The sequence below is a fragment of the Myxococcus sp. MISCRS1 genome (assembly GCF_026626605.1).
Taxonomy (GTDB): Bacteria; Myxococcota; Myxococcia; order Myxococcales; family Myxococcaceae; genus Myxococcus; species Myxococcus fulvus.
Map to the genome: position 1 here is coordinate 10,502,281 of NZ_JAPNKB010000001.1, position 230,686 is coordinate 10,732,966.

At 69.6% G+C, this 230,686-nt stretch carries 153 protein-coding genes and 3 pseudogenes (1 of these 156 cut by a window edge); 50 read left to right on the forward strand and 106 right to left on the reverse strand.

The features are described 5' to 3' along the window. The 6 genes from OWM54_RS41875 to OWM54_RS41900 form a co-directional block, all read right to left on the reverse strand. Positions 1 to 15: the beginning of a hypothetical protein gene (locus OWM54_RS41875; RefSeq protein WP_267700937.1), read on the reverse strand. It extends 738 nt beyond the left edge of the window; only the first 15 of its 753 coding nucleotides appear in the window; the start codon lies at positions 13 to 15; its stop codon lies beyond the left edge, outside the window. Between the two features lie 2 nt (positions 16 to 17). Continuing rightward, entirely contained in the window at positions 18 to 497 is a 480-nt protein-coding gene (locus OWM54_RS41880; RefSeq protein ID WP_267700938.1) for a hypothetical protein, read from the reverse strand. Positions 498 to 912: 415 nt separating this feature from the next. Then, on the reverse strand, positions 913 to 1,827 hold the full coding sequence (locus tag OWM54_RS41885) for a hypothetical protein (protein ID WP_267700939.1): 915 nt from the start codon (positions 1,825 to 1,827) through the stop codon (positions 913 to 915). A gap of 392 nt (positions 1,828 to 2,219) precedes the next feature. After that, positions 2,220 to 3,650: a hypothetical protein gene (locus tag OWM54_RS41890; RefSeq protein WP_267700940.1), complete on the reverse strand. Its 1,431-nt coding sequence runs from the start codon at positions 3,648 to 3,650 to the stop codon at positions 2,220 to 2,222. A 240-nt stretch (positions 3,651 to 3,890) separates the two neighbouring features. Further along, positions 3,891 to 4,544, reverse strand: a complete 654-nt coding sequence (locus OWM54_RS41895) for a hypothetical protein (RefSeq protein WP_267700941.1) — start codon at positions 4,542 to 4,544, stop codon at positions 3,891 to 3,893. 86 nt (positions 4,545 to 4,630) lie between these two features. Next, on the reverse strand, positions 4,631 to 5,698 hold the full coding sequence (locus tag OWM54_RS41900) for a hypothetical protein (RefSeq protein ID WP_267700942.1): 1,068 nt from the start codon (positions 5,696 to 5,698) through the stop codon (positions 4,631 to 4,633). 385 nt (positions 5,699 to 6,083) lie between these two features. Here OWM54_RS41900 and OWM54_RS41905 point away from each other — a divergent pair, with 385 nt between their 5' ends. Further along, positions 6,084 to 6,293, forward strand: coding sequence for a hypothetical protein (locus OWM54_RS41905; protein WP_267700943.1), 210 nt, complete (start codon positions 6,084 to 6,086; stop codon positions 6,291 to 6,293). Between the two features lie 51 nt (positions 6,294 to 6,344). Here the strand turns inward: OWM54_RS41905 and OWM54_RS41910 are convergent, their stop codons facing one another. From OWM54_RS41910 to OWM54_RS41940, 7 genes are all read right to left on the reverse strand, one after another. Next, positions 6,345 to 7,814: a hypothetical protein gene (locus OWM54_RS41910; protein ID WP_267700944.1), complete on the reverse strand. Its 1,470-nt coding sequence runs from the start codon at positions 7,812 to 7,814 to the stop codon at positions 6,345 to 6,347. Further along, positions 7,814 to 8,011, reverse strand: coding sequence for a hypothetical protein (locus OWM54_RS41915; protein ID WP_267700945.1), 198 nt, complete (start codon positions 8,009 to 8,011; stop codon positions 7,814 to 7,816). The genes OWM54_RS41910 and OWM54_RS41915 overlap by 1 nt, the downstream gene beginning before the upstream one ends. A 107-nt stretch (positions 8,012 to 8,118) precedes the next feature. Then, positions 8,119 to 8,394: a hypothetical protein gene (locus tag OWM54_RS41920; RefSeq protein WP_267700946.1), complete on the reverse strand. Its 276-nt coding sequence runs from the start codon at positions 8,392 to 8,394 to the stop codon at positions 8,119 to 8,121. Next, entirely contained in the window at positions 8,391 to 8,828 is a 438-nt protein-coding gene (locus OWM54_RS41925) for a hypothetical protein (protein WP_267700947.1), read from the reverse strand. The genes OWM54_RS41920 and OWM54_RS41925 overlap by 4 nt, the downstream gene beginning before the upstream one ends. Then, entirely contained in the window at positions 8,821 to 9,078 is a 258-nt protein-coding gene (locus tag OWM54_RS41930; RefSeq protein WP_267700948.1) for a hypothetical protein, read from the reverse strand. Before OWM54_RS41930 ends, OWM54_RS41925 begins: the two co-directional genes overlap by 8 nt. Continuing rightward, complete coding sequence (locus OWM54_RS41935; RefSeq protein WP_267700949.1) at positions 9,075 to 9,758, reverse strand: hypothetical protein; 684 nt, start codon at positions 9,756 to 9,758, stop codon at positions 9,075 to 9,077. Before OWM54_RS41935 ends, OWM54_RS41930 begins: the two co-directional genes overlap by 4 nt. Next, positions 9,758 to 10,282 (reverse strand): hypothetical protein, encoded by a 525-nt coding sequence (locus tag OWM54_RS41940; RefSeq protein WP_267700950.1) that lies wholly within the window; start codon positions 10,280 to 10,282, stop codon positions 9,758 to 9,760. The genes OWM54_RS41935 and OWM54_RS41940 overlap by 1 nt, the downstream gene beginning before the upstream one ends. A gap of 706 nt (positions 10,283 to 10,988) precedes the next feature. On the opposite strand from OWM54_RS41940, the gene OWM54_RS41945 reads away from it, so the two are divergent. Both OWM54_RS41945 and OWM54_RS41950 read left to right on the forward strand, forming a co-directional pair. Beyond that, a complete protein-coding gene (locus tag OWM54_RS41945; protein ID WP_267700951.1) occupies positions 10,989 to 13,376 on the forward strand; it encodes an ABC transporter permease in 2,388 nt (795 codons plus the stop codon). Between the two features lie 246 nt (positions 13,377 to 13,622). Next, complete coding sequence (locus OWM54_RS41950) at positions 13,623 to 15,749, forward strand: S46 family peptidase (protein WP_223748986.1); 2,127 nt, start codon at positions 13,623 to 13,625, stop codon at positions 15,747 to 15,749. A 146-nt stretch (positions 15,750 to 15,895) separates the two neighbouring features. Here OWM54_RS41950 and guaA read toward each other — a convergent pair whose 3' ends face one another. Beyond that, positions 15,896 to 17,449: a glutamine-hydrolyzing GMP synthase gene (gene guaA, locus OWM54_RS41955; protein WP_223748985.1), complete on the reverse strand. Its 1,554-nt coding sequence runs from the start codon at positions 17,447 to 17,449 to the stop codon at positions 15,896 to 15,898. Positions 17,450 to 17,534: 85 nt separating this feature from the next. Between guaA and OWM54_RS41960 the strand changes: the two genes are divergently transcribed. Beyond that, the gene (locus OWM54_RS41960) at positions 17,535 to 18,167 is read left to right on the forward strand and encodes a hypothetical protein (RefSeq protein WP_223748984.1); all 633 of its coding nucleotides are present in this window, start codon (positions 17,535 to 17,537) and stop codon (positions 18,165 to 18,167) included. A 94-nt stretch (positions 18,168 to 18,261) separates the two neighbouring features. Here OWM54_RS41960 and guaB read toward each other — a convergent pair whose 3' ends face one another. Beyond that, positions 18,262 to 19,719 (reverse strand): IMP dehydrogenase, encoded by a 1,458-nt coding sequence (gene guaB, locus OWM54_RS41965; protein ID WP_141324073.1) that lies wholly within the window; start codon positions 19,717 to 19,719, stop codon positions 18,262 to 18,264. Positions 19,720 to 19,894: 175 nt separating this feature from the next. Here guaB and OWM54_RS41970 point away from each other — a divergent pair, with 175 nt between their 5' ends. The 3 genes from OWM54_RS41970 (at position 19,895) to OWM54_RS41980 (ending at position 65,867) form a co-directional block, all read left to right on the forward strand. After that, positions 19,895 to 22,195 carry a TIGR02266 family protein gene (locus OWM54_RS41970; RefSeq protein WP_267700952.1) on the forward strand — a complete coding sequence of 767 codons (2,301 nt, stop codon included), beginning with the start codon at positions 19,895 to 19,897 and terminating at the stop codon, positions 22,193 to 22,195. A 152-nt stretch (positions 22,196 to 22,347) separates the two neighbouring features. Continuing rightward, the gene (locus OWM54_RS41975; RefSeq protein WP_267700953.1) at positions 22,348 to 64,929 is read left to right on the forward strand and encodes a non-ribosomal peptide synthase/polyketide synthase; all 42,582 of its coding nucleotides are present in this window, start codon (positions 22,348 to 22,350) and stop codon (positions 64,927 to 64,929) included. Continuing rightward, complete coding sequence (locus OWM54_RS41980) at positions 64,926 to 65,867, forward strand: alpha/beta fold hydrolase (protein WP_324289196.1); 942 nt, start codon at positions 64,926 to 64,928, stop codon at positions 65,865 to 65,867. The genes OWM54_RS41975 and OWM54_RS41980 overlap by 4 nt, the downstream gene beginning before the upstream one ends. Before the next feature lie 75 nt (positions 65,868 to 65,942). On the opposite strand, the gene OWM54_RS41985 is transcribed toward OWM54_RS41980, so the two are convergent. From OWM54_RS41985 to OWM54_RS42015, 7 genes are all read right to left on the reverse strand, one after another. After that, positions 65,943 to 67,334 carry an MATE family efflux transporter gene (locus tag OWM54_RS41985; RefSeq protein WP_267700954.1) on the reverse strand — a complete coding sequence of 464 codons (1,392 nt, stop codon included), beginning with the start codon at positions 67,332 to 67,334 and terminating at the stop codon, positions 65,943 to 65,945. A 156-nt stretch (positions 67,335 to 67,490) separates the two neighbouring features. Then, entirely contained in the window at positions 67,491 to 68,330 is an 840-nt protein-coding gene (locus tag OWM54_RS41990) for a DedA family protein (RefSeq protein ID WP_223783312.1), read from the reverse strand. Between the two features lie 16 nt (positions 68,331 to 68,346). Next, a complete protein-coding gene (locus tag OWM54_RS41995; protein WP_267700955.1) occupies positions 68,347 to 69,366 on the reverse strand; it encodes a hypothetical protein in 1,020 nt (339 codons plus the stop codon). 28 nt (positions 69,367 to 69,394) lie between these two features. Then, on the reverse strand, positions 69,395 to 69,865 hold the full coding sequence (locus OWM54_RS42000) for a cyclic nucleotide-binding domain-containing protein (protein WP_141330461.1): 471 nt from the start codon (positions 69,863 to 69,865) through the stop codon (positions 69,395 to 69,397). 39 nt (positions 69,866 to 69,904) lie between these two features. Then, the gene (locus tag OWM54_RS42005; protein WP_254040353.1) at positions 69,905 to 70,420 is read right to left on the reverse strand and encodes a gamma carbonic anhydrase family protein; all 516 of its coding nucleotides are present in this window, start codon (positions 70,418 to 70,420) and stop codon (positions 69,905 to 69,907) included. A 3-nt stretch (positions 70,421 to 70,423) separates the two neighbouring features. Then, complete coding sequence (gene miaB / locus OWM54_RS42010) at positions 70,424 to 71,812, reverse strand: tRNA (N6-isopentenyl adenosine(37)-C2)-methylthiotransferase MiaB (protein ID WP_141330456.1); 1,389 nt, start codon at positions 71,810 to 71,812, stop codon at positions 70,424 to 70,426. Positions 71,813 to 71,885: 73 nt separating this feature from the next. Next, positions 71,886 to 72,413, reverse strand: a complete 528-nt coding sequence (locus tag OWM54_RS42015) for a hypothetical protein (RefSeq protein WP_267700956.1) — start codon at positions 72,411 to 72,413, stop codon at positions 71,886 to 71,888. 394 nt (positions 72,414 to 72,807) lie between these two features. Between OWM54_RS42015 and OWM54_RS42020 the strand changes: the two genes are divergently transcribed. The 3 genes from OWM54_RS42020 to OWM54_RS43485 all read left to right on the forward strand — a co-directional run bounded on the left by OWM54_RS42020 (position 72,808) and on the right by OWM54_RS43485 (position 78,005). Further along, entirely contained in the window at positions 72,808 to 75,780 is a 2,973-nt protein-coding gene (locus OWM54_RS42020) for an ELWxxDGT repeat protein (RefSeq protein WP_267700957.1), read from the forward strand. 83 nt (positions 75,781 to 75,863) lie between these two features. After that, on the forward strand, positions 75,864 to 76,826 hold the full coding sequence (locus OWM54_RS42025; RefSeq protein ID WP_267700959.1) for a bifunctional helix-turn-helix transcriptional regulator/GNAT family N-acetyltransferase: 963 nt from the start codon (positions 75,864 to 75,866) through the stop codon (positions 76,824 to 76,826). A gap of 768 nt (positions 76,827 to 77,594) precedes the next feature. After that, positions 77,595 to 78,005 carry a DUF4236 domain-containing protein gene (locus tag OWM54_RS43485; RefSeq protein ID WP_420715368.1) on the forward strand — a complete coding sequence of 137 codons (411 nt, stop codon included), beginning with the start codon at positions 77,595 to 77,597 and terminating at the stop codon, positions 78,003 to 78,005. A 12-nt stretch (positions 78,006 to 78,017) separates the two neighbouring features. Here OWM54_RS43485 and OWM54_RS42030 read toward each other — a convergent pair whose 3' ends face one another. The 7 genes from OWM54_RS42030 to OWM54_RS42060 all read right to left on the reverse strand — a co-directional run bounded on the left by OWM54_RS42030 (position 78,018) and on the right by OWM54_RS42060 (position 85,762). Beyond that, positions 78,018 to 79,415 (reverse strand): vWA domain-containing protein, encoded by a 1,398-nt coding sequence (locus tag OWM54_RS42030; RefSeq protein ID WP_267700961.1) that lies wholly within the window; start codon positions 79,413 to 79,415, stop codon positions 78,018 to 78,020. Next, a complete protein-coding gene (locus OWM54_RS42035; RefSeq protein WP_267700963.1) occupies positions 79,415 to 80,716 on the reverse strand; it encodes a class I SAM-dependent RNA methyltransferase in 1,302 nt (433 codons plus the stop codon). Before OWM54_RS42035 ends, OWM54_RS42030 begins: the two co-directional genes overlap by 1 nt. A gap of 36 nt (positions 80,717 to 80,752) precedes the next feature. Beyond that, entirely contained in the window at positions 80,753 to 81,136 is a 384-nt protein-coding gene (locus OWM54_RS42040) for a TIGR02266 family protein (RefSeq protein WP_141330444.1), read from the reverse strand. Positions 81,137 to 81,204: 68 nt separating this feature from the next. Continuing rightward, positions 81,205 to 81,861 carry a CoA transferase subunit B gene (locus OWM54_RS42045; RefSeq protein ID WP_223748569.1) on the reverse strand — a complete coding sequence of 219 codons (657 nt, stop codon included), beginning with the start codon at positions 81,859 to 81,861 and terminating at the stop codon, positions 81,205 to 81,207. A gap of 7 nt (positions 81,862 to 81,868) precedes the next feature. Next, entirely contained in the window at positions 81,869 to 82,567 is a 699-nt protein-coding gene (locus OWM54_RS42050) for a CoA transferase subunit A (RefSeq protein WP_046713813.1), read from the reverse strand. An 81-nt stretch (positions 82,568 to 82,648) separates the two neighbouring features. Further along, positions 82,649 to 83,830, reverse strand: a complete 1,182-nt coding sequence (locus OWM54_RS42055) for a thiolase family protein (protein ID WP_141330442.1) — start codon at positions 83,828 to 83,830, stop codon at positions 82,649 to 82,651. Positions 83,831 to 84,049: 219 nt separating this feature from the next. Next, complete coding sequence (locus OWM54_RS42060) at positions 84,050 to 85,762, reverse strand: 30S ribosomal protein S1 (RefSeq protein ID WP_141330440.1); 1,713 nt, start codon at positions 85,760 to 85,762, stop codon at positions 84,050 to 84,052. Positions 85,763 to 86,358: 596 nt separating this feature from the next. Here OWM54_RS42060 and OWM54_RS42065 point away from each other — a divergent pair. Both OWM54_RS42065 and OWM54_RS42070 read left to right on the forward strand, forming a co-directional pair. Further along, on the forward strand, positions 86,359 to 88,752 hold the full coding sequence (locus OWM54_RS42065) for an Ig-like domain repeat protein (RefSeq protein ID WP_267700965.1): 2,394 nt from the start codon (positions 86,359 to 86,361) through the stop codon (positions 88,750 to 88,752). A 336-nt stretch (positions 88,753 to 89,088) separates the two neighbouring features. Beyond that, positions 89,089 to 89,274, forward strand: a complete 186-nt coding sequence (locus OWM54_RS42070; RefSeq protein WP_267700966.1) for a hypothetical protein — start codon at positions 89,089 to 89,091, stop codon at positions 89,272 to 89,274. A gap of 13 nt (positions 89,275 to 89,287) precedes the next feature. Here OWM54_RS42070 and OWM54_RS42075 read toward each other — a convergent pair whose 3' ends face one another. The 12 genes from OWM54_RS42075 to sppA all read right to left on the reverse strand — a co-directional run bounded on the left by OWM54_RS42075 (position 89,288) and on the right by sppA (position 99,644). Next, complete coding sequence (locus OWM54_RS42075; RefSeq protein ID WP_267700968.1) at positions 89,288 to 89,698, reverse strand: hypothetical protein; 411 nt, start codon at positions 89,696 to 89,698, stop codon at positions 89,288 to 89,290. A gap of 4 nt (positions 89,699 to 89,702) precedes the next feature. Further along, positions 89,703 to 90,848 (reverse strand): acyl-CoA dehydrogenase family protein, encoded by a 1,146-nt coding sequence (locus OWM54_RS42080; protein WP_267700971.1) that lies wholly within the window; start codon positions 90,846 to 90,848, stop codon positions 89,703 to 89,705. Positions 90,849 to 90,858: 10 nt separating this feature from the next. After that, complete coding sequence (locus OWM54_RS42085; protein ID WP_267700973.1) at positions 90,859 to 91,308, reverse strand: AgmX/PglI C-terminal domain-containing protein; 450 nt, start codon at positions 91,306 to 91,308, stop codon at positions 90,859 to 90,861. Between the two features lie 5 nt (positions 91,309 to 91,313). After that, positions 91,314 to 92,456 (reverse strand): acyl-CoA dehydrogenase, encoded by a 1,143-nt coding sequence (locus OWM54_RS42090; RefSeq protein ID WP_046713805.1) that lies wholly within the window; start codon positions 92,454 to 92,456, stop codon positions 91,314 to 91,316. A 69-nt stretch (positions 92,457 to 92,525) separates the two neighbouring features. After that, positions 92,526 to 93,149: a hypothetical protein gene (locus OWM54_RS42095; protein ID WP_267700974.1), complete on the reverse strand. Its 624-nt coding sequence runs from the start codon at positions 93,147 to 93,149 to the stop codon at positions 92,526 to 92,528. A 125-nt stretch (positions 93,150 to 93,274) separates the two neighbouring features. Further along, entirely contained in the window at positions 93,275 to 94,051 is a 777-nt protein-coding gene (locus tag OWM54_RS42100; RefSeq protein WP_267700975.1) for an enoyl-CoA hydratase/isomerase family protein, read from the reverse strand. Positions 94,052 to 94,072: 21 nt separating this feature from the next. After that, on the reverse strand, positions 94,073 to 94,921 hold the full coding sequence (locus OWM54_RS42105; RefSeq protein WP_248542648.1) for a 3-hydroxyacyl-CoA dehydrogenase family protein: 849 nt from the start codon (positions 94,919 to 94,921) through the stop codon (positions 94,073 to 94,075). A 69-nt stretch (positions 94,922 to 94,990) separates the two neighbouring features. Continuing rightward, entirely contained in the window at positions 94,991 to 95,425 is a 435-nt protein-coding gene (locus tag OWM54_RS42110) for a hypothetical protein (RefSeq protein ID WP_267700976.1), read from the reverse strand. Positions 95,426 to 95,427: 2 nt separating this feature from the next. Further along, positions 95,428 to 95,952, reverse strand: coding sequence for a hypothetical protein (locus tag OWM54_RS42115; protein WP_267700977.1), 525 nt, complete (start codon positions 95,950 to 95,952; stop codon positions 95,428 to 95,430). 19 nt (positions 95,953 to 95,971) lie between these two features. Next, positions 95,972 to 97,057, reverse strand: a complete 1,086-nt coding sequence (locus OWM54_RS42120; protein WP_141324925.1) for an Mrp/NBP35 family ATP-binding protein — start codon at positions 97,055 to 97,057, stop codon at positions 95,972 to 95,974. Positions 97,058 to 97,257: 200 nt separating this feature from the next. Further along, positions 97,258 to 97,860: a hypothetical protein gene (locus OWM54_RS42125; RefSeq protein ID WP_267700979.1), complete on the reverse strand. Its 603-nt coding sequence runs from the start codon at positions 97,858 to 97,860 to the stop codon at positions 97,258 to 97,260. After that, on the reverse strand, positions 97,857 to 99,644 hold the full coding sequence (gene sppA / locus OWM54_RS42130; RefSeq protein WP_267700981.1) for a signal peptide peptidase SppA: 1,788 nt from the start codon (positions 99,642 to 99,644) through the stop codon (positions 97,857 to 97,859). The genes OWM54_RS42125 and sppA overlap by 4 nt, the downstream gene beginning before the upstream one ends. Positions 99,645 to 99,747: 103 nt before the next feature. On the opposite strand from sppA, the gene OWM54_RS42135 reads away from it, so the two are divergent. Then, the gene (locus tag OWM54_RS42135) at positions 99,748 to 100,101 is read left to right on the forward strand and encodes a hypothetical protein (RefSeq protein WP_141324930.1); all 354 of its coding nucleotides are present in this window, start codon (positions 99,748 to 99,750) and stop codon (positions 100,099 to 100,101) included. 49 nt (positions 100,102 to 100,150) lie between these two features. Here the strand turns inward: OWM54_RS42135 and OWM54_RS42140 are convergent, their stop codons facing one another. The 9 genes from OWM54_RS42140 to OWM54_RS42180 all read right to left on the reverse strand — a co-directional run bounded on the left by OWM54_RS42140 (position 100,151) and on the right by OWM54_RS42180 (position 110,934). Next, the gene (locus OWM54_RS42140; protein ID WP_267700982.1) at positions 100,151 to 101,170 is read right to left on the reverse strand and encodes a hypothetical protein; all 1,020 of its coding nucleotides are present in this window, start codon (positions 101,168 to 101,170) and stop codon (positions 100,151 to 100,153) included. 74 nt (positions 101,171 to 101,244) lie between these two features. Beyond that, on the reverse strand, positions 101,245 to 102,567 hold the full coding sequence (locus tag OWM54_RS42145) for a hypothetical protein (RefSeq protein ID WP_267700983.1): 1,323 nt from the start codon (positions 102,565 to 102,567) through the stop codon (positions 101,245 to 101,247). Next, positions 102,564 to 103,640: an RNA 3'-terminal phosphate cyclase gene (rtcA, locus tag OWM54_RS42150; protein WP_267700985.1), complete on the reverse strand. Its 1,077-nt coding sequence runs from the start codon at positions 103,638 to 103,640 to the stop codon at positions 102,564 to 102,566. The genes OWM54_RS42145 and rtcA overlap by 4 nt, the downstream gene beginning before the upstream one ends. Positions 103,641 to 104,051: 411 nt before the next feature. Beyond that, positions 104,052 to 105,992, reverse strand: a complete 1,941-nt coding sequence (locus tag OWM54_RS42155; protein WP_267700986.1) for a CocE/NonD family hydrolase — start codon at positions 105,990 to 105,992, stop codon at positions 104,052 to 104,054. Positions 105,993 to 106,081: 89 nt separating this feature from the next. After that, the gene (locus OWM54_RS42160; protein ID WP_420715396.1) at positions 106,082 to 107,434 is read right to left on the reverse strand and encodes a sigma-54-dependent transcriptional regulator; all 1,353 of its coding nucleotides are present in this window, start codon (positions 107,432 to 107,434) and stop codon (positions 106,082 to 106,084) included. A 67-nt stretch (positions 107,435 to 107,501) separates the two neighbouring features. Beyond that, a complete protein-coding gene (locus OWM54_RS42165) occupies positions 107,502 to 108,845 on the reverse strand; it encodes a sensor histidine kinase (protein WP_267700988.1) in 1,344 nt (447 codons plus the stop codon). A gap of 12 nt (positions 108,846 to 108,857) precedes the next feature. Continuing rightward, on the reverse strand, positions 108,858 to 110,072 hold the full coding sequence (locus OWM54_RS42170) for an MBL fold metallo-hydrolase (RefSeq protein ID WP_267700989.1): 1,215 nt from the start codon (positions 110,070 to 110,072) through the stop codon (positions 108,858 to 108,860). After that, the gene (locus OWM54_RS42175) at positions 110,069 to 110,680 is read right to left on the reverse strand and encodes a TetR/AcrR family transcriptional regulator (protein WP_267700990.1); all 612 of its coding nucleotides are present in this window, start codon (positions 110,678 to 110,680) and stop codon (positions 110,069 to 110,071) included. The genes OWM54_RS42170 and OWM54_RS42175 overlap by 4 nt, the downstream gene beginning before the upstream one ends. 65 nt (positions 110,681 to 110,745) lie before the next feature. Then, on the reverse strand, positions 110,746 to 110,934 hold the full coding sequence (locus OWM54_RS42180) for a hypothetical protein (RefSeq protein WP_223783297.1): 189 nt from the start codon (positions 110,932 to 110,934) through the stop codon (positions 110,746 to 110,748). 303 nt (positions 110,935 to 111,237) lie between these two features. Here OWM54_RS42180 and OWM54_RS42185 point away from each other — a divergent pair, with 303 nt between their 5' ends. The 6 genes from OWM54_RS42185 to OWM54_RS42210 all read left to right on the forward strand — a co-directional run bounded on the left by OWM54_RS42185 (position 111,238) and on the right by OWM54_RS42210 (position 117,684). Further along, a complete protein-coding gene (locus OWM54_RS42185; protein ID WP_223748587.1) occupies positions 111,238 to 112,302 on the forward strand; it encodes an HlyD family secretion protein in 1,065 nt (354 codons plus the stop codon). Further along, positions 112,299 to 113,060 carry an ABC transporter ATP-binding protein gene (locus tag OWM54_RS42190; RefSeq protein ID WP_223748588.1) on the forward strand — a complete coding sequence of 254 codons (762 nt, stop codon included), beginning with the start codon at positions 112,299 to 112,301 and terminating at the stop codon, positions 113,058 to 113,060. Before OWM54_RS42185 ends, OWM54_RS42190 begins: the two co-directional genes overlap by 4 nt. Then, complete coding sequence (locus OWM54_RS42195) at positions 113,057 to 113,995, forward strand: ABC transporter ATP-binding protein (protein WP_267700991.1); 939 nt, start codon at positions 113,057 to 113,059, stop codon at positions 113,993 to 113,995. The genes OWM54_RS42190 and OWM54_RS42195 overlap by 4 nt, the downstream gene beginning before the upstream one ends. A gap of 4 nt (positions 113,996 to 113,999) precedes the next feature. After that, positions 114,000 to 115,133, forward strand: coding sequence for an ABC transporter permease (locus OWM54_RS42200; RefSeq protein WP_267700992.1), 1,134 nt, complete (start codon positions 114,000 to 114,002; stop codon positions 115,131 to 115,133). A gap of 16 nt (positions 115,134 to 115,149) precedes the next feature. Further along, positions 115,150 to 116,286, forward strand: a complete 1,137-nt coding sequence (locus OWM54_RS42205) for an ABC transporter permease (RefSeq protein WP_267700993.1) — start codon at positions 115,150 to 115,152, stop codon at positions 116,284 to 116,286. A gap of 111 nt (positions 116,287 to 116,397) precedes the next feature. Then, positions 116,398 to 117,684: an MFS transporter gene (locus OWM54_RS42210; protein WP_267700994.1), complete on the forward strand. Its 1,287-nt coding sequence runs from the start codon at positions 116,398 to 116,400 to the stop codon at positions 117,682 to 117,684. Positions 117,685 to 117,686: 2 nt separating this feature from the next. Here OWM54_RS42210 and OWM54_RS42215 read toward each other — a convergent pair whose 3' ends face one another. Together OWM54_RS42215 and OWM54_RS42220 are read right to left on the reverse strand one after the other, a co-directional pair. Continuing rightward, positions 117,687 to 117,881, reverse strand: a complete 195-nt coding sequence (locus tag OWM54_RS42215; protein ID WP_046713785.1) for a hypothetical protein — start codon at positions 117,879 to 117,881, stop codon at positions 117,687 to 117,689. Between the two features lie 91 nt (positions 117,882 to 117,972). Further along, positions 117,973 to 119,196, reverse strand: coding sequence for a threonine aldolase family protein (locus tag OWM54_RS42220; RefSeq protein WP_267700995.1), 1,224 nt, complete (start codon positions 119,194 to 119,196; stop codon positions 117,973 to 117,975). Between the two features lie 178 nt (positions 119,197 to 119,374). On the opposite strand from OWM54_RS42220, the gene OWM54_RS42225 reads away from it, so the two are divergent. From OWM54_RS42225 to OWM54_RS42240, 4 genes are all read left to right on the forward strand, one after another. Further along, positions 119,375 to 121,147, forward strand: coding sequence for a hypothetical protein (locus tag OWM54_RS42225; protein WP_267700996.1), 1,773 nt, complete (start codon positions 119,375 to 119,377; stop codon positions 121,145 to 121,147). 127 nt (positions 121,148 to 121,274) lie between these two features. After that, entirely contained in the window at positions 121,275 to 122,363 is a 1,089-nt protein-coding gene (locus tag OWM54_RS42230) for an endonuclease (protein WP_267700997.1), read from the forward strand. A gap of 58 nt (positions 122,364 to 122,421) precedes the next feature. After that, complete coding sequence (locus tag OWM54_RS42235) at positions 122,422 to 123,411, forward strand: bile acid:sodium symporter family protein (RefSeq protein WP_223748595.1); 990 nt, start codon at positions 122,422 to 122,424, stop codon at positions 123,409 to 123,411. Between the two features lie 27 nt (positions 123,412 to 123,438). Further along, entirely contained in the window at positions 123,439 to 124,365 is a 927-nt protein-coding gene (locus OWM54_RS42240; RefSeq protein ID WP_267700998.1) for a bifunctional helix-turn-helix transcriptional regulator/GNAT family N-acetyltransferase, read from the forward strand. Positions 124,366 to 124,480: 115 nt separating this feature from the next. Here OWM54_RS42240 and OWM54_RS42245 read toward each other — a convergent pair whose 3' ends face one another. The 5 genes from OWM54_RS42245 to tesB form a co-directional block, all read right to left on the reverse strand. Then, positions 124,481 to 126,847, reverse strand: coding sequence for a hypothetical protein (locus tag OWM54_RS42245; protein WP_407940328.1), 2,367 nt, complete (start codon positions 126,845 to 126,847; stop codon positions 124,481 to 124,483). A gap of 177 nt (positions 126,848 to 127,024) precedes the next feature. Next, the gene (locus OWM54_RS42250) at positions 127,025 to 128,917 is read right to left on the reverse strand and encodes a methyl-accepting chemotaxis protein (protein ID WP_267700999.1); all 1,893 of its coding nucleotides are present in this window, start codon (positions 128,915 to 128,917) and stop codon (positions 127,025 to 127,027) included. A 17-nt stretch (positions 128,918 to 128,934) separates the two neighbouring features. Then, a complete protein-coding gene (locus tag OWM54_RS42255) occupies positions 128,935 to 129,474 on the reverse strand; it encodes a PDC sensor domain-containing protein (protein ID WP_223783375.1) in 540 nt (179 codons plus the stop codon). A 266-nt stretch (positions 129,475 to 129,740) separates the two neighbouring features. After that, positions 129,741 to 130,436 carry a type 1 glutamine amidotransferase gene (locus tag OWM54_RS42260; protein WP_223748779.1) on the reverse strand — a complete coding sequence of 232 codons (696 nt, stop codon included), beginning with the start codon at positions 130,434 to 130,436 and terminating at the stop codon, positions 129,741 to 129,743. Positions 130,437 to 130,490: 54 nt separating this feature from the next. Further along, positions 130,491 to 131,369 (reverse strand): acyl-CoA thioesterase II, encoded by an 879-nt coding sequence (tesB, locus tag OWM54_RS42265; protein WP_223748599.1) that lies wholly within the window; start codon positions 131,367 to 131,369, stop codon positions 130,491 to 130,493. A 149-nt stretch (positions 131,370 to 131,518) separates the two neighbouring features. Here tesB and OWM54_RS42270 point away from each other — a divergent pair, with 149 nt between their 5' ends. The 3 genes from OWM54_RS42270 to OWM54_RS42280 all read left to right on the forward strand — a co-directional run bounded on the left by OWM54_RS42270 (position 131,519) and on the right by OWM54_RS42280 (position 135,321). Further along, entirely contained in the window at positions 131,519 to 133,144 is a 1,626-nt protein-coding gene (locus OWM54_RS42270) for a M28 family metallopeptidase (RefSeq protein WP_267701000.1), read from the forward strand. 222 nt (positions 133,145 to 133,366) lie between these two features. Beyond that, positions 133,367 to 134,257: a bile acid:sodium symporter family protein gene (locus OWM54_RS42275; protein WP_223748601.1), complete on the forward strand. Its 891-nt coding sequence runs from the start codon at positions 133,367 to 133,369 to the stop codon at positions 134,255 to 134,257. A gap of 56 nt (positions 134,258 to 134,313) precedes the next feature. Further along, entirely contained in the window at positions 134,314 to 135,321 is a 1,008-nt protein-coding gene (locus OWM54_RS42280) for a hypothetical protein (protein ID WP_223748602.1), read from the forward strand. A 91-nt stretch (positions 135,322 to 135,412) separates the two neighbouring features. Here the strand turns inward: OWM54_RS42280 and OWM54_RS42285 are convergent, their stop codons facing one another. From OWM54_RS42285 to OWM54_RS42295, 3 genes are all read right to left on the reverse strand, one after another. Further along, entirely contained in the window at positions 135,413 to 135,895 is a 483-nt protein-coding gene (locus OWM54_RS42285; RefSeq protein WP_141333454.1) for an FKBP-type peptidyl-prolyl cis-trans isomerase, read from the reverse strand. A 110-nt stretch (positions 135,896 to 136,005) separates the two neighbouring features. Continuing rightward, positions 136,006 to 137,568, reverse strand: coding sequence for a ribonuclease H-like domain-containing protein (locus tag OWM54_RS42290; protein ID WP_267701001.1), 1,563 nt, complete (start codon positions 137,566 to 137,568; stop codon positions 136,006 to 136,008). Positions 137,569 to 137,587: 19 nt separating this feature from the next. Continuing rightward, entirely contained in the window at positions 137,588 to 140,005 is a 2,418-nt protein-coding gene (locus OWM54_RS42295; RefSeq protein WP_267701002.1) for a DEAD/DEAH box helicase, read from the reverse strand. A gap of 89 nt (positions 140,006 to 140,094) precedes the next feature. Here OWM54_RS42295 and OWM54_RS42300 point away from each other — a divergent pair, with 89 nt between their 5' ends. Then, positions 140,095 to 141,342 (forward strand): SLC13 family permease, encoded by a 1,248-nt coding sequence (locus tag OWM54_RS42300; protein WP_267701004.1) that lies wholly within the window; start codon positions 140,095 to 140,097, stop codon positions 141,340 to 141,342. A gap of 1 nt (position 141,343) precedes the next feature. Here the strand turns inward: OWM54_RS42300 and OWM54_RS42305 are convergent, their stop codons facing one another. Then, on the reverse strand, positions 141,344 to 142,168 hold the full coding sequence (locus OWM54_RS42305; protein WP_223748606.1) for a hypothetical protein: 825 nt from the start codon (positions 142,166 to 142,168) through the stop codon (positions 141,344 to 141,346). 161 nt (positions 142,169 to 142,329) lie between these two features. Between OWM54_RS42305 and OWM54_RS42310 the strand changes: the two genes are divergently transcribed. After that, positions 142,330 to 143,022, forward strand: a complete 693-nt coding sequence (locus tag OWM54_RS42310) for a general secretion pathway protein GspE (protein WP_141332434.1) — start codon at positions 142,330 to 142,332, stop codon at positions 143,020 to 143,022. 15 nt (positions 143,023 to 143,037) lie between these two features. Here OWM54_RS42310 and OWM54_RS42315 read toward each other — a convergent pair whose 3' ends face one another. The 6 genes from OWM54_RS42315 to trpS form a co-directional block, all read right to left on the reverse strand. Continuing rightward, positions 143,038 to 145,056 (reverse strand): cyclic nucleotide-binding domain-containing protein, encoded by a 2,019-nt coding sequence (locus OWM54_RS42315; protein WP_267701005.1) that lies wholly within the window; start codon positions 145,054 to 145,056, stop codon positions 143,038 to 143,040. Further along, entirely contained in the window at positions 145,056 to 147,176 is a 2,121-nt protein-coding gene (locus OWM54_RS42320; protein ID WP_267701007.1) for a HEAT repeat domain-containing protein, read from the reverse strand. Before OWM54_RS42320 ends, OWM54_RS42315 begins: the two co-directional genes overlap by 1 nt. 83 nt (positions 147,177 to 147,259) lie before the next feature. After that, positions 147,260 to 149,839: a pseudouridine synthase gene (locus OWM54_RS42325; RefSeq protein WP_267701008.1), complete on the reverse strand. Its 2,580-nt coding sequence runs from the start codon at positions 149,837 to 149,839 to the stop codon at positions 147,260 to 147,262. Between the two features lie 24 nt (positions 149,840 to 149,863). Beyond that, positions 149,864 to 150,847, reverse strand: coding sequence for an SMC-Scp complex subunit ScpB (gene scpB, locus OWM54_RS42330; RefSeq protein ID WP_223748610.1), 984 nt, complete (start codon positions 150,845 to 150,847; stop codon positions 149,864 to 149,866). Then, positions 150,834 to 151,703, reverse strand: a complete 870-nt coding sequence (locus OWM54_RS42335; RefSeq protein WP_267701009.1) for a segregation and condensation protein A — start codon at positions 151,701 to 151,703, stop codon at positions 150,834 to 150,836. Before OWM54_RS42335 ends, scpB begins: the two co-directional genes overlap by 14 nt. Positions 151,704 to 151,866: 163 nt before the next feature. Further along, positions 151,867 to 152,913, reverse strand: coding sequence for a tryptophan--tRNA ligase (trpS, locus tag OWM54_RS42340; RefSeq protein ID WP_223748612.1), 1,047 nt, complete (start codon positions 152,911 to 152,913; stop codon positions 151,867 to 151,869). Positions 152,914 to 153,195: 282 nt separating this feature from the next. Between trpS and OWM54_RS42345 the strand changes: the two genes are divergently transcribed. Further along, positions 153,196 to 154,380, forward strand: coding sequence for a DUF4388 domain-containing protein (locus OWM54_RS42345; protein ID WP_267701010.1), 1,185 nt, complete (start codon positions 153,196 to 153,198; stop codon positions 154,378 to 154,380). Here OWM54_RS42345 and OWM54_RS42350 read toward each other — a convergent pair. The 8 genes from OWM54_RS42350 to OWM54_RS42385 all read right to left on the reverse strand — a co-directional run bounded on the left by OWM54_RS42350 (position 154,284) and on the right by OWM54_RS42385 (position 161,094). Beyond that, positions 154,284 to 154,940, reverse strand: a complete 657-nt coding sequence (locus OWM54_RS42350) for a Uma2 family endonuclease (protein ID WP_267701011.1) — start codon at positions 154,938 to 154,940, stop codon at positions 154,284 to 154,286. The genes OWM54_RS42345 and OWM54_RS42350 overlap by 97 nt on opposite strands. A 128-nt stretch (positions 154,941 to 155,068) precedes the next feature. Further along, positions 155,069 to 155,995 (reverse strand): site-specific tyrosine recombinase XerD, encoded by a 927-nt coding sequence (gene xerD / locus OWM54_RS42355; protein WP_248542681.1) that lies wholly within the window; start codon positions 155,993 to 155,995, stop codon positions 155,069 to 155,071. A 66-nt stretch (positions 155,996 to 156,061) separates the two neighbouring features. Beyond that, positions 156,062 to 157,012: a hypothetical protein gene (locus tag OWM54_RS42360; protein WP_223748616.1), complete on the reverse strand. Its 951-nt coding sequence runs from the start codon at positions 157,010 to 157,012 to the stop codon at positions 156,062 to 156,064. A gap of 60 nt (positions 157,013 to 157,072) precedes the next feature. Continuing rightward, the gene (locus OWM54_RS42365; protein WP_223748617.1) at positions 157,073 to 157,684 is read right to left on the reverse strand and encodes an L-threonylcarbamoyladenylate synthase; all 612 of its coding nucleotides are present in this window, start codon (positions 157,682 to 157,684) and stop codon (positions 157,073 to 157,075) included. Between the two features lie 35 nt (positions 157,685 to 157,719). After that, positions 157,720 to 159,018, reverse strand: coding sequence for a cation:proton antiporter (locus tag OWM54_RS42370; protein WP_223748618.1), 1,299 nt, complete (start codon positions 159,016 to 159,018; stop codon positions 157,720 to 157,722). Then, positions 159,015 to 160,235 (reverse strand): sodium:proton exchanger, encoded by a 1,221-nt coding sequence (locus OWM54_RS42375; protein ID WP_248542684.1) that lies wholly within the window; start codon positions 160,233 to 160,235, stop codon positions 159,015 to 159,017. The genes OWM54_RS42370 and OWM54_RS42375 overlap by 4 nt, the downstream gene beginning before the upstream one ends. A 32-nt stretch (positions 160,236 to 160,267) precedes the next feature. Beyond that, positions 160,268 to 160,606, reverse strand: a complete 339-nt coding sequence (locus tag OWM54_RS42380; RefSeq protein ID WP_046713755.1) for a hypothetical protein — start codon at positions 160,604 to 160,606, stop codon at positions 160,268 to 160,270. A 38-nt stretch (positions 160,607 to 160,644) separates the two neighbouring features. Beyond that, complete coding sequence (locus OWM54_RS42385) at positions 160,645 to 161,094, reverse strand: general stress protein (protein WP_141324348.1); 450 nt, start codon at positions 161,092 to 161,094, stop codon at positions 160,645 to 160,647. 354 nt (positions 161,095 to 161,448) lie between these two features. On the opposite strand from OWM54_RS42385, the gene OWM54_RS42390 reads away from it, so the two are divergent. Then, on the forward strand, positions 161,449 to 162,189 hold the full coding sequence (locus OWM54_RS42390) for a TVP38/TMEM64 family protein (RefSeq protein WP_255653314.1): 741 nt from the start codon (positions 161,449 to 161,451) through the stop codon (positions 162,187 to 162,189). 55 nt (positions 162,190 to 162,244) lie between these two features. Here the strand turns inward: OWM54_RS42390 and OWM54_RS42395 are convergent, their stop codons facing one another. The 4 genes from OWM54_RS42395 to OWM54_RS42410 all read right to left on the reverse strand — a co-directional run bounded on the left by OWM54_RS42395 (position 162,245) and on the right by OWM54_RS42410 (position 165,912). After that, positions 162,245 to 163,408, reverse strand: coding sequence for a proprotein convertase P-domain-containing protein (locus tag OWM54_RS42395; protein ID WP_267701012.1), 1,164 nt, complete (start codon positions 163,406 to 163,408; stop codon positions 162,245 to 162,247). A 118-nt stretch (positions 163,409 to 163,526) separates the two neighbouring features. Further along, positions 163,527 to 164,303 carry a hypothetical protein gene (locus OWM54_RS42400; RefSeq protein ID WP_267701013.1) on the reverse strand — a complete coding sequence of 259 codons (777 nt, stop codon included), beginning with the start codon at positions 164,301 to 164,303 and terminating at the stop codon, positions 163,527 to 163,529. Positions 164,304 to 164,380: 77 nt separating this feature from the next. Beyond that, positions 164,381 to 165,325 carry a patatin-like phospholipase family protein gene (locus OWM54_RS42405; RefSeq protein ID WP_267701015.1) on the reverse strand — a complete coding sequence of 315 codons (945 nt, stop codon included), beginning with the start codon at positions 165,323 to 165,325 and terminating at the stop codon, positions 164,381 to 164,383. 113 nt (positions 165,326 to 165,438) lie between these two features. Beyond that, positions 165,439 to 165,912: a phosphoribosylanthranilate isomerase gene (locus OWM54_RS42410; RefSeq protein WP_267701016.1), complete on the reverse strand. Its 474-nt coding sequence runs from the start codon at positions 165,910 to 165,912 to the stop codon at positions 165,439 to 165,441. Between the two features lie 91 nt (positions 165,913 to 166,003). Between OWM54_RS42410 and OWM54_RS42415 the strand changes: the two genes are divergently transcribed. Continuing rightward, a complete protein-coding gene (locus OWM54_RS42415; RefSeq protein WP_267701017.1) occupies positions 166,004 to 168,886 on the forward strand; it encodes a carboxypeptidase regulatory-like domain-containing protein in 2,883 nt (960 codons plus the stop codon). On the opposite strand, the gene OWM54_RS42420 is transcribed toward OWM54_RS42415, so the two are convergent. Then, a complete protein-coding gene (locus OWM54_RS42420) occupies positions 168,856 to 169,833 on the reverse strand; it encodes a terpene synthase family protein (protein ID WP_267701018.1) in 978 nt (325 codons plus the stop codon). The genes OWM54_RS42415 and OWM54_RS42420 overlap by 31 nt on opposite strands. A 588-nt stretch (positions 169,834 to 170,421) precedes the next feature. Here OWM54_RS42420 and fdh point away from each other — a divergent pair. The 4 genes from fdh to OWM54_RS42440 all read left to right on the forward strand — a co-directional run bounded on the left by fdh (position 170,422) and on the right by OWM54_RS42440 (position 176,844). Then, positions 170,422 to 173,673 carry a formate dehydrogenase gene (gene fdh, locus OWM54_RS42425; RefSeq protein ID WP_420715397.1) on the forward strand — a complete coding sequence of 1,084 codons (3,252 nt, stop codon included), beginning with the start codon at positions 170,422 to 170,424 and terminating at the stop codon, positions 173,671 to 173,673. 3 nt (positions 173,674 to 173,676) lie between these two features. Next, positions 173,677 to 174,474 (forward strand): 4Fe-4S dicluster domain-containing protein, encoded by a 798-nt coding sequence (locus OWM54_RS42430; RefSeq protein ID WP_223748627.1) that lies wholly within the window; start codon positions 173,677 to 173,679, stop codon positions 174,472 to 174,474. Further along, positions 174,471 to 175,625 carry an NrfD/PsrC family molybdoenzyme membrane anchor subunit gene (nrfD, locus tag OWM54_RS42435; RefSeq protein WP_267701020.1) on the forward strand — a complete coding sequence of 385 codons (1,155 nt, stop codon included), beginning with the start codon at positions 174,471 to 174,473 and terminating at the stop codon, positions 175,623 to 175,625. Before OWM54_RS42430 ends, nrfD begins: the two co-directional genes overlap by 4 nt. Before the next feature lie 112 nt (positions 175,626 to 175,737). Beyond that, positions 175,738 to 176,844 carry an isopenicillin N synthase family dioxygenase gene (locus OWM54_RS42440; RefSeq protein WP_267701021.1) on the forward strand — a complete coding sequence of 369 codons (1,107 nt, stop codon included), beginning with the start codon at positions 175,738 to 175,740 and terminating at the stop codon, positions 176,842 to 176,844. 395 nt (positions 176,845 to 177,239) lie between these two features. Here the strand turns inward: OWM54_RS42440 and OWM54_RS42445 are convergent, their stop codons facing one another. The 8 genes from OWM54_RS42445 to OWM54_RS42480 form a co-directional block, all read right to left on the reverse strand. After that, complete coding sequence (locus tag OWM54_RS42445) at positions 177,240 to 178,217, reverse strand: IS630 family transposase (protein WP_324289178.1); 978 nt, start codon at positions 178,215 to 178,217, stop codon at positions 177,240 to 177,242. Positions 178,218 to 178,461: 244 nt separating this feature from the next. Beyond that, positions 178,462 to 179,958: a ThiF family adenylyltransferase gene (locus tag OWM54_RS42450; protein WP_267701023.1), complete on the reverse strand. Its 1,497-nt coding sequence runs from the start codon at positions 179,956 to 179,958 to the stop codon at positions 178,462 to 178,464. Between the two features lie 276 nt (positions 179,959 to 180,234). After that, positions 180,235 to 181,194, reverse strand: a complete 960-nt coding sequence (locus tag OWM54_RS42455; RefSeq protein WP_267701024.1) for a nucleotidyltransferase — start codon at positions 181,192 to 181,194, stop codon at positions 180,235 to 180,237. Positions 181,195 to 181,250: 56 nt separating this feature from the next. Beyond that, a complete protein-coding gene (locus OWM54_RS42460) occupies positions 181,251 to 181,676 on the reverse strand; it encodes a hypothetical protein (RefSeq protein ID WP_267701025.1) in 426 nt (141 codons plus the stop codon). Between the two features lie 57 nt (positions 181,677 to 181,733). Continuing rightward, a complete protein-coding gene (locus tag OWM54_RS42465; RefSeq protein ID WP_267701026.1) occupies positions 181,734 to 182,738 on the reverse strand; it encodes an SAVED domain-containing protein in 1,005 nt (334 codons plus the stop codon). Positions 182,739 to 183,242: 504 nt separating this feature from the next. Continuing rightward, on the reverse strand, positions 183,243 to 185,255 hold the full coding sequence (locus OWM54_RS42470) for an acetyl/propionyl/methylcrotonyl-CoA carboxylase subunit alpha (protein ID WP_267701027.1): 2,013 nt from the start codon (positions 185,253 to 185,255) through the stop codon (positions 183,243 to 183,245). Between the two features lie 9 nt (positions 185,256 to 185,264). After that, positions 185,265 to 186,872, reverse strand: coding sequence for a carboxyl transferase domain-containing protein (locus OWM54_RS42475; protein ID WP_223748632.1), 1,608 nt, complete (start codon positions 186,870 to 186,872; stop codon positions 185,265 to 185,267). Between the two features lie 11 nt (positions 186,873 to 186,883). Beyond that, positions 186,884 to 188,059, reverse strand: a complete 1,176-nt coding sequence (locus OWM54_RS42480) for an isovaleryl-CoA dehydrogenase (RefSeq protein WP_267701028.1) — start codon at positions 188,057 to 188,059, stop codon at positions 186,884 to 186,886. 168 nt (positions 188,060 to 188,227) lie between these two features. Between OWM54_RS42480 and OWM54_RS42485 the strand changes: the two genes are divergently transcribed. Next, entirely contained in the window at positions 188,228 to 189,220 is a 993-nt protein-coding gene (locus OWM54_RS42485; protein ID WP_223748634.1) for an AraC family transcriptional regulator, read from the forward strand. 4 nt (positions 189,221 to 189,224) lie between these two features. Here OWM54_RS42485 and OWM54_RS42490 read toward each other — a convergent pair whose 3' ends face one another. Both OWM54_RS42490 and OWM54_RS42495 read right to left on the reverse strand, forming a co-directional pair. Next, positions 189,225 to 190,031: a LytR/AlgR family response regulator transcription factor gene (locus OWM54_RS42490; protein WP_267701029.1), complete on the reverse strand. Its 807-nt coding sequence runs from the start codon at positions 190,029 to 190,031 to the stop codon at positions 189,225 to 189,227. Continuing rightward, positions 190,024 to 191,079 (reverse strand): sensor histidine kinase, encoded by a 1,056-nt coding sequence (locus OWM54_RS42495; RefSeq protein WP_267701030.1) that lies wholly within the window; start codon positions 191,077 to 191,079, stop codon positions 190,024 to 190,026. The genes OWM54_RS42490 and OWM54_RS42495 overlap by 8 nt, the downstream gene beginning before the upstream one ends. Positions 191,080 to 191,217: 138 nt before the next feature. Between OWM54_RS42495 and OWM54_RS42500 the strand changes: the two genes are divergently transcribed. The 4 genes from OWM54_RS42500 to OWM54_RS42515 all read left to right on the forward strand — a co-directional run bounded on the left by OWM54_RS42500 (position 191,218) and on the right by OWM54_RS42515 (position 195,937). Then, positions 191,218 to 193,125: an ATP-dependent nuclease gene (locus OWM54_RS42500; RefSeq protein ID WP_267701031.1), complete on the forward strand. Its 1,908-nt coding sequence runs from the start codon at positions 191,218 to 191,220 to the stop codon at positions 193,123 to 193,125. A 105-nt stretch (positions 193,126 to 193,230) separates the two neighbouring features. Further along, complete coding sequence (locus OWM54_RS42505) at positions 193,231 to 193,734, forward strand: hypothetical protein (protein WP_267701032.1); 504 nt, start codon at positions 193,231 to 193,233, stop codon at positions 193,732 to 193,734. A gap of 317 nt (positions 193,735 to 194,051) precedes the next feature. Further along, a complete protein-coding gene (locus OWM54_RS42510) occupies positions 194,052 to 194,498 on the forward strand; it encodes a CsgG/HfaB family protein (RefSeq protein WP_267701033.1) in 447 nt (148 codons plus the stop codon). After that, the gene (locus OWM54_RS42515) at positions 194,495 to 195,937 is read left to right on the forward strand and encodes a FlgO family outer membrane protein (RefSeq protein WP_267701034.1); all 1,443 of its coding nucleotides are present in this window, start codon (positions 194,495 to 194,497) and stop codon (positions 195,935 to 195,937) included. The genes OWM54_RS42510 and OWM54_RS42515 overlap by 4 nt, the downstream gene beginning before the upstream one ends. 3 nt (positions 195,938 to 195,940) lie before the next feature. Here OWM54_RS42515 and OWM54_RS42520 read toward each other — a convergent pair whose 3' ends face one another. Next, positions 195,941 to 197,803 (reverse strand): SBBP repeat-containing protein, encoded by a 1,863-nt coding sequence (locus OWM54_RS42520; RefSeq protein WP_267701035.1) that lies wholly within the window; start codon positions 197,801 to 197,803, stop codon positions 195,941 to 195,943. Between the two features lie 255 nt (positions 197,804 to 198,058). On the opposite strand from OWM54_RS42520, the gene OWM54_RS42525 reads away from it, so the two are divergent. Further along, entirely contained in the window at positions 198,059 to 199,324 is a 1,266-nt protein-coding gene (locus OWM54_RS42525; RefSeq protein WP_223748642.1) for an MFS transporter, read from the forward strand. Between the two features lie 10 nt (positions 199,325 to 199,334). Here the strand turns inward: OWM54_RS42525 and OWM54_RS42530 are convergent, their stop codons facing one another. Further along, on the reverse strand, positions 199,335 to 200,693 hold the full coding sequence (locus tag OWM54_RS42530; protein ID WP_194869111.1) for a cytochrome P450: 1,359 nt from the start codon (positions 200,691 to 200,693) through the stop codon (positions 199,335 to 199,337). Positions 200,694 to 200,826: 133 nt separating this feature from the next. Between OWM54_RS42530 and OWM54_RS42535 the strand changes: the two genes are divergently transcribed. Together OWM54_RS42535 and OWM54_RS42540 are read left to right on the forward strand one after the other, a co-directional pair. Continuing rightward, the gene (locus OWM54_RS42535) at positions 200,827 to 204,330 is read left to right on the forward strand and encodes a pyruvate carboxylase (RefSeq protein WP_267701036.1); all 3,504 of its coding nucleotides are present in this window, start codon (positions 200,827 to 200,829) and stop codon (positions 204,328 to 204,330) included. A gap of 65 nt (positions 204,331 to 204,395) precedes the next feature. Continuing rightward, on the forward strand, positions 204,396 to 207,197 hold the full coding sequence (locus OWM54_RS42540; RefSeq protein WP_267701037.1) for a M20/M25/M40 family metallo-hydrolase: 2,802 nt from the start codon (positions 204,396 to 204,398) through the stop codon (positions 207,195 to 207,197). An 86-nt stretch (positions 207,198 to 207,283) separates the two neighbouring features. Here the strand turns inward: OWM54_RS42540 and OWM54_RS42545 are convergent, their stop codons facing one another. The 3 genes from OWM54_RS42545 to OWM54_RS42555 all read right to left on the reverse strand — a co-directional run bounded on the left by OWM54_RS42545 (position 207,284) and on the right by OWM54_RS42555 (position 210,630). Next, positions 207,284 to 208,525, reverse strand: a complete 1,242-nt coding sequence (locus tag OWM54_RS42545) for a hypothetical protein (RefSeq protein WP_267701038.1) — start codon at positions 208,523 to 208,525, stop codon at positions 207,284 to 207,286. A 132-nt stretch (positions 208,526 to 208,657) separates the two neighbouring features. Next, positions 208,658 to 209,686, reverse strand: coding sequence for a hypothetical protein (locus OWM54_RS42550; protein WP_223748647.1), 1,029 nt, complete (start codon positions 209,684 to 209,686; stop codon positions 208,658 to 208,660). 101 nt (positions 209,687 to 209,787) lie between these two features. Beyond that, positions 209,788 to 210,630 carry a helix-turn-helix domain-containing protein gene (locus tag OWM54_RS42555; RefSeq protein ID WP_267701039.1) on the reverse strand — a complete coding sequence of 281 codons (843 nt, stop codon included), beginning with the start codon at positions 210,628 to 210,630 and terminating at the stop codon, positions 209,788 to 209,790. 84 nt (positions 210,631 to 210,714) lie between these two features. On the opposite strand from OWM54_RS42555, the gene OWM54_RS42560 reads away from it, so the two are divergent. Beyond that, entirely contained in the window at positions 210,715 to 211,698 is a 984-nt protein-coding gene (locus OWM54_RS42560) for a Xaa-Pro aminopeptidase (protein WP_223783266.1), read from the forward strand. Positions 211,699 to 211,700: 2 nt separating this feature from the next. Here OWM54_RS42560 and OWM54_RS42565 read toward each other — a convergent pair whose 3' ends face one another. After that, a complete protein-coding gene (locus OWM54_RS42565; RefSeq protein ID WP_223748650.1) occupies positions 211,701 to 212,660 on the reverse strand; it encodes an AraC family transcriptional regulator in 960 nt (319 codons plus the stop codon). Between the two features lie 156 nt (positions 212,661 to 212,816). Here OWM54_RS42565 and OWM54_RS42570 point away from each other — a divergent pair, with 156 nt between their 5' ends. Together OWM54_RS42570 and OWM54_RS42575 are read left to right on the forward strand one after the other, a co-directional pair. After that, on the forward strand, positions 212,817 to 213,686 hold the full coding sequence (locus OWM54_RS42570) for an NAD(P)H-binding protein (RefSeq protein WP_223748651.1): 870 nt from the start codon (positions 212,817 to 212,819) through the stop codon (positions 213,684 to 213,686). Between the two features lie 5 nt (positions 213,687 to 213,691). Further along, positions 213,692 to 214,171 (forward strand): DUF1772 domain-containing protein, encoded by a 480-nt coding sequence (locus OWM54_RS42575; protein WP_223748652.1) that lies wholly within the window; start codon positions 213,692 to 213,694, stop codon positions 214,169 to 214,171. A gap of 4 nt (positions 214,172 to 214,175) precedes the next feature. On the opposite strand, the gene OWM54_RS42580 is transcribed toward OWM54_RS42575, so the two are convergent. From OWM54_RS42580 to OWM54_RS42590, 3 genes are all read right to left on the reverse strand, one after another. Beyond that, positions 214,176 to 215,948 (reverse strand): N-acetylmuramoyl-L-alanine amidase, encoded by a 1,773-nt coding sequence (locus OWM54_RS42580; protein WP_267701040.1) that lies wholly within the window; start codon positions 215,946 to 215,948, stop codon positions 214,176 to 214,178. Between the two features lie 87 nt (positions 215,949 to 216,035). Further along, entirely contained in the window at positions 216,036 to 216,800 is a 765-nt protein-coding gene (locus tag OWM54_RS42585) for a DUF3592 domain-containing protein (RefSeq protein WP_223748654.1), read from the reverse strand. Positions 216,801 to 216,938: 138 nt separating this feature from the next. Further along, positions 216,939 to 217,961, reverse strand: a complete 1,023-nt coding sequence (locus tag OWM54_RS42590) for a DUF3616 domain-containing protein (protein ID WP_267701041.1) — start codon at positions 217,959 to 217,961, stop codon at positions 216,939 to 216,941. 460 nt (positions 217,962 to 218,421) lie between these two features. Here OWM54_RS42590 and OWM54_RS42595 point away from each other — a divergent pair, with 460 nt between their 5' ends. Beyond that, entirely contained in the window at positions 218,422 to 218,619 is a 198-nt protein-coding gene (locus OWM54_RS42595) for a hypothetical protein (protein ID WP_267701042.1), read from the forward strand. Positions 218,620 to 218,625: 6 nt separating this feature from the next. On the opposite strand, the gene OWM54_RS42600 is transcribed toward OWM54_RS42595, so the two are convergent. Continuing rightward, a protein-coding gene (locus OWM54_RS42600; protein ID WP_420715369.1) for an IS3 family transposase occupies positions 218,626 to 220,213 on the reverse strand; the annotation gives its coding sequence in 2 pieces (ribosomal slippage) (positions 218,626 to 219,736 and positions 219,735 to 220,213; 1,590 coding nt in all). Between the two features lie 43 nt (positions 220,214 to 220,256). Next, positions 220,257 to 221,018: a recombinase family protein gene (locus OWM54_RS42605; protein WP_267701043.1), complete on the reverse strand. Its 762-nt coding sequence runs from the start codon at positions 221,016 to 221,018 to the stop codon at positions 220,257 to 220,259. Between the two features lie 365 nt (positions 221,019 to 221,383). Between OWM54_RS42605 and OWM54_RS42610 the strand changes: the two are divergent. Continuing rightward, a pseudogene (locus OWM54_RS42610) lies at positions 221,384 to 221,635 on the forward strand (transposase domain-containing protein); the annotation flags it as partial. Positions 221,636 to 222,052: 417 nt separating this feature from the next. Continuing rightward, positions 222,053 to 224,431, forward strand: coding sequence for a hypothetical protein (locus OWM54_RS42615; RefSeq protein WP_267701044.1), 2,379 nt, complete (start codon positions 222,053 to 222,055; stop codon positions 224,429 to 224,431). A gap of 20 nt (positions 224,432 to 224,451) precedes the next feature. Here OWM54_RS42615 and OWM54_RS42620 read toward each other — a convergent pair. The 4 genes and pseudogenes from OWM54_RS42620 to tnpA form a co-directional block, all read right to left on the reverse strand. After that, positions 224,452 to 224,654: pseudogene (locus OWM54_RS42620) on the reverse strand (IS5/IS1182 family transposase); the annotation flags it as partial. Between the two features lie 287 nt (positions 224,655 to 224,941). Continuing rightward, positions 224,942 to 226,341: pseudogene (gene tnpC, locus OWM54_RS42625) on the reverse strand (IS66 family transposase). Between the two features lie 40 nt (positions 226,342 to 226,381). Then, the gene (gene tnpB, locus OWM54_RS42630; protein ID WP_267701045.1) at positions 226,382 to 226,747 is read right to left on the reverse strand and encodes an IS66 family insertion sequence element accessory protein TnpB; all 366 of its coding nucleotides are present in this window, start codon (positions 226,745 to 226,747) and stop codon (positions 226,382 to 226,384) included. A gap of 3 nt (positions 226,748 to 226,750) precedes the next feature. Further along, on the reverse strand, positions 226,751 to 227,065 hold the full coding sequence (tnpA, locus tag OWM54_RS42635; RefSeq protein ID WP_267701046.1) for an IS66 family insertion sequence element accessory protein TnpA: 315 nt from the start codon (positions 227,063 to 227,065) through the stop codon (positions 226,751 to 226,753). A 116-nt stretch (positions 227,066 to 227,181) separates the two neighbouring features. Between tnpA and OWM54_RS42640 the strand changes: the two genes are divergently transcribed. Then, entirely contained in the window at positions 227,182 to 227,766 is a 585-nt protein-coding gene (locus tag OWM54_RS42640; RefSeq protein WP_267701047.1) for a DUF2911 domain-containing protein, read from the forward strand. Positions 227,767 to 227,820: 54 nt separating this feature from the next. Here OWM54_RS42640 and mutS read toward each other — a convergent pair whose 3' ends face one another. Then, positions 227,821 to 230,589 carry a DNA mismatch repair protein MutS gene (mutS, locus tag OWM54_RS42645; RefSeq protein WP_267701048.1) on the reverse strand — a complete coding sequence of 923 codons (2,769 nt, stop codon included), beginning with the start codon at positions 230,587 to 230,589 and terminating at the stop codon, positions 227,821 to 227,823. Between the last annotated feature and the right edge of the window lie 97 nt (positions 230,590 to 230,686).

The window sequence follows — 230,686 nt, forward strand, 5'->3', positions numbered from 1 at the left end:
GAGCGTGAGCGCCATGGTCAGCCCCAAATGGCGCCGGCGATGCCCGCCGCCGCGCCGAGGGCCCCGGCGATGTCACCCCAGATGCCCCCGCCACCGCCCCCGCCACCACCCGACGGCGCCGGGGGCGCGGGCTGGGCCGGGGGGCGCGCGGCAGCCGCAGCAGCAGCAGCAGCAGCGGCGGCCTGCGCCTGGGCCTGCGCGAGCGCCTGCGCGTTGGCCTGCGCGGCGGCCTGGGCCTGGGCCTGGGCCTGCGCGGCAATCTGGGCCTGGAGCTGCGCGGCCTGGGCCTGCGCGGCACGGAGAGCCTCCGCGTTGCGCGACTCCTCGGCCGCGCGCGCGGCACGCTGCACCTCGGCGAGCTGCGCCTCGAGCTTGGCGGTGGGGTCCTCCTTGCGCAACATGAGCGCCGCGCCGGCACCCGCGAGTCCCAGCGCCGCCACGCCTCCAATCACCCACGCGAGGGTGTTGGGCTTGCTGTCGTTGCCATAGTCCTTCATCGGTCCATCTCCTGTTGGGGGTGCCACGGGTTGATGGGAGGCGACTCATCCGCCCATGCCTTGGGGGCGTGGGCAGGCGCGTCCGCGTGCGCCGGTCCACCCCAGATGTCACCGCGAGGGGCGGCCTCGAGCTCGGGGGCAATGCCCGCCCACAGACCAGGTGCCTCGGCCGGCTTGGCCGCAGCTTGAGCGCTGGGCTTCGCCTGCGCGGGTGCCGCCGGCGCAGGGGGCGGCAGCGTCACGCTCGGCGACGGGGCCGTCTCGGCGGGCGTGGGCGCGGCCACCGCAGGGGATGCGGCCGGTCCCGCCGGCGGACTCGGCACCACCGCAGGCGACTTGCGCCGCCCCGCGAGCGCCAGGCCAAGCCCCAACCCGAGGAACGCAGTGGTGAGTCCAGTGATGATGGGTCCAGTCATCATTCGAGGTCCTCAAAAAGCCGGCCCTTACGCGGCGGCGGCACGTCGGGTGGAGGGGTGGGCTTCGGGGTTGCGGCCGGCTTCGGCGCTGGCGCGGGGGGAGGAGGTGGCGGCGCGGGGGGTGGAGCCGGCGGCGGTGGTGGCTTCGGCGCGGGCGGCGCCGGCGGGTAGACGGGCTCCTCCTCGAGCCCGAAGTCCTGCTCAGCCATCCCGTTGCGCTTGTCCGCCTTAACGGTGTTGAGGTAGCCGCCGGGCCCGTTGCCCGTGGCCTCCTCAACGCGCGCGCGCCGCGCCCGCTCCTCGCGCGCGGCCTCCATGCGCGCGATGACCTCGGGGGTGAGCGGGGGCACGACGGTGCCCGCGTAGTCCGCATGGCCCTGGCGCGCCGCCCAGCGGACAACGCGGCTGTCACTGCGCCGGAGCTGAACCCATCCGCCGGGGGACCCGGTGTTGTACTCGCGGGTGTTCGGGTAACCCGTGATGCCCGCAGACCCCAAGAGGTAGCCGTCCCACAGGTGGTCATCCATCTTGCTCGCCGACGCGTCGGGGGCGAGCTTGGCCATCCACGCCCTGTAGGACGCGGCCTCGGTCTCGTCGATGTGCTGCGCGACCTTGAGACGGTTGGCGGCGCCTGCCGCAGGAGCCGCGGCAAAGAGCGCGTTGGCCTGCTCGTCGAGGCCGGCGTTCCACGCCGCGACGCCCGCGTTGTACCGACTGATGTAGCCCTCGTAGTAGGCGTGCTCGAGGGCGGTTTGCTGCACAGCGCGCAGGTAACGCTGGGCCACGCGCGCCTGCTCTGCCTCGCTAATCCAGCCCCCGAGAACCCTGGAGAAAAACGCGATGAACGGTGCCAGCGGGGCGGCTGGAGTCGCCGCCAGCACAGCCGCAAGGGCCGCGCCGCCGTTGGCCACCACGCCAGCGGTTGCGGACGGCGGGGGCTTCGGGGGAGGCGGCGCGGGAGGGGGCGGCGGCGGGGGAGGGGGGGCGGGCTCCGGGGGCGGAGCTGCTGGAGCAGGTGGCTCCGGGGGCGGCGCGGGAGGGGGTGGAGGGACCGGCGGGGGCTCGGGCAGCGTGGGCGTCACCTTGCCGGCGGCGTCCGGGAGCTGCACGGGCACCTGGTCCGCCTGCGCCGCTGGCGCAGCAGACGCGGCACCACGAGTGCCCGCCGAGCGGATGACACGACGGGCGACCACGGGCGACAGTGCCGCGAGCAAGGCAAACGGCAGGATGACGACCACGGGGCACCCGTCAGGCGAGAGGTGAGAGGGGGAGGGCGGCGCCACGTGCAGGCGCGCCGCCCAGGGCGTCAGAACGCGTTGGCCAGGCCAGCCGACAGGCTCGCCGCCGCGTCGCGGAGGATGGCTGTCACGTCCTGGCGCACCTTTGAGACGACGTCGTACCCGGACGGGTCCGTCACCGACCCCGGCACCCAGCGGCACTCATCCAACACGATGGAGCGCACCAGCCGGCGGTTCCCCGTCGGATGCTGCTGCGTCTGCAACATGGCGTCGCGGACCTTGAGGGCCGCCTGTCGCTGGCGCTGCTCGGGCACGTAGACCTGGGGCGTGCCGCCGGCCACGCAGTAGAGGCCCGAAAAGTCGGCGAAGCCGTCGTCCCTGTCCGTCAGCACCGTCATGCCGGTGTACGGCAGCAACCGGTCCTCGAGCTGCATCCCCTCGTAGAGGGCCGTGCACACCGCGACGATGGCGCGCCCGCGCTCGAGGCGGGCCGCGTACGCCTGCACCATCTGCATCGTCTGGTCATGCGTGAGCAGGGGCACGTAGAGCGCCCGGCCGTTCCACTCCGTCACCTTGTCCTTCATGCGCGCCCACACCGCGCCCGAGTAGTGCCGAGTGAGCACGTTGGGCGCCGCGACGTAGATGGGCGTGCGGTACGAGGTGATGGTGCGCTCCTCGGTGGACACGCCGGGGTACTTGCGGAGGTAGTCCGCGTACACCCGCGACGGCGTCGCCGGGTCATCGGCCACGAGCACGCCGCCCGCGCGCACGGTGATGATTCCCACCTGGTTGCCGGCCAGCGCTCCCTCGTGGGACAGGTCCATGACCAACCCCTCGGGGGTGGTGATGGTGTCGCTCTCCGCGTTGATGACACGTCGGATGTGCGGCGGCACACCCAGCCGGCGCGCCTCCGCCTTCTTCGTCCCGGGGCTGAACGTCACCCGGACCGACGAGAGCGTCAGAGCTGCCGCCACGGTGCGGAAGGGGTCCGCCTCGCCGCGGCTGAACGACAGCTCGGCGTCGAGGAGCTGCTCCGGCGACAGGCCCGTGTAGAGGGCGGACTCGCGCACCTTGGCGCAGTGGCCCGTCGGCAGGTACGCGCGGAACTTGAGGACGTTGCTGCCGGTGACGAACGACTTGGCGAGGCCCTCGGTGGCGTCCTCGAGGCCCTCCACATCCAGCTCGAGCAGGCGGAGCGCGTCGAGCCGCAGCCTGTCCAGCGTGACGCCGGTGATGGGCTCGAGCGTGCCCCCGCCATCACCCAGGTGCAGCTTGAGCGAGGCGCTGAACAGCGCGAGGACGGAGATGCGCTGCGTGAGCGTCAACGCGGGGGTGGTGCCGCTCGCCGTGACGGACAGCTCCACGTCCATCACGATGGCATCCGTGACGGTCCCGGCCGGCGCGCGCATCTCGCCACGGGCGAAACCGCCGTCGCGCTCCAACGTGAGGCGCCCCTTGGGGAAGGGCACGGTGGTGGTGAGAGTCGACTCCTGAGGCATGGCAGTCTCGATGCGCGCTCGTGAGACATGAGCGCGCCGGTAGGGATTGGGTTGTGGGGTGGAGAGAGTGAGAGGGCGTCGGGCCTACTTGGCACCGCCGAGCGCGTTGGCCATCGCGGGCGGCACCGGCACCTTGCCCGTCAGGTGGCCCACGGCGCCGTGCCGACGGCGCCGACCACGACCCCGGCGACGAAGATGCCGATGGACTTGCCCCAGGACTCGCCCGACGACTCCTCTTTGCTATCGACCATGTGTTTTGCCTCGCGGGATGGTCGCGAACCGCGACCGGGAAAAGCCGATGTGGAAGACGCGCTCGGGCGCGTCGCGCAGCGCGGCTGCGAATGGGTCGCCGAAGTCGTTGGCGAGCATCCGCCGGTCGCTGTCCTTGCCCATCTCCGCCGCGATGCACGTGCTGACCTGCTTGCGGACAATCTCAGGGACCCCGCCCGGGTATTGGGAGAGGAAGAACGGCGTCACGCCGTCCTTGCCGAGTTCGCCAGCAGCGCGATACAGCTCGGGCGCGAGCTGGCCGCCGTACTTTTGTAGCTCGTCGAACCCCAGCACGCAGTTGCCGCGTCCGTAGATGAACCGCAGCACGGGACGGATGTGCTCGGCGAGCGCCTCGCCCGCGTCCTGCACCGTGGGCACGATTGCGATGCTCGCACTGCGCGAGAGGACAAGGCGCGGGTCTCGCGCGGCGCGCTCCAGAAACTGCGGGACCGTCAGACGCTGCCGCAGCGGCCCGAGCTGCAACGTGCCCCCGCGGCTGTTGCCCTGCTGCGAGTATTCGTCCCCGATGTCGAGCACAAAGCACGCGCGGCCCTCCGACTGGAGCGCGCCCAACCACTGCTTGAACAAGTACGACTTGCCCGAGCCCGTCATGCCCAGGAGCATCAGCACCTCATAGGGGCGCGGGCTCCACGGCCGGGTGAATCGCTGCACGCCGACGGGCAGCGAGCGGCCGCACGTCTTACACGCGGTCATCTCGCCCCCCGCCGAAAGAGGTTGCCCACGCCGCCGGCGGCGCCCTGTGCACCGCGCATCAGCCAGCCACCGACGGCCTTGGCCGCGCCTGTCACGAGGGCGATGTTGGGGAGCGCAACTGCGCCGGCCATCGCGAGGCCGAGCGGGACCAACTCCCACGCCACCGACGGATGCGCGTTGGTGCCGGCGCTGGCCGCGCTAGAGGCCGCAGCCTGCACGCGTCGAGCGATGGCCACGCCAGACAGCTCGGACATGCGCGTGACAGGGTCCGCGCGCACGTCACGCTGGAACGGCGTCCCTGCGAACAGGGTGCGCTCCACCGGCTTGGTCAAATCGAGGAGCCCGCCGCGCGTCAACTCGGCGATGGCCCCGAGCACAAACAGCGGGCCGCGCGCGCACGCCTCCACGAGGTCCGGTGGCTCACCCATATACGTCTCGCGCTGCTCGCGCTTGGGCTCCTCGGCGGGCGCGGCCTCTGGCTCCGGCGGCGGCGGCGCGAACACGGAGGGGTCGACGGGGTTGACGACGTCGCCGGCGGGCGACGCGCCTGGGGGCGTGGCCTGGGTCTGCGCGGCGGCCTGGCGCTCGCGCTCGGCGCGCTCAATCTCATCGGCGATGCGGTCCTCGACCTGCTCGGCCGCCGCGTCAAGGGGGATGCCTCGCTCCCGCGCCCAGTCGTTGGCGTCGATGATGGCGCTGGACTCCCCGTCCGCATCCGCGAGCATCTGCCGGTACGCGGCCGCAGGCGTCGTCCGCTCGCGCGCCTCAAGCAGCTCGGCGAGCCCATCCAGTGGGACCTGGTGCTGGCGCGCCCAGGCGTTGGCCTCGCAGACGGCTTCCACGTCCGTGCCGGCCGCGCGCAACATGTCCTTGTAAGTTCTGGCCTGCCGCTGGGGGTTGCTCGCGGGACGGCCGCCGCGCCGGGCGGGCTGCTTGCGCCGCGTGGAGTGCGCGCGGCGCGGGGCGCCGGCGGCCGCCGCTGGTTGCGCGGTGGCGGGCGCCTGCTCGCCGAGCACGCTGGCGCTGTCGTCCACCTGGTCGTGCTGGGGCTGGGTGCGGTCCACTGACGCCTCGCGGTGAGAGGGTGACGGGGTGCGGCTCGGGACGCCCCGGCCACCAGGGCGCGCACACCCGTCCGCAGAGGGGTGTGGTTGGGGACTCGTCGCCGAGCCGCCCCCGTCGATGCGTGCAGGTGTCCCGCAAATGGCCCCGCCAAAACAGGTGGGTTGCTCGCCAGGACTCGCCACCGCGCCACGTGGCGCAAATCCTGCCGCCATGGGGTGCACTCAACCCGGTGTGATCGCCACGCACCCCGAGGTCTCGCCATTTTCGCCACCGCGAGCACCACGTCGGTCATCAGCGCTACGCTGGCGGCGTCTCACGCAGAGGTCACACCCAATGCCATGCACCACGTATGAGATGCCCACGGCCGGCCCCCCGGAGCGCTGGGTGAGTATCAAGGTCGCCGCGTCAGACTCGCGCAACAGCGAGAGGACAATCACCCGCTGGGCGGACAAGGGCCTCATCCTCGCCGACAGGCCCGCGAGCGGCACGGGCGCGTGGCTCATCGCGCTCAACCGGCACAACTTGCCGGTCAGCACCCGGCCGTTTCGCGACGGCACGGTAGAGGTGGCAGAGGCCGGCGAAACCGCGCCGTAGCACCCCAGCTCGGCGCCACCAGGTCCTGGAGCTCGAGCTCGGCCACCGTGCCTACCGCGCGTTGCGCGGCACCGCAGGCGCGGCCCGGCCGCCGGCCGGCACCCCACGCAGCGCAACGCACTCGCACCCCGGCACGGGGCAGGCCACGTCCTCCCCGCGCCCCTGCGCGGCCTCCCACTCCTCGAGCATCCGCCGCAGGCGCGGCCCCAGGTAGAGGCGCATGTCGGCGTCGAGCTGCGCGCGCACCATGGACAAGTCCCGCGCCGCAGACCATTCGCCGGGGTAGGCATCCTCGGCAGTGAGCGCCGGGGACCACGCCCATACCAGGGTGGGGCTCTGCACCTCCGCGAAATCCCCGAGCCACCGCCCATGCACCAGCGCACGCACGTAGTGGCGACGCGGCGGCCCCGGGACGAGGATGTGCTGCGTCCAGCACCGCGACGTCTCGGTGTCGAGGTAGGCGCTGTGCCGCAGCGGTGGGCCATAGCCGCGTCGAGGCTCGGCAGGGCCCGGCGAAAAGGTGCCCTTCCCGGATAGCCCTGCGTGCGTGGCTTCTGCCGCGCCTGGGGCGCTCCGCGCTGTGTTGGGGGCATTGCCTGGAGCGGGGAGGGCAGAGGCACGGCCTGCGCCTCTCGCGCCAGCCTGGGGCCTACTGCTGCGTATCCAATCGCTCGCGGCCAACGGCCGCACCGCCAATCCGGGGTCCGCAGAGCCTGCCGGCGCACTGCGCGGCACTCTTGATATTAGTTTCTCCGGGGGCGTTTCCTCATCTGGTGTCGGGTGGGCCTGCCCCTTCGGCGAAAGTCTCGCCGCGATGGCCCGCCGCACTGCGCGCAGGCAGTCGAGGACGTCCGCTAGCAGGCCCGTCAGGACGCGCGCGCGGCGCCCCGCGAGGCGGCGCTTGTGCCTGCCGAGGTCATCCCAGGTAGTGCCGCGCCGGTCGCACCACGCCGCGCCCTGGGGCGTCAGGTACAGCACGCCGTGGACGTTGACCCTGCGCCGCGAAACCCCGTCCCGCGTCACCACCGCGTCCAGCCGCTTGGCCAGCGCACGCCCACGCGTTACGAGCGCCACGCTGCGCACCGGCGCGTAGCGCAGGAGGTAGCCGCGTCGGCACCCCTCGTGGAGCGCGTCGCAGACGGTGGACTTGTCTCTGCCGAGGATGTCGGCCAGCCAGCGCAACGGCACCTGGACGCCCAGGCCGCACAGCCGCCGCCTGTCGCCGCGCTCGTAGCGCATCGCCGGGGCGAGGCCCTGCAAGTAGCGCATGAGCGCGAGTAGCGCACCGAGCGTCGGCGATACCCCGTCCGCCTGCTGCCACTGGCGCAGCTCGGCCGCGTGGCGCCGGGCCAATCCACGGAGGCGGGGCAGGGCGCGCGCGAAATCGGCCTCCACCGCGTACGTCGCGCGATTGCACAGCTCCTCGGGCTGGAGGCCCGTGATGCCGCCGCCCGCCTCACGCTGCACAACGGCGCGGGGCGGGGGCTGGGTGGCCTTGGGGGGCAGGGGACGGAGCAGCACTACGCGTGCCCCCCACCCTCGGCGGCGCTGGTGCTGGTGGCTGCTGGCGCCCCGAGCTGCGCGCGCAGTGCCGCAATCTCCGCGCGCAGCCGGGCGATGACCTCGGACGGGAGCCCGCCGTAGGTCTCCGCAGGAAGGGCGTTGCAGTACGCGGCCCAGTCCAGCACTACCTCGCGGCCAAACTCCGCTGCGCGCATCCTCGGCCAGCGCCGCACGCGGGGTGCCGCGCCGCGGACTTGCTCCAGCTCAGCGCCGGTGAGGGAGACGGACCAAGGGCACCGCTGGCCAGGTGGTCGCGAGTACATCATCGGCGGCTCTCCTGCATGACGGCGCGCATAGAGGCGGAGAGGTCGTTCGACGCGCTCTCAACCTCGCCGGCGCACCACTTCCGGTGGGCCTGGGCGGTGTAGAACGCCTGGAGCGCCTCCTCGACTGCTCGCGCACCGGGGCCCATCTCGGCCACCACGCGTACCCACTCGGCGTGAGCCATCAGCTCAAGCCGCTGCGCGTGCCACAGCCCTCCCGTCGCGCCCGCGTGGCGCGTCGCGGCCCTCAGTGCATCCACTTGGGGGCCCGTCATGCGGCCCCCACGATGTGCAGGTGTGTCGGCGCCAGCGGGCCCGTCGAGCGCGGCAAGTAATGCACCTCCGCGCCGTCTGGCACCTCGACCACGTCGTCGGGGTCCGCCTCGGGGATGTCGTCCTCGAGCGCGGGCGCGGGCATGTCGAACAGCCCGAGCTGCTCGGGGGGCGGCCGTCGTGCCACGTGGGGACGACGGACCCGGTCCATGCGCTCATTGACCACGCGCAGGCGCACGGCCCGCAGCATCTGCTCGGCGCGCGAGAGCATCCACCGACACCACGCGGCGCGGTGGGCGCAGGCAGCCGACTCGCCGACGGTGAGCCAGCCGTCATCGGCGCGGCCCAGCTCGGCCTCGAGCAGCTCCAGCTCCTCGCACAACACCGCCACCCGGTGGCGCGCCTGGGTGATGGGGTCCTTGGCGGGCCTAGCCATGGGCCGCCCCCACGGAGACGTCGACGGACTCTACCAGCCGCGTTTCCCCCAGTCGCAGCTCGCACTCCAGGACGCGTTGGCGCAGCCCGTACATGTCGCGCCGCGCGCAGTCCATCTCCACGCCGTCGGCGCCGTCCTTGAGGTCGTGCAGCTCCTCGGAGGCCGCGCGGAGTGCATGCAACGCCGCATGCACCTGCGCCGCAGCGCGCGCCAGTTTCGCTCGCGCCGCAGCTCGCGTGTCAGCGCTCATGGCAGCACCACGAAGTGGAACGTGGCGCCGTACGAGCGCACCTCGGACTCCGCGACGACCTTGGGGTTCATGGCGGAGACGAGGTCCGCGCGCACCAGCGTGAGGTCCCCCGTGCGGATGGCTTTGACCAGCTCCTCGTCAAACGCTTCGCGGCTGGGGAAGTCGTCGCGCAGAGCCGCGTAGACGAACGAAATGAACACCTTTTTCCCGCCCATGTAACGCCCCTCGGTAGGCACGGCACGGGCTGCCGTGAGGACGCGCTCGGCGAAAGACTGCACGCGATGGGCTGCACGCGGCGGCTGCGCTCGGCGGATGCGCCGATGGACCATGCTCAACAAGTCGTAGAGGTCAGACGCCCACAGGGAGTCCTCCTGCGCGCCGACGGCACGGCCAGCCCACCAACAGGAGCCAGGGCTCAGCATGCTGCCGCGCCACAACACCAACCCCTGGGCCTCGAGGTCGGCACGGACGGCCTCAACGTTGGTGACCGCCGCGAGCAGCTCGGGACCGGTGGGCGCGGCCACCATGCCCAGGACGCGGTGAGACGCGAGGTATCGCGATGCGGCGCGGTCGTAGTCCCATTTGACGTTGTCGAGGGACCACTCGTCGCCGTGAGGGAGCGCGGACAGCGCCTCCTGCACATCCTCGCGGTTGCGCAACAGCGCCTTGTTGCGAGCCATCACAGCACCCCCTGGCGCACGGACGCAGTCACCATGAGAGCCAGTCGCACCAGCCCCGAGCGGGCAAAGGCCGCTTTCGCCTCGGCACCGGCGAGCAGCTCCACAATCCCGGCCAGCTCAAGAGGCAACATGGCGCGCGCCTGGAGGTCATCAACCGACAGGCGCAACGACACCTCAACGGCGGCGAGAGCCCGCGCGGCGTACGCAAGGCGCGCCGGCAGGGTGCCGGGCACCGGCGGCCACGTCGCGGGCCCGTCGCCGGACGGCTCCTGGGCACCCGTGGGCGCAGTGCCGTGCTCGTCGGCGGCGTCCTCGCCACCTCGGGGCCCGGCGTCCGGTTGGGGCGCCGGGTCGCACGTGCAGGACGTCGGCTCGAGCTTGCACTCGAGGCACATGGGGGCGTCCTTCAGCGTCGCGCGCGACAGCAGCCGGTAGATGACGGGCCGTCCGCAGCGGCACCGCTTGGGGGGTACCTCGACAAGGCCCGCATCCATGTCCAGGTCCGCGTCGGACAGCTCCGGCACGGACCGCGCCGCCAGGGTGTCGACCTCGGGATTGGCTCGAGCGACGACAACCGCGCAGCACACAGGGCACGTCACCTCGGCCGACTCGGTGGACCAATACGGCCGGGCGTCGTGCTCGGGGGGGCTTACCGGCAGGCCGCACGCGGTGTTTTCGCAGCGGCTGACGTTGCGGAGCCAGTGGACAAGGACGGCAGGGGGGCGCGCTCCGTCCTGGCGGACGGGCGGTGGGGTTTTGCTGGTGGACATGGGTTTGCTCGGACCCGCGCGTTGGGCAAGAGCCGTGCCCGCCACCACGGCGCCGTGAATGGACGGCGAAACCGTGGCAGCAGGCACGACAGGTCCGAGCGACCCGCGCGGCATCATCGCCCGGACGGCGACAGGGGGGCGGCTCCTCGCGAGCCCGGGAGCTCTAAGCGAGGCAGCCGCAATACCTCCAAGGTGGTAGGCCAGTTGGCCAACCCGGAGGCTTAGAAGTCTGAACTTACGTGCAGGCAGCGATTCTTCGGAACCCCTTGATATCCCTAGGGAAACAAGGGTCAATGAGTCCGATAACATGCGTTATGTAAACTAAGCCTGCGGGGAACCAGGGGGCGATTTCGTCGGGTTCTTCCCCGCTGCCCCCGGGCTTTCCGGGCGCCGTTCCGGCCGTTCCATCCGCCAAGATGCGGGCCTCCGCCCATCCACCAACATCACCCCGAACGGTCCCATGAGACTCCTCGACAGCCTGCTCGCGGATGCACGCTTCGCGTTCCGCACGTTCCGTCGCGCGCCCGGCTTCGCCGCGGCAGCCATCCTCTGCCTCGCCCTGGGCATCGGCGCGAACGCCGTCATCTTCAGTGCCGTCCACGGCGTCCTCCTCCGCCCGCTGCCGTACGCCGAACCCGAGCGAATCGTCTCGCTCGTCGAGTTCCGTGCCCAAGGCAGCGGCGGCCCGGTGTCCTGGCTCACATTCTGGGACTGGCGCGATCAGGCCAAGGCCTTCGAGCACATCACCGCCTTCACCGTCGGCGGCTCCATCCTCCGCGCCGATGGCGACTCCGAGCGCATCGAGGCCACCCGTGGCACCTCCGGCTACTTCGCCGTCCACGGCGTGCCCCCGTTGCTCGGCCGCACCTTCGTCCCCGGCGACGACCAGCCCGGCCATGAGCCCGTCGCCGTCCTCAACGAGGCCCTGTGGCGTCGCCGGTTCGGCGCCAATCCCGCCGTCCTCGGCCACACGGTGCTCCTCGATGACATTCCCCACACCGTGATTGGCGTCGTCCCCGAGTCCTTCGACCCGAAGATGGACGTCTGGCTCCCGTTGGTCGCTCCCGCCGATGCCCGTGGCCGGTTCTCCACGCTGCTCTCGGTCCGCGCCCGTCTGGCCCCGGGCTTCACCGTCGAGTCCGCCCACCAGGAGCTCGCGGCCGTCACCGCCGCCATCGCCGCCGAGAGCCCGGACGCCCTCAAGGAGCGCACCTCCCGCGTCGAATCGCTCGCCGAGGCCCGGACCCGCCTCTGGAGCGGCCCCTTGAAGCTCCTGCTCGGCGCCGTGGCCCTGGTCCTCCTCATCGCCTGCGCCAACGTCGCGAACATCCTGCTCGCGCGAGCCGGCGCCCGGCATCAGGAGTTCGCCGTTCGCGTGGCCCTCGGGGCCAGCCGCGCCCGCGTCATCCAGCAGCTCCTCGTCGAGAGCCTCCTGCTCGCGCTCATGGGCGGCGCGCTCGGCGGATTGCTCGCGCGCTGGGGGCTGGACGGCCTGCTCGCCGTGGCCCCCGAGTCGATGCCTCACCGGGCGGCCATCGCCCTCGACGGGGCCTCATTCCTGTTCCTCGCCGCCATCTCCATCACCAGCGGCCTGGTCTTCGGTCTGCTTCCCGCGCTCCATCTGTCCCGGCTCGACCTCCGAGGCGCCGTGCCGTCCTCGGGCCGCCGGCTCCGCTCCACGCTGGTCGTCCTGGAGCTGGCCCTCTGTCTGGTCCTGCTCGTCGGCGCGGGCCTGCTGGGCCGAGGCTTCCTCCAGCTCCTGGGGACCTCGCCCGGGCTGGCCTCCGAGCAGCTCCTCACGCTGCACATCGCCATCCCCGACAGCCGGTTCTTCAACGATCAGGGCCTGGATACCCACGTCCCACAGACTCTCCTGGCGCCCATCCTCGAAGAGGTCCGAGCCCTCCCGGGCGTGAGCGCCGCGGCGATGACCTCGCTCCTGCCCATCCAGCGCGCCTGGAACAACGCCCGCTACGTCATCGAGGGCGAACCCCCGCCGGAGCCCGGCACCGAGCCCCGCGCCGAGCGACGCTCCACCAGCCCCGGGTTCTTCGCCACCGTCGGAATCCCGCTGCGCCAGGGCCGGGACTTCACCGCCTCCGACGCCGCCCCCGGCCAGCCCGCCACCGTCATCATCAACGAGACGCTCGCGCGCCGGCACTTCCCGGACGGCCAGGCCCTGGGGCGCCAGCTCCGCCTGGGTACCGGGCCGCACACCATCATCGGCGTGGTCGGCGACGTTCGGCAGGCCGGGCTCGACAAGACGCCGCTCGCGGAGCTCCACGTCCCATACGGACGCCCCTGGGGCGATGACAGCCTGGTCCTCGTCGCCCGGACGTCGGTGCCCCCCGAAACCCTCCTGCCTTCTGTCCGCGAGGCCGTGCGCCGAGTCGACTCGGGACTGCCCGTCTTCCGCGCCCTCACCATGGACCAGGTCATCACCGAATCGCTCGGCTTCCGTCGGCTCGTGCTCGGCCTGCTCGGAGGCTTCGCGGCGCTGGCCCTGGTGCTCTCCACCTACGGGCTCTACGGCGTCATCTCGCTGCTCGTCTCCCAGCGCACCCGTGAGCTGGGCATCCGCATGGCCCTGGGCGCCCGGCCGAGCGATGTCCTGAGGCTGGTCCTGGGCCAGGGCGCGAGGCTCGCGGGCGTAGGCATCGCCCTGGGACTCGTGGGCGCCCTGGCGCTGACCCGCATGCTCGAAAGCCAGCTCTACGGCGTCACGGCGACAGATCCGCTGACCTTCGTCGCCGTGGCCACCCTCTTCGCGCTCGTCGCCCTGCTGGCCTGCTGGCTCCCCGCGCGACGGGCCACCCGCGTGGCCCCGCTCGTCGCCATGCGGACCTGAGTCGCCCCGAGGCCGCCCTCGACGCACCGCGACGGGCGGCCCGGGGAGCGACCTCATCCCAGGAACGGGCGCGAACACCCTGGAAATCACAGCCCAAGCCCCCACGTATGGCCCCGGCGAGAGGAATCCCCCGGCCGCTCGGATGTTCAGGGTGGTTGGGAATTCTTCCCGGCTTTTTTCCCGGTTGACCCACGCAATGGGTTACCGCAGAACCGCGACACCCCCGGCCCTGGAAAGGACCTGTCCATGAAACGGTTGTTCCTGATTGCCACCCTCGTCGGCGCCGCTCCGGCCCTGGCCGACGAAGGCATGTGGACGTACAACAACTTCCCGTCCGCGAAGGTGAAGGAGAAGTACGGCTTCGAGCCCACGCAGCAGTGGCTCGACAAGGCCCGTCTGTCGTCCGCGCGGCTCGCGGGCGGCTGCTCGGCCAGCTTCGTGTCCCCCAACGGCCTGGTGATGACCAATCACCACTGTGCCCGCGGCTGTATCGAGCAGCTCTCCGGCGCGAAGAAGGACTACATCGCCAACGGCTTCTACGCGAAGACCGAAGCCGAGGAGACGCAGTGCCCGGCGATGGAGATCAACCAGCTCGAGCAGATCACCGACATCACCGAGACGCTGAACAAGGCGACCCAGGGCCTGTCCGGCAAGCAGTACGCCGACACCCTGAAGGCGAAGATGTCCGAGCTGGAGCAGGCGTGCTCCGCGGGCGACGCCAAGGTGCGCTGTGACGCCGTCACCCTGTACCAGGGCGGCAAGTACAACCTGTACAAGTACCGCCGCTTCCAGGACGTGCGCCTGGTCATGGCGCCCGAGCACGCCATCGCCTTCTTCGGCGGCGACCCGGACAACTTCGAGTTCCCCCGGTGGGACCTGGACGTGACGTTCCTGCGCGTCTACCAGGACGGCAAGCCGGCCAAGACGGACAACTACTTCAAGTGGTCCGAGAAGAGCGCCAAGGAGGGTGACATCACCTTCGTGTCCGGCCACCCCGGCCGCACCTCGCGCGGGCTGACCATCGCGGAGCTGGAGTACCAGCGCGACGTGGCCATGCCGAAGATGCTGTTCATGATGTCCGAGCTGCGCGGCATGGTGTCCGAGTTCCAGAAGCGTGGCCCCGAGCAGAAGCGCATCTCCAACAACCTGCTGTTCGGCGTGGAGAACGGCCTGAAGGCGACCAAGGGCCGTCTGGAGGCGCTGCAGGACAAGAAGTTCTTCGGCCAGAAGGTCGCCGCCGAGCAGGACCTGCGCAAGAAGGTCGAAGCCAACCCGGAGATGAAGAAGAAGTACGGCGCCGCGTGGGATGAGATCGCCAAGGCCCAGGCGCAGATGGTCAACATCCGCAAGGACCTGTCCTTCGTCGAGCAGGGCGCGGGCCTCTCCTCCAGCCTGTACAGCATCGCCAAGACGCTGGTGCGCGCCTCCGAGGAGCTCCCCAAGGAGAACGGTCAGCGCCTGCGCGAGTTCAACCAGGCCAACCTGCCCGCGCTCCAGGCTCAGCTGTTGAGCCCCGCTCCCATCTACCCGGAGCTGGAGATCCTCCGCCTGAGCTTCGGCCTGACGAAGATGCGCGAGGAGCTGGGCTCCAACCACCCGTTCGTCAAGAAGGTCCTGGGCAACGAGTCCCCCGACAAGCTGGCGGCCCGCCTGGTGAAGGGCTCCAAGCTGTGCGTCCTCAAGGACGTCAAGGGCTCCAAGGTGTGTGACGTGTCCGCCCGCAAGAGCCTGTTCGACGGCGGCAAGGCGGCCATCGCGGCCTCCAAGGACCCGATGATCCAGCTGGCGCTGGCGCTCGACGCGGATGGCCGCGCGGTCCGCAAGAACTACGAGGAGAACGTCGACGCCGTCATCAAGAAGAACGCGGAGCTGGTGGCCAAGGCGAAGTTCGAGGTCTACGGCACCAACCAGTACCCGGACGCGACGTTCACGCTGCGCCTGTCGTACGGCTCGGTGAAGGGCTACATGGAGGACGGCAAGAAGGTGGAGCCCATCACCCAGATGGCGGGCACCTTCGAGCACGCCACGGGCGAGGAGCCCTTCGCGCTGCCGCCGTCCTGGCTGAAGAACCAGAAGAACCTCGATGGCGCCACGGCGATGAACTTCGTCACCACCAACGACATCATCGGCGGCAACTCCGGCTCCCCCGTCATCAACAAGGACGCGGAGATCATCGGCCTGGTGTTCGACGGCAACATCCAGTCGCTGGGCGGTGAGTACGGCTTCGACGAGAGCGTCAACCGCACGGTGGCCGTGCACAGCGACGCCATCATCGAGTCGCTGAAGAAGATCTACGGCGCCACCCGCGTCCTCGAGGAGCTGCGTCCGGGCAGCACCCAGGTGCCCACCGTCCCCACCAAGCCGGCGGGGTGATGCACCCTCCAGCGGACCGGGTCTTCAGACGAAGACCCGGCCCCTGAAGCAAGAAGAGGCTGCCTGGGCATCCACGCCAGGCAGCCTCTTTCGTTTTCTTCAGCGGGTATCGGGGCCCGCCGGTCGCGCGCCCCGCCCTGCCCCGCTCACTCCCACTCGATGGTGGCGGGGGGCTTGGAGGACACGTCGTAGGCGACGCGGTTGATGCCGCGCACCTCGTTGGTGATGCGCGTGGAGATGCGCTCGATGACCGGGTACGGCAGCCGCGCCCAGTCCGCCGTCATGCCGTCCACGCTGGTGACGGCGCGCAGCACGCAGGTGGACTCGTAGGTGCGCTCGTCGCCCATGACGCCCACGCTCTGCACCGGCAGCAGCACCGCGAAGGCCTGCCACACCTCCTTGTAGAGCCCCGCGGCGCGAATCTCCTCCTGGACGATGGCGTCCGCGCGGCGCACCAGCTCCAGGCGGGCCTCCGTCACTTCGCCCAGCACGCGGATGGCCAGGCCCGGGCCGGGGAACGGCTGACGGGACACCATCTCCTCGGGCAGTCCCAGCTCGCGGCCCAGCGCGCGGACCTCGTCCTTGAACAGCTCGCGCAGCGGCTCCACCAGCTTGAGCTTCATCGTCTCCGGCAGGCCGCCCACGTTGTGGTGGCTCTTGATGGTGACGGACGGGCCCTTGTACGAGACGGACTCGATGACGTCCGGGTACAGCGTGCCCTGGGCCAGGAACTCCGCGTCCTGGATGTCGCGCGAGGCCTCCTCGAACACGGCGATGAACTCGCGGCCGATGATCTTCCGCTTCTTCTCCGGGTCCGTCACCCCGGCCAGCGCGTCCAGGAACCGGGCCCGCGCGTCCACCGTCTTCAGCGGGACGTGGAAGCGGTCCACGAAGAGCGCCTCCACCTGGGCCCGCTCGCCCTGCCTGAGCACCCCGTTGTCCACGAAGATGCACTGCAGCCGGGGGCCGATGGCGCGGTGCAGGAGCAGCGCCGCCACGGAGCTGTCCACGCCACCCGACAGGGCGCAGATGACCCGGCCGTGCTCACCCACCTGCTTGCGGATGGTGGCCACCGCCTCGTCGATGAAGCCCTTCATCGTCCACGAGCCGGACACCTTGCAGTCGTTGAAGAGGAAGGCGCGCAGCATGGCCTTGCCCTGCGGGGTGTGCACCACCTCGGGGTGGAACTGGAGGCCGTAGAAGGGCTTGCTCTGGTGGGCCGCCGCCGCGAAGGGCGAGTTGCCGCTGCGACCGATCGCCTCGAAGCCCGGGGGCAGCTCCTCCACCCGGTCTCCGTGGCTCATCCACACCTGGACGCGGTCTCCCGGACGGAACTCCGAGAAGGGGCCGCGGGGGGCCAGCACCTCCACCTCCGCGTTGCCGAACTCGCGGTGGGCGCCCCGGTCCACGCGGCCGCCCAGCAGCTTGGCCGTGAGCTGCAGGCCGTAGCAGATGCCGAGCACGGGCACGCCCGCCTCGAAGACGAACGGGTCGCACCGGGGGGAGCCGGGCGCCTCCACGGACGCCGGGCCTCCCGAGAGGATGATGCCCCGGGGGGCGAAGCGGCGGATGTCCTCGGCCGGCAGGTCCGGGCGATGGATTTCACAATAAACGCCCAGCTCACGGACCCGGCGGGCGATGAGCTGGGTGTACTGACTCCCGAAATCGAGGATCAGGATCTTCTCGGCGTGCAGGTCCACCGGAGTTTCTCCAAGGGGGCGTCGTTGACGGCTGGGGGCCCTTATCGCTACAAACTTCCGGAAAGCAACGCCCAAGTCCCCTCAAGTGTTCGAGGTCCGGATGCTCCGCCGCCTGTCCGCTTCCACTGCTGCGACCCTCTTGTTCCTCTCCGCCACTGGATGCGTGAAGGAAATCTCCTCTGACGAGCGGCTCGACCGCGAGACCCAGAACATGGCGGTGAAGGACACGCCAGGGGTCGCCGAGCTCCAGAAGCTCACCTGTGACGACACCAACGACGCGCTGGTCAAGGCCCGCAACGTCAACCGGCCCGAGACGGACCGGCTGGTGGACTACATCGAGCTGTACGGCTCGCTGCGCAAGCGCACCGCCACCTTCGAGGAGGCGATGAACCGCAACCCGGACCTGAGCTACCGCGAGGGCAGCCAGCAGTTCGTCAACGCCAAGGACAACTGCATCCAGCAGACGGCCGACATCCGCATCGAGTTCGAGACCTACGTGCGGGAGCTGGTCGAGGTGCCCACCGTGCAGGAGATCAAGGGCGGCAACGCCGTCACCATCGCCCGCCTGGACTTCGGCACCCTGCGCCAGGCCATCGAGGCGCTGGAGCCGGATGACAAGGACTCGCTGCTGGGTCGGGTGGCCAACGCGGAGAAGAAGATCTCCGCCGCGTCGCCCGCCGAGGAGCCCAGCGGCGGTGGCCGCAAGGGCCGCAAGTAGCCAGGCCGTCCGAGCCGGCCCCTGAGGGGCTGGCTCCCTTCGAGGGTCCGTGCCTCCTGGCGCGGGCCCTCTTTTCGTTTCCCCGCGGGGAGGCCTACTCCACGCGGTAGTTGGGCGCTTCCTCGGTGATGATGACGTCGTGCACGTGGCTCTCCTTGAGCCCGGCCGAGGTGATGCGCACGAAGGTGGCGTTCTTGCGCAGCTCCTCGATGGTGCCGCAGCCCACGTAGCCCATGCCGCTGCGGATGCCGCCCAGCATCTGGTGCACGTTCATGGCGAGCGTGCCCTTGTACGGCACGCGGCCCTCGATGCCCTCGGGGACCAGCTTCACCGCGTCCACGTCCGACTGGAAGTAGCGGTCCTTGGCGCCCTGCTTCATCGCGCCCAGGCTGCCCATGCCGCGGTAGCTCTTGTAGCTGCGGCCCTGGTACAGGATGACGTCGCCCGGGGCCTCCTCGGTGCCCGCGAAGAGCGAGCCGATCATCACCGTGCTCGCTCCGGCCGCCAGCGCCTTCACGATGTCGCCCGAGTACTTGATGCCGCCATCGGAGATGATGGGGATGTCGTGCTTGTCCGCCTCGCGGCAGCAGTCATCCACCGCCGTCACCTGCGGCACGCCCACGCCGGCCACCACGCGCGTGGTGCAGATGGAGCCGGGGCCGATGCCCACCTTCACCGCGTCCACGCCCGCCTGGATGAGCGCGCGCGTGGCCTCGGCCGTCGCGACGTTGCCGGCGATGAGCTCGAAGCCCTTGAAGTTCTTGCGCGTGTCGCGCACGCCATCCACCACGCCCTTGGAGTGCCCGTGCGCGGTGTCCACCACGATGACGTCCACGCCCGCCTTCACCAGCGCGTCGATGCGCGCCTCGCGGTCCGGGGACACGCCCACGGCGGCGGCGCAGAGCAGCCGGCCCTTGGCGTCCTTCGCCGCGTTGGGGTGCGTGCGGCGCTTCTCGATGTCCTTGATGGTGATGAGGCCGCGCAGCTCGAAGTCGTCGTTGACGACCAGCAGCTTCTCGATGCGGTGCTCGTGCAGGAGCTTCTGCGCGTCACCCTGGCTGATGCCCTCGCGGCCGGTGACGAGCTTGCGCGTCATCATGGCCTCGACCTTCTGGGTGAGGTTGGTCTCGAAGCGCACGTCGCGGCTGGTGACGATGCCCACCAGTCGCTTGCCCTTCACCACGGGGATGCCGGACACGCCGTGCTGGCGCATCAGCTCCAGGGCGCGGCCCAGCGGGGCCTCGGGGTCGATGGTGACGGGGTCCACCACCATGCCGCTCTCGAACTTCTTGACCTTGAGCACCTCGAGCGCCTGCTGCTCGGGCGTCATGTTCTTGTGGATGACCCCGATGCCGCCCTCCTGCGCCATCGCGATGGCGGTCCGGGCCTCCGTCACGGTGTCCATCGCCGCCGACAACAGAGGGATGTTCAGCCGGAGGTTGCGGGTGAGGCGGGTCGTCAGGTCCGTGTCCTTGGGGACAACCGAACTTTCGGCGGGCACCAGGAGGACATCATCGAAGGTGAGTGCGAGCCGGATCTCGGGGTTCAACATGGGCGGCGCTCCCGGGGCATGGGGCCCGCGAGGCACCAGCGCCCTGCGGGTGCGGTTCCATACGAGGTACGTTGCCGCCACGCAACCTGGAAGGGCGGACTTTTTGACGCCCGTTCACTCGCACTTCAAGCGATAATCCGACCGGACTTTCCACTCACGTCTCAGGAACCGGGCTTTGACGGAATCGAATCAGGCGGCGGTCGGGTTGGTCGTGAAGCTGCCATTCGCGACGCCAGAGGAGTTCCTGGCGAAGTACGGCGGCAACGTCACGCGCGGTGGCATCTATCTGCGCGCCCGCGCGGTGAAGCCGCCCGGCACGGCCGTCACCCTGGACCTGCGGTTGGCCAGCGGCGAGCGGTTGATCCACGCCCAGGCCGTGGTCCACTTCGTCACCGGACAGGGAGGCCAGGGCGTGGCCGGCATGGGCCTGCGCTTCCTGTCGTTGGACCCGCAAACGCGCCGCTTCCTCGACTCCGCGGTCGCCGCCCTGCCCCACGCCCAGTCGGACGTCCCCCCCGTCCCCTCGGGTGTCGGGGCCCCGGACTACACCGTCCCACCTCCCGCGGAGCAGGCCAACCCGCAGGTGGTGACCCAGCAGCAGGCCGCCAGCGCTCCGGTGGCCGCCGCGCCCGTGACGATGATGTCGGACGAGGCGCTGGACCTGAGCACGCAGGAGCCCAAGCGCGCGGGCGTGGTCATCGGCATCGACCTGGGGACGACGAACTCCTGCGCCGCGTATGTGCGCAACGGCAAGCCGGGCGTGCTCAACAGTCGTGAGGGGCACAACACGGTGCCCTCCATCATCGCCGTCAACACGCGCGGCAAGCTGGTGGTGGGCCACCCCGCGAAGGGGCAGATGCTCACCAACCCTCGACAGACGGTGTACGGCGCCAAGCGGCTGGTGGGCCGCGCGTACGACTCGGCCATCGTCGAGAACATCAAGGACAAGTTCCACTACGAGATCACCGCCGGCGCCAACGGCGACGCGGGCGTGAAGCTGTCCGACAAGGTCTACTCGCTGCAGCAGATCTCCGCGCTCATCCTGCGCGAGGTGCGCGAGGTGGCGCAGAACCAGTTGGGGCAGCCCGTCTCGCGCGCCGTCGTCACGGTGCCCGCGTACTACAACGACAACCAGCGCCACGCGGTGCGGGAAGCCGGCAAGCTCGCGGGCCTCTACGTCGAGCGCATCCTGAACGAGCCCACCGCGGCGGCGCTCGCGTACGGGTACGGGCGCAAGCTCAACCAGCGCGTGCTGGTCTACGACCTGGGCGGCGGCACCTTCGACGCGTCCGTGCTGGAGCTGGCCGACAACGTCTACGAGGTCATCTCCACCGGCGGCGACACGTTCCTGGGCGGCATCGACTTCGACAACGCCATCGTCACGTACCTGCTGGAGGAGTTCCAGAAGAAGACGGGCCGCACGTTCCAGGGAGACCGCGTGGCGCTCCAGCGCATCAACGACGCGGCGGAGCGGGCCAAGTGCGCGCTGTCCGAGCGTTCGGAGATGCGGGTGCATGTGGCCTTCGTCACGATGATCGACGACAAGCCCTACGACCTGGACGTCACGCTCACGCGGCAGAAGCTGGTGGAGCTGACGGAGGGGCTCGTCGACCGGACGGTGAAGGTCTGCGACGAGGTGCTCAAGGCGAAGAACCTGGGCCCCAAGGACATCGACGAGGTCATCCTCGTGGGAGGCCAGAGCCGCTTCCCGCTGGTGCACGAGAAGATCACCCGCTTCTTCGGCAAGGCTCCGAGCAAGGGCGTCCACCCGGACGAGGCCGTGGCGCTGGGCGCGGCGCTGCTGGCGCACAGCCTGGGACAGCTCGAGGGCGTGGTGCTCATCGACGTGCTGCCCATGGCCATCGGCGTGGGGCTGCCCGGCGGGCGCTTCAAGCCCGTGCTGGAGCGCAACACGTCGCTGCCCTCCACCAAGAGCTACACGCTGTCCACGCACCGTGACGGCCAGACGGAGCTGGAGCTCACCGTGTTCCAGGGCGACTCTGAACGAGCGTCCGACAATGAGTACCTGGGCACGCTCAAGCTCGCCGGCCTGCCCAAGCTGCCTCGCGGCGCGGTGCAGGTGACGGTGACCTTCGAGGTCAACAACGAGTCGCTCCTCAAGGTGACCGCGCGTGAGTCCTCGAGTGGGCGCGAGGTCACGAGCACGTTCTCCACGAAGGACACACCGGAGGCGGTGAAGGCCCGCCTCGCACAGCTCGACACGGAGAGTGCGGCGGCGAATGTACCGCCTCAACCCACCGCACCCTCCGCGCGCACCACGAGCACGTCCGGTGCGCGCGTCGTCAATCTGGTGCCGATGAAGCCCCCGGCATCCACGCCTGCGGTGAATCGCACGCCCGCGGCGCGTCCGACAGCCGCGCAGCAAACCGCCGCTCCAGCGGTACCTGCGCTCGTCAGCCCGCCGCGGCAGCGTGGCTTCATGAAGTGGCTGAAGGGCTTGTTCGGTCGCGCCTGAAGCGCGATTTCATGCTGAGAGTGGATCAGCCCGTGCTCCACTTTCACACCGCTAATGAAGCTGCATGTGGGTAGTCGTTGTGGGCCGCGATTGTCGGGCTCGCCTGTTATTAAGCCGCCGGCCGAAAACAGCCCCGACGAGCCCCACACCCCATGCACGCTCCTTATCGAATCCTGAATGACGCTCTCCGTGTGCGCGCAGTTGGAGAGTCGTCGCGCCAGCCGCTCTACACGTTCCTGGGAGAGTCGGACGGCGACGAAGCCGCGCTGACGGCGTACGAGCTGGACCGCCAGGCGCGGCGGATTGCCGCGGTGTTGCAGTCCCGTGGCGCGGTGGGGCAGCGCGTGCTGCTGCTCTATCCGCCGGGGCTCGACTACCTCGCGGGTTTCTTCGGGTGTCTGTACGCGGGGGCGGTGGCGGTGCCCGCCTATCCCCCGGACCCGACGCGCCTGGAGCGCACCCTCCCCCGCCTGCGCGCCATCATCGACGACGCGCAGGCCACGGTGGTGCTCACGACCTCGGGCATCCTGGGGCTCGCGGACTTCGTGTTCGAGCAGGCGCCGGACTTCCGGGCGCTCCAGTGGTTGTCCACCGACGACCTGCCCGAGGGCCCGGAGGACACGTGGAAGGAGCCCGACGTGGGCCCCGACGCGCTGGCGTTCCTCCAGTACACGTCCGGCTCCACGGGGACGCCCAAGGGCGTGATGTTGTCCCACGCGAACCTGCTTCACAACCTGGGGCTCATCTCCGGGGCGTTCCAGGTGCGCCGCGACAGCGTGGGCGTCATCTGGCTGCCGCCGTACCACGACATGGGGTTGATCGGCGGCATCCTCCAGCCGCTGTACGGCGGCTTCACCGTGACGCTGATGTCACCGATGTCGTTCCTCCAGCGCCCCATGCGGTGGCTGGAGGCGGTGTCCCGGTTCCGCGGGACGGTGAGCGGCGGACCGAACTTCGCGTTCGAGTTGTGCGCGCGACGGGCGACGCCGGATGAGGTGAAGGCGCTCGACCTGAGCGCGTGGGAGGTGGCCTTCTGTGGCGCGGAGCCGATTCGCGCCGCCACGCTGGAGCGCTTCGCGGAGGTGTTCGCGCCCGCGGGCTTCCGTCGCGAGGCGTTCTATCCCTGCTACGGCCTGGCGGAAGGCACGCTCATCGTCACCGGTGAGGAGAAGGGCCGCGTGCCGCGCGTGCATCATCTGGAGGATGCGGCGCTGTCGCGTGGGAGCGCGGTGCGGGTGGCCCCGGATGCGGCGGGGGTGCGTGCGCACGTGAGCTGCGGCGCGACGCTGGCCGAGCAGCGCCTGCTCATCGTGGACCCGGAGACGCGGGTGCCGCGCGCTCGGGGCGAGGTGGGTGAGATCTGGGTGTCCGGTGGGAGTGTCGCGCAGGGGTACTGGCGCAAGCCGGAGCAGTCCCGGGAGACGTTCCAGGCGCGGCCCGTGGGTGCCGAGGATGGGCCCGCGTTCCTGCGGACGGGGGACCTGGGGTTGCTGCTCGAGGACGAGCAGCTCGTCGTCACGGGGCGCCGCAAGGACCTCATCATCCTGAGGGGGCGCAACCTGTACCCGCAGGACGTGGAGGCGGTCATCGAGCGCGCGCATCGAAGCGTGCGGCCCGGGGGCGTGGCGGCGTTCGGGGTGGAGACGTCGGAGGGCGAGGCGCTCGCGGTGGTGGCCGAGGTGGCGCGCGAGCTGGCCGAGTCGAAGGACGCCGAGGCGCTGACGGCCGTGGCGGATGCCGTTCGCCAGGCGATTGCGCGGGAGCTGGAGGTCCAGCCGAGGACCGTGGCGCTGCTTCCGCCGGGCGCCGTTCCGAAGACGTCGAGCGGGAAGATCCAGCGTTACGCGTGCCGCGCGGGGCTCGCCTCGGGCGAGCTGACTGTGTTGTGGCGCTCGGACCTGGGGGCTCCGTCGACTCCGGCACGCGATGCGCCCTCTGCGCCGACGCGCGACGACGTGCCTTCCGCGTCCGGTGTGCCCTCGACTGGAGACGCCGCGTCGTCCGCTATCGTGGCTTCGGGCTCCGTGGAGTCCTCCGCGTCCGGTGTGCCCTCGGCCGGAGGCGCCGCTTCGTCCACCATCGCAGCGTCGGGCGCCACGGGGAGAGCGGATGCGAGCGCCTCGACCGTGCCTTCGCACGGCGGACCCTCCCTCAATGAATCGGGTTCTGTCAGCCGCACGGACGCGGGCTCTTCGCTGGCGCGGGCAGGTGCGGTCGCCGCGTCGTCCTCGGTGTCAGCAGCGGAGCTGGAGCGTGCGCTGCGCGAGGAGATCTCCGCCGTGCTGGGTGGGGCATCGTCGGCACTCGACGCGGATGCGCCGCTGACGCGATTGGGCATGGATTCTCTCGGTGCGGCGGACCTGCAGTCCCGCATCGAGAAGCGCCTGGGCGTACGGGTCTCCGCGGCCACGCTGCTCCAGGACGTGAGCCTCCAGGGCCTCATCTCGGAGGTCCTCAAGGCCGGCCAGGGCGGCACGGATTCGCGTCCGGGGCCCGTGGCACGAGGAGGCACCTCCCTGGGAGACCACCCCGCGTCCTTCGCGCAGCAGAGACTCTGGTTCATCCAGCAGCTCGAGCCGGCGTCGACCGCCTACCACATCCCCCTCGCCTTCTCGCTGCGTGGGCCGCTCGATACGCAGGCCCTGGAGCGCGCGCTGAACGAGCTGGTCCGCCGCCATGACGTCCTGCGGACCACGCTCACCGAGAAGGACGGCGCGCTCACCCAGCACGTCCACGCTCCCTCGCCCGTCGCCCTCGAAAGGGTCCTCGCGGAGGCGGAGGATGTCGCGGACCGGGCCTCCGTGCTCGACGCGGTGGCCGTGCGCGATGGTCAGCGCCCGATGGACCCCGCGACGGGGCCGTTGCTCCGCTTCACCCTGGTCCGCTTCGCGGCGGAGGACCACTCCCTCGTCGTCTCCGTGCACCACCTGGTCGCGGATGGCTGGTCCATCGGCCTGATGGCCCGGGAGCTCGCGACCCTGCTCGTCGCGTTCACCCAGGGACAGCCTTCTCCTCTGCCCACGCCCACGCTCCAGTACGCGGACTTCGCGTTGTGGCAGCACGAGCACCTCACCCCCAAGGCCCTGCGCAAGGAGCTGACGTGGTGGAAGCAGGCGCTCGCGGAGGCGCCGTCCCTGCTCGCGCTTCCCACGGACCGTCCTCGCCCCCAGCGCCTGTCGTTCCACGGTGCCCGCCGCTCACGGCTGCTGCCCGCCGCGCTGATGACGAAGCTCCACGCGCTGGGCCGCCGTGAAGGCGTCACCCCGTTCATGAGCGTGGTCACCGCGCTGTCCACCGTGCTCCACCGCTGGAGCGGACAGTCCGACTTCGTGCTCGGCTCCGCGGTCTCCGGCCGCGAGGTCCCGGGCATCCGCGCGCTGATGGGCGACTGCACCAACTTCATCCCCCTGCGCGTCCGCCTGCCGACCGAGGCCACCGTGAAGGGGCTGCTCTCCGCCGTGAAGCAGAGCACCCTGGGCGCGCTCGCGCACTCGCATTGCCCGTTCGACCACGTGCTCGCGGCCGTGCAGCCCGGCTCACAGCGGCGCGAGCTGTACAACGTCGCCTTCGTCCTCGACGACTACGACATCCCCCGTGACCTGTCCGTGGGCCAGGGACTCACGCTGGACGTGTCGCTGCTGGACAACCGCACCACCGAGCTGGACCTCACCTTCGAGGCCGTCCACCGTCCCGAGGGCCTGCTCATCGGCTGCAAGTACGCGGCGGACCTCTTCGACGCGGAGACCATCGACCGTCTGCTGGGCCACCTCGAGGTCGTGGTCGGCGCGATGACCGAGGCCCCCGAGCAGCGCATCGCCGAGCTGCCCCTGATGATGGAGGCCGAGCGTCAGCACGTCCTCCACGCGTGGAACCCCCGCGCCGACGCGCCGAGCGACGGCACGCTGGTGGAGCGCTTCGAGGCGCAGGTGGACCGCTCACCCGACGCCATCGCCGTCACCTTCGAGTCCACGCGCCTCACGTACCGTGAGCTGGACGGCCGCGCGAACCGTCTGGCCCAGGTGCTGCTGCGCCATGGCGTGGGCCCTGATGTCCTGGTGGGCGTGTGCCTGGAGCGCGGGCTGGAGCTGGTGGTGGCCCTGCTCGGCATCCTCAAGGCCGGCGGTGCCTACCTCCCGCTGGACCCGTCCTACCCCCGCGAGAACCTCGCGTTCATGCTGGAGGACGCGCAGGCCCCGGTCCTCATCACGCAGTCGTCGCTGGAGGACCGCATCCCCGCGCAGGGCAGCGCGGCCGTGATTCGCATGGACACGGACGCGGACGTCTCGGGCTCCGCCCCGCGTCCGCCGCGCTGCAATGCGCCGAGCGACCTGGCCTACGTCATCTACACCTCTGGCTCCACGGGTCGTCCCAAGGGCGTGATGGTGCGCCACGACAACGTCGTGCGCCTCTTCACCGCCACGGATGCGTGGTTCCACTTCGGGCCCGAGGACGTGTGGACGCTGTTCCACTCGTACGCGTTCGACTTCTCCGTGTGGGAGCTCTGGGGCGCGCTCCTGTACGGCGGCCGACTGGTGGTGGTGCCGTACTGGGTGAGCCGCTCGCCCGAGGCGTTCCACCGACTGCTCGCCGACGAGCAGGTCACCGTCCTCAACCAGACGCCCACCGCGTTCCGTCAGCTCATCCACGCCGAGCAGCAGGCTGCGGCGCGAGGACCGGTCGCGACGCTGTCCCTGCGCTACGTCATCTTCGGCGGTGAAGCGCTGGACATGGCCGCGCTGCGTCCCTGGTTCGAGCGGCACGGCGATGAGCAGCCGACGCTCGTCAACATGTACGGCATCACCGAGACCACGGTGCACGTCACCTACCGTCCCGTCCGGATGGCGGACGTGGACCGACCGTGGTCCAGCGTCATCGGCTGCCCGATTCCGGACCTCCAAATCTACCTGCTGGATTCCTCCGGACAGCCGGTGCCCGTGGGTGTCCCAGGTGAGATTCACGTGGGGGGCGCGGGCGTGGCGCGCGGCTACCTGCGGCGCCCCGAGCTCACCGCCGCCCGCTTCGTGGAGGACCGCTTCGGCGCCGTGCGCGGGCGCAAGCTGTACCGCGCGGGCGACCTGGCGCGGCGCCTGGCCAACGGGGACCTCGAGTACCTGGGCCGCATCGACAACCAGGTGAAGATCCGCGGCTTCCGCATCGAGCTGGGGGAGATCGAGTCCGCGCTGAGCACCCACCCCTCGGTCCGCGAGGCGGTGGTGATGGCCCGCGAGGACTCGCCCGGGGACAAGCGGCTGGCCGCGTACGTCGTCCTGGGCGACCTGGACACCTCGGCGAGCGTGGAGCAGACGGCGCAGTGGAAGGCCGTCTACGACGAGACGTACACGCAAGGTGAGCGCAGCGAGGACGCCACCTTCGACATCTCCGGCTGGAACGACAGCTACACCGGAGGCCCGCTCCCGGCGCCGCAGATGCGCGAGTGGGTGGACACCACCGTCCGACAGATCCTGTCCCTGCGCCCCCGACGCGTGCTCGAGCTGGGCTGCGGAACGGGGCTGCTCCTGTACCGGCTGGCCCCCCGCTGCGAGGCGTACTGGGGCGTGGACTTCGCGCGCCCCGCGCTGGACCGCATCGAGCGTCAGAAGGAGCGGCTCGGGGAGTCGCTGCGCTCGGTCCACCTGCTGCACCGCACGGCGGACGACCTGTCGGGCATCGAGCCTCGCTCGTTCGACACCGTCATCCTGAACTCCGTCATCCAGTACTTCCCGAGCGGGGACTACCTGCTCCAGGTGCTCAAGGGCGCGGTGGCGGTGCTCAAGCCCGGGGGCCGCATCTTCCTGGGCGACGTGCGCAACCTGGAGGTGCTGGAGGCCTTCCGCGCCTCGGTGCGGCTGCACCGCGCGCCTCCGAACCTGTCCACCGCGCAGCTCCAGTACCGCGTGCAGCGCGACGTGATGGCCGAGGAGGAGCTGGTCCTCTCGCCCACGTTCTTCACGTCGTTGACCACGCGCCTGCCCGGCATCTCCCGCGTGGAGGTCCTGCCCAAGCATGGCCGCTACGACAACGAGCTGAGCCGCTTCCGCTACGAGGTCATCCTCCACGTCGGCGAGGCCACCTCGCTCCCGCGCCCCGATTGGACGGACGGGAGCCAGCTGTCGCTGGAGTCGCTGCGCCAGAAGCTGGAGGCCCAGCCGACGATGCTCGCGGTGCGCAGCCTGCCGAACGCGCGCATCCTCGATGACACCCGGCTGGTCGAGCTGCTGTCCGGCTCGGGTCGCCCGCCCCATGTGGCCGCGCTGCGCGAGGTGCTCCGCGACTGGCCCGGTTCGCGCGGTGTGGAGCCGGAGGACCTCTACGCGCTGGGCGGAGTGCTCGGCTACGACGTCAAGGTGAGCTGGGCGGGCGCGCACTCGAACGGTGCGCTGGACGTGGTCTTCACCCGCACGGGCGAGCCCGCGCTCTTCGACCTCTCGTCCGAGGAGGATCCGCGTCCCGTCTCCGCGCTGGCGAACGACCCGATGCGCGGGGCCCGGAGCGCGCGTGAGCTCGCGCGCATCCGTCAGGCCCTCACGGAGCGCCTGCCGCCGCACATGGTGCCGTCGGCGTTCGTCGTGCTGCCGTCCCTGCCGCTGACGCCCAGCGGGAAGGTCAACCGTGGCGCGCTGCCCGCGCCGGAAGCGGACCGCTCGGTCATCGAGGACGAGTACCTGGCGCCGCGGACTCCGATGGAGGAGACCGTCGCCCGCATCTTCTCGGAGGTGCTCGGCCACTCCCGCGTGGGCGCGCGCGATGACTTCTTCGCGCTCGGCGGGCACTCGCTGCTCGCCACCCAGGTGGTGACCCGACTGCGCGCGCAGCTCGGCGTCTCCCTGTCCCTCCGAGCCCTCTTCGAGGCCCCCACCGTCGAGCGCCTCGCCGAGCGTCTCGCGCCCCTGCAGGGTGCGCCCGCGGAGGCACGGCCGGAGCCGCTGGAGCGCATCCCGCGCACGGACGAGGCCCTGGCGGTGTCGTTCGCGCAGCAGCGCCTGTGGTTCCTGGAGCAGCTCCAGCCGGGACAGGCCGCGTACAACATCCCCGTGGCCCTGCGGCTGTCGGGACGTCTCGATGTCGAGGTCCTCCGCCGCACCTTCGCGGAGGTGGTCCGTCGGCACGAGCCGCTGCGCACCACCTTCGCCACCCAGGACGCCCAGCCGGTGCAGCGGGTCCACCCCGCGCCGGACGCCTGGGCGCTGGCCGTCGAGGACTTGAGCGCGCTCGAGCCCTCCGCGCGAGAGGCCGCGGTGAAGCAGCGGCTCTCCGAGGAGGCGCATCACCCGTTCGACCTGGAGCACGGCCCGCTGCTGCGCACGGCCCTGCTGCGGCTCGGCGCCGAGGAGCATCTGCTGTCGCTGTGCATGCACCACATCGTCTCGGACGGCTGGTCCATGGGCGTGCTGGTGCGCGAGGTGGCGCTGCTCTACGCGGCCTTCTCGCAGGGGCGTGAGTCGTCGCTCCCGACGCTCCCGGTCCAGTACGCCGACTACGCGGCCTGGCAGCGGCGCGTCCTGGAGGGCGACGCCGCGAGGACCCAGCTCGAAGGGTGGCGCACCCATGTCCAGGGCACTCCCGTGTTGGAGCTGCCCACGGACCACTCGCGTCCCGCGGTGCGGACCTCGCGCGGCGCGACGCGGTTCTTCTCGTTGCCGCAGGCCCTGGTCTCCCGCCTGGAGAAGCTGGCCCAGGCCGAGGGCTCCACGCTGTTCATGGTGCTGCTCGCGGGCTGGCAGACGCTGCTGTCGCGCTACTCGGGCCAGACGGACTTCAGCGTGGGCACGCCGGTGGCGCACCGCTCGCGTCCGGAGCTCGAGGGCCTCATCGGCTTCTTCGTGAACACGCTGGCCCTGCGCGCGCGACTGGAGGGTGACCCGACCTTCCTGGAGCTGCTGGGCCGGGTCCGCGAGGAGTCACTCGCGGCCTTCGCGCACCAGGACGTGCCCTTCGACAGCCTCGTCGAGGCGCTGGGCGGCGCGAGGGACTTGTCCCGCACGCCCGTGTTCCAGACGGTGTTCGTGCTCCAGAACGCGCCGCTCCAGCCTCCGTCCCTCCCGGGCCTGGGCGTGGAGCTGCTGCCCACGGCGACGGACACGTCCAGGTTCGACGTCACCGTCTCGCTGATGGAGCGCCAGGGAACGCTGGAAGGACAGCTCGAATACAGCCTGGACCTCTTCACCCCGGCCACGGCCGCGCGACTGGTGGAGCACTTCCAGCGCTTGCTCCAGGGAATCGTCGAGGACTCGCGCAGCCGGCTCTCGGCGCTTCCGCTGATGTCCGAGGCCGAGCGTCGCCAGGTGCTCGTCGACTGGAACGACACCCGCGTGGCCGAGGCCGCGCCCGACACCACCTTGCACGCGCTCGTCGCCGCGCGGGCCCGGGCGACTCCTGACGCCGTGGCCGTGGAGGCCGGGGCTCAGGTGCTCACCTACGGACAGCTCGACGCTCGCTCGAACCAGCTGGCCCGGCACCTCTTGTCCCTGGGGTTGGGCACGGAGCCTCGCGTGGGCCTGTGCCTGACGCGAGGGCTGGAGCTCATCGTGGGCATGCTCGGCGTCCTGAAGGCCGGGGGCAGCTACGTGCCCATGGACCCGACGTGGCCCGAGCAGCGACGGGCCCATGTCCTCGCGGACGCGGGGCTCTCCTCGGTCCTCACCGTGGACGCCTTCTCCGAGGTGCTCCCGGCCCGCTCGCGTGTCCGGCTGGACTCGGACTGGAGCGTCATCGCGCGCCAGTCGGCGGACCCGGTATCGCTCCCGGAGAGCGCGGACCAGCTCGCGTACGTCACGTACACCTCCGGCTCCACCGGCCTGCCCAAGGGCGTGGCCGTCTCGCATCGCGCGGTGCTCCGGCTGGCCCAGGGGCTGCGCATGGCGACGGGGCCGGAGGACATCGTCCTCCAGGTCTGCGCGCCCACGTTCGATCCGCACGTCTTGGAGGTGTGGACCACGCTGACCTTCGGCGCGCGGCTCGTCGTCTACCCGGCACATACGCCCGAGGTGGCGGAGCTGGCGAGCCTCATCATCGAGCGCAAGGTGAACGCGGCCGTCCTGGCCACGGCGCTGTTCGACGTCATGCAGCAGCACCAGCCGGAGGCCCTGGCCCAGGTGCGGCGACTCGTGGTCGGTGGCGACGTGCTGCCCGCGCCTCGCGTCCAGGAGCGACTGGCGCAGGGGCGCTCCATCACCAACGGCTACGGTCCCACCGAGGCCACCGTCGCGGCCACGCAGCACACGCTGAACCCCGGTGACGTGCCGGGGGACTCCATCCCCATCGGACGCCCGCTGGCGAACACGCAGGTCTACGTGCTGGATGTACACCTGCGTCCGGTGCCTGTGGGTGTCCCGGGTGAGCTGTTCATCGGCGGCCCGGGGCTCGCTCGGGGTTACCAGCATCAGCCCGCGCTCACCGCGGAGCGCTTCGTGCCGCATCCCTTCGCCACCACCCCCGGCGAGCGCCTCTACCGCTCGGGCGACCGGGTGCGCTGGCGTCAGGACGGGACGCTCGAGTTCCTGGGGCGCATCGACTTCCAGGTGAAGGTGCGCGGCTTCCGCATCGAGCTGGGCGAGGTCGAGTCCCTCCTGCGTGCCCACGCCGGAGTCGCCGAGGTCGCGGTGGTGGTGCGAGAGGACGCGCCCGGCGACAAGCGCCTGGTGGCTTATGTCGCGCCCGCCACCGTGGACGTGGAGGCACTGCGTGTCCACCTGCGGAGCCACGTGCCCGAGTACATGGTGCCGAGCGCGTTCGTCACGCTCGCCACCCTGCCCCAGACGTCCCACGGCAAGGTCGACCGCAAGGCCCTGCCCGCGCCGCACTTCACGTCGGGCGCGGCGGACTTCGAGGCGCCCCGGACTGACTTGGAGCGACAGCTCGCGGACCTCTTCCGCGAGGTGCTGCGCGTGGAGCGCGTGGGCCGACAGGACGACTTCTTCCTGCTCGGTGGCCACTCGCTGCTCGCCACCCAGGTGGTGACGCGCCTGCGCGCCCGGCTGGGGACGTCGCTGTCCCTGCGCGCGTTCTTCGAGGCGCCCACCGTGGCGCGGCTCGCCGAGCACCTGTCCGCCGCGTCGCCCGTGACCGAGCTGCCGCCCCTGGTGCCCGTATCCCGTGACTCGGGCGCGCTGGAGCTGTCGTTCGCCCAGCAGCGGCTGTGGTTCATGGACCAGCTCCAGCCGGGCCTCGTGGCGTTCAACATGCCCGCGGCGCTGAGGCTGCGCGGACCGCTCCAGGTGGACGTGCTCCGCCGGGCCTTCCGCGAGGTGGCTCGACGACACGAGTCGCTGCGCACCACCTTCACGGCTCGCGACGGAAGCCCCGTGCAGCGCATCCACGCCGCGCCCGAGCACTGGGCGTTGGAGGTCGAGGACCTGAGCGCGCTGGAGCCCTCCGCGCGTGAGGCCGCCTCCGAGCGTCGCATCGTCGAAGAGGCCCACCGACCCTTCGACCTGGAGCACGGTCCGCTGCTGCGCACCGCCCTGCTGAAGCTGGGCGCGCGGGAACACATCCTGCTGCTGTGCATGCATCACATCGTCTCGGACGGCTGGTCCGTGGACGTGCTGATCCGGGAGATCGCCGAGCTGTACACCGCGCTCCTGGAGGACAAGGCGCCCGTGCTGCCGGAGCTGCCCGTGCAGTACGCGGACTTCGCGGCGTGGCAGCGTCGGGTGCTGGATGGAGCGACGGTGGGCGCGCAGGTCGAGTGGTGGCGCTCGCGACTCGAAGGGGCTCCCGTGCTGGAGCTGCCCACGGACCACTCGCGGCCCGCGTCGCGCAGCTACCAGGGCGCGATGCACGCCTTCCGTCTGCCCGCGGACCTCGTGACGGGGCTGGAGTCCCTGGGGCGCGCGCGGGGCGCGACGCTCTTCATGGTGTTGATGACGGGCTGGCAGGCGCTGCTGGCGCGGTACTCGGGACAGCGGGACTTCACCACCGGGACGACGGTGGGCCACCGCGAGCGGCCCGAGCTGGAGGGGTTGATCGGCTTCTTCGTCAACACCGTCCCGCTGCGCTTCCAGTGGCACGAGGACCCCACCGTCGCGACCATGGTCCAGCAGGTCAAGGACGTGGCCCTGGCCGCCTTCGCGCACCAGGACGTGCCCTTCGAGCGGGTCGTCGAGGCCCTCGGCGGTGAGCGAGACCTGTCCCGCACGCCGCTGTTCCAGACGCTGTTCGTGCTCCAGAACACGCCCATGCGCGCTCCGTCGCTGTCGGGTGTGCAGGTGGACCTGCTGCCGAGCGCGACCCGGACGGCGCGCTACGACCTCACGCTCTCGCTGATGGAGCGCGACGGCGCGCTGGAGGGACAGCTCGAGTACAGCACCGACTTGTTCACCGAGGCGACCATCCGCCGGATGGCGGACCACCTGGGCGTGGTGCTCGAGGCCCTGGCCCGGGGCGGCGTGGAGCAGCGGCTCAGCCAGCTCCCGCTGATGCGCGACGAGGAGCGCGAGACGCTCCTTCGCACGTGGAACGACACCCACGTGGACCTGCCGGCCGTGGCGACGATTCCCGCGCTGTTCGCCGCGCAGGTGGCGCGGACTCCGTCGGCCGTGGCGGTGGAGGTCGAAGGTCAGACGCTCACGTACGCGCAGCTCGATGAGCGGTCCAACCAGCTCGCGCACCACCTGCGCGCCCTGGGCCTGGGCGTCGAGTCCCGCGTGGGCGTGTGCCTGCATCGGGGGCTGGAGATGGTCGTGGGGGTGCTGGGCATCCTCAAGGTCGGCGGCTGCTACGTGCCGCTGGACCCGTCGTATCCGGCGCAGCGCCTGGCGTTCCTCTTCGAGGACTCGGGCGTGGTGGCGGTGCTCACGCAGTCCTCGCTGGAGGACGAGCTGCCCGCGGGCTCGCAGTTCCTGGTGAGCCTGGACTCCGAATGGAACGCCATCGCGCGCCGGCCCACGCACGCGGTGAGCGCGGACCTCGGTCCGGACCACCTGGCGTACGTCTCGTACACGTCGGGCTCCACGGGCACGCCCAAGGGCGTGGCCATCCCGCACCGAGGCGTCATCCGACTGCTCACCGGTGCGCGCTTCGTGGACCTGGGACCCAAGGAGGTGGTCCTCCAGCTCGCGCCCTTGGCCTTCGATGCGTCCACGCTGGAGCTGTGGGGCGCCCTGCTGTTCGGCGGTCGGCTGGTCATCTACCCGCAGGCGACGCCGGACCTGAAGGAGCTGGGCGAGGCACTGGTCCGTCACCAGGTCTCACTGCTCTGGCTCACGGCGGCGCTGTTCGACCAGATGCAGCAGCATCAGCCGGAGGCGCTCGCTGGCGTGCGTCAGTTGCTCGCGGGTGGCGACGTGCTGCCCGCGCCGCGAGTGCGCGAGCGACTGGCGAGTGGCCAGGGGCTGGTGAACGGCTACGGCCCCACGGAGGGCACGACGTTCACGGCCTGCCACCGGATGTCCCGGGGTGACGACGTGGGCCTGTCCGTGCCCATCGGTCGCCCCATCGGGAACACCCAGGTCTTCGTCCTGGACGAGTCGATGCAGCCCGTGCCCGTGGGTGTCCCGGGCGAGCTGTTCATCGGTGGCGATGGCCTCGCGCGCGGCTACCTGGGCCAGCCCGCCCTCACCGCGGAGCGCTTCGTCCCCCACCCCTTCTCGACGACGCCGGGGGCGCGGCTGTACCGCTCCGGGGACCGCGTGCGCTGGGCCGAGGACGGCACGCTGCGCTTCCTGGGCCGCACGGACTTCCAGGTGAAGGTGCGTGGCTTCCGCATCGAGCTGGGAGAAATCGAGGCCACGCTCCGCGCCCACGCGGGTGTGGTCGAGGCCACGGTGGTGGTGCGCGAGGACTCGCCCGGCGACAAGCGCCTGGTGGCCTACGTGGTGCCGGAGTCACTGGAGACGGGCGCGCTGCGTGAGCACCTGCGGCGTCAGCTGCCGGAGTACCTGGTGCCCACCGCGTTCGTCGCGCTCCAGGCGCTGCCCCTGTCGCCCAACGGCAAGGTGGACCGCAAGGCGCTGCCCGCGCCGGAGCTCGGCTCGACGACGACCGTCTCCGAGGACTCCTTGCCCCTCCTCCAGCAGCAGCTCGCGGCGCTGTTCCGCGAGGTGTTGAAGGTGGACCGGGTGGGCCCGGACGACGACTTCTTCGAGCTGGGAGGTCACTCGCTCCTGGCCACGCAACTGGTGACCCGGGTGCGCGCGCTGCTGGGCGTGGACTTGCCGCTGCGCGTGTTGTTCGAGGCCCCGACGCTGGCCGGCCTCGCGCGACACCTCGAGGAGCTGATGCTGAAGGCGTCCCGGACGCAGATGCCGCCGCTGGTATCGGTGGCTCGCGACGAGGCGTTGCCCCTGTCGTTCGCGCAGCAGCGCCTGTGGCTCCTGGAGCAGCTCCAGCCGGGACAGGCCGTCTACAACGTCCCCGTGGCGCTGCGGATGACGGGCGCGCTCGACGTCGAGGTGCTGACGCAGACGTTCGCGACCCTCGTGCGCCGTCACGAGGTGCTGCGGACGACCTTCGGTGCACGGGAGGGCGTGCCGTTCCAGCGCATCCAGCCCGCGCCGAAGCAGTGGCTGTTGCCCGTAGTAGACCTGAGCACGCTGCCGGACTCCGCGCGTGAACCGGCGCTGCGTGCCCGGATGTCCGAGGAGGCGCATCACCGGTTCGATCTCCAGACCGGGCCGTTGCTGCGCACGGTGCTGGTGCGCACGTCCGCCTCCGAGCATGTCCTGCTGCTGTGCATGCACCACATCGTCTCGGACGGTTGGTCCATGGGCGTGCTGGTGCATGAGGTGGCGTCCATCTACGAGGCGCTCGCGGAGGGCCGGTCCGTGCCCCTGCCCAAGCTGCCCGTGCAGTACGCGGACTTCGCGGCATGGCAGCGCGAGTGGGTGAAGTCGGAGGGCATCCAGACGCAGCTCGAGGGCCTGCGTGCCCGCTTCACCGGCGCACCCGCGCTGGAGCTCCCCGCGGACACCGTCCGTCCGGCGACCCGTACGATTCGGGGAGGCAGCCACTTCTTCACGCTGCCGCCGGAGCTGGTGGCGGAGCTGGAGACGCTGGCGCGGAAGGAAGGGGCCACGCTGTTCATGGTCCTGCTCGCGGCGTTCGAGGTGCTGTTGTCCCGCTACTCGGGGCAGCAGGACTTCTGCGTCGGCAGCCCCGTGGCGCAGCGCACCCGGTCCGAGCTGGAGCCGCTCATAGGCTTCTTCGTCAACACGCTGGTGCTGCGCGCCCGCGTGGATGGCAACCCGACGTTCAGCGAGCTCGTGTCTCGCGTCCGAGAGGAGTCCCTGGCCGCGTACGTCCATCAGGACGTGCCGTTCGACCAGCTCGTGGAGGCGCTCGGTGGCGAGCGCGAGGGCCGCAGGTCCCCGCTCATCCAGGTCATGTTCGCGCTCCAGAACGCGCCCATGCAGCCTCCCGCGCTTCCGGGTGTCCGCGTGGACGTGCTCAAGACCACGACGAACACGGCGCGACTCGACCTCACGATGTCGATGATGGAGCAGCCGGATGGCGGGCTCGATGGCGCGCTGGAGTACAGCCTCGACCTGTTCTCGGCCGCGTCCGCCGAGCGACTGGGACAGCACTTCCGCGTCCTGCTGGAGGCAGTGGTTCGTGATGCCCGGAGCCCCATCGCCGACCTCCCGCTGATGGGCGAGGAGGAGCGGCAGCAGGTGTTGGTGGGGTTCCAGGGACGCACGGAGGCATACCCGAAGGAGGCGACGCTGCATGCGCTCATCGAGGCGCAGGTGCGACGCACGCCGGAGGCGGAGGCGGTTCGCTTCGAGGGAAGCACCCTCACCTACGCGCAGCTGGATGCTCGGGCGAACCAGTTGGCCCACCACCTGCGCACGCTGGGAGCCAAGCCCGGGGTGCTGGTGGGGGTGTGCCTGGAGCGCTCGCTGGAGTTGGTGGTGGCGCTGCTGGGAGTGCTCAAGTCGGGAGCGGCCTACGTGCCGCTGGACCCGGCGTACCCGAGGGAGCGCCTGGCGGGGATGTTGGAGGACGCGGATGCACCCGTCCTCGTCACGCACGAGAAGCTGAAGTCGGTGCTGCCCGCGCACGGCTCGCGAGTGGTGAGCCTCGACACGGAGTGGGCCACGGTGGCCCGTCAGCCTGCGACGGCACCCACTCCGGTGGGAGGCGCGGACTCACTGGCGTACGTCATCTTCACGTCCGGCTCGACGGGCCGTCCGAAGGGGGCGATGAACGCGCACGCGGGCATCGTCAACCGACTCATGTGGATGCAGCAGGAGTACGGGCTGACGGCAGCGGACACGGTGGTGCAGAAGACACCGTTCAGCTTCGACGTGTCGGTGTGGGAGTTCTTCTGGCCGCTGCTGACGGGGGCGAGGTTGGTGGTGGCGAAGCCGGGAGGGCACCAGGACCCGGCGTACCTGGCGAAGCTGCTGCGGGACGAGCGAGTGACGACGGTGCACTTCGTGCCGTCGATGCTGCGGGCCTTCCTGGAGGAGCCGGGCATTGAAGGGCTGAGCCACCTGCGGCGGGTGGTGTGCAGCGGCGAGGCGCTGACGGCGGACCTGGTGGCGAAGACGCACGCGCGGCTGCCGTCTGGAGCAGAGGTGCACAACCTCTACGGCCCGACGGAGGCGGCGGTGGACGTCTCGTACTTCCACTGCGCGCGAGGCACTCCGCGCACGAGCATTCCGATCGGGCGTCCGGTGGCGAACACGCGGCTGTACGTGCTGGACGCGCAGGGCCAGCCGACGCCGGTGGGAGTGCCCGGAGAGCTCTTCATCGGCGGCGTGCAGGTAGGCCTGGGGTATTGGCGCCGGCCGCAGTTGACGGCGGAGCGCTTCGTGCCGGACGTGTACTCGCAGGTGCCCGAGGCGCGGCTGTACCGCACCGGAGACGTGGCGAGGTGGCTGGCGGACGGGACGCTGGAGTACCTGGGCCGCTCGGACTTCCAGGTGAAGCTCAGAGGCTTCCGGATTGAATTGGGAGACATCGAGGCGGCGCTGCTGTCACACGCCTCGGTGCGAGAGGCCGTGGTCCTCGTGCGTGAGGACTCCCCGGGCGACCAGCGCCTCGTCGCCTACGTCACCCAGTCCACTCCGTCCGCCGACACGAGTGGATTGAAGGACTTCCTGTCGACGCGCTTGCCCACCTTCATGGTGCCCTCGGCCTTCGTCGTCCTCCCGGCCTTCCCGCTGTCCCCGAGTGGGAAGCTGGACCGGAAGGCGCTCCCGGCCCCCGTGGCACCCCCGACCCCGGGAGGCCCCGCCGTGCCCTCCGCACCCGAACGTCTCACCCCCTTCCAGCAGCGCGTCGCCACCGCCTTCCGTGAGCTGCTCCGCGTCGAGCGTGTGGGCCTGCACGATGACTTCTTCGCGCTGGGCGGACACTCGCTGCTCGCCACCCAGCTCGTCTCGCGCCTGCGCACCACGTTCGGCGTCGAGCTGCCCGTGCATGCCCTGTTCGACGCGCCCACCGTGGCCCGAGTCACGGAGTTGGTCGAGGAAGGGATGCTGTTCCGCGACGCACCGTCACAGGTGCCCCCGCTGCGGCCCATCCCGCGCGATGGCGAGCTGCCGCTGTCGTTCGCGCAGCAGCGCCTGTGGTTGCTCGACCAGGTCCAGCCCGGAGGCACGCAGTACAACATCTCCGGCGCCATCCGGCTGGAGGGCGCGTTGAACCCGGAGGCGCTGCGACAGGCGCTCGACCTGCTCGTGTCCCGCCACGAGCCTCTCCGCGCGACCTTCGGACTGAAGGACGGTCAGCCCGTCCAGACGCTCCATCCGCACAGGCCCTGGTCGCTGCCGCTCACGGACCTGTCGGACGTCGCGCCGCCGGAGCGCGAGGCCGCCGCGCGCAAGTACGCCGCCGAGGAGGCCAGTCAGCCCTTCAACCTGTCCACGGGCCCGCTCCTGCGCACCGCGCTGCTCAAGCTGGACGATGAGCTGCACGTCCTGGTGCTGGTCATGCACCATATCGTCTCGGATGGTTGGTCCCTGGCGGTGATGGTGCGCGAGGTGGCGCTGGCCTACGAGGCCTTCGCCGCGCGGAGGGCCCCTGCCCTCTCCCCGCTGCCCGTGCAGTACGTCGACTTCGCGGCGTGGCAGCGCCAGTGGCTCCAGGGCGACACGCTGGCCAAGGAGGTCGACTGGTGGAAGCAGCGGCTCGCCGGGGCGCCCCTCGTCCTCGACCTGCCCACGGACCTGCCCCGTCCCGCGATGCGCACACCTCAAGGCGCGTCGCATCCCATCCAGCTCCCGCGTGAGCTGGTGGACCGCGTGGTCGCGCTCGGTCGACAGGCCGGGGCCACCCCGTTCATGACGCTGCTCGCGGCCTGGCAGACGCTGCTCTCCCGCTACAGCCGCCAGGAGGACCTGCTCGTCGGCTCGCCCATCGCGGGGCGTCGTCATGGCGAGCTGGAGGGACTCGTTGGCTTCTTCGTCAACACGCTGGTGCTGCGCGCCCGCGTGCGTCCCGAGGAGTCCTTCCGCGCGCTGCTCGCCCAGGTGCGCGAGACGACGCTCGCGGCCTACGAGCACCAGGACCTGCCCTTCGAGCGCCTCGTCGAAGAGCTCCAACCCCAGCGTGACCTGGGCCGCGGCCCCGTGGTCCAGGTGGTGTTCGCGCTCCAGAACACGCCCACGCCGACGATGCGCGTGCCGGGCCTCACCCTGCGTCAGCTCGACGTGGACAACGACACGGCGCGCTTCGACCTTGGCCTCGTCCTGGTCGAGGAGGCCGATGGCCTGCGCGGCGTCATCGAGTACAGCACCGAGCTGTTCACCGCGCCCACCGTGGCGCGCCTCGCCCGCCACCTGCGCAACCTGCTCGAAGCGCTGGTCGCCGCTCCGGACCGGCCGCTCTGGACCCTGGACCTGCTGTCCGCCGACGAGCGCCACCAGCTGGTCACCGAGTGGAACGACACCACGCGGCCCTACCCTGCGGACACCACCTTCGTGGAGGGCTTCTCCCAACAGGCGAGCCAGCGTCCCCAGGCCATCGCCCTGGAGTCGGGCGACCAGCGGATGACCTACGGCGCGCTGGAGGCCCGGGCCAACCAGCTCGCGCACCTGCTCCGCTCGAAGGGCGTGGGGCCCGATGTGCTCGTGGCCGTGTGCCTGGAGCGCGGCTTCGACGTCGTGGTCTCCATCCTCGCCGTCATGAAGGCCGGAGGTGCCTACGTCCCGCTCGACGCGGCGTACCCGGTGCAGCGGCTCGCCTTCATGGTGGAGGACGCGCGGCCCTCGCTGCTGCTCACCTCGCGGGTGCTGGGCGACAAGCTGACCCTGCCGGACGCGGGGCCCGAGCGCCTGCTCGTCGAGGGACTGGAGCTGGAGTCGTGGCCGACCACGGCGCCGGTGTCTCACGCGGGCCCTCGCAACCTGGCCTACGTCATCTTCACCTCCGGCAGCACGGGGCGCCCCAAGGGCGTGGCCATCGAGAACCGGGGCTTGATGCGCCTGTGCTACTCGGAGCCCTACGCCCGCTTCGGCGCGAAGGAGACCAGCATCCTGCTGGCGCCCATCTCGTTCGACGGCTCCGTGCTCGAGGTCTGCCCGTCACTGCTCCACGGTGGCCGCGTGGTCCTCTTCCCGGCCGACGCGGTGCCCAGCGACCTGGACCGCCTGGGCGAGGTCATGGCGCGGCACGAGGTGTCCTTCTCGCACCTGCCCTCCGGCCTCTTCGCGCAGCTCGTGGAGCACCGCCCGGACATCCTGGCCCGGATGGGACAGCTCCACGTCGGCGGCGAGGTGCTCTCCGTGCCTCATGCGCACCGGGCGCTGGCCTCGCTGCGGGTGCCCATCATCAACGCGTACGGGCCGACGGAGTGCTCGGTCATCGCGACCAATTACGCGCTGACGGGGCCCATGCCGTCGGGGAGCTCGTTCCCCATCGGCACGCCCATCGACAACACCACGGCCTACGTCCTGGATGCCCGCATGCAACTGGCGCCCGTGGGAGTCCCGGGCGAGCTGTACCTGGGAGGCGTGGGGCTCGCGCGCGGCTACGTGTCGCGCCCGGACTTCACGGCCGAGCGCTTCGTCCCGCATCCGTTCAGCACCCAGCCCGGTGAGCGGCTCTACCGCACGGGCGACGTGGCGCGCTGGCGGCCCGAGGGCGTGCTGGAGTTCATCGGCCGCACCGACCATCAGGTGAAGATTCGCGGGTTCCGCATCGAGCTGTCCGAGGTGGAGGCCGCGCTGGCCGCCCAGCCCGCGGTGCACGAGTCCGTGGCCGTCGTCCGCGAGGACGTTCCGGGAGATCGTCGGCTCGTGGCCTACGTGTCGCCGCGAGAGGGCCAGTCGCTGGACACGACGGACCTGCGCGCGGGCCTGCGTCAGCGGCTGCCCGAGTACATGGTGCCGTCCATCATCGTCACCCTGCCCTCGCTGCCGCTGAGCACCACGGGCAAGGTGGACCGCAAGGCGCTGCCCAAGCCGGACGCCGCCTCCACGGGACGTCAGGGGCGCTTCGTCGAGCCGGCCAATCCGCTGGAGGAGCGCATCTCCGCCGTCTGGGCGCGGGAGCTGGGCACCGAGCGCGTCGGCGTGCATGACCACCTGTTCGAGGAGCTGGGTGGTACGTCGCTCTCCGTGGTGCGCATCGCGGCGCGCTTGCGCGAAGAGCTGGGTCAGTCGGTTCCCGTCGTGTGGCTGTTCGAGCACCCCACGGTCCAGGGGCTGGCGCGAGCCCTGGAGAAGCAGCGCGCGGAGGTGGCCGCGGCGACCGCGCCCCAGTCGGTGCCGGCGCTGGAGCGGCCGGTGTCACGTCCGTCGACGACGGGGGCCGTGGCCATCATCGGCATGGCGGGCCGGTTCCCCGGCGCGGGCTCGGTGGACGCGTTCTGGCGCAACCTGCGCGAGGGCGTCGAGTCCATCTCCCGGTTCAAGCCCGAGGAGCTGGAGCGCATGCCTGGCCTGCCCGAGGGCATCGAGCTGAGCCAGCACCCGGCGTTCGTCCCGGCCGGTGGTGTGTTGGAGGGCGCGGACCGGTTCGACCACGCGTTCTTCGACATGTCCCTGCGCGAGGCGCAGTGGTTGGATCCGCAGCAGCGCGTGTTCCTGCAGTCCGCGTGGACGGCGCTGGAGGACGCGGGCATCGACCCCGAGCGCTTCCCGGGCGCCATCTCGCTGTACGCGGGGGCCATCGACTCCGGCTACACGGAGGCGGTGCGGGCCACGGTGCCGTTGGACGGCGCCGCGCTGTTCGAGCTCTACGGCACCGCGACGCACGAGAGCCTGGCGACGAAGACGTCCTTCAAGCTGGGGCTCACGGGTGAGAGCGTCCTCATCCACACCGCGTGCTCCACGGGCCTCGTCGCCGTGCACCTGGCCTGCCAGAACCTGCTGGCGGGCATGTCCGACGTGGCGATGGCCGGCGCGACGCGCCTGTCGGTGCCGCAGCGCACCGGCTACGTGTACCAGGAAGGGATGATCCTCTCGCCGGACGGGCACTGCCGCTCGTTCGACGCGGCGGCTCAGGGCACCGTCTCCGGCAACGGCGTGGCCTGCATCGTCCTCAAGCGGCTGGAGGACGCGGAGCGGGATGGGGACTCCATCCACGCGGTGATTCGCGCGACGGCGACCAACAACGACGGGCGCGACAAGTCGGGCTTCACCGCGCCCAGCGTGCAGGGCCAGACGGCCGTCATCCGGCAGGCGCTCGCGCGCTCGGGCGTGAAGCCGGAGGAGATCGGCTACGTGGAGGCGCACGGCACGGCGACTCCGCTGGGCGACCCCATCGAGGTGACGGCGCTCCAGCGCGCCTACGGCCTGGGGCCCGAGCACAAGGGCACCATCGCCCTGGCTTCGCTCAAGTCCAACGTCGGCCACCTGGACACGGTGGCGGGCCTCGCGGGCCTCATCAAGGTGGCGCTGTCGCTGCGGCACGGAGAGGTCCCGCCGAGCCTGCACTTCGAGCGCCCCAACCCCCAGATTGATTTCGACGCCACCCCGTTCTTCGTCAACACCACCCTTCGGCCGTGGCCGAGGAGCGAGTCGCCGCGGCGTGCCGCGGTCAGCTCCTTCGGCATTGGTGGCACCAACGCCCACGCCGTGCTCGAGGAAGCTCCGATGTCTCCGAGTGGCTCCAGCTCACGCAAGCACCACCTGTTCGTCCTGTCGGCGCGCACGCCCGAGGCGCTGGACGCGGCCTCGAAGAACCTGGCCTCCCATGCGGAGGCCCAGGGTGACGCGCTGGCCGTGGCCGATGCGGCCTTCACGCTCGCCGTGGGCCGCAAGGGCTTCGAGCACCGGCGCGTCGTCGTGGCCCGCGACGCGGCCGAGCTGACCCGTCAGCTCCTCAAGCCCTTCACGCCCACGAAGCTCAAGGACCTGGAGGCCGCGCGCCGTCGCCGCGTGGCCTTCATCTTCCCGGGTCAGGGGACGCAGCAGCTCGGCATGGGGCGCGAGCTGCTCGACACGGAGCCGACGTTCCGCCGGCATCTGGAGTCGTGCCTGGCGCTGCTGGACGGGGAGCTGCGGGAGCGCGTGCGCACGCTCCTGACGTCGGGTCCTGGGCAGGAGTCGCGACACGCGTCGCTGCTCGCGGACACACGGGTGGCGTTGCCGGCGCTGTTCTCCGTCGAAGTGTCCCTCGCGTGGATGTGGATGGACTGGGGCCTGAAGCCGTATGCCGTCCTCGGGCACAGCTTCGGTGAGTACGCCGCGGCCTGCGTGGCGGGGGCGCTGTCGCTGGAGGACGCGCTGAAGCTCGCGGTGGTGCGGGGTGAGCTGATGCACCGCATGCCTCCGGGGGCGATGCTCGCGGTGGCGATGCCGGAGTCGCAGGTTCAGCCGCTCTTGTCCGGGAGGCTGTCACTGGCCGCCGTCAATGCGGCGGACCGCTGCGTCGTCGCGGGTCCGGTGGCGGAGGTGGAGGCGCTCCAGGAGACGTTGAAGGCGCGGGACGTGGGCGTGGTGCGGATGCCCGCGCCGCATGCGTTCCATTCGGCGGACGTGGAGCCGCTGATGCCGGAGCTGTCGCGCGTGGTGGCGTCGCTGACGCGCTCGGAGCCGACGCTGCGCTACGCGTCCAGCGTGACGGGCACGTGGGCGAAGCGCGGTGCACTGGCCGAGCCGCAGTACTGGGCGGACCAGATGCGTCAGCCCGTGTACTTCTCGGATGCGGTGGGGGCGCTGCTCGAGGATGGGTGCAGCGTGCTGCTGGAGGTGGGCCCCGGTCAGGACCTGACGCCGCTGGTGCGCGCGTCACTGGGCCAGGACAAGGACCGCGTGAAGGCGCTGGCGACGCTGCGTCGGAGCGCCTCCACGACGGAGGACGCGAGCCTGCTGGCGTCCGTGGGTGAGCTGTGGACGCAGGGCGTGGAGGTGGACTGGTCCGCCTTCTTCGCGCACGAGCAGAGGCGCCGGCTGCATTTGCCCACGTATCCGTTCCAGGAGAAGCGAGTCTGGGTGGATGCGAAGCCGGGCGCGCAGACAGTGCCCGCGATGGTGGCCCAGCAGCCCGTGCAGCTCCGTGCCGCCTCGGGGGCGCCGCTCCCCGTCGCGGAGACGCAGGCCGTGACGACCCTGTCGCCCGGGATGGAGCCGCAACGTCCTACGTCGCCGAGCCTCGTACCATCGGCTGCCGCGTCGCCAGGCTTCGCGTCGCCTGCTGCGTCGACGGGTTTCGGGCCGCCGGCTTCGTCGACCGGCTTCGGGGCGCCTGCCTCGACCAGTCTCGGGTCGCCTTCTGCGACGGGCGTCACGCCGTCTTCTGCGTCGACGGGCCTCGGGTTGGCCGCGTCGACGGGTTTCGGGTTGGCTGCGCCGACGGATCTCGGGTCGCCAGCGTCTACGGGCTTCGCGCCGCCTGTCGCGACCGGCGTCACGCCGCCTGCTGCGGCGACGGGTTTCGGATCGCCTGCATCGACGGGCATCGCGCCGCAGTTGCCTCCGGTGGTTGCGCCAGCGATGACGTCGCTGCGCGCGGTTCCGGTGGCCCCCGCTGAGCCTCCCCCTTCGATTCAGGAGCCCGAGCCAGTCGCCCCGGTGCGTGAAGACGCGCCTCGGGGGCCCATCGAGGAGCGGCTCGCGGGTCTGTGGCGCGAGCGCCTGGGCCTGGAGTTCGTCGGCCGTGAGGACGACTTCCTGGAGATCGGCGGCAACTCGCTGATGGCGGCGCAGCTGCTCAACCAGGTCCGTGAAGCCTTCGGCGTCCAGCTCCCCCTGGCCGCGTTGTTCGAGGCCCCCACGGTGGCGGGCATCGCCCAGCGCATCGAGCCGCTGTTGCGACAGGCCCCCGCCGCGGCGCCGACACGCGAACTCCCGCTGGTTCCGCTGCCTCGCACGGGCGAGCTGCCGCTCTCCTACGTGCAGGAGCGCGTGTGGCGTCTGGAGCAGCACCTGCCCGGCCTGTCCGCGTACAACATCCCCTTCGTGCTGCGGCTCGAGGGAGACCTGGACCCGGCCACGCTGGAGCGCGCCGTCCAGGAGATCGTCCGTCGGCACGAGGCCCTGCGCACCACGTACGACGTGGTGGATGGCCGTCCCGTGCAGCGCTTCCACGAGAACGTGCGCATCCCCCTGCCCATCGTCGACGTCGCCGGGGACACGCCCGCCCGTCGCGAGGATGAGGCGATGCGGCTGGCCCGCGAGGAGGCGATGCTGCCGTTCGACCTGGTGACGGGCCCCGTCATCCGGACCGTCCTGCTGCGCCTGGAGCCGAAGCACCACCTGCTCCTGGGCAGCATCCACCACGTCGTCTGCGACACGCTGTCCACCGCGCTCTTCATCAACGAGCTGATGCAGCTCTACGGCGCCTTCAAGCAGGGCCGCCCGTCGCCCCTCCCTCCCCTCCCCATCCAGTACGCGGACTTCGGCGCCTGGCAGCGCACCGGCATCCTCGAAGGCCGCTTCCCCGAGCAGGAGTCCTGGTGGCGTCAGCGACTCGCTGGCATGCCCAAGCAGCTCGACGTCCCCACGGACCGCAAGCGTCCGGCGAGCTGCCCGCTCACCTCCGTGCGCCTGCCCGTGGAGTTCCCACGTGCCCTGGCCCGCGAGCTGGGCGCGTTCGGCAAGCGCGAAGGCTACACATCGTACATGCTGGTGCTCGCCGCGTGGCAGACGCTGCTGCACCGCTACAGCGGGCAGACGGACATCATCGTCGGCACGCCCATCGGCAACCGCACCCGGCCGGAGCTGCTGCCGCTCATCGGCTACGTGGCGCACTCGGCGGCGTTCCGCACGAGCTTCGCGGATGACCCGACGTTCCGGGACCTGCTCAACCGCGTGAAGCAGGAGCTCAACGAGGTCCAGTCCCGTCCGGACGTTCCCTACGAGTACCTGGTCGAAGCGCTCATCCCGGGCAAGGACATCGGCCGGGGCCGCATGGCCGACACCGTCTTCGTCTTCCACAGCGGCATCAGCGGCGGCGCCGCGGCCCTGGAGATGACGGGCGTGCGCGGCTCCATCGTCGAGGTCCCGGACGGTCCGGTGCAGTGGGGCACCACCCTGTCGGACCTGACGCTCGTGCTGGGTGACGAGTCCGGCCGGGTCCACGGCGCGCTCGAGTACGCGACGGAGCTGTTCGACGCGAGCACCGCGCAGGGCCTGGTCGACCATCTGCACGTGCTGCTCGCGTCCGCGATGGCCCGGCCCGACGAGCGGGTCTCCCGACTGCCACTCGTCACCGAGGCCGAGCGCTCCGCGTGGCCCGCGCCACGCCCCACGCAGGTCATCACCTCCATCCCGGCACAGCTCGCCGAGCGGGCGAAGCGGGATTCCAACGCCGTGGCCGCGCTCGTCGGTGAGAAGTCCTGGACCTGGGCGGAGCTGTCCCGTCGCGCGGCGAGCGTCTCCGCGAGACTGCGCGCCAGCGGCTTGAAGAGCGGTGCGACCGTCGCGGTCTGCCTGCCCCCTTCCCCTGACAAGCTGGCGGTCCTCTGGGGTGTGCTCGACGCGGGTGGCGCGGTCGTGGCCCTGGGCGCCACGGACCTGGGGCGACTGTCGACCTATGCGTCCCAGGATGCCGCGACGCCCCTGCTCATCACGTGGCGTGGTGTCGTCACATCCTCCAAGCTGGACGCCTCGCGCGTGCTGTACGTGGAGGAACTGGAGACCACCGCATCGGTGAACCCGAGCGTGACTCGCGCGGAGGCCCCCGCGTGGCTGTTGCCCTCGGGGACGAACCAGCCCGCGTGGACGCTGGACCACCACGCGCTGGCGGACCTGTTCACCGCGATGGATGCGCGGTTGCGTCCGTCGGAGGGCGGCACCTGGCTGGCGGCGCTCGACACGTCGACCGAGCGGCCGGAGCTGGAGATGCTCTGGGCGCTCTCGCGTGGCCTGCGCGTGGCCTTCCCCTCCGAGGCCGTGACGGCCCGGCTTGTCCGACTCCAGGGCGGCGGTCCGCGCACCCAGGCGATGGACATGAGCCTCATCTACTTCGCCAACGATGAGGACTCGCTCACGGGGCCGAAGTACGAACTGCTCATCGAGGGCTCGAAGTTCGCGGACGCGCATGACTTCTCCGCGGTGTGGACGCCGGAGCGGCACTTCCACTCGTTCGGCGGTCTGTACCCGCAGCCGGCCGTGGTGGCCGCGGCCATCGCCACCGTCACCAAGAACCTGAAGCTGCGCTCCGGCAGCGTCGTGCTCCCGCTGCACGACCCGATGCAGGTCGCCGAGCAGTGGTCCGTGGTGGACAACCTCTCCGGCGGCCGCGTGGGCCTGTCGGTGGCCACGGGCTGGCACGTGGCGGACTTCTCCTTCGCCCCGGCGAACTTCGAGGACCGCCGCAACGTCCTGATGAGGCACCTGGAGACGCTGCGCTCGCTCTGGCGGGGCGAGAAGCAGAAGCGCGTGGGCGGCGGCGGCGTGACGGTGGAGGTGGCCCTGCGTCCGAAGCCCGTGCAGCGCGAGCTGCCCGTGTGGCTCACGGCCGTGGGCAACCCGGAGACCTTCCGTCTGGCCGGCGAGGTGGGCGCGGGCGTGCTAACGGGCCTGCTCGCGCAGTCCATCGACGATCTGAAGTGGAAGGTCGCGATGTACCGCGAGGCGTGGCGCCGCAACGGTCATCCGGGCCGTGGCCACATCACGGTGATGCTGCACGCGTTCATCGGTGACGACGAGCAGGAGGTGCTGCGCACGGTGCGAAAGCCGCTGCTCGGCTACTTCCGCAGCTCGGCCGAAATCACCGCGTCGCTGCTGGCGGCCCAGGGCCACCAGGGGGAGATCGACAAGGTCTCCGAGGAGGACATCAACACGCTCCTGGAGCACACCTTCGAGCACCACGCGAAGGGCACGGGCCTCATCGGCACCGTGGAGAGCGGGTTCAAGCGCCTGCTCGATGTCCGGGAGGCGGACGTGGACGAGGTGGCCGCGCTCATCGACTTCGGTCTGGACACGCCCATCGTCCTGAAGGGCCTGGAGAAGCTGGCGGTGCTCCGCCAGAAGCTGGTGCAGGAGGCCGCGTCCCGTCAGGAGCAGGTCGTGGTCGAAGGCGACCAGGGCGTGAGCGAGGTGCTGGAGCTGGCGCGTCGCTCCGGCCAGGTGTTGCTGCACACGTCGGCGCGACTGGCCCGCACGTTGACCGAGCTGCCCGGTGCCCGCGAGGCGCTGAGCCCCGTGGGAGCGCTGGTGCTCGATGGGGCCTCGGCCGAGCTGGCCACGGCGCTCGCGAAGAGCTCCGGGCTCCAGGTCCTGCTCGCGGGTGCGCCACGTGAGGGCGCGCTGTTGCCGCGTGCTCCCGATGAGCGCGTGCCAGCGGGGCTGCGCCCATGGATCCTCGACACCGCGGGGTTGCCTGTGCCCGTGGGCGTCGTCGGGGAGCTGGCGCTGGAGGGCGCGGGTCTTCCCTCCGGATTGTGGCGCTCCGAGGAAGAGGAGCGTCGTCGACTGGTGGCGCATCCGAAGGGCGCGTCGTCCCAGCTGTTCCGCACGGGACGCCACGCGCGACTGCGCGCGGATGGTCGCCTGGAGCCGGTCAACGTCCCGGTGCCCAAGGCCCCTGCCCCGGTCGCCAAGGCCCCGCCGCCCGTGCGGACCGAGGCTCGCCCTGTCGCCGCGCCCGCCGGGATTCCACGCGCGCGCAGGGACAAGCCGCTGCCGCTGTCGTTCGCGCAGCAGCGCCTCTGGTACCTCCAGCAGTTGGACCCCACGAGCACGGCGTACAACAACAGCTCCAGCTTCCGGCTGGTGGGCCCGTTGGACACCGCCGCGCTCCAGCGTGCGCTCGACGAGCTGATGCGTCGTCACGAGGTGATGCGGACCACGTACCAGCTCACCGAGACGGGGGCGACGCAGGTGGTCCAGCCTGCGACCGGGCTGCCGATGCCGCTGGAGGACGTGCCCGGCGAGACGCCCGAGGCCCGTGAAGCCGCGATGCTTCGCCGCTGCGAGGAACAAGGCGCCTGGGTGTTCGACCTGGCGCGCGGCCCGGTCATCCGCGCCGTGCTGCTGCGCATGGGGCCACAGGACCATGTGCTCAACCTGGTCATGCACCACGTCATCTCCGACGCGTGGTGCTCGCTGGTGCTCGCGCGCGAGATGTCCGTGCTCTACGCCTGCTACAACGCGGGCATCGAGTCGCCGTTGCCCGAGCTGCCCGTGCAGTACGCGGACTACGCGGTCTGGCAGCGTGAGTACCTGGAAGGCGTGGTGCTGGACGGGCAGCTCCGCTGGTGGAAGGAGCAGCTCCTCGGAGTCCCCGCGCTGGAGCTGCCCACGGACCGGCCGCGTCCGGCGGTGCAGTCCTACGACGGTGGGAGCCTGCGCTTCGTGGTGGGCCGCGAGGTGGCGGAGCCGCTGCTCGCCCTGGGCCGCAAGGAAGGCGCGACATCCTTCATGGTGATGCTGGCGCTCTACCAGGCGCTCCTGGGTCGTCACGCGGGCCAGGACGACTTCGCCATCGGCATCCCCATCGCGGGTCGTACGCAGCCCGAGACGGAGGGGTTGATCGGCTGCTTCGTCAACACGTTGGCGATGCGCACCCAGCTCACCGAGGCCCCGACGTTCCGTGAGCTGTTGGGCCGGGTGAAGAAGCAGTCCCTGGGCGCGTTCTCCCGGCAGGATGCGCCGTTCGAGCGGCTCATCGAGCTGCTCCAGACGCCGAGGGACCAGAGCCGCACGCCGGTCTTCCAGGTCGTCCTCAACGTCATCAACACGCCGCCCGCGGAGACGTCGCACCAGACGCTCAAGCTGAGCCAGCTGGATGTCGCCACCGGGACGTCGAAGTTCGACCTGAGCTTCGAGGTCGTCGAAGGCCAGGGCGAGCTCCACTGCCGCTTCGAGTACGCGGCGAAGCTGTTCGACGAGTCCACGATGAAGCGCCTGGTCGAGCACCTCTCCGTGCTCGCGCGCGCCGTCGTCGCTTCTCCAGACCTCCCGGTGCAGCGCCTGCCGCTGATGGGTGAGGCGGAGCGGCAGCAGGTGCTGGTGGGGTTCCAGGGACGCACGGAGGCGTACCCGAAGGAGGCGACGCTGCATGCGCTCATCGAGGCGCAGGTGCGACGCACGCCGGAGGCGGAGGCGGTTCGCTTCGAGGGAAGCACCCTCACCTACGCGCAGCTGGATGCTCGGGCGAACCAGTTGGCCCACCACCTGCGCACGCTGGGAGCCAAGCCCGGGGTGCTGGTGGGGGTGTGCCTGGAGCGCTCGCTGGAGTTGGTGGTGGCGCTACTGGGCGTCCTCAAGTCGGGAGCGGCCTACGTGCCGCTGGACCCGGCATACCCGAGGGAGCGCCTGGCGGGGATGTTGGAGGACGCGGACGCGCCTGTCCTCGTCACGCAGGAGAAGCTGAAGTCGGTGCTGCCCGCGCACGGCTCGCGAGTGGTGAGCCTGGACACGGAGTGGGCCACGGTGGCCCGTCAGCCTGCGACGGCACCCACTCCGGTGGGAGGCGCGGACTCACTGGCGTACGTCATCTTCACGTCCGGCTCGACGGGCCGTCCGAAGGGGGCGATGAACGCGCACGCGGGCATCGTCAACCGACTCATGTGGATGCAGCAGGAGTACGGGCTGACGGCAGCGGACACGGTGGTGCAGAAGACACCGTTCAGCTTCGACGTGTCGGTGTGGGAGTTCTTCTGGCCGCTGCTGACGGGGGCGAGGTTGGTGGTGGCGAAGCCGGGAGGGCACCAGGACCCGGCGTACCTGGCGAAGCTGCTGCGGGACGAGCGAGTGACGACGGTGCACTTCGTGCCGTCGATGCTGCGGGCCTTCCTGGAGGAGCCGGGCATTGAAGGGCTGAGCCACCTGCGGCGGGTGGTGTGCAGCGGCGAGGCGCTGACGGCGGACCTGGTGGCGAAGACGCACGCGCGGCTGCCGTCTGGAGCAGAGGTGCACAACCTCTACGGCCCGACGGAGGCGGCGGTGGACGTCTCGTACTTCCACTGCGCGCGAGGCACTCCGCGCACGAGCATTCCGATCGGGCGTCCGGTGGCGAACACGCGGCTGTACGTGCTGGACGCGCAGGGCCAGCCGACGCCGGTGGGAGTGCCCGGAGAGCTCTTCATCGGCGGCGTGCAGGTAGGCCTGGGGTATTGGCGCCGGCCGCAGCTGACGGCGGAGCGCTTCGTGCCGGACGTGTACTCGCAGGTGCCCGAGGCGCGGCTGTACCGCACCGGGGACGTGGCGAGGTGGCTGGCGGACGGGACGCTGGAGTACCTGGGCCGCTCGGACTTCCAGGTGAAGCTCAGAGGCTTCCGGATTGAATTGGGAGACATCGAGGCGGCGCTGCTGTCACACGCCTCGGTGCGAGAGGCCGTGGTCCTCGTGCGCGAGGACTCCCCGGGCGACCAGCGCCTCGTCGCCTATGTCACGGGTGACGCCGAGCCGCTGACCGCGTCGCTGCTCAAGACGCACCTCCAGTCTCGGCTGCCCGAGTACATGGTGCCCTCGACCTTCACGCACCTGGGCGTGCTCCCGCTGACGCCCAGCGGCAAGGTGGACCGCAAGGCCCTGCCCGCGCCGGAGGCCCCTGTTGTCCAGCCCGGCCGATACGTCGCACCTCGGACGCCCGTGGAGGAGACGCTCGCCACGCTCTTCGCGCAGGTCCTCGGCGTGGAGCGCGTCGGGATTCACGATGGGTTCTTCGAGATGGGCGGTCACTCGCTGCTCGCGACCCAGGTCGTGGTCCGCGTCCGGGGTGCGCTCGGGCTGGAGCTGCCGCTGCGCACCCTGTTCGAGGCACCCACCGTCGCCGCGCTCGCGGAGCGGCTGGATGCCCGTCGTCCGGGTGCGGAGCTGCCGCCGATGGTCCGCGTGGACCGGACGAAGCCCATCCCGCTCTCGTTCGCGCAGCAGCGACTGTGGCTCATCAGCCAGTTCGCGGGCGCGGTCAGCGCCTACAACATCCCGCTGGCCCTGAAGCTCGAGGGCGCGCTGGACCTCTCCGCGCTCCAGCGTGGCTTCGACGCGCTGATGGAGCGCCACGAGGCGATGCGCACCACCTTCCGCGCGGACGGTGACACGCCCGTCCAGGTCATCCACCCGGCCTTCCCCCTGCCCTTCCAGTTCGTGGACCTCACGTCGCTCACGAACGCGAAGGAGCGCGAGGCGGAGACCGTCCGACTCGCACTCGAAGAGGCACGGCGCCCGTTCGACCTGCTGAGCGGCCCGCTGGCCCGCGCGCTCCTGTTGAAGCTGGGCGAACAGGAGCACGCGCTGGTGCTCAACATGCACCACATCGTCTCGGACGGCTGGTCCACGGGGGTGTTGGTCCGTGAGATGGCCGCGCTCTACGCGGCGTTCCATGACGAGCGTCCCTCGCCGCTGCCGGCGCTCCCCGTGCAGTACGCGGACTTCGCCGTCTGGCAGCGCGACTGGCTCCAGGGGCCGGTCCTGGAGGAGCAGGTCGGCTACTGGCGCAAGAAGCTCGAGGGCGCGCCGTCGCACCTCGACCTCCCGACGGACAAGCCGCGCCCCGCGCAGCAGTCCTTCCATGGGGCCGCGGCGCTGATGCACCTGCCGCTGCCGCTCACCGAGGCGCTGGAGACCTTCGCCCGTCGCGAGGGCGCCACGCCGTTCATGGTGCTGCTCGCGGCCTTCCAGGTCCTCCTGCAGCGGCACTCCGGGCAGGACGACATCCTGGTGGGCTCGCCCATCGCCGGACGTCGACTGGCCGAGTCCGAGGCCCTCATCGGCTACTTCGCGAACACGCTCGTCCTGCGCTCCCGCATCCGGGGGCAGGACTCGTTCCGCGCGCTGCTCGCCCAGGTGCGGGACACCACGCTGGAGGCGTTCGAGCACCAGGACGTGCCCTTCGAGAAGCTGGTGGAGGAGCTGCACCCGGCCCGTGACGCCAGCCGCACGCCGCTGTTCCAGGTCTCCTTCACGCTGCACAACGCCCCGCTGCCGGCGCTGTCCCTGCCCGGCCTGACGCTGCGGCCGATGGACCACCACCACGGGGTCATCCGCTTCGACATGGAGCTGTCCTTCCATCGCGAGGAGACGGGCTTCCGTGGCGGCATCAACTACGCCACGTCCCTCTTCGACCACGACACCGTGGCCGCCATGGCGAGCCACCTGCGCGTGCTGCTCGAAGAGGTCATCGCCTCGCCGGACGTCCCGCTCGCCCAGGTCTCCATGCTCACCCGCGAGGAGCGCAACCGGGTGCTGGTGGAGTGGAACGACACCGCGACGAAGACGCCGCGTCCCCCGTCGATTCACGACGCCTTCGCGAAGCAGGCGGAGCGCACGCCCCAGGCCATCGCCCTCACGCACGCGGAGGGCCAGCTCACCTACGCCGAGCTGCGCGCCCGCGCCAACCAGGTCGCGCACCACCTGCACGTGATGGGCGTGCGTCCCGGTGGCCGCGTGGGTCTGTGCGTGGAGCGCTCCCCGGAGCTCATCATCGGCATGCTGGGCATCCTCCAGGCGGGCGCGGCCTACGTGCCCCTGGAGCCGAGCTACCCCACGGAGCGCCTCACGTGGATCATCCGTGAGTCCGGAGTCAGCATCCTCCTGACCCAGGAGCACCTCGCGGACGAGCTGCCCGAGCTGGGCTGCCTGCCCGTCCTGCTGGACGCGGAGTGGCGCGCCATCTCAAGGCAGCCGACGAGCGCTCCCGTCGTCTCCGTGGGCGAGGAGGACCTGGCCTACGTGATGTTCACGTCGGGCAGCACGGGCCAGCCCAAGGGCGTCTGCGTTCCCCACCGTGGTGTGCTGCGACTGGTGCGCGACAACACGTTCATGCGCTTCGGGCCGGACGAGGTCTTCCTCCAGCTCGCGCCCGTGGCGTTCGATGCCTCCACGCTGGAGGTCTGGGGCGCGCTGCTCAACGGCGGACGGTTGGTCCTCGCGCCTCCGAAGGCGCAGTCCATCGAGTCGCTGGGCGCGCTGCTGAAGAGCTCGGGAGTCACCGCGCTGTGGCTGACGGCGGCCCTCTTCGACCAGGTCGTCCAGCACCAGGGCCAGGCGCTGGCGGGAGTGCGCCAGGTGCTCGCGGGTGGCGACGTGCTGCCCGTGCAGCGCGTGACGGAGCACCTGTCGCGAATCGGGCCGGACGCGGTGTTCATCAACGGCTACGGCCCCACGGAGAACACCACGTTCTCCGCCACGCACACGCTGCGGGCCGGGGACACGGTGGACCGCTCGGTGCCCATCGGCCGTCCGCTGTCGAGCTCCACGGCCTACGTGCTGGACGCCGCGTTCCAGCCCGTGCCGCCGGGAGTCACCGGTGAGCTGTTCGTCGGAGGCGACGGCCTGGCCTGGGGCTACCTCAACCGCCCGGACCTGACGGCCGAGCGCTTCGTGCCGCACCCGTACGCCTCGACGCCGGGAGCCCGCCTGTACCGCACGGGCGACAAGGCGCGCTGGCGCGCGGACGGCACGCTCGAGTTCATGGGCCGCGTCGACTTCCAGGTGAAGATCCGCGGCTTCCGCATCGAGCCCGGCGAGGTCGAGGAGACGCTGCGCCGCTTCGCCGGCCTGCGGGACGTCGTCGTGGTGGCCCGCGAGGACATCCCGGGCGACAAGCGACTGGTGGCCTACGTCGTCCCGGAGACCGCGGGAGTGGACGTGGGCGCGGTGAAGACCTTCGTCCAGCGTCAGCTCCCCGAGTACATGGTGCCGTCGGCCATCGTGGAGCTGGCCGCCCTGCCCCTGTCGTCCAACGGCAAGGTGGACCGCAAGGCCCTGCCGGCCCCGGAGGCCCCTGTCTCCAAGGACCCGGCCGAGAACGCCCCGCGCACGCCCCTGGAGACGCAGCTGGCGGCCATCTGGGCGGAGGTGCTCCACCACGACTCGGTGGGCATCCACGATGACTTCTTCGAGCTGGGCGGCCACTCGCTCCTGGCCACGCAGGTGGTGTCTCGCATCCGGGCCACGCTCGGCGTCGAGCTGCCCCTGGGTGAGCTGTTCGGCGCGTCCACGGTGGCAAAGCTCGCGGAGCGCCTGGCCAACGCCACGGTGGCGAAGGCCCCGGCCCTGACGCGCGTGCCGCGCACGACGGACCTGCCGTTGTCCTTCGCGCAGCAGCGACTCTGGTTCATCGACCAGCTGGAGCCCGGGTCCACGCTCTACAACAACCCGTTCCCGCTGCGGCTGGAGGGCACGCTGGATGAGCGGGCCCTGCGGCGCACCTTCGACGAGCTGGTGCGGCGTCACGAGTCGCTGCGCACCACGTTCCGCGCGGAGGGAGGCCAGGCGGTCCAGAAGATCCACCCGGCCACCTTCGTGCCCGTGCAGAAGGTGGACCTGTCGCGCATCGACGAGGAGGACCTCCGGATGGCGGAGGCCCTGCGGCTGTCGAACGAGGAGGCGCGTCGCCCGTTCGACCTCTCGCGCGGGCCGCTGCTGCGCACGCTGCTCATCAAGCTGCGTCCGCAGGACCACATCCTGCTGCTCCACGTGCACCACATCGTGTCGGACGGCTGGTCGCTCGGCGTGTTCGTGCGGGAGCTGACGTCGCTCTACGAGGCGTTCCGCAAGGGGCTGCCCTCGCCGCTGCCGGAGCTGGCCGTGCAGTACGCCGACTACGCCGTGTGGCAGCGCTCGTGGCTGCGCGGCGCGACGCTCGAGGCGCAGGTCGGCTGGTGGAAGCAGCAACTGGAGGGCGCGCCGTACGCGCTGGACGTGCCCACGGACAAGCCGCGCCCGGCGGTGTTCACCCACAAGGGCGCCGTGCTGGACCTGGTCATCCCGCTGAAGCTCAGCCAGGCGCTGGAGTCGCTGGCCCAGAAGGAAGGCGCCACGCCGTTCATGGTGCTGATGGCCGCGTTCCAGACGCTGCTGCACCGGTACTCGGGCCAGGACGACATCCTGGTGGGCTCGCCCATCGCGAACCGCAACGTGGCGGACACGGAGGTGCTCATCGGCTTCTTCGTGAACACGCTGGTGCTGCGCGCGCGCTTCACGCCGAAGATGTGCTTCCGCGAGCTGCTGGCCCAGGTGCGCGAGCGGACGCTCGGCGCCTACGAGCACCAGGGCGTCCCGTTCGAGAAGATCGTCGAGGAGCTCCAGCCCACGCGCGACGCGAGCCGCACGCCGCTGTTCCAGGCGATGTTCACGCTCCAGAACGCGCCGCTGCCGGAGATCGTCCTGCCGGAGCTGTCCGTGGGGCCCCACCCCATCGACTCCACCAACCTGGCCATGTTCGAGCTGGGGCTGGACCTGACGCGCGCGCCGGAGGGCTTCTCCGGAGGCTTCACGTACAGCACGGACCTGTTCGAGCGCGCGACGATGGAGCGCTTCGCCGAGCACCTGCTCGTGCTGCTGCGAGGCATCGTCGCGAACCCGGGCACTCCGCTGGAGGAGCTGCCGCTGCTGCCTCCCGAGGAGCGCAAGCAGCTGCTGCTGGAGTGGACGGGTGAGCGCGAGCCCCTGCCCGCGGACGCGCGCATCCACGCGCTCCTCGAGGAGCAGGTGCTGCGCACGCCGGACGTCATCGCGGTGGTGTCCGGTGAGGACTCGGTCACCTACCGTGAGCTGGACACGCGGGCCACGCGGCTGGCGTGGCGCCTGCGCGAGCTGGGCGTCGGGCTGGAGACGCGGGTGGCGGTGTGCGTGGAGCGCTCGGTGGAGCAACTCGTCGCGCTCCTCGGCGTGCTGAAGGCCGGTGGTGCCTACGTGCCGCTGGACCCGGAGTACCCGGCGGAGCGGCTGAGCTTCATGCTGGAGGACAGCGGCGCGCGCGTGGTGGTGGCACGCGGGCAGGTCCGCGAGAAGCTGGGCGACACCACGGACCGCGTCTACCTGGACGTGGACGCCGTGCCCGAGACGGGGGACGTCGCTCCGCTCTCCGTGGTGGTGCCTCCGGAGGCGGCGGCCTACGTGCTCTACACGTCGGGTTCGACGGGTCGGCCCAAGGGCGTCGTGGTGCAGCACCGCTCGCTGGTGAACTTCACCCGCGCGGCCTGGAAGACGTACCCCGTGGAGCTGGGGGACCGCGTGCTCCAGTTCGCCTCCATCAGCTGGGACACCAGCGCGGAGGAGATCTATCCGTGCCTCACGCGAGGCGGGACGCTGGTGCTGCGCACGCCGGACATGCTCGACGTGCCGGAGGTCTTCCTGGCGCGGTGCGAGGCCGCGGGGGTGACGCAGCTCAACCTGCCCACGGCCTTCTGGCACGAGGTGACGGCGAGCCTGGAGGAAGGCCGCGCGAAGCTGCCCTCGAAGCTCAAGTGGGTGGTGATTGGCGGAGAGCGCGCCGCGCCGGAGCGGGTCGCCGCGTGGCGTCGCACGGTGGGCTCCGCCCTGCCCCTGCGCAACACCTACGGACTGACGGAGGTGACGGCGGTGGCCACGGCGGTGGACCTGATGGCGTCCCCGGCCGAGGCGTTCGAGAGCGCCCAGGAGGTGCCCATCGGCCGGCCGCTGACCAACGTGACGACGTACGTGCTGGACAGCGCGTTCATGCCGACGCCCACGGGCGTGGTGGGTGAGCTGTTCATCGGCGGTGAGGGCGTCGCGCGTGGCTACCTCGGCCGGCCGGACCTGACGGCGGAGCGCTTCATCCCGAGCCCCTTCGGCGAGGGCGAGCGGCTCTACCGCACCGGTGACAAGGCGCGCTGGCGACGTGACGGCGGCCTGGAGTACCTGGGGCGCGGCGACACGCAGGTGAAGGTGCGCGGCATCCGCATCGAGCTGGGAGAAGTCGAGGCCGCGCTGCGCGCTCGCTCGGAGGTCCGTGACGCGGTGGTGCTGGCGCGCGAGGACCCGCCGGGCGACAAGCGCCTGGTGGCGTACGTGGTGCCGACGGAAGTGAAGGAGGGCCTGGATCCGACCCTGGACATCCTGGGCCTCCATGACCACCTGCGGCAGCACCTGCCCGGGTACATGGTGCCCGCGGCCTTCGTGCCGCTGGCCGCCCTGCCCCTCACGCCCAACGGCAAGGTGGACCGCAAGGCGCTGACCGCGCCGGATGCGAACTTGCACCGGGTCAGCCGCCAGCATGAGCCTCCCGCGACGCCGCTGGAGGGACGACTGGCCGAGCTGTGGCGGGAGCTGTTGAACGTCCCCACCGTGGGTCGTCGCGACAACTTCTTCGAGCTGGGGGGCCACTCGTTGATGGCCACGCGGCTGGTGGCTCGAGTCCGAGAGGACTTCAAGGTAGACCTGGGCCTGCGGACCTTCTTCGAGGCTCCTACGTTGGCGGGGCTCGCCGAGCGCATCTCCGGCGCCACCTGGGGGGACACTCTCCCCGACCTCGGTGTGGACCGCGGTGATGGGCCGCTGCCGCTGTCCTTCGCGCAGCAGCGCCTGTGGTTCCTGGACCAGCTCCAGCCAGGGATGGCGATCTACAACATGCCCGTGGCGCTGCGCCTGTCGGGACGCGTGGAGCGCGCCGCGTTCCATCGCGCCGTCGACGAGCTGGTGCGTCGTCACGAGTCCCTGCGCACCACGTTCGAGACCGTGGGGGGTGAGCCTCGACAGGTCATCCACCCCGCGCAGCCCGGCAACCTCCGGGTGGTGGACCTGTCCCGCGTCTCGGCGGACGAGCGGATGGAGGAGGCCTACCGGCTGGCGCGCGAGGACTCGGTCACCCCGTTCGACCTGCGCACGGGGCCCCTGCTGCGAATCACGTTGCTCGTGCTGGATGCCAAGGAGCACGCGCTGCTCGTGTGCATGCATCACAGCATCTCGGACGGCTGGTCGCAGGCCGTGCTGGTGCGTGAGCTCGTCCAGCTCTACGAGGCGTTCAGGAGCGGTCGTCCGTCGCCGTTGCCGGAGCTGCCGGTGCAGTACGCGGACTACGCCTTGTGGCAGCGGCAGTGGCTCCAGGGAGAGACGCTCCGGAAGCAGCTCGATTGGTGGAGCCAGCAGCTCGCCGGAGCCCCGGGGGCGCTGGACCTGCACACCGACAAGCCGCGTCCCGCGGTGCTCTCGCACCAGGGCACCACGGTGCCCGTGAGCGTGTCCCCCTCGCTCAGTCAGGCGCTGGAGGCGCTGGCGCGCCGTGAAGGCGTCACGCCCTTCATGGTGTGGATGGCGGCGTACCAGGCGCTGCTGCACCGGTACTCGGGGCAGGATGACCTGCTGGTGGGCACGCCCATCGCGGGTCGGCGTCACGCCAGGACGGAGGGCCTCATCGGCTTCTTCGTCAACACGCTGGTGATGCGCGCGAGCTTCACGCCGACGCTCACGTTCCGGCGCCTGTTGGCGCAGGTGCGCGACTCCACGCTCGGGGCCTACGAGCACCAGGATGTCCCCTTCGAGCGGCTGGTCGAGGAGCTGCAACCCACGCGCGACCTGAGTCGCACGCCGTTGTTCCAGGCGCTCTTCGCCCTCCAGAACATGCCGGGCGCGGAGCTGACGTTGCCGGAGCTCTCGCTCAAGGGCGTGGAGGTCGAGTCCACCGTCAGTCGCTTCGAGCTGGAGCTGGCCCTGGTCCGCACGCCAGCGGGTTACCAAGGGGCCCTCAGCTTCAGCACGGACCTGTTCGAGCGCTCCACCGCCGAGCGGATGGTGACGCACCTGCTGCGCCTCGTGGAGGAGGCTGTCGCCAAGGCGGACGCGCCGTTGTCCTCCCTGTCCCTGATGGACGCGACGGAGCGTCAGCGCATCCTCGTGGACTGGAACGACACGACGGCCGACTACCCGTCGGAGTCCACCCTGCCCGCCCTGTTTTCCGAGCAGGCCCGTCGCACGCCCGAGGCGATTGCCCTCCAGTTCGAGGGCCAGCGCCTCACCTACGCGGAGTTGGAAGCCCGGTCGGGTCAGCTCGCCCGGCATCTGTTGTCGCTGGGCCTGGGCCGTGAGCCGCGCATCGCGGTGCTGATTCCTCGTGGGCTGGAGCTGTACGTGGCGCTGCTCGGCATCCTCAAGGCCGGTGGCTGCTACGTCCCCCTCGACGCCGCGCATCCCCAGGCGCGCATCGCGTTCATGCTCGAGGACTCGGGTGTGGCGGGTGTGCTCACGGTGAGCGCGCTGGGAGCCTTGCTGCCCTCGGGCTCGTGGCCCGTGGTGATGCTCGACACCGAGTGGGAGCGAATCTCCCGCCAGTCGACGGAGGCTCCGTTCGTGCCGATGAGCTCGGACAACCTCGCGTACGTCACGTACACGTCCGGCTCCACGGGGACGCCCAAGGGCGTGGCCATCACCCACCGCGGGGTGCTGCGGCTGGTCTCGGGCGTGGGCTTCGCGTCCCGCGAGCCGGGCGAGGTCATCCTCCAGGTGGCGCCGCTGACGTTCGACCCGACGGCGCTCGAGGTCTGGAGCGCGCTGCTCACGGGCGCTCGGCTCGCGGTGTACCCGCCGACGACCCCGGAGGTCTCCGAGCTCGCGCGCGTCATCGACGAGCACCGCGTCACCACGGCGCTCCTGGCCACCGCGCTCTTCGATGTCATGCAGCAGCACGAGCCGGCCGCGCTGTCCCGGCTGCCCCGCCTGTGGGTTGGCGGAGACGTGCTGCCCCTGCCCACGGCGCGGGAGCGACTGGCCAAGGGGGGCTCGCTCGTCAACGCGTATGGCCCGACGGAGGTCACCGTCGTCACCACGCAGCACGTGCTGCCCGCGGGCGCGTCCATCGACACGGCCGTCCCGATCGGACGCCCGATTCCGAATACACGGGTGTACGTGCTGGATGCGTCGCTGCATCCCGTGCCCGTGGGCATCCCCGGTGAGCTGTTCATCGGCGGCCCGGGCCTCGCGCGTGGCTACCAGGGCCGACCCGCGCTCACCGCCGAGCGCTTCGTGCCGGACCCCTTCTCCACCACGCCCGGCGAGCGCCTCTACCGTACCGGGGACAAGGTCTGCTGGGCCGAGGACGGCGCGCTGCGCTTCCTCGGGCGCATCGATCTCCAGGTGAAGGTGCGCGGCTTCCGCATCGAGCTGGGCGAGATTGAAGCCTCCCTCCGTGCGCACCCCGAGGTCCGCGAGGCGGCGGTCGTCGTCCGCGAGGACGTGCCCGGAGACAAGCGCCTGGTGGCCTACGTCGCCACGGCTGACGGCCACGCGCCGAAGGGAGAGGACCCGAAGGCGTGGCTGCGGCAGCGGCTGCCCGAGTACATGGTGCCCGCGCACGTCGTGTTCCTGTCCGCGCTGCCCCAGTCGACGCACGGCAAGGTGGACCGCAAGGCGCTGCCGAAGCCGGACGCCTCGGGGCTGGACACCGGCAAGGCCCACGAAGCCCCGGCGACCCCGGCCGAGCAGCGCCTGGCCGAGCTGTGGAAGGAGCTGCTCCAGGTGTCCCGCGTGGGACGTCACGACAGCTTCTTCGAGCTGGGTGGCCACTCCCTGCTGGCCACGCGGCTGGTGGCGCGCATCCGTGACGAGCTGGGACAGGAACTGGGCGTTCGCGTCCTGTTCGAGTCGCCCACGCTGTCCTCGCTCGCGGCGCGCCTCCAGCAGGGCCTGCCCGAGGAGCAAGGGGTGACGGTGCTGCCGCCGCTCGTCGCCGCGCCGAGGAACGGGCCGCTCCCGCTGTCCTTCGCGCAGCAGCGCCTGTGGTTCCTGGACCAGCTCCAGCCGGGCAGCGCGCTCTACAACATCCCCTATGCACTCAAGCTGACGGGCGAGGTGGACCTGTCGTCGCTCCAACGCGCCTTCGATGCGCTGGTTCAGCGTCACGAGTCCTTGCGCACGACGTTCCGCATGGAGGGGGGGGAGCCGCGACAGGTCATCCACGCGCCGGCGCCTCGGCCGTTCGCGATGGTGGACCTGCGCGCGTCGTCACCGGAGCAGCGCGAGGCCGAAGCGCGACGCGTCATCAGCGAGGACGCGGTGCGCCCGTTCGACCTGTCCACCGGTCCCCTGCTCCGCGTCACGGTGATGCGGCTGTCGTCGACGGAGCAGGTGCTGCTGGTGTGCATGCACCACATCATCTCGGACGGCTGGTCCATCGGTGTGCTGGTGCGTGAGCTGACGATGCTCTACACGGCCTTCCAGCAAGGTGGGGCCGTGGAGCTGCCGGTGCTGCCGGTGCAGTACGCCGACTACGCCGTGTGGCAGCGAGGCTGGCTCCAGGGCGGCGCCCTGCGTGCACAGCTCGACTGGTGGAAGCAGCACCTCGACGGGGCCGCGCCCGCGCTGGAGATGCCCACCGACAAGCCTCGTCCGGCCGTGCCTTCGTCCAACGGCGCGCTGGTGCCGGTGTGGCTGCCGGCCGTGCTGAGTGACGCGGTGGACGTGGCGACGCAGCGCGAGCGCGTCACCCCGTTCATGCTGTTCCTCGCCGTCTATCAGGCCCTGCTCCAGCGCTACTCGGGCCAGGAGGACGTCGTCGTGGGCTCGCCCATCGCGGGCCGGCGTCACGCGCAGACGGAGGGACTGCTGGGCGTCTTCATCAACACGCTGGCGCTGAGGGCCCGCTTCACGCCGGAGCTGACGTTCAGGGGCCTCCTGTCCCAGGTCCGTGACGCGACGCTCGGGGCCTTCGAGCACCAGGACCTCCCCTTCGAGCGACTGGTGGAGGAGCTCCAGCCCGCGAGGGACCTGGGCCGCACGCCCTTGTTCCAGGCGATGTTCGTGCTGCAGAACGCGCCGTCGCCCGGGGTGTCGCTGTCGGGCCTGACGCTCGAGGCGATGGACGTGGAGCTGGCTTCGACGAAGTTCGAGCTCAACCTCCACCTGTTCCGGGCGCCCGACGGCTACCGGGGCGGGCTCTTCATCAGCACGGACCTGTTCGAGCCCTCCACCGGCGAGCGACTGGTGCGTCACTTCCAGCAACTCCTGGAGCGCGCGCTGGCGAACCCGGATGCGCCGCTCGCGACGCTCCCGCTCCTCACGGACGCGGAGCGACAGCGTGTCCTCGTGACGGAGTCCGCGCCCGTGTCGCCGGGGCTCCCGTTCCATCGGGTCTTCGAGCAGCACGCGGCGCGCACCCCTGAAGCGCCGGCGCTCCGCTGCGAGGAGCAGGAGTGGACGTACCGTCGGCTCGATGAACGGGCGAACCAGCTCGCGCACCACCTGCGCTCGTTGGGCGTGGGCCCGGATGTCCCCGTGGCCCTGTGCCTGGAGCGAGGCGTGGAGCTCATCGCCGCGCTGCTGGCGGTCCTCAAGGCGGGCGGAGCCTACATCCCGCTGGAGCCGTCACAGCCGGCCGCGCGCCTGCGTGCGCTCGTGGAGGAGGTCTCCGCGCCCGTCGTGGTGACGGCATCCGCCCATGAGTCGGCCTTCGAGGGACTGTCCCTCCACCGCGTGCGCGTGGACACGGACGCGGTTGTGCTCGAGAAGCAGTCCACCGAGGCGCCGAAGGTCGAGGTCCGCGCCGAGCACCTGGCCTACGTGCTCTTCACGTCGGGCAGCACGGGTCGACCGAAGGGCGTGGCGGTGTCGCACGGCGCGCTCATGAGCTACGTGAACGCGGTCATCGACCGGATCGCGCTGACGGAGTGCAAGAGCTTCGCGCTGGTCTCGACGTTCGCCGCGGACCTGGGCAACACGGTGCTGTTCCCCGCGCTCGTCACGGGCGGACTGCTGCACGTGCTGACGCAGGAACGCGCGCGCAGCCCCGAAGGCATGGCCGAGTACTTCCAGCGCCACGCCGTGGACTGCATGAAGATCGTCCCGTCCCACCTCGCGGCGCTGCTCACGGGGGGCGAGACGGGGACCATCGTGCCGCGCAAGCGACTGGTCCTCGGTGGAGAGTCCTCGTCGTGGGCATTGCTGGAGCGGGTGCATGCCCTCGCGCCCGAGTGCCAGGTCTTCAATCACTACGGCCCCACGGAGACCACGGTGGGAGTCCTCGCGGGGCGGGTGGAGCTGCCGCCCGGTGACAGGGCTCCGGCGCAGGTGCCGCTCGGTCATCCGCTGGGACAGACGCGCCTCTACATCCTCGACGCGAGCCTCCAGCCCGTGCCCGTGGGTGTGCCGGGTGAGCTGTACGTCGGAGGCCCGCAGGTGGCGCGGGGCTACCTCGGCCGCCCGGAGCTGACGGCGGAGCGCTTCCTCGCGGACCCGTTCAGCAAGGCACCCGAGGCGCGGATGTACCGCACGGGAGACCGGGTCCGGTGGCTCGAGGATGGCCGCGTGGAGTTCATCGGCCGCGTGGACTTCCAGGTGAAGGTGCGTGGCTTCCGCGTGGAGCCGGGCGAAATCGCCACGGTGCTGCGCGGCCATGACTCCCTGCGAGACGCCATCGTCGTGGCGCGAGGAGACGGCGCGGACCGGAAGCTCGTGGCCTACGTCGTGGCCTCGTCGTCCGTCGCTCCGGATGTCCTCTCGCTGAGGACGTGGCTCCAGCAGCGCCTGCCCGAGTACATGGTGCCCTCTGCGTTCGTCACCCTCCCCGCCCTGCCGCTGACTCTCAACGGCAAGGTGGACACCAGGGCCCTGCCGGAGCCGACGCTCGAGGCCTCCGGCCCCCAGGAGGTGCTCCCGCCCAGGACGCCGCTCGAGCTTCAGCTGGTCCGTGTCTGGGAGGACGTGCTCGGGTTCGTCCCATCGGTGTCCGCTCCAGCTTCTTCGAGCTGGGCGGCCACTCGCTGCTCGCCGTGCGCATGATGTCCGCGGTGAGCGAGGCAGTGGGCCGACCGGTGCCGCTGGCCGCGCTGTTCCAGGCGCCCACGGTGGAGCAGCTCGCCGTGTTGCTGCGCGACGGGGCCACGATGACGGGCACCTCGCCGGTGGTCCCCTTCGGCGCCCTGCGTCCGGGCGGGAAGACGCCGTTCTTCTGCGTGCACCCCGTGGGCGGCAACGTCCTCTGCTACGCGGAGCTGGCGCGTCGGCTGGGGACGGAGCGCCCGTTCGTGGGCCTCCAGGCCCAGGGCGTCAATGGTGAGGCCACGCCGCGAGGCACCGTCGAGGAGATGGCGACGGCCTACGTGGACGCGATGCGGAAGGTCCAACCGTCCGGCCCGTATCTGTTGGGCGGCTGGTCGCTCGGCGGCGTCATCGCCTACGAGATGGCGCGGCAGCTCCGTGAGCAGGGCCAGCGGGTGGAGCTGCTCGCGCTCATCGACGCGTACGCCCCGGGCGCGGTGAAGGCCCCGGAGCCCTCGGAGATGGACCGGCTCCAGGTCATCGGCATGTTCGTCCAGGACCTGCTCGGCGCCTCGTTGGCCCACGTCGAGCTGGACCTGGAGGCGCTCGCGGCGATGTCTCCGGACGCGGTGCTCGAACACCTGCGTGTCGAGGGCGAGCGCGCCGGAGTCCTGCCCCTCGGGACGGCCCCCCGGCAGCTCCAGTCACTGCTCCAGGTGTTCGAGTCGAACCTGAAGGCCGCGCGGCGCTACGTCCCCCGGCCGACCCAGGAGCGCGTGGTGCTGCTCAAGGCCACCGAGCATGACGCCGAGCTGCCCGCGGATGGCGGCTGGTCCACGCTCGTCGGCGCCGGATTGGAGCGGCACCCCGTGGTCGGCAGCCACTACGGCGTGCTCCGTGAGCCGGGCGTCCAGGCGCTGTCCGAGCGCCTGCGTGAGGCGATGAAGCACCTGCCCTGAGCGGCTGCTTCACCCAGGTGGCTGCTGTCCTCGAACCTCGAAGGTCCGAGGCGGCAGCCACCCGAGGAACAGGGCCTACGCCGCCACGACGACGGGGGCTTCCGCCACCGGGCCCTGGGGCTCGACCAGCGACTTCTGCTCCCAGATGCGAGACCGCCAGCGGACCCACATGGAGATGCCGCGGACCCACTCATCCGCGGCGACCGCCAGCCACACGCCCGCGAGCCCCAGGTGGAGCTTGAAGACGAGCACGTAGCCCAGCGGCAGGCTCATGCAGACCATCGACAGGAAGCCCATGTACACGGTGAACGGCGCGTCCCCCGCCGAGCGCAGCGCGTTCACCAGCACCAGGTTGAACGAGCGCCCCGTCTCCAGGAGCAAGCCGATCACGATGACCTGCGTGGTGAGCCGGACGATGTCGCCGTCATGGGTGAACATGCCCACCAGCGGCACGCGGACCAGGATGACGGCCACGTCCACGAGGAAGGTGATGGCCACCGCCCACTTCAGGCTCTGGAGCACCCGCCGGTACGCGTCCTCCGCGCGGCGCGCGCCCACCAGCCGTCCCACGATGATGGCCGTGCCCATGCCGACGGCCAGGCTGAACAGGAACACGTACTGGGAGATGGCGTTCGCGTACTGCCGGGAGGCCAGCGCCGTCGAGCCCAGGAACGTCACGTAGTACAGGAACACCGCCTGGCAGCACTGGTACGTGCCCTGCTCGACGGCGGAGGGCACGCCCACGCGGAGGATCTTCCGCACCATGTCCGAGGTGAACCGGACGAAGTCGCACGCCTTCATCCGCACGTCCATCACCCGGTACAAGAGCCACATGAACACCACGAGCGCCAGCGCGCGGCTCACCACCGTGGAGATGGCCGCGCCCGCGACCTCGAGCCGGGGCAGCCCCAGCAGTCCGAAGATGAGCAGCGCGTTGCCGCCCACGTGCAGCGCGTTCATCCCCATCGCGATGAACATGGACTCACGCGTGAAGCCGTACGTGCGGATGAGCGCGGAGCACACGTTGATGAGCGCCTGGAGGAAGATGAACCCTCCGGCGATGCCCATGTACGTGCGGGCCTGCGCCAGCACCACGCCCTCCAGGTTCATCCGCGCCAGCAGCGCGTCCCCGCCCAGCAGCAGCCCCGCGCTCACCGTCACGCCGAGCAGCAGGTTCAACGTGATTCCCACCGCGGCGATGCGCGCCGCCTCCTCGGAGCGCCGCGCGCCCAGGTACTGGGACACGACGACGGAGGCGCCGTTGCTCATCACCTCCATGATGAGCAGACAGATGAACAGGAACTGATTGACGACCCCCACCGCGGAGACGGCGTCGTCGGACACACCGCTGAGCATCAGCGTGTCCGCCGTTCCCATCATCATGAAGAGGAGGAGCTCCAGGAGTATCGGCCACGTGAGCCGGAACAACCCCATCCTGGCGGGGTCCTGCGCAGTCGAGAGTGACATGGGTCGCCGCGATGAACGCGGGCTGGGACTAACAGGCGCCGCAATGCGTCGCCAGCCACATCGTGCTCGCCTGCCACGCGTCACAAGAGCCTCGCGGCTCCTGTGAGCTCAAACCACCTCGCCTCGCTCGCGATGGTCGCGCGAGCGGCGCGGGCCTCAGTGCTTCATCAACTCGCGCGACGGGTCCACCGAGACGGTCACCTTCTCCGGCGACGACGTGGAGGCGACCTTGAAGAGCGGGTCGGAGCCGCTGCCCTTCACGGTGTTGCGGGGCCCGGACGTGGGCGCGGCGGGCTCGTCGTTGGACACGGGCGAGGACGTCACCGCAGTGTTGCCCTGCGCCTGGGCGGCGGCCAGCCGCTTGTTCCGGCTGCGGCGCCACAGGAAGAAGCCCACCGCGGCGACGGCGAGCACACCCATGACGGTGTACTGGCCCTCCTTGAACTTGCTGATGAGCATGTCCAGCTCGCCACCGAAGTGGAACCCGAGCCAGATGAACACCGGCGCGGACAGCAGCGCGGCCAGGCCGTCCCAGAAGATGAAGCGCCAGTAGGACATGCCCACCGAGCCCGCGGTGAAGTACGTCACCGCGCGCACGCCCGGCATGAAGCGGGCGATGCAGACGATCTTCTGCCCGTGGCGCTCGAAGAGCCCCTCCACGCGCGCGCGCTTCTCCGGCGTGACGATGCGCGCGAAGAACCCTCCGCCGCCCTTCGGCGCCTCCTGGGTGGCCCCGGTGCCCCGCCCCAGCCTCCCGCCCAGCCTGCGGCCGGCGAAGAAGATGAGGCTGTCGCCCACCAGGATGCCCATGAAGCCGACCACCATCATCACCGGCAGGCTCGCCGCGCCCTTGTGGGCCAGGAAGCCGCCCAGGATGAGCGAGATGTCTTCAGGCAGCGGCACGCCCAGGCCACAGGCCACGAGGATGCCGAAGACCATGGCGTAGGCAATGAAGCCCTGGGAGTCGCCAAGCAGGGTGGTGAGGAAATCAAGCACGCGTTGTCCCGTCCGTTCACTTCCGAGGGGCCTGCTGGGGCACCGCCCGAGCCAGCCCATCCAGCGCCCACGCATCAACCGGGCGCGCCTCCTCAAAACTCCGCGACAGGGTCTTCAACCCGAAATACCCGTCGCGCCCGGCCGCTTCGTAGGCCCCAGCCGGAGCCCCCGTGGCCGTCAGGGCCAGCGCCCGACTCAGGAGCGCGACCCCGTACTCGTCGACCGTCCCCTCACCCGCCCCCCTCGCCCGGGCATCCTTCAGCGCCGCCGCCCCACCCGCCCAGCGAGCACCCAGGCGGCCGGACAGCCGTGAGCTCAGTACCCCACGCGCCAGCTCCCGCACCACCGGCTCGGCGTCAGGCGTGCGCGTGACAGGTCCCACCACAACCACCCACCCCTGCCCCGTGTCCACCGGTCGCACGCTTCCCTCGGCCTCGAGCAGATTAACCACCACCCGAGGGGCGGGCCCGCCTTCCGGCAGGCCCAGAAGTCGCGTGGCCTGTTGGACGGGGGCATCCAGCAGCGGGAGCCAGGCGCGCTGCTCGAAGCGGAAGTCCGGCAGCGTCTCCGCGCGCAGCGCCGTCACCGGCCACTCCTGCTCGGCGCGGGCCAGCAACTCCTCCAACCCCGTGAGGCTCGCGGCGCGGCCTGGAGCCTTCGGTCCTCCCAGGACGCGGGCCAGGTAGACCTCCACCGGCTCCGGGTGCGCGGCGAAGTACGCGCGGGCCTCGGTGAGCACGGCGTCCGGCGCGGAGGCCAGCACCTGGCGGACCCGGGCGCGAGCGGGGGTGTAGCGGATGACGGGGACGGGGTGGGCCCGCTCGACGGGGCCCGCGTCGTAGCCCGCCCGGTTGAGCAGCGCATAGAGCGTGAAGACGCGGACATCCGCGCGCACCTCCAGGCCACCGGGGGTGTACTGGCTGGCGAACCAGTCCTCCTCCGAGGCGATGGAAACCTGGGCGGTCGACCCCGCGACCGCCGGGGGCGACGCCAGGAGCCCGAGCAGTGGGAGGACGGCCAGGTGGGGGGCTCGCATACGGAGCCCCAAGGCTAGCACGCGCCCTTCAGGCGGCCGGCGCCTTTCCGATGAGGGTGCGAATCATGTCCCGGTTGTCCCGGGCCTTCTGGCCGAAGAAGCCGACGATGCCCATCAGCAGCTTCACGCAGGCCTGGGGCTTGGTGGCCAGCAGCTTCTGGAAGTCCGCCGCGCGAATCTCCAGCGCGGACACGTCCGTGACGGCCGTCGCGGTGCAGAGCCGCTCACCCTTCTGCACCAGGGCCAGCTCGCCCAGGGGTTCGCCCGTGCCCACCTCGCCCAGCGACACGTCCTCGCCGGAGGGGCTCCTGGCGCTCAGCCGCACCGTGCCCTCGCCGACGATGATGAGCGACTCGCCCGTCTTGCCCTCGACGAACAACGCGGTGCCCTTGGGGAAGGCCCGAGGCACGGCCACACCCGCGAAGATCTGGATGCCGGTGTCGGTGAAGCCCTTGAAGAGAGGGCACGCCTTGAGGGTGTTCGCAGGCACGAGAGCCATGGTGCCAGGGTCCTAACACGGGCCGCGCGGGCCGGCGAGTCAACGGCTGGCGCGGTACTCGGAGGCGATGTGGACGTAGTGCTGAGCGGACAACAACAGGAACTCCCGCTCTTCCGGAGTCACCGCGCGCTTCACCTTGCCGGGGGAGCCCACCACGAGCGAGCCGGGGGGAATCTTCGTCCCAGGCGTCAAGAGCGTCCCGGCGCCGATGATGCAGTCGTCCCCCACCTCCACGTCGTCCAGGAGGATGGCGCCCATCCCGACGAGCACGCGGTTGCCCACGGTGCAGCCGTGCAGCACGACGTGGTGCCCCACCGTCACGTCGTCACCGACGACGGTGCTGGAGCGCCCGCCGGTGACGTGGATGAGGGACAGGTCCTGGATGTTGGTGCGCTGGCCAATGCGGATGGGGTTCACGTCCCCGCGCATCACGGTGTTGATCCACACCGAGGAGTCCTCGCCCAGGTGCACGTCGCCCACGACCTGGGCGGAGTCGTCCACGAAGCAGCTGGGGTGGACGGTGGGCAGCACGCCGCGAAACGGCCTGAGCGCCATGTCTCAGGCCTCCGCGACGACGTGGAACGGCGAGTCGGGACGCGGCACGGGCAGCGGCTCCACGGTGGGCAGCTGCAGCACCGCCACCTGCTTGCCGGCGAGCTGGTTGGGCGTGGAGCGGTCCACCTTCACCGTGACGAACGCGCCCGCGGGGGCGTCGCCGTCGAAGTTGACGGTGCGGTTCTCCGGCGTGCGGCCGAAGCGCTTGGCGGCGTCGTAGCGCGAGTGGCCCTCCACCATGACCTCCACCTCGGTGCCCACGAGGGCGGCGGTGGTCTCCGCGCTGATGCGGCGCTGCAGCTTCTGCAGGCGCTCCAGGCGGGCGATCTTCACCTCGTGCTCCACCGGGCCCCAGTCCTTCTCGCGCAGCGCGGCGCCCGTCTTGGGACGCGGGCTGTAGATGAAGGAGAACTGGTTGTCGAAGCGGACCTGCTCGGTCAGCTTCATCGTCATCTCGAAGTCCTCCTCCGTCTCGCCGGGGAAGCCCACGATGATGTCGGTGGTGACGGCGATGCCGGGCCGCGCGTCGCGCAGCTTCCGCAGCCGCTCCAGGTACTGCTCCACGGTGTAGTCGCGGCGCATCATCTTCAGGATGCGATCACTCCCGCACTGCACGGGCAGGTGGAAGTGCGGGGCGATCTTGGGCTGCGTGCGGAACGCCTCGATGAGCTCGTCCGACAGGTCATGCGGGTGGCTGGTGGTGAAGCGCACGCGCTCGATGCCCGGCACCTCCGCGCAGCGCAGCAGCAGCTGGGCGAAGGACACGCCGCCCAGGTACGAGTTCACGTTCTGCCCGATGAGCGTCACCTCGCGCACGCCCACCTTGGCCAGCCCGTCCACCTCCTGGAGCACGTCCGGGAAGGCGCGGCTCACCTCGCGGCCGCGCGTGTGCGGCACGATGCAGAAGGAGCAGACGTTGTCGCAGCCCTTCATCACCGTGACGAACTCGGTGACCTTGCCGCGGGACGTCTCCGGGTCGGCGCGCGGGAAGACGTACTCCTCGGAGTCGACGAAGGCCGTCTCGACGACGCGCGCGCGCTCCGACTCGACGCGGCCGATGATGTCCGGCAGGCGCGCGATGTTGTCGGGGCCGAAGACGAAGTCCAGGTACGGCACCTTCTTGATGAGGCGGTCCTTCTCCTGCTGGGCCACGCAGCCGCCCACGCCGATGAGCGCGCCGCGGCTGGCCTTCACCGGCTTGTAGCGGCCCAGCGCGGACAGCATCTTGTCCTCGGCCTTCTCGCGGATGGAGCAGGTGTTGAGGATGATGAGGTCGGCGTTCTCCGGCACCGGCGTCGGCTCGTAGGACATCTTCGCCAGCACCTCGCTCATGCGGAGCGAGTCGTTGACGTTCATCTGGCAGCCGAAGGTGTGGATGAAGTAGCGCTTCATGGGATTTCTCTGAGCAAGAACGTGCCCTTATGCGACGGCCGGGCGTGGAAATCAACCGAACCGGGGACGGCGGTCATCCCTGGCTGAAGAGGCCGGTCATCCGGGTGTGCAGGTCCACCAGCCGCGCCTCGTGGGCCTTGAGGAGCGCCAGGGTGTCCTCCCCATAGCGGCGCGCCAGGGCGTCCGTGGCCCGCTCCTGCTTGACCAGCTCCCCTCGCAGGCGGGTCCGCAGCTCGTCCGTCTGGGGGCTCGCGGGCTGGGATTCGAGCTGACGCAGCTTGTCGTCCAGCTTGCGAGCCGTCCACCGGCGGCCTCCGAAGGCGCGCAGCAGGGACACGCCCTGCTCCAGCGTCTTGGCGTCCAGGCCGGAGGCGTCCTGGGCCTGGCGGTGGGCGGTGGCGAGGGCCTCGGCGCTGAGGTCGGAGCCCGCGTGGGCGAGGAAGGACTCCTGGAAGCGCACCAGGGCGTCGAGCAGCGAGGCGTCCACGCGGGGCGTGGCCATGCGGAGGGTCCGGTCATCCGCCGCGGAGAGGTCCGTGCTGTGGACCTCGCGGTTGGGGACGTCCTGGTAGCCGTGGTCGTCGAAGAGAGAGGGGGCCATGGGCGCTCCTGGGGAAATCGCGGGGATGTGTAACAGGGCCCGGTGCGCCACGGTAGGCTCGTGGAGCGTGGACCTCGGGTGGGGGCGTGTCGGCATCCGGGGCTCAGTCCCCTCGCTTCCTCCACTGGCGGGTGACCCATGTTCCCATCCTGGCGCGTATCTGCGGAGGTGCTCACGAAATGCACGCCGCGCGGTGAGCCGGTGGTCGCTCCCGTCCCTCCAACAACAAGCCCAGCCGAACCAAGGTAGAGATCACTCAATGTCCACTCGGATGACGAATGGTGCGGTGTCTGGGGTGTGGATCATGGGACTGCTGGGGGCCCTGTCGGGCTGCACGGAGGGCGGGCCCCTCCCGACTCAGCGCGAGCCGACCGGGGCTCAGGCTCAACCGCTCGTGACGGTTCAGCGGCTGGCGGACTTCTCGAGCTCCCGGCAGCGCGTCCACACCGGGCCCATGGCGCTGACCACCCTGGGCGGGTACGCCCTCTTCTTTGGAGAGAACTCCCGGGCGCTGTATCGAACGGACGGCACGAGCGAGGGAACCCACCTCCTCCGGACGCTCAAGTGGCGGCCTGCGTCCATGACGCCCGACATCGGCGGCTGGAGTCCCCCGCCGCGGATGGTGGTCCTCGGCCCCCAGGCCTGGTGGTTGGGCCAGGAAGGACTCTGGACCACGGATGGCACGCCCGAGGGGACGCGTTGGGTGGGCATGCTCGGCCTGCCGGAGGTGGCAACGCCCCCGGTCGCCTTCGACGGTGCGCTCTACTTCTCGTCGGAGGGCCGTCTCTATCGCTCGGATGGCACTGCCCAGGGCACGCAGGAGCTCGCGCAGGTCTCGATGAAGGAGGTCGCCCCCGTCCAGGCCCAGGACGTGGGCGGGAAGCTCTACTTCGCCTGCGAGTCCGCGGCCTCGGGTGGCGAGCTGTGCCTGACGGACGGGACTCCCGCGGGGACGAAGGTGGTCACCGACCTGGTGCCTGGCACGGCGAGCGCGTCGCCTCGAATCCTGGGGAGCATCGCGGGCCGCGTGGTGTTCTCGGCGACGACGGGTGACGGGACGAGCGTTCGCCGGCTGTATTCGAGCGATGGGACCGAGGCGGGGACGCTCCTCCTGCATCCCTTCGCGTCGCTGGGAGAAGACGCCACCGGTTCGGGGCTCGCGGTCGAGCTGACCGTCCTGCAAGGAGCGGCCTACTTTCCGTGCCAGAGCGAGGCCACGGGGCAGGAGCTGTGCCGGACCGAGGGGACGGCGGCGACCACCCAGATTCTCGACCTCATCCCGGGGGCAGACTCCTCCGCGCCGCGCAAGCCCAGCGTGCTGGGGACGAAGCTCTACTTCCAGGCCTGTGACAACCTGGGCATCCATCAGGGACATTGCCGGCTCTGGTCTTCGGACGGGACGCTCGCCGGCAGTGCGCTTATTGGTGACCTCCCGCCGAACAACTCCGGGGGAATCGGCATGAGCCCGGGCCTCGTTCCCGCGGGCGACGCGCTCTTCTTCTACGGCGAGTCCAGCGGGCCGGCCCTGTGGAGGACGGATGGCACTGCGGCGGGGACCCATGTGCTGGGGCAGCTGACCTCTGTGGAGAACTTCGTCGTCCTCGACCTCCGGCGGGACTCCGTCGCCTTCGGAGGCAAGCTGCTCTTCACCGCCTTCGGCCCCTCCGATGTCGAGTACGGACTGGAGCTGTGGTCCTCGGATGGCTCGGTGAATGGGACCCAGCGCGTCTCGGACCCGACGCCCCGACGGGGAAAGGGCACGGCCCTCCAGCTCCTGGCGCAGGACGAGCGGCTCTTCGTCACGGCGCATCCCGGGGGCATCGGCCAGGCCCTCTGGCGCGTGGAGGGCCCCCCTCCGGGCATCCGGACCCTTCACGTGTCGAGCGCCAGCCTCAACAGTTGGATTGGGATGGCCCCGGTCAACGGGCGGCTCCTCCTCACCTCCGCGAGCTCCCTCTGGGCCACGGACGATACGTCCCAGGGCATTCATCCCTTGAACGTGGCCGGCCTGGCTCCGGGCTCCCTCATCCCCGCGGGAGACCGGGCTTTCCTCCCGGGGCGTCAGCTCTGGCAGACGGATGGCACGGAGGCGGGAACCGTTCTCGTCGAAGCGGCTCCCGCGAATGTCTCCCATGCCGCTTTCGTGAACGGGGGGCTGTGGTTCAGGGGACAGGCTCCGGGCCAGCCCGATGTCCAGGGGCTCTGGACGAGCACGGGCCAGCCGGGTGTCACGACGTTCCTCGGCGCGGTGGGCGCGGAGCCCGCCGACTTCACCGGGCTGGGCTCGCTGACGCTGTTCTCCGCCCGGGATGGCGACGCGGGGCGCGAGCTGTGGAAGTCGGATGGAACCGCCGCCGGCACCGTTCGCGTGGCGGACCTTCGTCCCGGCGGGGAGGGCTCGGCGCCCGAGCGGCTCTTCGCGTGGAAGGACCACGTCTACTTCTGGGCCACGGGAGCGGACGGGGTCACCACGCTCTGGAAGTCGGATGGAACCGAGGCCGGCACCACGAGGCTTCGCGCGGCGACGCTCCGGAGGGGCGTCGAGTACGGGTGGGACGACGGAGGCTTCATCGCCTGGGGGGATGCGCTCTACTTCGCGGGCCAGGACGCGGAGGGAGGACGCGAGCCGTGGCGGACGGATGGGAGTGACTCGGGCACCGTGCGGGTCGCGGACCTCGTCCCCGGCCCGGGCTCGTCCAACCCCAATGGCTTCATGTGGGTGTCTCCCGAGGGGCCCCTGCTCTTCGCCGCCTACAGCCCCACGAAGGGGCGCGAGCTGTGGCGCCTGGACTCGGCCGACGGGACGCCGACGCTGGTCGCGGACGTGGTCGAAGGACCGCGCTCATCCCAGCCGGAGAAGCTCACGAGGGTGGGCTCGACGCTCTACTTCCAGGCCGATGATGGGACGGGCATGGGCCTCTACAGGCTGCGGGGGCTCCTCGCCGATACCTTCGCGCCCAGGCTCCGGTGCCCGCCTCCGCGGGAGGTGACCACCACCAGCAACCAGGGGGCGTCGGTCTCCTTCGAGAGCGCGGCGGCGTACGATGACTCGGGAGAACCGCCCGTGCTCGAGTCGACCCACGCGTCCGGCACGACCTTTCCCATCGGCGCGACGTCGGTGACCTTCACCGCCACGGATGCCGCGGGCAATGAGGGCACCTGCACCTTCTCGGTGACGGTGACGGGAACGTCCCAGCCGGACGCGGGCCCCACCCCGCCAGATGCGGGAGTGCCTCCCCCGGAACCCCCAGACGACAGTGGCTGCGGCTGCCAGAGCGGTGCTTCTTCGCTCCCTTGGACGATGGCGCTGTTGGGGCTGCTCGGCCTGGCGCGGCGGCGTTCTCGTGAGGTGTCCGAGGAGCCCTGACGCCTCGCCCCGCCGAAAACCCTCCTTGCAATCAATTGGGTATATAGCTAGCTATATATCGCGCTATGAATGGGAGGTGCGGCATGGAAGTCGATTTCCTCGCGGGGCTCGGCGTGGGTTTCCTGGGCAGTCGTCTCAAGCGGTTGGCGGAGCGGATGCAGGCCGACGCGGGAGAGGTGGCCCGTTCGTTGGATCTGCCGGTGATGCCCGCGCAGATGTCGTTGTTGATGACGCTGCGGCTGCACGGGCCAATGACGGTGGGCGAGGTGGCGGAGCGTCTGGGTGTGGCGCAGCCGACGGTGACGCGGGCGCTCGGGTCGCTGGAGGAGTTCATCGAGACGCGGCGCTCGCCGGACGATCAGCGCGCGAAGGTGCTGGCGCTGACGGACCAGGGCGAGGCGTTGCTGGCCCGGGTCCAGACGCAATTGCTGGCGCGCATCGAGCCCGCCGCAGCCGCGTTGGTCGAGGGGCTCTCGGGTGACTTCATGCTGGGGCTGGCGAAGGTGGAGGCGCGGCTGGCCGAGTCCTCGATGCTGAAGCGGGTCGAGACCGCGCGGCCGCCCGCGATGTGGGTGCGCGACTTCTCCGATGACCAGGCGGAGGCGTTCCATCGCATCAACGCCGAGTGGATCCAGGAGATGTTCAAGCTCGAGGAGAACGACATCGCGCTGCTGTCGAAGCCGCGCGAATTGATCCTCGACAAGGGCGGCGTGGTGTTGTTCGCGGAGACGCCCCAGTTGGGCGTCGTCGGCACGTGCGCGCTGATGGTGTCGAAGGACGGCTGGGTGGAGCTGACCAAGATGGGCGTGCTGAAGAGCGCGCGCGGGTTGAAGGTCGGTGAGTTCCTGCTCGCCAAGACGCTGGAGCGGGCGTCCAGCCTGGGCATGGACAAGATCTACCTGCTGACGAACAAGAAGTGCGCGCCGGCCATCCACCTCTACGAGAAGCTGGGCTTCGTGCACGACGCCGACATCATGCGGCGATTCGGCGCACGCTACGAACGTTGTGATGTGGCGATGTCGTATCAGCCGAGGACACGTCCGTGAGTCCCCTGCCCGGACCGTGAAGCCCAACCGCATGTTCACCCCACGGTCGTTCGCTCGCATGCGCTACATCGGCCCCAAGCCCACGGGCGCATCCATTCGGGAACCCGCGAGCTGGGACATTGGCTCCTGGCCATTCAGACCCAGGAGCGCAATCGTTGCCACCATCCCTTCATCGCCGAAACAGTCGCAGAAGGCTTCGCGATACAAGCGAAAGTTCCCTTCGTGAGAAGGTGATGAAGCAGTTCTGGTTCGAGCGAGGCGACAACGGTCAGGTCTTGCGCGTCCGCGAAGAGCGCTTCCAACTCGGCGAGAGCGAGTTCCTCGGTGACCTCTGTCCCCGGAGCGTGCTCCACTTCGAGAGACCAGCCGGATGGGTCCGTGCTGGACGTCAGCACAACGCGCCAGTTCGCCTGCGGTTTGGAGTTCCTCTCCGTGGGGGCTACCAGGACGCATGGATGGTTCGCTTCAGCCTCTGCTCTTCCGTATCGGAAGCACTGGTAGATGCGACCGAGGTGTGGCGTGTCACGGAGACGCTTGCCGATGGAGTATGGCCAGCGGTGAGCGGACCCTCCTGCCGTGGCGGTATTTCCCCGTGTCCGTGGGGCGAACGTAGGCATCATCATCCACTTCCTTTCGTGAAGGTGAACGATGCAGGCTTCGTGTCCAGGCGCGAGGAGGGAATACCACCAGAGAGGTAGATGACCTGGCCCGACGCGTGTTGAGTCCCGAGCCCACTTCTCGTGGAATGCCTGTCAGGAGAGTCCACTGATGGGATTTCGATTCGGGAAGAGAATCAAGCTGCTGCCGGGTGTTCACGCCAACCTGGGGAAGAAGGGCGTCTCCCTCAGCATCGGACGTCGTGGCCTCACGACGAATGTCTCCTCGCGAGGCGTGAAGACGACGCTGAGCATCCCAGGGACTGGACTCTCCTACACGACGGGCACATCGAAGCGCGGCAGTCGCCGCGCGCGCCCTGCAACGCTCCAGCAGTCGACCAGGGCCGAGCCCTCCATCTCCTGCAAGGAGTGCAATGCGGAGGTTCCGAACGGTGGGCGAGAGCCATGTCCTCGCTGTGGATGCCTGGAGCCGCGGCGATGGTCCGCACTTCAGCCGCTCTGGGGGCTTCTGCTGCTCATCGTGCTCTTCTATGGCGCATGCCGTGTCGCATGCGGAGGATAGCCCGCTGCGTGATCACGCCGGGACGAGCTGGTCCGCGATGCGCGCGAGGTCAGACACGGAGGTCACCACCACGGCCTGGTGGCAGTGCTTCTCGTACGTGAGCATCTCGCTGTCACCGATGCCCCAGTTGCCGCGCTCCTCGGGGCAGATCCACAGCACGCGCTTCGCCTTGCGGCGCAAGTCCTTCAGCGCCCAGACGTTGTTCGCGTTGTAGTTGTTCCGCCCATCCCCAATCACCATCACCGTGGTCCGCCGGGTGATGCTGCCCAGGTGGTCGCGGGTGAAGTCCGCCAGCGCGCGGCCATAGTTCGAGTTGGCGCTCAGGGACACCGTCTTCCCCGCCGTCGCCATGTCGATGGCCTCGTCCACATCCAGGTCGTTGAAGTACTGCGTTACCTCGCCCACGTCGGACACGAAGACGAACGAGCGCACGCGCACGAACAGCGACTGCATCGTGTGCATGAACAGCAGCATCATCCGCGACGCGTTCCGGACCGAGTCCGACACGTCACACAGCACCACCAGCTCCGGACGCTCGGGCCGGCGACTGCGGAACTGGGGCACCATCGGCACCCCACCCCACGTCATGTTCCGACGCAGCGTCCTGCGGACATTGAGCGCCCCCTTGCGGTGCGAGCGCTGCCGACGAATCAACCGGCTGCGCAGCTTCTCCGCCAGCGTGCGCACGGCGGACTCCATCTGGTCCACCTCCGCCTGCGTGAGCAGGTGCAGCGGCTTGTCCTGCGCCGTGTCCGTCCGCCGACGGATGCGAGCCTCCGCCTGACGCTTCACCTCCTGCCGCGCGGCGTCTTCAATCTTCCGCATCGCCGCGGCCACGTGCCGCGAGACGATCTCCACGCCCTCCGGCGCCAACCCACGCGCCTTCAGCTCCGCCTCCAGCGACTTCATGTCGGACCGGGCCTTGTCGATGCCCGCCCCCGCCAGCATCCGCCGGGCGAAGAACCCCGTCTGCAACGGACTCTCCAACTGCGACAGGTCCAACTGCAGCGACGCCATCCGGAAGATCTGCGCCAGCCGCGCCCTGTCCCCCTCCAGCACCGCCTGCGCCAGCGGTGACATCTCCGGCAACAACAGGTTCATCTGGTAGGTGACCATCTTCAGCAGATCCCCATCCAGATACCCCTCCTCCTGGAGCTGCGCGGCCAGCGACTTGTCGATGGCCTCGAACGTCGCCGCCGCCCCCGAGAAGAAGAAGTCGAACGCGCGGTTGAACGTGTCCACGTCCAGCTCACGCTTCACCAGCGTGGTCCGCAGTACCGCCCGGAACAGCGCCCGGTCCGTCAGCCCCACCTCGGCCGTCGCCTTCAGCGCGTCCTGCACCTCGGACGTGCTCACCCGCACGCCGTTCTGCCGCAGCACCTCCGCGAACTCGACGATGCGCGCGTCCATCAGCCCTGCCCCACCCGCTCGAAGGACATCACCGCCTCCACGTGGTGCGTCTGGGGGAACATGTCCACCACCTGCAGCGCCACGGGCCGATAGCCCGCCTCCACCAACCCCGCCGCGTCCCGCGCCAGCGAGGCCGGGTCACACGCCACGTACACCACCCGCCGGACCCCCAGCGCCACCATCCACTTCGCCAGCCCCGGAGCCCCGGCGCGAGGCGGGTCCGCCAGGCACACGTCGAACCGACGCCCCTCGGCCACCAGCCCGTCGCACACCTTCCGCGCATCACCCTGGACGAAGCGCACGTTGCTCACGCCCGCCTCACGGGCACTGCGCTGCGCCAGCTCCACGCCCACCGGGCTCGACTCCACCCCGAGCACCGACTGGACGCCCGCCGCCAACGGGAACGTGAAGTTGCCGTTGCCCGAATACAGCTCCAGCACCGACTCCTCGTCCCGCCCCGCCAGCTCGAAGATGGCCGACGTCACCAGCCCCACGTTCGCCTCCGCGTGCGCCTGGGCAAAGGCATCCGGTCGCAGATACAACGGCACCTCCGGCCGCAACGGCGAGAGCGAGCGCAGCACCGGCCTGCCCACCAGCCTCGGCGAGCCCTCCTTCGGCACCAGCACCGCCCCTTCCAACCGCAGCGCCCGGACCGCGCCCTCCGCGGCCTCCAGGTGCCGCGCCGTCACCGGCCCCGTCAACGTCACCGCGAAGGCCGCCTTGTCGCCCTCGGCCAGCAGCAACACCTCCTCGGTGTCCTTCGCCAGCGGCTTGAGCAGCGGCACCAGCTTCCCGGGCAGCGCCGTCAGCACGGGCGTCAACGCGCCACACTCGGACACCGCGAGCCGCTCATGGCTGCGCCGGCTGAAGTACCCGAGCGTTCCCTTGCCCGCCGGGTGCAGCACCGCGCGCCGCCGGTAGCCCCAGTCCCGAGGCGCCACCATCAGCGGCCGGACGGTGAAGTCCTCGCGCCGCAGGTGCCCCAGGTGCTCGAGCGTCGAGAGGACGATCTCCTGCTTCGCCTCACGCTGCGCGGACTCCGCGAGCCCCAACCAGTCACACCCACCACACTCTCCGGCCAGGGTGCACGGCGCCGGACGCCGGGCCGGCCCCGGGGCGACGACCTCGCGCAGCACCCCGCGCAGCACCCGTCCCTGTGTTTCCAGGTGGACGCGGACGGTGTCGCCGGGAAACGCGCCCGGGATGAAGACGGTGCGCCCCTGCCAGGACGCGACGCCTTCGCCGAGCTGCCCGAGGCGCTCGATGACCAGTGGAATGGGTGTCTCGGGGAGGGGCAGCATGCAGGCGCTCGATGGGGCGCCCTCAGGCGGGCCGCCCTACTTCCGGGTCGCGTCCGACGGGAGCTCCGAGCGCAACCGCTCCACGAACTCGCCGATCCGCGACCGCTTGTCGTCGTCAACGTCCAGGAACTCCACCGCCATCCCCGGGGACTGGGAGGACGCGGCGCCGAGCGCGTTGGTGCGCGTCACCCGGCCCTTCAACTCCACCGGGAAGTGCGCCCCCGGCAACGTCACCAGCAGCTTCACCACCGTGTCCACCGGCAGGGGCTTGTCGGTGTTGATGTAGAGCCCGCCTCGCGACAGGTTGACGGCCCAGTCCGTCACGAACCCCGCCACGCTCCGGTATGCCACCGGCAGCTCGTACTCCACCCGCGGCGCGCGGTGGTCGATGGGGTTCTGCTTCTCCGAGGTGTCGGCCATTCGAGGGGCTCCGCCGGGGAAGTCGTCCGTACCACCCTCCCCCAGCGGCGCACCTTAGCCTCGGTCGCTCAGACTTTCATCTCGCGCACGTCCGGGGCGATCTTCAGCTTGGGCTCGGTGAGCTTCTGCACCAGCTCCACCGTCACGCCCGGGGCCACCTCGCGCAGCACCAGGCCCTCCGGCGTCACGTCGATGTAGGCGTGGTCCGTGACGATGTGGTGCACGCACTTGAGGCCCGTCAGCGGCAGCGAGCACTTCTTGAGGATCTTCGGCTGACCCTCCTTGTTCGCGTGCTCCATGGCCACGTAGATGCGCTTGGCGCCCACCGCCAGGTCCATGGCCCCGCCCATGCCCTTGATCATCTTCCCGGGGATCATCCAGTTCGCCAGGTCCCCCTCCTCGGAGACCTCCATCGCGCCCAGGACGGCCATGTCGATGTGGCCCCCGCGGATCATCCCGAACGACAGCGCCGAGTCGAAGAACGACGCGCCCTTCACCGTCGTCACCGTCTCCTTGCCCGCGTTGATGAGGTCCGGGTCTTCCTTGCCCGCCTCGGGATAGGGCCCGATGCCGAGCAGGCCGTTCTCCGACTGGAGCACCACCTCCACGCCCTCAGGGATGTAGTTGGGGACGAGCGTGGGGATGCCGATGCCCAGGTTCACGTAGAAGCCGTCCCGCAGCTCCTGGGCGATGCGCTTCGCAAGCTGTTCACGAGTCAGTGGCATGGGGTCCTCAGGCCGTCTTGCGGACGGTGCGCCGCTCGATCCACTTCTGGAGGTTCTTCGCCTGGACGATGCGCTTCACGAAGATGCTCGGGATGTGCACCTGGTCGGGGTCCAGCTCGCCCGGCTGAACAATCTCCTCCGCCTCGACGATGGTGACCTTGGCCGCCATGCACATCATCGGGGAGAAGTTGCGCGCGGTCTTGTTGAACACCAGGTTGCCCCACGTGTCCGCCTTGGCCGCGTGGATGATGGCGAAGTCCGCCTTCAGCGGCGTCTCCAGCACGTGCAGCCGCCCGTCGATGACGCGCGTCTCCTTGCCCTCGGCCACCTGGGTGCCCGCGCCCGTCGGCGTGAAGAACCCGCCGATGCCGCAGCCGCCGGCGCGGATGCGCTCGGCCAGCGTGCCCTGCGGGTTGAGCTCCACGTCCAGCTCGCCGGAGAGGAACTGGCGCTCGAACTCCTTGTTCTCCCCCACGTAGCTCGACACCATCTTCTTCACCTGCTTGTTCTGGAGCAGGATGCCCAGCCCGAGCTCGGTGGTGCCGCAGTTGTTGGAGATGATGGTGAGGTTCTTCACGCCCTTGCGATGAATCGCCTCGATGAGATTCTCGGGGTTGCCACACAACCCGAAGCCGCCGCTCATCAGCGTACAGCCGTCCGGGATGTCGGCGACCGCCTCGTCCGCGCTCGCGTAGACCTTGTTCATGCGCCCTCCTGATAACGGAAACGGGGTGAAGGCCCGTCGAAGGCCCTCACCCCGCCCCTCTCCCCGTGGGGAGAGGGTGGACTACCGCTCCACCATCAGCGCGATGCCCTCGCCGCCGCCGATGCACAGCGACGCGACGCCCCGCTTCTTGTCCTGGTCCTTCATCGTCTGCAGCAGCGTCACCAGCACGCGCGCGCCCGAGGCGCCAATCGGGTGCCCCAGCACCACGCCGCCGCCGCGCACGTTCACCTTCGCCGGGTCCAGCCCGAGGATGCGGTTGTTGGCGATGGACACCACCGCGAACGCCTCGTTGATCTCCCACAGGTCCACGTCCGCCGCCTTCACGCCCTTCTTCGTCAGCAGCGTGTTGATGGCGTCCGCCGGAGCAATCGTGAACTCCACGGGCTTGCGCGCCGCCTGCGCGTAGCCGGTGATGCGGCCGAGGATGGTCTTCCCCTCCGCCTTCGCCCGCTCCTCGCTCATCAGCACCAGCGCCGCGGCGCCGTCGTTGATGGAGGACGCGTTGGCGGCCGTCACCGTGCCGTCCTTCTTGAACACGGGCTTGAGGCCGGGGATCTTGTCCGGCTTGGCGTTGCGAGGCCCCTCGTCCTCGGACACCGTCGTCTCCTCACCGGGCTTCTTGCCGGGGATGACCACGGGGACGATCTCCGCGGCGAACAGGCCCTCCTTCTGGGACTGGATGGCGCGGCGGGTGGACTCCAGCGCGAACTCGTCCTGCTGCGCGCGGCTGATGTTCTGCGACGTGGCGCACTCCTCGGCGCAGTTGCCCATGTGGACGTTGCCGTACACGTCCCAGAGGCCGTCGTGGATCATCGCGTCCTTGAACTCCACGTTCCCCATGCGCGCGCCGCCACGCATCGTGTGGCTGATGTACGGCGCGTTGCTCATGGACTCCATGCCGCCCACGACGACGACGTCCGCCTCGCCCAGCGCAATGGCCTGCGCGCCCGCGATGACGGCCTTCAGGCCGGAGCCACAGACCTTGTTGAGCGTGGTGGCGGGAACTCCCTCGGGCAGGCCGGCGAACAGCGTGGCCTGACGGGCGGGCGCCTGGCCGACGCCGGCCTGGAGCACGTTGCCCATGATGACTTCCTGCACGGCCTCGGGCTTGACGCCCGCGCGCTCGAGCGCGGCCTTGATGGCCACAGCGCCCAGCTGCGGAGCCGTCAGCTTGGAGAGCGCCCCCTGGAAGGAGCCGATGGGGGTACGGGCCGCGCCCACGATGACGACTTCACGAGCCATGAATCTGTCTCCCTTGAGGATGTACGGAGGTCCTTCGATAACAGCGGCGCTCGCCCTTATCACCGGGCGTTCCCCGGAGTTCAAGCGTCCTCGCTCGCCGTCCGGCCCGGAGCGTCGCCTGTCCGACCGGTCGGGAGGTCGGCGCCCATTCCCCCGAAAAGGCAACGGCCGGGCCCCCTTGCGGGAACCCGGCCGTCACGCCGTGAAGCGGTTCGCTGACTACTTCTTGGTCAGCTTGCCCATCACGTCGCCGAGGCGCGCCTTGGAGCCTTCCGCCTGCTTGCGGAGGTACTCGCGGTAGTCGTCGCCCTCGCCGATCAGCGCCTTCATCGACAGCGCGACCTTCCGGTCCGGCGTGTTGATGTCGATGATCTTCACCTCGACATCCTGGTTCTCCTGCACCACGTCACGCGGGTTCTCGACACGCTCCTCCTTCAGCTCGGAGACGTGGACGAGGCCCTCGATGCCCGGCTCGATCTCCACGAACGCGCCGAAGTCGGTGACCTTGGTGACCTTGCCCTTCACGCGGCTGCCCACAGGCAGGCGCTCGGACAGCGTCTCCCAGGGGTCCGGCTGGAGCTGCTTGATGCCCAGGCTGAAGCGCTCGTTCTCGACGTCGATGTTGAGGACCACCGCCTCGACCTCGTCGCCCTTCTTGAACATCTCGCCCGGGTGCTTGATGCGCTGGGTCCAGGAGATGTCGGACACGTGCACCAGGCCGTCCACGCCCTCCTCGACGCCGACGAACACGCCGAAGTCGGTGACGTTGCGGATCTGACCCTTGATGACGGAGCCGATCGGGTACTTGTCCTCGAGCAGCGTCCAGGGGTTCTGCTCGATCTGCTTCATGCCCAGCGCGATGCGCTTGGCCTTCGGATCGATGTCCAGGACGACGGCCTCCACCTCCTGGCCGACCTCCAGGATCTTGGACGGGTGCTTGAGGCGCTTGGTCCAGGACATCTCGGACACGTGCACCAGACCCTCGACGCCCTGCTCGATCTCGATGAACGCGCCGTAGTCCGTGATGGACACGACCTTGCCCTTGACGCGCGTGCCGACCGGGTACTTCTCGTCGGCGCGGTGCCACGGGTCCTCCTGGATCTGCTTCAGGCCCAGGCTGACGCGCTCCTGCGTCGGGTCGAACTTGAGGACGACGACGCGGACCTCGTCACCCACGTTGAACATCTCGCTGGGGTGACCGATGCGGCCCCAGGACATGTCCGTGATGTGGAGCAGGCCGTCGATGCCGCCCAGGTCGATGAACGCACCGTAGTCGGTGAGGTTCTTGACCACGCCCTTGAGGACCGCACCCTCCTTCAGGTTCTTGAGGGTCTCCTTCTTCATCTCCTCGCGCTGCTTCTCGAGGAGCACGCGGCGGCTCAGGACGATGTTGCCGCGCTTCTTGTTGAACTTGATGACCTTGAACTCGAATTCCTTCGAGATGTACTGGTCAAGGTTGCGCACGGGCCGGATGTCGACCTGGCTGCCCGGGAGGAACGCCTTCACGCCGATGTCGACGGAGAGGCCACCCTTCACGCGGCCGACGATGGTGCCCTTGACGATCTCATCGCGCTCGCAGGCGGCGCTGATCTCGTCCCAGATGCGCATCTTGTCGGCCTTCTCCTTGGAGAGGACGACCATGCCGGTGTCGTTCTCACGGCTCTCCAGGAGGACCTCGACCGGGTCGCCCGCCTTGACGGAGATCTCTCCGCGAGGGCTGGTGAACTCGGAGATCGGGACCTGACCCTCGGACTTGTAGCCGATGTCGACGATCGCGAAGTCCTTGGTCACCTGCACGACGGTGCCCTTGACGATCTCCCCTTCCTTCAGGATGCCGTCGCCACCGCGCTGCTTGAGCGACTCTTCGAACATCGCCGCGAAGTTCTCATCGCCGGCGTCCGTCTCGATCTGCTGGTTCACGTTCTGCTGCATGGAGTTGGAAGTCCTTTGAAACGGTACAGCTGCCCCCTGATTTGATGGACGGGGCCTCCGCGCGGGGAGCAGCGGGAGGTCACGGACGTCCCCACCTCTGGGGACTTTTGAATGAAGCCGCGCACCCTAGACACCGGTTATTCCGGTAGTCAAGCGCGCTCGTGCCCCATGTGCTGATCACGGGATGTGGTCCGCCGGAACTGTCAAGACCCGGTGGGACCTTCCGCATCACTCGAACTAAGACCGCTCGCCCTCCCGTGCACCCCTGACTTCAGGGAGTCACGCGAGCGACCGGTGCACCTGCCCGGTCAGCGAGCCCGCGCACTGTACTCGAAAAATCCGCTGAAATGCGACCGCTCGCGTGCAGGCCCGTTCCGCTCGTGGGTCGAGGTCCGCGAGTCCGGTGCCCGGCGTGAGTCATGGGGGAGGTGCGCCCGGGGGGGTGGACTGTTTTCCCGCACGTCGGCGGCCGCGGGCCTCTTCCTTCCCTTCCCTCTCATGAGGTCGTCGCCCTCGCTCCGGGCTGGCGCCGTGTACTGGGATTTCAAGAAGGACATAGAATGCCGCGTTCACTTCTCGGCTGGCACAGGATGTCCATGCTTCGTTGGAGCCCTTCCCTGCTTCTGGTGGTCGTCGCCCTCCTGGGCGCGGGTCGTGTGTCCGCGCAGGGCGTGGACTCGAATCGGCTCATCCTGTCGCGCGACAGGAACGTGGAGGTCCTGCTCGTCGAGGAGAAGGCCTACGCGGGCGCGTCCCACACGTTGGGGTGGCTCTACTACGACGACCTGGTGTCGCGGGGGTACGTGGACGTCGGGAACCCGGATGATCCCAACGACGACGTGCTCATCGACGTCGAGGGCAATGGCATCCCGGACTTCCACGAGGACTTGTACAACCTCAATCCGGACCGGGGTTACATCGGCGAGGCCACGCGGTGCATCCCGGAGCGCATCTTCTTCCATCGGCGGGCGGAGACCGGTGAGGTGCTCCGCCTGCGCGAGCCGGAGCTGCTGACGGGCGGTTGCACGTCGTCCACCAGCTACTCGCCGAATGGTGGGCCCAAGCGATGGCCGGACGATGTGCCGGACTATCCCGCGCGTCCGGTGGGCGCGGTGGTGGGGCAGCGCGTGCGCGACGCGACGGACCTGGTGGATGCCAGCGGGAACTTCCGTTCGGGCGCGGTGCCGGGGCTGCTGGATGCGTACTTCAGCGACCGGGGCGTCTTCCCCCACATCCCCAACCTGCTCGAGCCGGATGACGCGCAGAACGGGCACATGGGGTTGGGGAACATCATCCTGCTGAGCACGGATGACGATACGAACCTGTGTCCGGGGTCGCCCGCCGTGGAGTGCCTCACGCCGCGGCTAGCATCCGGAGGCCCGGGGCAGCCGGCGTCGGTGGGGCCCATCTGGGACCTGTCGGGCGCGCTGGATGGGCTGCCCGACTACAAGGCGAGCGCGTTCGGTCCGGACGGGCGCGTCATCGCGGGGCGGGACGTGACGGCGGCCATCAACGAGGAGGACCGCCGGGTGAGCCTGGGGACGGTGACGGGGGGGCGGGAGATCGTCTTCTTCCTCGTCACGTATCTGGAGCATGACTACGACCGCGCCACGGATGCGTGCTTCCTGCCCGCCATCACCCCCGAGGGCCGGTACCAGTGCGAGCTGTGGGGGCACGGGGACATCAACGTCTTCTTCTCGAAGACGATACTGAACCTGGACCTGCATCAGTCGCTGTCGACGGACCGGGTGACGACGGTCAACCCGAGTTCGAACTGGCTCAGCCCGACGAGCTACTCGCGGCTCCAGTCGCGCGAGTACGGCAAGGTCCAGATCGTCGAATCCTACGACATGGACGCGTGGAGCTATCAGCAGCGCACGCCCCACGTGTTGATGCTGGCGCCCATGGAGTCGACGGACACGTGGGTGATGAGCTGGGAGGATCTCACCGCGGGCGGAGATCTGTCGTTCAACGACCTGACGTTGCTCATCCGGGGCGTGGGCATCGAGCCCACGGTGACGCGGCTGGAGCACCAGGGCGGGCCCATCATCGAGGGCGAGTCGACGTTCTTCACGGCGTATGTGACGGACGTCTCGGGCACTCCGCTGACGACGGGCACGATGAGCTTCTTCGTGAATGGGGACTTCGTCACGTCCCAGGACGTCGACAGCGCGGGGTCCGCCACCGTGGCGCTCTCGTTCTTCCCGATGGGCGAACATCGTGTCGTCGCGGAGTTCGGTGGCATCGAGAACGTGTACTCGTGGAGCATGTCCGAGGAACTGCTGGTGGTCGCCGAGCCTGCGGACGGCGGGAGCCTGCCGGATGCGGGGCAGCCGGATGGCGGCCCTCGGGATGCCGGGGCGCCCGATGCCGGGGCGTTCGACGCAGGACCTCCGGATGCAGGAGCGCCGGACTCGGGTACCCCCGATGCGGGGGCCCCGGATGCTGGCACGCCCGACGCGGGCACCGCCGACGCGGGCGCGGAGCCTGATGCGGGAGCTCCCCCGGAGCCCGACGCGGGTGAAGATGCGGGCACGCCGCCCGAGCCTGACGCCGGTGAAGATGCGGGCACGCCGCCCGAGCCTGACGCCGGTGACGATGCAGGCACGCCGCCTGAGCCTGACGCCGGTGAAGATGCGGGCACGCCGCCCGAGCCTGACGCCGGTGACGATGCTGGAACGCCGCCCGAGCCTGACGCCGGTGACGACGCGGGCACGCCCTCGGGGCCCGGCGCGGGCGATGACGCGGGTACGACGCCGCAGCCAGAACCGGACGCGGGTGACGGCGACGCCGGCACTGCTCCCGACGCAGGCACCGAGGACGCGGGACCCTCGGACCCCAACGGCCCCAGCGAGCCGGAACTGCCAGGCCCTCGCGACTTCACGGTCACCGGTTGGGGTTGCGGCGCCACCGACGCCAGCAGCGCGTCCTTCGTGATGCTGGCGCTCTGGGTGGGTGTGTCGTTCCTCCGGAGGCGGAAGCTCGACTGACGACGAGGACGGGACTCTCGGTGTGATGGATTGTCAACGCCGAGAGTCGCCCGCCCTCGTGAAGCCCTCGGTCGTGGTGGGCACCTCGGCCCGATGCCTATCGGACGGAGGTGCGATGAAGGAATTGCCCCTCACGGGACAACGACAGTTCCTCCAGTGGCTTTCCACCATGGCTTGTGTTGCATGGCAGGTGCTACAGCCACAGGAGTGCAAATACAAAACAGCAGCCAATCGAGGCGTGGTGCGTTGCTGGCGTTCGCATTCCTGGCGGCTGCCTGCGGAGGCGGTCTCCCAGAGACGGATGACGCCCCTGCTGAGCAGGAGGGGCTCGGGCAGATGGAGCAGACGCTTCCCCCGCCGCTGCACTGCACCAGCGAGACCTTCGGGTACACCGCCTACTACTCAGACTCTTCGATGACCGTGGAGGTCGGGCGGCAGGATTGCATCTGCGGCGAGCTGTACATGCACGGCTCGCGCAGCATGTATTTCAGGACGCACACCTACTCCAGCTGTCGGGGCTGATTCGCCCCAGGCCTCACGGCGTCTTCCAGTCCCCGTAGCACGCCGTGAGTCCGCACTCAGGACACCGGCAGCCGATGTAGACCCAGCGGACATCCGTGGTGCCCTTGTAGAAGGCGAAGCCCACGGCCATCTCGAACGCCCCATTCCCACAGGGGCACTCGGCCTGTTGGAGCTCCGCCTCCTCGAGGAACTCCTCGCTGTCCGCGAGGGGCACCTCGTGCTCGCACTTCACGCAGCACTGCACCGCGGCGCCCGCATCCTCGTCGAGGATGAGATGGGAGCGCTCGTGGCCACACTCCGGGCAGCTCAACTCATCCAGCCGCTCGAGGGGATACTTGTTCGCCTTGCTGTATCGCTCCAGCTCGGGGTGGATGTCCGCGCGCGAGTCGCCGTAGTAATGCCGGCCCTTCTTCTTCAGCGCCACGCGCCTACCCCAGCAGCTTGAAGCTCTCGCGAGCAATCACCACGCGCTGCACCTCGCTGGTGCCCTCGTAGATGGTCTGCACGCGGGCGTCGCGGAAGTACCGCTCCACCGGGAACTCGTCGATGTAGCCGTAGCCACCGTGAAGCTGCACGGCCTTGTCGCAGACGCGGTTGCTCGTCTCGCTGGCGTACAGCTTCGCCATCGACGCCTCCCGCGAGAACGGCTGCTTCTGGTCCTTCAGGAACGCCGCGCGCAGCGTCAGCAGCTCCGCCGCGTCGATCTGCGTCTTCATGTCGGCGATCATGAACCGCGGGCCCTGGAACTCCCCCACGGCCTGGCCGAAGGCCTTGCGGTCCTTCACATACGAGACCGTCGCCTCCAGCGCCGCCCGCGCCACGCCGCACGCCTGCGACGCGATGCCGATGCGCCCGCCGTCCAGCGCGACCATCGCCAGCCGGAACCCCTGCCCTTCCGCCGCCAGCAGGTTCTCCACCGGAATGACGCAGTCCTCGAACGTCAGCGGCACGGTGTTCGACGAGCGCAGGCCCATCTTGTCCTCGTGACGCCCGACGATGAGGCCCTTCGTCCCGCCCTCCACGATGAAGCAGGACAACCCCTTGTTGCCCGCGCCGGACGTCCGCGCCCACACCACGAACACCCCGGCGTGCGCACCCGACGTGATCCACTGCTTGCTGCCGTTGAGCACCCACGTGTCGCCACGCCGCACCGCCGTGGTCCTGAGCGCGCCCGGGTCCGAGCCCGCGTGCGGCTCGGAGAGCGCGAACGAGCCCGCCACCGCCTCACCGGACGCCAGCCGCGTCACGTACTTCTCGCGCTGGGCCTCGGTCCCGAAGGCGTTGATCAGCTCGCCACACATGTTCGTGACGGCCATCGTCACCGCGGTGGACGCGTCCGCCGCCGCCATCTCCATCATCGCCAGCGCGTAGGAGACGGCGCCCGCCTCCGAGCCGCCGTACTTCGCCGGGATGTTCACCCCGAGCAGCCCCAGCTCCCCCAGCTCCTTGTAGAGCTCCGTCGGGAAGCGCTCCGTGCGGTCCAACTCTCGGGCCAGCGGCGCCACGCGCTCGCGCGCGAACTTGCGGGCCGTCTCGCGAATCAGCGTCTGGGTCTCGGTCAGCTCGAGGTTCACGGAAGCCTTCCTACTCGACGGCCTTGAGGTTGAACGGGTACTCGATGGGGTGGTCCGCGCCGTCCGGAGGCTTGGGGAACGTCATGGACGTCAGCACGGCCACCACGCAGTCGTGCAGGTTCGGGTCCTTCAGCGTGCTGCCCTTCTTCACCTTGGCGTTCTTCACCAGGCCATTGGCGTCGATGGTGAAGGACGTGTGCAGCTTGCCCTCCACCTTCTTGTCCTTCTCCGCCATGTGGTCCTCGTAGCACTCCTGGATGCGCCCCTGGTTGTAGGCGACCACCTGGCGGATGGAGTCCGGCGTGAAGGGCATCCGCTCCACGTCCGGCGCGTCGCTCTTCGCGGGCGCCGGCTTCGTGGGGGCCGCGGGCTTCCCGCCCTCGGACTTCTTCGACGGAGTGCCCTGGGCGAGCGCCGCGGCGGACGCCAGGACCAGTACGGGAAGCAGTGCCCTCTTCATGATGCCTACTCCTTCAGGACGTTGGCCGAGATGACGATGCGCTGGATCTCGCTCGTCCCCTCGTAGATCTCGGTGATGCGAGCGTCGCGCACGTGGCGCTCCGCGTCCATCTCCTTGCTGTAGCCCATGCCGCCGTGCACCTGGAGGGCCTTGTTCGTCACGCGGTTGGCCATCTCGCTGGCGAACAGCTTCGCCATCGCGCTCTCCGCGCTGTGGCGCACGCCCTTGTCCTTGAGCAGGGCCGCCCGCCAGATGAGCAGCCGGGCCGCGTCGATCTCCATGGCCATGTCGGCGATCATGAACTGGATGGCCTGGTGCTCGCGGATGGGCTTGCCGAACGACTTGCGCTCACCCGAGTAGCGGACGGCCTCCTCGTACGCGGCGCGCGCGATGCCCAGCGCCTGGGACGCGATGCCGATGCGGCCGCCGTCCAGCGTGGACATGGCGACCTTGAAGCCCTCGCCCTCCTTGCCCAGCAGGTTCTTGGCCGGCACGCGCATGTCCTCGAAGAACATGGAGCAGGACCAGGCGGCGCTGATGCCCATCTTCTTGTCGGGCTCGGCGCGCGTGAAGCCGGGGGTGTTGGTGGGGACCAGGAAGGCGGTGATGCCCTTGTGGCCCGCCTCCTTGTTCGTCATCGTGAACAGCACGATGGCGTCGGCCTTGGGGCCGTTGGTGATCCAGTTCTTGGAGCCGTTGATGATGTACTCGTCACCCCGGCGCACCGCGACGGTCTGCTGGGCGGCGGCGTCGCTGCCGGCCTCGGGCTCCGTCAGGCCGAAGCAGCCGAGCTTGTCACCCCGCGCGAACGGCGTGAGGAACTCCTCCTTCTGCGCCTCGGTGCCGAACTTCATCACCGGATCACAGTAGAGCGAGTTGTTCACGCTCATGATGACGCCGGTGGAGGCACAGCCGCGGCTGATCTCCTCCATGGCGAGCGCGTAACAGACATTGTCCAGGCCCGCGCCGCCGTACTGCTCGGGGACGGCGACACCGAGCAGCGACAGCTCGGCGAGCTTCTTCACCGCATCGGTGGGCCACGTGTGGTGCTCATCCCACTTGCGGGCGTTGGGGGTCAGTTCCTTGGCGGCGAACTCGCGGCACATCCGCTGGATCTCGCGCTGGACGTCGGTCAGCTCGAAGTTCATGAGGGCTCCATATTACGGGGGGTGCTCCCAGGGAATAGCGAAGACGAAGGACCCGTCCCCAAGCGACGGTTACCGTGCCGATGAGCCGCCGGCCGCCCGCCCCCGCTCCCCGGATTCCAGGGGCGAGCCCAGGAACATGTTCAGGGGCACCGTGACGTCGAAGGACACGTCCATCCGCGCCCCCTCCCCCGTCCAGGCCCGGCGCAGCACCACCGACAGCGTCCACGGCGTCGTGGCCGCGTGCCGTTCAATCAGGTCATACGTGAGGCCCACCCCCGCCACGCCCCCCGAGCCGTCCTGGCCCCACAGGCCCGCTCCCTCGGCGAGCACCCCGAGGCGCGCCCGGTCCGGGAACACCGACACGCGCGCTCCCGCGAGCAGCCGCCACTTCGCCGGGGCCAGGCGGACCTGGGGTTCGAGGAAGGGCGAGACGAGCAGCGTGGGGCCGGGGAGGTCCCACGCCCCGAGCGCCCACGGGTGGATGGGCCAGGAGAGCACCCAGTGAGCCGGAGCGCCCGAGGCCCACTGGTAGCGGACATCGGGAATCAACGGCTCCAGGAAGCACCCGGTGTAGATGCACAGCGAGCGCTTCCACGAGACGAGCGGCGAGGCGCGGCCGTGCTCGTCGTCGGGCGGGGCTTCTCGAGCGGGCTCCAGTGGCTCGCCCGCACTGGCGGACGGACGAGCCGACACGTCGGCGAGCACGCCGCTCGAAGGGCGCAGGCCCTCTTCCAGGACGCTCGTCGGGACAAGCTCGGCGCGGGCCGGTGACGCGGCCAGGAGGGCCGTGAGGAGACTCCTGACCGCGCGCGCGTGAGTCACTTGCCCGTGAAGCTCGCGGGGCGCTTCTCGAGGAACGCCTTCATGCCCTCGCGCTGGTCCTCGGAGCCGAACAGCTCCGCGAAGCCCTGGCGCTCGAGCGTGTTGGCCTCGGTGAGGTCCTTGTCCGCGCCCTGCTCGATGACCCGCTTGGCCTTGCCGATGGCCAGGGGGCTGTTCTTGAGCATCTTCGCCGCGACGGCGCGGCAGTGCGCGAGCAGCCCGTCGGCCGGCAGCACCTCCAGCACCAGGCCGATCTCCTTCGCCTTGGCCGCGTCGATGCGCGCGCCCGTGAAGATGAGCTCCTTCGCGCGGGCCCGGCCCACCACGCGGGTGAGCCGCTGCGTGCCACCGAAGCCCGGGATGACCCCCAGGCCCACTTCCGGCAGGCCGAGCTGCGCCTTCTCGGACGCGTAGATGAAGTCGCACGCCAGGGCCAGCTCACAGCCGCCGCCCAGCGCGAAGCCGTTCACCGCGGCGATGGTGGGGATGGTCAAGGACTCCAGCAGCGCGAGCGCGCGGTGGCCCAGGGCGGCGAACTCCTGCGCCTGGGACTCGTTCAGCGCCGCCATCTCCGCGATGTCCGCGCCCGCGACGAAGGCCTTCTCGCCTCCGCCGGTGACGATGAGCACGCGCGTCTCGACGCCGAGCGAGCGCACCGCCGCCTCGAACTCCTGCAGCGTCTTGTTGTTGAGGGCGTTGAGCGCCTTGGGACGGTCGATGGTCAGCGTGGCGACCGCGCCGTCGTGCTCCAGTCGGAGGTTCTCGTAGGTCATGGTCCGGTGTCCTCTCTGGGCTCAGTACTTGTAGAAGCCGCGGCCGCTCTTCTTGCCGTACCAGCCGGCGTCCACGTACTGACGCAGCAGCGGGCACGGGCGGTACTTCGAGTCACCCAGGCCCTTGTGCAGCACCTCGGCGATGTAGAGCACCGTGTCCAGGCCGATGAAGTCGGCCAGCTGCAGCGGGCCCATGGGCTGGTTGGTGCCCAGCTTCATCGCGGTGTCGATGTCCTCCGCGGAGCCCAGGCCCTCCATCAGCGCGTAGCAGGCCTCGTTCAGCATCGGGATGAGGATGCGGTTGACGATGAAGCCCGGGAAGTCCTTGGAGACGACCGTCGTCTTGCCCATGCGCTCGGACAGCGTGCGCGTGGTGGCGTAGGTCTCGTCGGACGTCGCGGCGCCGCGGATGAGCTCCACCAGCTGCATCACCGGCACCGGGTTCATGAAGTGCATGCCGATGACGGACTCGGGGCGCTTCGTGGACGCGGCGATGCGGGTGATGGGGATGGAGGAGGTGTTGGTGGCGAGGATGCCGCCCGGCCGGACGACGGCGTCCAGGTCCTGGAAGATGCGGCGCTTGAGGTCCTCGTTCTCCGTCACCGCCTCGATGGCGAAGTCGACATCCTTCGCCTCGGTGACATTCGTGAGGGTGGCGAGGTTGGCCTCGGCGGCCTGCTGCTTCGCGGCGTCGAGCTTGCCCTTCTCCACCAGCTTCTTCAGGCCCGCGCGGATGCGGTCCGCGCCCTTGGCGAGACCTTCCTTGGACACGTCCGCCAGCGTGACGCGCAGACCCGCCTGCAATGCCACCTGCGCGATGCCCGCGCCCATCTGCCCGGCGCCGACGACGACGATGTGCTCCGTTGCCATGGTGCTCTCGAACCCCTCGGTCGGAATGTGAATGACGTCGAGCGGCCTTAGCCCACGCCCCCGGGGCGGTCAACGAGTCGCGGCGGGCAACTCCACCTGGCGGACGATGTACCGCTCCTCCCCCACCGACAGTCGCTCCTCCACGCGCTGGCGCTCCTCGCGCCCCGCGAGCTTCACGAAGAACACCGCGCGGAAGTCGCCCTCGGGCAGGTCCACCTTGAAGGTGAGCTCCGGGGGCGCGCCGGTGTCGCCGAAGAAGCGCTCCTCGCGCTTGATGAGCTCGCCGTCCGCGCCGCTCACCTGGAGGTCCACGGCGCGCGCCTGGCGCCAGCCGTCACCCGAGGGGTGGATGACCAGCTCGCGCTCGGGGATGCCGGTCACCTGCCAGAGCCACAGGCCCAGCCCGACGGCCAGCAGCAGAGGCAGCCGCTTGGCGAGCGGCGAGGAACGGAAACCCTTCCGCGCGGGCGCGGCGGGTGTTTCAGGGGGAGGCGTGTCCGCCACCGCTACTCCTTCTTCGAGCGCCGGGAGCCGGGGCGGCGGGCATTGAGCTCGGAGATGACCACGCGCGCGGTGGGGGCCGCGGCGTGCTTCTTCTCCTTGGGGCGCGGCTCGGCGGCGGGCTGCTCGGGCTCATCCTCACCGAGCTTCTCGGCCTTGTCCGGCGGGACGAGCCGGACCTGCGCCTTGATCTCCAGCGTCATGCCGGAGACCAGCTTGAGGAACTCGTCGCGCAGCTTCTCGGACTGGAGGAAGCGGCGGAGCTCCTCGGTGATCGCTCCCGTGACTTCATCCTTGGTCTTCTCCGCCTGGGAGAGGATGAAGCCGAGGGCTTCCTTCGGGAGCTTGAGCTGGCCGGCGAGGTTGCGGATGCCCTCTTCGGTCATGAAGAGGGCGCCCAGGCCGGCGACGGCCATGCGGCGGACGAACTCCGGGACGAAGCCCGCGGGCCCCGAGCGCCCTTCCCGGCCGGAACGGTCCTCGTCGATGAGCGGGTCGTCGGGATACTCGTCGTTGCCGGCCGGGGGCATGAAGCGTCTCCTGGGTGGGTCAGCGTGCCTGCACCACCGGCAGCGGGATGCTCTTGGCGCTCTGCGCGGACACGCGGCCCGCGATGTTGCGAGCGACCTCCAGGAAGGCCTTGGCCTCCGGGCTGTCCTTGGCGCCCACCACCACCGGTACGCCCGAGTCTCCCGACACACGCACCTTCAAGTCCAGCGGAACTTCCCCGAGGAACGGGATGCCGAACATCTCCGCGGCCTTGCGACCACCGCCGTGGTTGAAGATGGGGGTGACGTGCGAGCAGTTCGGGCAGACGAACTGGGACATGTTCTCCACGATGCCCAGCACGGGGATGTGGACCTTGTCGAACATCTGCTTGGCGCGGACCACGTCGGCCAGGGCGACGTCCTGCGGCGTGGTGACGAGCACCGCCCCCGCGGCGCGGATGGACTGCGACAGCGACAGGGCCACGTCACCGGTGCCCGGGGGCAGGTCCAGGACGAGGTAGTCGAGCTCGCCCCAGTTCACGTCGCGCACCAGCTGCATCAGCGCGCCGTGGAGCATGGGGCCACGCCAGATGAGGGCCTGGTCGGCCTCGACGAGGAAGCCGATGGACATGACCTTGAGGCCGTGGGCGATGAGCGGATCCAGCGACTTGCCGTCGGGGCTGACGGGCTTCTTGTCGCCCAGGCCCGTCATCAGGGGGACGGAGGGGCCGTAGAAGTCGGCGTCGAGCAGGCCGACCTTGGCGCCGTGCTGGGCCAGGGCGGTGGCCAGGTTGACGGCGACGGTGCTCTTGCCGACGCCGCCCTTCCCCGCTCCGACGAGGATGATGTTCTTCACCTTGGGGAGCAGCGCGCCCGCGGGGACACCGCCGCCGGCGGAGCGGACCTGGGCGCCCCACTCGATGTTGAAGGACTTCAGGCCGGGGACGGCCTTGAGGGCGGCCTCGGAGTCGGCCTGGATCTTCCCCTTCATGGGGCAGGCGGGCGTGGTGAGCTCGATCTTGAGTTTGACGGTGTCGCCGGTGACGCGGACGTCCTTCACCATTCCGGCCTTCACCAGATCCACGTGCAGCTCGGGATCGATCACCTTCGACATGGCCGCGAGGACGTCGGCCTCGGTAACGCTCATCGGGACACCTGAAACCTTTTGGAAAACGGGCGCTTGGGAGCACCCCCAGGGGCGCGGAACATGCCAGTCCGGGAGGAGCTGTACAACGTCGTTTAACGCGGTGTGGCCCAGGACGCACCCTGGCGGCGGACTGGAGGGCCGGAGGGTGTCGACAGGCTGAAGGTGTCCATCAGGGACACTGTGGGAACGGGCAGGCGGGCCTATTCCAGGGCCAAGACACGGTACTCGCCGTCCTCGAGGACCAGGAGGACGGCGCGCTCGTCGCCCAGGGGGAAGACGGCCTCACCGGCGCCGACTCGCACGTGGGTGTTGAGGGCGAGCCGGGCCCGGCGCAGGCGCTCCTTTGAGAGGGGCTCGCGCTCGAAGTCCTCCTTGAGCCGCTCGGGGGTGTAGCGGGCGCGCAAGGGAGCGGCGAGGAGGCCGTAGGCGGTCTTCCAGTCCTTGGCGTCGGAGGCGTCGAGGAAGCGGCGGAGCGCGGCGCGAGGGACATCGGCCGGGCGGGCCTCGACGACGCGCCAGTCGGGGCCGGAGCGCGCGAGGGTGAGCGCGGGGGCTCGGGCCTCGAGGACCTCGGCGCTGGAGCGGACGGCGGCGGCGCGCTCTCGGCGGGTGGCTTCGTCCGAGTAGCGCTCCAGGAAGGCCGTCTCCCCGTCGGGGCCGTTGGTGGTGAGGGCGTAGGCGTCCTGGAGCCGTCCCTCGTCGAGGGCTCGCGCGTAGGCCTCCGCGACGGAGACGGGCTCCCGCGACGGCGTGGCGCAGGCGGGGGCCAGCACGAGGAGCCCTGTGAGGACGGTGCGCTTCATGGGGCGCGGACCGTACCACGGAGCTTGTGCGCGAACCGGCGCAGCCACGAGTCGACCTCGGGCTCGTCCGCCAACGACACGAGCATCTCCTTCGCATCGCCGCTCAGGTCCCACGACACCGGGCACAGGGCATACGTGGCCGGGTGCGCTGCGCCCATCAGGAGCTTCAGCAATGACATCCGCGGCGCGGGCGCACCGTAGGACTTCAACTCGAAGTCACCCGGCGCCACCTTCGCGAGCGACAGCGCGTACCGGCACGCCTCCTCGAACCCGCCGAGCTTGTCCACCAGCCCGGCCTCCTTGGCGCGCAGGCCCGAGTACACGCGGCCCTCGGCCAGCGCGTGGATCTCCTCCTTGGTCCGCCCGCGCGCCTTCGCCACGTGCCCCAGGAAGGATTGGTACATCTCCTCGATGTCCGCCTCGAGCGCGGCCCGCTCCCCTTCCGTGAACGCGCGCGAGAACGACAGCAGCCCCGCGTTCGCCCCGCGCGTGATCACCGTCTTGTGGATGCCCAACATCTGCATCAGCCCGGACGTGTCGAACTTGCCCGCGAACACGCCAATGGAGCCCACCACCGCGTGCGGCGCGCTCCACAGCTCCTTCGCGCCCAGCGCCACCATGTAGCCCGCACTGGCGCAGACCCGGTCCATGTACGCAATCACGGGCTTCTTCTTCGCCACCCGCTGCACCACCTCGAGGATCTGCTCCGAGGCGATCGCCGCCCCACCCGGGCTGTTCACATACAGGAGGATGGCCTTGGACCGCTTGTCCCGCGCCGCCGCCCTCAACCCCTTCACCACCGCGTCCGACGTCGCGAACCGGCCCCCCGCGTTCCCGCTCCCGGGGACAATCATCCCGGACACCGGCACGAACGCCAGCCGGGGCTTGCGCTTCCACCGCCGCCACTTCACCGGCGGAAACGGCACCGTCTCCAGGTACATCTCCATCGGCTCCAGCTCCGTGTCGTCATCCTCCGGAGCCGCGCCGTCCTTCTTCTCCACCATCCCCAGGTGCAGCGGCAGGTCCACCTCGCTCACCAGCCCATCCACCAGCCCCGCCGCCTGCGCTCGTTGCGCGCTGTACGGCCCCTGGTCGATGAGCGCCCTCACCTCGTCCGGCGTCTTCTTCCGCGCCGCGGACACCGCCTCCACCAGCGCGGCGTAGCGCTCGTCCAGGAACGACTCCACCGTGCGCCGCTGGATGTCGGAGACCTCCGGGTGCGTGAACAGCTCCGGCGCTGTCTTGTAGTCACCGCGCCGGATGAACTGCGGCCGGATGCCGATGCGCGACAGCCCCTCCCCCAACGCCGTCGACTCCGCCGCGTACCCCACCAGCTCCAGCCGCCCCATCGGCGCGAGCAGCACCTCGTCCGCCGCGCAGAGCACCGGATACGAATCCGTGTCCACCATCACCGCCCACGTCACCACCCGCTTGCCCGCAGCACGGAACTCCGCCAGCAACGCCAGCAGCGCGTCTCGCTTCGCCTGGGGCAACCCCAACCCCTCCACCTCCAGCAACACCCCCTTCACCTTGGCGTCCCGCGCCAACAGCCGCAGCGCCTCGCCGAACTTCTCCAGGGACGTCACGTCCGAGGGCTCCGGCTTCGAGCCACCCCCCAGTGAGAACCGGGGCTTGCGCTGCTCCCGGTACGGCGGATCCCCCGTCAGGCGGAAGCGCACGTAGGCCGGACGGCTCCCGGCCGCGAACATCCGGAAGGGCGCACCCAGGAGGGTTCGCAGGAGCAGCAACAGGTTGGCGATGGCGAGGAAGGGCAGGCGCAGCATGGCGTCCCGAGGTCGATGTGGGCACCCAGGCGCGTACTGGACACGCTCTCCCGGTGCAAGCCCTGTTCAGCAGGCCCGTTGGGTCGTGATAGCCTCCCCCGCCATGCGAACCCCTTCCCTTGCCCGACTCCTCCTCGTCCTCGCGCTCGCGACGGGCGGAGCCGCGCTGGCCCAGCCGCGCAAACCGGTCCAGGAATTCAACGCCCCCCGTGAGCTCACCGCCGAGGAGCGCGAGGCCGCCAAGCAGCGCGCCATGGGCAACAACCTCAACAACTACGGCAAGGACATCCAGGTGAAGACCCAGCCCTTCCCCTGGAAGGCCGCGGGCCTCGCCGGCATCGTGTTCCTCGTCGCCATCCCCTTCGCCATCCGGGCCTTCCGGAACACGTCGAAGGACATGGACAACATCAACACCTTCGGGAACAACTCCAACCGCGCCGACGACGAGGCGGCCTGAAGCACCCTCGCGCTCCAGCTCTCCGTCGAACTGGAGCCGACGGCGCGGCCTACGGCTGCGCCACCCCCGTCTCGTAGGCCGTGCGGATGCTCTGCGCGCAGGCCCGTGACTTCTCGCCCTCCTCGCTCCCCAGCTGACGCAGGCGCGCCAGGACCATGTACCGGGTCCGGGCCGCGTTCACCCACGGGTAGAAGCCGAAGGCCCCCGCGGACGAGTGTCCCGTCACCGTCCAGGTGCCGCCGACGCGCTCCCCTTCAATCCAGTGCCCCAGCCCGTAGTACGCCTCACCCGCGGTCCACGGCGTGAACGACACCCCCGCGCCCCCGGGCCCGGCCGGCACCGCGTCCACCGTCAGCCGGGTGGCCAGCGCGGTCTGGTTGTTGAGCAGCTTCAAGAGGAAGACGCGGTACTGCGCCGCGCTCCCGGAGAAGCCCCCCGCGGGGGCCACGTCGCTGTCGGACTCCGGGAAGGTGGTGCCCAGCAAGGGGTTTAGCCAGTCCATCACGCTCGCGATGCCCGTGCCCCTGCGCAGGGGCATGTCATCCAGCGCCAGCTTCTGCATGTGGCCGCCGTTGTAGAAGTAGCGGCCATTCTGCAGCGGGCGGTAGGTGACGTCCTTGAACGACGCCCCATAGCACGTGGACACGTTCGTCCCGGCCACGTCACACAGCGTGGTGTTCTCGTCGATGTAGCCGCTGGTGAAGTTGAGGCGCTTCTTCTCGTCCACGGTGAGGTTCGCGTAGCCCTTGGACTCCACGTAGGCGCCTGCGTAGAGCCACTTGCTCGCGGAGGCGATGGGCATCACCGTCGTCGCCGTGATGCCGCTCCCCTTCGACAGGCCGTAGAGCGGCCCTGTCCCGGTGCCGATCTCCCAGTAGAAGTTCCCGAGCGACTTGCAGCCCGCCGCGTTGTTGGCGGTGTCGAGCGCGGCCTGCTCGTACACCGTGAGGGCCGCGCGCGTCGTCCCTTCATTCGCTTCGAGCGCGGCGTCGGGATGACCACAGCCGACACTGCCCAGGGACCACAACGCACACGCCCAGATGAACCGCGTCGTTCCGCTTCGCTTCATGGGACCTTCCTCCTGAAATGGCCCCATGAAAACCCGCACCCCGCGCGAAGGTTACGCGGCAAGGTCGCCGTTCTTCAGACCTCCTTGAAGTTCCAGCCCGCGAGGTGCTTCAGGTCCTTGGCGCCACCGACGGGGAGGCGCGTCGGCATGGGTTGGCGGTGCTCTGGCGCGGGCACGTCCACCGCGATGCGCTTGATGCCGGTGGTCTTGTCGAGGCTCGCGCACCAGGTCTGCCAGCGCTCGCCGTTCAGGCGGTCCCTGAACCCGAGGCCCACGACCTGCTCCGCCGTGGGCGGCGTGGGGGACAAGAGGTCGAGGAACTCCATCCGGCCGCGCAGGGTTCCGGAGGGCTCATCGGTGCGCACCTGGTGGCAATAGGCCGCGCCCCAGAGGTCCTCGCGGAACTGGATGGCATACACGCTGCCCGGCGTCGGCGGCCCTGGGAGGGACTTCGGCTTCGCGCTGGCGGGAGTCGCCGCGCTGACCGGCTTGCGTCGCTTCGTGGCCGGCGGTGCCGGGGCGGCGACGGGTTCCTTCTTCGGTCGATCGAGGTGGCCGAACAGCTTCTCGACGTTCTCGTTCCGGACGCCGTCCTTGGCCGACCACCACGCCAGCGGGGCCGGGACCTCGACCCGAATCGTGGGGCGCTGGTCGCGCTCCACGGCCCGGGTGAAGCGGGTCAGCAGGCCCGGGTGCTCGGGCGTCTCGAGGATGCTGATGAACGCGAGCGCCTCCAGCACCGTCTCGCAGCGATAGGTGCTGCTGGCGCTCAGCAGCTTCGCCTTGTGGAGCGCGGTGCGCGCATGGCTGTAGCGCGACGCGGGCGGAAGGCGGCGCAGCAGGTCCAGTATCTGGTGGAACACCCAGACATCGCGCGGCGTGGGCTTGGGCCACCCGGCGGCCTTCTGGTCCAGGGCCCGCGTCAGGGTGAGCACGCCCTCCGTCGGTTGCGCCGCCCCCCACATCGCCCCCTGGACGTGATTCAGGTACGCGGTGCAGGTGGCGTCGACGGCATCTTCCTCGAAGAAGCAGACCCGGCAGTGGCCACCGCCCATGGGGTCTTCCTTGTGGGTCGGCATCGCGCGCCCGAGGATGGCGGCGGGCAGGACGGCCAACCACGCTACATCGGCGGAGGTCATCGAGGCCACGAACGCATCCGCGGCGCGTTGCAGGTCCACGGCCTTGGCGGCCTTGCGCAACTTCTGGATGACCTCGTCGTGCTCCCACTGCACGAAGGTGTTGGGCACCATCCCCGCGGTCTTCAGGCGCTGGTGGTCCTCCTTCGTGAAGGAGGTGGGGATGCGGTGGCAGTAGTTCCCGTCGTCGTCGAAGAAGGTGCTGTTCGTGCCGTAGACGCGGGCCAGCAACGCCATGACTTCGGGGGCAGGAGGACTCATCTCGCGGGGCGTACCTCGACGGCCCCGCTCGCGTCCACCTGGACGCGCACCGGCAGGAAGCGCTCCACGACGCGCGCGTGTGTCGTCAGGTGGTCCGTCACCCGCGCCGCCGTGAAGCGCGTGGTCCCGGGCTCCGCCTTCCCCAATCGGCCCGAGGCCAGCAGCGCCGCGGGCAGGAGGATCTGATCCGCGAGGTACTCGTCCAGCGCGCCGCCGGTCTCCATGAAGTGCGCCAGGGCCTCGCCCGCTTCGCGCCCCACCTCTTCCGCGGGACGGCCCTTCTCTCCCAGCGCCGTGAAGCCCGCGATGGTGTGCTCGAACTGGGCGAGCACGAAGGTCACCGTGCCCGTCGAACGCGTCACGGGCAGCGGCCGGTTCTCCGCCTCCGCGACGATGCCTCGCTCGCGCAGCGTCGCCACCGTGGCTCGCGACTGTCGCTCCGCGATGCTGAAGGGCAAGCCGCCCACGAAGGACGAGACATGCACCTCGTGCAGCATCCCACGCGCGGGCAGCTCCACCAGCAGCGGCGGCTGCCTGGGCGCGCCCACCTCCGCGACCAGCTCCCCCGCGCCCTCGGGGTAGAAGCCCGCCTGCGGCATGGTGAGGTGCACCGGCAGCCCGTACGCCATGGCCACCGGCTGCCAGACCGTGGCCACGTAGTGGAAGCTGGGACTGTGCGGCAGGTGCGTCCCACCGCGCAGCGTCAGCCGTCCGCCGCCCGCGAGGGCCAGCGGATAGACGAGACACTGGAACAGGAGCGGTGTGCTCCCGGCGGTGCCCACCTCGACCAGGTAGTCCCCGGCGCGCACGGAGCCCGGGGTGAAGGAGAGCTCCGAGGCGCCCACGGAGGCGCCCTCACTCGTGCCGCCCAGGACCTCCGCGCCGCGCACACACGCCAGATGTTGCGGACGCAGTCCGGGAGGGTCCCTCCGCGAGCGCAGGTGGGTGATGTGGAACGGTCGGCCGGTGATGAGCGACAGCGACAACGCCGAGCGGAGGATCTGCCCTCCTCCCTCGCCCTCACTCCCGTCGAGTCGCACCAGCCCGTTGTCGGGCCCCTCGGTGCCAGTCACTGTCCCACCCTCCCGTCCGTCGTCCCGCGATGCGGCGAAACCTAACAGGAACGGGAGGGGATCTCCCGTCCGTCAACCCTCACGCCTCGTCGAGCGGGCGATGCCTGACACATGCGCCCTCGGGCCCGCCACCCTGTGCACCCCGGGGTGGCGCCATGCCCACCTCGAGTGCGGCTGAGGCTACGAGCCAGGGTGCATCGAGCGGTCCTGGGTGTCCGGCGCCGCTCGCCGTGCCTCCTCGGCGGGTGCCGGAGGCGAACCGAATGCCGTGTCATCCTTCCACCGCCGTCGCGCTGGTCGGCTGTTGACGGCGCGTCGTCCGCCACCGAGCGGACGACCGTGCCGCGCCCCCACCTCATGCATCCAGCGAGGATGCGTCCTCCGCCACGGAGCGAGCGGTCAGGCAGGGCATCACCCGCCCTGCGCGTCCAGCGACGGCAGCACGCCCACCTTGAGCGAGCTCGGATGCGTGGAGGAGTGGTACACGCGATGGAAGGCGCGCGTGAAGTCCGACTCCTTCGCCTCGAAGATGTTGGGCACGTAGGTCTGCGGGTTCCGGTCGATGAACGGGAACCAGCTGGACTGGACCTGGATCATCACCCGGTGCCCGCGCTGGAACGTGTGGAACACGTCGTTCATCGTGAAGCGCACCTTCGTCACCTCGTTCGGCTTGAAGGGCTTGGGCTCGCTGTAGCTGTCGCGGAAGCGGCCGCGGAACGGCTCGCCGCGAATCAGCGTCTGCTGCGCGCCCCGGTTCTCCAGCCCCTTCTCCGCGTCGGCGCGCGACCAGCCGCGCATCGTGCCCGGGTTCACGTCCACCAGCTTCACCACCCAGTCCGCGTCCGAGCCCGTCGTGGAGACCCACAACTCCGCATCCAGCGGACCCGCCACCGTGAGGTCCTGCTCCAGCGGCTCCGTCTGGAACACCAGCACGTCCGGCCTCGTCGACGCGAAGCGCTGGTCCTCCGCCATGAAGCTGCTGCTCCAGCGCGTCAGGATCTCCTGCGTGTACGGCACGGGCTTCGCCGGGTCGCTGATGTACTCGGCGAAGGACTCCGCCGGGTTCGTCCCCGCGGGCGCCTTCATCGACAACCCACCCTTGGGCTGGAAGAACAGCCGCGTCTCACGCAGCCCCTTCGGCGGCCACGCGTCGAACTGACGCCAGCGGTTGGCGCCCGTCTCGAACACCATCGCCTCCGGCACCTCGGGCTTCGCGCCTCCCTTGAGGTGGTACTTGAAGAACCCCTGCGCCAGCGTCTGGAACGCCTCCGCCGTGTTGAAGCCGAACTCCGTGTCCGCCAGCTTGTCGACCTCGCCCCGCGCCCAGCCACCGTGCGGCCACGGTCCGATGAGCAGCGTGTTCTGCGTCCCCGGGTTCTGCTTCTCGATGGCCGCGTACGTCCGCAGCGGTCCGTACAGGTCCTCCGTGTCGTACCACCCGCCCACCGTCAGCACCGCCGCCTTGATGTTCTTCAGGTGGGGCAAGAGGTTCCGCGCCTGCCAGAAGGCGTCGTAGTTGGGGTGCGCGACCACGTCCTTCCAGAACGCGACGTCCCCCTTCATGTGCTTCGTCTCCGCGTTGCTCAGCGGCCCCAGGTCCAGGAAGAACTGATACCCATCCGGCGTGCCGAACGGGAAGCGGTTCCAGTCCTCGTTGTCCGTCGGCGCGGGCCTCGGCTTGCCGAAGCTGGAGAAGAAGTTGAACGCCAGCGTCAGGTTGAAGGCGCCATGCCGGTGCATGTCGTCCCAGAACCAGTCCGCGATGGGCGCCTGCGGCGATACGGCCTTGAGCGCCGGGTGCGAGTCGATGGCGCCCGCCGACGTGTAGAAGCCCGGATACGAGATGCCCCACTGCCCCACCTTGCCGTTGTTGTTCGGCAGGCGCTTCACCATCCAGTCGATGGTGTCGTACGTGTCCGTGCTCTCGTCGATGTCCTTGGGCCCGCGCTTGTTCGGGTTGTGCGGCCGCACGTTGACGAACTCGCCCTCCGACATGTTCCGGCCGCGCACGTCCTGGAAGACGAAGATGTAGCCGTCCTTCTCGAACTCCTCACCCGGCCCCAGGGCGCCGCGGTACCGGTCCAGCCCATAGGGCGCGACGCTGTAGGGCGTGCGGACCAACAGGATGGGGTACTTCTTCGCCGGCGACGCATCCACCGGCGCGTAGACGGACGTGAAGAGCTTCACGCCGTCCCGCATGGGGATGCGGTACTCGAACTTGGTGTAGCCCTTGCGGATGCGCTCGGCACGCTCCGGAGGCGGGCCCTCGGGCGGTTTCGAGCGCTGGGCCACCGCGGGACTGCCGAGGACGCACAGCAACACTGCCACGAGGCGACGGGATACGGGGGACATGCACGCTCCTGGAAGAGACGCGACATCGTGGGGGACGCAAGCCGGCCCCGAACTCCCCGGAACGACGTTTGTTCCCGAGCCGCCCGGGTTCAGCCCTTCCCCTCTCCGCCTTCCTCGGGGGCGCTGTCCAGTCCGTATTTGCGCAGCTTGTCGTGGAGCGTGGCCCGGCCAATGCCCAGACGCCGCGCCGCGCCACTGCGGTTGCCGCCCTCGATGCGCAGCGCGTCCAGGATGAGCCCGCGCTCGTAGGCCTCCACCCGCTCCTTGAGCCCCAGACCTGCCCCAGCCTCCTCGCCGCGAGGTGGCACCTCGGACTGCGCCATCGTCGCTGGCGCACCGGTGGTGACGGGGGGCGGCAGGAGGGCCAGGTCCAGCTCGCCGTCACTGGACAGCGCCACCAGGCTCTCCAGCGTGTTCTCCAGCTCGCGCACGTTGCCGGGCCATGGCAGCGCGGAGAGCTTCTCGAAGAACCCCTCCGGAAGCGCCAGGCGGCCCGTGTGGAAGCGGCCGCTGAAGCGGTCCAGGAACATGCGCGAGAGCACGGGGATGTCCTCCGGCCGCTCCCTCAGCGGTGGCACGCGGAGCTGCACCACGTTGAGCCGGTAGTAGAGGTCCTCGCGGAACTGTCCCTCCGCCGCGCGCTTGCGGAGGTCGCGGTGCGTCGCCGCCAGGATTCGCACGTCCACCTTCACGGGCCGGTCCTCTCCCACCGGGCGGACCTCGCCCTCCTGGAGCACTCGCAGCAGCTTGGCCTGGAGCGGCGGTGCCAGCTCACCGACCTCGTCGAGGAGCAGCGTGCCCCCGTCAGCCTCGCGGAACAGGCCCTGGCGCGACTTGACGGCCCCGGTGAAGGCGCCCTTCGAGTGTCCGAACAGCTCCGCCTCCGCGAGCTCCTCGGTGAGCGCCGCGCAGTTGAAGCGCAGATAGGGACGGTTCGCGCGCGGCGAGGCGCGCACCAGCGCCTCCGCCACGCGCTCCTTGCCCGTGCCGCTCTCGCCCGTGATGAGCACCGTCACGTCTCGCGAGCCCGCGCGCTGGACCAGCTGCGCCAGCCGCCCCATGGACTCCGAGGAGAAGACCAGCGAGCGCGACAGGTTGAGCTCTCCGGTCAGTCGCTCGTTCTCGTCCCGCAGGCGCACGGACTCGAGCGCGCGCGTGACGACGGCGAGCAGCTCGTCCACGTCGAAGGGCTTGCGGAAGTAGTCGTAGGCGCCGGCCTTCACCGCCTCCACCGCGAAGCGCTCCGAGCCATGCGCGGTGATGACGATGAGGCGCGGAGCCCTCGGCGTCGCGCTCACGCGGCGCACCAGCTCCAGGCCGTCCATCCGGGGCATGCGCAGGTCCGTGATGACCAGCTCGAAGGGACGCGCCGCGAGCTTCTCCAGCGCGGCCGCGCCGTCCTCGGCCTGCTCCACCTCCACGCCCCGCAGACTCCGGAGCATCTCCTTGAGCGTGAAGCGCACGCCCGCGTCGTCATCGACCACGAGCACGCGAGTCGTCTCGTTCGCCTCAGCCCGCACGCGCCACCTCCCGCTCCCGCACGCCATCGAGCGTGCCCGCGGGCAGCTCCCGAGGCAACATCAGCTCCGCGATACAGCCCCCCGTGTCCTCGTTGCGCAGCGTCACGTCGCCCCCGTGTTGCCGCGCCAGCGCGCGCGCCACCGTCAACCCCAGTCCCGAGCCCCGTGCCTTCGTGGTGACCCCCGCCTCGAAGACGCGGTCGACCAGCTCCGGCGACAGCCCCGTGCCCGAGTCACGGACGGTGACTCGCACGTCACCCGCGCTCCCCGACTCGACATCCATGGACACCTGGCCTCCCGGAGGGCTGGCCTCGATGGCGTTGTGGAGCAGGTTCATCACCACCTGCTTCACCTTGCGAGCGTCACACACCGCGAGCACCGGCCCGTCCCCACCGCGCGACAGCCGCACCTGGTGCTCGGTGGCCAGGCCCTCGTGGAGGACGAGCGCCTCGTCACACAGCGACGCCAGGTCCACCTGGTTGACCGAGAGCGGGACGAGCGGGCGCGAGAAGTTGAGGAACTCCTCCAGGATGCCCTGCATCCGCGTCACCTCGCCCGCGAGCACCTCCAGTCGCTCGCGAGGCTGCGCGCGTCCGTCCTCTCGGAGCATGAGCTGCGTGAGCCCCTTCACCGTGGCCAGGGGGTTCTTCAGCTCGTGGGCAATCTCTCCCGACAGCGCCTCCAGCGTCCGTGCGTGGGTGCGGTGCGTGGCGAAGAGCTCGTCACGCTGGAGGAAGGACTCGGTGAGCATGTCCTCGAAGGTGCCGCGGATGGCGGCGCCCACGATGTTGGCCGCGACGACCAGGAACAACATCCCCACGGCGATGGCGAACAACATCGCCTTGGGAGGCTCGCCCAGGAACGACAGGTGCAACGGCGGGGTCCACTCGAACAGGTGGGCCGCGGACAGGAGCGACACCAGGACCAGCTCCGCCGCCATCAACGCCCACCGCTGCCGCTGGGGCAGCACGGCGGCGCCCACGAAGGCGAGCGGCAACACCAGGGGCAGCAGCGGACTGGCCAGCCCTCCCGTGCCCCACGTCAGGCTCTGCTCCAGGAAGATGCCCACCGCGAGGTTGCCGGAGATGCTCCGGGTGGTGAGCCCCTCGCGCTCGTAGCGGCGCAGCTCGTAGAAGAAGAACGACAGCGCCACCACCACCTGCCCCACCAGCCAGTAGCGTCGCCAGGGCGCGCCATCCGCGAGCGCCGCGGTGGACACGGCGAGCATCAGCACCGCGCCGCCGTACGCCCTCAGGCGCACCATGCGCCCGAAGATGTGGGCGATGTGCTTGAGCTGGATGGCCTGGAAGCTGCGTCGACTTCGCGGTTCCATTTTCGCCTTCGGTCAGCGAGCGGCGGGCCCGCCTGGAGAGGTGACGGTGACAGGGCCGTCCATGCCCGTCGAGAGCACCGGATGCTGCGCCGCCGTCTCCCACGTCAGCGTGGGCCACCACTGCTCGCGGACGGGATCCGCGCCCGGCTCCACGCTCTGCCCCGGCCGGGGCAGCAGCAACGTCACGGAGGCGCTGGTGGCCGCCGCGCGCACCCGCTCGGCGGGCTCCGTCCAACCGTGGTAGGCGAGCCCGAAGAGGGCCCAGTGGATGGGCAGCATCACCTGCCCCCGTAGCATCTGGTGTGCCAGCACCGCCTGCTCCGGACCGATGTGCCAGTCCGGCCACGCCCGGTGGTACTGCCCCGTCTCAATCATCGTCACGTCGAAGGGTCCCAGCTTCTCGCCGATGTCCTTCATCGCCGGGAACAGCCCCGTGTCGCCGGAGAACCAGGCGCGGCGCGTGGGGCCCACGAAGGCGTAGCTGGCCCAGAGCTTGGCGTCGTTGTCGAACAGGTACCGGCCGGACGCATGGCGCGCGGGCGTGGCGACGATGTCCACCGCCCCCACCTTCGTGCGCTCCCACCAGTCGAGCTCCACGATGCGGTCCACCGGCACGCCCCAGTACTCCAGGTGCGCACCCACGCCGAGCGGGACGATGAAGACCGCCTTCGTCTGCTCCTTCAGCGCCACCATCGTCGGCTGGTCCAGGTGGTCGTAGTGGTCGTGGGAGACGACGACGGCGTCGATGGGCGGCAGGTCCTTCATCGCGATGGGCGGCTGGAACCAGCGCTTGGGGCCCGCCCAGGTGAAGGGGGACACGCGCTCGCTCCACACCGGGTCCGTCAGGATGCGCAGGCCGTCGAGCTCCACCAGCTGCGACGAGTGCCCCATCCACGTCACCCGCAGGCCCGACGCGGGCGGCGTCTGGAAGCGCTTCGGGTCGATGGGCTCCACGGCGAGCGGGGCCTGGGGGCTCGCATGGGGGCTGGCGTCGAGCAGTCCCCCGAACATCTCCCCGTAGTGGTTCACCAGGGGCTGTGGGTTCACGAAGCGCCCGTCCTTCCACTGGGGCGAGCGCTCCATGCGCGCCCTGCGCTCCCCCGTCGCCCGCTTGCCGAAGGCCGTGTAGCCATCCACGACCAGGAAGAGCGTGCCCAGCACCAGCGCCGCGCCCAGTCCCATCATCCCTCGACGCAGCACGCGTCGGGCCGTTCCTCGTGTCTTCATCGGGCTGCTCCCAAGGGCATGCACAGCGCGCGCACGGCGAGGGTCAACCCATCGACGAAGGCCTCGCGTGTGTCACCGCTGTGTTTGAGTCCTCGCGCCGTGGCGTTCAGCGTGTCCACGAGCTGCCGGGCGGACAGTCCCGCCGGCTTGTAGGCGGCCGCGAGCCCCGAGGCCCGCACCACCTTCGTCACCGCTTCCACGAACAGGGCCTCGTGCTGGACGACGACCTCGCGCGCGGCGGTGCCGTTCACCACCTCGGTCAGGTCCGACGCCCCCGCGCCCACGCTGCCCACGAAGTGTCCCATCCACGCGTCGAACCCGCGCACCAGCCGGGCCTCGACGGACAGGGAGCCGTCCGAGAGGCCCTCGCGGGCCCGCTGGAGCGCGCCCTCCATCGCGTGCCGCAAGGTGGCCTGGAACAGCTCCTCCTTCGTCGCGAAGTGGAGGTACAGCCCCTGGCGCGAGATGTCGGCGGCCCGGGCCACCTCGTCCATGGACGTCTTGCGGAAGCCGTAGCGCAGGAAGACGCCGAGCGCCGCGTCCAGCAAGCGGTGCCTCCGTGCGTCCTCCGCCGCGGGCCTGGCGGGAGTCTTCGTGTCCGTGCCCATTCTTGTCATATTTGACAAGATGGGCCCAGATTGTCAACTCGACCTGCCGGGCCCGTGGCTGGGGCTCAGCGGAGGCTGGAGCGGCCGCCGTCGATGGCGCGCAGCGCGGGCTTGGAGGTGCGACGGGCCGAGGCCTTGGGCTTGCTCGCCGCCTTCTTCTTGGGAGGCGCGGCGGCCTTGGGCTTCTGGGCCGGCAGGCGCTTGCGTGGGTGTGGGAGTGGCAGGCTGAAGAACAGGTACATGTCGAGCAGCATGGGGCCTCTTCGCCTTCGGGACTTGCGCGTGGAGCGTGGCGCGCGGCCGTAGAGCAATGGCGGTGCCACGGCGAGCGCAAGGTGCCATGGCGCTGCGTCCACGGGCGTGAAGAAGCATGAAGAAGGGATGTTGGACTGTCGTGGGGTGTCGGGCTTCCGGCGGGGGTGCCGGATATCCGGCGGGGTGGCCGCGCGGGACTCCGACACCTGGCGGGCGGCCCTGGTGTGGAAACCCTGGCATGCGGTTTGCCATCGAGGGCGGTCGTCACGCGGCGCGAGGCCGCGGCATCGAGGGGAGACTCCATGCGACGTGCCGTCGTGTTGTTCGTGGTCCTGGTGGTGGCGCTCGCCACGCTCCTGGGGGTGCGCATCCTGAAGGACCGACGGGCCGCGGAGGGACCCGCGGGGGGCTCGGGGGTGGTGGAGGGCACGGCGGTGGACCTCCGCGCCCGCATCAACGCCCGCGTGCTGTCGCGGCAGGTGGAGGAAGGCGCCCGCGTGGAGAAGGACGCGGTGCTCGTCACGCTCGATTGCACCGAGCCCGAGGCCGGGCTGGAGGAGGCCCGCGCGAGGTTGTCCATGGCCCAGGCGCAGGCGGACGCGGCGCGAGCGGCGGCGGTGGCCGCGAGCCGCAGCAGCGAGGCGGTGGCGGCGCAGGCGCAGGGAAGCCAGGCGCAGATCGCCTCGCTGGCGGACCAGCAGGGCCTGGCCCAGCGGCAGGCGGACCGGCTCCAGAAGATGGGGGATGCGACCACGGAGGCCGCGCTGGACCAGGCCCGCGCGCAGGCGCAGTCGTTGGAGCAGCAGCTCGCGGCGGCGCGCCATGCGAGCACGGCCGCGTCCCGTCAGGCGCGCGCGGCCACCGAACAGGAGCGCGCGAGCCTGCAGCAGGCGGAGTCCGCGCTTCGCGCCATCCAGGCCGCGGAGGCCACGGTGAGGCGGGCCCAGGTCGCCGTGTCGGAGTGCGAGCTGCGCGCGCCGCTGAGCGGAACGGTGGAGACGCTGGCGCTCGAGGTGGGTGAGCTCGCCCTGCCCGGCGCCGTCGTGGCGCGGCTGGTCGACACGCATCGTCCCAAGGCGACCTTCTATCTGCCGAACGCGGAGCTCGCGGCGGCGCGGCCGGGCCAGTCCGCCACGGTGCGCGCGGATGCGTATCCCGACCGGACCTTCAATGCCCGCGTGGTGACGGTGGCGCGCGAGGCCGCCTTCACGCCTCGCAACGTGCAGACGCGCGGCGACAGGGACAGGCTCGTCTATCCCGTGGAGGTGCACATCGAGGCGCCCGCGGACGTGCTGCTGCCCGGCATGCCGGTGGAGATCACCCTGGGCCCGGTGAACGACGCGGCGGTGGCGGAGCAGCGGCCATGAGCCCCTGCCCCGACGTGGACGTGTCGCTGGAGGACGTGCGCCGGAGCTTCGGGAAGGCCCTGGCGCTGCGAGGCGTGTCGCTGGCCGTGCAGCCCGGCGAGGTCTACGGACTGGTGGGTCCGGATGGCGCGGGGAAGACGACGGCCATCCGCTTGATGGCGGGGCTGCTGCTGCCGGACGCGGGGCGCGTGAGGATGCTCGGTGAGGACCCGGCGGACACCCGCTCGGCGGTGCGCGAGTCCCTGGGCCTGGTGCCCCAGCGCAACACGCTCTATGGCGACCTGAGCGTCGACGAGAACCTGCGCTTCTTCGCGCGGCTGTTCGGCCTGTCGCGCGAGGACTTCGCGGAGCGGCGCGAGCGACTGCTCGACATCACCCGCCTGGGCCGCTTCACGGAGCGGCGCGCGGATGCGCTGTCCGGAGGCATGTACAAGAAGCTGGCGCTGGCGTGCGCCCTGCTCCACCGGCCGCGCGTGCTGCTGCTGGACGAGCCCACCAACGGCGTGGACCCGGTGAGCCGCCGCGAGCTGTGGGAGCTGCTCTACTCGCTGGTCCACGAAGGCATGACGCTGCTGGTGTCCACGCCGTACATGGACGAGGCGGCCCGGTGTCATCGGGTGGGCCTGCTCTACTCGGGCACCCTCATCGCGGAGGGAGACCCCCGGGCCCTGGCGCGCGAACACGGCGCCGCGGCGTCCAACTTCGAGGCCGTGTTCCTGGCGCTGGTCGAGAAGCACACCGGCGGGAGGGCCGCATGACGCCGGCCATCGAGGTGCGTCACCTGACGCGCAGGTTCGGCGCCTTCACCGCCGTGGACGACGTGAGCTTCGACGTGGGGGCCGGGGAGATCTTCGGCTACCTGGGCGCGAACGGCGCGGGCAAGTCCACCACCATCCGGATGCTGTGTGGCCTCTTGCGGCCCACGGGCGGAGACGCGCGGGTCGCGGGCTTCGACGTGGAGCACGAGCCCGAGCGCGTGAAGGCGGGCATCGGCTACATGTCCCAGAAGTTCTCGCTCTACCTGGACCTGAGCGTGCGCGCGAACCTGGAGTTCTTCGCGTCCGCGTACGGTGCGCATGGGAAGGAGCTGCGCACGCGCATCGGCGAGATGGTGGAGCGCATGCAACTGGAGGCGGTCCAGGACGAGGTGACGGGCGCCCTGCCCGGCGGCATGCAGCAGCGCGTGGCGCTGGCGAGCGCGGTGCTGCACCGTCCTCGCATCGTCTTCCTCGACGAGCCCACCGCGGGGGTGGACCCGGTGCAGCGGCGCTCCTTCTGGGAGCTGATTCGCGACCTCGCGTCCCGCGGAACCACCGTCTTCGTCACCACGCACTACATGGACGAGGCGGAGAACTGCGCCCGGATCGGCATCATGGTGGACGGGAGACTGGTGGCGCTCGACACGCCGGCGGGCCTGAAGGCGACACACGCGCCGGGCCGGGTGCTGGAGGTGCGCGGGCCGAACCTGTCCGCGGCGCTCGACTCGCTGCGCGGCATGGACGGGGTGCTGGACGTGAGCCGCTTCGGTTCGGGGGCCACGGTGCGGGTGGACCCGGCGCGGCTTCCCTCGGAGACGCTGGCCGGGTGGCTGCGGGCTCGGGGCGTGGACCCGTTGGAGCTCGAGGACTCCGCGCCGACGCTGGATGACGTGTTCCTGGCGCTCACGGCCCGCGCCCAGCGGGGGGATGACTGACGCCATGGCCGCGACACGCGCGAATCATCGGGTGGGACGCATCCTCGCGATGGCGGAGAAGGAGGTGCTGCACATCCGCCGGGACATCCGCACCCTGTATCTGGCCCTGGCGATGCCGGTGCTGATGCTGGTGCTGTTCGGCTTCGGCATCAGCTTCGACGTGGACCACCTGGAGCTGGCGGTGGTGGACCAGGACCGCACGGACCTGTCACGCGAGCTGGTGCGCCACGTCACCGCGTCGAACGAGTTCGTCGTCACGCACGACGGCACCTCCCCCGAGGCCGCCCTGGGCGAGCTGCGCCGTGGCGCCGTGACGGGCGTGCTCCTCTTGAACAAGGGGTTCGCGGAGGACGTGAAGCGCGGCGGCGCGCAGGTGCAGTGGCTGGTGGACGGCTCGGACGGGAACACGGCGACCCAGGCGCTCGCGAAGGCGCAGGCGCTGGTGCAGATGGCGGGTCGCTCCATGGGGGGCACGGTGCTGCTCGCGGCGCCGCCGCTGGAGGCGCGCGTGCGGACGCTGTTCAACCCGGATGCGCGCTCGGCGATGTTCCTGGTGCCGGGGCTGGCCGCGTACCTGCTGGCCATCGTCGCGGTGCTCATCACCGCGCTGACGGTGGCGCGCGAGTGGGAGCGCGGCTCCATGGAGCAGCTCTTCGCGACGCCGGTGGGACGGTTGGAGATCGTCGTCGGCAAGCTGCTGCCCTACCTGGGCATCGGCCTGCTCCAGGTCCTGCTGGTGCTGACGGTGGGGGCCTGGGTGTTCGACGTGCCGGTGCGCGGCAGCCTCGTGGTCCTGGGGCTGGGCTCGGTCCTGTTCCTGGTGGGGATGCTGGGCCAGGGGCTGCTCATCTCGGTGGTGACGCGCAACCAGGTGGTGGCGACGCAGGTGGCGACGATGACGTCGGTGCTGCCGTCGATGTTGCTGTCGGGGTTCATCTTCCCCATCGAGAACCTGCCGGTGCCGCTGAAGCTCATCAGCACGTTGATTCCGGCGCGGTACTTCGTGGCGACGCTGCGCGGGGTGCTCCTGCGCGGCAATGGAATGTCGGTGCTGTGGCCTCAGCTGGTGGCCCTGGCCCTGTTCGCGCTCTTCATGCTGGTGCTGGCGACCCGCCGCTTCCAGCGGCGCCTGGATTGAAGGGAGGGACACGGACATGCATCCGCTGATGGTGCAGTACCGGGCCGTGGTGGTGAAGGAGGTGCGCCAGACGGCCAGGGACAGGCGCGTCATGGCGCTGCTGACGCTGGCGCCCCTGATGCAACTCTTCCTGCTGGGCTTCGCGGTGAACTTCGACGTGCGCCATGTCCCCACGGTGGTGGTGGACCGGGACAGGACGGCGGAGAGCCGCGACTACACGCGCTCCCTGCTCGCCGGGGACACGCTGGACCTGAAGGCGGAGCTCTCCGACGAGCGCACCGCCGAGGAGGCCTTGGAGCGAGGCGAGGCCTCGGTCGCGCTCATCATCCCCCGGGACTTCCAGAGGGATGTCTTGAAGGGCCAGGGCGCGCAGGTGCAGGCGCTGGTGGATGGCTCGGACCCGACGCGCTCGTCCGTCGCGGGGAACGCCGTGGCACAGTTCGCGGTGCTGCGCGCGACCCAGCTCGCCTCGGCGCAGGCGCGGCGGCAGGGAGACCTGCTTCCTCTCGCCCCCGTGGAGCTGGTGCCGCGCGTGCTCTACAACCCGGAGCTGGCCACGTCCGTGTACGTGGTGCCGGGCATCGCGGCGATGCTGCTGCTCATCGTCACCACCGTCATCATGGCCATGGGGTTGTCGCGTGAGCGTGAGACGGGGACGCTGGAGCAGCTCCAGGTGACGCCGCTGCGCCCCGGCATCCTGATGGCCGGCAAGGTGACGCCGTTCCTGCTCATCGGTCTGGTGGACGTGGGGCTGGCGCTGTGCGTGGGCGTGTGGGTCTTCGGCGTGCCGCTGCGTGGCAGCCTGACGCTCGTCACGGTGGCCACGCTCTTCTATCTGTTGTCCACGCTGGGCGTGGGGCTGCTCATCGCCACGGTGAGTCGCACGCAGCAGCAGGCGTTCGTCGGAGGTTTCCTCTTCGTGCTGCCGGCGGTGCTGCTGTCGGGGGTGATGAGCCCCGTCCGGGCGATGCCGGACTGGCTCGCGTGGGTGACGTACCTGAACCCGGTGCGCTACTACGTGGAGGTGCTGCGCGGTGTGCTGCTGCGAGAGGCGGGGCTGCCGGACTTGTGGCTGCAGCTGGTCCTGCTCGCCTTCTTCGGCATCTTGATGATGGCCGTGGCGGCGCGGCGGTTCCGGAAGACGTCCGCCTGAGGACGTGTGGGGTGGAGTCGTCAGGGGAGCGAGCGCTGCGGAGGCCTGCTCCCGTGCGCTCGCACTGAGACTGGAAAGCGCGCGGGGCGTGCGTTACAGGCGGGCACCAGCATGTCCGAGACCGCCGCCCCTGCCCTCTCCGTCTTCCGTCATCGCGATTTCCGCCTCTACCAGATCGCCCGGCTCTGCGCGGTGCTCGCGATGCAGGTCGAGTCGGTGGCCATCGGCTGGCAGGTGTACGAGGTGACCGGGAGCGCGCTGGCGCTCGGGTACACGGGGCTCTCGCAGTTCGTGCCCTTCCTGTGCTTCTGCCTGATTGGGGGACAGGTCGCGGACCGGTTCGACCGACGGAAGATCCTCGCCATCTGTCAGGGCGTGATGCTGCTGTGCAGCCTGGCGCTGCTGTCGTTCTCGCTGGGGCACATCCAGGATGTCCGCTTCGTGTACGGCGTGCTGGTGCTGTTCGGCACGGCGCGCGCGTTCTATGCGCCGGCGGGCTCGGCGCTCACGCCGCACCTGGTTCCGAAGGAGGAGCTGACGCGCGCGGTGGCGGTGAACTCCACCACGTGGCAGGTGGCCACCATCGCGGGTCCGGCGGTGGGCGGTGTGCTCTATGGGTGGGCGGGACCGACGGGCGCCTATCTGGGTTCGGCCACGCTGTGCGCGCTGACGGTGGTGTGGATCCTCTCGCTGAAGGTGCGGACGGGCCGGGCCTCCTCGGCGCCCCTGTCGTTCTCCACGCTGGTGGCGGGACTGGGGTTCGTGCGTCGGCAGCGGATGCTGTTGGGCAGCATCACGCTGGACCTGTTCGCGGTGCTGCTGGGTGGCGCGGTGGCGCTGTTGCCCATCTATGCGCGGGATGTGCTGCACACGGGGCCGTGGGGGCTGGGGCTCTTGCGGTGTGCTCCGGCGGCGGGCGCGGCGTTGGTGGCGGTGGTGCTGGCGATGCGGCCGCTGGGGGGACGGGCGGGCGTGAAGATGTTCGTGGCGGTGGCCATCTTCGGCGGGGCGACGCTGGTGTTCGGGATGAGCCGCTCGCTGCCGTTGTCGCTGCTCGCGCTGGCGGTGGCCGGGGCGGCGGACATGGTGAGCGTGGTGGTGCGTCACACGTTGGAGCTGATGGCCACGCCGGACGAGATGCGTGGGCGGGTGGGCGCGGTGAACATGATGTGCATCGGCGCCTCCAATGAGCTGGGGGAGTTCCGCGCGGGTTGGCTCGCGGAGCACGTGGGCGCGGTTCCCGCCGTGGTGACGGGCGCGGTGGGGACGCTGGCCATCGTGGTGCTCTGGGCCTGGGGCTTCCCCGAGCTGCGGCGCGTGGACCGGCTGGAGACGGCGACGCGAGGCACGCAGCCCGAGCCCCGGGAGGCCGAGGCTCCCGTGTCACAGGCAGGGTGAGGTCAGGCCGCGGCGCCCTCATAGCTGACGCGCAGGCCACGGTGCGTGACGGTGATGACGGGGCGGCCCATCCATCCGCAGTGCTTGCAGACGCCGCTGGGACCTGACGCCGTGACACGCACGGGCAGGTCCGATGCGCAGACAGGGCAACCCTCGGGAATCTTGAAGTCGCGCGATGCGGGGTGTGCTTCGGTCATGCATTTGAGGTAACGCAGACGTCGACCTCCGCAAGCACGCGGGCGGTGCTGGGAGCAGGCGGGCACACGAGGGGCCGTGCGCCGTGTCGCTTCAGGTGGCCTCGTCAAGGAGCCGGCGATAGGCGCTGACGATCTCCGCGTCGGTGAGGTCGTTGAGGCCCTCGGTGACTTCGAGATCGGTGTCGATGATTCCGGGGACGCGTGTGGGGGCGAAGCCTCCCAGCCAGATGCGTGACTGCTTCGCCTGGGCGAGGGAGCGGAGCGAGAAGGCTTGGGCGTCGCCGCGGACGTAGACGCGGAACATGTTCGTCTGGATGGGACGGGGTTGCACGGTGAGCCGTGGGTCCGCGGCCAGGGCTTCGCTCAAGGCCTTGGTACGGCGGAACAGCGCGGGGAGGCCGGCGATGGCGCCATCGAGACGCATCGCCGCGGAGGCGACGGAGGGATAGTGGTGGTAGAGGTTGCCGCCGTGTCGGTGGCGCCACAGGCGGGCTTCGCGGATGAAGTCCTCGCTGCCCACGAGCATGGCTCCGCTCAGCGCGCCGATGCGCTTGTAGAGGGAGACATAGACGGAGTCGAAGCCTCGGCAGATGTCGGCGAGGGGGCGGTCGTAGAAAGGCTGGCACTCCCACAGGCGGGCGCCGTCCATGTGCAGCTTCACGTTCTTCTCGCGACAGGTGCTTTTCAGCTCCTGGAGTTGTTCCCAGGTCTGGAGCTGACCGCCCAGCCAGCGCACGGGGAGCTCGACGCTGACGGTGCCGAGCGGGTCCGGTGAGTGTTGTACGTCGCGGGCGAGGAGCGGGCGCGTCCAGGGCGAGAGGATGACGTCGCGCAGGTTGTGGAGGACGACGTGGCTGCTGTCCTCGTGCAGCACGTGGTGCGAGGACGGGTGGAGGCCGACGTTCCGGTTGCCGCGCGCATCCGCGTAGATGCGGAGCGCGATGAGCTGGGCCATGGTGCCGGTGGGCATGTAACAGGCGGCCGGGAAGCCGAGCAGCGTCGCGAGCTTCTTCTCGAAGGACTCGACCAGCTCGCCCTGTCCGTAGAAGTCGCTGCCGGTGCCCTGGCGGCGCATCCATTCACCGATGGCGATGAGCTCCGCGGCGGGGTCGGGAGCGATGGTGCCGGTGACGGAGCCGCGACAGGCGCGGCGGATCGCATCGACCTCTGCGCGGGTGGGCGGAGCGGTCGCGGGCTTCGAGGCCTGGGGCTTCGCGGGGGCGGCGTGTGAGACGACGGGGGCGAGCAGCGCGCTCCCCGCGAGCAGGCGGGTCAACGCGAGGAACTCACTTCGGCTGAAGCGGTGGTGGGACATCGAGCACTCCTCGGGGCACGGATGATGATCCTCGCGCTCGAGCGTAATCCCGTGGCCCGTGTGACTTGGGCGATTCCCGCCTCTGGCACACGCAATCCCGGATGCGGACGTCCGCGCCCGAGTCACCCGTGCCCCGCCTTGATGCGCTGGAGGCTTTCGCGCGAAGGTGATGTCCACCATGGCGGAGAGCCCTCCTCGCGCGAACTCCTGGTGGACCTGGCCCCGTTCGCTCCTGCTGGCGCTCGCGCTGGGCACCCTCGTCTCCCTGCCCTCCCTTCGCGTCGGACTGCTGCTCGATGACCTGGTCCACCGTCTCGCCCTCTCCGGGCAGGTCGCCGGGCTGGGCGACTGGGGACCCCTGACGCTCTATGAGTTCGTGGGCGGACCTCGCACCGATCCACAGAGACTCCGTGAAGCCGGGCTGCTCCCCTGGTGGACCTCGGACACGTTGTCCATTCGCTTCTTCCGCCCCATCCCGAGCGCCCTGCTCTCCGCCGATGAATGGCTCTTCGGCGACGCTCCCCTCCCCGCCCACCTGCACAGCCTCGCCTGGTTCCTTGGTCTCGTGAGCGTGGTGGGCTGGCTCCATCGACGACTCCTCCCCGCCCCCGTCGCAGCGCTCGCCACCGTCCTCCACGCCATCGCCGCCGCGCACCTGTTCCCCGTCGCGTGGCTCGCCGCCCGCCATCCCCTGGTCTCCGCGCTGCTGGGCCTCCTCGCCCTCGCCGCGCACCTGCGCGCCCGTGAAGACAGCTGGGCTCCCGGTCGTGTCCTCGCGCCCCTCGCCCTCGCGCTCGCGTTGCTCTCGGGCGAAGCCGCGCTGAGCGCCGTCGCCCTCCTCGGCGCCTACGAGCTGTTCGGACGGCGCGACCCACTCCGCACACGGGTCCGCTGGCTCGCGCCCTACGCGGTCCTCGTCATCGCCTATCTCCTCTTCTACGCAACCCAGGGCTACGGCGCGCGCGGCAGCGGCGGCTACCTCAACCCCATCGCCGCTCCCGGCGACTTCCTCGCCACCCTCCTCCAGCGCGTCTTCATCCTCATGGGCGAGCTCGTCGTGGCCACCCCCTCCGACGCCGCCGCGGGCACCCCCGCCTCCCACGCGGGCTTCGCGGCCTGGGGCGCCCTCACCTCGGCCCTCGTCCTGTTGATGTTCCGCGCCATCCGCCCGCTCCTCTCCGAACAGGAGCAACACTCCCTCCACTGGCTCATCCCCGGAGGCATCGCCGCCACCCTCCCCGGCGCCGCCGGCATCATCGGCGGCCGGGTCCTCATGGTGCCGCTTCTCGCCGGCAGCGCCCTCATCGCGACGCTCATCCTCCGCGGCTGGACCGCCGCTCGTGAAGCCCAGCGCCCCCGTCGCCATCGATTGCTGCTCTGGACGGCCGTCAGCGCCCTCGTCCTCGGCCACTGTCTCCTGGGCCCCGCGTTCCGCGTGGGACTCGGCATCTCCCTGGGCCGCCTCGCCGACGCGCAGTGGCGCATCGCCCGCGAGGCGCCTCCTTGCAAGGGGACCCTCGTCCTGGTCGCCGCCGCGGACCCGAGCATCTCGCTCTACGTCCCCGCCGCCATGGCCCTCCAGGGCCGCGCCCCCCAGCACTACCGCCTGCTCAGCGCCGCACCCCATGACCACGTGCTCGAGCGGACCTCCGCCCACGCGTTCGACCTCATCGTGCGCGGCACACCCCGCAACCTGGGGTTCTGGGAGCAGGTCAACCGCGACGTGCCTCCGCCTCCAGGCTCACGACTGACGTTGGGCGACCTCCTCGTCACCGTGAAGGAGTCCACCGACACGGGCTTCACCCGCGCGAGCTTCGACTTCGGCCGACCCCTCGAGTCCGACGCGTTCTGCTTCGTCACCTGGAGCGACACCGGCCTGCGTCGAATCGACCTGCCCGCTCCTGGCCAACATCTCGCTCTGCCTTACAGCCGGGGTCCCGCAGGGATGTGAACACTCCCCCGCGAGGGGCTGTGCATGAGCCGACGCGGGCCCGGCAGGTCGATTGCCCGAGCCAGGGCACCGGCGCGCAAATCGCGCCACTCCACCCCTGCCCCAGGCCCTCATGACGCCACTCCGCATGCTCCGCCTCGCACCGCTCCTCGCTTGCGCCCCGTTGTTCCTCTCCGCCTGCAACGACGACAGCGACGATGACTCGCTGGAGCCCGACGAGGCGCAGTTCAAGGTGATGACCCGCAACATCTACCTGGGCGGCAACATCGAGCTGCTCGCCACCGCCCAGGCCCCCCAGGACATCCCCGCCCTCGCCGCGCGCATCTACACCACGGTCCAGGCCACCGACTTCGCCGCGCGCGCCAAGCTGATCGCGGATGAAATCCAGGCCACCGACCCCGCGCTCATCGGCCTGCAGGAGGTCTCCCTCTTCCGCACCCAGAGCCCGAGCGACTTCAGCAACAACCCGCTGCCCAACGCGACCACCGTGACGTACGACTTCCTGGCCATCCTCCAGGCCGAACTCCAGGCCCGGGGCCTGAGCTACCGCGTCGCCGCCACCATCCAGAACGCGGACGCTGAGGTCCCCGCGGCGCTCGCCGGCAACGCCACCGACCTCACCGATGTCCGCCTGACGGACCGCGACGTCATCCTCGCGCGGGGCGACGTGCAGATCGCCAACGTGGAGACCGCGAACTTCGCCTTCGCCCAGGACGTCCCCGTGGGCGGCGCGTCCATCCGCTTCACGCGTGGCTATGCCAAGCTCGACGCCACGCTGAACCGCGTCCCCTTCACCTTCGTCAACACCCACCTGGAGACGCTCCGCCCCGGCAACGAGAACCAGGCCGCGGAGCTGGCCGCCCTCGTCAACACCTACAAGCGGCCGCTCATCGTCGTCGGCGACATGAACACCGGCCCGGGCGCGGTGACCACCGGCTACGACACCCTCGTCAGCGCGAACACCGGACTGGTCGATGCCTGGACGCGCGTGGGCACCGGCGACGGCTTCACCTGCTGCTTCAGCGAGACGGTGAGCGACACCACCACGGCCGCGCTCGACGAGCGCATCGACCTGGTGCTGTTCGCCGACGATGACGACGACATCGACGTGCGCTCGGCCATCATCGTCGGCAACCAGCTGGACGACCGCAACGCCGCGGGCCTCTGGCCGTCCGACCACGCGGGCGTGGTGGTGGAGTTCCGCGTCGAGCGCTGAGGGGGTGACACACGGAGGGCTGGAGGTCTCCCGGGTCCGGGAGTATTCAAGCCCCCACATGTCTCTTCGCCTCATCAAGCGCCTGTCGCGGGACTGGTTCCTCCTGGGGATGCTCGGTGCCGTGGGGCTCGCGCTCCTCTTCCCCGACTTCGGCAGGTCCGGCGGCGCGATGCACGCCGACGTCGTCACCAACGTCGGCATCTTCCTGGTCTTCTTCCTGCACGGCCTGGGCATGCCCACTTCCCAGCTCAAGGCCGGCGCCCTCCAGTGGCGGCTGCACGTGCTGGTGCAGTCGTTCACCTTCCTCGTCTTCCCCGCGCTCTGGATGGTGCTCAACCTCACCGTGGGCCGGTGGGTGTCGGACGAGGTGTCGCTCGGCTTCCTGTTCCTCTGCGCCGTGCCGTCCACCATCTCCTCTTCCGTGGCGATGACCGGCGTGGCCCGGGGCAACGTGGCGGGCGCCATCTTCGACGCGAGCCTGTCCAGCCTCCTGGGCATCGTCCTCACCCCGCTCATCGTCGGCCTGCTCGCGCAGACCACCGGGGCGCGCCTGTCCATGGGCGAGGCCATCCTCAAGCTGTCCGCGCTGCTGCTGTTGCCCCTGGCCCTGGGACAGCTGGCCCGGCCGCTCCTGGGCGCGACGTTCGCCCGCCATCGCAAGTACACCAACGGCATCGACCGGCTGTTCATCCTGGTGCTCGTCTACGCGTCCTTCTGCGACTCGGTGGCCTCCGGCATCTTCGGCCTCCACGGCGGCGCCACCCTGGCGCTGGTGCTCGGAGGGGCGGCGCTCATCCTGGTCATCGTCCTGACGCTGAGCACCCAGGCCGCGCGGCGACTGGGCTTCGACAAGGAGGATGAGATCGCCGCGGTGTTCTGCGGCTCGAAGAAGACGCTCGCCTCGGGCGTGCCCATGGCGCGGCTCCTGTTCGGCGCGCACCCGGCCCTGGGGCTCATCGTCCTGCCCCTGATGTTCTACCACCAGCTCCAGCTCCTGGTGTGCTCGGTGCTCGCGGAGCGCTACGCGGCCCGCCCACAGGGGCCCTGAATCGGCGATGCTACGCGGATGGCACCGATGCGACGTGACCCCACCGTGGCGGCGGTTCGGCACTTCAACCGCTTCTACACGCAGAAGATCGGCGTGCTGGACGAAGGCCTGCTCCACAGCGAGTTCTCGCTCACCGAGGCGCGCGTCATCTACGAGCTGTACCACCGCGAGTCCCCCACCGCGACGGAGCTCAGCCGCGAGCTGGCGCTCGACGCGGGCTACCTGAGCCGGCTGTTGCGCAACTTCAGCAACCAGGGCCTCATCGAGAAGGTCCCCTCCGCGCTCGACGCCCGCCAGCACCTGGTGCGGCTCACCGACAAGGGCGAGCAGACCTACCACCGGCTCAACAGCCGCTCCAACGACTCCATCCGCGCCCTGCTCTCCCCGCTGCGCGCCGACGAGCGCCCGCGCCTCCTGGACGCGATGCAGACCATCGAGGAACTCCTGGGCGAGCGCTCCACCCAGGCCGCCCCGGCCCACGTCGTCCTGCGCGAGCACCGCCCCGGGGACATGGGCTGGGTCGTCCAGCGCCACGGCGTCCTGTACAGCCAGGAGTACGGCTGGGACCTGCGCTTCGAGGCGCTGGTGGCCGGCATCACCTCGCGCTTCATCCAGGAGCGGGACCCGGCTCGGGAGCGCTGCTGGATCGCCGAGCTGAACGGCCGCCCCGTCGGCTCGGTGTTCCTGGTGCGCGACACCAAGACGGTGGCGAAGCTGCGCCTGCTGCTCGTGGAGCCCTCGGCCCGGGGCCACGGCGTCGGCACGAAGCTGATGGACGCCTGTCTCCAGTTCGCCCGCGAGGCCGGCTACCGCAAGGTGCGGCTGTGGACGGAGCAGCAGCTCCACTCGGCGCGCCGCATGTACGAGCGCGCGGGCTTCACGCTCGTGGGCAAGCAGCCGCACGCCATGTTCGGCGAGGGCCTGATGAGCGAGACGTGGGAGCTGAAGCTCTGAACGAAGAAGGCGGCCCCACGCGTGAGCGCGAGGCCGCCGGGAGGACCCCGGGCGACGGTGGGAGCGCCCCGCGCGAGCGCGCCCCACCTTGCCGGAGGTCAGGGTGAGCGCCGGACTACAGCGGGCTCACGCAGGTGCAGGTGCTGGCCGCGCCGTAGCAGGCGGCGCTGCTGCCCGCGGCGACGACGGAGTAGCAGGTGTTGTGGCCGGAGAGGACCTCGCCGTCCACGTAGTTGGTGGCCGTGGTGGTGGCGACGCGCGCCTTGCCGTACTGGCAGCCGTTGATGCCGTCCGACTTCATCACCCAGTACTGGGTCGCGCCGCTGACGGCGCTCCAGCTCAGGGAGACCTGGCCCGTGGCCGGCGTCACCGTGACGGTGGGCGCCGCCGAGGGGCCGCCCGAACAGCCGCTGTTCACCGGCGCCGGGGTGGAACAGGCGATGTTGTGGCGGTTGAACGCGTTGTAGATGGCCGTCATGTGCGGCGTGCCATCGTTGATGTTGCCGTTGTCGTCGTCCGCCGCCAGCCACTGCTTGTAGCCGTTGGTGGCCGCGCAGCCGTCGGACGTGCCCGCCGTGCAGTTGCAGGCGTGCCACGAGCCGATGTTGCCGCTGCCCTGGTAGAACACCTTGTTGCCGATGTTCTGCGCCGTGTTCCAGTCGTAGTTGAACGGCGCCGAGCGCAGGTCCCGCGCGATGAAGTCCCACGCGGCCTGACGCACGGGGGACGCGGCGCAGTGCACCTGACGGCTGCAGGGGCCGGTGCCGCTGGAGCAGCGCGTGCAGACGAAGTTCTGCGGGGTGGTGGGCGTGGGCGGGTTGTGGGCCGCGTAGTCGGCGTCCCGGACACCCGAGCAGTTGGTCGCGCACCAGGCCCCGCCCGTCTGCGCCTCGTTGACGTTGTAGCCCGTGCCATCGGCCGTCATGCCGCAGCCGTTGTTGAGCGTCTGGAAGAAGCCGTAGCCCACGCACGAGGCCGGAGACTGGCCGGAGGTCGGCGTGGCCGACGGGTTGAACGGCAGGCGGTACATGGACGCGATGTCGGCGTAGGCCTCGCTGGAGTTGCTCAGCGTGCCGGCCGTGTCGTTGTCATCCATGCCGTGGCCCCACTCGTGGTCGAACACGGCGGCAATCTCACCCGTGTTCCGGCAGCCACCGCCGCTGCGGTAGAAGTTCACGGTGGAGCCGTTCCAGAAGGCGTTGCAGGTGCTCTGGATGTTGACGTTGGCCGTCATGGACGCCTGCAGCCAGGTGTTGGTGGGCAGCCAGCCGCGCGCCAGCTCCTTGATGCGGTTGAGCTCGTAGAACGCGCTGCGGGTCGCCGCCGTGTTGCCGCTCGTCGGCGACGGGCAGGTCACGGTGCCGGTGCCCAGGTTGATGTTGCCCGCGCCGGACGCGCTGAGCGAGCCACAGGTGTCGGAGAGGCGGATGTACCGGCCGTTGAGCGTGGTGGTCGTCGTGCCGGAGGTGTAGTTGTAGACGCCGTAGCCGTCCGTGTAGACGCCGGTGCCCACGTTGGCCCAGGGCATGGGGTAGTTGGGCTGGTGGGCGCCGCAGAACGAGCCGGGCGTGCACGGGTTGGGGATGCCCGTGTTGGTGAACACGTAGGCGCCGCCCGTCACGGACTGGTCGAAGTAGTGGTTGTCGTCCTCGAGCGCGAGCACGTCACCGGTGGCCGCGTCCACGGTGACCTTCCAGCGCTCGTGGCCCTCGGTGGTGGTGAAGCCGTACGTCCACACCAGCTGGTGCGTCATGCCCCGGCCGAAGCCCGCGTTGGGCACGGACACCGGCGTCACCTCCAGCGTGGGCTCCTTCCAGATGCCCTCCGGGCTCTCGTACAGGCCGAAGCGCTCGTGCGCGAGCACCGTGGCCTTCTCCGCGTCCACCAGCGGCATCGGTGACACGCCGATGTTCGCCCAGGACTCGGTGCCCAGGAGGATGAGGTTGCCGTGGCTGATGGTGGCCGCCAGCCGCCCGTACCGCACGGGGATGCCCTGGTACTGCTGCGGGATGGAGACCTGCCACAGGTCCGGGGTGATCTGATCCGCCCGGGCCTCGCCCAACTGCAGCAGGTCCACGCCCACCGCGGCGCGGTTGGCCTCCACGAACTTGAAGACGAGGTCGGCCACGACGGCCCCGTCCACCTTGTCGACCGAGCGACCCAGCTGCCGGCCCAGGCTCCCCAGGGTCAGCTTGTTGCCCACCCCGTTGCCGGGGATGAGCGGGACGGCGCCCTGGATGTTGGCGGCCGTCCCCGTCACGACGTCGATGTAGATCTCGAAGTTGTTCCCGTTGCGGGCGAAGAAGTCGTCCCAGACCTTCTTGCTGTCAGGGCCCAGCTTCGGCAGGGCCTCGGACAAGGGCACCTGCCCGCTGGCCAACGACAGCTCGGGCTTGAAGAACGCCTGGGAGGCCAGGGCGCCCTTGGGGGAGTTGTCCGTGGGATTGAAGCCCCACGCCTGGGACGTCGCCATCACTGCCATGCATACGGCGGCTTTCACGACGCTGCGCATTGCGGTGCTCCTTCACGTGAAGGACCAACGAAACGGGGACTCCATGGGGCCGGGATTGGCCCAAGGAATCCCCGGGTTGCGCATAATCCAGATTTGCACGGAGAGTGCTTTAGATTGGCACTGAAAGTGTTTCCCGCAAGACTTTGACTAGACGCGGTACGTGGCCGCCACGGTGTCCATCTGAGCGGCGACCTCCCGCAGGGAGGCGGTGATGCGCTGGGCGGCCTGAAGGCCTTGCATGGACTCCTCCATCATCCGGGACAGGTCGGTGACGGCGGTGAAGATCTGCGCCACGCCGGCGTTCTGCTGGGTGACGGCGGCGGCGATCTGCTGAGCGGCGGAGGCGTTGTCCTGGATGATGCCGGTGAGCTCGCGGAGGCTGTCGCCGCTGGCGCGCACCTGGGTGAGGCCCGTCTCCGCGCTGCCCTGGCTCTGCTCGGCCTGGGTGACGGTGGACTGGATGGAGCGGCGGATGTCCTCGAGGATCTCCCGCACGCGGCCGGTGGAGGTGATCGACTGGTCGGCGAGGCTGCGGATCTCGCGCGCCACCACGCCGAAGCCCTTGCCGTGCTCGCCCGAGCGCACGGACTCGATGGCCGCGTTGAGGGCGAGCATGTTGGACTGGTCGGCCAGGTCCTTCACCGTCTGGGTGATGCCGCCAATCTGCTGGGTGCGCTCGTTGAGCGCGGCGATGCTGCGGGCGACGACGCCCACCTGCTCGCGCAGCTCCTCGAAGCCCTGGAGGCTGGCGGAGACCGTGGCCTCGCCGGCCTGGCCCACCTCGCGGGCGCGGGCGGTGACGCCGAGCACGGCCTGGGAGCGCTCGGCGGCCATCAGCGAGGTCTGCTTGATCTCCTGCGCGGTGACCTGCGTCTCCTGGAGGGCGGCGGCCTGCTTCGTCAGCGTGCGCTCCTGCTGGGCGGCGGCGGCGGTGAGCTCGGAGACCGTCTGGCTGAGGACCTTGGTGCCCGCCTGCAGGCCGCGGGTGGACTCGCGCAGGTGCTCCATCATCAGGGCGAAGGCGGAGGCGAGCTCCCCCACCTCGTCGCGCCGGGTGGAGACGTCCACGCGCTGGGTGAGGTCGCCCTCGCGCACCACGCGGGTGACCACCTGGCTCAACCGGGAGATGGGCCCAGTGGCGCCGCGCGCGAGCAGGAAGCCGCCCACGCCGGCCACGACGAGCGCCAGCGCCGTCAGCCCCACGGCCACCCTGCCCGCCTCCGCCAGCGGCGCGTACGCGTCCTCCGGGTCCACGGTGGCCACGAAGCGCCAGCCGTCGCCCACGTCCCGCACGCTGCTGGCGTTGACCGCCTCCACGCTGACGACGTCATCGGGCCGGGCGATGTCCCGCTCGTGCGTGTCGAAGAGCGTGGTGCCCTGCGCGTCCAGCACCTCCAGCGCGAAGCTCTTCTGGCCCCGGGCGCGGGAGCGCTCCAGCGCGGGCGCCACCACCTCGCCCACCTGGCTCCACTCGTAGGCGGCCAGCAGCACGCCGATGCGCGCGCCGCTGATGGGGCTGAGCACGGGCACGGCCAGCGGGAGCACGGTGCGCTCGAAGAACGGGTCCACCTTCGTGAAGCCGGTGATGTCCTGGGTGCCGTTGAGCGCGGCCTTGAACCAGGGCGCGGCGCGCACCTGGCTCTCGCGGCCCTCGTAGGCGCGTCGCAGCTTCTCCTCGCTGGCGGACACCGCGCGGCCGTCCTCGGTGAAGAGCACCAGGCCCGCGAACGAGGGGTGGCGCTTCTCCAGGGAGACGAGCACCGCGTCGCTCTTCTCGAAGGTGTCGAACAGCAGCGCGCCGCGGAGGATGGCGTCCTCGGACCAGGAGCGCGCGTTGGCCTCGCGCTCCACCAGGGCGCTCTCCACCAGGTCTCTCAGGCCCTGGGCCTCCACGCGCAGGGTGGCGTGGATCTGGTCCTGGAGGTTGTTGAAGACGAAGACGCGGCCCAACAGGTTGAAGGGCAGCAGGGCCCCGAGCGTGAGCAGGGCGACGGCCACCGTCAGTCGGGTACGAAGGGAGAGTCCGTCGAAGAGGCGCATGGGGTGGCGGCGGGACTTCAGAGGTCGAGCAGGGAGAGCGAGAGGGTGACGGCGCCGATGACGCGGCCCGCGTCGCGGACCGGCAGGGACACCTGGACCACGTAGGCCTGGGAGGACTCGTCGAAGAAGGGCTTCTCCTCGAGCATGCGTCCCTCGCGGAACGGCACCTGGAACTTCTCCTCGTCGCCCTGCCAGTAGTCGGACGTGCGGCGCGTGGCGCCCACCAGCGCGCCCAGCCGGTCCATGGCGAAGGCCTCCGCCACCACCCGACTGCCCAGGGCCTCGCGGTGGCGCGCCAGCACCCGTGAGCAGCGCGCGTCGAGCACGCGCTGCTTGAAGGGCGTGAGCGCCGGCGTGGACAGCCAGACGTCATCCTCCGCGCGGATGGTGGCGAGCGTCAGGCCGCGCGCGTTCTGGGCCCGCACGGCTTGAACGAGCTCCGGATCCGCGGCCACGCGCTGCAACGCCGCCTGGAGCCGGCTCACCTTCGCGAGCTGCGCGGCGCCGTCCGGAGGAAGTCCTCCGAGCAGCAGGAGCGCCATGCCGAAATGCCACATCACGACCTCAACGCGTCCGCACGCTGCATCGGCGAGACAGACTTCCCCCTCTCCGCCGGCGGATGTGTCGACGATACATGAATGAGACGTCGCCGGTGAGCCCCACACCTGAACGGCCCCTCACCTTCCCTCCGCTCACCTGCCCGCCCGGAGCCATCCTGACCCAGGCTCAGCCCCGCTCATTCGTGAAACACTGAAACCCCAAGCGGACGACGAGGCTGCGCCGGGTACAACGTGACCGCGAGCCCTTCGCGTCAGCGATGTCTTCAGCGAACCGCCTGGGCGAAGTGACGTGCGAGTCTTTGCAGCAGCTCGCGGTTCTCCGGCTCCGCGGCCTCGAGCCTGGGGAGCTGGCTCACCAGCTGCGTCACGTCCTTGTGACGCAGCGCGAGGTCCTCGGCGCCCAGCTCGAACCAGCGTCCCAGCTCGCGCGCGGTCAGCTCCAGGTGGAACTGGAAGCCGTAGGAGCTGCCCAGCCGGAAGGCCTGCTGCGTGTAGCGGTCCGTGGACGCGAGCAGCGTCGCGCCGGGCACGGCCTTGAACGTGTCACCATGCCAGTGGGCCACGGTGCCGCGCGGGCGCGCGCCGGTGATGACGGCGTCCTTCAGGGCCTCCGGCGTCCAGCGCACCGGGCCCACGCCGACCTCGAAGCCGTTCTTGCCGGGGAAGACCTCCGCGCCCGCCGCGTCCGCGAGCAGCTGCGCGCCCAGGCAGATGCCCAGGCACGGGCGCTCATGGGCCAGCCGTTCCATGAGGATGGAGCTCTCGTCGCGCAGGAACGGGTGCTGGTCGGCTTCGTAGACGCCCATGGGGCCGCCCATCACCACCACCAGCTCCGCGTCCACGTCCTCGTGCCGGACGGCGCGGAAGCGGTGGACCAGCGTGAAGCCCACCTCCGTCAACGCGGGTCCCAGCAGGCCGACGCCCTCGTGCTCCTCGTGCTGATACACCACCGCGCGCATCGTCACGTCCCCTTCCGCCCCGCCTGGGGCTGCTCGGCCAGCGACGTCCTTCGCTCACGACGTGGGCTTGTCGCCCTTCAGGATGCGCAGCAGTCCCTCCTGCGCCACGGACGCGACGAGCCTTCCCTCGCGCGTGTAGACGGAGCCGCGAGACAGGCCGCGCGCGTTGCCGGACCACGGGCTGTCCATGACGTACAGGAGCCAGTCGTTCACCTTCAGGTCCCCATGGAACCAGAGGGCGTGGTCCAGGCTCGCGCCGATGACGTGGGGCTGGAAGAAGCTGGCCGCGTGCGGCAGCAGCGCGGTGCTGATGAGGTTGAAGTCGGACGCGTACGCGAGCACGTACTTGTGCACCTGCGGGTCCTCCGGGAGCGCTCCGTCCGCGCGAATCCAGACGGCCTTGCGAGGCTCCCCCGGCACCGGATGGAACGGGTCCATGTAGTCCACCGGCCGCATCTCGATGGGCTTGTCGCAGAGGATCTTCTCGCGCAGCCGCGCGGGGATGCGGTCCACCTGGCGCTTGAGCAGCTCCAGGTCCGTGGGCAGCGCCTCGGGAGGCGGCACCGCCGGCATGGGCGACTGGTGCGCGTACCCGGGCTCGTCGCCGTGGAAGGAGGCCATCATCGTGAAGATGGGCTGCCCCTTCTGGATGGCGACGATGCGCCGCGTGCTGATGCTGCCGCCGTCGCGCACCCGGTCCACCGTGTAGACGACGGGCTGGCTCGCGTCGCCGGGCCGCAGGAAGTACCCGTGCAGCGAGTGCACGTGCCGCGCGGTCTCCACCGTCTGGCTCGCCGCCGACAGGGCCTGCCCCAGCACCTGTCCGCCGAAGAGCTGACGGAAGCCCAGATCCTGGCTCTTTCCGCGAAAAAGGTTTTCCTCGATGACTTCCAGCTTGAGGAGCTCCAGCAGCTCGTCCAGGACGCGGCTCATGAGGCGTCGTCCTAGCCGACCCTGGCCACGGCTGTCGCGCCCCGTGTGCGTGACGCGTCCCGGAGAGGACGGCCGCTCGGGGAACGAAAGGAAATGAGGAGCGGGGCCGGGCGTTGAGCCAGGGAAGCCCTTCTTCCACGAGCCCGCCCTTGCGCACACCCCACCTGCTGACGACGTTGTGCCTGTTGCCCTCGCTGGCCCTCGGCGCCGAGCCCGCCGCGCCCCCGTCCGACGCGGAGCGCTGGTGGGGCCATGTCCGCCACCTCGCGGACGACGCACTGCAGGGGCGGGACACCGGCAGCGAGGGCCACCGCAAGGCCGCGGCCTACGTGGCCGAGCAGCTGGCGGCGCTCGGGGTGAAGCCCGGCGTGGGTGACAGCTACCTCCAGGAGGTGCCGCTCGTCTCCCGACAGCTCGTCGAGGCGAAGTCGAGCCTGGCGTTGGTGCGCGACGGCCGCGCCACGCCGCTGGTCATCGGTCAGGACGCCATCATCTCCCCGCGCTCGGGCGAGGCGGGTTCGGTGGAGGCGCCCATGGTCTTCGTGGGCCACGGGCTGTCCATCCCGGAGGCGGGCCACGACGACCTGGCCGGCGTGGACTTGAAGGGGAAGATCGCCGTCTACCTCCAGGGCGGCCCGGCGCACGTCTCCGGCCCGCTGCGCGCGCACCACAGCTCGCAGGCCGAGCGCACGAAGGCGCTGAAGAAGGCGGGCGCCCTCGGCACGGTGATGCTGCTCAACCCGAAGCTGGAGGAGACGCCGTGGTCGCGCACCGCCGCGTCGCGACACCAGAAGGCGATGACCTTCGCGGACCCGGCGCTGGATGAGAGCACGGGCCTGAAAGTGGGCGTCACCGTCAACGCGGCCCACGCGCAGAAGCTGTTCGCCGGCGCGCCGCACTCGTTCCAGGACCTCCTGAAGCGGGCGAACGCGAACCAGCCGATGCCGCGCTTCGAGCTGCCCGCGCGCCTGAAGGCGAGCTCCGAGCGTGTGTCCTCGCGCACGACGTCGCCCAACGTGGTGGGCCTGCTGCCGGGCAGCGACCCGGCCCTGGCCGGCGAGTACGTGGTGCTCACCGCGCACCTGGACCACGTGGGCGTGGGCCAGCCCGTGGACGGTGACAACCTCTACAACGGCGCCATGGACAACGCGACGGGCGTGGCCGCGGTGCTGGAGGTGGCGCGCGCGCTCACGGCCCGGAAGCCGGGGCGCTCCGTGCTGTTCGTGCTGGTGACGGGCGAGGAGAAGGGCCTGCTCGGCTCGCGCTACTTCGCGCTGCGCCCCACGGTGCCCGCGGACACGCTGGTCGCCAACTTCAACCTGGACATGTTCCTGCCGCTGTTCGCCTTCGAGCGCGTCGTCGCGTACGGCCAGGAGGAGTCCAACCTCGCGACGCCGCTGGCCCAGGTCGCCTCCCGGCACGGCGTGAAGCCGATGCCGGACCCGGAGCCCCACCGGCTGCTCTTCATCCGCAGCGACCAGTACTCCTTCATCCGCCAGGGCGTGCCGGCCTTGTCCTTCAAGTTCGGCTACGCGCCGGGCTCCGCCGAGGAGCGCACCTTCAAACGCTGGTACACACGCCACTACCACGCGCCGTCGGATGACCTGTCGCAGCCCATCCACCAGGAGGGCGCCGTGAAGTTCGTCCGCATGCTCGCGGACCTGACGCTCGCGGTGGCCAACGCCCCGGAGCGCCCGCGCTGGAACGACGACAGCTTCTTCCTGCGCTTCGCGCCGACGAAGGCGAACGCGACCCCCTCCCTGAGCAATCCATGACACCGCCCATGCGGGCCCGGTAACACGCGTACAGGTGTAGCTTTCCATCGACGTGACAAACAATGACGCCCGGCGTCATCGCTGCTCACGTGCGGGATGCAAATCGCAAGGGGTGGCTTGAAGCGAGACACCCATTTGCGCCACGCTTGTTTGCATTGAGACATCTGCCGCGAGACGGGCGAGGAGCGCCCGCACATCGACGGGGGGCGAATGCAGTCAAACGTGTTCACCGCGGTTCTGATTCCACTGTCGTTGGCCGTCATCATGCTCGGCCTGGGACTGTCGCTGACGCTCGCGGACTTCAAGCGCGTCATCGTCTACCCGCGAGCGGTGATCGTGGGGCTCGTGTGCCAGATGCTGGTGCTTCCCGCCGGCGGTGTGCTCATTGCCCATGCCTTCGGACTGGGGCCGGAGCTGGCGGTGGGGCTGATGTTGCTGGCGGCCTCCCCCGGCGGCGCGACGGCGAACCTCTTCAGCCACCTGGCCCGCGGTGACGTGGCCCTGAACATCACGCTCACGGCGGTCAACAGCGCGCTGACGCTGGTGACGCTGCCGCTCATCGTGAACTTCTCGCTCAACCACTTCATGGGCGAGGACCGGGCGGTGCCCATGCAGTTCGCCAAGGTGCTGCAGGTCTTCATCATCGTGCTGGGGCCGGTGAGCATCGGCATGCTGGTGCGCTCGAGGAAGCCCCAGGTGGCGCTCAAGCTGGACAAGCCCATCCGCATCATGTCCGCCGCGTTCCTGGCGGTGGTCATCGCGGCGGCCGTGTACCAGGAGCGCCAGAACATCGGCGCGTACTTCCAGCAGGTGGGCCTGGCGGCGCTGAGCTTCAACCTGTTGAGCATGGGCGTGGGCTTCGTGACGCCGCTGCTGTTCCGGCTCCCCCGGCGTCAGGCGGTGGCCATCGGCATGGAGATCGGCATCCACAACGGCATCCTCGCGATGACGATTGCGATGAGCCCGCTGCTGTTGGGCAACGCCACCATGGCCATCCCGCCGGCCATCTACAGCATCATCATGTACTTCACGGCCGCGGCGTTCGGCTACGCGGTGACGCGACGCCACGCGGACGAGCAGGACTCTCCCGCCGCAACCCCCAGTCGTTCCTGAAGCACCCGCCGCGGTTCCTCCCCGCCGCGGTCTCCCCCACCCGAGGAAGTGTCGAGATGATGCTCAAGCGTCTATCGCTGTCCATCTGCACGCTCTGTTTGAGCCTGGGTCTGGTGTCCCCCGCGGCCGCGCAGCAGTCCGCGGCCACGCCGACGCCTCCGCCGGATGCTCCCACGGCCGGGCCCACGAACACCCCGGAGGTCGCCCCCGCCAGCGAGCCCTCCCCGGTCCCCCCACCCCGCCCCATCCCCAACGTCCGGCTGTACATGACCAGCTTCAACCTGTTCCGCGTCAACCCCATCGGGTTGGAGACGCAGAACCGGCTGGTCATCCAGAAGCGGCTGTTCAACAGCGAGTCCGTGCTGATGCGCGACACGTTCGTCAACGCCGCGGCCCTCATCAAGGCGAACCCCGCCTCGTTGAAGGTGGGGCCGATGTTCGAGATCCAGCCGATCGCCCTGTTCAACCTGCGGCTGAGCTACGAGTACACGAACTTCCTGGGGACCATGGGCTTCCTGCAGGGGTACGCGAACCCGCTGAACGACTTCTCGGATGACGCGCTGGATGCGCGCGAGGACGCGGCCTACAGCACCAGCGGCCACCACTTCCTGGTGGAGCCGACGCTGCAGGCGAAGGTGGGCCCCATCGCGGTGCGCACCAAGTTCAGCATCGAGTACTGGAACCTGTCGCTGCGCGACGGCGAGACGACGTTCTATGACCCGATGCTCGACTCGCTGCTCGCGGGCAAGGGCTGGGTCTTCACCAACGACTCGGACGTCGTCTACCTGTCGGGCCGGTGGATGCTGGGCGCGCGCTTCAGCGGCGTGTGGCCGCAGTACACCGAGGACCAGGGTGTCTCCGACGCCTTGAAGGCGGACAACAGCCACATGCGCGCGGGTCCGGTCGTCTCGTATGCCTTCAACACGGACGAGGGCACGATGTTCAACCGCCCCACGGTGCTGGGCATGGTGGCCTGGTACCTGAAGCACCCCAGCCGCCAGGAGGCGATGCCGTACCTGCTGCTGGGCTTCTCCTTCAACTCGGACCTGATGGGCGGGCGCTAGTCCACGTCAGGGAGGAAGGGCCGCTCCCGCGAGAGGACTTCGCGGGAGCGGAGGTGGGGCCCGGGGCTCACGAAGGCCCCGGGGATTCGAATCAGTGGTGGCTGTCCGGGCCGTGCGCGTGGCCGTGCTCCAGCTCCTCGGCCGTGGCGGCGCGGACGTCGGCCACGGTCAGCTGGAAGTGCAGCGTCTTGCCGGCGAGCGGGTGGTTGTAGTCCACCACCACGGTGTCGCCCTTGATCTCCTTCACGAGCAGGTCGACCTCGTCGCCCTCGGGGTCCGTGGCGGTGAGGATGCCGCCCTCCTGGAGCTCCAGCCCTTCGGGGAACTCGTCACGGGGGACCTCCTCGAGGCCCTCGGGGTCATGCGGCCCGTAGCCGTCCTCGGGGGGGATGACGACCGACAGGCTGTCTCCCTTCGCCTTGCCCTCCAGGGCCTTCTCCAGGCCGGGGACGACCTCCTCGTGGCCCTGCAGGTAGACGAGCGGATCTCCCGGCTCGCTCTCGTCAATGAGCTTTCCATCGCCGAGGTGAAGCTTGAAGTCGATGGAGACGACACTGTCCTTCGCGATTTTCATGGCGCCTCTCTTAGCGCAGGCCGTTGTCCAACGCTCCCATCATGTGCTCGGCCGGTCTGCGGGAGGGCGTGGGAGCGGGGCCCCCCGCCCGAAACCGGACGCAAGGGCGTTCAGGGGCCGGGGCGAGGTGGGCGGGCGCCCAGGTCCAGCGCGCGGGCCCGCGTGCTCCGGTCGATTCGGCCCTCCAGGCGAACGATGCGGCGCCGGTGGTCCTCCGGCAACTCCGCCGCCGCCGAGAGTCGGGCGTGGCGCAGCGCGGCCGCGAGGTCCTTGAGGGAGTGCTCGTAGAGCTTGGTCAGCTCCAGGTGCAGGCTCGCCGCCTGGAAGCCCCGGGCGGACTGGAGGGCCTGGTGCAGGTGGTCCGCGGCGGCCTGGGGCTCGCCGGCCATGCGGGCCAGGCGCGAGGCCAGGGCGTGGGCCTCCATGCCCACGGTGCCGGAGCCTTTCGTCGCCGCGGCCGCGAAGGCCCGGGCCCGGGTGTGGTCTCCCGCCCGGAGCGCCACGCTCGCGAAGCCGAGCAGGTCCCTGGGGTCCTCGTCCCGGGGAACGGCGGTGCCGTCGCCGGCGCGGAAGCGGCGGACCATCTCGCCCAGGAGGGCGGCGAGGAGGAGGAGGTCGTTGGCGTTGTGCTCGAGCACGGGCGTCAGCGAGGCGCCGTCGCCGCCGCGCAGGTAGCGGAAGTACAGGTCCGGGATGAGCGAGCCGTCCACGTCGTCGACGCGGCGCAGGCCGAGCACCTGCTCCTCCATGTGGACCAGGCGCGTGCCGGCGCCCCGGTGCTTGAAGACGCGGCGGGCGCAGTGGAGCAGGTCCAGGTGGGGCAGCTCGGCGGGGGCCTTCACGCGGTTGAGGACGAAGCGCGTGCGCAAGAGCGGCCAGTCGAAGCTCTTGCCGTTGAAGGTGACGATGCAGGAGGAGCGGGCCATGCGCTCGGCGAGCACGCGCAGCATGGGGGCCTCTTCGCCGAGCTTGCGCAGGAAGAGCTGGTGGACGCGCAGCGAGCGCCCCTCGAACCAGGCGAGGCCCACGAGGAACGGCACGGTGCCGGTGCCGCCGGCGAGGCCCGTGGTCTCCGTGTCGAGGAAGAGCATGCGCTGGTAGTCCACGCCGGCCAGGTCCTCGTGGAGCGCGAGCCGGGCGACCAGGGCGCCCTCCACGTCGAGGGCGCCGGCCACGGGGGCGCTGCCGTGGTGGTGGTCCGGAGGCAGGAGGCGCTCGGAGACGTGGACGGTGCCGTGCGGTGTCTCCTGGGCCACGACGGGCAGCGGACCGGGAGGAGGACGTGGCTGGGTGGGACCTCGGCGCGCGGCCGTCTGGCCCTGGCGCTCGGACCAGTCCGCGAGCATCCGCCGGAGGGACTCGATGCGCGGGTCGCTCGGGCGCGCGGGGGCCTGGGGCGATGCGGTGGCGGCTGACGGTTCGGGCGCGATGGAGTGGCGCGATGACGCGTCCGGCCCGGGGGCTTGTCCCGTATGGGCAGGAGCCGGGGCGGCTGACACCGTCGGCGGCGGTGACGCAGGAGCGAAGGTGTTCGCCTCGGCTGAACGCTCCGCGACGTTCCCTGGTGGAGCCCTCCCCTCGTCCGACGGCTCCGGGAGCGTGGCCACGCGGCTCGCGGGCTTGCCGCCGGGGCCCACGCCCGTCAGTCGCGCCAGCTTTCGCTTGAGGTCCACGCGCCGAGCCCTCCGCCGTCTACTGCACGCCCGCGACGCCGAGCAGGCTCAGCACCTCGAGCCCCAAGCGCTTGCGCGGATGCGGGTCCACGGGAGCCTGTCCCGGCATGACACCCGACGCCGGGCCGATGCACGCCGGGCAGCCCTCCTCACACGCGCAGGACTCCAGGAGTCGCCGCGCGCGCACGAGCAGCTCGTCGCGCTGGTCATACAGCCGCGCCGCCAGCCCCACGCCGCCGGGGATGTTGTCGTAGAGAAAGATGGTCGGATCGAACCCCACCCCGCCATCCTTGCGCGGAGGCCCGTCCGCGTCATCGCGGCTGCCCAGCGTCTTGCCGATGTCCCGAGGGTCGATCATCAACCCCACGCACGCCACCGTGCGCAGCGCCGTGGCGATGCCTCGCAGCGCGTCGATGACCGCGGGCCTCGGCGCCTTCATCGAGCGCACCACCGACTCCGGCACTGTCAGCCACAGCGCCGTGGTGTGCATCTGCATCTCCGGCAGCGCCACCTCGCCGTAACCGACGTTCTCGTGCGTGTGGTACTTGATCTTCTTGTACCCCACGACCTTCTCGATGACGCTCACCTCGCCCATGCCGGCCTGGAGCGACGGGCCCACGGGCGCGCCCTGGTCCTCCTGGATGACATTCACGCGCACGTACGTCATCGCGTCCGTGAAGTAGTCCGGCGCCACCTTGCGCACGAAGGCCTTGTGGTTCTCGTAGTCGAACTGCTCGACCTGATACTGCTCGGCCTCGTGCTGGTAGATGGCCTGCTCGTGCAACATCGTGTGCGCCGAGCGGAAGTCCATCTCCGCCAGCGTGCGGTCCGTGCCGCGCTCGATGATGACCACGTTGTCCCAGCCCACGCTGCGCAGTGACACGTGGTTCGCCGGATACGCATCCGAGGACCAGTGGAACACGCGACGGCCGCCCTCCCCCGCCGTCGGATGCACCACCTGGTGCTGTGCGAGGAACCCCAGCGCCTCCGCCGTCGACTCCGCCGGCACGTCGCCGAAGGCCTCGCCCTCCTCGAACGGCAGCTCGAACGACGCGCACTTGAGGTGCTGGACGAGGATCTCCACGTTGTCCGGATCGATGCGCGCGTGCTCCACCGGCGCGCCGATGAGGAAGCGCGGGTCCGCGGCCATGTACTGGTCCAACGGCGCGCTCGACGTCACCAGCAACGCCAGGCTCCCCGCGCCACGACGTCCCGCGCGGCCGAAGCGCTGCATCAGCGCCGCCACCGAGCCCGGGTAGCCCGCGCACACCACCGCGTCCAGCGAGCCGATGTCGATGCCCAGCTCCAGCGCGTTCGTCGCGACGACACACCGAACCTCCCCCGCGCGCAGCGCCGCCTCCGTCGCCCGCCGCGTCCCCGGCAGATAGCCGCCCCGGTAGCCCTGGATGAGCGACGGATCCAGCTTCTCCTCGACGAACCGGTCGCGCAGGTACTTGAGCATCACCTCGATGTTGTTGCGCGACTGTCCGAACAGCAGCGTCGACACGCCAGCGCGCACCAGGTCCGACGTCAGCCGCACCGCCGTCTTGAGGTAGCTGGCCCGGATGCCCAGCTCCGCGTTGACCACGGGCGGGTTGAACACCATGACCCGCCGCTCACCCGCCGGCGCCCCGCTCTGGGCGACCAGCTCCACGTCACATCCAAGCATCCGCCGCGCGTGCGCCTGCGGATTGCCGATGGTCGCTGACGCGGCGATGAACACCGGGTCCGAGCCATGGAAGCGCGCCACCCGACGCAGCCGGCGCAGCACGTTCGCCAGGTGCGAGCCGAAGACGCCCCGGTACGTGTGCAGCTCGTCGATGACCACGTAGCGCAGGTTTGAGAACAAACGAGCCCAGCTCGCGTGGTGCGGGAGGATGCCCGTGTGGAGCATGTCGGGGTTGGTGAGCAGCACGCCCCCTCGCTCCCGGGCGGCGCGGCGTGCGTCCGCCGGCGTGTCCCCGTCGAAGGTGATCGCGCCATGCGTCAGCCCGGCCTCGCGCATGAAGGCCCGGAGGGATTCCTCCTGGTCCCTGGACAGCGCCTTGGTGGGGAACAGGTAGAGGGCGCGCGCCTGGGGCTCCCGGGCGAAGCGATCCATCAGCGGCAGGTTGTAGCAGAGGCTCTTGCCCGAGGCGGTGGGGGTGGCGATGACCAGGTTCCGGCCCGCGCGGGCCAGCCGGAAGGCCTCGGCCTGGTGGGAGAAGAGCTGCTCGACGCCTCGCTGGCGGAGCGCCTCACGGACCTGGGGGGCCACGTCCTCGGGGATGGGCGTGAACGAGCCGACCCGGGCGGGGGTGGCCTCGTCGAGTGAGAAGCAGGGCGACAGGCCCCGGTCCGCCTTCCATTGCTGGAGCACGGAGTCCAACCCCCCGGGGGCGTTCCACGGGGTGCGACGCGGGCCACCGAAGGCCCCTTCTTCCTTCTCGAACTTCATGGGTCGGGCACTGTACAGGTGTGTACCGGGGCGGACAACGCGAACACGGTCGAGCACGCCGGACGGGGCTCGGCTAGGTTCCCGCGCCCGTGGCCCTCGCCATCTTCCTGTTCACCTACGTCTTCATCGCCGGCGCCCGGCTCCCCTTCCTCAAGCTCGACCGCCCCGGAGGCGCGCTGCTCGGCGCGGTCCTCATGGTGGTGTTCGGCGTGGTCTCGCCCGCGGAGGTCTTCAACCACAGCGAGGACACCGCGAAGCACGCCATCGACGCGGACACCATCGTCCTGCTGCTCGGGATGATGCTGCTGGCCGCGTACATGTCCCAGGCCGCCGTCTTCCGCACGGCCGGCGCCTGGGCGGTACGTCGCGCCCGCACGCCCCACCTGTTGTTGATCGCCGTGACGTTCATCTCCGCGGTGCTGTCCGCGTTCCTGGTCAACGACACGGTGTGCTTGATGCTCACGCCGCTGGTGCTCGCCACGGTGGATGACGCGAAGCTGCCGCCCGTGCCGTACCTGCTCGCCGTGTGCATGGGCAGCAACAGCGGCTCGGTGGCCACCTTCACCGGCAACCCGCAGAACATGCTCATCCAGGGCGCGTCGGGAATCTCGTACGCCAGCTTCGCGGCGTACATGGCGGTGCCCGCGCTCCTGTCGACCGTCATCGTCGCCGCCGCGCTGGTGTACCTCTTCCGCAACGAGCTGAGCACGAAGCGCTTCGAGCCCCAGCCGCCGCCGCCGCCCGTGGACCGCTGGCTCCTGGTGCTGACGCTCACGGTGACGGTGGGCGTCATCGTGGCCTTCTTCGCCGGGCTGCCCATGAGCTGGAGCGCGCTGGCCGGCGCCGCGCTGGTGATGGCCCTGTCCCGTCGCGAGCCGCGCGAGGCGCTCGAGCGCGTGGACTGGGTGCTGCTCTTGTTCTTCGCCAGCCTCTTCGTGGTGGTCTACGGCGTGAACAAGCACGGCTGGGCGGAGGAGATCCGCCTCATCTTCGCGCCGCTGATGGCGGGGCCGCCGTGGCGGGAGACGCTGGGCTTCGCGGGGCTGACGCTGGTGGCGTCCAACCTCTTCAGCAACGTGCCCTTCGTCATGCTCGCGCGCTCGTGGGTGCCCACGCTGCAGAACGTGGAGCTGGGCTGGCACGTGCTGGCCCTGGGCTCCACGCTGGCCGGCAACCTCACCCTCGTCGGCAGCGTCGCCAACCTCATCGTCTTCGAGGCGGCGCGCGGCAAGGTGGACATGTCCTTCATGCGCTACCTGCGCGTGGGGCTGCCCGTGACGCTCGTCAGCTTCGTGGTGGGGATCGCGGTGCTCCTCGCGGAGCACGCCCTGTTCTGACTCAGGGGTCCGGGTCCGGCAGCTCGCCCGGCGCCAGCTCCGGGTCGGGCGGCTTGGGCGGCTCGACGAAGGTGGGCGCGACGGCGTCGGGAGCGGCGGGGCCCGGAGGCGTCGCCACCGAGGGGCCGCCGCGACGGTCCCTGGGCGTGAGGTCCTTCACGAACTCGAGCGCCACCTGATCGAGCAGCGTGGTGAGCGCCTGGCGGAACAGGTCCGGGTTCTTCCCCACCTTGAACGGGTCCAGGTGCTCCGCGCCCGCCTCCACCTGGTCCACCTCGAACGGGTGACGCCACACCTCCGAGCGCCCATCCAGCGTGAACATCCGGCCATAGCCGCGCAGGAAGGCACCCGCGTGGCCCTTCTTGCTGCGCATGCCGTACTCCTGCACCACGAATTCGACGATGGTGTCCGCGCCCAGCGGCGTCACCAGGTCGTAGTCCGGAGCGTTCGCGGGGACCTCCTCCACCAGGAAGCTCTCCAGCACGGACGCCACGCGCGCGGGGTCCACCGTGTACGTCCACGGGGCCTCGCGAGGCAGCTGTGTCAGCGTGTTGACGCGCAGCCGCTCGGAAATCTCGAAGCGCGTCACCGCCTGCTGGAGCTTCACGGTGAGCCGCCGGTCCGCCTCCACGGGCTCCAGCTTCTTGAGCTTGTCGCCGTACGCGGAGTCTTCGCGGAATACGAAGCTGCGAGGTCCCGCGCCGTCCTCGATGCGGGAGATGAAGGCGGGGCGGCGCACGCGGTCCAGGTCGGCGCCGGCGAGCCGCTGCGACGCACAGCCGGCGCAGAGCGCCAGCGCGAGAAACGGGAGAAGGCTTCGCGTCATGACCTGAGACTTACCCCATTGCGGGGCGGCCCGCCCCTTCCGGGCCCGTGGCGCCGCCCTGCCCTCCCGACGAGCCGTCCGCTGGTATGCTCCCGCGCGTGAATCCTTCCTCCGTGGCACCCCCTCCCCCCGGCCGTAAGCGCCGGCTCGGGGAAATCCTCATGGATGCGGGTCTCCTGACCGAGACCCAGCTTCGCTCCGCGCTGGCCGAGCAGCGCAAGTGGGGAGGCCGCCTGGGCCTCACGCTGGTGCAGATGCGCTTCGTGGACGAGAGCTCCATGGTGCACGCCCTGTCGCGCCAGCTCGCCATCCCCACGGTGGACCTGGATGCCCTGACGCCTTCGGCTCCGGCGATGCAGGCGCTGCGCGTGGACATCGCCGAGCGCTACACGGTGTTCCCCACCGCCTACGAGCCGTCGAGCAAGCTGCTCACGGTGGCCACGTCGGACCCGACGAACGTGGAGTCGCTCCAGGAGCTGGCGTTCCACACGGGCCAGCGGCTCCAGGTGGTGGTGGCCGCGGCTTCGTCCATCGAGCGGGCCATCCGCCGTCACTACCATGGGGAGATCACCTCCACGACGGCGTCTCCGCTGGCGTTCGGAATCGACGAGCAGACCTTCGAGCTGGCGCCTCCGTCCGAGTCGGCCGTGGAGCTGATGCCCGCACCGCGCGCGTCGGGCCCGTCGTCCGTCCGGGAGGGTGAGCTCACGCAGCAGGTGGAGGCCCTCACGCAGAAGGTGACGGACCTGGAGCGCATGGTGGCGCAGCAGGCGCGCTCGCTGCGCGCCATGCTGGAGCTCCTGGAGACGCGGGGCCTCGTCACCCGCGACGACTACCTCGCGAAGGTGCGCTGAGGGACGAGGCCCGGTTCAGACGAGGATGAGGTCCTCGTCGCCGCCCAGGGCCTCCACGCCGAGCACCTGCTCCGTGCGGCGAAGGCGCTCGTCGCTCAGCTCGGAGATGAGCACCAGGATCTGAGGGTGGCTGGAGATGAGCGCGTCGAAGTCGGCGCGCGGCAGTCGCAGGAGCGTGGTGTGACGCCCCGCGGTCACGGTGGCCGTGGCGGGGGTCTTCTGGAGCAGGGAGATTTCGCCGAAGAGGTCTCCCTCCTTCAGCCGCGTGAGCAGGTGCCCGTCCTTGTGCACCTCCACCTCGCCCGAGAGCAGGACGTAGAGCCCGTCCGTCTGGTCCCCATCGCGGATGATGACGTCACCGCGCTCGACGTCGCGGGCGCGGAAGCGCTCCACCAGCGTGCGCCGGTCCTTCCGGTTGAAGGGCCGGAAGAGCGCGGAGGTGTTCATCACGTTGGTGAGCAGACGCTGGCGCACGAACTTCTTCAGGGCCGCGGCCACCTGCGGATGGCTCCGGGAGAGCGAGGCCAGGACGGGCGCGGAGATCTCCAACAGCTGCGTGTCCTCGGAGGCGGCCTCCACGGAGGCGGTGCGCGGCGCTCCGGAGAGGATGGCCATCTCGCCGAAGAACGCGCCGCCCTCGAGCACCGCGAGCTCCACGCGGCGCTCGGCGTCCATCCGGAAGACGCGGGCCTGGCCCTCGCAGATGACGTAGAAGGCATCGCCGTGGCTGCCCTGCTCGATGATGCGCTCCCCCGCGCTGAAGCGGCGCAGCGGGCAGCGCTCGAACAGCTCGATGAAGGCGTCGCGAGGCAGGTCCGAGAACAGCGGGATGGTCGGCAGCGCGTCCAGAGAGGGCGCGTCGGTGATGACCTCCTCGGTGAGGCTGAAGACCTCCTCCTCGTCGCTGACGGCGGCGCTCCCGGCCCGCTGATTCAGACCGGCCTGGGCCGCGAGCTCCACGGCGTGCAGCAGGGAGTCCGCTTCGAGCTCCAGCTCGGTGAAGGACGACGGGCGCGGCGTCACCGCGCGCAGCGATGCGCCCAGCTCGCGGGACACCTCGCGGAACGGGACGGCGGTGGCGCCCGCGGGGGGCGTGGCATCCGCGCGGCGCGGGCGCAGGCCCGGAGGCGCCGAGGGCGGGTCGATGAGCGTGGGCGTCGGCGGGAGGCCGGGCTCCATCGCCTGTGCATCCGCGATGGGCGAGGACAACGCCTTCCACTTCCCGCTCACGGGGGACTTCGCCGCGGGCACAGGTGCCGAGGGGGGCGTGATTCGCTGCGGGGTGCGCGGCGCGAGTCCTGGAGGCAGTGTGCTCGCCGAGGGGGGCGCACCCGGCTCGGGCTCGCCCACGACGACGTCGAAGCCTTCATCCTCGGAGGCGGTGCGCGAGGAGGGCGACGGTGCCATCGAAGCCCGTGCCACGGCAACGGTGCTCGAGGGGGAGAGGCCCGCTTCGGCCCATCCGGTGCTCGACGGCTCGACGTGGGAGGACGGTGCCTCGTCATCGTGAGTGGCGGGCTCGGCTTCCTGCCCCACGCTCACGGAATGGACGACGACCTCCTCCGCGCTGGAGGTCGTGGAGGACGTCTCGACGGAGAGCTCGAGTCCATCCGATGCGTCGCCCGACACCGGTTGCGGGGACGGCGCGGGGCGCTCGGGCGGCGGCGGCGCGGAGAGCGCGCTGCCCATGGGGCCTCGGGCCCGGGCGCCCACGGGCGTGCCTCGGCGCGCGTAGAGGTTCGCCAGCATCTGCTGGACGCCCTGGTGGCTCGGGTCCAGCTCGAGGATGAGCTTGCTCGCGGCGATGGCGCGCGGGAGGAAGCCCTCCTTGGCGAAGCCCTCGGCGGCGGACTGGTACGCGGCGACGGCGCGCTCGCGCTCCCCTGCCTTCGCCCAGGCGTCACCCATGCGCAGGCGCGACTGGTGGTCCTTGGGGTCGAGCTTGCAGAAGTCCTCGTACAGCTCGGCGGCCTTGGAGAAGCGCCCCTTGGTGAAGGCCGCGGCGGCGCTGTCCTTGAGCTTGCGTGCTTCCATTACCGAGCCCCCTCCGAAGCCGTGCCCCCCTTCGCCAGCGCCGCGCCCGCCGCGTCACGCACGGTCCGGAAGTAGTCGCTCTTGAGCGCATCGAGGAACTCCGAGTGCGTCGTCGCGCCCATGCGCTTGAGCGCCGTGGCCGCCGCCGCGCGAATCTCCGGCAGGTCGTGGAACAGGTCCCTCGCCACCACGTCGGCCGCCTGTGCATCCCCGATCGTCCCGAGCGCCAGCAGCACGTCGCGCCTCGCCACGCTGTTGGTCTCGTCGAGCGCCTTGATGAGCGTGGGCACCGCGTCCTTCGCCTGGATGCGCGCGAGCACCACCGCCGCGAGCGCCGCCTCCGGCCCACCCTCCTTCACCACGCCCTGGAGCACCGCCGACGCCGACGCCGGCACCCCGGGGCCCTTCGCCAGCGCGTCCAGCACGAGCAGCTTCTCGCCGCCCATCTTCGGCAGCGCCTCCAGCAAGGCCACCTGCCCCGCCTCGCCCGACTCGGCGAGCGCCTGCGCCAGCGTCTTCTGGAGATCCCTCTCGGGCTCGAAGATTCCCTCGCGAGCCACGGCCACGCCCTCGGCGCCCAGGCGCGTCAGGCCCACGAGCGCCGCCGTGCGCAGGGGGATGCTCGGGTCCTGGCTGTATCCCTTGAGCAGCTCCAGGGCGCCCGGCGCGCGCAGGGTCCCCAGCGCGCGAATCAGCGTCGCCAGCGGGACGAGCCGCTCGGCCTCCACGTCGTCGAACAGCTCGCTGGGCACGCGGGGCTTGACCACGGTGCGGCCCGCGTCCTTGGCCCGCTGCGCGTTGAGCGCCTTCACCCGCTCGAAGAGCGAGGCGTGGCGGGACGCGCGCTCGTCATTCGGCGAGGCCGCGACGTGCGGGGAGGTCGTGGCGGACGGGTCGAACCCGGCGCCGTAAGTCTCGGGGAGCTTCTGGGGGACCCAGTCCGAGCGCAGCGCCTCCAGCCCCTTGGCCTCCTGCTCGTAGAGCTTCTGGAGCTGGGGCACGACGGACGCGTCGCCCACCGCGGCCACGGCGTCCACCGCGAGCATGCGCAGCGTGGCATCGTTCTGGTTGAGCCACGGCGTCACCTTCGCGAGCAGCGGCTGGGCCACGGGGCCGAGCCCGGCGACGGCCTGGAGCCCGCTCGCGGCGGTGGCGGGACGCGCCAGGCGCTCGCCGATGGGGTCCAACGGGCAGCCGCCGCGGGTGCGCATCGCCAGGGCCGCCGCGAGCGCGTCGGACGGGGCACCATCGAGCGCGACGGCGCACAGCGCGGTGTCGGTCTCCGGCGTGCGCGGGAAGGACAGGATGGCGTCGATGGCCAGAGGGCTCACCGCGCTCTTCTCCACGGCCACGGCCTGGAGGCGCGGCGCGGCGGCGGGGTCCTGCAGCTTGCTCAGCGCGATGATGGCGGACTCGCGCAGCTCCGGGAAACTCTCGTCGAGCAGCAGCGCGATGTCGCCCACGGCCCGCTTGTCACCCGCGTCGCCCAGGCCGCGGACGGCGGCGGCGGCGAGGATGACCTGGCTGTCTCGGACCAGGGGCAGGAGCCGATTCACGGCCTCGGGACGACCGCTCTTGCCCAGCTCCTCGGCGGCGCCGACGCGCTCGGGGAGCTCGCCTTCGGTGAGCGTGAGGAGGTTGCGGTCCCACTGGCCCTTGGCCTCGGCGGCCACGACTTCCGCCATGGCGCCCGGCACGTTGGCGTTCTTGAGGGCCTGGACGATGACCTGGCGGGTGGTGCGCCCCCGGCGCCCGTACTGGAGCGTGAGGTAGGCCTTGGCCTTGTCGTTGCGCACCTTGGAGAGCGCCATGGCCGCGCGGCCCTGGACCTCCTCGTCGGAGTCCTCGAGCAGCTCGCCCAGCAGGTCGACGACGCGAGGATCCTGACTCTCGCCGAGCGCGACGGCCGCCTCCGCGCGGACGATGGACGCCAGGTCCTTGGCCGCGCGGGTGAAGAGGATCAGGTCATCGGGATTGCCCTGTCCGGCGAGCTTCTTCACCGCCAGGGCGCGGACCTCCGGTCGAGGACTCTGGAGGTCTGCGAGGAGCTGGTCCCGGCTCCCGTTGCAACCGAGGACCAGGGCCAGCATGAGGATGTAGGGGCGTGCGCCGGTTCGCATCGGTCTCCGCTGAGGGAAACGGTGGAAAAGTCGCGGGGGGTTATATCAACACCCCCCTTGTCGCCCAATCCGCCGTGTGGTCCTCAGCGAGGACGGCGAGGTCCCTTGGAAGGTCCGCCGGACCGGCCGCCGCGCGGAGCCTGAGCGCTCCAGCGGGGCTTGGAGCCCGACTCCTTCTTCTTGCCCCAGTCCTGGAAGCCCTCGGACTTGCGACCGTCCGTGGGAGCGGCCCCTCGGGCGCCCGCGCGGACGACTCGCTCACGGGGAGCGCCACGGTCGTCGTAGGGGGCCCAGCTCTTCCCCTCGCCGCCTGCTCCCTTGGCGCCCCTGCCGCCGGGCTTCGCGCCGAAGCCGCGACCCCGAGGGCCAGCGCCCTCCGCGTCACGGGGACCCCGAGACGGACGCCCCTCGGCGCGGCCGCGCGGAGCGGCCTTGTCGCCGAATGAACGACGCGCCGGGCCACCCGCGCTTCGCGCACCACCGAAGCGAGGACGTCCCTCTCCGCTGGACTCACCGCCCGCGGCACCGCCGAAGCGGGGACGGCTCATGCCACTGGATGCGCCACGGGACGCAGCGCCGCCGAAGCGAGGACGGCCTTCGCCGCTGGGCGCGCGATCGGAGCTCCCGCCACGGCCGAACCGGGCCTGGCCCGTACCACCCGCACCACGAGGACCCCGAGGACGATCCTCGCTCCCGGCGCCGAAGGACTTGCGAGCCGGGCGATCCTCGCCGGCACCGAAGGCCTTACGGGCCGGACGATCCTCGCCACCCGCGCCGAAGGACCGACGGGCAGGACGATCCTCGCCGGCACCAAAGGACTTGCGAGCCGGACGATCCTCGCCGGCGCCGAAGGACTTGCGAGCCGGACGATCCTCGCCGGCGCCGAAGGACTTGCGAGCCGGACGATCCTCTCCACCCGCGCCGAAGGACTTGCGAGCCGGACGATCCGCTCCACCCGCGCTGAAGGACCGACGGGCAGGACGATCCTCGCCACCCGCACTCCACTCCTTACGGGCAGGACGTCCCGCGCTGCGGGCACCACCCTCGTCGTTGGAGCCCCACGTCTTGCGAGCCGGACGTCCCTCACCGCGGGCACCCTCGTCGCCGCCAGCGCCCCACGTCTTGCGTACGGGGCGGCCCTCGCCACCCGCGCTACGAGGACTGTCATCGCCGCCCCAGGACTTGCGAACCGGACGACCTTCGCCTCCGGCACCAAAGGACTTGCGAGCCGGACGGCCCTCATCACCGCCGAAAGACTTACGCGCCGGACGACCCTCGTCACCGCCGAAGGACTTGCGCGCCGGACGGCCCTCATCACCGCCGAAAGACTTACGCGCCGGACGACCCTCGTCACCGCCAAAGGGCTTGCGCGCCGGACGACCCTCGTCACTGCCGAAGGACCTACGCGCCGGGCGGCCCTCATCGCCGCCGAAGGACTTACGAGCCGGGCGATCCTCGCCACCGGCGCTGAATGCCCTACGGGCCGGACGGTCCTCACCACCCGCACCGAACGACTTACGAGCCGGACGCCCCTCGCCACCAGCGCTCCGAGCGCCACGAGGCCCCTCGTCACCGCCGAACGTCTTGCGCGCCGGGCGCCCCTCACCGCGAGCGCCCTCGCCCCACTCCTTCCGAGCAGGACGACCGAAGCGCGACGCACCACCTTCCGCACGCGGTCCACGCGAGCGCGGAGCATCCCCGCTCCCGAACTCCTTGCGAGCCGGACGACCCGCGCCCGCACGGTCCCGGCCGAAGCGCGCGAGCCCCGAGCCACCCTCACCCGCCGGCTTCCGCTCCGCACGGGCCGCGGGCTTGCGGCGCACCGGCGCCGCGTCATCGTCCATGGCCAGCTCGTCCTCGTCCGACTCATCGAAGCCCGGCGCCGCGCGACCATGGCGCCGAGGCGGCAGCCGCAGGTCCGACGACGGAGGCGACGCCTTCCCGTCGGCCACCTCGTTGAGCAGCTCGACCTCCGCCTTCTTCAGCGGACGCAGCTCACCCGGACGCAAACCCTCCACGCCCACGCCCGCGTAGGCCGGACGGAACAGGCGCACCACCGGGTGCCCCACGGCGGCGCACAGCCGCTTGATGAGGTGCGGACGGCCCTCCGCCACGACGATCTTCAGCCACGTGTTCTTCTCGGCGGCCTCGAACACGCCCACCGACACCGGCGTGGCCATGCCGTCCTCCAGCCGCACGCCGCCGCGCAGCTTCTCCAGCGTCGGCACGTCGGGCTGGCCCTTCACCTTCGCCAGATATGTGCGAGGCACCTGGAAGCTCGGGTGCGTCAGCTTGTGCGCCAGCGCGCCATCATCCGTGAACAGCAGCGCTCCCTCGGCGTCGTAGTCCAGCCGGCCCACGGGGAACAGGCGCTTGCCCGTCTCCTCCACGTAGTTCGCCACCGTCGGGCGCCCCTGGGGGTCCGACAGCGTGGTCACCACGCCCACGGGCTTGTAGAGCAGGAAGTAGGACGATTCGTCCGGCGGCGTGACGAGCTTGCCGTCCACGGAGACCAGGTCCGTCCCCGGCTCCACCCGGCTTCCCAGCTCCGTCACCGTCGTGTTGTTCACCGCCACGCGGCCCGCGGTGATCAGCTCTTCTGCGTGCCGGCGCGAAGCAACTCCCGCGCGGGCCAGGTACTTCTGTAGTCGTTCGGCCGCCATTACTTCCCCTTCACTTGCTGCCCGTCACTCGGGCTTCTGCCCCTCGGTGCCCGTCTCGGGCTTGGGGGCTGTGTCCAGGACACTGGAGCTGGCCTTCTGTATCTGGTCAGCCGCCGCCATGGCTTCCTCCAGGTCCTCCAGCGCGGCCTCGCTCGCCGCCGCGCTCTTCTCCATCCGCTTCGTGAATCCCGGGTCGGAGAGTGCTTCCACCGTCCCCGCCGCTGCCGGTGCGGGTCGTACTTCTTTCTCCACGATTTCGCGATGCTCCTGCGTGAGCTCGTGGAATTCCCGCAGCGTGGGCAACGCCGACAGGTCCTTCAGGGCGAAGAACTCCAGGAATTCACGCGTAGTGCCATAGAGGATGGGTCGCCCCACCTCCTCGCGCTTGCCCAGGATCTTCACCAGCTTGCGGTCGATCAACGCCTTGAGCACGGCGCCGCAATCCACGCCGCGGATGTCCTCCAACTCCGGCCGCGTCACCGGCTGCCGGTACGCGATGATGGCCAGGGTCTCCACCGCCGCCCGGGTGAGCCGCTGGGGCTTCACGCGCAGGTAGCGCCGGACGTACTCGCCCGAGTGGGGGTCCGTGCGGAACTGCCAGCCGCCGGCCACCTCGTACAGGACGATGCCGCTGATGCCGTCCCGGTGGATGCCGGACAGCTGGTTGAGCGCCTCGGCGATGAGCGTCTGCTCGATGCCGGTCGCCTGGTACAGCTCGTCCACGGACAGGGGGCGCTCCGCCACGAAGAGCACGCTCTCGATGACCGTCCGGACGCGGTCCTGCGACAGCTTGCGGCTCTTGGAGACCAGCTTCTCGAACGAGGTCTCCAGGTCGGGCGTGGACTCGGAGTCCTCCTCGATGGCCGCCGCTTCCACCTCGTCCAGCTCGTCCGCCGGGCCGGGGCCCGTGACGGCCGCCAGTTCCTCCTCGGAGAAGGGGCTCGGCCCTCCGGACGCGGCGGACTCCTCGCCGTCTCCGCCTCGGGAGCCTTTCCTACCGGTAGTCACTCTCGTCGACCTCCGTGGGGGCCAGCCGCTCCAGGGCATCCCCGTTGGGCAACAACAGGATGGGCCCGAGCGGCTCGTCCTGTACCACACGGATGAGCCGGCGTTTCACCATTTCCAGAACCGCCAGGAAGGTGACCACAATCTCCTGGCGGGTGGGCGTGTCCTCCTCGTTGAACAGGCTCTCGAAGAGGACCTGTCCGTGGGGACGCAGCCGCCCGACGATGCGCAGGATGGCCTCGGAGAGGGTGATCTTCTCCCGGACCACCTCGTGCTGGACCTTGGGCGTCAGCCGCTCCAGCACCCGGTCCAGCGCCTCGATGAGCTTGAGGACGCTGAACTCCTGCAGGCCCACCTCCTCCTCGGGGATGGGCACCGCCTCCACCGGGACGCTGCGCGCGAACACGTCCCGGCCCAGGATGTCCTGGCGGGCCATGTGCTCGGCGGCGTCCTTGTACTTCTGGTACTCGAGCAGCCGGCGGACCAGCTCCGCGCGGGGGTCCTCGGGCTCCTCCACCGCCGCCAGGGCCTCGCCGCCCTCGGGCACCGCCACCGCGTCCTGGCGGGGCAGCAGCATGCGGCTCTTCAGGTGGGCCAACGTGGACGCCATCACCAGGAACTCCCCGGCGATGTCCAGGTTGATCTCCCGCATCCGCTCCAGGTGCTCCAGGTACTTCTCGGTGATGAGCGCCAGGGGGATGTCGAAGATGTCGACCCGGTGCTCCTTGATGAGATGGAGCAGCAGGTCGAGCGGACCCTCGAAGTTGGGCAGCGCGACGCGGAAGGCGTCCGCCGGGGTCCGGGGCGGGGCGCCTTCGCCGAGGCCTTCATCGGCCGATGTCGGGCGGCCGTCACTCACCGGCGTGTTCCTGGCGGCCCTTCTGGCTGTCGGTGGCTGCTGGTCATCACGCAAGGGCCCGGATTCGCGTGATTCGAGCGCGAACCGGGGGACACACCTCCTTAACAGTGGGTCCCAGGTGGGTCAAACAAACGGCGGTAAACACCCGTTCAGGCCCGGAACCTCACGGGATGCCCACCGCGCGCCGGACCTTGTCCATCAGGACGGAGGCCTCCTGGCGGGCCCGCTGGGCGCCATCCTGGAGGATGCGCTCCAGCTCCGCCGGGTCGCCCGCCAGCTCGGCGTACCGCTGACGGGCCGGTCCGAAGGTCGTGTGGAAGGCCTCCAGGAGCTTCTTCTTGTACTCCCCGTAGCCCTTCCCTCCCGCCCTCCACGACGCGTCCACCTCCGCGAACTCGGACGCCGGCAGCATCAGCTTGAGCAAGTCGTAGAGCGGCACCTCGCTGACGAGCGACGCGTCCGCCGGCTTGCCCTCGGGCACCGGCTTGGGCGCCTCCACCGGCGTGGAGTCCGTCTTGATGGACATGATGCGCTTCTTGATCTCCTTCTCGTCCCCGAACATCTCGATGGTGTTCCCGTAGGACTTGGACATCTTCTTGCCGTCCACGCCGGGCACCGTCTGGGTGGCCTCCTGGATGCGAGCCTGGGGCAGCTTGAGGATGCCGGGCGCGTGGCCGCGCTCCTTGCCGTCCGGGTCCGCCGGATCGTAGCCCTTCACGTACTCGGTGTTGAACTTCACCGCCCAGTCACGCGCGAACTCCACGTGCTGGATCTGATCCTTGCCCACCGGGACGAAGTCCGTGCTGTAGAGCAGGATGTCCGCCGCCATCAGCACCGGGTAGGCGAAGAGGCCGAAGTCCGGGCTGATGCCCTTGGCCACCTTGTCCTTGTAGCTGTGGGCCCGCTCCAGGTGCGCGTGCGGCACCACGGTGCCCAGGATCCAGTTGAGCTCGAGCACCTCGCGCACATCGCTCTGGCGGAAGAGCACCGCCTTCTTCGGGTCCACCCCGAGCGCCAGGTACGCCAGCGCCGCCTCGCGGGTGAGCTCCAGCGCGAGCTTCGCGTCACGCACCGTGGTGAGCGCGTGCAGGTTGGCGATGAAGTAGTACGCCTCGCCCTCCTCCTGGAGCTGCACGAACTGGCGAATGGCGCCGAAGTAGTTGCCGATGTGCAGCTTGCCGGAGGACTGCACGCCTGAGAGGGTCCGCATGTCGGGTTCCGAGTCGGGAGTCAGCGCGCAGAGTCGTTTTCGCGCGTTTTGTGTTCTGCAGCGTCGAGGTGGTTCGCACACCCGCCGCGCCCCTGCAATCTTCCGTTCAGTCGCGGGCACTCCCCGGGCCTGACGCCCGCCCGCCGCGAGCCCTCGTGGAAAATTGCGGCGCGCACGGAAATCCTGAGTGATTCCAGGCGCTTGCGGTTGAGTGCCGGTGGGTGGAGCGGTACCCTGACCGCCACACCTGCGAGCAACCTCACCTCGGGAGGACAGACCGGCATGGAGTCATTCAAGGGAAGTCTCGCCAGCTATCGCCTGCAGATGGTGATGCCGCCGTTGTTCTCGACCGCGGGGGTGGAAGGCACCCTGCGCGTGGAGCGCGGAGCCATCCGGCGGTGTTTCCAGGTGAAGGACGGCTTCCTGGTGGGTGAGAGCTCGAATGACCCCCGCGAGCACCTGTCCCAGGTCCTGGTGAACCTGCGCATCCTGGATGCTCCTCGGGCCGCGGCGGCCTTCGAGGCGGCGGAGGGCGCGGGCACCCCCTATGGCACCTTCCTGGTGCAGCGCTGCTTCGTGGAGCTGCCCCGCCTCATCGAGGCGATGGAGCACAAGGCCCGCGAGGCCCTCTTCGACTGCTACGGCTGGGAGTCGGGCGAGGTGGAGTTCACCCCGAAGCTCCCGCCGTCCGCCCGCGCGGTGGGGTTGAAGCTCGCGCTGAACAGCCTGCACCGCGACGCGGTGACGCGGCTGCGCGAGTGGTCCGTGTTCCGCGAGGTCTTCCCGCACCTGGACGCCACCTTCAGGGTGTTCCGCGAGTTCGCCGTGGAGACCTTCTCCGAGGAGGAGGACAAGCTGCTGGAGCTGGCCGCGGGCGGCGCCACGCTGGGGGAGATGCTGGCCACGGCGAAGGAGGCCCCGCTGTTCGCCGCGCGGTGGATCCTCCACCTCTATCGCCGGGGCGCCCTGGCGCCGCGCCTGCCCAAGGGCCCCAGGCTGGGAGAGGCCGCGGAGCTGGCCGAGCTCCTGAACCTGGTGAAGCGCTTCCTGGAGTCGGGCAAGTACGACCACGCGGTGGCGCTGGCCGCGCAGATCCTCGAGCGAGGCCCCGTCCCCGAGGCCCACGCCCTGTACCGCGAGGCCGAGGTCCGCCTGACGCTGGCCCTGAGCGACGAGCTGTTCGCGCTGGACGGACGGCTCGTCTTCGAGCCCATCCCCCGCCCCACCCCGTCGCAGCTCACGGCGGATGACCTCTACCTGTACTCGAAGCTGCGAGGCAGTCGGAGCATCCGCCAGGCGCTGCGCACCGCGGCCATGGGCGAACTGGCCGCGTCGCGTTCGGTGCACCGGCTGATGGCCTCCGGCCTCATTCACGTCGCGCCCCTGCCCGGCTCCGACGCCACCGCCGAGGCACGCCGCACCAGCACGGACCCCTTCGGCGTCCCCGCGGTCAACGTGGGCTCCTGAAGCCAGAGCTCCCCCAGGTCCAGGACCACCGCGTCGAAGGGCTCCGCGCGCATCCGGGCGGAGCCCTCGTGCACCCCCACCCGCGCCCACCCCCTGTTCCCGCGTCGGTACACCTCCAGGCGACACCGGGCCGGGTCGATGAGCCAGACATGCTCCACGCGGGCCTGGTGATACGCCTGCATCCGAGAGGAGAGCTCACCGCTCCGTGGCGAGAGCACCTCGCAGACCCAATCCGGCGCGGGTGTGAGCCAGGGTGCCTCAGGCTCGGGGGGCTCCGGCACCTCCGCCCGTCGCCAGGCCGCCAACGGGGGCACGACGACGCCCGACTCCAGGTGGAGCTCCGGCGTCTCCAGGAACCACCAGCCCCCCGGACCACCCCGGGCCCAGTCGAAGGGCCGCACGAGCAGCGCGCCCATCCGACGCACCAGCGGATTCAGGTCCACCACCGCGCGGGGCATGGGCGCGGGCCACAGCGCCTCGAGCGGCTCCGCCACCCACGGCAGGGGCGGCGTCTCGATGTCCTCATACGTCCTGGGCTTCTTTCCTCGGATGTCTCCCACGCCTGCCTCCGTCGATGGGACGCCCAGCGTCCCTCGCGTGACACCCCACCCCACAGGGTGTCGACCTGATACGTAGGCAGTCTAACGCCCGGTCTGACATGTCGGGTCCACCGACCCCACCGTCGCGGCTACGACCCCGTCTTGCGCTTCTTCTTGGGGGTGAACGCGTCGCTGCGCGGGTGGAACTCGTCGTAGACCGAGCGCAGCCGGGCGCTGTTCACGTGCGTGTAGATTTGCGTCGTGGCCAGGTCCGCGTGACCGAGCATCTGCTGCACGGCCCGCAGGTCCGCGCCGCGCTCCACCAGGTGCGTGGCGAACGAGTGCCGCAGCTTGTGCGGGGACAGCGGCTTGAGGATGCCCGCCTTCAAAGCGTAGCGCTTGATGAGCTTCCAGAACCCCTGCCGGGTGAAGCCTGAGCCCCGGGGCGTCACGAACAGCGCCCGCGCCTCACGCCGCCCGAGCATCGCCGGACGCGAGGCGGCCAGGTACTCGCGGACCTTCTCCACCGCCACGCGCCCCAACGGGACGACGCGCTCCTTGGCGCCCTTGCCCTTCGCGACCAGATACCCCGCGCTGAGCTGCACGTCGTTGACGCCCAGGCCGCACAGCTCGCTGACGCGCAGCCCCGTGGCGTAGAGCACCTCCAGCATCGCCCTGTCCCGAAGCCCCGCGGGAGAGCCCTCGTCCGGCGCGGCGAGCAGCTGCTCCACCTCCTCGAGCGTCAGGAACGAGGGCAGCTTGCGCGCCGAGCGCGGCGTGTCCACGTCCTCCGTCGGGTCCTTGTCCGCCAGCCGCTCGGCGACGAGGAAGCGGTGGAAGCCGCGCAGCGCGGCCAGGTGTCGCGCCTGGCTGCGCTTGCCCAGGCCGCCCTTCGTCAGCGCCGACAGGTGCGCCGTCACATCCTCCTGGCGCGCCCGCGTCACGTCGTCGACGCCGCGCCCGCGCAGGTCCTCGAAGTACGCGGTGAGGTCCGCGGCGTAGGCATCCACCGTCTTGCCGGACAGCCCGCGCTCGGCGCGGATGAACGCGATGAACGCGTCGAGCAACCCTTCCATGGCCTTCAGGCTAGCGGAGCCTCGCGCCGAGGCAATCCAACGCCCCCAACTTCCCGGGCGCGCCCCTCAGCCATGGGGCCCGCCCGCCGCGCCCTCCGTCGTCGAGGCGCGCTCCAGCGCCTGCACCACCCACGGCCAGCCCACCAGGATGTTGCCCGGCGAGCGCAGGCAGGCATCCGCCACCGCCAGCACCTCCGCCGGCCGCGAGCGCACCGCCAGCGCCAGGTGCCGGCTCAGGAACGGGTGCGGCAGGTAGCTCAGGTTGTGATGGCGCACCGGCACCCAGTGCAACGTCGGGCGCCCCGTCCATCGCTCCACCGCGTACGCCACCGCCGACGCGAGCACCTCCAGCGCGTACAGCGGCAACCGGAACGCGCTCACCAGGAAGGCCACCAGCGCCGACGCCGCCACCGCGCCCGCGAACGACACGTTGGCCTGCCGGCTCCACACCAACATGGGCACCACGCTGGTGACGATGGCCGCCACCTGCACCCGCCACACCGACGGACCCCGCCCGCCGCTGATGCTCGCGATGCTGCCCACCGACAGCCCGGACACCATGCCCAGGCAGATGCCCACCGCCACCCCCGCCGCGCCCCCGAGCACCGGCCCGAAGGCCCCCGCCGCCGTCGCGTGCAACCCCACCAGCATGGACAGGCTCGCCAAGGAGCCCAACATCACCCCGGCCGCGAGCCCCGACACCTGCGCGAGGGCCAGACCCACCGCCGAACAACACAACGCGGACACTGCCCAGCCGCCGCGAAGTGGAATGCCGGCACAGTACAACCCCAGCCCCACCAGCCCCGTCACCAGCGGCGAGCCCACCACCAGCATCAACAACATCCGCCGGACGTAGAGCCCCGCGGCCCGGCCGCCATTGGCCTGCTCACGCCACAGCTGGCCGATGCGCCCCCCGGGCGCGAGGATTCCCGCCGCGCGGAGCCTGTAGTGCAGGTCCACCGGGCGGAACAACAGTAGCAATAGCAACCTCATCAGCGACGGAACCTGCTGCGGCATGTCCGTTCGCGTTGGCTCCGCGGCCCCTGATTCCACGGCGGCCCCCCTCTTGTTCGAGTTTCAGTCCTCCAGCCTACCCTTGCCCTGCCGGAGGATTTCAAGCGTGTCGCCGATGAGTGAAACCACTGTCGACGGTTCGTTCAATGTCACGCCTCCGTCGAGGATGAGCTCCAGGCCATGGCCGAACGCGTCCTTGATCTCCCGCGCGTCCGTGAGCGGCTCACCGTCCGTATTGCTCACCGACGTCGTCACCAGGGGGCGCCCCAGTGCACGCGTCAGCTCGCGCGCCAGGGGGGCATCCGGGACCCGGATGCCGACCTGCTTCTGCTTCGACATCATCAAATCGGGCACCAGCCGCGTCGCCTCGAGGATGAAGGTGAACGCACCTGGAGTGAGACCCTTCATCGTCCGATACGCGAAATTGCTGACGTGAGCGTAACGGGCGACGTCCGACAGGTCCGGGCAGAGGAAGGACAGGGGCTTCTTCTTGTCGCGTCCCTTGAGCTGGTAGAGCCGCTCGATGGCCTTCTTCGAGCCCAGGTCACAGCCCATGCCGTAGTACGTGTCCGTCGGGTAGGCGATGAGCCCGCCGCGCTCGAGCACCTCCACCGCGCGCTGGATGTGGCGCGGCGACGGGTGCTCCATGTCCACCTCGAGGATGGGTGCGGCCATGATTCGTGTGTCCCTCCTGCGTGCGGCCCAAAAGCCTACGCGGTTCCCTGTGCCTCGTCCGTCCTGACTTCGCCACTGGCCGTCAGTGCACGTCGCGTCAACACCGGGCCCACCAGCTCGTGCGCGGTGATCATCGCGACGATGAGCACCTCCACCTGGGGCCCGAAGGTCGGGAACGTGCGCGACACCAGCGCCGCCAGGCCGAACGTCACGCCCGCCTGCGAGATGAGCCCCATCCACAGGTACTCCTTCAGCCGCGGGTCATCCGTGGGGGCGAAGCGTCGACAGGCGAACCAGATGGCCAGCCCCCGGAGCACCACCAGGAGCAGCGCCGCCGGCCCCACCGTCATCAACGCGTCCAGCTTCAACCCCGCGCCCGCCGCCGCGAAGAAGAGCGCGAACACCGGCAGCCCCGCGCGCTGGATGGCGTGGTGGATGCGCTCCCCCTCGCGCTCGTCCAGGTTGGCGATGAGCGCGCCGGCCGCCAGCGACACCAGCAGCGGGGACAGGTGCAGCCGCGTGCCCCCCTCCGCCGCCGCGAAGGACAGTCCCACCAGGAACAGCGGCAGCTCCTGCTTCACTCCTCGCATGTAGAGGAGCATCACCACCGCGAGCACCCCGCCCACCACCACCGAGCCGAACAGCTCCCACCCCACCCCGCTCAACAGGCCCGTCACGTCCAGCCCGCCGCCGAAGCTCGCCCGCGTCACGCCGGCCGCCAGCGCGAACGCCACCATGACGAACAGGTCGCCGATGATGACCAGCGCCATCAGGAACTCCGTGAAGGAGCCCCGCGCGCTCGTCTCCTGGACGATGGCGATGGTCACCGTGGGCGAGAACGACACCACCACCGTGGACACCAGCGCACTCACCGCCAGCGCCTGCTGCCAGGACATCGGCGCCAGGAACGGCAGCAGCGGCTTGAGCGCGAAGGTCGCCCCGAAGCACACGGCGAACGTCACGCCGCACACCGCGGCGCACAGGAGCGCCACCCTCGCGCCCACGCGGCGGATGAGCCCCAGCCGCAGCTCCGTGCCGGCCACCAGCGCGATGAGGCTCACCGCGAGCCCCTTCACCAGGTCCAACCCCTTGACGCCCTCGCCCGGGATGAAGCCCAGCGCGTACGGCCCCACCGCCACGCCCACCAGCAGGTAGCCCGTGAGCCGGGGCAGCCCCAGCCCCTTGGCCACCTTGCCCGCGAACAGGCCGCACAAGAGCAGCGCGCCGGCCGCCAGCGTCACCGGCGTGCCCGCGTCCTCGCGCAGCACCTGGGCGCGGCTGATGATGGCCAGCAGCCCCACCAGGAGCAGCAACCGCAGCACCGCGCCCCTCATGTGGCCACCCCCACGCCCGCGGACTCCGGAGGCTCACGCGGCGGCGGCGGCGAGAGGACCTGGCGGAACGCCGGTCCCGCGAGCAGCTCGTTCACCACCGCGCCCACCACCACCACGTCCAACACCCGGCGCGCCAATGTGCCCGGCACCAGGAACTCGTATTCGGCCACCAGGCACAGCGCGAGCCCGCCCTGCGCGATGAGCGCGTAGCCCACCCGGGGCGGCAGCTCCAACACGCCCCGCGCCAGCCGCTGCGCCATCCGTCCCCCCACCACCTTCCCCAGGAACCGCAGCCCCACGAAGCCCGGCACCAGCGCCCAGGCCGCCCAGTCGCGCGTGTACAGCCCGCTGCCCACCAGGAACACCACCACCAGGAACACCGGCCGCTCCACCCGCCCCAGCGCGCGCGCCACCCGCTCCACCGTGCGCCCGCCCACCAGCGCCAGCGTCGCCCCACACGCCACGCCCGCCAGCAGCGCGGACACCCGCAGGTACGCCGCCGCGCCGCCCACCAGCGCCACCATGCCCAACGTCACCGTGGTCAGCTCCGCCGGGTCCTTCATCGCCCGCGTCAGGAACGCCAGCAGCGCGCCGCACAGGACGCCCAGCAGCATGGCCAGGCACACCAGCCCCAGCCCCTCACCCGCGTTGGAGCCCGCGCCCAACACCAGCGCCACCGCCAGCACCGCCAGCCCCAGCGCGTCGTCGAGCATCGTCAACAGCGCCACGCCCAACCCCCGCGCCCGGTCCATCCGCCCGCCCCGGTACGCCAGCACCGCGAAGTGTCCGGAGGACAGGCTCGCCGCCGCGCCCAGGAGCGACGCCGCCCCCACCGCCGCCACCACGGACGGCCGCGAAGTCAGCATCAGGGGCACCACCAGCGGCACCGCCACGAACAGGAACGCCGTGCCCGAGTGCGCCAGCGCCGCCGCGTACACCGGCCGGGGCAACAGCCGCAGCAGCCGGGGCTCCAGGTTCAACCCCAGGATGACGCCCGCGGTGCCCAGCCCCAGCGCCATCACCGGGCGCATCAGCTGTACGTCCTCCGCGGACAGCACCCCCGCCGCCGAGGGCCCCAACACCACGCCGAACAACAGGAACAGGAATCCCCCCGCCGCCAGCCGCGCCAGCGCGGGGAAACGCCCCGGGTCCAACGCCGGACTCGATGCGAGCAGGGAGAGCGCCGCGATGGCGAGGAAGACGAGCAGCGCTTGCACGGGGCTTGCTTACACCGGCCACGCCCCGCTCGTCACGAGCGCCGGTGGGTGGGGGCGGCGATCACCGGGAGGGCTACCAGCCGACCCATCGGGGGATCATCCGCGTCCATCTCCAGCTGGACACGTTGGATCATCCGCTCCATCTCCTCGGCCGACACGCCAGGGAGGGTGCTCACCAACAACACCCGGTCCTCGTCCGCTCCGAGGGCCAGACTGCGAAGCCCCGCGAACACGGGGACTTCGGCGGACAGCGCCGCGGCCGCGCTGCGAGCTCGGACCACCAGCGGCTCCGGGATTCCAAACTCCCGGAGCCGACGGATGGCTCGCTCGGTGCCTTCCACCTGCTCGAGGAACGTGATGACCAGGTACACGCGGGCCGTCTTACCGGGTCCGCGTGCCGTTGGCCACGCTACTCGTTCTGGCCGGGGCCCGCCGTCTCACCGGAGGGAGCCGCCGGAGGCGTGGAGCCCTCCTGCTGCGGCGCGGAGCCCTCCGGCGTCGCCGCCATCGCGGCCCGGGCCGCGCGCTTGCCCTCCTCGATGAGCTTCTTCACCTTCTGCCCACCCTTGCGGCCAATCTCCTCGTAGAAGTTCGGCCCTCGGGTGGCCTTGACCCGGTCGCCACCCTTCTTGCCGATCTCCTCGTAGAACTTGGCGCCGCGCTCGGCCTTCACCGTCTCGCCGCCCTTGCGGCCAATCTCCTCGTAGAACGAGCGACCTCGCTCCGCCTTCACCGTCGCTCCGCCCTTGCGACCGATGGTCTCGTAGAACTCGCGACCTCGCTCGTTCCGGACCGTCTCGCCACCCTTACGGCCCGCCTCGGCCACCGTCATGCTGCCCTTGTTGTCCTTGTCCGACATTGCGCCCTCTCCTCTCTTGGCTGCCTGCCCCCATCCCTCACCGCGATTGCCCCTTGCCTGAAACCTTGGGACGGAAGCGCCCCGATGCAAGCAAGCTCCGTACACCGCCAGCCGTTCTCGCCTGACCCACCACACCAAAACCCCAATGATTCCGGTGGGTTCGTCAAGCTCGCCCTGCTTACTTTCCCGGCGGAGGCATGCCCGGCAGGACGCTCTCTTGTTGAAAACAATTCCCTCCGCATTGCCGATTCCCGAACCGACACTCACTTTCATGCCCGCGGCGCGCGTTCTCGTGCCGCGGGGAGGCGTTGCGTGGCGCAGGGTGCGAAGACATGGCTTCGGGTCCTGGCCCCGATGCTCGTGTCCGTGGGTGGACTGTTGACGCTCCGGCTCCTGGGGCCGGACTTCATCGACCAGCGACATCTCTCGGATCTGCTGGCCCCACTGGGTGATGCGGCGCCTTTGGCATACATCGCCTTCCTCGCCGTACGTCCCCTGACGTTGCTGCCCGGGCAGCTCATGACCGCCGTGGGCGGGATGATGTTCGGGACGCTCGCAGCGACCCTCTATTCACTAACGGGCAGCTTCCTGGCCGCCATGTTGCTCTTCGTGCTGGCACGCAAGCTGGGGACCCGGCCGATGAAGCGCCTGGCCGGCGGCAAGTACCCGGCGCTCGTGCGCGCGGCGAAGCGCAACGATTTCCTCTTCTCGTTCACCATGTGCATCAACCCGCTGTGCCCCACCGACGTGATGCTGGCCGCGGCCGCCGCCAGTGGCGCGCGGTTCTGGCCCTCGGTGGCCGGGGTGATGCTCGGCACCATTCCCGGCACCTTCCTCACCGCGCAGTTCGGCAGCGGGCTGGCCCAGGGACGCACGGTGATGACCGCGGTGTCCGCCGCGGGCCTGGTCCTGTCGTTGGTGTTGGGCGTGTTCATCGGCCGTCGCTTCTACAAGGAGCTCAATGAGGCTCCGGAAGTCCCTTCACCGCCATCTGATGCGCGAGGGGATTCGACGGTTCCCGAGCTGCGGAGCGCGACGGCCGCGGCGGTGCCTGCCGCTCAGGCCAAGAGCAGCGGCGTCCCTGCCACGTATTGAGTGGAGGCGCGCGCGGGCGCGGACACCCGCGCGGCCCCGGAGGTTCCCTCCGACCTCAGTCCCAGCGGCTGGTGAGCTTCACGGACCACGAGCGGAGCGTGCCGCTGCCCTGCCCCGTGGGGTTGGAGATGCGCAGGAGCCACTTGCCGTTGATGGTGCCGTCGCGCGGGATGCCCCGCGTCACGGGGATGCGCGCCGGGGGCACGCCCTCGTTGGGGCCGTCCCACAGCAGGGCCGTCTCACCACCCGGGTCCTCGAGCGTCAGCACCAGCTTCGACGGCTGGGCGTGCACCAGGTCCAGCTCCACGGTGATGTCCTCGGGCACGGTCGCGAGCCCCACCACGCCCACCGTGGACACCCAGGGCGTCGTCGTCGAGGCCGGCAGCGACAGGTCCGCGTGGTTCGTGAACGTGCCCGCCATCCACGACGGACGGCAGAGCCCGTCCTCCGCGCCGGACTGGGGCCCCGAGCACGTCAGGCCCGCGGCACACGGACGCAGCACGGAGCAGCTGTCGCCGTCGCCCGGCACGTACGCCGTGTTGCGGCAGCGGCCGTAGGCGATGGGACCTCCGAAGGCCAGGCCCGTGCACGACAGGCCCGCCTGACACGTGTTCGGCCCGGTGCACGGGTCACCTTCCGGCGCGAGCGCGACGTGGTTCTTCAGCGCCTGCAGCCCCGCGCCATCCATGAACGGCAGGCGGGACAGCTCCACCAGGTGGTCGATGCGGCGCGCGTCGATGACGGCCTGCGCCTGGGCCGCGCTCAGGCCCACGGTGCCCTGCAGGACGTTGAGAGGCGCCGTGTTCGCGGCGGCGATGACCCGGCGGGCCTCGGCGAGGTTGAACGCGATGCCGTGGAAGATGCCGACCTGCTCGTCCAGCGGCATCTCCACGCGGCCGGTGCCCCGGACATAGGCCTCCAGCGCCTCCAGCGCGGCCGGGCCCACCTGCGGAACCGCGTCCACCTGGGCGATGGAGACGAAGTGGCGATCATCCGCCGTGGACTCGATGCCGTCCGGCCCGTTGCGGTACGCGACCAGGCTCTGCGCGGTGAGCGCGTTGAGCGGCACCTCGTTGTCCAGCACGGCCACCGTCGTCGAGCGGCTGTTGAGGAACGCCAGCACGCCCGTGGACGCCGGAGTCCCCGTCATCAGGGCCTGCGCGCGCGTCATCAGCACCGCGGCGGGCTTCTCGTCGGCGGGGGTTCCACAGCCCAACATCAGGGGAAGACGGAAAGCGGTAGATACCGCATCAAGTTGAAGGTCATGGGAACCGTGTACATCAGGTGTCCGACGTAATCTTCAACAGAGACGTCACGAGTCGCCGGTCACGGCCCCTTCAGGTCGGCTTCAGCCTGGCGGCGCAGAAGAAGGCGCCCGCGGCGGCGGTGAAGGTGGTGGCGGCGATCCACCCGTTCGCGGGGAGCTGGAACAGGGCCATGGCCGCCCCGACTCCGGCCAGCGTCAGGAAGACGCGTCGCGCGCGTGCCCGGCCGCCGCGCCGACGGCCCGCGGTCACCGAGTAGAAGAAGGCCGCCGCGCCCGCGACGAACTGGGCGAACAGCAACCGGTAGGCCGAGTTCCGCACGAGCTCCTCATGGAGCTCCATGAGGGTGGGCGGCGCCGGGGGCTCGCCGGACAGGGCCCGGAGCGTCGCGTTGAAGCGGACGAAGAGCGCGTTCTCCGAGCCCATGGTCAGGAAAAAGAGCTGGACGAGGATGACCCCGAACAACGTCACGAGGAGGATGAGCCAGGGGACCGCGAAGCGCTGCCGTTGCCATTGGCGCAGGGCGTCGAGTTCCTCGGGTGTCAGCGTGAGCGCATCGGGGTAGCCCAGGCTCAGCAGCGCCTGGGTGGCGGCGATGGTCGACGGCATCGTCGGCGTGCCGAGCCCCGCCAGGGCATGTGTCTCCAGGTAGGAGCGCACCAGCGTCGCGCTGCGCTGGGGGTCGGGCGCGGAGGGCAACTGGAGCAGCAGCGTGTTGATGTCCTCGGCCAGAAGTCCTCGCTCCTCCTCCGAGGCGCCTTGCGCCCGACGGACCAGGGCTGCGAGGCGCTCGGTCGCGGAGTCCTCCGCGCCAGGTCCGGACACCGCCACTCGCTGAAGCTCACCCACCGTGCTCCTCCCGCGCCCCGGTTGCGGCAGGGCGGGAGGCATCGTAGCCAGCCGCCCCCACATTTCGAAATGGCGGCTCAGGAATGGAGGATGGGCTCCAGTTGGGCGGCGATGCGCGGGGGCATGCGCTCTCCGGGGCCCACGCCTGTCGGCCGCATCACCGCGCGGGCCCGGTCCTCGCCGTGGCGCAGGCGCATGCGAATCATCTCCGGGGAGAAGTCGAGCGTATCGCCCATGGGCGCGGTGGGTTCGATGACGGTGATGCGGCAATAGACATACGGCTTGCCGTCCGGGGCGCGGAGCGAAGTCCCCTGCTCATGGGCCTGTCTCACCATGTCATTGATGCGCACGAAGACATCCACGTCGTTCATCAGGATTTCGTTGAGGGTGATGTCCGTGAGGCTCCGACGGGCCACGTCCAGGATGTTGGCGGGATGGCGGACGGGCTCCAGTCGCGAGGAAGAACAGGCGATGACGACGATCTCCGTGGGCGAGTACCCGAGCGCGTCGCCCAGCGGCGTCACGTTGCGCAGGCCTCCGTCGACGATGGCCTGGGGACCGATGGGCTCCCAGATGACGGGCATGGTCGCGCTCTGCCAGACGGCGGAGAGGAAGTCGCTCGCGTCGCTCGACACCAGCTCGTATTGCCCCGAGGTGAGCGACACGCGGCCCACGTGGGCGGGGATGGCGAAGGGCCTTCCGGCGAGGTTGCGCTCGACCAGATCTCTCAAGGGCGTGTTGTCATAGATGCCCAGCTTGTTGAGCAGGCCGATGCGCAGGGCGACGACGAGCCAGGGGAATCTCCGGTACACGTCCGACTCGCGGAGGTTCATCCAGAGGTCCGTCAGGCGCTCGTACTCGCGCTGGGCGATGACGGCGCCGTTCAGCGCGCCCACGGAGACGCCGAAGACGCGCTCCCAGCGGAAGCCATGCACCTCACGCAGCACCCGCTCGGCGCCCACCTGGAAGGCGCCCTTGCCTCCACCACCAGACAGCACGAGCGTCGCGGGACGGTCCGACATGGGGCTACCTCGCTGGGGACGGTGGGAAGCGGGAGATAGGCAGGCTGGCGGAGGCCCGGTATCGCCCGAGGGCCCAGGCCCGCTGTCCTCCCCTGGGCCCTTCCCGCGTCGACTCAGCCTTCGGCGGCCCGCACCGCGCGCATGAAGCGCTGGAGCTTGTCGGCGTCGAGCGCCCCCGAAGTCCTCAGTCCGCTGCACACGTCCAGGCCGAACGGTCCCACGGATTGAATCGCCTCCGCCACGTTCTCGGGCTTGAGGCCCCCGGCCAGGAAGACAGGGACGGCGACCGCCTCACGGATGCGCCGGCTGAGGGACCAGTCGTGCACGCGGCCGGTGCCACCCAGCTCCTTCACCGCGAGGGACGGGTTGCCGGAGTCGAGCAGCAGGGCATCCACCTCGCGAGCGACGGCACCAGCCTCCTCCACGGACGCGGCATCGACCACGTGGACCACCTGCACCAGCTTCACAGCGGGCAGCGCCGCGCGCAGCCGCCTCAGTGTCTCCACCGGAAGGCTGTCGACGAGCTGCACGGTGTTCACGCGGGCGCGACGGACCTGGGACGTCGGATGCGGTCTTCGTCGAGTCACGAGCGCTCGGAGTTCCTGCAACGTCGCGGCGAACAGCCGAGGGACTGGCACTCCCGGTCCGTCTGGCGAGAGAATGAGCGCGGGAGGGACAATGAGTCGAAAGACTGTCTTCGCGGTGGCGATCGGCCTGGCGCTCGTGGGTGTGCTCTTCATCTGGCGCGCGGCGTCGACAGAGGGGGGAGACGCCTCGATTCCCCCCGCGTCCGACTCCGCCTCTCCTGGTGAGTCGGCCAAGGCGAAGCCTGCGTCACCCTCCACCCCGCGAGGGACCGTGGCCCAGGCTCCCGCGACAGGGACACCTCCGGTCGCCGAAGCGATGCGCGAGGAGGAAGGGACCGTCCAGGTCGAAGTCCACGGAAGCTCGCGGCCCGTCGAGGGAGCGCAGGTATCGCTCTACGTCCAGGGGCCGCGTTCACCTGAGACAGGCCGCCCCACGTGGTTCGTCGCGGGGCGAGGAACCACGGACGCCACGGGCACGCTGCGACTCCCCGCGAGGCCCGGTCCGTACCTCGTCACCGCGAAGGCGCGGGGGTTCGCCACCGCGAGGCTGTCGCTCACCCGTCCTCGTGGCGAGGCACTCACGCCCGTACGCCTCACCCTTGGCGAGGGTGTGACCTTGTCGGGCTCGGTCGTCGAGCGCGCCTCGAAGGCCCCCGTCCCTCTCGCGAGGCTCACGCTCACGCCGCGCACGGTGCTGGCCTCCGCCTCCGTCGCGACCACCTCCGTACCGGAGGAGGAACGTCACGAAGCCTCGGCCGACGAGCGCGGCCTCTTCCGCTGCGAAGGACTCACGCCCGGCGAATACCAGCTCGAGGTCACTGCGCCCGCCCACTCGACCCGGCGCATCGCCCGGGTCCAGGCTCCGGCCTCCGGACTCGTCGTCGAGCTCGATGGCTCGGCCTTCATCGAGGGATTCGTCGAGCTGCCGGAGGGCAAGCCCGCGGCGGGGGCTCGCGTCACGGCCACGGGCATGGGCGAGACGTTCGAGACGGAAACCAGCGCGGGCGGTGGGTTTTCGCTCGATGTGCCCCCGGGCGTCTATCAAGTGTCGGCGCGGCTGGATGCGCTGACGGGCACCGCGCGGGAGCGCGCGGTCGTTGGCGCGGGGATGACCCTCCGTGACGTCCGCATCCGACTGGGCGCCGCTGCGTCTCTCACGGGAATCGTGCGCGGCAAGGGCACCTCCGTGCCCATCGCGGGAGCCACGGTGTCCATCGCCCCGGGCACCATGGTGGCGACCTTCGACGCCGCCCCCGCCGAGGTCGCGAGCGCCACGAGCGGCGCGGACGGACGCTTCGATGCGGGGAACCTCGCACCGGGTTCCTATTCGGTGACGGTCCGGGCGAAGGGCTTCCGGGTTCTGCGGCGAGAAGGCATCACGGTGCTCGCGGGTCAGCGCTTCGAGATGTTGGCCGAACTGGACGCCAATGGACGCATCGAGGGCACGGTCGTCGACGACAGCGACCAACCTCTCGCGGGAATCCAGGTCACCCCCGAGCGTCGCTGGCGGATGATGCCCATGGAAGGCGTGCTCACGTCGGTGACGGATGCACAGGGTGCCTTCGTGCTCGAGGACGTCCCGCCGGGTGACGTCTTCGTCGCCGCGCGCCGGCCGGGCAGTCAGCTCCATGTCCGCGAGCGCGTGGCGGTGAGCCCCGGCCAGACACATCAGGTGAAGCTCAAGCTGGGGGGCGAAGGCACGCTCGAGGGAACCGTGAAGCTCGCGGACGGGCGCGTGCCCACGGCGGCCGTGACGGTCTTCGCGCAGCTCGCGGACACGGCGCGCACGGAGGCACATCAGATCCCCACCGCGGCGGACGGCACCTGGAGCATGCGAGTGCGAGCCGGGCGCTACCGCGTCGCCGCATGGCTCGTCGACGTGGGCAACCAGAACAGCGACCAGGAGAAGGTCGTCGACCTGAAGGCGGGCGCGACCGAGCGCGTGGACCTGCAGGTCCGCGAGGCGGAGCGTCCCCTCTCCGTCACGGTGCTGGAACCCAATGGCGCGCCGAGTGTCTCGGCCACCGTCATGGGGGCGGAGGCGGGCAAGAACGAGATCTTCCTCGAGGACTCCACGGATGCCTCGGGACAGGTGACGCTGGTCGCCGACTCACTGGGCACCCAGCCGCTGCACATCTGGGCCACGAATGGCGGGCGCCGGGGCGACCTGCCCTCCGTGCCGGCCACGCAGAGATCGCTGGTCATCCAGCTCCAGCCCGGAGGGCGGCTCACGGGGGCGGTCCGCTCGGCGGGAGGCCGGAGCATCGAGGGCTTCCGCCTGGTGGTCTCCGCGACGAAGAGCGAGGACGACTTCCTGTCGCGACAGGAGCTGGAGCTCGCGGGAGATCGCTTCGTGGTCGAGGACGTCAACCCAGGCGCCGTGACGGTGTCCGTGACGCTGCCCGACGGTCGCGCGGGCAAGGCGGACACGATGAGCGTCGCGGGCCAGACGACCCAGGTCGACGTCGTGGTGGAGGCGGGCGGCGCCATCTCGGGCCGGCTGGTCGACAAGGCAGGCAAGCCCATTGCCCAGGCCTTCGTGGACGTGGATGGCCTGACGTCGGCGCCCACGGGCGCGGATGGGCGGTTCCGGGTGGAGGATGTCGCGCCGGGCCAGCACCGGCTCATCGCCTGGAGCGAGAAGACGGAGCGCGCGGAGAAGAAGCTCACGCTGGCGGTGGGAAAGAGCCAGGATGTGGGCGACTGGAAGCTGGGCCCACCGCGCATCGAGCCGGGGCGGCTGGGCATCTTCTTCGGGATGGCCGGAGACGACGTCCTGGTGCGCGGCGTGCTCGAGAGCATGCACGGCGATGCGCTTCGCGTGGGAGACATCGTCCAGTCCATCGATGGCGCCACGGTGCTGACGGCGGGAGAGGCACGTGAGCGTGAGTTGGGGGCGCCGGGCAGCCCCGCCATCCTGATCATCCGGCGCGACACGAGGACCTATCCCGTCACCCTCTCCCGAGCCCCCTGAGACGGCTGTGCGTAGCGAGCCGTCTCGCGGGTCCAGTCCGTGGTGCCTTGCATCAGGTTCTTGATCGCGGCGATGTCGCGGTCGATGACGCTCCAGGTCTCGGTGCTCTGGATGCCCTGTCGTACCCGCCGCTCCACGGCCGCGAAGGTCTCCACCCGCTTCGCGATTTCACCCGCGACCTGGTCCATGGCGGCGGTCTGCCCACAGCCCTCGTGATGCATCAGGAGAAGCACCATGTTGTGCATCTGCCCGCTCGCGGCCTCCTTGGGCGCTGAATAGATGTCGTTGACCATCACCACGACGTCCGTGCACAGCGAGCGCAGCGTCGTCATGTCCTCCGTGCCATGCACGGCGGGCGGAACGTCGAGTCCCTCGGAGCGTTCACAGATGTCGAGGCTCGGCAGGACGCCGATCGAGAGCCGTCGCGTGCGCAGATAGGTCTCGAGGTCCACGGGCCATCCTTGCGTGCGCTCACGCGCCTCCTGGTAGTACGACTCGAAGTACCCGGCGAGGTCCTGGGTGAACCGTGCCTTCCAGGACGCACTCGCGCCAGCGGTCGAACGCCCCCACAACTCCAGCAGGGCGGCGCCCAGGCGCGATGAGGGGTACCGCTGGGGGGTCGAGCCCTGGATCACCGCCAACAGTTCGTCCAGCACGGCGCGGGTCGCCTCGAGGTCGAGGCCGATCGGTCCATCGAACTGGTCGTCGAAGACGAAGAGCCACCCCATCCAGTCGCTCACCAGGTCGAGGCCCGCCCCCCGGCTGTTCGGACACATCCTCGCGGACAGCCGGTCGAACCGGCTCGCGTCATAGGTCCGCAGGGCTTCGGGCTGGACGATGAGTCCCTGGAAGGCCAGCCAATGCAGGGTATGCGCCCGAGTGGCCTCGACGTCAGGGCTGATGCCCGCGACGTAGCGAAGGTCGATTCGAGGAACGCGGCTGTGCATGGAACCCTCCTGTTGGCTGTCGTCACGACGCCTTGGCTTGCTCCCGAGAAGGGTGGAGCAGCGAGCCCCATGGCCACGCGCCGTCCTTGGAGCGGAGCTGCTCGGAGTCGCTGTAACGGCCTCCTCGAAGGCGCGGCTGGCCTCGATGTTTCGGCCCAGCGGTCCGTCGAACGGGGCGTCGAAGATGAGGCCCCAGGCCATGAAGTCGATGACGGCCACCGCGAGGTGTGCGCGCGACAGGCCTCCGCATCCGGGCTGATGTCAGACGGATAGGGAATGCCTATCCGCGGAATCTCTGCTCGCATCCACGCACGATAATCAGCGCAATGTTCAGCAACAACCCGAAGGGTGTCCGACGGAACGACTCTCATTCCCGTGCGGTGCGGGGGATGACGACAGCCGGGTGCGGGGTCGACCTGAAACAGCCATCCAACTGAAGACAACTCATCCTCGGAACCGTCAGGCCCCTGACGTGTGCGGGTGACCGCGCCGCTCAGAGCCACTGTTTCATGCGCGCTCGCCCCCATCATCCGGACGCGCGCCGGCATGACGCCGACCGGGAGGTCCGCCGTGGGAATCCTCGATCTGATGCTCCGCTGGCCCGTGCTGCGTCAAATCGCGCGCGGCGACGTCAAGGCGCTCGGTGATACGGCCATGACGGAGCGCAGCCGGACGCTGGAGCCCCGCACCGCTCGCGCGGACCGCGTCGTCAAATCCGTCTGCCCCTACTGCGCCGTGGGCTGCGGACAGGACATCTACGTCAAGGACGAGCGCATCATCGACATCGAGGGCGACCCCGACTCGCCCATCTCCCGGGGCCGCCTGTGCCCGAAGGGCTCCGCCACCTTCCAGCTCGTCACCGGCACCCACCGCGTCCAGCACGTGCTCTACCGCCGTCCTGGCGGCTCCGAGTGGGAACGCCTCCCGCTGGAGCAGGCCATGGACATGGTCGCCGAGCGCGTGAAGCGCACCCGCGACGAGACCTGGGAGGACACCGACGTCAACGGCTTCATCGTCCAGCGCACGCTGGGCCTCGCGCACCTGGGCGGCGCCACGCTCGACAACGAGGAGAACTACCTCCTCAAGAAGCTCTTCACCGCCCTCGGCATCGTCCAGGTGGAGAATCAAGCCCGCATATGACACTCATCGACGGTGCCCGGTCTGGGCATCACGCTGGGACGTGGCGGAGCCACGACCTTCCAACAAGACCTGCGGAACTCTGACTGCATCCTCATCCAGGGCTCCAACATGGCCGAGTGTCACCCGGTGGGCTTCCAGTGGGTGATGGAGGCCAAGGCCCGGGGGGCGACGGTCATCCACGTGGATCCTCGCTACACGCGCACCAGCGCCGTGGCGAACCAGCACGTGCCCATCCGTGTCGGCTCGGACATCGCGTTCCTGGGAGGGCTCGTGCGCTACGTGCTCGAGCACGAGCGCTACTTCAAGGAGTACGTCGTCCACTACACCAACGCCGCCAACCTGGTGCGCGAGGACTTCCAGGACACGGAGGACCTGGACGGGCTCTTCAGCGGCTTCCTGCCGAAGGAGAACAAGTACGACGTCAGCTCCTGGAGCTACGAGGGCGTCGAGGGCCCCACTCCCGCGTCCGGCCACAAGGAACTCTACGCGGAGCCCGGCGCGGGTGAAGGCGAGACGCACGCCACCCTCATCACCGAGGCCATCAAGGACCCCACGCTCCAGCACCCGCGCTGTGTGTTCCAGGTCCTCCGGCGCCACTTCCAGCGCTACACCCCGGCCATCGTCGCCAAGGTCTGCGGCGTCCCCGAGGAGCAGTTCCTGAAGGTCGCCCAGACGCTCTGCGACAACTCCGGCCGCGAGCGCACCACGGCCTTCTGCTACGCGGTGGGCTGGACGCAGCATTCGGTGGGCGTGCAGTACATCCGCACCGCGACCATCCTCCAGCTCCTCTTGGGCAACATCGGCCGGCCCGGCGGCGGCATCCTCGCGCTGCGCGGGCACTCGTCCATCCAGGGCTCCACGGACATCCCCACCCTGTTCAACCTGCTGCCCGGCTACCTGCCCATGCCGAGCGCCACGCAGTCCCCTGCCCTGGCCGACTACCTGGCGTCCCACACGTCCAGCACGGGATGGTGGAACAACTTCCCCAAGTACGTCGTCTCGCTCTTGAAGGCCTGGTTCGGGGACGCGGCGACCGAGGAGAACGAGTTCGGCTTCCGGCACCTGCCCCGGCTCACCGGCAATCACTCGCACATGCAGACGGTGGTCGACATGGCCGAGGGCCGCATCAAGGGCTACTTCGTGATGGGCGAGAACCCCGCGGTGGGATCCATGAACGGGGCGCTCCAGCGCAAGGGCCTGCGTCAGCTCGAGTGGCTGGTGGTGCGCGACTTCACGCTCATCGAGACGGCCGAGTTCTGGCGCACGGCCCCCGAGGTCCAACGCGGCGACGTGAAGACGGAGGACATCCGCACGGAGGTCTTCTTCTTCCCGGCCGCCGCGCACACGGAGAAGGACGGTTCCTTCACCAACACGCAGCGGATGCTCCAGTGGCACCACGCCGCGGTGGAGCCCCGCGAGGACGTGCGCAGCGAGCTGCACTTCACCTTCCACCTGGGCCGGAGGCTCAAGCGGCTGTACGCGGCCTCGGGAGCGCCCAGGGACCAGGCCCTGCGCCAGTTGACATGGGACTACCCGACCCACGGCGCACTCGAGGAACCGAGCGCCGAGGCGGTGCTCCGGGAGATCAACGGCTACACCGTGACAGATGGCCAGCCCGTGAGCGGCTTCACCGCGCTGAAGGACGACGGCTCCACCGCCTGCGGATGTTGGATCTACTCCGGAGCCTACGCGGAGGGCGTGAACCAGCCAGCGCGCCGCAAGCCAGGGCACGAGCAGACCTGGGTGGCGCCCGAGTGGGGCTGGGCGTGGCCCGCCAATCGCCGCATCCTCTACAACCGGGCCTCCGCGGACCCGCAGGGCCGTCCCTGGAGCGAGCGGAAGAAGTACGTCTGGTGGGACGAGACGCAGCGGAAGTGGACCGGCGAGGATGTCCCCGACTGCATCGCGGACCGACCTCCGGACCATCGCCCTCCTCCCGGCGCCAAGGGCATCGAGTCCCTGGCGGGAGATGACCCATTCATCATGCAGGCCGACGGCAAGGCCTGGCTCTTCGCGCCGAGCGGGATGCTCGATGGCCCCCTGCCCACGCATTACGAGCCCATGGAGTCGCCGGTGAAGAACGCGCTCTACGGGCAGCAGTGCAATCCGACGCGGCTGGAGTGGCACCGCAAGGGCAACCCCTACCACCGCGCGTGGGGTGACCCGCGCTACCCCTTCATCCTCACCACGTACCGGCTCACCGAGCACCACACGGCGGGCGGCATGAGTCGCTGGCTGTCCTGGCTCAGCGAGCTCCAGCCGGAGCAGTTCTGCGAGGTCTCCGTCGAGCTGGCGCGCGAGCGGGGGCTGAGCAACGGCGGCTGGGCCACGCTGCGCACAGCGCGCGGAGACCTGGAGTGCCGCGTGCTCGTCACCGAGCGAATGCGTCCGCTGAAGCTCAACGGCACGTCGGTGCACCAGGTGGGCATCCCGTATCACTGGGGCGTGACGGGCCGCTCGCGCGGGGATGGGGCGAATGAGCTGCTGGGCTTCGTCGCCGACCCCAACGTGGACATCCAGGAGTCGAAGGCGCTCACCTGCGACCTCATCGCGGGCCGCCACGCCACGCGGGCCCGGGCGGCGACGGGTGCCACGCCTCCCGCCCTGCCCTCGGACCTGGCGCCGCACCGACGCGACAGCCTCGCCGCGGGCGACGTCGACCATGTCCCCTGGCAGGAGAAGAAGGACGAGGAGCGATAGCGCATGAGTCGCAAGGGCTTCTTCACCGATTCGACGGTGTGCATCGGCTGCAAGGCCTGTGAGGTGGCTTGCAAGCAATGGAACCAGCTCCCCGATGACGGCTTCCACTTCACCGGGATGTCCTACGACCAGACCGGGGATCTGGGCTGCTCGACCTGGAGGCACGTGGCCTTCGTGGAGCGGCCGGTGCCGATGCCGGGCCACTCGACGGGCGTGGGCGACTTCTCGTGGTTGATGGTGTCGGACGTCTGCAAACACTGTCAGCGCGCGGGGTGTCTGGAGGCGTGTCCCACGGGCGCCATCGTCCGCACGGAGTTCGACACGGTCTACGTCCAGCCGGATGTCTGCAATGGCTGCGGTTACTGCGTGGTGGGCTGTCCCTTCGGCGTCATCGACCGGAGACCGGATGACGGTAGGGCCTGGAAGTGCACCCTCTGCTACGACCGGATTGGCGAGGGCATGACGCCAGCCTGCGCGAAGGCGTGTCCCACCGAGTCCATCGTCTACGGAGACCTCGACGTGCTGCACGAGCGCGCGGACAACCGCCTGCGTGAGCTGCACTCGCAGGGCATCATCAGCGCCTATCTCTACGGGAAGGACGCGACGAACCAGCCGGGAACGGGCGGGCTCAACGCCTTCTTCCTGCTCGTGGATCGCCCGGAGGTCTACAACCTGCCGCCCGACCCCGTCGTCCCGACGATGAAGGCCGGACAGGCCTGGGGCGCGGTGGCCGTGGGGGCGCTGGGGATGGCGGCCATGGCCGTGGGCGCGGTGCTGCTCGGCCGCCGGGGGAACCCATGAGCGCGCGTGACGCCGAAGACACCTTCCTGGACAAGCTCCAGCGGCGCTCGGATGGCCGCAATGTGAACCCGGACCTGGGGACTTTGCTCGGCGAGGGCGCACAGCAGCGGGTGATGGACCTGGACAGCGCCAATCCGACCCATGGGTTCCAGGCTCGGGTTCCTTCCCACTTCGTCGCGGACACGGTGGATGCGCCGAGCTACCACGGGCTGGCCGCCATCAAGCAGCCGGTGTGGATCGCCACCGTGCCCGCGTATCTCTTCGTGGGCGGAGTCGCGGGCGCGGCGAGCCTGCTGGGGTTGGCCATCGACGTGCTCGGCGAGAAGTCGATGGAGCGGCTCGCGCGGCGCTGCGCGCTGCTGGGGACGGCGGGAGACATGGTCAGCGCCGGGTTGTTGATCGCCGACCTCGGCCGCCCGACGCGCTTCTTGAACATGCTCCGGGTGTTCCGGCCCACGTCACCGATGAGCGTGGGATCGTGGGTGCTGGCGCTGTCGGGAGCACTCAACACGGTGGGACTGGTGTTGGGTCGCTCGCGAGGTGTGCTCGGTGTCACGGGCAAGGTCGCGGGGTATTCGGCCGCGATGCTGGGCATGCCGCTGGCGGGTTACACGGCGGTGTTGCTGAACAACACGGCGGTGCCGCTGTGGCAGTCCACGCGGCGCACCCTGCCGTTGTTCTTCATGGCGTCGGCGAGCGCGAGCGCGGGGAGCCTGCTGTCCCTGGCGCCGCACACGGAGCGTGAGGCGGACGTGCTGCGGCCGTATCGCCTCGCGGGCAAGGCCGCGGAGGTGGTGATGGCGCACGCAGTGGAGCTCGACGCTCGCCGTGCCCCGGAGGTCGCCCGGCCGCTGTCCGAGGGCCTCTCGGGGGCGCTCTGGAAGACCTCCCGGGCCTGCTCGGTGGCGGGGTTGGTGGTGGAGGCCCTCCCGGGGCGGCAGCGCTGGAAGCAGGTGGCGGCGGACGTGCTGACGACGGTGGGAGCGGTGGCGGCGCGCTTCGCGGTGTTCCATGGCGGGCAGGCGTCCGCGAGGAATCCTCAGGCGACGTTCAAGCCCCAGCGACAAGGGCATGGGGCGGCGGAGGTGACGGGCCACGCGGTGGCCTCGGATGGGAAGCCCTGGAGCTTCCCGTTGCCGGTGGTGCGGTGAGGGTGCGCCCTGGTGGTTCGGCCCTGTCTGGGGAGGGGCGCTGATACCAGGGGTAGTGGCACCCACGAGGCCCTCCCTTTTGGTCGCCAGGAGCGATAAACCTGGGGGAACCATGGCCGAGACCTCTTCGCTGAACATCCCCACTGTCGACCTTGCAGACCTTGCCTCCGGCGAGGCGAGCCGCATCGAGCGCGCCGCTGCGGCGCTGCGTGAGGCGTTTGGCGTCTTCGGTCTCGTGTACATCAAGAACCACGGCGTCGACACGCAGGCGCTCCATCGCTACTACGACGCCTTCGCGGCCTTCATCGCGCGCTCGGCGGAGGCGAAGAAGCCCTACGGTCGCGCGGAGCTCTGGTACCAGCGGGGCTGGACGCCGCCGAACACCGAGGTGGCCGTCGCCGGCAATGGGCAGCCGGACTTCAAGGAGTGCTACTTCGTCGCGCCCTACCCCAACGACGAGGTGGCGGCGATGGAGTTCCCGGAGCTGTATCCGGAGAACGTCTGGCCGCCCGACGCGCCGGAGTACTTCCAGGAAGGCATCGTGACGTTGGGGCGCTCGCTCCACGAGGCGGGCCTCAAGCTGCTGCGAGGCTCGGCGGTGGCGCTGGGGCTGCCCGAGGACACCTTCACCGCGCTCTGCGAGCGGGCTCCGCACATCACCCGCGCGCTCCAGTACCTGCCACTGCGTCCGGAGCAGGTGAACACGGACATCGTCTGGGGCGAGGAGCACACGGACTTCAACCTGCTCACGCTGCTGCCCGGTGGCCGGTTCCTGAACCCCGAGGGCAAGCCGGCGCCGAGCCCGGATGACAAGAGCGGGCTGTATCTGCGCACGCGCGCGACGGACGAGGATCCGCAGGGCCGCAAGGTCCGTGGCACCGCGCCGGCGGGCTGCATCGTGGCGCAGGTGGGACAGCAGCTGGAGATCCTCACGGGCGGCACGTTCCTGGCGACGCCCCACGTGATTACGGCGCCCGGAGTCGCTGGCTGGCAGCGGCAGTCCGCCGCGCACTTCGTGCATGTGCACACCAGCGCGGTGCTGTTCCCGCTGGAGAAGTTCCGCACGCCCTCGGCCATCCGCAGCTACGCGCCGCCGGTGCTCGCGGGGACGTATGACATCAAGACGCTCGTGGACATCGGCCTCGCGCCGCCGAGCGCGCTCGACAAGCTGGGCTACCGCCACTACGACCGGCTCAACCGCCAGCGCGCGGGCGAGTAGTTCCTCAGCGAACCAAGGCAAAGACAGACGTGTCTACCATTGAGCCGTAAAACATGTCTGTCTTTATCCTGGCTCTGCCCTCCCCTCACGCATGCCTACCTGATGGTTCGTGCATGTAGGCACGAGTCCCGGCCCCTGTGTGACCGCGGCTTGAGAGGGCTGAAAAATGACTGAAGGGCTGTTCATGTAGGCATTGATCTCCAGGATCCTGTTCGCGGGGGTGACAGTTCCTCAAAAAAATCACTGATAAGCAGTTCATGTAGGCACGGCACCTTCATGCAGAGCAAGTCGCCGGCGCGCCCCTGGAAATCACTGAACATGAGGACAGGATTGTGTCCGGAGGACGGAGCCACTTGGCCTTGCCCTAAACCAACGATCTCGATTCTCGCACGACGTCAGGAGGCGCGCCTGAGGTCGGCTCGCCGCAGGGATGGACAGGCTGAGCGCTGTGCATTCCGCGCGTCGAGGTAGGCATGTACCCGCACCATGAGCTGGGCCATGGTGCGGCAGCGGTGGTTTCGCGTGACGTTTGCGTGCAGGTCGAGCCACACGCGCTCGATGCGGTTGCCCTGGGGGCAGTAGGGCGGCAGGAAGTGGAGCACGATGCGCTCTTTGAGTTGGACCAGCGCCTTGCGAGTCTTCTGACTGGTGTGGACCGCTGCATTGTCCAGCACGAGGTGGATGCGACGAGCGCGCCGGTATTCCCCCGCCAGCCGCCAGAGCAACTGGATGAAGAGGTCGCTGGCCTTGGATTTGCCCTCCACCCACGTCAGCTTTCCCGTCCGGACATTCAACGCTCCAGCCAGGAAGCGCTTCTGGTTGTTGCCCGGGGTCACCACCACCCGACGCTGCCCCGGAAGACACCAGTCGTGTCCGACCTTGGGGTTGAGATGGATGTCCACCTCATCTACGTGGAGCACGGGCTCTTCGGGGGGCGTGTGTGCATGCAGGCACTTCAACTCGTAGAGCCGGCGCCGACGCTTCCACGCGGGCCAGGGACACTTGACGATGGGCCTGGCGGCCTTGCGCCGCGCGCCGAGCCAGGTGAGCGCGCGGCCCATGGTCGCCACGGAGACCTGGGGCAGCCCGCGGCGCTCAAGCTCCAGGCACAGCAACTCCCGTGTCCAGGTGGGCCGGCACCAGCCCCAGTCCTCGGGCGTTCCCACCAGCACCCGCGCCAGCCTCTCTCGGAATCGCTCGTCTACCTTGCGCTGGCCGTTGCCCTCCCTCCTGTCTCGTAGCGCTCCGCGTCCGTCCTCCCGGTAGCGGCGCACTGCGCTGACGACGGTGGAGGTTGCACAACCCAACTCCCGGGCTGCCGCGTTGCATGAGGCTCCCCGCCCCACGGCCGCCACGGCCATGCACCGCCGCATGGTGAGCGGGCAGCCGCTCCTCTCACCCCACCTCAGCAGCGCCTGCCGCTGCTTCCTCTTCAGCCACTGCCTACCTTTGCCCTCGGGCAGGGCCTTCTCGCTCTCAGGTCTTCTGCGCACACAGAGCCGAACGAGAAGTGCCCCTGCTCCCTCTTCCCGCGCACTTCCCGCCCTTCAGCCTGATCGAGAATCACGAACTTCGGTTTAGAATCCACGACCGTAGAGCGCCTCTACCCCACCCTTGTCAGGAGGGCCCCAAGAGGCGTTGTTGAAGGATGGACAACTCGCGTTCTTCCTCTGGCGACAAGTCCTGTCTCGACCCTTCCCCACACACAGGGCAGCTACCCTCTCGTGGGACCTGCTCGACCCTTGCCTGAAGAGGGCCATCTACGACCCATCCTCCAAGATTGGACCAGAGGAGGTGGTCTCCGTGGGCTTTGGGATAACTGTCCGCATCCCCACTCCGCTCCAGTAGCGTCTGCAGCGTCATGCGAGCGGCAATCAGCGCGACCTGATCAACATCCATCCCCAGGCCGGGGAGCCCTGGCTGCCGATAGGCTGGGACGCCCATGTCGACACGGTCGAAGCGAGGGAATCGACCAGGGTCCGCGTGCTGGGCGAGCAACACGCACTGGTAACAGGGCGTCACCCCCGGAATTACCCTGAAGACTCGTCCATGCTCGGCACGCCCCAGGACCGCGGAAAAGACCGCAGAGCACCTGTGTGTGACACATAGATAGTTCACCATGCGCTCCGCATCAGCCGTCGCGGTGGCGCAGACAACGATTCCTCCCGTGTTTCGGACGACCTGGAGCAGGCGTAGCGTCGAATCGTGTCCCCATCCCTCTGGCTCCAACGAGAGAGCCGCTGGCACCTCGACCACTTCGGCAGTGGGGTTGACCCGATGGATCGCTCGCGCGACAACAGCCACCTTGGGCAACCCAATCTCCCCAACGCCCCCCACATGCCGTGCCACGTTCTCAGCGGTAAGCTGCTCAGGATCGAAGAGGACAAACTTCCCGACTCCCGCCTTCGCAAGGGCAACCGCAATACTGCTCCCGAGGCTCCCTGCCCCAACCACAGCGACCTGCGCGTCCCGAAGCACCACGCGACTTATGCGCCCCTCGACTCGGTTGAAGATGCGCTCCTCGATGTCCTCTTCAACAGGCTCTACATAGACAAGGCGGCCTCCAGGGACGCCATCCAGCGGTCCAGGCATCCGCTTGCGCACGAATCTCAGGCCATTATTCAAGACCAACAGTACCAGCGGAAGGGACTGGAACAACTGCCTCGCCTGGGCATTTGGGAGTTGCTGTCGTATCCATTCCTCGATCTCGTGACGAGACGTAGGAACGTGCTCCACGGCCTTGTCTATCCTGCACCACAGCCCATCCACGGATTGACTCAAGCCCAGCGCGATCACCCATCGTGTATCCAGTTCCGCATGGACGGGGCTTGAGATGATTGACGAGGGAGAGGTGCCATCCACGCTCTTCATGCGGAGAAGACTCAGGTCCTTCCGCGCCTGGGCACTCCACATTCCCCAGGGTCCCCCTCGTCGAAGTTCTGTCGCGAGAGATGGTGGTATCGAGAGTCTGATTGAACGGAGCGTCAGAGGAAGTTCTTCGACGCGAGGGAATTCGCCACGGCCCTCCATCTCAAGGTACTCCACGAGCCGATCTAACGCATCCGCCGCCGTGTACTCCGGCTTCCACCCCTTCTCGGGGTCATGGGCAAACAAGCAAAGACTTCCATCATGAAGCACGAACCCGTGGGCGCTGTGGTCAATGCTGGTCGAGCCATCCCCCGATGCCTCCCAGACTGCTGGCGGGCGGAAAGGAAACTCCGGCGGCCATACGAGCCGATACCGGCGCGGGCCGGTTGCGGTATCAATCGCCCCCTCGACGAATGCCACCGGCCGAACGCCGAGTCGATGCATTTGAGGGTGTCGCGACTGAAGGAGACGCACCTCCTTCAGCCAACGGCGTTGGTCACTCGCTGGAAAGGACATGAGTCTCTACCCGAATCGGGATCCATGACCATCGGGTGCGGAAGGGACCGTCAACGAAACGCCGGTCACGGCCGTACGCGTGCTTTCTCCCTTCTCTGGGTAGGGATCCCCGAAGAGCCCATACAACAGGCCGTGGGCCCGCTCCGTGTGTCCTGCCTGAGCGAGGCGTCTCGCCTCCACCAGGGAAGTAGCGGCCTTCTCCAGACCGAGCTTCGCGGCCATACGCTCCGCCTGAGACACCCCCTTGTCAATGTCGGGCCCCAGGCCGGCAGGGTCCGGCGTGCCGAGAAGCACACGAGCAGCGAGTCCTTCAAAGATCTGGATAAGCCCGTCGAGCCGGTCTTCGGCTTTCGTCCTCAGTACATCCCAAATCATCACCTCAATATGGAACGACCGAAGCCGCGCTCCGTCCGGCTGCAGTCGGTTCCAGTGCTTGACCGCCTTGGTTAGAGGCTTGAGTTCACTTTCCGCAGCCGCGTTCGCCTGCACTGACAGTTCTTGATGAATACGTGGATTGGATCGGATCCAGCTTTGCGCCTGAACATCCGGAATCAAGAAGACGTCGCTGTCCGCCTCATCCAGGAATGCAGGGACGACATCGTAAGCGATCCCGGTGCCGCTGAATTCGATGTTCACCGAGCGATTCTGTGGCTCAGCGGTCTTACCCGGATACCGCGCCTCAAGCGCTTCACGAATGATTCCCAGAACCGACGTCGGGCTGCTGTGGCTCGGGGCATGGCGAGAAGTCCGCCTCAAGACACAGAACATGTCGATGTCTTTGAGAGGACGGATGGCAGTGCTGCGAGCATAAGAGCCCGTGAGAAATGGATACTGGTCAGGGTCGATCTCCAGTTGCTTGACGAGTCCATCTCGCAGATACGTGTGCTGCTCGCTAGCACTGGCACTCTCTTTCGGGGTGAGTTCGAGCGCGGAAATGAAATCATGAACGGCCTGTCGAATCTGCATATCATCCTCCCTCTCTCTGTGTTTTTGTCTCACTGCGAACCACGCTTGGCGAATCCTCACTCGACCCACGGAGTGAGGATTGAATGCTCTTGCTCCGCGACGAAATCCATCATCGAGAAGAGCACTGTTCGATCAAACCGACGCACAACCTCCACCAGCGAAGCAGGCTCGAATCCTGGCCTCCGATGCAGCCTCATGAGGCGGCTTCGATAGACGACGAACAACTCTGCTTCCGGCGGGGCCTCGGCGATGAGGGTGTCTTGCTGGTTGTCGAAGCGCTTTCGGAGTGGAGCCAACTCGACGAACAGTCGCTCGCCGAGCATCTCCCAGACTTGTGCGTTGGTGCGAAGCGTCCTCGCTCGGGCAAGTTGGAGCGCCCAGATGAGGTATCGACGCAAGCGCCGCTCCAGCAACTCCTGGATGAGATCGCCGCACTCCATGCGATCGAAGGTTTCGATTCCCCAAAGGCTCGTTTCGATCACTTCGGTGAGGACCTGGGCTGGATCGCATTCAACCTGAGCGCCCTCCTCTCGTATCCGTCAGTTCGCGATCGTGCAAACCGCCAGGGTGTCAGCCCAATAATCGACCTCCTCCAACGCGAAGCCGCCCCGTCCAACGCCGCGATAGTTTTGTGAGGTCAGCTCCTGGTCGAAGTGGAAAAGTTCATGCAACAGGAACTGTTGCGCCAGGGGGGCCCAGCGAGATTTGTCCAGGCGACGCAGACCTTCGAGCAGTCCTCGCCCGAATGTTAAGCGCCTCTGCCCAACACTCAGCCGTGTCTCATCGCCTTCTGGCGACCTCACGATGGTCAGATTGCGGAGTCGGTTCAGGAACCCGTCTCTTTCTCGTGGCCGGAGAATCGGCGGGAGATCGTCCGCTTGAAGGGTGTCTTTCAGGTGCTGCGTTGCCTCCAATAACGTCCTCAGGATCTCTTGCCGAGCCTGATCATGCTCCTCACCTTGGCGCACCTCCATCCGCGTGATCGGCAACCACGGCAATGTGAAGGCCAACTCGTACCCAGGAGGCGAGAAGTTGGCCACCCACGCTCTTCCCATCGCCCTGGGGTTGAAGGCCCGCCCGACCATGAATGCGAGCGAGGCCGGGCCTGCGATGAATAACGCCAAGCCCGAATGGTTGGGATATACACGCCGTGTCTCGGCGAAAACACGCGCAATTTCCTCCGCGATTGCGGATGCATTGAAGGCATCCACTGGGATGGTCGCGCTGTTTCTACATTCGACGATGCCGGCGATGCCGGTTCCATGGTTCGTCAAGAACGTGCGCACGGCGTCGCGTGGCAACGCGGCCTGGGTCGAGATGAAGACCCCCACGAGACCGTTGGCCTCGGAGATTTCATTGTTCAACCCGGAAAGGTGGTCGAAGTATCTCGTCTCCCCGTGCTTCGTCTCGTCTAACTTCAGGATGTCCCAGGTACCGTCCTTCCGTTGGTTGAGGAACGTCTGGGGTTTCGCCCACGCGGACATCTCGGCGCCAAGCAAGGTGAACAGCGGTAACGGCGCGCGCCCCACGATGAAGAACTCCACGAGCGCCGCGGAAGTGGAGCGCAGTGTGCGCGCCTCGCCCGCCAGGCGGGTGACAGCGTTCGCGAGTCCCCCCCATTCCATGAAATTGGAGCTGGGACGCAGTCCCCTGGGAGTGGGACCGCCAAAGTCGCTCAACCGCAGGAGTCGAAACTCCCTCCGTATTGGAGGAAGGAGCGGAAGGATGTCTCCCTCGGCAATGGGCGCATCCACGTCGAGGCACAGCACTGCATGTGTGTTCATGTCATCCCGCAGGAATGGGAGGGCATCGCTCCCTTCAATCCTTTAGGACGCTTTCGTGGACAGAATCCCCCGCGGAGCCGGTGTTTTTCGGCAGATCACATGAATCATGGTCTGCGCTGACCCAGGGGCAGCCGGAATCAGCCTCTCGACCGCGGCACATGGCGCCGTATCCACGTGTACGGGCGAAACGTAGGCCGGCGAAGTCTCACGCGGTCACGAAGCCAGGGCAGCGTCGGGGAACCCACGACGCTGCCCCACCCCGCTTCAGGCCACCTTGTCCTCGATGACCGCGAGCTCCGTCCCCTCGCTCACCTGCTCACCGGGGTGATGACGGAAGCTCGCGAGCACGCCGTCGCGCGGGGCGGAGATGGTGATCTCCATCTTCATCGCCTCCATCACCAGCAGCGGCGTGCCCTTGGAGACCTTCGCCCCCACCTCGGCCAGGTGCGCGATGACCTTGCCGGGCATCGGCGCGCGCAGCCCGCCCTCCGCCTCCGGGGCCGTCGCCTCGACGTCGAGCGGATCGAACGACTCCAGCTCCCACCGCCGGCCTCGCGCGAACACGCTCCAGCGCGCCCCCACCGGGACCACCGTCGCGTGAACCGTCCCCTCGGGCGACGCCAGCGTCACCGCGTCCCGCTCGCCCACCGTGAACCGCACCGGCACCCGCGCCGCGCTGTCCTGCCCCCCCGGCGCGGACACCCGCATCACATACGTGCCAGGGCCAGAGGCCTCCGCGCGAATCTCCCGCACCACGTCCCCGTGACGCAGCGTCACCAGGAACGGCGCCACCGCGCCCAGCCGGAAGCCATCCAGCTGCGCCCACGGCGAGCCCGGCTCCGCCTTCGCGGCCTCGTCGCGCGCCCGCGAGAGCACCGCCACCGCGCCCAGCCGCCAGATGTCGTCGGGAATCTCCCCCTTGGGCGGCTGCAGCGCCTCGCGCTCACGCTCGATGAGGCTCGTGTCCAGGTTCGCCTGGGAGAACGACGCCGTCCTCACCAGGCGGCCCAGGAACTCCACGTTGTTCGCCACGCCGACGACCTGGTAGCGCTCCAGCGCCTCGCGCATCTGCCGCAGCGCCGCCTCCCGGTCCTCGCCCCAGACGATGAGCTTCGCGATCATCGGGTCGTAGTGCGTGGAGATCTCATCCCCCTGCTCCACGCCCGTGTCCACGCGCACGTGCCGCGACGTCTCCGGCGGCACCAGGTGCACCAGCCGACCCACGGACGGGATGAAGCCCGCGTCCGGGTTCTCCGCGTAGATGCGCGCCTCCATCGCGTGGCCCCGGATGGACAGCTCCGCCTGCGTCTTCGGCAGCCGCTCACCGGAGGCCACCCGCAGCTGCCACTCCACCAGGTCCAGGCCGGTGATCTCCTCGGTGACGGGGTGCTCCACCTGGAGACGCGTGTTCATCTCCATGAAGTAGAAGTTCCCCGCGGGGTCCGCGATGAACTCCACCGTGCCGGCGCCCACGTAGTTCACCGCCTTGGCGGCGAGGATGGCCGTCTCGCCCATCTTCGCGCGCAAAGCCTCCGTCATCCCCGGCGCCGGCGCCTCCTCGAGCACCTTCTGGTGACGCCGCTGCACCGAGCAGTCCCGCTCGAACAGGTGCACGTAGTTGCCGTGCGTGTCACCGAACACCTGCACCTCGATGTGCCGCGGCCGCTCGACGTACTTCTCGATGAGCACCAGGTCCGAGCCGAACGCGCCCAGCGCCTCGCGCCGGCACGACGCCAGCTGCGCCTCCAGGTCCTCCGCGCGGTCCACCCGGCGCATGCCCTTGCCGCCGCCACCCGCGCTCGCCTTGATGAGCACCGGGAAGCCGATGCGCTGGGCCTCCGCCTTGAGCCGCTCCACGCCCTGCTCGTCGCCGTGGTAGCCCGGCGTCGTCGGCACCTTCGCCTTCTCCATCAACGCCTTGGACGCGGACTTGGAGCCCATCGCCCGGATGGACTCGGCGTTCGGCCCCACGAAGACGATGCCCGCCGCCGCGCAGGCCTCGGCGAGCACGGGGTTCTCCGAGAGGAAGCCGTAGCCCGGGTGGATGGCCTGGGCGCCCGTCTTCTTCGCCGCGTCGATGAGCTTCTCCACCACCAGATACGACTCGCGCGCGGCGGGAGGCCCCAGCCGGACGGCCTCGTCCGCCAGGCGGACGTGACGGGCGCCCGCGTCGGCGTCCGAATAGACGGCCACCGTGCGGATACCGAGCCGACGCGCCGTGCGGATGATGCGGCAGGCAATCTCGCCGCGATTCGCGATGAGCAGACTTTCGAACATGGTCGAGTCCTACATCCGGAAGACGCCGAATCGAGTCTCCTGAATCGGAGCATTCAACACGGTCGAGAGTGAAAGGCCGAGCACGCGACGACTCTGCGAGGGGTCGATGACCCCGTCGTCCCACAGCCGCGCGGTGGCGTAATACGGGTGCCCCTGCTCCTCGTACTGCGCGCGGATGGGCGCCTTGAACTCCTCCTCCGCCTCCTTCGCCCACGTGCCGCCCTGGCCCTCGATTCCGTCCCGCTTCACCGTGGCCAGCACCGACGCCGCCTGCTCGCCGCCCATCACGCTGATGCGCGCGTTGGGCCACATCCACAGGAAGCGCGGCGAATACGCCCGGCCGCACATGCCGTAGTTGCCGGCCCCGAAGCTGCCGCCGATCAGCATCGTCACCTTGGGCACCCGCGCGGTGGCCACGGCCGTCACCATCTTCGCGCCGTCCTTCGCGATGCCCGCGTTCTCCACCTTCCGGCCCACCATGAAGCCGGTGATGTTCTGCAGGAACACCAGGGGGATGCCGCGCTGCGAGCACAGCTCGATGAAGTGCGCGCCCTTCTGCGCCGACTCGCCGAACAGGATGCCGTTGTTGGCGATGATGCCGACCGGGATGCCGTAGAGGTGCGCGAAGCCCGTCACCAGCGTGGTGCCGTAGCGCGCCTTGAACTCGTCCAGCCGCGAGCCGTCCACCAGCCGGGCAATCACCTCGCGCACGTCGTAGCGCTTGCGCGCGTCGAACGGGATGATGCCGCCCAGCTCGCTCGGGTCGTAGAGCGGCTCCTCGGAGCGCTCCAGCGCCACCGTGTGCGGCCGCGTGCGGTTCAGGTTCGCCACGATCCGCCGCGCGAGGAACAGCGCGTGCGCGTCGTTCTCCGCCAGGTGGTCCGCCACGCCGGAGATGCGCGTGTGCACGTCACCGCCGCCCAGGTCCTCGTTGGTGACGACCTCGCCGGTGGCCGCCTTCACCAGCGGCGGGCCGCCCAGGAAGATGGTGCCCTGGTTCTTGACGATGATGGTCTCGTCGCTCATCGCCGGCACGTACGCGCCGCCCGCCGTGCACGAGCCCATCACCACGGCGATCTGCGGGATGCCCGCCGCGCTCATCTGAGCCTGGTTGAAGAAGATGCGGCCGAAGTGCTCCCGGTCCGGGAACACGTCGTCCTGGCGCGGCAGGTACGCGCCGCCGGAGTCCACCAGGTACACGCACGGCAGGCGGTTCTCCTGGGCGATCTCCTGCGCGCGCAGGTGCTTCTTCACCGTCATCGGGTAGTACGTGCCACCCTTCACCGTCGCGTCGTTGGCGACGATCATGCACTCCTGGCCCTGGACGCGGCCGATGCCGGCGATCATCCCCGCGGACGGGGACTCACCGCCGTACATGTTCCAGGCCGCCAGCTGGCCGATCTCCAGGAACGGCGAGCCGGGGTCCAGCAGGCGCTCGACGCGATCCCGGGGCAGCAGCTTGCCTCGGGAGACATGGCGCTGGCGGGAGCTCTCGCCGCCGCCCTTGGCCGTGAGCGCCACCTTCTCGCGCAGGTCTCCGACCAGCTTCTGCATCGCCTCCGCGTTCGCGCGGAAGTCGGCGGAGCGGGTATCCGTGGTTGATTTGAGGATGGCCATGGTGGTGTTCCCTATGCGGTCTCGGCGAACAGCTCGCGCCCGATGAGCATGCGGCGGATCTCCGACGTCCCGGCGCCGATCTCATAGAGCTTGGCGTCGCGCCACAAGCGCGCCGTGGGGTACTCGTTGACGTAGCCATTGCCGCCGAGGATCTGGATGGCCTGTCCCGCCATCCACGTCGCCTTCTCCGCGGAGTAGAGGATGGCGCCCGCGGCGTCCTTGCGCAGCGTCCTGGCGTGGTCCGCCTTGTCGCAGGCCTGGCCCACTGCGTAGACGTACGCGCGGCACGCCGACCACGACGTGTACATGTCCGCGAGCTTCGCCTGGATGAGCTGGAACTGGCCGATGCTCTCTCCGAACTGCTTGCGCTCGTGGACGTACGGCAGCACCACGTCGATGCAGGAGCCCATGATGCCCAGGGGCCCGCCGGCGAGCACCGCGCGCTCGTAGTCGAGCCCGGACATGAGCACCTTCACGCCCGCGCCCACGCCGCCGAGCACGTTCTCCTCCGGCACCTCGCAGTCCTCGAAGAAGACCGGGTACGTGTTGGAGCCGCGCATGCCCAGCTTGTCCAGCTTGGTGCCGAAGCTCAGCCCCTTGGTGCCGCCCTCGACGATGAAGGCGGTGATGCCCTTGGGGCCCAGCGCCTCGTCCGTCTTCGCGTAGACCACCAGCACCTTCGCGTTGGCGCCGTTGGTGATCCACATCTTCGCGCCGTTGAGGATGTACTTGTCCCCGCGCTTCTCGGCCTTGAGCTTCATGCTGACGACGTCCGAACCCGCGTCCGGCTCGCTCATCGCCAGGGCGCCCACGTGCTCGCCGCTGAGGAGCCCGGGCAGGTACTTGCGCCGCTGGGAGTCGGTGCCGTTGCGGTAGACCTGGTTCACGCACAGGTTCGAGTGCGCGCCGTAGGACAGGCCGACGGACGCGGACGCGCGGGAGATCTCCTCCATGGCGACGATGTGGGCCAGGTAGCCGAGGCCCGCTCCGCCATACTCCTCGCTCACCGTCATGCCGAGGACGCCCAGGGCGCCCAGCTTCGTCCAGAGGTCCTCCGGGAACAGGTTCTCCCGGTCGATGTCGGCCGCCCGGGGAGCAATCTCCTTGGCGGCGAAGGCGCGCACGGTGTTGCGCAACATCTCGACGGATTCACCGAGCGCGAAGCCCAGCTCTGCGAAGTGAGCCATGAAGTCGTTTCCCAACCAGCGTCTCGAGGTGGCTGGCGGACATTAGGTACGAGGGAGGGCTCGCGTGCGCCAGGGTGGTTGCAAATCGTGCCAACCCGGCCATGCTGCTCGCCGATGCCTCGACGCCTCCAGCGCTCCCCCGAACCCCTGCCGCGCGCGGAGACGCCCATGGCGTTCGTCCGGGCCATCGTGCTCGCGTACGAGAAGTACGGTGTGGACCCGCACGACGCACTGCGAAAGGCGGAGATCACCCGCGCGCAGCTCGGCCGGGTGTCGGCGCGCATCAACGCCGGGCAGTTCGAGACGCTCTCGGCCACGGCGATGCAGGAGCTGGATGACGAGGCCCTGGGGTGGTTCACCCGCCGGCTCCCCTGGGGGACGTACGGGATGCTCTGCCGGGCCTCGCTCAGCTCGCCGACGCTGGGCATCGCGCTGCAGCGCTGGTGTCGCCACCACCGGCTGCTGACCGAGGACATCCTGCTCTCACTCGAGGTGGAGGGCACGACGGCGCGCCTCGCCATCGAGGAGCGGCACGAGCTGGGCGCGATGCGCGAGTTCTGTCTGCTCAGCAGCCTGCGCTACGTGCATGGGTACGCCTGTTGGCTGGTCAACTCACAGCTGCCCCTGCGCGAGGTGACGTTCCCCTTCGCGACGCCGGCGCACCAGTCCGTGTACCCGCTCCTGTTCCCGGGGCCGGTGCGCTTTTCGGCCACCCGCGCCAGCATGAGCTTCGACGTGGGCTACCTGGAGCTGGCGGCCAAGCGTGACGAGCAGGCCCTGCGGGCGATGCTCAAGCGGGCGCTGCCGCTGACGGTGCGGCAGTACCGGAGGGACCGGCGGCTGGTCGAGCGGGTGCGCTCACAGCTGAGCGACCCTCGCGCCTCGGGGACCACCGCGCAGCACGTGGCGTCCGCGCTGCACGTGTCGGTGCGCTCGCTGCATCGACAGCTGGCGCTCGAGGGGACGTCACTGCAGAACCTCAAGGACGACGTGCGGCGACGCCACGCGCTGGAGCTGCTCGGGCGCTCCTCGGTGCCCATCAAACACGTGGCGCTGGACGTGGGGTACGCGGACGAGAAGATCTTCTCGCGAGCGTTCAAGCAGTGGACCGGAGAGTCGCCGAGCGAGTACCGCCAGCGGCTCCAACGCGCGGGCGAGTGAGGTCTCAGAACGACTGGCGCAGCACGGCCTCCACCGCGGCCTTGCGTCCTGGGCTCAGGCGCAGCCGGGTGCCGTCGCGCAGGATGACGACCCAGCCCTTGTCCACGTCGGGCTCCAGCTCCTGGATGCGACTGACGTTCACCAACGTGGACCGGTGGACGCGCACGAAGCACTTCGGGTCCAGCCACTGCTCGACCCGGTTGAGCGTCTCGCGCAGCATGGGGCTCTTCGCGCCGGAGTGCAGTACGACGTAGTTGCCCTCCGCCTCGCACCAGTCCAGCTCGGCGACGGGCACGACGACCACCTTGCCGTCCGTCTTCACTGCGATGCGCTCCAGGTACTGTCCGGTGTCCGCGGGCGGCGCGTTGGCCGGCGTGTAGCCCGCGAGCAGTGACGACAGTCGCTCCAGGAGCGCCCGCTCCCGTCCCTGCTCACGCTGCTTGCGGGCGCGCGAGAGCGCCTCCTGGAAGCGGGCCGCGCTGAAGGGCTTGAGGAGGTAGTCGAGGGCGTTCGCCTCGAAGGCGCGCACGGCGTGCTGGTCGAAGGCGGTGACGAAGATGACCGGCGGCATCAGTTCGGGCCCGACTTCGCGCAGGACGTCGAAGCCGTCGACCTCGGGCATCTGGACGTCGAGGAACACCAGGTCCGGCCTCTCTCGGAGGATGGCGTCCACCGCGTCGCCTCCGCTCTCGCATTCCCAGAGCGCCGTGACGTCGGGGGCACGGGACAAGAGGTGGCGCACGTTGTCACGGGCCAGCGGCTCGTCGTCCACCACCAGCACCCGCCAGCCTGCCTCGCTCCCCTCACCCATTCGCTGCCCTCCCCTGCGGTGACGGCTCGACCGTGGACACCTGGAACGGAAGCTCCACGCGGGCCAGGGCGCCACCGCCCGGTGCGTCCTCGAGGGTCACACCATAGCCTTCGCCATGGAGTTGCTGGATGCGCTCGCGGGTATTCGCCACGCCGATTCCTGTTCCGGGGGTGCTCGCTGGACGGAGCCCGGGGCCGTCGTCACGGACCTCGAGCACCAGCCGCTCGCCCTGTCGCAGGGTGCGGACCCAGATGTTCCCTCGGGCCGCGCGGCGTGAGGTGCCGTGCTTGATGGCGTTCTCGACCAGGGGTTGCAGGACGAGCATGGGCACGCGTGCCCCCAGCGTCTCCGGCTCTGCTTCCAGGTGGAAGCGCAGGCGACTGCCGAAGCGGAGCTGCTCGATGCCGAGGTAGCGGCGGACCAGGTCCAGCTCCTCGGCCAGGGCAATGCCCTGCTCGTTGCGTCCGTCCAGGCTGGCTCGCAGCAGCGAACCCAGCTCCACGAGCGCGTCCTCGGCCTCCGCGTTCCGCGTCTGTCGAACGAGAGAGACCACGGCGTTCAACGTGTTGAAGAGAAAGTGCGGGTCGAGCTGTGCCCGGAGCGCGTCCAGCCGCGCCTCCGCCAGGCGTGCGGCGAGCCGCGACTCCCCCAGTTCCCGCTCACGGGCTCGACGGAACGCGCCCAGCGCCGCCCAGGCCGCGAGGAACAGCAGGTACTCGAAGGACCCGAGCACGCCTCGCTCCAGCAGGAGCCTCCGGAACCCGTCGGTGAACGCGAGCCCGCGAGCCGACCAGGACTCCAGCATCGAGAGCCCCAACGCGAGGAGCGCCGAATGGGCCAGGACGAAGCCGCCCCCCAGCGCGATGAGCCATATCCCGGTCCGAGCTTCGAGCGGCGCCTCCCGTGACACCCGCCGGAACGTCGCCAGCAGGAGTGGCGCGAGCAGGGCCCAGACACTGTAGGGAATCAGGGCCAGCACCAGCGCGGAGACGAAGCCTTGCTGGTCACGAACCTGAGCGGTCAGCGCTTGCGGCAGGGCAGCGCTCAATCCGACCCCCACCCCCAAAAACCAGTAATGATCAACACGGCCAAGCCCCAGCTGCGTCAATCCAAAGCCGGAGTGCATTGATCTCTCCACGTCCTTCGTCTCCTGAAGACGCCCAGCGGGGACGCCGAGTAGGATGACATGATCGAAATCACGCCAGCACAGGAATACGCCCTGCCCGGAGTCCTCCAACCACACCACACCACAACACAACACAACAAAAACATGCACATCAAGCAACTCACTATTCAGAACTACAAGAGCTTTATGCAGGCAAGCATCACCTTCATGCCAGGGGTAAATATCATCACAGGCCGAAACAATTCTGGGAAAACAGCCCTTCTCGAAGCGGCAAGCCTTGTTCCTAGGAACAAGCCGCATCGTAGCATTCGCACGGGCACTAATCGGCCCAATTCGGCCTTTCTCGCAACAATTGCTCTCAGCATTGGCGACATTGAAAGAGTCATCAAGGCATCTCGCACGGGCGAGCAATTTCAGCTCCCCATTCAACAACAGACTGAAGGAGTCGCGCTCAATCCTGCAACTCTATGGCACACGGCTCTAGAACGAGGTTACTGGGAAATCCAGGCCGAATTTAAACACAAAAAAACCTCAGAAATGTCAGGACAGAACATTCAGAGACCAATGGCCACCAGTCAGGGCTATATCACACTGCACTGCGACAAGACTACGGGGGAGGTGGCGCTATTAGGATCGACGGCGACGCCCGTCAACAATCTGGGGGCAACGCTGATTCAAGAATTTACGAAGAACACATATGCGTTCAAGGCAGAACGCCTAAACATCGGATGTTACGGTTTTGGAACCAGTATCGATCTCAGTCCCGACGCAAGTAATCTCCCTGAAGTTCTCCATGTTCTCCAGAGTGAGAATCCGTCGCGATTCGAGCGCTACAATAAGCTCATTCAACGAATCTTCCCCCAAGTCAGGGCCGTCAGATCTCGACCAGTCGCGAACAACCAACTCGAGATTGTTATTTGGCCAATTGAGCCTGCCACCGAACGCTCGGACCTCGCGATTCCGCTAACGGAGAGTGGCACCGGAATCGGCCAGGCACTAGCCATTCTCTATGTGATTATTTCGTCCCAAAGCCCAAGGACAATAATCATTGACGAACCAAACAGCTTCCTTCATCCAGGTGCCTCTCGGACACTCCTGGAAATACTTCGCGAGCACCCACAGCATCAATACATAATCTCAACCCATTCCCCTGAAACGATATCCGCCAGCGAACCGACAACCATCCACATTATCAAGAATACCGACGGCATCTCAGATGTGGTTGCCATCGACCCCGCGAAAGTCGGAGACCTTCAGTCCTTGCTTCTGGAGACCGGGAGCAGGCTGTCTGACGTCTTTGGCGCAGACAACGTCCTTTGGGTTGAAGGCCCCACGGAACAAGCGTGCTTTCCAAAAATCATCAGAGGAATATTACGTCGCCCCATCTCAGGAGTCAGCGTTCTTGGCGTCCTGCAAACAGGTGACTTTGACAGCAAGACAAATGCCTCTAATGCCTTTAGGATCTACAGCAGATTGACCGGTCAAGGAAATGCACTGCTTCCACCCGCCATCGCCTTTGTTTTTGACAGGGAGCTTCGCTCTGAGCAAGATAGAACAGGACTCATGAAACTCGGTAAGGATCGAATTTTCTTCCTGTCGCGACGAACCTACGAGAACTACCTGCTTCACGCTGGGGCCATAGCAGCCATTCTGACCTCTGAAGCCTCGCTTGAAATTAGTCAACTGGAGCCAGGGAAGATACAGGAGTTTCTTGACGCCCACGTCGCTGACAAAAAATACTACCAGCACTCTGCCAACAAAGACCCTGTTGCCGACGTCGACGCTCCGCTATTACTTCAAGATCTATTCTATGCCTTCTCCGAAGACAAGCTGCGCTACAACAAGATTCAGCATTCCATTGCACTGACGGACTGGCTCATTGAAAACCATCCCGAACAGCTCCGAGAAATCTCTGACTTGATTAGAAAAATCTTGGATACACACCCTGCGAGCAAAACTTCCTCCTAGCTCCCTGAGTGCAATAAGCATGCCTAAGCCCTGAAGCCCACTGACTAAATTTAGGCTACGCTGGGAGAGACCAGTTCTCGTCGCGGCACAGTCCAAGGAGAACGCATGCATCGCAGCCTGTCGCTCACCTGTATGGCGCTGTTCCTGATGGTGTCCCCGCTCGCCGCGAATGCCCAGACGGCGCCCCCGGGCTACGCGCTGGAGCTGGACGAGCAGTTCACGCCTGGGGACATCCAGGACCTGGAGATGCAGGGCTACAACCGCTGTCTCGGCCAGTGCCAGGGATGGACGCGAGTCTTCACCTTCGGCTGGGAGTTCGAGGACGCGCCCACGGTGGAGATGGCCGCGCGCGCCATCCAGGCGATGCCGGGCTTCAATCCCAACCTCGTCAGCGCCGGTACGATCACCTACGAGCAGTTCGCGACCCGGCTCTACTACCCCTTCCAGCCGCTGGCGGACGCCTACCTGAACAACTGGTGGGACGGTGAGGAGGAGGTCTTCGTCGCCGCCTACCAGCACTATCGGCTCCCCCGGTACTACCAGGCCTACGTCATCCTCTTCGCCCATTCGGGGACGGTGCTGTTCTACGAGCAGGCCGACTTCGAGTAGCCGCTGAACACGCGAGGCCTGTCCTGGTCCGCATGCGGGCCTCGCGTGGGTGACGGGGCGTTCGGCTATGCTCCTCCGACTCCGTGAACACGACTCCCCCGGGCTCCGCGCCCGATGACTCCCGCTCCCACGTTCCTGGAACCGCTTCCGGACGAGCGCGCACGCTGCCTGTGACGGAAGCGCCCGCGCCCCGCGGTGGGCTCGCGCGGAGCACGGGGACCGCCCTGCTCATCGCCGTGGGGCTCGCCCTTCCGGGAGCCACGGCCTACCTGCTCCGCCCGCGGCCCCCGGCCACAGCGAGCAAGCCATCGCCTTCCGTGACGAGCCCCGTCGCACGCACGGGCCCGGTGAGCATCTGCGTCCTGAAGTTCCGTGACGTCAACGAGGACACCTCACTCGAGCTCGCCCTCGCCGAGGCCGTCATCACGGACATCGGCGCGCATCCCGGGCTTCGCATCGTCGAGCGCGAGCAACTCGACCTCCCGATGAAGGAACAGGACTTCCACCAGTCGGACCGCGTCGACCCGGAGACACGTGCGCGGTTGGGCCGCCTCATCGGCGCCGAGGTCGTCGTGCTCGGCAGCATCCAGCGCTCCGGCCCCCTGCTCCGTGTCGCCGCCCGGTTCGTCCACGTGGAGACCGGCGAAGTGCTCGACACCGCGCGCGTCGAGGGCCCCGCCCAGCAGCCCTTCACGGTGCAGGACGCCCTCACCACGCGGGTGCGCGCCCTGCTCCCGGCCCTGTCCGCGAGGCTGCGCCCATGAGCCCCGCTCGCGCACTCCTGCTCCTCCTCCTCTGCGCCCAGACCGCGTTCGCGGCCACCCCGTCCAAGCCCCCACCGGGTCCCGCCGCGGTGATGCCGTTCCGCAACCTCAACGGCGACACGTCCATGGACTGGCTCGCGCGCGGCATGACGGAGACGTTGATCTCCGACCTGCGCGCCAGCGGACGCGTCCAGGTCGTCGAGCGCGAGCAGCTCGAAGCGGCGCTCGCCGAGCTGAGCGCGAAGGACCGACAACAGCTCACCGAGTCCTCGGCCGTCCGCGTGGGCCGGCTCGTCGGCGCCCGGACCCTGGTCCTCGGCAGCATCCAACGCGCGGAGAATCAGGTCCGCATCAACGCGCGCTTCATCGACGTGGAGACGGGCGTCGTCCTGGACACCGCCAAGGTCACCGGCTCCCTGGAGCGCATCTTCGCCCTCCAGGACCAAGTCTGTGGCCGGCTGCTCCGTGAGCCCGTGAAGCCACGCGCGGGACGCCCCTCGGGCAAGGCGGCCGTGCTCGCGCTCGAGACCTACGGCCGCGCCATGGCCACCACCTCGCCCGAGGAGCGCGCCTGGCTCTTGCGCGCGACGCTGTCCGGCTCGCCGGACTTCGCCTACGCCCAGGAGGAGCTGTCCCGGATGGACCAGCGCCTGGCCGATCTCGCGCGCGAGGCAGAGCCCGAGGTGAAGGACGAAGAGGCTCGCCTGCGTGGCGTCATGGAGGACCCGAAGAGCCCCGCGGACGAGCGCTCGGCCGCGGCCCTCCAGCTCCTCAACCTGTCCCGCGCGCGCGGACGCTGGCGCACGCTCATCCGTGATTCCGAGCGCATCCTCGCGCTCGACCTGTCCGCGCATCTCGGTCGCCATCCGTCCGAGGAGGCCTCGCTCTACCGCTTCCAGGCTTTCGGTTACCTCGACGACTGGGAGGCCCAACGTGCCGCGGGCGAGGACTTCCTGCGCCGCTGGCCGCTCAGCCTCATGGCGGCCTATGTGGACCTGATGCTGCGCACCACCGCGAGCAACGTGGCACACAGTCAATGGGCCTTCGAGAAGATGCGCGCCGACCTCGCCACGGAGGAACAGGCCGTGGCCCTGCGTATCACGGCGCTCGAGAAGAAGGGCCAGCCCACGCAGGAGGAGCACCGCAAGCTCGCGCTCCGCCGGTGCCTGGCGCACAACAACCACCCGCGCTTCCGCGTCCATGTCCTGGCGCCATGCCGCGCGTACTACGAGACCTGGAGCGCCCGCGCGACGACCCCCGCGGAAAAGAACGACCTGCGCTACGCGAGGGAGGCGGAGCTGACCTCCCTCGTCGGCCTGCGCCGCTACGCCGAGGCCCGTGAGCGTCTCGTTGCCTTCCGCCAGGAGGACCCCGACGGCGAGCGCATCAGCCGCGCCCGCGCCGTGGTGCTCAACATCGGTGCCCACGAAGAGGAGTGAGCCTCAAGGCACGATCGCGGGCAGCTTCGTCACGAACCCGTCCGGATTGCCCAGGAGCGTGTTGCCCTCGTAGTTCCCCTCCAGGTAGCCACCCAGGTACAGGTTGTCGTCCTCATCCAGGACGATGCCCATCGGGTACACCGGCTTCTCCACGCCGCCGAGCACCGCCGGCGCCGTCTGCCGGATCCACTGGATGGCACCCGCGGTGTCCATCTTGAAGACGAACGGATGTCCCGCGCCTCCCGTCGTGTCCGTGGGCGAGCTCACGTCCCCGTGGCCCGTCCCCGCCACATAGAGGAAGTTGTCGAACGGGTTGCTGAAGAGGCTCCAGGCGAAGTTGCCCGCGCCGGAGTCCAGTTCCTTCACCCACTGCCGCGTGCCCGCCGGGCTGTAGCGCGCGACGAAGGTCGCGACCTGGGGCGTGCCCACCGGCAGCCCATCCATGCCGCCGCCGCTGTACCCCGTCACGTAGAGCTGGCCGTTCGTGTCCACCGCCGCGTCCCGGAGGCTCGCGTTCGTGCCCGGCGCCCCCAACAGCCGCGTCCACTGCTTCACGCCATCCGCGTCGTACTTGATGATGAACGCATCCTCCGGACCGGTCAGCACCTGGCCGTCCAGGTTGCCCGCCGTGATGCCCGCGACGTAGACGTTGCCCGAGTCATCCGCGGCGGCCCGATTGGCCCGCGTGCGCTGCCCCGCGACGCCGAACTGCCGCGTCCACAGCAGCGTGCCCGCCGCGTTGAACTTGCTGACGAACCCATCCGCGATGCCCGTCTTCGTATTGCCCGGCAGCGCCCCGTCCGTCTGCCCCACCAGGAACGCGTTGTCGACGTGGTCGAGGGCCACGCCGAGCCCCTCCGTCCCAGCTCCGGGGGCACCCACCTGCCGCGTCCAGCCGTGCACCCCCGTGTAGCGGTAGCGCAGCAGGAACGCATCCTTGGTCCCGATCAACGGCGCCCCCTGCAGCGAGCCGCTCGTGTACCCGGCGACGTAGATCTCCTCGAACCACCGATTGCGCGCCACGCTCTCGCCCACGACGATGCCGTTCGGCACGCCCAGCTGCCTGTGGAAGCTGACGTTCCCATTCCAGTCCCTCGCGGTGAGGAACGCGTCCATGCCGCCCACCAGCGGTGAGCCATGCAGCCCCACGTTGGTCATGCCCGTGACGTAGGTCCGCGCCGCCGGGTCGCCCGCCATGTCGTGGATCCGGGTGAAGCCGCCCGTGGCACCGGAGGTGTTCGTCCACAGGTCATCCACCGACGGGAAGGCCCGGCACTCGTACATCTCCATCAGGTTGAGCGAAATGGTCTCGATGCCCGCGCGGGCGTCGTTGTCGTCCGTCACGTTCAGCCGGTACTTCTTGTAAGCACCCGGGGAGGCCACGTCGAACTGGCGCCGCTCGACGCCCGCCCACCCCGTCTGCGCCGAGCGCGTGTCCACCACCACCCACGCGCTGCCGTTCCAGCCCTCGAACGTCCAGTTGCGTGGCGCCCGCGAGGTGATGCCGCCGTTGTTGTAGCTGAGCGCGTAGCGCCGAACGATGCGCGGCAGCCCCGGGAACTCATAGGCCAGCCACGCGGGTGCGACGCTCTTGGTGGACAGCCAGAAGGCGCTCGTGTTGTCGAACGCCTTCCACGCCTCGTAGATCGTGGGGTTCGACGTCCACCCGCCGGAGCTGGTGACGATGCCCGAGGGGCTGGTGGCGCTCGTCATCACCGGCAGGATGTTGACGCAGTTGTCGAGGGCCTGCGCCGAGCTCGTCAGCTCCTCCTGGGGCCCGTCGGCAGGTGGCTCCCCACCCTGGCAGCCCCCCAGCGCCAGCGCGCCGAACAACGCCCACCCCGCTACCGCGTTCACGCCTCTCATGGTGTCTCTCCTTCGACCCGCCACGGGCCCCGTTGATGGGGCTCCGGGGGGCCACGGAGATACCGGCCCCCCGGGAAACGGCCGGGAGGAGAGTGACGAAACCGCCCCCGGGCGGGACGAAACCGCCCCCGCCGGGGATGAGACCTGAATCAAAGTTCATATTTTCCAGCCCCTTGCAAGCGGGCCTCTTTTCCACGCGCTGCGTCGAAAGAATCGGCCTTGCCGCAGGGCGACCCAACCCATTGAATGGTGCTCATGAAATTCCTGCGTGAGCTGCGCTCGGTCCTGAACCTGACGGTGCTGGTGGCGGGGCTCGGCTACTTCGTCGACCTCTTCGACATCACGTTGTTCGGCGTGGTGCGCGCCGCCTCGCTCCGCGACATCGGCATCACCAGCCCGGAGGAGGTGCTGTCGAAGGGCATCCTCATCTACAACTGCCAGATGGTGGGGATGATGGTGGGCGGCCTGCTGTGGGGCGTGCTCGCCGACAAGCGCGGACGGCTCTCCGTCATGTTCGGCTCCATCCTGCTGTACTCGTTCGCCAACCTGGCCAACGCCTTCGCCTGGGACGTGACGAGCTACGCGGTGTTCCGCTTCCTGGGCGGCGTGGGGCTCGCGGGTGAGCTGGGCGCGGCCATCACCCTGGTCGCCGAGTCGCTCCCCAAGGAGAAGCGCGGCCTGGGCACCACCATCGTCGCGACGCTCGGCATGCTCGGCATCGTCGCCGCGGCCTTCGTGGGGCAGCACCTCAACTGGAAGGTGGCCTACTTCACCGGCGGCATCATGGGCATCGCGCTGCTGTTCGCCCGCTTCAAGGTCTCCGAGTCGGAGCTGTTCACCAAGAAGACGGACCCGTCGCGCGCCAATCCGCTGCTGCTGCTGCAGGGCAACCGCTTCCTCAAGTACATCTGCTGCATCCTCATCGGCGTGCCCATCTACTTCACCACGGGCATCCTCTTCACCTTCGCGCCGGAGCTCACCGCGGGCCTCAACGTCCAGGGCACCGTGACGGCCGGCAACGCCATCCTCTACGGCTCCATCGGCCTGACGATTGGCGACCTGCTCGCGGGCCTCTTCAGCCAGTGGCTCAAGAGCCGCAAGCGCGCCGTGGCGCTCAACCTGGTCGGAGGCTTCCTGCTGATGCTCGTCTACGGGCTGGTGCCGGGACTCACCAGCACCATGGTCTACATCTTGAGCTTCCTCATCGGCATCATGGTGGGCTACTGGGCGGTGCTGGTGACCATGGCCGCCGAGCAGTTCGGCACCAACATCCGCGGCACGGTGGCCACGACGGTGCCCAACTTCGTCCGGGGCTCCGCCGCCATCGCCGCCAGCGGTTTCGCCGTCCTCAAGGGCCACATCAGCGTGCCCGCCGCCGCCCTCACCGTGGGCAGCATCTGCTTCGGCCTGGCCCTGCTCGCCCTCACCCGCATCGAGGAGACCTTCCACCGCGACCTCGACTACGAGGAGACCGGCCCCGACGCGGCCACCGCGCCGAGCGCTGGCCCCCAGGCCTCCTGAAGCGGCCCCTTCAGCCCTGGCGCGCGCGCACCCGCACGGGCATGCCGCGCTTGGGCACGAAGGTCAGCCGCGTCTGCCACTCCACCGGCGTGCGACCCAGGTACTCCACGTCGCAGCGTTGCAGCAGCAAGGCCAGCGTCTGCACCGTGTCCACCTGGGACATGTGCTGGCCCACGCAGATGCGCTGACCCGCTCCGAAGGGCACGTAAGCGCACTTGTGCTGCCCCACCTGCCGCTCCGGCAGGAAGCGGTCCGGGTCGAACGTCTCCGCGTCCTTCCAGTGGTCCGGGTGCCGGTGGATGGCGTACGGGCACATGAGCAGCTGCGTCCCCTTCGGGAGCATGACGCCGCCCACCTCCACGTCCTCCGCCGTCTCGCGCAGGATGGTCCACGCCGGAGGGCTCAGCCGGTTGATCTCCTGCACCACCCGCGTGGTGTACGGGAGCTTCGCCACGTCCTCGTACTTCGGCGCCTCGTCGCCGCACACCTCCCGCACCTCCTCGCGGATGCGGCGCACCACGTCCGGGTACTGGGTGCACGCGTGCACGGCCCACGTGAGCGACGTGGCGATCATCTCGAAGCTCGCGCCGAAGAGGTTCACGATCTCGTCGCGCACCTCCTTGTCGTTCATCGACTCGCCCGTCTCCCGCGCGCGCGACTCCACCAGCATGGACAGCAGCGTGATGTCGCCGTCGCGGGTGCCGCGCTCCCGGCGCTTGCTCAGCCGGCCGTAGATCCACCCGTTGATGAGCCACAGCGCCATGCCCATGCGAGGGGCCTTGGGGTCGAAGCGGGGCAGGAGCTTGTAGAACAGCACGCCCCACGGCGTGTGGCGCCGGCCGAACACGTCGATGGCGTCCATGATGCGCGCGAAGTGCTCCTCGCGGGGGTTCTCGTCGAAGCACGTGCGCCACATCACCCCGAACATCAGGCGCGCGGCCTCCGTGTACATGTCGAAGGACTCCCCCTTCGCCCCCAGCGCCATCCACCGCTCCACCCCCTTGTGCAGCTCGTCCGAGAAAAGCCCGGACCACAGGCGCACCTTCTCCTTGCTGAACAGCGGCTGGACCATGTGCCGCTGGCGCTTCCAGTGGTCCCCCCGGCTCACCGTCAACCCATTGCCGTTGAAGGGGTTCTCGATGCGCGGCTTGGGGAACAGCTGCGGCTCGTCGATGAGCACCCGCTTGACGTCCACGGGGTTTCGCAGGAACGCGATGGGGGTGCCGTAGACCCGGACGAGGGACACGTCGCCGTACTCGGCATGGAGCTTGTTCGCGAGCGCCAGGGGCTCGTTGAGCATGGGGAAGAAGCTCCCCAGGACGGGCAGTCCCCGGGGGCCGGCCACGCGGCGCCCGGAGGATGAGTTCACGGAGGTGTCCATGGCCCGATTTGCGCCGGTCACCTCCGGGCCGTCAAGGTGGCCCCACTGACTTGAACCCGACGTCCGCCCTCGGACCGGTTGCACCGGGCCCCCCAGGCGCCCTATCCCCTGGACCCAAGCCATGGCTCCCTCTTCCATCCGACCCATCCAGAAAGTGCTGTGCGCCAACCGCGGCGAGATCGCCATCCGCGTGTTCCGGGCCTGCAACGAGCTCGGCATCCGGACCGTCGCCATCTACAGCGACGAGGACCGCACCCACGAGCACCGCCACAAGGCGGACGAGGCCTACCTGGTGGGCCGAGGCAAGCGCCCCGTGGAGGCCTACCTGGGCATCGACGAAATCCTCGACGTGGCCGAGCGCGCCGGCGTGGACGCCATCCACCCCGGCTACGGCTTCCTGTCGGAGAACGCCGCGTTCGCCGAGGCCTGTGAGCGCCGGGGCATCCGCTTCATCGGCCCCACCTCCGCCGTCGTGCGGACCATGGGCGACAAGGTCGCCGCCAAGCAGTTGGCGAAGCAGGTCGGCGTGCCCACCGTGCCGGGCACCACGCTGGAGGGCGACGACGCGAGCGTGCTCGCCCAGGCGCGCCGGTTCTTCCAGGAGCACGGCGGCCCGGTGCTGGTGAAGGCGGCCCACGGCGGCGGCGGGCGCGGCATGCGCGTGGTGCGCGAGGAGAAGGAGCTGGAGGCGGCGCTCACGTCCGCGCGCTCCGAGGCCCAGAGCGCCTTCGGCTCCTCGGCGGTGTTCCTGGAGAAGTTCCTGGAGCGGGTGCGCCACATCGAGGTGCAGCTGCTCGGTGACCTCCATGGCGGCCTGGTCCACCTGCACGAGCGCGACTGCTCGGTGCAGCGCCGGCACCAGAAGGTCATCGAGATCGCCCCCGCGCCCAACCTGGCCCCTGCCCTGCGAAGCGCCATCTGCGACGCGGCGGTGCGGCTGGCGCGCGAGGCGGGCTACAGCAGCGCGGGCACCGCGGAGTTCCTCGTCTCCGACAGCCACTTCTACTTCATCGAGTGCAACGCGCGGCTCCAGGTGGAGCACACCGTCACCGAGCAGGTGACGGGCGTGGACCTGGTGCAGAGCCAGATCCGTATCGCGGAGGGCTACGCGCTCGGCTCACCCGAGGTGGGCATCACCTCGCAGGCGTCGCTGCAGCCGCGCGGCTACGCGGTGCAGCTGCGCGTCACCACGGAGGACCCGTCCAACAACTTCATGCCGGACGCGGGCATCATCACCGCGTGGCGCGCGGCCACCGGCTTCGGCATCCGCCTGGACGGCTCCAACGGCTACACCAACGCGCACATCTCGCCGTTCTACGACTCCATGCTGGTGAAGGTCATCGCCTACGCGCCGACCTTCGAAGGCGCGGTGATGAAGGGCCAGCGCGCGCTGCGCGAGTTCCGCATCCGCGGCGTGAAGACCAACCTGCCCTTCCTGGAGAACGTGCTGCGCCACCCCGCCTTCCAGGCCGGTGAGACGTACACGCGCTTCATCGACGAGACGCCGGAGCTGTTCCAGCTCACGCCGCGCAGGGATCGCGCGAGCAAGCTGCTCACGTACCTGGCCGAGGTCATCGTCAACGGCCACCCCACCATCAAGAAGCACCAGCGACTCAAGCCCACCCAGTTCATGGAGCCCCGCGTGCCGGTGGCGCCACCCGGCCCCGTGCCGAAGGGCACCGCGCAGATCCTCGCGGAGAAGGGCCCCCGGGGGCTGGCCGAGTGGGTGCTCGCGCAGAAGCGCGTGCTCCTGACGGACACCACCATGAGGGACGCACACCAGTCGCTGCTGGCCACGCGCATGCGCACGCGCGACATCCTGCGCGTGGCGCCGGCCACCGCGCACCTGGCCTCGGAGCTGTTCAGCCTGGAGAGCTGGGGCGGCGCCACGTTCGACACGTCGTACCGCTTCCTCAACGAGGACCCGTGGGCGCGGCTGCGCTCGCTCAAGGCCGCCGCGCCCAATCTGCTCCTCCAGATGCTGCTGCGCGGCGCCAACGCCGTGGGCTACACCAGCTATCCGAACAACGTGGTGGAGGCCTTCATCGACGAGGCGGCCGAGGCGGGCGTGGACGTCTTCCGCATCTTCGACAGCCTCAATGACCTGGGCAGCATGGAGGTGTCCATCCAGCGCGTGCTCAAGACGGGCAAGGTGGCGGAGGTGGCCATCTGCTACACGGGCGACGTCGCCAACCCCAAGCGCAAGAAGTACACGCTGGACTACTACGCGGACCTGGCGAAGCGCATCGAGGACTCGGGCGCCCACTTCCTGTGCATCAAGGACATGGCGGGCCTCTTGCGCCCCCGCGCCGCGGCCATGCTGATGGACCGCCTGCGCGAGGTGACGAAGCTGCCCATCCACCTGCACATGCACGACACCGCGGGCAACGGCGTCGCCAGCTACCTGGAGGCCATCGAGCACGGCGTGCACATCGTCGACGTGGCCCTGGGCAGCATGGCGGGCATCACCAGCCAGCCCAGCCTCAACGCGCTGGTCAGCGCCCTGCGCGGCCACCCACGCGAGACGGGCCTGGCCAACGCGCGCCTGCAGCCGCTCGCCAACTACTGGGAGGACGTGCGCGAGTACTACGCCCCCTTCGAGAGCGGCCTCAAGAGCACGACGAGCGAGGTCTACTACCACGAGATTCCGGGCGGTCAGTACTCCAACCTCCGGCCGCAGGTGGCGGAGATGGGGCTCTTGAGCCGGTGGAACGACGTGAAGGACGCGTTCGCGCTGGTCAACGTGCTGGTGGGGGACATCCCCAAGGTGACGCCGTCGTCGAAGATGGTGGGCGACTTCGCCATCTTCCTCCTGAAGAACGACCTGATGGTGCGCGCGGCCACGCTCGCGGAGGCCGCCACGCTCACCCACCAGAAGCTCATCGCCGAGGCGCCCCGGCTCGACTTCCCCTCCAGCGTCGTGGGCTACTTCCGCGGCGAATTGGGCCAGCCGCCCAACGGCTTCCCCGAGGACCTTCGCGCCGCGGTGCTCAAGGGCCTGCCGCGCGTGGAGGGCCGCCCGTCGGCCAGCATGCCGGCGCTGGACCTGGAGGCGCTGCGCGCGGAGCTGGCGAAGAAGACGGGCCAGCCCATCTCCCACGCGGACGCCATCTCCAGCGCGCTCTACCCGCGCGTGATGGCCGGGTACCTGGACGACGCGGGCCGGTTCGAGGACGTGTCCATCCTCGACACGCCGAACTACTTCTACGGCATGGAGGTGGGCCAGGAGATCTGGGTGGACCTGGAGCCGGGCAAGACGCTGGTCATCAGCCTGTCCGCGGTGGGCGAGCCCGACGAGGACGGCCTGCGCACCGTCTACTTCGCGCTCAACGGCCACAACCGCACGGTGCAGGTGCGAGACCGGAGCCGCGCCGCGCGCGTGGAGGCCCGTCGGCAGGCGGACCGCGCCAACCCCAACCACGTCGCCGCGAGCATGCCGGGCACGGTCATCGCGGTGCACGTGAAGGCCGGGGCCAGCGTGGAGTCGGGCGCGCCGCTCGTCACGCTGGAGGCGATGAAGATGGAGACGGTGGTGCGCGCGCCTCGCGCGGGCACCATCGCGGAGGTGGCCACCACGCTGAAGGCCGCGGTCCAGGGCGGTGACCTGCTCGCGGTGCTCCAGTAGGGACGCTTCACGAAACCGGGGCGGAACGTTGAGTGTGGGCGCGGCCTTTGACATGGTCGCGCCCCATGAAGCGTTCACTCCTGTCCTTACTGGCACTGACGTCGTGCGCCACCTCCTCGAGCACCATTGCACCGGGCTCGGACTCCACCGCGTCGCAGGTTCCCGCGTTGCCGGAAGAGGTCCGGCTGGCGGACCTGCGGCAGATGACGTTCGGCGGTGAGAACGCGGAGGCGTACTGGTCCTTCGATGGCAAGCAGCTCTCGCTCCAGGCCCGTCACGAGGGCATGGGGTGCGACCGCATCTACCGCATGGAGGTGGACCCGGCGAGCGGCGCGGCCGCCAAGGTGTCCCCCGTCTCCAGCGGCGAGGGCGCCACCACGTGCGCGCACTTCCTGCCCGGGGACCAGGAGGTCATCTACGCGTCCACGCACCTGGGCGGCGCCGCGTGCCCTCCCAAGCCGGACCACTCGATGGGCTACGTCTGGGCCCTCTACGACTCGTATGACGTCTTCAAGTCGAACGCGGATGGCTCGGGCCTGACGCGGCTGACCCAGACGCCGGGCTACGACGCCGAGGGCACGGTCTGCGCGAAGGACGGCTCCATCCTCTTCACGTCCGTGCGGGATGGAGACCTGGAGCTGTACCGGATGGACCGCGACGGGAAGAACGTGAAGCGGCTGACGCACACGCCCGGCTATGACGGCGGCGCGTTCTTCAACGCGGACTGCTCCAAGATCGTCTGGCGCGCGTCGCGGCCGGCGCCCGGCAAGGCGCTGGACGACTACAAGGCCCTGCTCGACAAGGGGCTGGTGCGGCCGACGAAGCTGGAGCTGTACGTGGCCAACGCGGACGGCTCCGAGGCCAGGCAGATCTCCTGGCTGAACGGCGCCGCCTTCGCGCCCTTCTTCCACCCCAACGGCCGGCGCATCCTGTTCTCGTCCAACCACGGCGACCCGAAGGGCCGTGAGTTCGACATCTGGGCGGTGGACATCGACGGCTCCAACCTGGAGCGCATCACCCACGCGCCGGGCTTCGATGGCTTCCCGATGTTCTCGCCGGACGGCAAGTGGCTGGCGTTCTCCAGCAACCGCGCCACCGCGCCGGGCAAGAGCGACACCAACCTGTTCATCGCCCGGTGGGTCGAGGACGCGAAGCCCGTGTCCACCACCGCGTCCGCCGCGGACCGCGTCCGTCAGGACGTCACCTGGCTGGCCGCGTCCGAGCGCGAGGGCCGCGGCATCGGCACGGATGGCATCGAGGCCGCCGGCGGCTACATCGAAAAGCGCTTCCAGGAGCTGGGCCTGAAGCCCGCGGGGGACTCGGATTCCTTCCGTCAGGCGTTCCCCGTCGTCACCGCGGTGAAGCCCGTCGTCGGCACCGAGGTGCGCATCGGCAAGACGGCGCTGACGGGCGACGCGTTCAGCGTGCTCGGCTTCTCCGCGCAGCAGCAGGCGCAGGGCGCGCTGGTGTTCGCCAACTACGGAATCGTCGAGCCGTCGCTCTCCGTGGACGACTACGCGAAGCTGTCGGTGAAGGGGAAGATCGTCGTGGTGCGGCGCTTCGTCCCGGACACGGCGGCGTTCGCCGACACGGACAAGCAGCGGCGCTTCGGTGACCTCCGCTACAAGGCGTGGCAGGCGGCGCAGCGGGGCGCGAAGGCGCTCATCGTGGTGGACTGGCCGCAGGCTCCGACGCCCACGCCCAAGGAGTGGCAGATGCCGCCCGAGGCGACGCTGCCCGCGCTGCACCCCGAGGGTCCCGGCGACGCGGGGCTGCCGGTCGTCGTGGTGAAGCGCGCGGCGCTGGAGCCGGTGTGGGCCCCGCTCACCAAGGGCCAGCGCGTGGACGCGGCGGTCGGCGTGAAGCTGGAGGTCGAGCAGCGCTCGGCGTTCAACGTCGCGGGCCTGCTGGAGGCTGGCGAGGGCAAGGCGCCCGGCGTCATCGTGGTGGGCGCGCACTATGACCACCTGGGCTTCGGTGGCCGGGGCTCGCTGACGCCGGACCGGCACGAGCCGCACGTCGGCGCGGATGACAACGCCTCGGGCGTCGCGGGCCTGCTGGAGATCGCCCGCACGCTGAAGGAGCGCCGCGCCGAGCTGAAGCGCGACGTGCTGTTCCTGGCCTTCTCGGGTGAGGAGTCGGGCCTGCTGGGCTCCACGCACTTCACCCGTCAGCGGGGCGACGCGGGCATGAAGCAGGTGGCCGCGATGCTGAACCTGGACATGGTGGGCCGGCTGCGCTCCGGTGGACTCTCCGTGCTGGGCGCCGAGTCCGCGAGCGAGTGGGCCCCGCTGCTCACCCGCGCGTGCGCCGAGGCGCGCGTCGCGTGCAACCCGAGCGGTGATGGCTACGGCCCCAGCGACCACTCGCCCTTCTACGCGTCGGGCGTGCCGGTGCTGCACTTCTTCACGGGGACGCACACGGACTACCACAAGCCCTCCGACACGGTGGAGGGGCTCAACGCCGTGGGCACCGCGCAGGTGGCGCAGGTCGCGTCCGTGGTCGCGCTGGGCCTGGATGGCGCCACCACGCTGACGTACCGCAAGGTCCCCTCCCCCACGCCGCGCGGAGACATGCGCAGCTTCAACGCGTCGCTCGGCACGGTGCCGGACTACGCGGGCCCGCCGAACGGACTGAAGGGCATGTTGCTTGCGGGCGTGCGCGCGGGCGGCGCGGCGGACCAGGCCGGCATGCTGCGCGGCGACGTCCTGGTGAAGCTGGGCAAGCACGTCATCGGCGGCGTGGAGGACCTGATGTTCGTCCTCAACGCCTCCAAGCCCGGTGAGACGGTGGAGGCCCGCGTGATTCGCGATGGCAAGGAGCTGCCGCTCGAGGTCACGTTCCAGGAGAGCAAGCGCCCTCGCTGAGTCCTCGCGTCACGCGTCGATGAAGGGTCCACGGGCCCGGGCCACGTCCGTGAAAGGACGTCCCGGGCCCGTGTCGTTCCGGGGGCTCAGCAGCCCACGTTGCCCCAGCAGTACGGGACGATGCCCAGCTCGAACTCCACACCGCCCAGCGGCGCGAAGGCGAAGTTCCAGGGGTTGGAGCCCGCGCCCCACATGAGGCCCGTCAGCGCCACGCCATTGGCGGTGAAGACGTACACGGGAGAGCCGCTGTCACCGCCCGCGCCGTTCTGCGCGCCGCTGGTCGCGATGTAGTTGCAGTAGAACGTGTCGGGCACTCCGCCGCCGTTCACCGTGGCGCAGGCCCACTGGATGGTGCCGCTGGTGGTGCCCGAGGTCCGGCCCGTCTTGAACACCGTCTGCCCCTGCGACGGATAGAGCACCTTCCCCGTCACCTCATTCCAGGCGGAGATGTTCAGGTTGAACGCCCCAGGCGTCTGCACCACGCGGGAGCTGATGGCCGCATCCGCGCGGAAGAAGGCGCTGTCGCTGTAGCGGCAACGACGCCCCGCGGGACAGCTGCCTCCCGTCGCGTAGAACGGGTCCGTCGTCTCCGTCCCCACCTGCCACGGGTACACGGCCTGATAGGCGAGGGTCGACTCCACGCCACCCTGCACCGTGGTGCAATGGGAGTTGGTCACGAAGCCCAGCGTCCCGCCTTGCAGCGCCGCGAAGCCCAGCGTGCAGTACTTGCCCGGCGTTTCAATCTGAAGTCCGCCCGCCACGGGCGTCCACCCGCTCTGCACGCTGGCGGGACGGACCGGGCCCACCTCGACCACGTCCACCGCGTCGCGGTCCACCGCCAGCCGCCCGAGCGTCCACTCGACGCGGGCACGCGACTCGGCGCGCTCGATGCCGATGGCCACGCGGTTCGACTTCTCGTCCACGTCCGTGAAGACGGCGCCCGGCAGCGCGAGCACCTCCGGCGTGAGTCGCTCCTGAATCGCCTTCAGCTGGGAGAACGTCCGCGTCGCCGGCTCCGTCACCAAGCCCGCCGAGGGAATCTTGTCCACGCCGAACACGGAGGTGATGGCACCGCGCGCCGCCGGGGCCGCGGAGGCATTCACCAGCCGCACCACCAGGCGCCCCTTCTCATCGTGGTACATGCCGGCGAAGCCCGGCGCCGAGCGCTCCACCTCGAGCAGCGCCTCATCCAACGTCCGAGGACGCGCGGCACTGGTACTGCTGGCGGGCTCCGCGGTCGGCCCACCGGCCCACGCCGCATCACTGAAGCCTCCCAGGCACAGCGAGGCACTGCCCACCACGACACGAAGAATCGCTTGCTGGCGCATGACGTTCGCCCCCACGACCACGGGTGATTCCCGGCCGGTCGGTCGCGGACACACGCCGGGCGCTGCGACCCGGGACTCCATCACTTCACGCGGAGGACTTGAAGCAGGATTCTGCGAATTTCCGGAAATATCTCAGGCCAGCAGGAGCTCGCGGATGGCCTCGGCGACCAGCCCCTTCGCCTTGTTCGCGGCCTGCTCCAGCGAGTCCCGGATGCGCCCGAGCGTGGCGGACTCCACGCCCTCCAGCGCGGTGAGCGCCGCCGTGTCCTTCTCCGAGTCCTCCGAGGTGAGCAGCGTCGACAGCAGCGTGGCGGCCTCCAGCGGAGGCGCGCCGACCCGCAGCAGCGCCACCGCGGCGCTGGCGGCCACACGAGGGCTCTCGTCCAGCAGATGCCTGCGCAGCGTGGCCACCGTCGCGAGCGAGGACAGTCGCCCCAGTCCGAGCAACGACACGGACTCCAACCGGATGGGCGCCTGCGGGTCCTCGGCCGACTTCAGCAGCACGGGCTCCAGGGCGGCCAGCTCGGGCGCGGCCTGGCCCTCGCGGCGGTCGTCCTCCAGCAGGCTGCGCAGGGACATCAGCGCCAGGTACTGACGCGTGCCCTCGGCGCGCCCCACCTGGTCCACGAGCGCGGGCACGGCCAGCCGCGGCGCCGCGGGCGCGAGCGAACCGAGCGACTCGAGCGCGGCCCCGGCCACCGGCTCCACATCCTCCAACGCGGTCAGCAGGCGCGGCAGCAGCGACACGGCGGACTCGCCCACGCGGCCCACGACGCCGGCGGCCACGCGTCGGACGGAGGGCTGCTCGTGCCCCAGCGCCTGCTCCAGCGCGCTCAGCGGCAAGGGCGCCATGCGGTACAGGTTCGCCACGAGCAGCGCGGCGTCATCCAGCGCGGGCGCCTCCGCATCCAGGCGGGACACCGCGGACAGCACCGCCTCCATCGCGGGCTGCGTCAGGGACACGGGCGGCGGCCACCAGGTCGTCTGGAGCAGGTGGAGGATGGGGGCATAGGCCTTCGTCGCCTCCGGACGCTCCAGCTCCTTCAGGAGCAGCCGCGCGACCCGCTCACGGACCTGATGGTCCTCCGCGCAGAGCGCGTCGCCCAGCGTCTCCAGTGCCTCCGACACGCCTCGCGGGTCCGAGGAGGAAAGGCGGGACACGGACTCATCCAACGACGGGGCACGGTTCGCCACGGATCCTCACATCTCGAAGGGTGCCCGGGAATCATCCCGCCGGTGCCGATGGATTCCAAGGCGGGGATTCACCCGCGTTCAAGTGCACGCACCCGGTAGGCCCGAGGTGAAATACCGAACGCTCGCGTGAAGCTCATCGTGAAATGGGACAGGTCACCGAAGCCGGATTCCAGTGCGATGTCCGTGACCCGGGTCCGACTTGCCCTGAGTAGATTCGCCGCCAGGCGCAACCGCATGGCGATGACCCACTGCCGGGGCGTCTGTCCCGTCACCGCTCGGAACACGCGCAGGAAGTGGAAGCGCGTCAGCCCCGCGATGCTCGCCAGCGTCTCCAGCGAGCAGTCGTCCGAGACATGGTCCTCGAGGTAGCGCAGCACGCGCGCCACGCTTCGGGCCTGTCGCTCGGAGAGCTCCACCCGTGTCGCGGCGGGCGCACCGCCCAGGCGCAGCGCGACGTCCAGCACGGACAGCACCACCTCGCGCAGTTCCTCCGCGTCGCCCGGCTCCAGGGCCTGCCGCGCCAGGAGGACCGCCTCCAGCGACCCGAGCGACGCGGGGACGCTCGTCCGCTCGAAGGGGCGCGTGTCCTCCGCCCGCGAACCCAGGAGGGCCTCGTCCAGCATCGCGTCCGAGCACTCGATGACGAGCGAGCGATCTCCTCCGTCATCGACGTGGCGGAACTCATACGGCGCGGCGCGATTGCCGAGCAGCAGCGCGCCCGGCCCCACCACCGCGTCCCCTTCGGGGCCTCGCGCGTGGAAGGCTCCGGACAGCACGACGCTGACGCAGACCCGCGCGTGCGCGCCTTCGACCACGGGGCTGTGGCAGCCCGCGCGACAGACGCAGTCGCTGACGTCGAACGCCTCGCCCTCCCCCAGCACGTGGTAGCCGGGGGCGCGCTCGGGGAGCACGGCAACATTCCCAAAGTTTCGCGTCATGGGCCGATGCTACTCCGACCTCCGAGGGACGGAACCGTCGGTCAGGAGGAATGGCACATGGTGGGGTCGATGCGCGGCGTGCTGGTGACGTTGGGATTGCTGGGCCTGGGGTGCGGCGCGCACCCAGGCGGTGAGCGAATGACCGCGGCGAAGCGCGCCGACAGCTGCACGCCGGAGCTCTACGGCGCGGGCCTCTTCACCACCGGGGCCTGGGACTTCTTCATGGCCTTCTCGCCGGACCAGCGGCGCGTGCTCTTCGGCCGCGCGGATGACGCCTTCGAGCGCTTCACGATGTACGAGACGCGGCTCGACGCCAAGGGACGTTGGTCGCGGCCGGAGCTCCCGCGCTTCGCCAGGGAGTGGAGCAACGCGGACCCGCATCTGTCGCCGGACGGACGCACGGTTTTCTTCATCTCGGACCGCCCCGAGCCGGGCGAGCCCGGGCCTCGCGCCAGCTACGACATCTGGTCCGCGTCCCTGGGCGCCGATGGTGAGTGGGAGGACGCACGCCGACTGCCCGCGCCCGTCAACGACAAGAGCCGTGACGAGTGGTCTCCGGCGGTCGCCGCGAACGGCAACCTCTACTTCGGCGGAGACCTCCCGGGCACGCACGGAGGCAGCGACCTGTGGGTCTCCCGCTGGGTCGACGGGGCCTACCAACCGCCGGAGAACCTGGGGGCCGCCATCAACTCCTCGATGCACGAGCTGGAGCCGTGGATCGCCCCGGACGAGAGCTACCTCATCTTCAGTGCGTTGCGCCGACCCGATGGATTGGGCCGATATGACCTGTTCCTCAGCCGCAAGGTCGACGGCAAGTGGGAGCCCGCGCGGAGGCTGTGCGCGGGCATCAACACGCGCGACAGCGAGTACAACCACAGCGTGTCGCCGGACGGGAAGTGGCTCTACTTCAGCAGCACGCGGCCGTTCTCCGGAGACGTGGGCGAGCGCTTCGACACGCCCAGGGATGACGCCAGCCTCCAGGGCATCGGCAATGGCACCGGGGACATGTACCGCATCCCGATGAGCGCCATCGGCCTTTGACCTCAGGCCCGGAGCGTGGGCGAGCCCGTCTTCCGGACCGCGCCGGGAGACACGCCCATGAAGCGCTTGAAGGCGCGACTGAACGCGGCCTCGGACTGATAGCCCATGCGCGTGGCGAGCTCCCCCAGTCCGGGGCGCTCGTCCTTGAGCGCCGAGTGCGCGACGTACATCCGCCACCGCGCGAGGTAGTGCATGGGCGGCTCGCCGACCCGCTGGGTGAAGCGCGCGGAGAACGCGGAGCGGGACATGGCCACGCTCGACGCCAGCGAGGCCACCGTCCACGGACGCGTGGGCTCGCGGTGGATGAGCGCGAGCGCGCGGCCCACGTCGGGGTCCTGAAGCGCGCCCAACCACCCTGACTTCGCCTGGGAGTCCTGCGCCATCCACTCGCGCAGGGCCTGCACCACGAGCACGTCCGCGAGCCGCGTGATGACCGTCTCGCCACCGGGCCGCAGCTCCTGGGCCTCCGCGGCCATGAAGCGCAGCGTGCTCTGGAGCCAGTCCATGCGCGGTGAGTTGGACGGCTCCACCAGGATGATGCCCGGTAACAGGGACATGAGGTGTCGCGCGGCGGGATGGTCCAGCCGGACGGCGCCGCAGATGAGCGTCGTGGGCGCGCCACCGCCGCCGTGCCGGAGGATGGAGTAGCGCTCGCTCACCAGCTCCTCGGAGAGCTCCTCGAGCCTGCGCGCGGGGCCGCCGCGCTCGTGCACCAATCGATGTCCCGCGCCATGCGGCACGAGCGCGAACGTGCCCGGCTGGAGCAGCCGCGCCTCCACACCTTCGACCTCGAGCCAGCACTGTCCCGTGGTGACGACGTGGAACATGAGGCTCCCCTCCGTCGCGGGCAGATCGAGCCCCCACGGCGCCGTCAGCTCCGAGCGGCAATAGAACGTGCCGCTCATCCGCAGGAAGTGCAGCGCCTCGCCCAGCGCGTCGACCGGGGGTCTGAGTTCAGCCATGTCGTGACGATGCGCCCTGCCCTCCTCCAAGTCCAGCCCCTCCTGGACGAACGAGCATGAACCAGCGACTTGGTGTCATTGAGAGTCCCGGTCCTGGGCCCGATATTGGACTCCAGGCAAGCCAATGCCGTGGGGCCTCGGGCCCCGGGAGAACACATGCTGACCGTGATGGGAGCGACCGGGAACACCGGCAAGAAGGTGGTGGAGCTGTTGTTGGAGGCGGGCCAGGACGTGCTGGCCCTGGGACGCTCGGAGGAGCGCTTGGGCGAGCTGGCGGCGAAAGGCGCCAAGGTGCTCGCGGGCGATTCGGAGGACTCGGCGTATCTGACGCGGGCCTTCCGTGGCGCCGAGGCCGTCTACACGCTGCTCCCCACGGACCGCGAGTCCGCGAGCTACCACGAAGCCCAGCGCCGCAAGGGCGAGGCCATCGTCCAGGCGCTGCGTGACAGCGGCGTGCGACACGTCGTCGCGCTGAGCAGCCTGGGCGCGGACCTGGCCGAGGGTACGGGTCTGCTCGCCACGCTGCATGCGCAGGAGCAGCGTCTCCGGACGCTGAAGGACACGCACGTGCTGCTGCTGCGTCCGGTGTCCTTCTTCGAGAACTTCCTCGACGCGCTCCCCGTCATCGAGCATGAGGGCGTCAACGCGGACTCCGTCACGCCGGACCTCGCCCTGCCGATGATTGCGTCACGCGACATCGCGGAGGTCGCTGCCCGAGCGCTCGTTCGACGCGACTGGACGGGCGTCGTCGTCCGCGAGCTGCTCGGTCCCCGGGACCTGAGCTACCGCGAGGCCACCCGCATCCTCGGGGAGCGACTGGGTCGCCCCGGTCTCGACTACGTGCAGCTCCCGCCCGAGGCGATGCAACAGGCGCTCATGCAGGCCGGAATCTCCGAGACGTTCGCCGGGCTCTATGTCGAGATGACACAAGCCTTCAACACGGGGCGCATCCAGCCTCGCGCGGGCAGGACTCCCGACAACACGACCCCGACGCGGTTCGAGGACTTCGTCGCCACGCTCCGGTGAACACCATGCTCGAAACCCTGCTGCCCCTCCTGACGTGGGCGTCCCTGCTCGGCTGCGGCCTGATGGCGGGCGTGTTCTTCGCCTTCTCCACCTTCGTGATGAAGGGCCTGGAGCGAGTGCCTCCGGCGACGGGCATCGCCGCCATGCAAGGCATCAACACCGCCGTGATGCCGAGCGTGTTCCTGGGGGTGTTCATGGCCACCGCCCTCGCCTGCGCGGGGCTGGTGGTGTGCTCGGTGTTCACCTGGGCCCAGCCGGCCGCGCGCCTGCGACTGCTGGGCGGCATGCTGTACCTGGTGGGCTGCTTCGGGGTGACGGCCGGGTTCAACGTCCCGCGCAACGATGCGCTGGCGAGGCTCTCCGCACAGAGCGCGGAGGCACCGGCGTACTGGGCGCGCTACCAGTCGGAGTGGACGGCCTGGAATCACGTGCGGACCCTGGCGTGCCTGGGTGCGCTGGTGAGCCTGGTGCTGTCGCGGGACTGAGGCGTCAGTCCACCTTCGCCACGCGGTTGCGGTCGCCGAGGAACTCCTCCACGCCGTGCGCAATCGCCTTGGCGACGTCCGTCTGGTACGCGCCCGAGGCCAGCCGCTTCTCCTCCTCCGCGTTGGACAGGAACGCGGTCTCCACAAGGATGGCCGGCATCTTCACGCCGAGCAGCACGTAGAACAGCGCCTCCTTGTGGCCCAGGCCCTTGATGTCCGAGTACTTGCGGGACAGCTCCGTCACCAGGCTGCGCTGCACCTGGTTCGCCAGCCGCGAGGACTCCTCGGTGTTCGCCTTGGTCGCCAGGTCCGCGAGGATGAACTGCAAATCACTGATGCCCTTCTCCGACGACGCGTTCTCGCGCGCGGCCAGGCGGATGGAGTAGCGGTCCGCGGACGTGTTCAGCGTGTACGTCTCGATGCCGCGCAGCTTCCGGCTGGTGGCCGCGTTGCAGTGGACGGAGATGAACAAATCACCGCGCTCGGTGTTGGCGAACTTCGCGCGGTCCTCCAGGCGGATGAAGCGATCATCCTCGCGGGTCAGCACCACCTCCAGGCCCTTCTCGCGCAGCAGGTCCGCCAGCTTGAGGGAGATGGACAGGGCCACCTCCTTCTCGCGCGTCCCTTCCTTGCCGATGGCGCCCGTGTCGTGACCGCCGTGGCCAGGGTCGATGATGACGCGACGGACCTTGAGCCCGAGCTGCTCCGCCAGCGTCAGCTCCGCGCGGCGCGACTGCTTGGCCACGGCCTTGAGGCGCGCCTGCGCGACCTCGTCGTCGACGGGACGGGTGATGGGCTTGGGGGGCTCGACCGGGCTCTTCTGCTCGACCTTCGGGGCTTCGGCGACCTTGACGGGCTCGGGCTCCGGGCGGCGCTCCTGCGCGCGAGGCGTCTCCGACTTCGACGCGGCGACCTCCACCGGCGCGGACGGCTTCACGTCCACCACCGGCGCGGTCTCGACGGGCTTCGTCACGGCCGCGACCTTCGTCGTCTCCACCGGCTTCTGGGTCTCCTTGGCGGCCAGCGCCGAGGCGACGGCGGCGTCGAGGCCGCCCTTGCTCTCACCGGACGGCTCACCGCCCACGGGGGTGGTGGGGTCCAGGCGGGGGATGATCGGGGACGGCTCGCGGGCCAGCTTCTCGATGGCGCCGACGAGCGCGGACGCGGGCTTCTCGGCCGGTGTCTCGACGTGGGCCACGGCGGTGCCCTTGTCCTCCTTCGCGGGGACGGGCGTGGGGGTCGGCTTGCGCGCGGGGGGCGGCGTGACCTTGGACGCGGGGAGCGAGGCGAGCAGCGCCTTCATCTCCTTCGTCTGGTCACCCTTGCTGTTGACGGCGAGCATCTCGGTCAGGACGCGACGGGCCTCCTCGGGGCGGTCCGTGCGGTGGACGTGGATGCGCGCGAGCGCCAGGGCGGCGTCATCGGCGAGCCGGTGCTTGGGGTATTCGGTGCGCAGCTTGTCGTAGTCCGCGATGGCGGCCTTGAGGTCCTCCTCGACGAAGGAGATGCGGCTGAGCTCCTGGAGCAGCTCGCCCGCGGTGAAGAGGGCATCCGGGGCGCGGTCCGACTTGGGGTGGGCCTTGGCCACCGCCTGGAACTTGTGCACGACGTTGAGCCAGTGGTGGCGCAGCTTGCGCCGGGCGGCGTCGTCCTTCAGCGCGTAGTAGGCGCGCCGGGCTCCCTGGTAGGCGTCCTCGGCCTCGTTCCGCTTCGCGGCGCCCACCGTGCCCGGGACGAGCAGCAGGAGGATCAGCGCGAGCAAAAGGCGTGGGGACATGAAGAACCTCCGGCGGGCTGGGAGCTACAGGCGTGTGTCACACAGCCCCACGTCACCGGCAAATTTTCGACCCCCTCCGAGGGCTCGTCAGCGCAGCCACCCGAGCACGCCGGCCAGGTCCTGGTCGATGACCCGCGCCCAGCCGGGCTCCCGGGGCACCACCGCCGCGAGGACCTTGGTGCCGTTGCGCACGGGCGCCCTGCCCGGCCGTACCCGCGCGCGGACCTCCATCTTCACGTCCTGACGGAAGTAATGCGCGGGGAAGACGACCTCGCCGCCCTCCTCCGGCAGCGGCCCGTCCGGCGTCAGCCACACCAGCGCGCCCAGGCGCAGGGGCTCCACCTCGGAGCGCACGAGCCGCTTCGCCTCTCGGGTGAAGAAGATGCCCGCGAGGATCAGCCCGAGGAGCACGCCCCAGGGGACCAGGTTGGTGCGCAGGGCCTGCGAACGGGCGAAGCGCTCCTCGCGGGGCTGCCCCGGAGCCGCGGGGTCCACCAGCAGCTTCACTGTCGCGCCCTTCCCGAGGCCCTCGGCGTCCTCGGCGAAGGTCCTGACGCCGGAGACGGAGTGCTCCACGTCCTGGAAGGTGTAGAGCACCTCCAGGGTGGCCTCCGCGCCGACGCGGGCATCGACGGGAGGAAGCCGCGTGGAGACGATGGTCCCATCGACCTCCTCGGCGCGGGAGGTGAAGCCCTGCTCCTCGACGAAGTGGCGGCCGGCCCACAGGGCCACCGCGCCGAGCAGCGCCACGAAGGCCAGCCCGAGCACGGCGTCACGCGCGAGGCGGCCCACCGCGCCGGGGACCTGCGTCAGACGGACCTTCCGAGGTGCATGAGGGATGGCGAGCTGCATGGCGCCACGAGCCTACACGCGATCCGCCTTGGCGCCAGCCGCTCGCGCACGGGCACGAGCAAAGGAGCCTCAGCGAGGTGCTTGGGTCACGCCCTCGATGCGGGACGGTGAGCCCCGCGCGGCTTTTCGTCGACGCGGTCAGCCCTGCGCGGGGAGCTTCACCCAGACGCCGCGGAAGCGCTTCTTCGCCGGGTCCTTCAGCTTCTTGCACGCGGTGCCATCGACAGGGACGGTGCCGTCGTCGCTGAGCAGGAGGATCTCCTCCGCGTCCTCGGGCGTGAAGAACGCCTCCGGGTTGAAGCCCGCGAGGTCGACGGTGCTCGCGAGCACGGGCGCGTCGTCCCCGCCCAGCCAGGTGAACAGGCGCGAGGTGCCCGAGCCATCCGTGCCGCCGCTGATGATGAGGTACCGGCCGTGCCACCAGGACAGCGAGCGGATGCCCATGCCGCCCAGGTCCACGAGGCGGGGCTCCCCCACGCGCGCGGATTGCCCTTCGAGCACCATCTGCACGGGGTTGAGCACGGGCACCAGGAGCGCCTTGCCCTGCGGTACGGGGCTGCGGAAGCCGACGTAGATGGACGCGCCGTCCGCCATCGCCGTCATGCCCTCGATGTTGAGCCCGCCCTCGGCCTTGGGCGCGAGCGTCTCAGCCTCCGCGAGCCGGAGACCCGACAACTGCGGCGCCGCGAGCAGGTCATCGAGAAGCTGCGTGTAGGGTCGGCCCACGAGCCGTGGCTTGCCGTCGACCTCCTCGGTGGCGAAGAAACGAAGCCGACTGGGGGCCTTCTTGCCGGCGCTGTTGCGTCCGTGGGACGTGAGCCAGAACGAGTACGTGCCGAGCCCCGTCGCCGCCTCGATGTCCGCCTCGGGAGGCTTCTTCTTGTGGGCCGGCAGCTCCAGGTCCGGAGACAGGTCCACGCTCTGCACGGGGGCACCGCCGCGCCGAGCGTCGTAGACGCGGAGGATGTTGTCCTCGTCATCGCCCACGACGAACAGCGAGCCGCCGAGGGCCACGGCCCCCGAGGCATCACACATGCCCTCGAACACGAGGACATCCCGCCCCGAGCCACCCTCGGCCAGAGCACTCTCGGGCGCCGAGGACACACCACGGGCCGCACAGCCCGTCACGCAGATTCCCAGGATGATGGAGGCCAGCCTCATAGACCCCCAGATCTCGTCACGAGCCGGCCGCGCGGGAAGTCCCCGTGTCGTGAGTGTGGGCTGATCGACAGTCCCCTGGGCCCCACGTGGGCGTCACCGCGTGACGCATTTGCGTCTCCATGGGCCGCAGGGCGCGTGCAGCGCCCTACCGGATCCCACGGCTGCTGAGCCGGTATGCCCCTTGCTCAAAGGAGTTCGAGCTGCACCTCATCTGCGTGTCGATGCCCCGCTTCGGGAGCGACAAGTACACCCAGGGCGCACCTGTCACCGCGGTCCGATACCCCTGGGGCGAGACGCGTGTCACCGGCGGCACCCAGATGACGCTCCTGGCCCGTGCAACAGCATCACCTACATGGACAGCAGCTGGATTGGAGACATCGGCGAGCGCATCGCGATGCAGTTCCTGGAGCAGCTCGGCTTCGACATCCGAGGGCCGGTGTAGAACAACACCGGCAACGGCGTGGACATCACGGCGCAGCTCAAGCACACGCCCACGAGTCCCCGCTGGGCCTTCTTCGAGGTGAAGGCCAGCACCACGAAGTTCCAGACGTCGCTGGAGCACGCGGAGGAGGAACAGTGGATGTTCGTGATGGACCGCTGCCGAGCACTGGGAGACGAGGGCCCTGTACCGGTGAGCGTCAAGGTAGTTGTCGCGTGAGAGGTTTCAGCCGGCGTCCCTCACTTCCTGCAGATGCAGGGTGAGGTCAGGCGCGGGGTTGAGGCGGACGGGCCCCACCGGTGACCAATCGCGCGTGCCTCGACTCCAGCGCTCGGGGTGACGGGCTCGAGCACGCTGGTACACCCCGTGGCGTCGGGCCAGCAGCGCCGTCTCGCGGCCGAAGTGCCTGTCGTCGGGTGTGACGAATCGGATGGCCGAGTGTCGGTGCTCGATGTTGTACCAGTCCACGAAGCGCGTCACCCAGTCGTGCGCGTTCTCGGCGGAGGCGAAGGGCCTCAGGGGAAAGCTGGGGCGGTACTTCAGTGTACGGAAGTGGGCCTCGGAGAAGGCGTTGTCGTCCGAGACGCGGGGTCGGCTGAAGGACGGCGTGACGCCCAGCCACTGCAGGGTGGCCAGTAGCGTGGCACCCTTCATCGGCCCGCCGTTGTCCGAGTGCAGCACCAGGCCCTCGGGAAAGCCCGCCTCCTGCCAGGAGCGACGGATGAGGGCCGCGGCGTGCTCGGACGATTCCTCCTCGTGCACCGCGAAGCCCATGACGCGGCGGCTGAAGACGTCCACCACCAGGTACAGGTAGAGGAAGGCACCCTTCACCGGGCCCTTCAGGTAGGTGATGTCCCAGCTCCATACCTGGTTGGGGCGGGTGGCGGTGTGCTCGGCCCGGGGCCTGGGCGTGGGCGCCCTGGTATGGCCGCGGTGGGCCAGTTGCCCGGCTTCGCGCAGCACCCGGTAGAAGCTCGCCTCGCTGGCCACGTACTCACCCCGGTCCGCCAGCCGGGGGACAATCTGCTTGGGCGAGGCGTCGCGGAATTCCTCGCTGTTGGCCACTGCGAGGAGTCGGCGGCGCTCCACCTCGGAAAGCCGGTTGGCGGGCCGGGTGTGTGGACCGCACCGCCGGTCCTCCGCCGTCTCGGGCTTCCTCCAGCGCTGAATGGTGCGCGCAGCCACGCCCAGCCGCTCGCAGACAGCCTCCAGACGCACTCCTTTGGCCAGCGCCTCGTCGACGAGGGTGAGCGTCACTTCTCGCTCTTCTCGTCTGCTGCGTCGTCCTCGCCTTCCTGGTGCCGCTCGTCCCACCCCATCGCCTGAAGTTTTTTTCGAGCACCAGCAGCGCCGCCGTCTCGGCCAGCGCCCTCTCCTTGCGGTGCAGCTCCCGCTCGAGTTCCTTCACTCGCTTCTCCGCGGCGGCCAGGCGCTTGCGCTCCTTGGCGGGCAGCGGCTCCGTGGAGGCACCCGAGAGCGCCCCCACTGCGGCCTGCTGCCACTCCTTCAGCTGCGCCTCGTGCAGCCCCTCACTGCGAAGGAGGGCGCCCAACTCCTCGCCCGTGAGCCCCTGGGTTGCCGCCAGCACGCGCAGCTTCTCCTCCGGCGTCCACTTCTTCGGCCCTACGGGCGCGGTGGGCTTCTTCTCTTCAGGCGGGGGCGTCATCGCCGCCACCCTATTCGCCTCGCGCAACCACTGCGACAGCGTCGGTTGGGACACTCCCACCTGCCGGGCCAGCGCCGCGGCGCTCACCGAGCCCGGGCCCACCATCCGCTTCACCATCTGCGTCTTGAATGCATCCGTGTACGGCACCGCGTCCTGCCTGCTCTCGCCCCCAAGGCGTCTTCAGCTCGGCCTATCCGCCGAGGCGACAACTTCCCTGACACAGGGGGATGTTGCGGTAGGCGGGAGTTCCCCAGCGCAACGAGGTGGATCTCTTGCCGTCCGCGGGCCTGGAAAAGGATATCTCATCGCGGTGCATGGCGAGCAGCACCTGACGCGCGCTTCCCAGTCGCTGAAATAGGCGAAAGACGGCACGCACCGCCTCCTGCACGCGGCGGTCCGGGTCCATCTCCAACCCGGTCTCTTGCTTCCACACATAACCCACGGGCACGGGCAGGCGCAGTTCGCCCCGCCGTGCCTTCGCGAGCGCTGCGTCCACCATGCGGCGGCGGATGACCATGAGCTCGAATTCGCTCATGGTGCCCTTCAGGCCGAGCAGCAGGCGGTCATTGGGATGGCTCGGGTCATACACCCCTTCCTCGTCCACGACGCGTGCCTGCACCATGCCGCACAGCTCCAGCAGGAGGTGCCAGTCACGCCCGTTGCGCGCCAGGCGTGAGGCCTCCAAGCAGAAGACGGCACCGACACTGCCTTGGCACAGCTGCGAGACGAGCGATTCGAAGCCGGGCCGTGCGACGGTACCGCTCGCCGAGCGGCCGAGGTCATCATCGATGGTGGCGACGTCCTTGAATCCGTAGGCGCGAGCCAAGTCGGCCAACGCGTACTGCCGCCGCTGGCTCTCAAGGTTCTCCTGCGCCTGGGTGCCCGTGGACTGGCGCACGTAGATGAGAGCTCGGCGTTCGAGGACGCTCGGAGGAAGCTCAGTGCGGCTCATCGCCGGCCTTCCTTCCCACGCCCAGCGGAGCCTTGCCGCTTGCCTCCAGGAGGAGCGTTGCCAGAGCGCGCACCGCCTTGTGGCGGGCGCCGCCGTTGAGGCCGTCGAGTTGGGGATGGGGCGAGGCTCAAAGACAGCTGGGGTGGCGTCGGACGCGACTTCCTCATAGTGCTCCTCCTTCTCCTCGGTGGGAGACGTGGAGGGCAGTTTCTCCGCGAGTGCGATGAGCAGGGAGCGAAGTTCGAGGAGCGCCAAACCGCTGACGTGTGCCTCTCCGAGCTGATAGACGACCTGCAGGGCGGTGCCGAAACTCGGGTGCCAGGGGTACTGCACCCTGGCGGACCCGCCGACATGGGCAGAATGAACGGGGACCTGCCCTGGGCAGGAAGAATTTTCTCTTCGTCGGGCACGAGGCCGCGGGTGAAAACCTCGCGGGCCTCCACGCCCTGGTGGCCACCTGCGAGGCCAACGGGGTCAACCCCGAGACGTACCTGGTCGACGTCCTGCTCCGAGTCCAGACACACCCCAACTCGCGCATCGCGGAGCTGCTGCCGCACGAGTGGAAGCGCAGGCAGGCTACCGGTCCGCCCAAGTCACACCTCCCACCCTGTCCCTGAACACTCCGCCGGTCGCGGCGTCCGTCGGGCACGGACCCCATCCATCTTCAACCGCTCACGCCACGTCGCTGACCGGACGGTTACGGAGTCGCGGCACACGCGGCTGGTCACCGGTGGGCCCGTGCGCCTCAACCCCGCGCCCAACCTCACCCTGCCTCTGCAGGAAGTGAGGGACGCCGGCTGAAGCCTCTCACGCGACAACCACCTTTACGCTCACCGCTTCCCCCCTGGACCCATGAGTTCCTCCATGCATCACACAACTTGCCCGGCACAGTGGGCATGGGTCCCCCGTGCGCCGCGCGGGTCACCCAGACCCTGGCGACTATGCGCACAATGCCCAGCGCTGAGGGGCTGCATGAGCTATCGAAAGCCAGCAGAATCGCGTACTCTCCCAATATGTCAAAACTAGCATTCGACATGGCGACAGTCCTCCCCAGGCAAGAATCACGGACTCAAGCACAGAAGATCGCCGCCATAAGCGTATTCTATAAGCGAGGAATATTCACTGAGTCGCTTAGCCCCGCGCCTGGTTTGAGTCAGCAACTAGTGCCAACGGCAACAGGGAGGCAGGCCCTTCTTGCTCTAGCGGAAAATCAAGCAGACAGCTCGGACGATGAGCGCGCGCTCGCCCTGCTTATAATGCTCTTTCACGATGAACTCTTAGTCGATCCCGATAAAACCGACGTTAGTGCCATTGAAGCAATGCTGCATAATCACCTGCTGGCTGGCAACCTAAAGCTTCCATGGGCGTCTGGACGGATTCTTCACGACAGATTCTTCGAGCTATTCCCCAACCACACTGGGGAGCTGTCGCACGATCAAACCCTTCAACTGCTACAAAAAACTCCCACCGGGGTCTTTCAAATTGGAACACTGCTGATTGGACCACTCGGCGTCCTTGAGTCAGCCCAATACAGATACGCACCGCCGGTAGGAACGGTGCCAGTCCGATATTGCTCTGATCCTTCTTGCGAATCGCTCCACCCAATAGAGATCTCTGACGCGGACGGGCGGATTGTCCGTCTACTTGGTTCATTGGACGACATTCGTGCTGAGATTTTCAAAGAAGCGGAGCGAGACTGGCTCGCTCTCCTTATCGACCATTCACCTGATTATCATGACGACCTGTCGCTTGAGGATCTGCCATGGTTCCTGGGAAGCGCATTCTCTGAAAACGAACTGCGCCAAATACTAAAGGAACTTCTGACATGCAAGGCCGGAGTGTTGCGTCCTAGACTACCCAAAGACAAGAGACTCAGACGAGCATCGGACGGCTCGGCCGAGCAAGTGTCTAGCAGACTTAAAATAGATGAAATTCTCCAGCTAATCATGCTCGCACCGAACGCGGATATTGTTGAGTGCGCCGAGAGTCTAATCGCAAGGCGGATAATCCTAATCCCAGAGACAGAGGTACGCTCATCTCCGACACAGCGAACGCTTTGGAATTGGCTCGACGTGGCGTGCGAGTGCTCCCAGCTCGGCATTCGAGTGTCACCCAAATACCAGCAAATCGAAATGGCGCGCCTGCGGCGAATCATTGACGACGTCTTTTGCGATCAGCGCGACGCAGAGGAGCTTGCCTGGAAACTAAGACATGTATCTGGAGAATCTGCTCGCTCCAAGCTTGACGCCTACGTGCATTCAACTGAGCCCAAGCAAGTTGTGTCCAGTCTACTTCTGGCGGGCCCGGTCTATCTGCGGCGTACGTTTGACGCCCTCAGGATCAGTCCATTTCAAATGCCACAGAATCGACAGGAGGAAGATCGACTTGTAGATAAGATCTTGTGGAAGCTCGGATTTAACATCCACAACTTCCCGTCTTATCAACGCCTGTTTTGGGAGCGCCTTGAGCGACTTTTGGAGACAACCAGACAGGAGAGTGATTACGCGGAGCGAGACAGGGAGGTCATTCGCAGTGCGGCAGTGAACTTCTTCGTTTCACTTGAAGAGGTGCTTGATTACAGCCTCTCGTTCTCCACTTGGTTGCTCCTGCAGGACCACTATGCCATCAGTCGATTTCAATGCAGTTTTGATGGTGCTCGCGAATTCATGGCGAAACGATTGAGTGGCCGAAGAAAGACGACAGACGGGGCAATTGAGTTCGAGAGCTCTGGAAAGAACACCCTCTATCCTCTGATTCAGGGATTCTCAATTTTGGCGGACCTTTGCGCTGAGCTACTTGGCGCACAGGAACAGTGGCGAAGGCCCGCTACAGAAATGCCCTCGTACCATGACAAGCAGAGGCTGTTTCAACTGCCGTTTCGATACAAGATAGAACTGCTAAATCTATCTGAGAATGATCGCGAATCACTCATCCAGGATCTGCGGGAAACAACTCAAAAACTGGATGCGGCCAATGTTAGTTCCGTTAGGAATCGACTGGAGCACAAGCGAGTTGATTTCCCCAGCAGGGATGAAATCGAGAGTGCCTGCAAAGCCATCAGCGATGTCCTGGCGCGTCTTGAGTCTACTGGACTCATGCCTACTGTTTACTTTTTTGCAGGCATACGCGTGGATTCGTTTGGGCGAGGTGTTGCCATTATGCAGGATTACCGCGGCCGAAAACTAGAGGCTTTTCATCCAAGTGCCTTTCAATTCTCCGGCATTCCTTCTCTGACGGAAGGTGGCGCACTGCTAGTTGTTCCCAGAGCACACATCTCCGGTTCTGCGGAGTACCTACGTTTTCGGTTTAAGGAGAAATCCGATTTCGCGTCGATTTGGCATGACTACCCGCGGAGACGCTTTTCAGTCCCCTTGTTTATTGAGCACTCACCCGCGACTAAAGAAGGCCCCTAAGTTGCTACTTACCCTTCCTTTCATAACCTACGAGGGTGTCTGCGCTGGAGCACGCCGCAGCAGCCGATCTGCAAGAGCGCTAGGTGAAGGTCAGTCCGGCGCTCCCCTCGGATTCGCGGTCGCCTGAGATGGTGCAGCCAGGACAGGGGCGCTCCACCACCCAGCGGTGACGCCCCAGCCTTTGGCTGGACTCGACTCCTTTGCGTGCGATGCGTAGGATGATGCGGTGAGCGTCAATGTAGATCTCGCGTGAGAAGGTTCGGCCGATGCGCTTCATCTCCTGCACGGCAGGATGACGTTCGGAGCGGGGCCGAGACGGACGGAGCCTGCTGGCGTCCAGGTGCGCGTGACGCGGCTCCATCGTTCGGAGTGCCGGGCTCGGGCTCTCAGGTCCACCCGGTAGCGTCGAGCAAGTAGTGCAGCCTCCCAGTAACCGTCCGGCCAGTGACGTGGTGTGAGCGGTTGAAGATGGACGAGGTCCGTGCCCGGCGGACGCCGCCGTCGGGGTGTTCAGAGCGAGGGTTGGAGATGTTGCTCGGGCGGACCGGTGGTCTGCCGGCGCTTCCACTCGTGCGGAAGCAGCTCCGCGATGCGCGAGTTGGGGTGTGTCTGGACGCGGAGTAGGACGTCGGCTAGGTAAGCCTCGTGGTTGACGCCGTTGGCCTCGCAGGTCGCCACCAGGGCGTAGAGGCCCGCGAGGTTTTCACCTGCGGCCTCATGCCCGACGAAGAGGAAATTCTTCCGGCCCAGGGCGGCCTTTCTCAACGCCGCCTCCGAGCGGTTGTCCAAAGGCAGTCGTGCGTCCTCGACGAAGCGTATCAGCGCTTCCCATTGCTTCGTCGCGTAGGAGAGGGCCTGCCCCATGGGACTCTTCGGCGGGTGGCGCGGCGTCTGGACCGCGAGCCACGTCCAGAGTCGCGCGAGAACAGGCGCACTGGACTCCTGGCGCAGCGCACGGTGCGCCGCAGTGCCCACGAGGCCCGAGTCCCGCGCCTGCGCTTCCACGCGGTAGAGCTCGAGGATGAGGTCCATCGCCTCCCGGGCCTCGGGCGCGGTGGTCAGCGCCTCGAAGAAGCGCCGACGCAGGTGGGCCCAGCAGCCGACGCGCGTGCGGCCCTCCGGCAGCGTCACCGCGTTGTAGCCGGTGAACCCATCCACCACGAGCGCGCCCGTGGTACCGCCCAGCACGTCCTTGGGCGTCTTGCCCGCGCGGCCCAGGCTGAAGCGGTAGCCGATGAGCCACGCGCCCTGGGGCGTCTGGGTGAGAAACGTCCAGAGGTAGCCCCGGCGCGTCTTCTTCACGTCCAGCACGCGCAGCGGCGTCTCGTCGGCCCACACCACCTCCGCCGAGGCGATGCACTGCAACAGGTGCGAGGACAAGGGCAGCAGCACCTCGGCCGACTGGTGGAAGAGGTCCGTCAGCGTGCTGCGGCTCATGGGGACTCCGCCTCGCTCCATCCGCTGGGCCAGCCGGTGCAGAGGCATGGCGTCCGCGCACTTGGAGACGACGACGTGGGCCAGGAGACCCGGCCCATACTCGCCCTTGTCCACCACCTTGGCTTGAGGGCCTCGCTGCCGCACGCCGGGCAGCGCCGCTCTTCCACAGGCACCTCGTGCCGGACTTCGCGCTCCACCGCCCCGGCGGCCTTGCGTGCCGCGCGCTCGCGTCGAGCCTGCAGCGCGCTCGCAGCCCGGAGTGCCTCGTCCTCCGGACGGGTGGACGACGGCTTGAGCTCCTTGGCCACCGGAGGCAGCTTTTCCGTCTTCCTACCAAAGAGTCGCCGCTCCATCGCCGCCATCCGCCCTCGCAGCGAGTCCAGCTCTCCGCCAATCCGGCTCACCTCGGCCTTGAACTCTTCGGCCTCTTCTCTCCAGGCGCAGTGGTGGTCTTGGGGGAGCTCGCGTGGCACCTGGTGCCAACACCTTGCCGCGCCTCGGGCTGTCCTCGGCCTACGAGGACGTGCGCCCGGGTGGCGTCCAGGCGGGCGAGCGTTTGACTTCCGTGACGTCCATGCCGTCCAGCAGCATCGCCAACTGCGTCGCGTCCAACTGCACCGTGCTTGCGTGCGCGTCCACCTTGGGCAGTCGGAAGCGGCCCGTCTCCAGCCGCTTGTACAGCAGCACGAAGCCTCCCCGGCTCCACGTCAGCACCTTGATGCGGTCGCCTCTCCTCAAGAGGAAGGCGAAGAGGTGGCCGGAGTAGACGTCCTCGCTCCACGCCGATTTCACCAGCGCCATGAGACCATCAATCGATTTGCGCATGTCCACCGCCTCGGTGGCCAGCACCACGCGCACCGACGCAGGTAGCGTGAACACGCCTCACCTGCCCAGCGAGGTGACGAGCCGAGCCACGTAGTCGACGTCGGCGCCCGCGGGGAACCGCAGCCTGGCTCCGTTGGCCAGCACCACCTTGAGCAGCGCGGGACTCGGCGGTGCGATGGCCGAGACCTCCACCGGCAGCAACCGCACCGCAGGGGCCTTCTGAGGGCACTGGCGGCGGCGCCGGTACACCCACGACTGCGGCGTGCTCAGCCTCAACCCTCGCTGTGCGGAGAACTCCTTCTGCGTCAGGCCGCTCGCCTCGAAGGCCTCGGCGACCTGAAACCACTCCTGCTTCTCAACCAGCTTCGACATTCCAACCAGGGTCCACCACGACTGCTACCCCGGCAATGCCTCCCAGCACGTCGCTCGCCGGACGGTTACGGCGAACAGTGCTGTGCCGCCACGCGGCGTGTAATATGGGCACCCCCATGACAAACCATCGACTCTCGTGGCACCTGAGCATCCCCGCCCTCGCCGCGCTCTTCATCCTCGCGGCCTCCCCCGCTGCGGCCCAGAAGTCGATTCCTCCCGAGAAGGCTCCTGCGAGCCCCCTCGCCATGACGGCGAAGAAGCTGGACGACAACACCTACGTGAAGGTGACGTACCACTCGCCCCGCATCCAGGACCCCAAGACGGGCGAGAAGCGGCAGATCTTCGGCAAGCTCGTCCCCTATGGCGAGGTGTGGCGTCTGGGCGCGAACCAGGCCACGGAGCTGACCACCACGGGTGACATCGAGTTCGCCGGCAAGAAGCTCGCCGCCGGCACGTACTCGCTCTTCACCATTCCCCAGGCCGACAAGTGGACCCTCATCGTCAGCAAGGACGTGGGCCAGTGGGGCGCGTACAAGTACGACAAGTCGAAGGACGTGCTGCGCGTGGACGTGCCCACGAAGAAGTCCGCCGACACCTACGAGGCCCTCACCATCACTGTCGATGAGAAGGCCCCCGCGCTCAACTTCGCCTGGGAGAACACCCAGGTCTCCGTCCCCCTGAGCGTCGCCAAGAAGAAGTAGCCGCGCTGGCCGTGGCGCCGGGAGGCAGGTCCGCGAACCCCTCCCGGCCCGCGCCTACTCCAGCTCGCGCTGGAGCTTCGCCAGCAGGTTGAGTGCGTCCAGCGGCGTCAGGTGGTTGATGGCCGCTGACTTGAGCGCCTCCAGCGCCTTCTGGTGCGACGCGGGCAGCGCGGGAGCCGCTGGGGCCACCGGCTCGCCAAACAAGCCCAGCTGTCCCGCCGCCACGGCCGCCTTCTTCGGGTTCTGCCGCACCGCGACCCGAGGCCGTCCCGCGTCGTCCAGCTCCCCGGACTCCAGGTTCTGGAGCAGCTCGCGCGCCCGACCCACCACCTCCGTCGGCAGGCCCGCCAGCTTCGCCACCTCGATGCCGTAGGAGCGACTCGCCCCTCCCGGAATCAGCTTCCGCAGGAAGATGACCTTGCCGCCCTGCTCCTTCACGGCGATGCACAGGTTCTTCACCTTGGACCGCTCACGGGCCAGGTCCACCAGCTCGTGGTAGTGCGTGGCGAACAGCGTGCGCGCGCTCACGTGGTCGTGCAGGTGCTCCGCCACCGCCCACGCGATGGACAGACCATCGAACGTCGACGTCCCACGGCCAATCTCATCCAGGATGATGAGGCTCTTGTTCGTCGCATGGTGGAGGATGTGACTGGTCTCCGTCATCTCCACCATGAACGTGGACTGACCGCGGGCCAGGTTGTCCGCCGCGCCCACGCGCGTGAAGATGCGGTCACACAGGCCGATCCGCGCCGCCTTCGCCGGAACGAACGAGCCCGCCTGCGCCATCAGCGCCGTCAGCGCCACCTGCCGCATCACCGTGCTCTTGCCCGCCATGTTCGGGCCGGTGATGACCAACAGCTGCGCGTCCTCCGGGTCCATCCGAACGTCGTTGGGAACGAAGGACTCCCCCGCCCCCAGCATCCGCTCCACCACCGGGTGCCGTCCCGCCGTGATGCTCAGCACCTCCGACGCGTCCACCTCCGGCCGCGTGTAGCCGTACTCCGACGCGCACCGCGCGAAGGACAGCAGCGCGTCCGCCGTGGCCACCGCCTCCGCCGCGGAGCGGATGCGCGGGGCCGCCTGCGCCACCTTCGCCCGCAGCTCCTCGAAGAGCTGCAGCTCCAGCGCGCACCGGCGCTCCTCCGCCGTCAGCACCTGCTCCTCGTGCTCCTTCAGCTCCGGCGTGACGAACCGCTCCGCCCCCACCGTGGTCTGCTTGCGGATGTAGTCCGCCGGCACCAGGTGCAGGTTCGACTTCGTCACCTCCAGGTAGTACCCGAAGACCTTGTTGTAGCGGATCTTCAGCGAGCCGATGCCCGTGCGCTCCTTCTCCCGCGCCTCGATCTTCAGCAGCACGTCCTTGCCGGACGTCGACAGCTCCACCAGCCGGTCCAGCTCCGCGTGGTACCCCTGCCGGATGAAGCCACCCTCCTTCAGCGCCACGGGAGGCTCGTCCACCACCGAGCGCGCCAGCAGGTCCGCCAGCTCCGGCAACGCCGTCAGCGGCCCCGCGAGCGACTGGAGCAACGACGCCTGACACCGCGCCAGCGCCGCGCCCAACCGGGGCAGCTGCGCCAGCGAGACCCCGAGCGCCCGCAGGTCCCGCGCGTTGCCCGCGCCCAGGGACAGCCGGCCCGTCAGCCGCTCCAGGTCCGCCACCTCCTTGAGGATGCCCGTCAGCTCCTCACGCCACACGCTCTTCGCGGACAGCTCCTCCACCGCGTCCAGCCGCGCGTGGATCTCCGGGAGCGACCCCAGCGGCGAGGCCAGCCAGCGCGCCAGCTTCCGCGCCCCCAGGCTCGTCACCGTCCGGTCCAGCACCCCCAAGAGCGAACCCTTGCGCCCACCGTCCCGCTGCGAGCGCAGCACCTCCAGGTTCGCGCGAGAGGACTCGTCCATCAGCAGGCTGCCCGAGCGCTCCTGCCGGCTCAGCCGGTCCACGTGCGCCGCGGGCGTCTTCTGCGTGTCCTTCAGATACCGCAGCGCCGCGCCCGCAGCCCCCGTGGCCAGCGGCGCGTCATCCAACCCGAACGCCGACAGCGACTGCACCGCGAAGTGCGAGCGCAGATAGCCCGCCGCCCGAGCCGGCTCGAAGGCCGCGACCTCCCCTTCCGCCACCGCCGGCACGCGAGGCAGCCGCGAGCACAGCTGCGCCACCTCCGCCGAGTTGCGCTGCCCCGCCGGAACCAACAGCTCCCGGGGCTCCACGCGAGACAGCGACTCCGCCAGCTCCGCCGCCGAGCCCGCCTCCATCGCGAGGAACTCGCCGGTGGACGCCTCCAACAGCGCCCCACCAAAGCCCTTCTCGTTCCAGTACACCGCGGCCAGGAAGTTGCTGTCGCGAGGCTCGAGCACCTCCTCGTCCAGCACCATGCCCGGGGTGATGACCCGCGTGACCTCGCGCCGGACGATGCCGGGCCCGCTGCCGGCCTCCTCCACCTGCTCGCAGATGGCGACCTTCAGGCCCTCGCCGATGAGGCGCGCGATGTACCGGCGCGACGAGTGGTACGGGATGCCGCACATGGGCACCTTGTCGGCGCCCTTGGCCCTGGCGGTGAGCGTGATCTGGAGGATCTCCGAGGCCTTCACCGCGTCCTCGAAGAACATCTCGTAGAAGTCCCCGAGCCGGAAGAAGAGCACCGTGTCCGGGTGCAGCGCCTTCACCTCGAGGTACTGGCGCATCATCGGCGTCAGGGACGCGATCTCCCTCGCGCCCGAGCCTTCGCTCGCCTTCTCCCCGTCCGGCGCGACGTCCTGCGTCGGGTCCACGGGAAGCTCCACCGCTGCTGCCTTGGCTGCCTTCATCTGCTGCGTCACGGCCATCCCCGCCCTTCTCTCATGCCCCCACCCCTGGATCAACGAACCGCTGACCCTACCCGCCCGGTTTCCCTATCATCCACCACCGACATTTCCGCTCGCG

Coding starts and splice junctions, on each gene's coding strand:
- OWM54_RS42050 (WP_046713813.1), bottom strand. CDS start 82,567: ATGAACAAGGTCTACGCGAGCGCGGACGAGGCGGTCGCCGACATCCCG.
- OWM54_RS42055 (WP_141330442.1), bottom strand. CDS start 83,830: ATGGCTCGTGAAGTCGTCATCGTGGGCGCGGCCCGTACCCCCATCGGC.
- OWM54_RS42415 (WP_267701017.1), top strand. CDS start 166,004: ATGAGTCGAAAGACTGTCTTCGCGGTGGCGATCGGCCTGGCGCTCGTG.
- OWM54_RS43485 (WP_420715368.1), top strand. CDS start 77,595: ATGGGATTTCGATTCGGGAAGAGAATCAAGCTGCTGCCGGGTGTTCAC.
- OWM54_RS42255 (WP_223783375.1), bottom strand. CDS start 129,474: ATGTGGCATTTCGGCATGGCGCTCCTGCTGCTCGGAGGACTTCCTCCG.
- OWM54_RS42105 (WP_248542648.1), bottom strand. CDS start 94,921: ATGGCAACGGAGCACATCGTCGTCGTCGGCGCCGGGCAGATGGGCGCG.
- OWM54_RS42470 (WP_267701027.1), bottom strand. CDS start 185,255: ATGTTCGAAAGTCTGCTCATCGCGAATCGCGGCGAGATTGCCTGCCGC.
- OWM54_RS42025 (WP_267700959.1), top strand. CDS start 75,864: ATGGAAGTCGATTTCCTCGCGGGGCTCGGCGTGGGTTTCCTGGGCAGT.
- OWM54_RS41895 (WP_267700941.1), bottom strand. CDS start 4,544: ATGCTCCTGGGCATGACGGGCTCGGGCAAGTCGTACTTGTTCAAGCAG.
- OWM54_RS42390 (WP_255653314.1), top strand. CDS start 161,449: ATGCTCGTGTCCGTGGGTGGACTGTTGACGCTCCGGCTCCTGGGGCCG.
- OWM54_RS42035 (WP_267700963.1), bottom strand. CDS start 80,716: ATGCTGCCCCTCCCCGAGACACCCATTCCACTGGTCATCGAGCGCCTC.
- OWM54_RS42365 (WP_223748617.1), bottom strand. CDS start 157,684: ATGGCCGCACCCATCCTCGAGGTGGACATGGAGCACCCGTCGCCGCGC.
- OWM54_RS41890 (WP_267700940.1), bottom strand. CDS start 3,650: ATGCCTCAGGAGTCGACTCTCACCACCACCGTGCCCTTCCCCAAGGGG.
- OWM54_RS42115 (WP_267700977.1), bottom strand. CDS start 95,952: ATGCCCCCGGCCGGCAACGACGAGTATCCCGACGACCCGCTCATCGAC.
- OWM54_RS42235 (WP_223748595.1), top strand. CDS start 122,422: ATGTCTCTTCGCCTCATCAAGCGCCTGTCGCGGGACTGGTTCCTCCTG.
- OWM54_RS42085 (WP_267700973.1), bottom strand. CDS start 91,308: ATGAAGAGGGCACTGCTTCCCGTACTGGTCCTGGCGTCCGCCGCGGCG.
- OWM54_RS42490 (WP_267701029.1), bottom strand. CDS start 190,031: ATGGGTGAGGGGAGCGAGGCAGGCTGGCGGGTGCTGGTGGTGGACGAC.
- OWM54_RS42545 (WP_267701038.1), bottom strand. CDS start 208,525: ATGCGCCAGCAAGCGATTCTTCGTGTCGTGGTGGGCAGTGCCTCGCTG.
- xerD (WP_248542681.1), bottom strand. CDS start 155,995: ATGGAAGGGTTGCTCGACGCGTTCATCGCGTTCATCCGCGCCGAGCGC.
- OWM54_RS42145 (WP_267700983.1), bottom strand. CDS start 102,567: ATGAGTCCTCCTGCCCCCGAAGTCATGGCGTTGCTGGCCCGCGTCTAC.
- OWM54_RS42360 (WP_223748616.1), bottom strand. CDS start 157,012: ATGCCGCAGCAGGTTCCGTCGCTGATGAGGTTGCTATTGCTACTGTTG.
- OWM54_RS42305 (WP_223748606.1), bottom strand. CDS start 142,168: ATGACGCGAAGCCTTCTCCCGTTTCTCGCGCTGGCGCTCTGCGCCGGC.
- OWM54_RS41880 (WP_267700938.1), bottom strand. CDS start 497: ATGAAGGACTATGGCAACGACAGCAAGCCCAACACCCTCGCGTGGGTG.
- OWM54_RS42295 (WP_267701002.1), bottom strand. CDS start 140,005: ATGAAGTTCGAGAAGGAAGAAGGGGCCTTCGGTGGCCCGCGTCGCACC.
- OWM54_RS42185 (WP_223748587.1), top strand. CDS start 111,238: ATGCGACGTGCCGTCGTGTTGTTCGTGGTCCTGGTGGTGGCGCTCGCC.
- OWM54_RS42615 (WP_267701044.1), top strand. CDS start 222,053: ATGGCGACAGTCCTCCCCAGGCAAGAATCACGGACTCAAGCACAGAAG.
- OWM54_RS42565 (WP_223748650.1), bottom strand. CDS start 212,660: ATGGCTGAACTCAGACCCCCGGTCGACGCGCTGGGCGAGGCGCTGCAC.
- OWM54_RS42280 (WP_223748602.1), top strand. CDS start 134,314: ATGATGCTCAAGCGTCTATCGCTGTCCATCTGCACGCTCTGTTTGAGC.
- OWM54_RS42040 (WP_141330444.1), bottom strand. CDS start 81,136: ATGGCCGACACCTCGGAGAAGCAGAACCCCATCGACCACCGCGCGCCG.
- OWM54_RS42045 (WP_223748569.1), bottom strand. CDS start 81,861: ATGCCACTGACTCGTGAACAGCTTGCGAAGCGCATCGCCCAGGAGCTG.
- OWM54_RS42285 (WP_141333454.1), bottom strand. CDS start 135,895: ATGAAAATCGCGAAGGACAGTGTCGTCTCCATCGACTTCAAGCTTCAC.
- guaB (WP_141324073.1), bottom strand. CDS start 19,719: ATGTTGAACCCCGAGATCCGGCTCGCACTCACCTTCGATGATGTCCTC.
- OWM54_RS41995 (WP_267700955.1), bottom strand. CDS start 69,366: ATGCGAGCCCCCCACCTGGCCGTCCTCCCACTGCTCGGGCTCCTGGCG.
- OWM54_RS42455 (WP_267701024.1), bottom strand. CDS start 181,194: ATGCAGATTCGACAGGCCGTTCATGATTTCATTTCCGCGCTCGAACTC.
- OWM54_RS42570 (WP_223748651.1), top strand. CDS start 212,817: ATGCTGACCGTGATGGGAGCGACCGGGAACACCGGCAAGAAGGTGGTG.
- OWM54_RS42155 (WP_267700986.1), bottom strand. CDS start 105,992: ATGTCCCCCGTATCCCGTCGCCTCGTGGCAGTGTTGCTGTGCGTCCTC.
- OWM54_RS42215 (WP_046713785.1), bottom strand. CDS start 117,881: ATGACCGAAGCACACCCCGCATCGCGCGACTTCAAGATTCCCGAGGGT.
- OWM54_RS42640 (WP_267701047.1), top strand. CDS start 227,182: ATGACAAACCATCGACTCTCGTGGCACCTGAGCATCCCCGCCCTCGCC.
- OWM54_RS42525 (WP_223748642.1), top strand. CDS start 198,059: ATGAAATTCCTGCGTGAGCTGCGCTCGGTCCTGAACCTGACGGTGCTG.
- OWM54_RS42535 (WP_267701036.1), top strand. CDS start 200,827: ATGGCTCCCTCTTCCATCCGACCCATCCAGAAAGTGCTGTGCGCCAAC.
- OWM54_RS42230 (WP_267700997.1), top strand. CDS start 121,275: ATGCTCCGCCTCGCACCGCTCCTCGCTTGCGCCCCGTTGTTCCTCTCC.
- OWM54_RS42420 (WP_267701018.1), bottom strand. CDS start 169,833: ATGCACAGCCGCGTTCCTCGAATCGACCTTCGCTACGTCGCGGGCATC.
- OWM54_RS42310 (WP_141332434.1), top strand. CDS start 142,330: ATGGATGCGGGTCTCCTGACCGAGACCCAGCTTCGCTCCGCGCTGGCC.
- OWM54_RS42515 (WP_267701034.1), top strand. CDS start 194,495: ATGAGCCCCGCTCGCGCACTCCTGCTCCTCCTCCTCTGCGCCCAGACC.
- OWM54_RS42520 (WP_267701035.1), bottom strand. CDS start 197,803: ATGAGAGGCGTGAACGCGGTAGCGGGGTGGGCGTTGTTCGGCGCGCTG.
- OWM54_RS42245 (WP_407940328.1), bottom strand. CDS start 126,847: ATGGCAGTGATGGCGACGTCCCAGGCGTGGGGCTTCAATCCCACGGAC.
- OWM54_RS42605 (WP_267701043.1), bottom strand. CDS start 221,018: ATGAGCCGCACTGAGCTTCCTCCGAGCGTCCTCGAACGCCGAGCTCTC.
- OWM54_RS42325 (WP_267701008.1), bottom strand. CDS start 149,839: ATGGCGGCCGAACGACTACAGAAGTACCTGGCCCGCGCGGGAGTTGCT.
- OWM54_RS42345 (WP_267701010.1), top strand. CDS start 153,196: ATGGAGTCATTCAAGGGAAGTCTCGCCAGCTATCGCCTGCAGATGGTG.
- OWM54_RS42575 (WP_223748652.1), top strand. CDS start 213,692: ATGCTCGAAACCCTGCTGCCCCTCCTGACGTGGGCGTCCCTGCTCGGC.
- OWM54_RS42585 (WP_223748654.1), bottom strand. CDS start 216,800: ATGCAGCTCGCCATCCCTCATGCACCTCGGAAGGTCCGTCTGACGCAG.
- OWM54_RS42205 (WP_267700993.1), top strand. CDS start 115,150: ATGCATCCGCTGATGGTGCAGTACCGGGCCGTGGTGGTGAAGGAGGTG.
- trpS (WP_223748612.1), bottom strand. CDS start 152,913: ATGCGGACCCTCTCAGGCGTGCAGTCCTCCGGCAAGCTGCACATCGGC.
- OWM54_RS42220 (WP_267700995.1), bottom strand. CDS start 119,196: ATGTCCCACCACCGCTTCAGCCGAAGTGAGTTCCTCGCGTTGACCCGC.
- OWM54_RS42000 (WP_141330461.1), bottom strand. CDS start 69,865: ATGGCTCTCGTGCCTGCGAACACCCTCAAGGCGTGCCCTCTCTTCAAG.
- OWM54_RS42140 (WP_267700982.1), bottom strand. CDS start 101,170: ATGAAGCGAAGCGGAACGACGCGGTTCATCTGGGCGTGTGCGTTGTGG.
- OWM54_RS41980 (WP_324289196.1), top strand. CDS start 64,926: ATGATGTCCGCGGTGAGCGAGGCAGTGGGCCGACCGGTGCCGCTGGCC.
- OWM54_RS42180 (WP_223783297.1), bottom strand. CDS start 110,934: ATGCTGCTCGACATGTACCTGTTCTTCAGCCTGCCACTCCCACACCCA.
- OWM54_RS41950 (WP_223748986.1), top strand. CDS start 13,623: ATGAAACGGTTGTTCCTGATTGCCACCCTCGTCGGCGCCGCTCCGGCC.
- OWM54_RS42395 (WP_267701012.1), bottom strand. CDS start 163,408: ATGTTGGGCTGTGGAACCCCCGCCGACGAGAAGCCCGCCGCGGTGCTG.
- OWM54_RS42430 (WP_223748627.1), top strand. CDS start 173,677: ATGAGTCGCAAGGGCTTCTTCACCGATTCGACGGTGTGCATCGGCTGC.
- OWM54_RS41935 (WP_267700949.1), bottom strand. CDS start 9,758: ATGGCTCGCAACAAGGCGCTGTTGCGCAACCGCGAGGATGTGCAGGAG.
- OWM54_RS42120 (WP_141324925.1), bottom strand. CDS start 97,057: ATGAGCGTTACCGAGGCCGACGTCCTCGCGGCCATGTCGAAGGTGATC.
- OWM54_RS42405 (WP_267701015.1), bottom strand. CDS start 165,325: ATGTCGGACCGTCCCGCGACGCTCGTGCTGTCTGGTGGTGGAGGCAAG.
- OWM54_RS42560 (WP_223783266.1), top strand. CDS start 210,715: ATGGTGGGGTCGATGCGCGGCGTGCTGGTGACGTTGGGATTGCTGGGC.
- OWM54_RS42240 (WP_267700998.1), top strand. CDS start 123,439: ATGCGACGTGACCCCACCGTGGCGGCGGTTCGGCACTTCAACCGCTTC.
- OWM54_RS42260 (WP_223748779.1), bottom strand. CDS start 130,436: ATGCGCGCGGTGGTGTATCAGCACGAGGAGCACGAGGGCGTCGGCCTG.
- OWM54_RS42505 (WP_267701032.1), top strand. CDS start 193,231: ATGCATCGCAGCCTGTCGCTCACCTGTATGGCGCTGTTCCTGATGGTG.
- OWM54_RS42590 (WP_267701041.1), bottom strand. CDS start 217,961: ATGAGGCTGGCCTCCATCATCCTGGGAATCTGCGTGACGGGCTGTGCG.
- OWM54_RS42195 (WP_267700991.1), top strand. CDS start 113,057: ATGACGCCGGCCATCGAGGTGCGTCACCTGACGCGCAGGTTCGGCGCC.
- OWM54_RS42540 (WP_267701037.1), top strand. CDS start 204,396: ATGAAGCGTTCACTCCTGTCCTTACTGGCACTGACGTCGTGCGCCACC.
- OWM54_RS42030 (WP_267700961.1), bottom strand. CDS start 79,415: ATGGACGCGCGCATCGTCGAGTTCGCGGAGGTGCTGCGGCAGAACGGC.
- OWM54_RS42210 (WP_267700994.1), top strand. CDS start 116,398: ATGTCCGAGACCGCCGCCCCTGCCCTCTCCGTCTTCCGTCATCGCGAT.
- OWM54_RS42065 (WP_267700965.1), top strand. CDS start 86,359: ATGCTTCGTTGGAGCCCTTCCCTGCTTCTGGTGGTCGTCGCCCTCCTG.
- OWM54_RS42175 (WP_267700990.1), bottom strand. CDS start 110,680: ATGGGCACGGACACGAAGACTCCCGCCAGGCCCGCGGCGGAGGACGCA.
- OWM54_RS42135 (WP_141324930.1), top strand. CDS start 99,748: ATGCGAACCCCTTCCCTTGCCCGACTCCTCCTCGTCCTCGCGCTCGCG.
- OWM54_RS42320 (WP_267701007.1), bottom strand. CDS start 147,176: ATGCGAACCGGCGCACGCCCCTACATCCTCATGCTGGCCCTGGTCCTC.
- OWM54_RS42200 (WP_267700992.1), top strand. CDS start 114,000: ATGGCCGCGACACGCGCGAATCATCGGGTGGGACGCATCCTCGCGATG.
- OWM54_RS42190 (WP_223748588.1), top strand. CDS start 112,299: ATGAGCCCCTGCCCCGACGTGGACGTGTCGCTGGAGGACGTGCGCCGG.
- mutS (WP_267701048.1), bottom strand. CDS start 230,589: ATGGCCGTGACGCAGCAGATGAAGGCAGCCAAGGCAGCAGCGGTGGAG.
- OWM54_RS41925 (WP_267700947.1), bottom strand. CDS start 8,828: ATGGCTAGGCCCGCCAAGGACCCCATCACCCAGGCGCGCCACCGGGTG.
- tnpA (WP_267701046.1), bottom strand. CDS start 227,065: ATGTCGAAGCTGGTTGAGAAGCAGGAGTGGTTTCAGGTCGCCGAGGCC.
- OWM54_RS41945 (WP_267700951.1), top strand. CDS start 10,989: ATGAGACTCCTCGACAGCCTGCTCGCGGATGCACGCTTCGCGTTCCGC.
- OWM54_RS42475 (WP_223748632.1), bottom strand. CDS start 186,872: ATGGCCATCCTCAAATCAACCACGGATACCCGCTCCGCCGACTTCCGC.
- OWM54_RS42225 (WP_267700996.1), top strand. CDS start 119,375: ATGGCGGAGAGCCCTCCTCGCGCGAACTCCTGGTGGACCTGGCCCCGT.
- OWM54_RS42100 (WP_267700975.1), bottom strand. CDS start 94,051: ATGACCTACGAGAACCTCCGACTGGAGCACGACGGCGCGGTCGCCACG.
- OWM54_RS42580 (WP_267701040.1), bottom strand. CDS start 215,948: ATGTCCCCACGCCTTTTGCTCGCGCTGATCCTCCTGCTGCTCGTCCCG.
- OWM54_RS41915 (WP_267700945.1), bottom strand. CDS start 8,011: ATGCGCGCAGCGGAGTTTGGCCGCGAGGTAGTGCTGGACTGGGCCGCG.
- OWM54_RS42005 (WP_254040353.1), bottom strand. CDS start 70,420: ATGGCGCTCAGGCCGTTTCGCGGCGTGCTGCCCACCGTCCACCCCAGC.
- OWM54_RS42125 (WP_267700979.1), bottom strand. CDS start 97,860: ATGAAGCGCACCGTCCTCACAGGGCTCCTCGTGCTGGCCCCCGCCTGC.
- OWM54_RS42060 (WP_141330440.1), bottom strand. CDS start 85,762: ATGCAGCAGAACGTGAACCAGCAGATCGAGACGGACGCCGGCGATGAG.
- OWM54_RS42170 (WP_267700989.1), bottom strand. CDS start 110,072: ATGAAGACACGAGGAACGGCCCGACGCGTGCTGCGTCGAGGGATGATG.
- miaB (WP_141330456.1), bottom strand. CDS start 71,812: ATGAAGCGCTACTTCATCCACACCTTCGGCTGCCAGATGAACGTCAAC.
- OWM54_RS42445 (WP_324289178.1), bottom strand. CDS start 178,217: ATGCGGCGGTGCATGGCCGTGGCGGCCGTGGGGCGGGGAGCCTCATGC.
- OWM54_RS41920 (WP_267700946.1), bottom strand. CDS start 8,394: ATGACGGGCCCCCAAGTGGATGCACTGAGGGCCGCGACGCGCCACGCG.
- OWM54_RS42160 (WP_420715396.1), bottom strand. CDS start 107,434: ATGCTCCGGAGTCTGCGGGGCGTGGAGGTGGAGCAGGCCGAGGACGGC.
- OWM54_RS42015 (WP_267700956.1), bottom strand. CDS start 72,413: ATGGCCCCCTCTCTCTTCGACGACCACGGCTACCAGGACGTCCCCAAC.
- OWM54_RS41985 (WP_267700954.1), bottom strand. CDS start 67,334: ATGTCACTCTCGACTGCGCAGGACCCCGCCAGGATGGGGTTGTTCCGG.
- OWM54_RS42480 (WP_267701028.1), bottom strand. CDS start 188,059: ATGGCTCACTTCGCAGAGCTGGGCTTCGCGCTCGGTGAATCCGTCGAG.
- OWM54_RS41975 (WP_267700953.1), top strand. CDS start 22,348: ATGCACGCTCCTTATCGAATCCTGAATGACGCTCTCCGTGTGCGCGCA.
- sppA (WP_267700981.1), bottom strand. CDS start 99,644: ATGCTGCGCCTGCCCTTCCTCGCCATCGCCAACCTGTTGCTGCTCCTG.
- OWM54_RS42090 (WP_046713805.1), bottom strand. CDS start 92,456: ATGAACTTCGAGCTGACCGACGTCCAGCGCGAGATCCAGCGGATGTGC.
- OWM54_RS42370 (WP_223748618.1), bottom strand. CDS start 159,018: ATGAGGGGCGCGGTGCTGCGGTTGCTGCTCCTGGTGGGGCTGCTGGCC.
- OWM54_RS42385 (WP_141324348.1), bottom strand. CDS start 161,094: ATGTCGGACAAGGACAACAAGGGCAGCATGACGGTGGCCGAGGCGGGC.
- OWM54_RS42315 (WP_267701005.1), bottom strand. CDS start 145,056: ATGGAAGCACGCAAGCTCAAGGACAGCGCCGCCGCGGCCTTCACCAAG.
- OWM54_RS41930 (WP_267700948.1), bottom strand. CDS start 9,078: ATGAGCGCTGACACGCGAGCTGCGGCGCGAGCGAAACTGGCGCGCGCT.
- nrfD (WP_267701020.1), top strand. CDS start 174,471: ATGAGCGCGCGTGACGCCGAAGACACCTTCCTGGACAAGCTCCAGCGG.
- OWM54_RS42440 (WP_267701021.1), top strand. CDS start 175,738: ATGGCCGAGACCTCTTCGCTGAACATCCCCACTGTCGACCTTGCAGAC.
- OWM54_RS42165 (WP_267700988.1), bottom strand. CDS start 108,845: ATGGAACCGCGAAGTCGACGCAGCTTCCAGGCCATCCAGCTCAAGCAC.
- OWM54_RS42250 (WP_267700999.1), bottom strand. CDS start 128,917: ATGCGCCTCTTCGACGGACTCTCCCTTCGTACCCGACTGACGGTGGCC.
- OWM54_RS42485 (WP_223748634.1), top strand. CDS start 188,228: ATGGCGTTCGTCCGGGCCATCGTGCTCGCGTACGAGAAGTACGGTGTG.
- tesB (WP_223748599.1), bottom strand. CDS start 131,369: ATGAGCCGCGTCCTGGACGAGCTGCTGGAGCTCCTCAAGCTGGAAGTC.
- OWM54_RS42500 (WP_267701031.1), top strand. CDS start 191,218: ATGATCGAAATCACGCCAGCACAGGAATACGCCCTGCCCGGAGTCCTC.
- OWM54_RS42070 (WP_267700966.1), top strand. CDS start 89,089: ATGGAGCAGACGCTTCCCCCGCCGCTGCACTGCACCAGCGAGACCTTC.